The sequence below is a fragment of the Silvimonas soli genome (assembly GCF_030035605.1).
Lineage (GTDB): Bacteria > Pseudomonadota > Gammaproteobacteria > Burkholderiales > Chitinibacteraceae > Silvimonas > Silvimonas soli.
In genome coordinates, this window is the sequence record NZ_CP106736.1 from 3575375 (window position 1) to 3806060 (window position 230686).

General features: G+C 57.4%; 188 protein-coding genes, 2 tRNA genes and 1 riboswitch (2 of these 191 cut by a window edge). Of the genes, 103 read left to right on the forward strand and 87 right to left on the reverse strand.

Annotation, left to right across the window (positions count from 1 at the left end):
- From N7220_RS16455 to N7220_RS16465, 3 genes are all read right to left on the reverse strand, one after another.
- A protein-coding gene (locus N7220_RS16455; RefSeq protein ID WP_283148604.1) for a heme ABC transporter ATP-binding protein crosses the window boundary here: on the reverse strand, window positions 1-176 show its beginning. It extends 607 nt beyond the left edge of the window; only the first 176 of its 783 coding nucleotides appear in the window; the start codon lies at window positions 174-176; the stop codon falls past the left edge of the window.
- A complete protein-coding gene (locus N7220_RS16460; RefSeq protein WP_283148605.1) occupies window positions 173-1171 on the reverse strand; it encodes a FecCD family ABC transporter permease in 999 nt (332 codons plus the stop codon). Before N7220_RS16460 ends, N7220_RS16455 begins: the two co-directional genes overlap by 4 nt.
- Window positions 1172-1312: 141 nt before the next feature.
- Window positions 1313-2200 (reverse strand): hypothetical protein, encoded by an 888-nt coding sequence (locus N7220_RS16465; RefSeq protein ID WP_283148606.1) that lies wholly within the window; start codon window positions 2198-2200, stop codon window positions 1313-1315.
- Window positions 2201-2494: 294 nt separating this feature from the next.
- On the opposite strand from N7220_RS16465, the gene N7220_RS16470 reads away from it, so the two are divergent.
- A complete protein-coding gene (locus N7220_RS16470; protein ID WP_283148607.1) occupies window positions 2495-3097 on the forward strand; it encodes a peroxiredoxin in 603 nt (200 codons plus the stop codon).
- A gap of 534 nt (window positions 3098-3631) precedes the next feature.
- Window positions 3632-4210: a TetR/AcrR family transcriptional regulator gene (locus tag N7220_RS16475; protein WP_283148608.1), complete on the forward strand. Its 579-nt coding sequence runs from the start codon at window positions 3632-3634 to the stop codon at window positions 4208-4210.
- Here N7220_RS16475 and N7220_RS16480 read toward each other — a convergent pair.
- Together N7220_RS16480 and N7220_RS16485 are read right to left on the reverse strand one after the other, a co-directional pair.
- Window positions 4200-4997, reverse strand: a complete 798-nt coding sequence (locus N7220_RS16480; RefSeq protein ID WP_283148609.1) for a DUF3025 domain-containing protein — start codon at window positions 4995-4997, stop codon at window positions 4200-4202. The two genes, N7220_RS16475 and N7220_RS16480, sit on opposite strands and share 11 nt — an antisense overlap.
- 37 nt (window positions 4998-5034) lie before the next feature.
- Window positions 5035-5529, reverse strand: a complete 495-nt coding sequence (locus tag N7220_RS16485; protein ID WP_283148610.1) for a hypothetical protein — start codon at window positions 5527-5529, stop codon at window positions 5035-5037.
- A gap of 128 nt (window positions 5530-5657) precedes the next feature.
- On the opposite strand from N7220_RS16485, the gene zapE reads away from it, so the two are divergent.
- The gene (gene zapE, locus N7220_RS16490; protein ID WP_283148611.1) at window positions 5658-6809 is read left to right on the forward strand and encodes a cell division protein ZapE; all 1152 of its coding nucleotides are present in this window, start codon (window positions 5658-5660) and stop codon (window positions 6807-6809) included.
- A 141-nt stretch (window positions 6810-6950) separates the two neighbouring features.
- On the opposite strand, the gene N7220_RS16495 is transcribed toward zapE, so the two are convergent.
- Window positions 6951-7493 (reverse strand): phasin family protein, encoded by a 543-nt coding sequence (locus N7220_RS16495; RefSeq protein WP_283148612.1) that lies wholly within the window; start codon window positions 7491-7493, stop codon window positions 6951-6953.
- A gap of 239 nt (window positions 7494-7732) precedes the next feature.
- Here N7220_RS16495 and phaR point away from each other — a divergent pair, with 239 nt between their 5' ends.
- The 3 genes from phaR (at window position 7733) to tcdA (ending at window position 10606) form a co-directional block, all read left to right on the forward strand.
- Window positions 7733-8377: a polyhydroxyalkanoate synthesis repressor PhaR gene (phaR, locus tag N7220_RS16500; RefSeq protein WP_283148613.1), complete on the forward strand. Its 645-nt coding sequence runs from the start codon at window positions 7733-7735 to the stop codon at window positions 8375-8377.
- 124 nt (window positions 8378-8501) lie between these two features.
- Window positions 8502-9818, forward strand: coding sequence for a 30S ribosomal protein S12 methylthiotransferase RimO (gene rimO / locus N7220_RS16505; protein ID WP_283148614.1), 1317 nt, complete (start codon window positions 8502-8504; stop codon window positions 9816-9818).
- On the forward strand, window positions 9818-10606 hold the full coding sequence (gene tcdA / locus N7220_RS16510) for a tRNA cyclic N6-threonylcarbamoyladenosine(37) synthase TcdA (protein ID WP_283148615.1): 789 nt from the start codon (window positions 9818-9820) through the stop codon (window positions 10604-10606). The genes rimO and tcdA overlap by 1 nt, the downstream gene beginning before the upstream one ends.
- Before the next feature lie 102 nt (window positions 10607-10708).
- Here tcdA and N7220_RS16515 read toward each other — a convergent pair whose 3' ends face one another.
- Together N7220_RS16515 and N7220_RS16520 are read right to left on the reverse strand one after the other, a co-directional pair.
- Window positions 10709-11812 carry a serine endopeptidase gene (locus tag N7220_RS16515; RefSeq protein ID WP_283148616.1) on the reverse strand — a complete coding sequence of 368 codons (1104 nt, stop codon included), beginning with the start codon at window positions 11810-11812 and terminating at the stop codon, window positions 10709-10711.
- A 146-nt stretch (window positions 11813-11958) separates the two neighbouring features.
- Window positions 11959-13254, reverse strand: a complete 1296-nt coding sequence (locus tag N7220_RS16520) for an MFS transporter (protein ID WP_283148617.1) — start codon at window positions 13252-13254, stop codon at window positions 11959-11961.
- A 468-nt stretch (window positions 13255-13722) separates the two neighbouring features.
- Here N7220_RS16520 and N7220_RS16525 point away from each other — a divergent pair, with 468 nt between their 5' ends.
- A complete protein-coding gene (locus tag N7220_RS16525; protein WP_283148618.1) occupies window positions 13723-14613 on the forward strand; it encodes a TIGR02285 family protein in 891 nt (296 codons plus the stop codon).
- A gap of 102 nt (window positions 14614-14715) precedes the next feature.
- Here the strand turns inward: N7220_RS16525 and N7220_RS16530 are convergent, their stop codons facing one another.
- Complete coding sequence (locus N7220_RS16530; RefSeq protein WP_283148619.1) at window positions 14716-15963, reverse strand: dicarboxylate/amino acid:cation symporter; 1248 nt, start codon at window positions 15961-15963, stop codon at window positions 14716-14718.
- A 211-nt stretch (window positions 15964-16174) separates the two neighbouring features.
- Here N7220_RS16530 and N7220_RS16535 point away from each other — a divergent pair, with 211 nt between their 5' ends.
- Window positions 16175-16570: an RNA-binding S4 domain-containing protein gene (locus tag N7220_RS16535; RefSeq protein ID WP_283148620.1), complete on the forward strand. Its 396-nt coding sequence runs from the start codon at window positions 16175-16177 to the stop codon at window positions 16568-16570.
- A gap of 50 nt (window positions 16571-16620) precedes the next feature.
- The gene (fumC, locus tag N7220_RS16540) at window positions 16621-18018 is read left to right on the forward strand and encodes a class II fumarate hydratase (protein ID WP_283148621.1); all 1398 of its coding nucleotides are present in this window, start codon (window positions 16621-16623) and stop codon (window positions 18016-18018) included.
- Between the two features lie 1127 nt (window positions 18019-19145).
- On the opposite strand, the gene N7220_RS16545 is transcribed toward fumC, so the two are convergent.
- The 5 genes from N7220_RS16545 to radC form a co-directional block, all read right to left on the reverse strand.
- Window positions 19146-19271, reverse strand: a complete 126-nt coding sequence (locus N7220_RS16545) for a hypothetical protein (protein ID WP_283148622.1) — start codon at window positions 19269-19271, stop codon at window positions 19146-19148.
- The gene (locus N7220_RS16550; protein ID WP_283148623.1) at window positions 19268-19711 is read right to left on the reverse strand and encodes a hypothetical protein; all 444 of its coding nucleotides are present in this window, start codon (window positions 19709-19711) and stop codon (window positions 19268-19270) included. The genes N7220_RS16545 and N7220_RS16550 overlap by 4 nt, the downstream gene beginning before the upstream one ends.
- Before the next feature lie 126 nt (window positions 19712-19837).
- Window positions 19838-20260 (reverse strand): beta-barrel domain-containing protein, encoded by a 423-nt coding sequence (locus tag N7220_RS16555; protein WP_390901514.1) that lies wholly within the window; start codon window positions 20258-20260, stop codon window positions 19838-19840.
- A gap of 114 nt (window positions 20261-20374) precedes the next feature.
- Window positions 20375-21589, reverse strand: a complete 1215-nt coding sequence (locus N7220_RS16560) for a branched-chain amino acid ABC transporter substrate-binding protein (protein WP_283148624.1) — start codon at window positions 21587-21589, stop codon at window positions 20375-20377.
- Window positions 21590-21905: 316 nt separating this feature from the next.
- The gene (gene radC / locus N7220_RS16565; protein ID WP_283148625.1) at window positions 21906-22580 is read right to left on the reverse strand and encodes a RadC family protein; all 675 of its coding nucleotides are present in this window, start codon (window positions 22578-22580) and stop codon (window positions 21906-21908) included.
- 92 nt (window positions 22581-22672) lie between these two features.
- Between radC and coaBC the strand changes: the two genes are divergently transcribed.
- Window positions 22673-23878, forward strand: a complete 1206-nt coding sequence (gene coaBC, locus N7220_RS16570; protein WP_283148626.1) for a bifunctional phosphopantothenoylcysteine decarboxylase/phosphopantothenate--cysteine ligase CoaBC — start codon at window positions 22673-22675, stop codon at window positions 23876-23878.
- Window positions 23875-24324, forward strand: a complete 450-nt coding sequence (dut, locus tag N7220_RS16575) for a dUTP diphosphatase (protein ID WP_283148627.1) — start codon at window positions 23875-23877, stop codon at window positions 24322-24324. Before coaBC ends, dut begins: the two co-directional genes overlap by 4 nt.
- Window positions 24325-24380: 56 nt before the next feature.
- On the opposite strand, the gene N7220_RS16580 is transcribed toward dut, so the two are convergent.
- From N7220_RS16580 to N7220_RS16590, 3 genes are read right to left on the reverse strand one after another with little or no spacing between them, the layout of a single operon-like run.
- The gene (locus N7220_RS16580) at window positions 24381-24764 is read right to left on the reverse strand and encodes an Hpt domain-containing protein (protein WP_283148628.1); all 384 of its coding nucleotides are present in this window, start codon (window positions 24762-24764) and stop codon (window positions 24381-24383) included.
- Complete coding sequence (locus N7220_RS16585; RefSeq protein ID WP_283148629.1) at window positions 24761-25567, reverse strand: CHAD domain-containing protein; 807 nt, start codon at window positions 25565-25567, stop codon at window positions 24761-24763. Before N7220_RS16585 ends, N7220_RS16580 begins: the two co-directional genes overlap by 4 nt.
- A 56-nt stretch (window positions 25568-25623) precedes the next feature.
- Window positions 25624-26301, reverse strand: a complete 678-nt coding sequence (locus tag N7220_RS16590) for an HAD family hydrolase (protein WP_283148630.1) — start codon at window positions 26299-26301, stop codon at window positions 25624-25626.
- A gap of 99 nt (window positions 26302-26400) precedes the next feature.
- On the opposite strand from N7220_RS16590, the gene N7220_RS16595 reads away from it, so the two are divergent.
- The 10 genes from N7220_RS16595 to N7220_RS16640 all read left to right on the forward strand — a co-directional run bounded on the left by N7220_RS16595 (window position 26401) and on the right by N7220_RS16640 (window position 44824).
- The gene (locus tag N7220_RS16595; protein ID WP_283148631.1) at window positions 26401-26808 is read left to right on the forward strand and encodes a YchJ family protein; all 408 of its coding nucleotides are present in this window, start codon (window positions 26401-26403) and stop codon (window positions 26806-26808) included.
- 346 nt (window positions 26809-27154) lie between these two features.
- Window positions 27155-27826 (forward strand): TetR/AcrR family transcriptional regulator, encoded by a 672-nt coding sequence (locus N7220_RS16600; RefSeq protein WP_283148632.1) that lies wholly within the window; start codon window positions 27155-27157, stop codon window positions 27824-27826.
- 13 nt (window positions 27827-27839) lie between these two features.
- Complete coding sequence (locus N7220_RS16605) at window positions 27840-30296, forward strand: acyl-CoA dehydrogenase (RefSeq protein WP_283148633.1); 2457 nt, start codon at window positions 27840-27842, stop codon at window positions 30294-30296.
- A 216-nt stretch (window positions 30297-30512) separates the two neighbouring features.
- Complete coding sequence (locus tag N7220_RS16610) at window positions 30513-32039, forward strand: OmpP1/FadL family transporter (RefSeq protein WP_283148634.1); 1527 nt, start codon at window positions 30513-30515, stop codon at window positions 32037-32039.
- 86 nt (window positions 32040-32125) lie between these two features.
- Window positions 32126-34498, forward strand: a complete 2373-nt coding sequence (locus N7220_RS16615; protein ID WP_283148635.1) for a 3-hydroxyacyl-CoA dehydrogenase/enoyl-CoA hydratase family protein — start codon at window positions 32126-32128, stop codon at window positions 34496-34498.
- Between the two features lie 271 nt (window positions 34499-34769).
- Window positions 34770-35975, forward strand: a complete 1206-nt coding sequence (locus tag N7220_RS16620) for an acetyl-CoA C-acyltransferase (protein WP_283148636.1) — start codon at window positions 34770-34772, stop codon at window positions 35973-35975.
- 360 nt (window positions 35976-36335) lie between these two features.
- Entirely contained in the window at window positions 36336-36926 is a 591-nt protein-coding gene (locus N7220_RS16625; protein ID WP_283148637.1) for a chalcone isomerase family protein, read from the forward strand.
- A gap of 759 nt (window positions 36927-37685) precedes the next feature.
- Complete coding sequence (locus N7220_RS16630) at window positions 37686-39455, forward strand: autotransporter assembly complex protein TamA (RefSeq protein ID WP_283148638.1); 1770 nt, start codon at window positions 37686-37688, stop codon at window positions 39453-39455.
- Window positions 39456-39457: 2 nt separating this feature from the next.
- Window positions 39458-43306 (forward strand): translocation/assembly module TamB domain-containing protein, encoded by a 3849-nt coding sequence (locus N7220_RS16635; RefSeq protein WP_283148639.1) that lies wholly within the window; start codon window positions 39458-39460, stop codon window positions 43304-43306.
- A gap of 285 nt (window positions 43307-43591) precedes the next feature.
- A complete protein-coding gene (locus N7220_RS16640; protein ID WP_283148640.1) occupies window positions 43592-44824 on the forward strand; it encodes an SGNH/GDSL hydrolase family protein in 1233 nt (410 codons plus the stop codon).
- A gap of 96 nt (window positions 44825-44920) precedes the next feature.
- Here N7220_RS16640 and N7220_RS16645 read toward each other — a convergent pair whose 3' ends face one another.
- On the reverse strand, window positions 44921-45643 hold the full coding sequence (locus N7220_RS16645) for a phosphoribosyltransferase family protein (protein WP_308446559.1): 723 nt from the start codon (window positions 45641-45643) through the stop codon (window positions 44921-44923).
- 58 nt (window positions 45644-45701) lie between these two features.
- Between N7220_RS16645 and bioB the strand changes: the two genes are divergently transcribed.
- Both bioB and N7220_RS16655 read left to right on the forward strand, forming a co-directional pair.
- Complete coding sequence (gene bioB / locus N7220_RS16650; RefSeq protein ID WP_283148642.1) at window positions 45702-46697, forward strand: biotin synthase BioB; 996 nt, start codon at window positions 45702-45704, stop codon at window positions 46695-46697.
- A gap of 179 nt (window positions 46698-46876) precedes the next feature.
- Window positions 46877-47176 (forward strand): DUF2325 domain-containing protein, encoded by a 300-nt coding sequence (locus tag N7220_RS16655; protein ID WP_283148643.1) that lies wholly within the window; start codon window positions 46877-46879, stop codon window positions 47174-47176.
- Between the two features lie 182 nt (window positions 47177-47358).
- Here N7220_RS16655 and N7220_RS16660 read toward each other — a convergent pair whose 3' ends face one another.
- Window positions 47359-48015 (reverse strand): LysE family translocator, encoded by a 657-nt coding sequence (locus tag N7220_RS16660; protein WP_283148644.1) that lies wholly within the window; start codon window positions 48013-48015, stop codon window positions 47359-47361.
- 263 nt (window positions 48016-48278) lie between these two features.
- Between N7220_RS16660 and N7220_RS16665 the strand changes: the two genes are divergently transcribed.
- Complete coding sequence (locus tag N7220_RS16665) at window positions 48279-49259, forward strand: aldo/keto reductase (protein WP_283148645.1); 981 nt, start codon at window positions 48279-48281, stop codon at window positions 49257-49259.
- A 144-nt stretch (window positions 49260-49403) separates the two neighbouring features.
- On the opposite strand, the gene N7220_RS16670 is transcribed toward N7220_RS16665, so the two are convergent.
- Complete coding sequence (locus N7220_RS16670; protein WP_283148646.1) at window positions 49404-50639, reverse strand: MFS transporter; 1236 nt, start codon at window positions 50637-50639, stop codon at window positions 49404-49406.
- Between the two features lie 101 nt (window positions 50640-50740).
- Between N7220_RS16670 and N7220_RS16675 the strand changes: the two genes are divergently transcribed.
- Window positions 50741-51628, forward strand: coding sequence for a LysR family transcriptional regulator (locus N7220_RS16675; protein WP_283148647.1), 888 nt, complete (start codon window positions 50741-50743; stop codon window positions 51626-51628).
- 12 nt (window positions 51629-51640) lie between these two features.
- On the opposite strand, the gene N7220_RS16680 is transcribed toward N7220_RS16675, so the two are convergent.
- From N7220_RS16680 to N7220_RS16705, 6 genes are all read right to left on the reverse strand, one after another.
- Window positions 51641-52846, reverse strand: a complete 1206-nt coding sequence (locus N7220_RS16680) for a hypothetical protein (protein WP_283148648.1) — start codon at window positions 52844-52846, stop codon at window positions 51641-51643.
- Window positions 52847-53071: 225 nt separating this feature from the next.
- Window positions 53072-54400 (reverse strand): chitinase, encoded by a 1329-nt coding sequence (locus N7220_RS16685; RefSeq protein ID WP_283148649.1) that lies wholly within the window; start codon window positions 54398-54400, stop codon window positions 53072-53074.
- A 555-nt stretch (window positions 54401-54955) separates the two neighbouring features.
- Window positions 54956-56593, reverse strand: a complete 1638-nt coding sequence (locus tag N7220_RS16690) for a chitinase (RefSeq protein ID WP_283148650.1) — start codon at window positions 56591-56593, stop codon at window positions 54956-54958.
- Window positions 56594-56835: 242 nt separating this feature from the next.
- Window positions 56836-57891, reverse strand: coding sequence for an alkane 1-monooxygenase (locus N7220_RS16695; protein ID WP_283148651.1), 1056 nt, complete (start codon window positions 57889-57891; stop codon window positions 56836-56838).
- 212 nt (window positions 57892-58103) lie between these two features.
- Window positions 58104-58994 (reverse strand): SMP-30/gluconolactonase/LRE family protein, encoded by an 891-nt coding sequence (locus N7220_RS16700; protein WP_283148652.1) that lies wholly within the window; start codon window positions 58992-58994, stop codon window positions 58104-58106.
- A gap of 944 nt (window positions 58995-59938) precedes the next feature.
- On the reverse strand, window positions 59939-62128 hold the full coding sequence (locus tag N7220_RS16705) for a YgiQ family radical SAM protein (protein WP_283148653.1): 2190 nt from the start codon (window positions 62126-62128) through the stop codon (window positions 59939-59941).
- Between the two features lie 238 nt (window positions 62129-62366).
- Here N7220_RS16705 and N7220_RS16710 point away from each other — a divergent pair, with 238 nt between their 5' ends.
- From N7220_RS16710 to N7220_RS16745, 8 genes are all read left to right on the forward strand, one after another.
- Window positions 62367-62639, forward strand: coding sequence for a hypothetical protein (locus N7220_RS16710; protein ID WP_283148654.1), 273 nt, complete (start codon window positions 62367-62369; stop codon window positions 62637-62639).
- A 213-nt stretch (window positions 62640-62852) separates the two neighbouring features.
- On the forward strand, window positions 62853-63866 hold the full coding sequence (locus N7220_RS16715) for a putative 2-aminoethylphosphonate ABC transporter substrate-binding protein (protein ID WP_283148655.1): 1014 nt from the start codon (window positions 62853-62855) through the stop codon (window positions 63864-63866).
- 110 nt (window positions 63867-63976) lie between these two features.
- Window positions 63977-64546: a phosphonate degradation HD-domain oxygenase gene (locus tag N7220_RS16720; RefSeq protein WP_283148656.1), complete on the forward strand. Its 570-nt coding sequence runs from the start codon at window positions 63977-63979 to the stop codon at window positions 64544-64546.
- Window positions 64543-65694, forward strand: a complete 1152-nt coding sequence (locus N7220_RS16725; RefSeq protein ID WP_283148657.1) for a putative 2-aminoethylphosphonate ABC transporter ATP-binding protein — start codon at window positions 64543-64545, stop codon at window positions 65692-65694. The genes N7220_RS16720 and N7220_RS16725 overlap by 4 nt, the downstream gene beginning before the upstream one ends.
- On the forward strand, window positions 65691-67400 hold the full coding sequence (locus tag N7220_RS16730; protein ID WP_283148658.1) for a putative 2-aminoethylphosphonate ABC transporter permease subunit: 1710 nt from the start codon (window positions 65691-65693) through the stop codon (window positions 67398-67400). Before N7220_RS16725 ends, N7220_RS16730 begins: the two co-directional genes overlap by 4 nt.
- 80 nt (window positions 67401-67480) lie before the next feature.
- Window positions 67481-68578, forward strand: a complete 1098-nt coding sequence (locus N7220_RS16735; protein WP_283148659.1) for a 2-aminoethylphosphonate--pyruvate transaminase — start codon at window positions 67481-67483, stop codon at window positions 68576-68578.
- Between the two features lie 185 nt (window positions 68579-68763).
- Window positions 68764-69591, forward strand: coding sequence for a phosphonoacetaldehyde hydrolase (phnX, locus tag N7220_RS16740; RefSeq protein WP_283148660.1), 828 nt, complete (start codon window positions 68764-68766; stop codon window positions 69589-69591).
- Entirely contained in the window at window positions 69588-71033 is a 1446-nt protein-coding gene (locus N7220_RS16745; protein WP_283148661.1) for an FAD-dependent oxidoreductase, read from the forward strand. Before phnX ends, N7220_RS16745 begins: the two co-directional genes overlap by 4 nt.
- Window positions 71034-71268: 235 nt before the next feature.
- On the opposite strand, the gene N7220_RS16750 is transcribed toward N7220_RS16745, so the two are convergent.
- The 6 genes from N7220_RS16750 to N7220_RS16775 all read right to left on the reverse strand — a co-directional run bounded on the left by N7220_RS16750 (window position 71269) and on the right by N7220_RS16775 (window position 77080).
- Entirely contained in the window at window positions 71269-72207 is a 939-nt protein-coding gene (locus N7220_RS16750) for an SPFH domain-containing protein (RefSeq protein WP_283148662.1), read from the reverse strand.
- Window positions 72208-72349: 142 nt separating this feature from the next.
- A complete protein-coding gene (locus N7220_RS16755) occupies window positions 72350-72802 on the reverse strand; it encodes an NfeD family protein (protein ID WP_283148663.1) in 453 nt (150 codons plus the stop codon).
- 187 nt (window positions 72803-72989) lie between these two features.
- Entirely contained in the window at window positions 72990-74276 is a 1287-nt protein-coding gene (gene serS / locus N7220_RS16760; RefSeq protein WP_283148664.1) for a serine--tRNA ligase, read from the reverse strand.
- A gap of 90 nt (window positions 74277-74366) precedes the next feature.
- Window positions 74367-75686 carry a replication-associated recombination protein A gene (locus tag N7220_RS16765; RefSeq protein WP_283148665.1) on the reverse strand — a complete coding sequence of 440 codons (1320 nt, stop codon included), beginning with the start codon at window positions 75684-75686 and terminating at the stop codon, window positions 74367-74369.
- Entirely contained in the window at window positions 75670-76278 is a 609-nt protein-coding gene (gene lolA / locus N7220_RS16770) for an outer membrane lipoprotein periplasmic chaperone LolA (protein ID WP_283148666.1), read from the reverse strand. Before lolA ends, N7220_RS16765 begins: the two co-directional genes overlap by 17 nt.
- A gap of 109 nt (window positions 76279-76387) precedes the next feature.
- On the reverse strand, window positions 76388-77080 hold the full coding sequence (locus tag N7220_RS16775) for an OmpA family protein (protein ID WP_283148667.1): 693 nt from the start codon (window positions 77078-77080) through the stop codon (window positions 76388-76390).
- Between the two features lie 306 nt (window positions 77081-77386).
- Here N7220_RS16775 and gyrA point away from each other — a divergent pair, with 306 nt between their 5' ends.
- From gyrA to N7220_RS16830, 11 genes are all read left to right on the forward strand, one after another.
- Window positions 77387-80020: a DNA gyrase subunit A gene (gene gyrA, locus N7220_RS16780; RefSeq protein ID WP_283148668.1), complete on the forward strand. Its 2634-nt coding sequence runs from the start codon at window positions 77387-77389 to the stop codon at window positions 80018-80020.
- 144 nt (window positions 80021-80164) lie between these two features.
- Window positions 80165-80656, forward strand: a complete 492-nt coding sequence (locus N7220_RS16785) for a PaaI family thioesterase (protein ID WP_283148669.1) — start codon at window positions 80165-80167, stop codon at window positions 80654-80656.
- Window positions 80653-81075: a PaaI family thioesterase gene (locus N7220_RS16790; RefSeq protein ID WP_283148670.1), complete on the forward strand. Its 423-nt coding sequence runs from the start codon at window positions 80653-80655 to the stop codon at window positions 81073-81075. The genes N7220_RS16785 and N7220_RS16790 overlap by 4 nt, the downstream gene beginning before the upstream one ends.
- A gap of 49 nt (window positions 81076-81124) precedes the next feature.
- Complete coding sequence (locus tag N7220_RS16795; protein WP_283148671.1) at window positions 81125-81697, forward strand: DUF2059 domain-containing protein; 573 nt, start codon at window positions 81125-81127, stop codon at window positions 81695-81697.
- Between the two features lie 47 nt (window positions 81698-81744).
- Window positions 81745-82827 (forward strand): 3-phosphoserine/phosphohydroxythreonine transaminase, encoded by a 1083-nt coding sequence (serC, locus tag N7220_RS16800; protein WP_283148672.1) that lies wholly within the window; start codon window positions 81745-81747, stop codon window positions 82825-82827.
- A 75-nt stretch (window positions 82828-82902) separates the two neighbouring features.
- The gene (gene pheA / locus N7220_RS16805) at window positions 82903-83976 is read left to right on the forward strand and encodes a prephenate dehydratase (protein WP_283148673.1); all 1074 of its coding nucleotides are present in this window, start codon (window positions 82903-82905) and stop codon (window positions 83974-83976) included.
- Between the two features lie 65 nt (window positions 83977-84041).
- On the forward strand, window positions 84042-84629 hold the full coding sequence (locus N7220_RS16810; protein ID WP_283148674.1) for an LOG family protein: 588 nt from the start codon (window positions 84042-84044) through the stop codon (window positions 84627-84629).
- A gap of 167 nt (window positions 84630-84796) precedes the next feature.
- Complete coding sequence (hisC, locus tag N7220_RS16815; RefSeq protein ID WP_283148675.1) at window positions 84797-85897, forward strand: histidinol-phosphate transaminase; 1101 nt, start codon at window positions 84797-84799, stop codon at window positions 85895-85897.
- A 278-nt stretch (window positions 85898-86175) separates the two neighbouring features.
- A complete protein-coding gene (locus tag N7220_RS16820) occupies window positions 86176-87633 on the forward strand; it encodes a TldD/PmbA family protein (protein ID WP_283148676.1) in 1458 nt (485 codons plus the stop codon).
- Window positions 87633-88967 (forward strand): metallopeptidase TldD-related protein, encoded by a 1335-nt coding sequence (locus tag N7220_RS16825; RefSeq protein WP_283148677.1) that lies wholly within the window; start codon window positions 87633-87635, stop codon window positions 88965-88967. Before N7220_RS16820 ends, N7220_RS16825 begins: the two co-directional genes overlap by 1 nt.
- 298 nt (window positions 88968-89265) lie before the next feature.
- Window positions 89266-90351: an outer membrane beta-barrel protein gene (locus N7220_RS16830; protein ID WP_283148678.1), complete on the forward strand. Its 1086-nt coding sequence runs from the start codon at window positions 89266-89268 to the stop codon at window positions 90349-90351.
- Between the two features lie 117 nt (window positions 90352-90468).
- Here the strand turns inward: N7220_RS16830 and N7220_RS16835 are convergent, their stop codons facing one another.
- Window positions 90469-91530 carry an NAD(P)-dependent alcohol dehydrogenase gene (locus tag N7220_RS16835; RefSeq protein WP_283148679.1) on the reverse strand — a complete coding sequence of 354 codons (1062 nt, stop codon included), beginning with the start codon at window positions 91528-91530 and terminating at the stop codon, window positions 90469-90471.
- 199 nt (window positions 91531-91729) lie between these two features.
- Between N7220_RS16835 and N7220_RS16840 the strand changes: the two genes are divergently transcribed.
- Window positions 91730-92632, forward strand: a complete 903-nt coding sequence (locus N7220_RS16840) for an AraC family transcriptional regulator (RefSeq protein ID WP_283148680.1) — start codon at window positions 91730-91732, stop codon at window positions 92630-92632.
- Window positions 92633-92849: 217 nt separating this feature from the next.
- A complete protein-coding gene (locus N7220_RS16845; RefSeq protein ID WP_283148681.1) occupies window positions 92850-93437 on the forward strand; it encodes a hypothetical protein in 588 nt (195 codons plus the stop codon).
- A gap of 63 nt (window positions 93438-93500) precedes the next feature.
- Here the strand turns inward: N7220_RS16845 and N7220_RS16850 are convergent, their stop codons facing one another.
- The 4 genes from N7220_RS16850 to leuA all read right to left on the reverse strand — a co-directional run bounded on the left by N7220_RS16850 (window position 93501) and on the right by leuA (window position 102249).
- Window positions 93501-95126, reverse strand: coding sequence for a GGDEF domain-containing protein (locus N7220_RS16850; RefSeq protein WP_283148682.1), 1626 nt, complete (start codon window positions 95124-95126; stop codon window positions 93501-93503).
- Window positions 95123-96670 carry a tetratricopeptide repeat-containing diguanylate cyclase gene (locus N7220_RS16855; RefSeq protein ID WP_283148683.1) on the reverse strand — a complete coding sequence of 516 codons (1548 nt, stop codon included), beginning with the start codon at window positions 96668-96670 and terminating at the stop codon, window positions 95123-95125. The genes N7220_RS16850 and N7220_RS16855 overlap by 4 nt, the downstream gene beginning before the upstream one ends.
- 338 nt (window positions 96671-97008) lie before the next feature.
- Window positions 97009-99270, reverse strand: a complete 2262-nt coding sequence (locus N7220_RS16860) for an arginine/lysine/ornithine decarboxylase (protein ID WP_283148684.1) — start codon at window positions 99268-99270, stop codon at window positions 97009-97011.
- Window positions 99271-100599: 1329 nt separating this feature from the next.
- Window positions 100600-102249: a 2-isopropylmalate synthase gene (gene leuA / locus N7220_RS16865; protein ID WP_283148685.1), complete on the reverse strand. Its 1650-nt coding sequence runs from the start codon at window positions 102247-102249 to the stop codon at window positions 100600-100602.
- A 371-nt stretch (window positions 102250-102620) separates the two neighbouring features.
- Between leuA and ybaL the strand changes: the two genes are divergently transcribed.
- Window positions 102621-104303 (forward strand): YbaL family putative K(+) efflux transporter, encoded by a 1683-nt coding sequence (gene ybaL / locus N7220_RS16870; protein ID WP_283148686.1) that lies wholly within the window; start codon window positions 102621-102623, stop codon window positions 104301-104303.
- A 74-nt stretch (window positions 104304-104377) separates the two neighbouring features.
- Here the strand turns inward: ybaL and N7220_RS16875 are convergent, their stop codons facing one another.
- The 7 genes from N7220_RS16875 to N7220_RS16905 all read right to left on the reverse strand — a co-directional run bounded on the left by N7220_RS16875 (window position 104378) and on the right by N7220_RS16905 (window position 113303).
- Window positions 104378-105562, reverse strand: coding sequence for an MFS transporter (locus N7220_RS16875; RefSeq protein WP_283148687.1), 1185 nt, complete (start codon window positions 105560-105562; stop codon window positions 104378-104380).
- A 172-nt stretch (window positions 105563-105734) separates the two neighbouring features.
- Window positions 105735-107378, reverse strand: a complete 1644-nt coding sequence (locus tag N7220_RS16880; RefSeq protein WP_283148688.1) for an isovaleryl-CoA dehydrogenase — start codon at window positions 107376-107378, stop codon at window positions 105735-105737.
- A 35-nt stretch (window positions 107379-107413) separates the two neighbouring features.
- Window positions 107414-107998: a lipid-binding SYLF domain-containing protein gene (locus N7220_RS16885; RefSeq protein ID WP_283148689.1), complete on the reverse strand. Its 585-nt coding sequence runs from the start codon at window positions 107996-107998 to the stop codon at window positions 107414-107416.
- Window positions 107999-108105: 107 nt separating this feature from the next.
- Window positions 108106-108372, reverse strand: a complete 267-nt coding sequence (locus tag N7220_RS16890) for a DUF3862 domain-containing protein (protein ID WP_283148690.1) — start codon at window positions 108370-108372, stop codon at window positions 108106-108108.
- Between the two features lie 109 nt (window positions 108373-108481).
- A complete protein-coding gene (locus tag N7220_RS16895) occupies window positions 108482-109375 on the reverse strand; it encodes a LysR family transcriptional regulator (RefSeq protein WP_283148691.1) in 894 nt (297 codons plus the stop codon).
- Between the two features lie 93 nt (window positions 109376-109468).
- A complete protein-coding gene (gene rsgA, locus N7220_RS16900; protein ID WP_283148692.1) occupies window positions 109469-110548 on the reverse strand; it encodes a ribosome small subunit-dependent GTPase A in 1080 nt (359 codons plus the stop codon).
- Between the two features lie 736 nt (window positions 110549-111284).
- Window positions 111285-113303 carry an NADPH-dependent 2,4-dienoyl-CoA reductase gene (locus N7220_RS16905; protein WP_283148693.1) on the reverse strand — a complete coding sequence of 673 codons (2019 nt, stop codon included), beginning with the start codon at window positions 113301-113303 and terminating at the stop codon, window positions 111285-111287.
- 473 nt (window positions 113304-113776) lie between these two features.
- Between N7220_RS16905 and N7220_RS16910 the strand changes: the two genes are divergently transcribed.
- The 7 genes from N7220_RS16910 to N7220_RS16940 all read left to right on the forward strand — a co-directional run bounded on the left by N7220_RS16910 (window position 113777) and on the right by N7220_RS16940 (window position 123768).
- A complete protein-coding gene (locus N7220_RS16910) occupies window positions 113777-115264 on the forward strand; it encodes an efflux transporter outer membrane subunit (protein WP_283148694.1) in 1488 nt (495 codons plus the stop codon).
- 168 nt (window positions 115265-115432) lie between these two features.
- A complete protein-coding gene (locus tag N7220_RS16915) occupies window positions 115433-116566 on the forward strand; it encodes an efflux RND transporter periplasmic adaptor subunit (protein ID WP_283148695.1) in 1134 nt (377 codons plus the stop codon).
- Window positions 116567-116710: 144 nt separating this feature from the next.
- Window positions 116711-119821, forward strand: coding sequence for an efflux RND transporter permease subunit (locus N7220_RS16920; protein WP_283148696.1), 3111 nt, complete (start codon window positions 116711-116713; stop codon window positions 119819-119821).
- A gap of 141 nt (window positions 119822-119962) precedes the next feature.
- Entirely contained in the window at window positions 119963-120205 is a 243-nt protein-coding gene (locus tag N7220_RS16925; RefSeq protein WP_283148697.1) for a DUF6868 family protein, read from the forward strand.
- Between the two features lie 4 nt (window positions 120206-120209).
- Window positions 120210-121064, forward strand: a complete 855-nt coding sequence (locus N7220_RS16930; protein WP_283148698.1) for an alpha/beta hydrolase — start codon at window positions 120210-120212, stop codon at window positions 121062-121064.
- A gap of 302 nt (window positions 121065-121366) precedes the next feature.
- Window positions 121367-122095, forward strand: a complete 729-nt coding sequence (locus tag N7220_RS16935; RefSeq protein ID WP_283148699.1) for a glutathione peroxidase — start codon at window positions 121367-121369, stop codon at window positions 122093-122095.
- 254 nt (window positions 122096-122349) lie between these two features.
- Window positions 122350-123768, forward strand: a complete 1419-nt coding sequence (locus N7220_RS16940) for a dihydrolipoyl dehydrogenase (RefSeq protein WP_283148700.1) — start codon at window positions 122350-122352, stop codon at window positions 123766-123768.
- Here N7220_RS16940 and N7220_RS16945 read toward each other — a convergent pair.
- Window positions 123765-123974, reverse strand: coding sequence for a hypothetical protein (locus N7220_RS16945; RefSeq protein ID WP_283148701.1), 210 nt, complete (start codon window positions 123972-123974; stop codon window positions 123765-123767). The genes N7220_RS16940 and N7220_RS16945 overlap by 4 nt on opposite strands.
- Window positions 123975-124016: 42 nt before the next feature.
- Here N7220_RS16945 and N7220_RS16950 point away from each other — a divergent pair, with 42 nt between their 5' ends.
- From N7220_RS16950 to N7220_RS16960, 3 genes are all read left to right on the forward strand, one after another.
- Entirely contained in the window at window positions 124017-124208 is a 192-nt protein-coding gene (locus tag N7220_RS16950) for a hypothetical protein (protein ID WP_283148702.1), read from the forward strand.
- 228 nt (window positions 124209-124436) lie between these two features.
- A complete protein-coding gene (locus tag N7220_RS16955) occupies window positions 124437-126803 on the forward strand; it encodes a penicillin-binding protein 1A (protein ID WP_283148703.1) in 2367 nt (788 codons plus the stop codon).
- 309 nt (window positions 126804-127112) lie between these two features.
- Window positions 127113-128723 carry a methyl-accepting chemotaxis protein gene (locus N7220_RS16960; RefSeq protein ID WP_283148704.1) on the forward strand — a complete coding sequence of 537 codons (1611 nt, stop codon included), beginning with the start codon at window positions 127113-127115 and terminating at the stop codon, window positions 128721-128723.
- Window positions 128724-128820: 97 nt separating this feature from the next.
- Here N7220_RS16960 and N7220_RS16965 read toward each other — a convergent pair whose 3' ends face one another.
- Both N7220_RS16965 and N7220_RS16970 read right to left on the reverse strand, forming a co-directional pair.
- Window positions 128821-129126 carry a high-potential iron-sulfur protein gene (locus N7220_RS16965; RefSeq protein WP_283148705.1) on the reverse strand — a complete coding sequence of 102 codons (306 nt, stop codon included), beginning with the start codon at window positions 129124-129126 and terminating at the stop codon, window positions 128821-128823.
- 92 nt (window positions 129127-129218) lie between these two features.
- A complete protein-coding gene (locus N7220_RS16970) occupies window positions 129219-129758 on the reverse strand; it encodes a methyltransferase family protein (RefSeq protein WP_283148706.1) in 540 nt (179 codons plus the stop codon).
- A gap of 256 nt (window positions 129759-130014) precedes the next feature.
- Here N7220_RS16970 and N7220_RS16975 point away from each other — a divergent pair, with 256 nt between their 5' ends.
- Window positions 130015-131025: a transporter gene (locus N7220_RS16975; RefSeq protein WP_283148707.1), complete on the forward strand. Its 1011-nt coding sequence runs from the start codon at window positions 130015-130017 to the stop codon at window positions 131023-131025.
- Window positions 131026-131034: 9 nt separating this feature from the next.
- Here the strand turns inward: N7220_RS16975 and N7220_RS16980 are convergent, their stop codons facing one another.
- The 7 genes from N7220_RS16980 to N7220_RS17010 form a co-directional block, all read right to left on the reverse strand.
- Window positions 131035-131385, reverse strand: a complete 351-nt coding sequence (locus N7220_RS16980; protein WP_283148708.1) for a DUF3147 family protein — start codon at window positions 131383-131385, stop codon at window positions 131035-131037.
- Window positions 131386-131423: 38 nt separating this feature from the next.
- Window positions 131424-131909 carry an arsinothricin resistance N-acetyltransferase ArsN1 family B gene (locus N7220_RS16985; protein ID WP_283148709.1) on the reverse strand — a complete coding sequence of 162 codons (486 nt, stop codon included), beginning with the start codon at window positions 131907-131909 and terminating at the stop codon, window positions 131424-131426.
- A gap of 337 nt (window positions 131910-132246) precedes the next feature.
- Entirely contained in the window at window positions 132247-133788 is a 1542-nt protein-coding gene (locus tag N7220_RS16990) for a DHA2 family efflux MFS transporter permease subunit (protein ID WP_283148710.1), read from the reverse strand.
- 15 nt (window positions 133789-133803) lie between these two features.
- Window positions 133804-134988 (reverse strand): HlyD/EmrA/EmrK family protein, encoded by a 1185-nt coding sequence (locus tag N7220_RS16995; RefSeq protein WP_283148711.1) that lies wholly within the window; start codon window positions 134986-134988, stop codon window positions 133804-133806.
- Window positions 134989-135035: 47 nt separating this feature from the next.
- Window positions 135036-136535: an efflux transporter outer membrane subunit gene (locus N7220_RS17000; RefSeq protein ID WP_283148712.1), complete on the reverse strand. Its 1500-nt coding sequence runs from the start codon at window positions 136533-136535 to the stop codon at window positions 135036-135038.
- A complete protein-coding gene (locus N7220_RS17005; RefSeq protein ID WP_283148713.1) occupies window positions 136532-136978 on the reverse strand; it encodes a MarR family winged helix-turn-helix transcriptional regulator in 447 nt (148 codons plus the stop codon). Before N7220_RS17005 ends, N7220_RS17000 begins: the two co-directional genes overlap by 4 nt.
- 367 nt (window positions 136979-137345) lie before the next feature.
- Window positions 137346-138254 carry a recombination-associated protein RdgC gene (locus tag N7220_RS17010; RefSeq protein ID WP_283148714.1) on the reverse strand — a complete coding sequence of 303 codons (909 nt, stop codon included), beginning with the start codon at window positions 138252-138254 and terminating at the stop codon, window positions 137346-137348.
- A 193-nt stretch (window positions 138255-138447) separates the two neighbouring features.
- Here N7220_RS17010 and trxC point away from each other — a divergent pair, with 193 nt between their 5' ends.
- Window positions 138448-138870, forward strand: a complete 423-nt coding sequence (trxC, locus tag N7220_RS17015) for a thioredoxin TrxC (protein ID WP_283148715.1) — start codon at window positions 138448-138450, stop codon at window positions 138868-138870.
- A gap of 127 nt (window positions 138871-138997) precedes the next feature.
- A complete protein-coding gene (locus tag N7220_RS17020) occupies window positions 138998-139279 on the forward strand; it encodes a DUF5710 domain-containing protein (RefSeq protein WP_283148716.1) in 282 nt (93 codons plus the stop codon).
- A 72-nt stretch (window positions 139280-139351) separates the two neighbouring features.
- Here N7220_RS17020 and N7220_RS17025 read toward each other — a convergent pair whose 3' ends face one another.
- The 3 genes from N7220_RS17025 to pbpG all read right to left on the reverse strand — a co-directional run bounded on the left by N7220_RS17025 (window position 139352) and on the right by pbpG (window position 142765).
- Complete coding sequence (locus N7220_RS17025) at window positions 139352-140749, reverse strand: hypothetical protein (protein WP_283148717.1); 1398 nt, start codon at window positions 140747-140749, stop codon at window positions 139352-139354.
- 87 nt (window positions 140750-140836) lie between these two features.
- Window positions 140837-141511, reverse strand: coding sequence for a TetR/AcrR family transcriptional regulator (locus N7220_RS17030; RefSeq protein ID WP_283148718.1), 675 nt, complete (start codon window positions 141509-141511; stop codon window positions 140837-140839).
- 219 nt (window positions 141512-141730) lie between these two features.
- A complete protein-coding gene (gene pbpG / locus N7220_RS17035) occupies window positions 141731-142765 on the reverse strand; it encodes a D-alanyl-D-alanine endopeptidase (RefSeq protein WP_283148719.1) in 1035 nt (344 codons plus the stop codon).
- Window positions 142766-142996: 231 nt separating this feature from the next.
- On the opposite strand from pbpG, the gene N7220_RS17040 reads away from it, so the two are divergent.
- The 3 genes from N7220_RS17040 to N7220_RS17050 all read left to right on the forward strand — a co-directional run bounded on the left by N7220_RS17040 (window position 142997) and on the right by N7220_RS17050 (window position 147222).
- Entirely contained in the window at window positions 142997-144724 is a 1728-nt protein-coding gene (locus N7220_RS17040; RefSeq protein WP_283148720.1) for a PHA/PHB synthase family protein, read from the forward strand.
- Between the two features lie 220 nt (window positions 144725-144944).
- Entirely contained in the window at window positions 144945-146123 is a 1179-nt protein-coding gene (locus tag N7220_RS17045; RefSeq protein ID WP_283148721.1) for an acetyl-CoA C-acetyltransferase, read from the forward strand.
- A gap of 262 nt (window positions 146124-146385) precedes the next feature.
- Complete coding sequence (locus N7220_RS17050; protein ID WP_283148722.1) at window positions 146386-147222, forward strand: sulfurtransferase; 837 nt, start codon at window positions 146386-146388, stop codon at window positions 147220-147222.
- A 66-nt stretch (window positions 147223-147288) separates the two neighbouring features.
- On the opposite strand, the gene hrpA is transcribed toward N7220_RS17050, so the two are convergent.
- Both hrpA and N7220_RS17060 read right to left on the reverse strand, forming a co-directional pair.
- A complete protein-coding gene (hrpA, locus tag N7220_RS17055) occupies window positions 147289-151188 on the reverse strand; it encodes an ATP-dependent RNA helicase HrpA (RefSeq protein WP_283148723.1) in 3900 nt (1299 codons plus the stop codon).
- A 115-nt stretch (window positions 151189-151303) separates the two neighbouring features.
- On the reverse strand, window positions 151304-152188 hold the full coding sequence (locus N7220_RS17060) for an aldo/keto reductase family oxidoreductase (RefSeq protein WP_283148724.1): 885 nt from the start codon (window positions 152186-152188) through the stop codon (window positions 151304-151306).
- 102 nt (window positions 152189-152290) lie between these two features.
- Between N7220_RS17060 and N7220_RS17065 the strand changes: the two genes are divergently transcribed.
- Window positions 152291-153211 carry a LysR family transcriptional regulator gene (locus N7220_RS17065; RefSeq protein WP_283148725.1) on the forward strand — a complete coding sequence of 307 codons (921 nt, stop codon included), beginning with the start codon at window positions 152291-152293 and terminating at the stop codon, window positions 153209-153211.
- Window positions 153212-153306: 95 nt separating this feature from the next.
- On the opposite strand, the gene N7220_RS17070 is transcribed toward N7220_RS17065, so the two are convergent.
- From N7220_RS17070 to N7220_RS17080, 3 genes are all read right to left on the reverse strand, one after another.
- The gene (locus tag N7220_RS17070) at window positions 153307-154533 is read right to left on the reverse strand and encodes a PAS domain-containing protein (RefSeq protein WP_283148726.1); all 1227 of its coding nucleotides are present in this window, start codon (window positions 154531-154533) and stop codon (window positions 153307-153309) included.
- A gap of 251 nt (window positions 154534-154784) precedes the next feature.
- Window positions 154785-154861 (reverse strand) — tRNA-Asp (locus tag N7220_RS17075).
- A gap of 9 nt (window positions 154862-154870) precedes the next feature.
- A tRNA-Val gene (locus N7220_RS17080) sits at window positions 154871-154946 on the reverse strand.
- Window positions 154947-155142: 196 nt separating this feature from the next.
- Here N7220_RS17080 and N7220_RS17085 point away from each other — a divergent pair.
- From N7220_RS17085 to N7220_RS17105, 5 genes are all read left to right on the forward strand, one after another.
- Window positions 155143-156009, forward strand: coding sequence for a type II secretion system protein N (locus tag N7220_RS17085; RefSeq protein ID WP_283148727.1), 867 nt, complete (start codon window positions 155143-155145; stop codon window positions 156007-156009).
- 9 nt (window positions 156010-156018) lie between these two features.
- Complete coding sequence (gspD, locus tag N7220_RS17090) at window positions 156019-158241, forward strand: type II secretion system secretin GspD (protein WP_283148728.1); 2223 nt, start codon at window positions 156019-156021, stop codon at window positions 158239-158241.
- Window positions 158238-159707: a type II secretion system ATPase GspE gene (gene gspE, locus N7220_RS17095; RefSeq protein ID WP_283148729.1), complete on the forward strand. Its 1470-nt coding sequence runs from the start codon at window positions 158238-158240 to the stop codon at window positions 159705-159707. Before gspD ends, gspE begins: the two co-directional genes overlap by 4 nt.
- Before the next feature lie 179 nt (window positions 159708-159886).
- Window positions 159887-160495 carry an SRPBCC family protein gene (locus N7220_RS17100; RefSeq protein WP_283148730.1) on the forward strand — a complete coding sequence of 203 codons (609 nt, stop codon included), beginning with the start codon at window positions 159887-159889 and terminating at the stop codon, window positions 160493-160495.
- Window positions 160496-160540: 45 nt separating this feature from the next.
- Entirely contained in the window at window positions 160541-161449 is a 909-nt protein-coding gene (locus N7220_RS17105; protein WP_283148731.1) for a polysaccharide deacetylase family protein, read from the forward strand.
- Between the two features lie 44 nt (window positions 161450-161493).
- Here the strand turns inward: N7220_RS17105 and thpR are convergent, their stop codons facing one another.
- From thpR to N7220_RS17130, 5 genes are all read right to left on the reverse strand, one after another.
- On the reverse strand, window positions 161494-162033 hold the full coding sequence (gene thpR / locus N7220_RS17110) for an RNA 2',3'-cyclic phosphodiesterase (RefSeq protein ID WP_283148732.1): 540 nt from the start codon (window positions 162031-162033) through the stop codon (window positions 161494-161496).
- A gap of 1 nt (window position 162034) precedes the next feature.
- Entirely contained in the window at window positions 162035-166015 is a 3981-nt protein-coding gene (gene putA, locus N7220_RS17115) for a trifunctional transcriptional regulator/proline dehydrogenase/L-glutamate gamma-semialdehyde dehydrogenase (protein WP_283148733.1), read from the reverse strand.
- Between the two features lie 192 nt (window positions 166016-166207).
- A complete protein-coding gene (locus tag N7220_RS17120) occupies window positions 166208-167011 on the reverse strand; it encodes an NUDIX hydrolase (protein ID WP_283148734.1) in 804 nt (267 codons plus the stop codon).
- Entirely contained in the window at window positions 167011-167742 is a 732-nt protein-coding gene (gene phnF, locus N7220_RS17125) for a phosphonate metabolism transcriptional regulator PhnF (protein WP_283148735.1), read from the reverse strand. The genes N7220_RS17120 and phnF overlap by 1 nt, the downstream gene beginning before the upstream one ends.
- A gap of 232 nt (window positions 167743-167974) precedes the next feature.
- Window positions 167975-169393 carry an aminotransferase-like domain-containing protein gene (locus N7220_RS17130; protein WP_283148736.1) on the reverse strand — a complete coding sequence of 473 codons (1419 nt, stop codon included), beginning with the start codon at window positions 169391-169393 and terminating at the stop codon, window positions 167975-167977.
- Between the two features lie 245 nt (window positions 169394-169638).
- Here N7220_RS17130 and aptA point away from each other — a divergent pair, with 245 nt between their 5' ends.
- The 8 genes from aptA to N7220_RS17170 all read left to right on the forward strand — a co-directional run bounded on the left by aptA (window position 169639) and on the right by N7220_RS17170 (window position 178763).
- A complete protein-coding gene (aptA, locus tag N7220_RS17135; protein ID WP_283148737.1) occupies window positions 169639-170994 on the forward strand; it encodes an omega-aminotransferase AptA in 1356 nt (451 codons plus the stop codon).
- A 473-nt stretch (window positions 170995-171467) separates the two neighbouring features.
- A complete protein-coding gene (locus N7220_RS17140; protein WP_283148738.1) occupies window positions 171468-172991 on the forward strand; it encodes a CoA-acylating methylmalonate-semialdehyde dehydrogenase in 1524 nt (507 codons plus the stop codon).
- Between the two features lie 314 nt (window positions 172992-173305).
- Window positions 173306-173680 (forward strand): EamA family transporter, encoded by a 375-nt coding sequence (locus tag N7220_RS17145; RefSeq protein ID WP_283148739.1) that lies wholly within the window; start codon window positions 173306-173308, stop codon window positions 173678-173680.
- Window positions 173677-175134, forward strand: a complete 1458-nt coding sequence (locus N7220_RS17150) for a UbiA family prenyltransferase (protein WP_283148740.1) — start codon at window positions 173677-173679, stop codon at window positions 175132-175134. The genes N7220_RS17145 and N7220_RS17150 overlap by 4 nt, the downstream gene beginning before the upstream one ends.
- A gap of 82 nt (window positions 175135-175216) precedes the next feature.
- On the forward strand, window positions 175217-176383 hold the full coding sequence (locus N7220_RS17155; protein ID WP_283148741.1) for a hypothetical protein: 1167 nt from the start codon (window positions 175217-175219) through the stop codon (window positions 176381-176383).
- Window positions 176384-176431: 48 nt separating this feature from the next.
- Entirely contained in the window at window positions 176432-176899 is a 468-nt protein-coding gene (locus tag N7220_RS17160) for a DUF3592 domain-containing protein (RefSeq protein WP_283148742.1), read from the forward strand.
- Window positions 176900-176998: 99 nt separating this feature from the next.
- Window positions 176999-178159: a M20 aminoacylase family protein gene (locus N7220_RS17165; RefSeq protein ID WP_283148743.1), complete on the forward strand. Its 1161-nt coding sequence runs from the start codon at window positions 176999-177001 to the stop codon at window positions 178157-178159.
- A 256-nt stretch (window positions 178160-178415) separates the two neighbouring features.
- Window positions 178416-178763, forward strand: coding sequence for a hypothetical protein (locus N7220_RS17170; RefSeq protein WP_283148744.1), 348 nt, complete (start codon window positions 178416-178418; stop codon window positions 178761-178763).
- 196 nt (window positions 178764-178959) lie between these two features.
- Here the strand turns inward: N7220_RS17170 and N7220_RS17175 are convergent, their stop codons facing one another.
- Window positions 178960-179862: a ChbG/HpnK family deacetylase gene (locus N7220_RS17175; protein WP_283148745.1), complete on the reverse strand. Its 903-nt coding sequence runs from the start codon at window positions 179860-179862 to the stop codon at window positions 178960-178962.
- A 203-nt stretch (window positions 179863-180065) separates the two neighbouring features.
- Window positions 180066-180151, forward strand: a riboswitch (glycine riboswitch).
- Between the two features lie 233 nt (window positions 180152-180384).
- Between N7220_RS17175 and N7220_RS17180 the strand changes: the two genes are divergently transcribed.
- The gene (locus tag N7220_RS17180) at window positions 180385-181785 is read left to right on the forward strand and encodes an L-serine ammonia-lyase (protein WP_283148746.1); all 1401 of its coding nucleotides are present in this window, start codon (window positions 180385-180387) and stop codon (window positions 181783-181785) included.
- An 864-nt stretch (window positions 181786-182649) separates the two neighbouring features.
- On the opposite strand, the gene recD is transcribed toward N7220_RS17180, so the two are convergent.
- The 4 genes from recD to N7220_RS17200 form a co-directional block, all read right to left on the reverse strand.
- Window positions 182650-184680 carry an exodeoxyribonuclease V subunit alpha gene (gene recD / locus N7220_RS17185; RefSeq protein WP_283148747.1) on the reverse strand — a complete coding sequence of 677 codons (2031 nt, stop codon included), beginning with the start codon at window positions 184678-184680 and terminating at the stop codon, window positions 182650-182652.
- Window positions 184677-188333 (reverse strand): exodeoxyribonuclease V subunit beta, encoded by a 3657-nt coding sequence (gene recB / locus N7220_RS17190; protein ID WP_283148748.1) that lies wholly within the window; start codon window positions 188331-188333, stop codon window positions 184677-184679. Before recB ends, recD begins: the two co-directional genes overlap by 4 nt.
- Window positions 188326-191754 (reverse strand): exodeoxyribonuclease V subunit gamma, encoded by a 3429-nt coding sequence (gene recC, locus N7220_RS17195; protein ID WP_283148749.1) that lies wholly within the window; start codon window positions 191752-191754, stop codon window positions 188326-188328. The genes recB and recC overlap by 8 nt, the downstream gene beginning before the upstream one ends.
- Window positions 191755-192042: 288 nt before the next feature.
- Window positions 192043-192510 (reverse strand): nuclear transport factor 2 family protein, encoded by a 468-nt coding sequence (locus N7220_RS17200; RefSeq protein ID WP_283148750.1) that lies wholly within the window; start codon window positions 192508-192510, stop codon window positions 192043-192045.
- Between the two features lie 138 nt (window positions 192511-192648).
- On the opposite strand from N7220_RS17200, the gene N7220_RS17205 reads away from it, so the two are divergent.
- The 5 genes from N7220_RS17205 (at window position 192649) to N7220_RS17225 (ending at window position 197583) form a co-directional block, all read left to right on the forward strand.
- A complete protein-coding gene (locus N7220_RS17205; RefSeq protein ID WP_283148751.1) occupies window positions 192649-193224 on the forward strand; it encodes a TetR/AcrR family transcriptional regulator in 576 nt (191 codons plus the stop codon).
- 433 nt (window positions 193225-193657) lie between these two features.
- On the forward strand, window positions 193658-195061 hold the full coding sequence (locus N7220_RS17210; RefSeq protein WP_283148752.1) for a carbohydrate-binding protein: 1404 nt from the start codon (window positions 193658-193660) through the stop codon (window positions 195059-195061).
- A 161-nt stretch (window positions 195062-195222) separates the two neighbouring features.
- A complete protein-coding gene (locus tag N7220_RS17215; protein ID WP_283148753.1) occupies window positions 195223-196728 on the forward strand; it encodes a sensor domain-containing diguanylate cyclase in 1506 nt (501 codons plus the stop codon).
- A 32-nt stretch (window positions 196729-196760) separates the two neighbouring features.
- Window positions 196761-197042: a chorismate mutase gene (locus N7220_RS17220; protein ID WP_283148754.1), complete on the forward strand. Its 282-nt coding sequence runs from the start codon at window positions 196761-196763 to the stop codon at window positions 197040-197042.
- 37 nt (window positions 197043-197079) lie between these two features.
- Window positions 197080-197583, forward strand: coding sequence for a DUF3291 domain-containing protein (locus tag N7220_RS17225; RefSeq protein WP_283148755.1), 504 nt, complete (start codon window positions 197080-197082; stop codon window positions 197581-197583).
- Window positions 197584-197637: 54 nt separating this feature from the next.
- Here the strand turns inward: N7220_RS17225 and N7220_RS17230 are convergent, their stop codons facing one another.
- Window positions 197638-198609 (reverse strand): FHA domain-containing protein, encoded by a 972-nt coding sequence (locus tag N7220_RS17230; protein WP_283148756.1) that lies wholly within the window; start codon window positions 198607-198609, stop codon window positions 197638-197640.
- Window positions 198594-199898, reverse strand: coding sequence for a S1C family serine protease (locus N7220_RS17235; protein ID WP_283148757.1), 1305 nt, complete (start codon window positions 199896-199898; stop codon window positions 198594-198596). The genes N7220_RS17230 and N7220_RS17235 overlap by 16 nt, the downstream gene beginning before the upstream one ends.
- A gap of 325 nt (window positions 199899-200223) precedes the next feature.
- Here N7220_RS17235 and N7220_RS17240 point away from each other — a divergent pair, with 325 nt between their 5' ends.
- Both N7220_RS17240 and N7220_RS17245 read left to right on the forward strand, forming a co-directional pair.
- Window positions 200224-200778, forward strand: a complete 555-nt coding sequence (locus N7220_RS17240) for a DUF2199 domain-containing protein (protein WP_283148758.1) — start codon at window positions 200224-200226, stop codon at window positions 200776-200778.
- A gap of 273 nt (window positions 200779-201051) precedes the next feature.
- On the forward strand, window positions 201052-201357 hold the full coding sequence (locus N7220_RS17245; RefSeq protein WP_283148759.1) for a PilZ domain-containing protein: 306 nt from the start codon (window positions 201052-201054) through the stop codon (window positions 201355-201357).
- Between the two features lie 177 nt (window positions 201358-201534).
- Here the strand turns inward: N7220_RS17245 and N7220_RS17250 are convergent, their stop codons facing one another.
- Genes N7220_RS17250 through N7220_RS17265 form a run of 4 tightly spaced genes read right to left on the reverse strand, consistent with a single transcriptional unit; the run spans window position 201535 to window position 204274 of the window.
- On the reverse strand, window positions 201535-202815 hold the full coding sequence (locus N7220_RS17250; RefSeq protein ID WP_283151451.1) for an RNA polymerase sigma factor: 1281 nt from the start codon (window positions 202813-202815) through the stop codon (window positions 201535-201537).
- A 5-nt stretch (window positions 202816-202820) separates the two neighbouring features.
- Window positions 202821-203210, reverse strand: a complete 390-nt coding sequence (locus tag N7220_RS17255; protein WP_283148760.1) for a YciI family protein — start codon at window positions 203208-203210, stop codon at window positions 202821-202823.
- 58 nt (window positions 203211-203268) lie between these two features.
- Window positions 203269-203796, reverse strand: a complete 528-nt coding sequence (locus N7220_RS17260) for an SRPBCC family protein (RefSeq protein ID WP_283148761.1) — start codon at window positions 203794-203796, stop codon at window positions 203269-203271.
- Window positions 203797-203848: 52 nt separating this feature from the next.
- A complete protein-coding gene (locus tag N7220_RS17265; protein ID WP_283148762.1) occupies window positions 203849-204274 on the reverse strand; it encodes a YciI family protein in 426 nt (141 codons plus the stop codon).
- Between the two features lie 293 nt (window positions 204275-204567).
- Between N7220_RS17265 and N7220_RS17270 the strand changes: the two genes are divergently transcribed.
- Window positions 204568-204813, forward strand: coding sequence for a hypothetical protein (locus tag N7220_RS17270; RefSeq protein ID WP_283148763.1), 246 nt, complete (start codon window positions 204568-204570; stop codon window positions 204811-204813).
- Window positions 204814-204849: 36 nt separating this feature from the next.
- On the opposite strand, the gene N7220_RS17275 is transcribed toward N7220_RS17270, so the two are convergent.
- From N7220_RS17275 to N7220_RS20805, 3 genes are read right to left on the reverse strand one after another with little or no spacing between them, the layout of a single operon-like run.
- Window positions 204850-205098, reverse strand: coding sequence for a hypothetical protein (locus tag N7220_RS17275; RefSeq protein ID WP_283148764.1), 249 nt, complete (start codon window positions 205096-205098; stop codon window positions 204850-204852).
- Complete coding sequence (locus tag N7220_RS17280; protein WP_283148765.1) at window positions 205095-205502, reverse strand: VOC family protein; 408 nt, start codon at window positions 205500-205502, stop codon at window positions 205095-205097. Before N7220_RS17280 ends, N7220_RS17275 begins: the two co-directional genes overlap by 4 nt.
- Complete coding sequence (locus tag N7220_RS20805; RefSeq protein ID WP_390901518.1) at window positions 205453-206115, reverse strand: helix-turn-helix transcriptional regulator; 663 nt, start codon at window positions 206113-206115, stop codon at window positions 205453-205455. The genes N7220_RS17280 and N7220_RS20805 overlap by 50 nt, the downstream gene beginning before the upstream one ends.
- Window positions 206116-206229: 114 nt before the next feature.
- Between N7220_RS20805 and N7220_RS17285 the strand changes: the two genes are divergently transcribed.
- From N7220_RS17285 to N7220_RS17325, 9 genes are all read left to right on the forward strand, one after another.
- Complete coding sequence (locus N7220_RS17285; protein ID WP_283148766.1) at window positions 206230-206562, forward strand: ArsR/SmtB family transcription factor; 333 nt, start codon at window positions 206230-206232, stop codon at window positions 206560-206562.
- Between the two features lie 41 nt (window positions 206563-206603).
- Complete coding sequence (gene arsB, locus N7220_RS17290) at window positions 206604-207686, forward strand: ACR3 family arsenite efflux transporter (RefSeq protein WP_283148767.1); 1083 nt, start codon at window positions 206604-206606, stop codon at window positions 207684-207686.
- 27 nt (window positions 207687-207713) lie between these two features.
- Window positions 207714-208148, forward strand: a complete 435-nt coding sequence (gene arsC / locus N7220_RS17295) for a glutaredoxin-dependent arsenate reductase (RefSeq protein WP_283148768.1) — start codon at window positions 207714-207716, stop codon at window positions 208146-208148.
- A gap of 464 nt (window positions 208149-208612) precedes the next feature.
- Window positions 208613-210598, forward strand: coding sequence for an acyltransferase family protein (locus N7220_RS17300; RefSeq protein WP_283148769.1), 1986 nt, complete (start codon window positions 208613-208615; stop codon window positions 210596-210598).
- 189 nt (window positions 210599-210787) lie between these two features.
- Window positions 210788-212044, forward strand: a complete 1257-nt coding sequence (locus N7220_RS17305; RefSeq protein ID WP_283148770.1) for an ABC transporter substrate-binding protein — start codon at window positions 210788-210790, stop codon at window positions 212042-212044.
- A gap of 208 nt (window positions 212045-212252) precedes the next feature.
- Window positions 212253-213155: a carbohydrate ABC transporter permease gene (locus tag N7220_RS17310; protein WP_283148771.1), complete on the forward strand. Its 903-nt coding sequence runs from the start codon at window positions 212253-212255 to the stop codon at window positions 213153-213155.
- Window positions 213152-213982 (forward strand): carbohydrate ABC transporter permease, encoded by an 831-nt coding sequence (locus N7220_RS17315; protein WP_283148772.1) that lies wholly within the window; start codon window positions 213152-213154, stop codon window positions 213980-213982. The genes N7220_RS17310 and N7220_RS17315 overlap by 4 nt, the downstream gene beginning before the upstream one ends.
- Window positions 213983-214227: 245 nt before the next feature.
- On the forward strand, window positions 214228-215895 hold the full coding sequence (locus N7220_RS17320) for an alpha-glucosidase family protein (RefSeq protein ID WP_283148773.1): 1668 nt from the start codon (window positions 214228-214230) through the stop codon (window positions 215893-215895).
- On the forward strand, window positions 215892-217013 hold the full coding sequence (locus N7220_RS17325) for an ABC transporter ATP-binding protein (RefSeq protein ID WP_283148774.1): 1122 nt from the start codon (window positions 215892-215894) through the stop codon (window positions 217011-217013). The genes N7220_RS17320 and N7220_RS17325 overlap by 4 nt, the downstream gene beginning before the upstream one ends.
- 410 nt (window positions 217014-217423) lie before the next feature.
- Here N7220_RS17325 and araA read toward each other — a convergent pair whose 3' ends face one another.
- Genes araA through N7220_RS17340 form a run of 3 tightly spaced genes read right to left on the reverse strand, consistent with a single transcriptional unit; the run spans window position 217424 to window position 221417 of the window.
- Complete coding sequence (gene araA, locus N7220_RS17330; protein WP_283148775.1) at window positions 217424-218926, reverse strand: L-arabinose isomerase; 1503 nt, start codon at window positions 218924-218926, stop codon at window positions 217424-217426.
- A gap of 30 nt (window positions 218927-218956) precedes the next feature.
- Window positions 218957-219724, reverse strand: a complete 768-nt coding sequence (locus N7220_RS17335) for an L-ribulose-5-phosphate 4-epimerase (protein ID WP_283148776.1) — start codon at window positions 219722-219724, stop codon at window positions 218957-218959.
- Between the two features lies 1 nt (window position 219725).
- Window positions 219726-221417, reverse strand: coding sequence for a ribulokinase (locus N7220_RS17340; RefSeq protein WP_283148777.1), 1692 nt, complete (start codon window positions 221415-221417; stop codon window positions 219726-219728).
- Between the two features lie 365 nt (window positions 221418-221782).
- Between N7220_RS17340 and N7220_RS17345 the strand changes: the two genes are divergently transcribed.
- The 5 genes from N7220_RS17345 (at window position 221783) to N7220_RS17365 (ending at window position 227666) form a co-directional block, all read left to right on the forward strand.
- Window positions 221783-222760, forward strand: a complete 978-nt coding sequence (locus N7220_RS17345; RefSeq protein WP_283148778.1) for an arabinose ABC transporter substrate-binding protein — start codon at window positions 221783-221785, stop codon at window positions 222758-222760.
- A gap of 290 nt (window positions 222761-223050) precedes the next feature.
- A complete protein-coding gene (gene araG / locus N7220_RS17350) occupies window positions 223051-224613 on the forward strand; it encodes an L-arabinose ABC transporter ATP-binding protein AraG (RefSeq protein WP_283148779.1) in 1563 nt (520 codons plus the stop codon).
- A 20-nt stretch (window positions 224614-224633) separates the two neighbouring features.
- Window positions 224634-225647: an L-arabinose ABC transporter permease AraH gene (gene araH, locus N7220_RS17355; RefSeq protein WP_283148780.1), complete on the forward strand. Its 1014-nt coding sequence runs from the start codon at window positions 224634-224636 to the stop codon at window positions 225645-225647.
- 229 nt (window positions 225648-225876) lie between these two features.
- Complete coding sequence (gene araC / locus N7220_RS17360; protein ID WP_283148781.1) at window positions 225877-226836, forward strand: arabinose operon transcriptional regulator AraC; 960 nt, start codon at window positions 225877-225879, stop codon at window positions 226834-226836.
- Window positions 226833-227666 (forward strand): pyridoxal phosphatase, encoded by an 834-nt coding sequence (locus N7220_RS17365; RefSeq protein WP_283148782.1) that lies wholly within the window; start codon window positions 226833-226835, stop codon window positions 227664-227666. The genes araC and N7220_RS17365 overlap by 4 nt, the downstream gene beginning before the upstream one ends.
- A 16-nt stretch (window positions 227667-227682) precedes the next feature.
- Here the strand turns inward: N7220_RS17365 and N7220_RS17370 are convergent, their stop codons facing one another.
- From N7220_RS17370 to N7220_RS17380, 3 genes are all read right to left on the reverse strand, one after another.
- A complete protein-coding gene (locus N7220_RS17370; protein WP_283148783.1) occupies window positions 227683-228018 on the reverse strand; it encodes a hypothetical protein in 336 nt (111 codons plus the stop codon).
- A gap of 75 nt (window positions 228019-228093) precedes the next feature.
- Window positions 228094-228990, reverse strand: a complete 897-nt coding sequence (gene rarD / locus N7220_RS17375) for an EamA family transporter RarD (protein WP_283148784.1) — start codon at window positions 228988-228990, stop codon at window positions 228094-228096.
- A gap of 11 nt (window positions 228991-229001) precedes the next feature.
- The gene (locus N7220_RS17380) at window positions 229002-229301 is read right to left on the reverse strand and encodes a hypothetical protein (protein WP_283148785.1); all 300 of its coding nucleotides are present in this window, start codon (window positions 229299-229301) and stop codon (window positions 229002-229004) included.
- On the opposite strand from N7220_RS17380, the gene ypfJ reads away from it, so the two are divergent.
- The 3 genes from ypfJ to arfB all read left to right on the forward strand — a co-directional run.
- Window positions 229285-230184 (forward strand): KPN_02809 family neutral zinc metallopeptidase, encoded by a 900-nt coding sequence (gene ypfJ / locus N7220_RS17385; protein ID WP_283148786.1) that lies wholly within the window; start codon window positions 229285-229287, stop codon window positions 230182-230184. The two genes, N7220_RS17380 and ypfJ, sit on opposite strands and share 17 nt — an antisense overlap.
- A 111-nt stretch (window positions 230185-230295) precedes the next feature.
- Window positions 230296-230487 (forward strand): hypothetical protein, encoded by a 192-nt coding sequence (locus N7220_RS17390; RefSeq protein WP_283148787.1) that lies wholly within the window; start codon window positions 230296-230298, stop codon window positions 230485-230487.
- Between the two features lie 2 nt (window positions 230488-230489).
- Window positions 230490-230686 carry the 5' end (the start) of an alternative ribosome rescue aminoacyl-tRNA hydrolase ArfB gene (gene arfB / locus N7220_RS17395; RefSeq protein ID WP_283148788.1) on the forward strand. 229 nt of this gene lie beyond the right edge of the window, so 197 of the gene's 426 nt are visible here — the first part of the coding sequence; the start codon lies at window positions 230490-230492; its stop codon lies beyond the right edge, outside the window.

Consider the following 230686-nt stretch of genomic DNA (forward strand, 5'->3'; position numbering starts at 1 on the left):
GTAATGTCTCCCGTTTGCAGCGGCAGATCGCCAGCCAGCGCAGCCAGCAAAGACGATTTACCCGCACCGTTTGCCCCAAGCACGCCAATAAACTCGCCCGCCTTGACCGCAAACGAGATGTCATCCAACACCACGCGGCCTTCGCGTACACAGCGCAATTGCCGAACTGCAATCATGGCTTACTCCAGCGGGCCAGCAGCCACAAAAAGAATGGCCCACCGACCAGGCTGGTGACAATCCCGACTGGCACTTCGGCGGGTGACAAGGCGATCCGCGCCAGCCAGTCAGCCAGTACCAGCGCAATGGCGCCGGTCAGAATGGATGCAGGCAACAGTATCCGATGCTGGGCGCCCAATACGATGCGCACCAGATGAGGGACGACCAGCCCGACAAAGCCGATGGTGCCACACGCAGCCACCAGCGGCCCTACCAGCAGGGCGACCAGCACGGTCAGGCGTCGCTGCAATCCGCGAATGGCGAAGCCCAGATGCCCGGCTTCACGCTCGCCCAGCAAGAGTGCGTTCATACCACGCCATTCTCGCAGCAAGAGCACTGACAACAGCAGAGTCCACGGAGCCAGAAAGGCCAGCAATGCCCAGTTGCCGCCAGCCAGACTGCCCATGTTCCAGAATGTCAGTGATCGCAATTGGGCGTCAGTCGCCACCCAGGTACATAAGGCAGTCAGGCTGCCGCAAACCGCATTGATGGCCACTCCCGCCAACAGCAATCCGGCTACGGCACGGCTGCGCCGGCCAATTTGCCATGCCACAAACAAGGCGGCCAGGCTGCCGCAAAAGGCCATGCCGGCGATCCAGCCAAAAGCAGTGGCACCAAACACAATGGCGGCAACGGCGCCTAAAGCACCACCGGCAGAGACTCCCACAAGACCTGGCTCCGCCAGCGGATTGCGAAACAGCGCTTGCATGGCCGCGCCGGAAATCGCCAGTCCGCCACCGCAGACCGCCGCGAACACCACTCGCGGCAAACGCACGTCGAACAGCACGGTCTGCCACAGCGTTTCGTCCGGGGTTTGCGGCGTGGCATACAGCAGGGGAAACAGGGCGCCTAAGGGGATATGTACTGTGCCGCTGATACTGGCTGCCAGCATCAAGGCGATCAGCAGCGCGGCCAGAATGGCAAAAGTGCCTCTGGCAAGGGCAGGGCGTAGCAAAAGAGGGCGGTTAGGTATCGTCACCCGATGCATGGTAAACGGTAAATGTCATCACCGGTATCGCTGGTGAAGTCTGTAGAAGACAAACCCCGGCGCATGACCGGGGTCTGTGGGCAACTGCTTGGGCGCAACGCGATGACACTAGTTGATCTTCAGCCAGGTTTGCGTGCGTGCGTTGAAAAAGCCGGACTCTTTATAAGCTTGTTCAATGGTGCCTTTTGCGCGTAATTTGGCCAGGCCTTTTTCAAGTGCATCGAAGGTTTCTGCGCCGTGTGGGGCGCTGCGACTAACGAACAGGTGACGGCTGCCAGCCAGCCCCACCTTCACATTGGGAATCGGCACCAGCGAATATTCGCCCAGCGTGAGTGACATATCTGCAGTCGGCTGGAATGGTGCCAGCAAAACGTCGGCGCGACCTTTTTCTACCATGCCGACCATTGAGTCCCAGCTTTGGGTCTGCAGCAACTGGTTGAGCTTGAGGCCTTCCAGCGTGGCGACGTCGGGCTTCCAGCTGTCGGCCACGACCGCCGTCAGCTGGCGCACGTCGTCTAGCGAACGCGCAGCCAGGGCTTTTTTGTTGTCGGGCGAGGTATATAAACCCGCCTCAAACTCACCCTGACGGATCAGCGGGGAGGAAATATAAATCTTGTCATCAATCGACTTGAGATCGATTTGCCATGCCGAGTTGCCGCCCATGGTGGCATTGCCGGACAAAATTTCTTTCAGATAACGCGTATACGAGTCGCTATTGTTGTCGACCTTGACCAGTTTGACGGGCCGACTCAATCCGCCCAGCGCCAACGCCTGCTGCACCAGTACTAACTCCACCACGTCACGACGCGAGCCTTCGCCCGCAAAATGACTAAGGGTTAGCGGATTACGTTTGCCGATAAAACGCTGGTAATCGTTGTAAACATCCTGCTGCGTGAGAATGGTGATTGGTTCTACCGCACGAGCGGGCGACGGGCCCAATGCCAAAGCGGCCAGCGCTGCGGCAATAAACCGGCGACGGAAAATCGGGTACAGCATCGGGCCTGGCTCCTCGGAAAAACTCGGCTGCATGCTCCGGTACGCTGCACCGGCCGCAGATTGATGAAGGGCTTTACGAGCAAGGCGCTATCATGGCAACTCTGTAAGCAAACGACAATATTTGCATGAGAGGATGAGGTGATCTGAGGGAAAAACAGACACTGCGCTGGACTGACTCCGGCTGACTGATAGGCAGTCTCTATCATCAGCATGAACTTTCCCGATTTGACAGCCTCTACCCCCAGCAACTATCGTTTTCGGGTTTACGCAACCGATCATTTACAGGAGATTCACATGGCCGTTCTCGTTGGCAAACAAGCTCCCGACTTCACCGCAGCCGCCGTTCTGGGCAATGGTGAAATTGTTGACCGCTTTAATCTGAAAGAAGCCACCAAGGGCAAATACGCGCTGGTGTTCTTCTATCCGCTGGACTTCACCTTTGTGTGCCCGTCGGAACTGATCGCGTTTGATCACCGCCTGGCTGAATTCAAGTCCCGTAACGTTGAAGTGATTGGCGTGTCTATCGACAGCCAGTTCACCCACAACGCATGGCGTAACACCCCGGTGGAAAAGGGCGGCATTGGCCCGGTCGGCTACCCGCTGGTTGCTGATACCAAGCACTCCATCGCACAAGACTACGACGTGGAAACCGCTGATGGCGTGGCTTTCCGCGGCACGTTCCTGATCGACCGCGACGGCGTGGTGCGTCACGAGTCAATCAATGATCTGCCGCTGGGTCGCAATGTGGACGAATACATCCGTCTGGTTGACGCGCTGCAGTTCACTGAAGAACACGGCGAAGTGTGCCCGGCTGGCTGGAACAAGGGTAAGGCCGGTATGAAGGCTGATCCGAAGGGCGTGGCCGAGTACCTGGCTTCGAACGCGAAGGATCTGTAACCGGACCGGTTACAACATGCGACGGCGGTTTGACTGCCGTTGTCCAGGGCGCCGCACTGCGGCGCCTTTTTATTTTCCACAGCGCTTGCATGACGTATTCCCCCTTCGTGATTCGATTCGCTGTGAATGACTGAAAAAACGCGAATCGAAAAGCAGCAAAAATCACTGCATGGATGCGGTAGTTCGTGCCTGGCACGACCCCGCCCTGATCACCAGAACCGGAAACGACGCTTGCCTTTTCACCATAGCCGGGTGTTTGCGGCTTTGCCGAACGAATCAGCGCCACAGATCGAATGTTTGGGTGGCCCGTGGCAAGGATGAACGGGCGAATGGCCCCCCGGCGCACATGCGGGATCGCAGTCGGTTGGTCCGGCGTGCAAGTCCCAGCGACATATTCGTTTATCCAGGCTGATTTTTATCTGACCGCTTTCCGTCTGTCTGATATGTCAGAATTGCCCTGCAAGGCGCGCCAGGCATACATCTCTGTATTTTTATTCAAGTGTCAGATTCGTGATGACTCGATAGAATGGCGTCATGAGTGCACAAGCCCGTTCCAGCATCACCCGTCAGCAATTACTCGATGCCGCGCGTCGAATACTGATCGAGCAAGGCTACGCCCAATTGGGTGAAGCACGCGTCTGCGACCTTGCTGGCGTTACCCGCGGAGCATTGCGCTATCATTTTCCTGATGGTTTGTATGATCTGTTGCCAACCCTGATTGAAGATCTGATTGAGATTGAGGCGCGCAAGATCGATGCCACTGGCGCAATGCAGCCGCGTGAACGTGTGTACCTGGCGCTCTACGGCTTGGCCATGGTGGGCCAACAAACCGATTCACTGGCAATTCTGGAAGTCTGGATGGCTGCGCGCGGCGATGTCCGCTTGTCTGAGCGGGTTTATCCAGTCATGCACCGGGCCAATTTACGCATTTTCGGCATCACTCCCAACTCGCCGTTTGAACCGGATTTACTGGCTCTGCGCATGTTATTGCACGGGGCCAGCCTGCATGTGTTCAATCCGGATTTTGATCGAGCCCAATTGGGCAGCGCCTTGAAGTGGGTCTTGCAACAGTGGCCCGCGCCAGAAAGCCTGCGCCTGCCAGTTACTCATTAAACGCCTGGTGATGAACTGGTTGGCGCAGTGGGCGAAAATACTTTGTATTGGCGTAGAAACTGGCGTCTTGTTCGGGCCACCAGCCCGGCACGCCCAGATATGGCAAGGGCGGTAACTGGCGGGGCGTTTGCAACTGATCGGCGTTGATCTGGGCGGCGAGATAATCATCCAGCCAAGCCAGTTTTTGCGCCTGCGGCCAACGGAAGTATTCGGCACTGACGGGTACGGGCCAGCACTTTCCGGTCAGGCCGGTAAACGGCTCAAGCAGCGCTTCGTAATTGGCATGACCAAAACAGACTGCCTCAATTGTCTGGCCCCAATCTGCACGTCGTTGCACAAACAACTGGTGCCAATCGTGGCCGCGCAACGCATCCAGTAGCGCAGCGTCACAATACGGCACGATCAAACCACATTCATCAAACAACGTCGCCGCATCACGGATCGGCCCGCGCTGGCCCTTGCCGCCTTGCGGCAGATGCCGGTAGTGCAATGCATTCAGCGCGGCTTTGGTGCGGCTGAAGGTCAGCCAGATCATTGCGTTGAAACAATCATGCCAGTCATCCAGGCGAGTGGCGACACGGCCTAGTTCGTGGATTTCCGCTTCGTAATAGCGCGTCAAACTGTCGGGGTCGACAAACTGGATGATCGCACCAGATTGCGCGCGCGGACGGTCGGGGATTCGCGCCCAGCTTGAGTGATCAGGAAAAGCCGCAAATCCTTCCAGCCAGGCCCGCAAGGTGGCAAAGGCGGGGTGCGCAAATTGAGGGTGGGGCCAGGGTTGCGACATCAGGCTGCATCAAGCGCGGATTGGCGACATGGACCCATTACTGCAGGCGACCCATATCGAGCCGACCTTCAGCAACCGGGTTTGGGTCTGCGGCGTTGGCCAGTGCTTTAACGGTAACGACGTAGCGGCCACCCTTGCTGCAGGGCGGGGCGTAAATCGAACCATCACGTGCGCCGAGGGATTTGACGCCAGCAGGAACCGGCCCTTGGGCGGCGATGGCGGGAATCTGCGCACTGGTGGCGCCTTTGGGCACGGTGTAAATCAAGCGGCCCATGCCGCCGCCGTCATTGGCACCGCCATGCTCGGAGAACTCCACCAGCAAGGCGCTGGCGTTGGCCGGAACATCAAACACGTTTAGCCCGGGCGTGGCACCGGCGCCACCCAATTTGCTGCATTGCTGTCCGGCTGGAATGCTGCTGCCGTTCCATAGCGGACTGGCAAAGCGCAAAGTCAGTGCGCCGCCATCGGCACTGGCGAACGCGGCAGTTGCGAAAGTCGTAATGGCAACAACAAAACGGCTGAATGATGTCATATGGCAAGAAACCTCGACGGGAGAGATGCTGATTCTAATGCAATCGCGCGATGCGGGAATGGCACCATGTCACTGTTGGCCTTGCTCCGTATAATGCGTCACACCTTGTCCGCGATTAAAACTAAGCCATGTCCGCGCATGTGATCACTCCCCCGCAATCTGGTACCAGCCCGCAAACGTGGTACGACGGCGTACGGCATCTGCCCGGGTTTATTGAAGATAGTGCCCAGGCTGCGGCCATTGCCCGACTGGAAACACTGTTTCAGGAACTGCTGGAATTCAAACGCAAACGGCATCGGCTGTTTGGCAAAACGCTCTTGCCGCAACCGGCGCCACCGCGCGGGGTGTGGTTCTGGGGCGGAGTCGGGCGAGGTAAAAGCTTTTTGATGGATGCATTTTTCGCGGGGCTGCCGTACGCCCGCAAAAAGCGCATTCACTTTCACCAGTTCATGCAAGACGTGCAACGCGAACTGGCGCAGCTGAAAAGCGAAACCGATCCGCTGGTGAAAATCGCCGAGAAGATCGCTCGTAACGTTCGTGTGCTGTGCTTTGACGAGTTCCACGTCTCGGATATTGCCGATGCCATGATCCTCGGCCGGCTACTGGAGCAGTTGTTCCAGCGGGGTGTGATTCTGATTGCCACCTCCAATTATCCGCCGGATGGCCTGTATCCTAATGGCCTGCAGCGCATTAACTTTCTGCCCACCATCGCGCTGATCAAGCAGCAGATGGATATCTTTAATCTGGATGGCGGGCAAGACCACCGCCTGCGGGCGCTTTCTGCCGCCAGAACCTATCTGGCGCCGATCACAGCAGATACGGATGCCGAACTGGACAAGCTTTTCAGTCAGATTGCCACCGGGCCGGATCAAGCCAGAACCATGACCATTGCCGGGCGTAACATCACTTGCCTGCGCCGCGCGCCCGGTGTGGCCTGGTTTGATTTCTTCAAGATATGTGGCGACCAGCGCGGGCAAGCGGATTACCTGGCAATTGGGCGCATGTACCAAACGGTGATTGTGTCTGGCATTCCGGCGCTCGAAGCGCGCCAGGCATCGGAAGCGCGGCGCTTTACCTGGCTGGTGGACGTGTTTTACGACCAGCGGGTCAAGTTGATTATCTCCGCCGACGTTCTCGCCGAGCAGTTGTATCTCGATGGTGTACAAGCCAGCGAATTCTTTCGCACGATCAGCCGGTTGACCGAGATGCAAACGCAGGAATATCTGGCCCTGCCGCACCAGCCAGTACTCGAATCGCTGGCTGGTTTGGTAGAAACCTGAAACCGGCTACATTTTTATTTGCAACATCGCCGAGCCGGTCCAGAAATGCTCCGCAAAGAAAAAGCCCCGCAATGCGGGGCTTTTTTATGCTTGACATAGGCAATCATTTTGCATGGTTAACCAGTCAAAGCATTATCTTGTTCATTTCTTGGCAGCGCTTTTTACTGCTTCGGCGGTGGCCGAAGTAGCTGCCTTTACCGATGCATCAGTGAATTCAGCAACCTGCTTGGCTGCTTTGGTCAGGCTGTCGACCGCAGCAGCGGTTGCAGCGGCAGTTGACTTCACTGCGGCAACGGCGACATCGGCACCGGCTGGAGCCGACTTGGCAAAGCGATCCAGGCCGCCTACCAATTCCTTGTGAAAGGCGACTGCGCGTTCTTCGTACAGCTTGCTCAGCTCAGTCTGGGCTTGCGAGGCAATCTCGAATACGCTGCGGGAAAAATGAGTAGCTTGTTCTACACTGGTTTCAATCAGCTTCTGGCGCAGGGCAACGGCCTCTTGTACATCTTTGACGGCAGCCAGAGCACGTGCGTTCTTCACGTTTTCTTCCAGAGCAGTGCGGGTGGCTTCAACCTGCACTTTGAACAGTCGCTCGGTGCTGTCCAGCGACAACCGCGCAAAACGCAGCACGGTTTCGATTTGTTCGGTGGCCAGATCGGCAATTTGTTGTTGGGCTTGGGACATGATGCGCTCCTGAATAATCCATTGATGGTTATGCGGTGCTGTAAATGTTTGCCTAAGTCAACTATGATGCATCGCACAATTGATTTTATTGTGTATTTTCATAATCGCAATGTCAACTGAATTTTTGTGCAGTGCAGCATGAAGTGTTGCATACCGGATGAACGGACGCTACTCTTGGCAGCATTCTCGTAATAATACGAAAATCACTACAACCCGCAGTCACCTTTCAGGGGAAATGCATGAGCGTCGAAAAACGGGTGATCAAGAAGTATCCCAACCGTCGGCTGTACGACACAGCCACCAGTTGTTACATCACGCTTGTCGATGTCAAACAGCTGGTTCTTGATCAGATTGACGTGCAGGTGCTGGATGCCAAAAGTGGCGAAGACATTACGCGTAGCGTGCTGTTGCAGATCATTCTGGAAGAAGAAGCCGGCGGCATGCCGATGTTCTCGTACGACGTGCTCACCCAGATCATCCGCTTCTATGGCCATGCCATGCAGGGCGTGATGGGCAACTATCTGGAAAAGAACATGCAGTTGTTCACCGAGATGCAAACGCGCCTGCAAGATCAGGCCAAAAATGCACTCGGTGGCGAAAACCCGATGCTCAACCCCAATGTCTGGGGCGACTTCATGAAGTTCCAGGGCCCGGCGCTGCAAAGCATGATGGGTAAATATCTGGAAAGCAGCACCACACTGTTTGTAGATATGCAGCAACAGTTGCAAGATCGGGCCAAGCACTTGTTTACCGGTTTTGGCATGCCAGGCTATGGCCGCGATGGCAGCCCGGTTGATCCCAATGAGCCCGAGCCATCGTCCCCGCCCGCCGCAGATGCACCGGATGACAAAACGCCGCCCAAGCGCCGTACAACGCAGAAATAACCCGTTGAAATAAAATTGATTTAAAATAGCCGGTTGTCCATGCGGGCATGTCACAGCGACATGCCCGCTCTGTTTTGGTATTGCGGCTGGTGGCGTTGTGGCTGCGGCCTGCTGGAGAGTACGTATGTCTACGCCTAAAGTCGGCTTCGTTTCGCTGGGTTGCCCTAAAGCCCTGGTCGATTCTGAACAAATCCTCACCCAGTTGCGCGCTGAGGGTTATTTGATTTCCGCTTCTTACGATGATGCCGACGTGGTGGTGGTCAACACCTGTGGTTTCATCGATTCCGCTGTGCAAGAGTCGCTTGATGCGATTGGCGAAGCGCTGGCGGAGAACGGCAAAGTGATCGTCACTGGCTGTCTGGGCGCCAAGGGCGATGGCGATGTCATCCGTCAGGTGCACCCCAAAGTGCTCGCGGTGACAGGCCCGCATGCCAAAGATGAGGTGATGACGCAGATTCACACCCATCTGCCCAAGCCGCACGACCCGTTTGTCGATCTCGTGCCCCCGGCCGGGATCAAACTCACGCCCAAGCACTATGCCTATCTGAAGATTTCGGAAGGCTGTAATCACCGCTGTACCTTCTGCATTATCCCGTCCATGCGTGGCGATCTGGATAGCCGCCCGGTACACGACGTGCTGCGTGAGGCGCAGAATCTGGCGAATTCCGGTGTGAAAGAATTGCTGGTGATCTCGCAAGACACCAGTGCGTACGGCGTGGATGTGAAATACAAGACCGGCTTTTACGAAGGTCGTCCGGTTAAAACCCGCATGACCGAACTGGTGGTTGAACTGGGCAAGCTGGGTATCTGGACGCGTCTGCATTATGTGTATCCGTACCCACACGTCGACGAGATCATCCCGTTAATGGCTGAGGGCAAAGTGTTGCCGTATCTGGATATCCCGTTCCAGCATGCCAGCCAACGCATTCTCAAGTTGATGAAGCGCCCTGCCAGCTCGGCCAATGTATTGAGCCGCATTAAAGCCTGGCGTGAAATCTGCCCGGATCTGGTTATCCGTTCGACCTTTATCGTCGGCTTCCCCGGCGAGACTGAAGAAGAGTTCCAGGAATTGCTGAACTTCCTCGACGAAGCACAACTGGATCGCGTGGGCTGTTTTACCTATTCGCCGGTGGAAGGTGCCACAGCGAACGAATTGCCCGATCACGTACCTGCGGATATCGCCGAAGAGCGTAAACAGCGCTTTATGGAAAAACAGGCCGAGATTTCCACCCAGCGCCTGGCCGCCAAAATTGGCCGCGAACTGCTGGTGCTGGTCGATGAAATCGACGAAGAGGGCGCTGTTGCCCGCACTTATGGCGACGCGCCAGAGATTGATGGCCTGGTGTACTTCGAACCGTCCGCCGACGTCAAAGTGGGCGAGTTTGTGAAGGTTCGCATCACCGATTCGGACGAGCACGACCTCTGGGCCGAACAAATCTGATGGATCAGTCGTATGAACGCCGCTTCGGCGGCATTGCCCGGCTTTACGGCACTGCGGCCTTGCAGCGCTTTCGCCACGCCCACGTGTGCGTGATTGGCATAGGCGGCGTCGGTACTTGGGTGGTGGAGGCGCTGGCGCGCTCCGGTATCGGTCAACTGACGTTGATTGATCTGGACGATATTTGCGTGTCTAACGTGAATCGTCAACTGCCAGCTTTTTCCGGGCAATTTGGCCGGATGAAGGTCGAGGCCATGCGCGAGCGCGTGCTGGCGATCAATCCGGAATGCGTCGTACATACGATTGAAGATTTTGTCACCGCCGACAATCTGGAAGAAATGCTGGGCGCGGGTTACGACTACATTGTTGATGCCATCGACAGCGTGAAAACCAAGGCTGCCATCATCAATTTCTGCCGTCGTCGCAAGTTACCATTGATGGTGACCGGTGGGGCAGGTGGGCAAACTGATCCGACGCAGATCCGCATTGAAGACCTTTCCAAAACCACGCAAGACCCGCTAGCGGCCAAGGTCCGTAACATCCTGCGTCGGGATTTTGGCTTTCCCAAGCCCGGCAAGAAATTTGGGGTGGATTGCGTGTATTCCACCGAAGCGCTGGTTTATCCGCAGGCGGATGGTTCGGTCTGCGGCATCAAGCCAGAAGTGGGCGACAGCCCGGTGCGGCTGGATTGTGAGGGTGGCTTTGGTGCGGTCACCACCGTGACCGGCACCTTTGGTTTTATCGCGGCATCGCGCGTTCTGCGCAAGCTGGCTGATTCAGCCATCAAATAACGATACCCGCCCTACGTCTTGGGTAAAAGATTCGCTCCCACTACGGGCCAGGCGCAAAGCCCGGCGGCGCGGTTGCGCCCTTCGGTTTTTGCGCTGCGGGGATTAGTCGCGATTGGCCTGTAAAAGCGCGGGCACCACTTCAGCCGGGGGAGTATCTTCGCCTTTCTGCACCGCTTCGCCGCACTTATGGCAGAACGGGAAAAACGCAAAATTACGCCCGCCGCAGCTACAAATACGGAACAGCTCCAGCCCGCAGTGGATGCAGAAATTGGCACCGTCGCCACCCAGATTCCACGGCTTGTCGCACGATGGGCAGAGCTTTTTCTGATAGGAAGAAATAGCCTTTTCGTAGACCACAGTGCGGGCGCGCTCGGTCTGGCTTTGCTGCATTTCCAGGCGTTTACGTTCTACATATCGCTGGAACACTTTGAGCATGTAAATGCCCGCGAACACCGTCAGCACAATCCCGACCACAACCCGGATGTAACCGCCAAAGCTGGGCAGATACGGCACCAGTTCTACAAAGAACGCAAACAGCGCGAACAAACCAAAGCCATACACAAACGGCCAGTAACGATGCTTGCGAAAGCGGATGAACAGCCAGATCGCCAATAACAAAATCGGCAAGGTAAACGCCAGTCGTAAAGCAAAAACCTTCAACTGATATTGCTGATTGGCGCGTTCATAACGTTGATCGGTTTCGTTTTGCAGTTGCGAAAGTTGGCCTTCCACCGTGTTGAGTTTGAGTTGCAGAGCCTGCATCTGGTCATTCACCGCATCTTGCTGGCGCTGCCAGTTGCGCACGTTGCCTTGCAGTTCATCCAGTTGGCGAGTGCGGGCGAGCACTTCCGGGTCCTGGCTACTGTTGCCGGTGGCCTTGCGGGTATCGATCCAGTTACGGAAAGACTGGCTCGATTCCGCGTAATCCTTGCGGGCGCGATCCAGTGTGGTGCCGAGCGTTTCCTGTTTGTCGTTCAAGATATGCTGCTGGCGCTCCAGGTCTTGCTTGCTGACCAGCAGCGGTGCCTGCGCTTGCTGATCGGCAAACTGCTCAGCAGCGGGCGGCCCGGATTGCGGCGCGAAGAACATGTCGCGGATAACCAGTTCTCCCAGCATGTTCAGTAGCACGGCAAACACCAGTGCCACAATCCATGAAGCTATGCGGAGCAGACGTTCGGGGCGGGAGTGAGCCTGGCTGGTGGTCATCTGAGGTGATCCTTGACGCGGTGACAAAACGCCATGATTGCATGATCAATCGCTAATCGGCCAATGCTTGCGCAAGGTATTGGCTGTTTTGGCGAAAGAAAAGCCGCCATATAGGCGGCTTTTTAAGTAGCTTTGTTTGCGGGCATTCAGTGGCGTTTGGGCTGTTTGGCAACTGCCAGAATAATCCCCAGCACGCATAGCGCCGCAACGTAGTGCGCTGGCGCCTGGTGATCGGTAGTCATCCACACCGACAGCAGCACCGGCGTCAGGCCACCAAAAATGGCATAAGCCACGTTGTAGGCAAACGACACCCCGCTAAAGCGCACCGCCGCCGGGAACGAGCGCACGATCAGATAAGGCACCACGCCCACCACGCCGACAAAGAACCCTGCCAACGCGTAATTGAGCATCAGCGTGCTGGCATCCACCGGTTGGTGAAAGTAAAAGTTGTAGCTGGTAATCAACAGACCAATGCTGCCCACACCCAACGTGACCCGCCCGCCAAATTTGTCTGCAGCCGCGCCAAATACCACGCAGCCAATGGTCAGGCACAGCGTGGCCAGGCTGTTGGCTTGCAGTGCCAACGCTGGCGCCACGGCAAAGGTCTTTTGCAACCAGGTGGGGGTAAACAGAATCACCACCACAATCGCGGCGGAGAGTACCCAAGTCAGCAACATGGCCTGAATGGTACCAGCCAGATGGTTTTTGACCGTGGCCGCCACCGGCAAGCCTTTCGACAACTCTTTGCGTTGATGCAGTTCTTTGAAGATGGGCGTTTCTTCCAGGAAACGCCGCAGATACACCGCGACCAGCCCAAACACGCCACCCAGGATAAACGGAATTCGCCAGGCAAACCCGGCGACTTCTTCTTTGCTGTAATGCGTGGTGATGGCTGTAGCAATCAATGCGCCCAGCAAAATGCCAAAGGTGAGCCCCGCGGTGAGTGAACCCACGGCCAGCCCGGTGCGGGTAGGGGGCACGTGTTCGGACACAAATACCCAGGCGCCCGGAACTTCGCCACCAATCGCAGCTCCTTGCATGATGCGCAACACCAGTAGTAGTACCGGTGCCAAAAAGCCGATGGTGGCGTAGGTCGGCAACAGGCCCATAAACAGCGTTGGCAAGGCCATCAGAAAGATCGACAGCGTAAACATGCGCTTGCGGCCGAGCTTGTCGCCAAAGTGGGCAATGATGATGCCGCCCAAGGGCCGCGCCAGATAACCGGCGGCAAAGATGCCGAAGGTTTGCAGCAACTTGAGCCAGTCCGGCAAACCAGGCGGGAAGAACAAACCGCCGATGACTGCGGCGAAAAACACAAACACCACAAAGTCATAGAATTCGAGCGCGCCACCCAAGGCGGATAGCGTCAGGGTCTGGATATCGCGCCGGTTCAACGGACGATGCGCAGCAGACCAGGTCAGAGAGTCAGTACTTGTATTCATTTTATTGGCAGTCATGGGCTGAGGTCACAAGAGATCGCGCGTGCGCAAAATGCGCAGGCCGCGAAGCCGCTGTTAGCCGGATGAGGACAGCATGAAAAGCCGCAAGGTATGGATGGACCATGCAACCGTCGCCGGGGACCGCGCGCCAGATCGGCGCTCAGGCAAGGTATTGCTGCATTTGCGGATCACGCAAAAGTGGCAGAGATGAGGCGATCTGCAGTTTTAACAGCATCAATGCCCACTAATCAAGCATGGCCTGGTATTTTGGGTGTGATCTACCCGAAGTTGGTCACATTGAAAGCATCAGCGGGCCGCCGTTTCAGTTGAGTGTCCGGTTTATGCGTCAATGCTGATTGGCCGCCATGTTGTGAGCGGTTGGCCAAGAGGTGGTCCCGTATAATGGCCATTCACTGGGGAAAGAAAAATAGAAATGACAATGGCAATGACGATCAAGAAGTGCGCAGGCTCATGCGCAAAATAGCTCTCAACCTGCTGCTGTTTCTGACGCTGGGCGCGACCTCGGCGGCATGGGCACGCGAGACCATCACTTGGGGGGTGTTCGATTGGCCGCCCGTGTTTATTCTGCAGGATCACAATTCGGATGCAGTCACCAAACTGGGCGATGGCACCGGCGACAAGCTTTTGAAAATGCTGCAAAAACAGTTGCCTGAGTATGATCACAAGGTAGTAGTGATGTCAGCGGGGCGTGTGTTTGCGCAAATGAAGCAAGGTGAGAATCTGTGTTTCCCCTCGGCAATCCGGACCCCAGAACGAGAGAGCATTGCCGTGTTTACGCCAGCCATGCTGACCATGCCGATTCAGTTGGTGACGCGTGAAGACGTCCTTAAAGCTCATCCACGTTGGCGAGACGGCGTTGATCTGAAAGCGCTGGTGAAAGATCGCTCGCTGTCCGGAACATACGTTGCGTCGCGCTCATACGGGCTGGCAATCGACAAGATTCTGGCGTCTAACAGCAACACCGGTATGCATCCGGTTGCCGCAGCATTGCCATCCAGTCCGTACCAGATGCTGGCGCTGAAACGGATCGATTACACGCTGGAGTTTCCGCAAATCGTGCAATACCACGAGCAGCGCAAAGAGTTGCCAGCCGGGCTCACCATGGTGCCGCTACGCCAAGATCAACCCTGGCTCACCGGTTATGTCGCGTGTACCAAAAACGCGTGGGGGCAGACCGCCATTCGTAAAATTGATGCTGCCTTGCGCGATCTGGCCAAAGAGCCTGCCTATCGCAGCATGATTACCGATTGGTCGCCAGATAATGACAAAGAAGCGCAGCACAGGGCGCTGGAACGGTTTCTCAGCGATCGGGCCAGTCATAACTACGTGCCACAGCAATAGTTTTTCGTGGGCGTTTCAGAGGCAGCAAAAAAGGCGACCGCAGTCGCCTTTTTTATATCGTGATATCTGGATTCCCGATTCAACTTCGTGGCGTTAACCGGATTAACCCAGTGCCGCTTTGAGTTTTTCCCGATCCAGTTCTTTCTCTGAATTGGAAACCACAATCGCCGCCACGCCATTGCCGATGATATTAGTCAGCGCGCGAGCCTCGGACATAAACCGATCCACGCCCAGAATCAACGCCAGACCCACCACCGGGATACTCGGTACCACCGCCAAAGTAGCCGCCAGCGTAATGAAACCGGCGCCAGTGACACCGGATGCGCCCTTGGAAGTCAGCATGGCCACGATCAGAATCGACAGCTCCTGCCCCAGCGTCAGATCAATATTCAGCGCCTGGGCAATAAACAGCGCTGCCAGCGTCAGATAAATATTGGTGCCGTCCAGATTAAAACTGTAACCCGCTGGTACCACCAGGCCAACCACCGACTTGGAACAACCGGCTTTTTCCAGCTTGCCCATCAATTGCACCAGCGCGCTTTCAGACGAAGACGTGCCCAACACCAACAGCAATTCATCGCGAATGTAGTTCAGAAATTTGAGGATGCTAAAGCCGGTAATGCGAGCTACTGTGCCCAGCACAATCAGCACGAACAAAGCGCAAGTCAGATAGAAACACGCCATCAGGCTGGCCAGTGGCACCAAGGCTTTCAGGCCATATTTGCCAATGGTAAAGGCCATGGCACCGCCCGCACCCAATGGCGCCAGCCACATTAGTGTTTTGACCATGCCAAAGAAAATATCCGACAGGCCTTCCACAAAATGCAGTACTGGCTTGCCTTTCTCGCCGATCTTGTTCAGGGCAAAGGCAAACAGAATTGCTACCAGCAACACTTGCAGCAAATCGCCCGAACCGGTGAAGGCATCGGAGAACGTTTTGGGGATGATGTGCAACACAAAGTCCGCAATATGCTGCTCATGCGCTTTGGCCGCAAAGTCGGCCGTCAGTTTTGGGTCCAAGGTTTGCGGGTCAACATTGAAACCTTTCCCCGGTTTGAGGATGTTGGCGACCAGCAAACCAATCGCCAGCGCAAAGGTTGAAATCACTTCAAAATACAGCAGCGCTTTACCACCAACGCGGCCGACCTTTTTCAGATCGCCCGCATTGGCGATGCCCAGCACCACCGTACAGAAAATCACCGGGCCGATCAGCATTTTGATCAGTGCGATAAAGCCATCTCCCAATGGTTTGAGTGCCACGCCGAGTGCCGGGTCGAGATACCCAAGGATGCCGCCGCCGATAATCGCCACCAGCACCCAGAAATACAGGGTCTTATGCATGTGTTTCATCAGAGTCTCCGCCATTGGTTTTTATGGTTGTGTCACTCGCTCCCGAGATGTCCTGGTTTGCAGAGCCAGCCGGGGCGGTGCTACTAATTTACGACGTTGAATGCTTTGCAGTCGCTTGGGGTTTGTCCGGTTGGGGAAACTGTGTAGCGGGCGTATTGTCTGTCTGCTGGTCTGCCACAATGTGGTTTGGAAGAATGAATCAGGTGCATGAATGAAAACTCCAGAAATCCAGAAGTACCGCGTCGATAAATGGCTATGGGCCGCGCGGTTTTTCAAAACCCGTTCTTTGGCGACGGATGCCGTTACCGCTGGCCACATCCATTTGAATGGAGAACGCCCCAAGCCCGCACGCGATCTCAAAGTGGGCGACATGCTGCGCATTCAGGTGCCGCATGGCGAGTTTGAGGTGGAAGTGCTGGCCCTGTCCGACCAGCGTGGTTCCGGTGAAAAAGCCCGCTCGCTGTATCGGGAAACGCCAGAAAGCATGGTCAAGCGCGAGCAGGCCGCACTGGAAAAACAACTGGCGCCGCAGTTCGATCACCCGCTGGCCAAAGGTCGCCCGACCAAGAAATGGCGGCGGCAGTTGCACTTGCTGGAGCGCGGTTAGTCTTTCATTGCCGTTCAGAGAACAGGCCATTTCATACCCAGGAGTACGCCATGACCCAGTCCCGTATCGAAACGGATTCCATGGGCGAGATTGAAGTCGCCGCAGATCGTTACTGGGGCGCGCAAACCCAGCGTTCGGTGGGCAACTTTCCGATTGGAGTGGATCGCTTCAAGTGGCAACGGCCGATGATCCGGGCGCTGGGAACCCTGAAAAAGGCCGCGGCGCAAGCCAACGCGCAATTGGGCGAATTACCCGCGGATGTGGCTGAGCGGATCGTAACCGCAGCTGATGAGGTGATTGCAGGCAAGCTGGACGAGCATTTCCCGCTAGTCGTGTTTCAGACGGGCTCCGGCACGCAATCGAACATGAATGCCAACGAGGTGATCTCCAACCGGGCGATTGAGCTGGCCGGCGGCCAGATGGGTAGCAAGACGCCGGTACACCCGAATGACCACGTTAATCGCGGGCAGTCTTCCAACGACACCTTTCCCACCGCCATGCATATCGCGGTGGTGGAACAACTGCAGCATCGGCTGTTGCCGACGCTGGCTGTATTGCGCAAGACCTTGGCAGCCAAGTCCGAGCAGTATGCGGACGTGGTTAAAACGGGCCGCACTCACCTGCAGGACGCTACGCCAATTACGCTGGGCCAAGAGATCAGCGCCTGGGTGGCGCAGATTGATTTCGGCGTTGCCAGTGTGCATGCCTCGCTACCAGGCTTGTACGACTTGGCCATTGGTGGCACAGCAGTGGGCACCGGCCTGAACGCCCACCCACAATTTGGCGACACCGCCGCCGCCCGCATCGCCGAACTGACGGGTTTTCCGTTCCAGTCTGCCCGCAACAAATTCTTTGCCCTGTCTGCGCACGATGGCCTGGTGCAGACCTCCGCCGCCCTGCGCACGCTGGCAGGCGGCTTGATGAAGCTGGCCAACGACGTGCGCTGGCTGGCCAGCGGCCCACGTTGCGGCATTGGTGAATTGCGCATTCCCGAAAACGAACCCGGTTCATCCATCATGCCCGGTAAGGTCAACCCAACCCAATGCGAAGCGCTGACGATGGTGTGTGTGCAAGTGTTCGGTAACGATGCCGCCGTGGCGTTTGCGGGTACGCAGGGTAACTTCCAGCTGAACGTCTACAAGCCGGTGATGGTGCATAACGTGCTGGAGAGCATCGCGTTGATTAGCGATGCGGTGCTGGCGTTCAATGACCATTGCGCAGTGGGGATTGAGCCGGATCTGGCGGTGATTGATGCCAACCTGGAGCGTAATTTGATGCTGGTGACGGCGTTGAACCGGCATATTGGCTATGACAAAGCGGCGAAGATTGCCAAGAAGGCACATCACGAGGGGCTGACGTTACGCGAGTCGGCTTTGGGATTGGGGTTTGTTACTGAGGCAGAGTTTGAAGAATGGGTGGTTCCGTTGGAGATGACACGGCCATCTTGATTTGGTTTTGGTGTGCGGTTTGGTAGGGCGGGTGGAATCCGCCTTGCTGTTGTGGTCATGGCTTCAAAAGCTTTTTGTTAGTGCCTTCGGCACGGGTTTTGAAGGCGTTTGATACCCGTGGTGACCGGGAGCACGTTACTTTCTTTTGCGTCGTCAAAAGAAAGTAACCAAAGAAAAGGCGACCCCGCTGCCGCAAGGGGGCCCAAGTTCAAAAGCTAGAACGAACCGTCTGTTTGCCAAGGGTCTTTACGTGCATCCTGCGTTCCCTCGGACGGCCGGAGCCTGAGGTCTGCGGCTCTCGGTCGGCGTGATTAGCCACATTGTTTGCCAGCCACAAACCTCCGTAGCCCGCATGAAGCGATAGCGAGAATCCGGGGTCGCAAGGTGTCAATTTGCACATGTCGTTTGAAATTGCCGATATTGCTCCCCCGACGCTCGCTCTGCTTCATCCAGGCTACGGTACTGAATATATATCACCAGGACCCAACTCAGCTCGAGTCAACGAGGTAACAATGGTATTCATAAGCGTTACATAGTCATCAGGTCCGATTGCCATTTTCCACTTTCATTTTAAGGAAAAACATCAAAAAAATGAACAAGAATACATCCATATTTAATACATTCATTTCAAAAATGTTGACAACATAATAAGAAACCCAGCCGCCATGTGGATTGCCACAGCCATACCAATAGTTAATAGTCCCATCCAATGAGAAAATCAAATACAGGACACAGATTATTAGCGAAATCAAAAAAGAACTAAATTTTAATCTTTTACATCCATCCATATATTTTTTTTACTTGTTTTTTTATAAAAAACAATATTTAGAAAGACCGAAATAACCCCAAGAACATATCTGGAAAAGACCTGCCAAGTAAAAATCACCCCCCCCGCGCTCTCGCAGGACAAAATCCCCGTCAAATATTTCCTTCCAACCACAGGAAGGAAAAAATATAAAATCCATCCAACAACAAAGAAAGTACACGTGATTTTGAAAAATAATTTGTAAAACGCACTAAAATCAAATTTATCAAAAAGCACCAATAATCACTCCCAAATAAAACATCACACAAATAACAGATGCCTCAAACAATTATTCCTTAAATTTTTTTTACGCCAATGCCAATTAACGTTCTCGCAAACTCTCACTCGCATATTCAATCAGCAAGGTGTCAATTTGCACATGTCGTTTGAAATTGCCGATATCGCTCCCCGGACGCTCGCTCTGCTTCATCCGGGCTACGGTGCTCATTTCTTGTCACTCTCTGTTAGTTTTTGTTCGATTTTTTTAACTTCCATTGTGTCGATATTTCTTGAAACATCTAGGTTAATTATAAAAATCACTTTTCCTTTGCTATTTTTTTCATTTTCTTTTGGAACACCTAAAAATTGATAATCAACCTCACCTTGATAAAAACACTGATCGGGAGGGGTTTGATTGCACGTTAGACCAATTAATTCTGCATCTTTTTGACTGGCCTTTTCTTTATCGCCGGCAGCCGCTTGCAACATTTCAATCAGGTGCTTCTTTATCCATGACTCTTGATTCATCCACGAACCGTTTAAATACATTCCAATTTTAGAATCACCCAAGCCAGAAGTATCTACCGCAGCCCTCGGAGCTGAATCTGCAAGACTTAGTCCTGCAGAAAGAAAAATTGAAAATACAAACAACGAATTTACAATGCGCATCTTAATTTCCTTTGATGTTGCAATCAGATTGGTGTGTTTGCTGTCTTTCTGAGAGAGCATCTCCTTCACAGATTATTACTAGTGCGATAACTGCAATTTCGGTTGCGTATTCGTTAAATCGATTTTTTATCTTTCCCGCAAACTCTCACTCGCATATTCAATCAGCGGACTCAGGAAATACTCCGCCACGCGTCTGCGTCCGGTTTTGACTTCCACCGTCACCGCCATCCCCGGGGTCAGGTTCACCCATTTGTTGTCTACATGAATGCGGCTGGTCGGCAGGGTGACGCGGGCGGGATAAACCAGACCTAACTTCTTGTCTTGTGATGCGTCGTTGCTGACTTTGATGACGGTGCCGGTGAGGTAGCCGTAGCGGGTGTAGGGGAAGGTTTCGATCTTGATGATGGCTTCCTGCCCGGCGTCCACGAACCCGATGTCCTTGTTGTCGACGCTGGCTTCCACTTCCAGCGTGTCGTCGGGGACGATTTCCATGAGCGACTGGGCGGTTTGCACCACGCCGCCGACGGTATGCACGTTCAGTTGCTGCACGGGTCGCTACCTTGAGGGGAGCCTGCACGTTTTTGGGGCTGCGCACGGGCAAAAACAAACGGCAGCCAAAGCTGCCGTTTATTCACCACACTGCAAAGATCGTCACAACGCCAATTACTTCGCGCCGCCCACGATCTCAAGCACTTCCCACTTGCCACCCTTCACGGTGTAAATGGTGATCGCGCCGTTTTTGATGTCACCTTTTTCGTCAAAGGTGATCGGGCCGGTTACGCCCTGGTAGTCGATCTTGGCCAGTTCTGGCAGGTACTTGGCCGGTTCGGTGGAGCCGGCTTTCTTCATGGCTTCAACCATCACCTTCACAGCGTCATAGCAGTACGGTGCGTACAGTTGCACTTCCATGCCGAAGGTCTTCTTGAACTTGTCCAGGAATTCCTTGCCGCCGGGCAGTTGGTCTTTCGGTTGACCTGGGGAGGACGACACCATGCCTTCGGAGTCTTCGCCAGCCAGTTTGATCAGTTCTGGTGTTTGGGTGCCGTCGCCGCCCATGACCTTGGCGCTGATGCCCAGTTTCTTGGCTTGTTTCTTCAGCGGCGCAGCTTGTGCGTCCATGCCGCCGTAGAAGATCAGGTCAGGTTTGGTGCCTTTGATCGAGGTCAGGATCGCGTTGAAGTCGGTTTCCTGGTTGGTGGTGAATTCGCGCTTCACCACGTCGCCACCGGCGGCTTTGGCGGCTTTTTCGAATTCGTCGGCCAGACCCTGGCCGTAAGCGGTGCGGTCATCAACAATGGCGATTTTCTTCGCGCCCAGTTTTTGCACTGCGTATTCGCCCAGCACCTTGCCTTGTTGGGCATCGTTAGCCATCACGCGGAAGGCGGTTTTGAAGCCTTGGGCGGTGTAGGCCACGGCAGTGGCGGATGGGGAGATTTGCGGGATGCCAGCGTCAGAGTAAATCTTGGATGCCGGGATAGTGGTGCCGGAGTTCAAGTGACCGATCACGCCAACCACTTTTTCATCGACAAAACGTTGAGCCACGGTGGTGGCGGTTTTCGGATCGGCCTGGTCATCTTCCGAATCCATCTCGAACTTGACCTTTTTGCCGCCGATATCTGCACCGCCAGCGGCGTTGATTTCATCAATCGCCAGCTTCACGCCGTCTTCGTTGTCTTTACCCAAGTGGGCGATATTGCCGGTTAGCGGCGCAGCGTGGCCGATCTTGACGGTAACGGCGCCGCCAGAGGTGTCGGTGGAAGCGGCTGCAGCAGAAGCAGCAGGTGCCGAAGCAGTGTCGGATTGAGCCGGTTCCTGCTTGCCACATGCGGCAAGACCAAGAATGGCTGCAGCAATCAGGCTGTAACGCGCGATGGTCATTTGCAAATCCCCTCAGGACTAATGCGATTTGATCGTCAGAATGATTCGGTGATTCCGGGTCTTGAAATTTCGCCAGGCTGATGCCCGGTAGGGCTTTCACTGTCGTAATTTCAAAGTTACGGTAAAACGATAATGAAGAGGCGGGTTTCGGACTGTCAAATGTGCACCGGTGCTGGCGCCATAACGGTGGCTTCTATGCAACACGCGTCAGCTACCAATGCATCTGTAAGGTGCGTCCACCCAATTTGCGACTTAAACATGCCTCAAATTGGGTAACTGTGATGATGCCGTCAGCTATGTTGCCCACTGTGTCAGGCTATAAATGGCCGTGCTCGGCGAAGGAGTACACCTGGTTGCCCGCAACCAGGAAATGATCCAGCAAGCGAATATCCAGCAACGCCAGCCCCTGGTGCAGCCTGCCGGTAAGCGAGACATCCGCGGCGGAAGGCGTAGCGCGACCAGAAGGATGGTTGTGGGCGACGATCACCGCGCTGGCATGATGGTGCAAGGCATGCCGCGCCAGTTCCTGTGGGTAAACGTGGGCCTGATTGACGCTGCCTTGTGAGAGTTCCACCACACTGGTGACTCGATGACCTGCATCCAGCATCAGTGCGATAAAACACTCCACCTGCCGGTTGCGTAGCAATAAACCGAGATAGTCGCGCACCGCTTGCGGGCTGGTCAGCACATCGGTTTGCGCCATGTCTTCTCGCAGCGCACGACGGGCCATTTCCTGCACGGCTTGCAATTGCGCGTACTTGGCGTCACCCATCCCTGCGATCTTGCCAAACGCCGCCCGAGGCGCGCTGAATACACCATTGAGTGAGCCGAATTCGGTGAGCAACAGCCGCGCCAGATCCACAGCACTGAGCCCGACAATGCCCACGCGCAGAAAGATCGCCAATAGTTCGGCATCGGATAACGCTTGTGCGCCGCGTTCCAGCAGTTTTTCGCGCGGCCGTTCGGCGGCGGGCCAGTCACTGATTGCCATAAGAGCCTTTGACAGGTGGGGAAGGGGAACGCAGCGCGATACCCTGTTACACTTCTGGCCCATCAGCAACCTTGAAACCAGACAGGTTTGCCATGAAACAAACTCAAAAACGCATCGTGCTCGGCGTAACGGGCGGAGTAGCTGCTTATAAAGCGGCCGAATTGACACGGCTGATGATCAAAGCCGGTTGGGATGTCCAGGTGGTGCTGACCCAGGCGGGCGCGGCATTTGTCACGCCCGTTACGTTCCAGGCTCTATCGTGCAACACCGTGTTTACCGATCAGTGGGATGCCCGCATCGGTAATAACATGCCCCACATTGATCTGAGCCGCGGTGCCGATGCCATTGTGGTGGCACCAGCTACAGCCGATCTGATGGCCAAAGTGGCCAACGGCCTGTGTGATGATTTGTTGTCGACCATGATCGCCGCACGCGATTGCCCGTTGCTGGTGGCTCCGGCCATGAACAAGCAGATGTGGGAAAACAAACCCAATCAACGCAATGTGGCGCAACTCAAAGCCGATGGCGTAATCGTGCTGGGTCCGGATGCGGGCGACCAGGCGTGTGGCGAAGTTGGCATGGGCCGCATGCTGGAGCCCGCCGCCATCATGCAAGCGCTGGAAGCGTTTTTTCAGCCCAAGCTGCTGCGGGGCAAGCGCGTGTTGATTACCGCGGGTGCAACGTTTGAGCGCATCGATGCAGTACGCGGCATTACCAATACCAGTTCCGGCAAGATGGGTTTTGCCGTGGCCCGCGCCGCGCTGGAAGCCGGGGCCGAGGTGACGCTGGTCGCTGGCGAAACCGCCCAGCCAACGCCTTTCGGTAGCCGCCGCATTAATGTGCAAAGCGCGCATGAAATGCTGGATGCGGTCGAGCGCGAGGTTGCGCACACTGACATTTTCATCAGCGTGGCGGCGGTGGCTGACTATCATGTGGTCAACCAGTCCGAACACAAAATCAAAAAAGATTCGCCCACGCTCACGCTGGAACTGGCAGCCAATCCGGATATCCTGGCGCAAGTGGCGAGCCGTAAATATGCGCCGTTCTGCGTCGGTTTTGCCGCAGAATCAGAAAAACTGCTGGAACACGCGCAGGCCAAGCGCAAGCGCAAACATCTGCCATTGCTGGTGGCGAACCTGGTGCAAGACGCCATGGGCGCTGACGATAACGAGGTCATTTTGCTGGACGACGCGGGCGAGCATCGCCTGCCGCGTGCACCCAAGCTGGAGGTGGCCCGCCAGCTGATCGCGCATCTTGCGCATCTTTACCAAACAACGCTTGAGGGGAAGCAAAAATGAGCACGCTCGACATCAAAATTCTGGATGAACGCCTGAAAGACAATCTGCCCGCCTACGCCACGCCAGGCGCAGCCGGGCTGGACTTGCGTGCTTGTCTGGCGGCACCGCTTGAACTGGCGCCAGGCGCTACCGCGTTGGTGCCATCGGGTATGGCGATTCACCTGGCAGACCCGGGCTTGGCCGCGATGATTATTCCGCGCTCAGGTTTGGGCCATAAGCACGGCATCGTGCTGGGTAATCTGGTGGGTCTGATTGATTCGGATTACCAGGGCCAGGTGTTTGTATCGGTGTGGAATCGCGGCAATCATTCGTTCACGATTCAACCGCTGGAGCGCATTGCGCAATTGGTGGTAGTGCCTGTAGTACAAGTGGAACTCAATATTGTTGAGTCGTTTGAAGAAAGCAGCCGCGGCGAAGGTGGCTTTGGCAGTACCGGCAAGCACTAAGCCGCAGTCGGTATCACCTACCGGATATGAATCTGCGGCTTGAGCGCTGGCGCTAGTTAACGTGCAGGATCGTCGCCGTGCCGCCGCAGATTTTCATATTCCACATGCAAGTCTTGTAACAGCCTCTGCATTTCCCCCATACACGCCATCCAGATTTCCGCAACCGTTGCGCCATCACCTTGGCGAGCGGCGTATTCCAGCGCTTGCATCCGTTGCATGTTGGCGTGTGCCGCGATGGTACCGCAGCTGCCTTTGATGGCATGTGCTTCATGCGCGACCGTGCCGAAATCTTCAGCGCTGGCCGCAGATTCAAGCGTTTGCAGCCGTGTAGGTACATCCGATAAAAACACGCCAAGTATTTCTGCCAGCAAATCGGCGTCGCCAGCTACCGCGCCAAGCGCATTTAGGCGGTTGTATTCAGATTGGAATTGGCTGGTCATGATAGATGGGGTGCCATGGCAGAGTCGCGAGCGAGAGCGTGTAGCAGCGAGCGTGCCGCCTGATCGGCTTCGGCCAGCGCTTTAACGCGCTGCTGTTGCCAGTATAGAGTTAGTTCCGGCGAAAACTGGCCACCGTATTTCTCGTTCAGCACGTCTAGATCATGCAGATGCCCGAGCGCTTCTTGCGCCGGTTTGGCCGCGCCGGGCAGGGCGCGCCAACGCCTGGGCAACCACTGCTGCAGATGCTCATGTAAATAGCGTAATTTTTTTACGGTGACGCGTGCGGCGTGCCAGTTGGCCACATCCGCCTGTTCGTCCAGACCAACCAACTGGCGACCTGATTTGTGCCGCAAAACACGTGCGGTCTGGCGGATGCGCTGGGTCAGCTTGCGTTTGCCCGGCAAGGACTTTTGCAACAGCTCGGGCAGCGCCTCGACGTGCCGGTCAAAGCCTTTTAGCCGCAACTGGCGCAACGTTTGAGCGCGGGGCAGGGCGCTATCGTTGATTTGGGTTATGAGTGGCTCAGTTAACGGTTGCGGCCAGGTGGCGATCAGTTCGAGCAAGGCATCCCGATCGCGCAACGCGTTGGTGGCCGATCCTGCCTGCTTCATCAAGGTCAGAAGTTTGGCGATTGCCTGACGGTGGCTGGCGAGCGGCGTGAGTTGAATACGCAGGCTGCGCAGGCCAATGCGGAACTGGTGCAGCGCGGCTTCGTCACCTTTGCGGCAAACGGCGCGATGTAAACGCACCAGTTGCTGCGCCTGCGCGCTTTGCTGTTTGATCCATTGCTTGCGCTTGCCCATCGCCACTTCCCCCAGAATGTGCCGCTTGCGTTAAATGTCTTTTTGACGTTATCGCGTCAGACCGTCTGCGCGCTCAGCCATTGATCAACAATGAACTGCGCGGCATTGAGCGATTCGACCACCGGTACACCCAGCGCCAGGGTTTCGGCCGACGGCGGACGCAAATCTGGCACCATAATCACGCGGCACCCGGCGCTATGGGCTGCGGCGATACCAAAATTGGAATCCTCAAAAGCCACGCATTCTTGCGGTAAGCGGCCAAGGCTGGCGCTGGCTTTGAGATAGATATCGGGCGCAGGCTTGGGATGTTCGATTTCATCGCCACACACGGCAAACTCAAAGTAAGGCCACAGACCTGCTTCTTGCAGGTGATGCTCAGCCACGCTGCGCCGTGACGATGTCGCTACCGCGCAGGGAATACCGCGTTGTTTGAGCCATTCCAGCAAATCGCGCACCCCGGGGCGATGGGGAATGGCGACTGCAGTCGCTTTCAGGTAGCAGGCGTGGGTGGCGTCGATCAAGTCTTGCACCGGTGCATCAGAACCGAGTTCCAGCCGCAGATAATCCGGAACCTTGCTCATGTGCATGCCGACCATGCCGTAGGGCACACATTCATGTAGTGGGAGATTGAGTTCGCCAGCGGCAGCCATCCAGCAGTCAATGGCGATGCGCTCGGTGTCCAGCATCAAACCGTCCATATCGAAGATGGCGGCTTGCAAAGGTGGGAAAGACATGACGTAAACAATTGATTTGATTAAGATGCCAGTCTACCCGATCTACCACCCCCGGGACAGGCAGGAATGCCGCCCGTTGGCTTGCCAGTACACCCTCATATGACACCTTCCAAAGTTCTCTCCGCTGCCCTGCCTTGTCCTTGCGGTAACAAACTGGCTTATGCCGATTGTTGTGGCGCGTTCCACGCAGGCGAAGCCGCGCCTACGCCAGAAAAACTGATGCGCTCGCGTTACGCCGCTTATGTATTGCAGTTAGCGCCTTATCTATTGCAAACCTGGGCCGAGGCAACGCGACCAGCGACGCTGGATTTTGCCGAGGATGGCGCGGTGAAATGGCTCGGTCTGGAGATCAAACACGCGCAAGCGCAGGGCGACGATGGGCTGGTTGAATTTGTTGCTCGCTACAAAAGCGGTGGCCGTGCAACACGCATGCATGAAACCAGCCGCTTCAAACGCGAGCCGGATGGCCGTTGGTACTATGTAGATGGCGACATGCACGAGAAGTGAGCAACACGGACGGGTAAACCTGCGGTTTTCTCAGCAAAAGCCCGGCAGAATCTGACAGTTCATATCAGACGACTACGTCTTTTTTGCCAGCTAGAGCCCTAAATCGGCCGATCTTGCTTTGATCCTGAACACCTTTGTTTGGGAGTGTTTCATTCAGGCAACGGCCTCACTCCATCCCCCGAAATGGTGCATTGGCTCGCAACCCGCGCCGATATTGGTGCGTAGCCGTGCGGGAAAATCCTTATCTTCATTTTGCGGTTGTGAATATTGACTTTGTTGTCGTGCTTCGTTAATTTCAAACAAACGTTTGAAATATTTGAAACAGCGCTACATCTCTGGAGTCAGCATGGCCGAGTCCGCCCGGGCTGTCGAAACATCGACCCGTATTCTTGATGCCGCCGAGCTTCTGTTCGTCGAGCACGGCTTTGATGCCACTTCCATGCGTTTGATCACGCAAGCCGCCGGCGTCAATATCGCCGCCGTTAACTACTATTTCGGCTCCAAAGATGGCCTGTTCAAGGCAGTTTTTGAGCGTCGCGCCGAGCCTTTCGTGCGACTGTTCGTCGGACACCTGGATCGCCTTGAGCGCGATGTCGCCAATCCGTCGGCACAGCAAGTGGTTGAAGCCTTTGTAAACGCCGCCTGTGAACTGGGTCGCGATACTACCTTGGGCGGTTTGATCTTTGTGCGTTTGCTGGCTCGTACGTTTGTGGAGCCGCATCCGGTACTTAAAGAAAGCATGCCGCGCCGCTACAGCGAACTCACTCGTCGATACACCACTGCCTTGGTCAAAGCCCTGCCACATCTGGGCGAAGCCGAGGTGCACTGGCGTTTCCATTTCCTGGCCAACGCCATGTTCAACGCGTTTGCCGGTACCAACGTACTGCGTCTGTTTATGGCGCAACCCATCGTCAATGCGCGTGACCCGCAAATGGTCGCCCGCATGCTCGTTCCTTTTGTCGTAGCAGGCCTGGACGCGGCTGCCGCCGATCCATCCCTGAATAATGCAAATAATTGAGGAGTAACAAGACATGACCGCGCTCATCTGTGTGGCTGTTGTACTGGTCGCGTTCCTGCTGGTGGCGTATCTGCGCGCCCCGTTGTGGTTTAGTTCGCTGCTGGTTTTGCTGGGTACTGTTTATTCCGTGGCGGCGCACGGCGCTTCTGTGATCTTTGCTGTGGTCGTTGTGGTGGTATTGGCTGTTCTGAACCTCAAACCATTGCGCCGCGCCATCATCACTGGCCCGTTGTTTTCCGTCTTCAAAAAAATCACCCCGCCAATGTCGCAGACCGAGCAAGAAGCGGTTGATGCCGGCACCGTGTGGTGGGATCGTGATTTGTTCTCGGGCAAGCCGGATTACAGCCGCCTGCACAGTTTTCCGGCGCCCAAGCTGACTGCCGAAGAACAAGCGTTTATTGATGGCCCGACCGAGCAGCTGTGCGCCATGCTCGACGACTGGAAGATCACCCACGACACCAAAGATTTGTCGCCTGAAGCCTGGCAGTTCATCAAGGACAACGGCTTCCTGGGCATGATCATCAAGAAAGAATATGGCGGTAAAGAATTCTCCAATCTGGCGCACGCTCGCGTGGTGACCAAGATTGCTACGCGCAGTGGTTCTGCTGCAGTAACGGTGATGGTGCCGAACTCGCTCGGACCGGGCGAATTGCTGCAGCACTACGGTACTGAAGCACAAAAGAACTACTACCTGCCGCGTCTGGCCAAAGGTATCGAGATTCCGTGTTTCGCGCTGACCAGCCCGGAAGCCGGTTCTGATGCCGGTGGTATCCCGGATTACGGCGTAGTCACGCGTGGCAGCTATACCGATCCGCGCACTGGCGAGCGTCATGAAGACGTGCTGGGTATTCGCGTGTCTTGGGAAAAGCGTTACATCACGCTGGGCCCGATCGCCACGATCCTGGGTATGGCTTTCAAGCTGTATGACCCGGATGGTCTGCTGGGCGACAAGAAAGACATTGGTATTACCTGCGCGTTGATCCCGACCGAGCACGAAGGCGTGCAGATCGGCCGTCGCCACTATCCTGGTACTTCGGTGTTCCAGAACGGTCCGAACTGGGGTAAGGACGTGTTTATCCCGATGGATTGGGTTATTGGTGGCAAGGATTACGTCGGCCAGGGCTGGCGCATGCTGGTGGAATGTCTGTCGGTGGGCCGTTGTATCTCGCTGCCAGCCATGTCTGTGGCGTCCGGCAAGTTGTCGTCGTGGACTACCGGTGCTTATGCCCGCATCCGTAACCAGTTTGGTCTGGCGATTGGCAAGTTTGAAGGTGTGGATGAAGCACTGGGCCGTATCGGTGGCTTTACCTACCAGATGGACGCCGCGCAAAGCCTGGCGCTGACTGGCCTGGATCTGGGCGAAAAGCCATCCGTGCTGTCCGGCATCTTGAAGTACCACAACACCGAACGCATGCGTAAGTGCATCAACGATGCCATGGACGTGCACGCCGGCAAGGCTGTGTGTATCGGCCCGAACAACTACCTGGCACACGGTTATCAGGCGATCCCGGTGGCGATCACCGTGGAAGGCGCCAACATCCTGACCCGTTCGATGATCATCTTTGGTCAGGGCGCGATCCGTTGCCATCCGTATGTGCTGACCGAATTGCGTGCGGCGATGGGCAACGACGGCGCGGCATTCGATGGCGCAGTAATTGGCCACATCGGCTTCACGATTTCCAACGCGGTGCGTTCGCTGTTAATGGGGCTGACTTGCGGTCGCTTTATCGGCAGCCCGAAATCCGGCGCAACCGCTGTGTTCTATCGCAACACCACACGGATGTCCTCAGCGTTTGCCTTCGCCGCAGACATGGGTATGGCTTCGCTGGGCGGTAGCCTCAAGTTCAAGGAAAAGCTCTCCGCCCGCCTGGGTGATGCGCTGTCCAATCTGTATATCGCCACCGCCGTACTGAAAAAATATCAGGACGAAGGTGCAACGGCTGAAGACTTGCCGCTGATGCAATGGGCTGCCCAAACCGCGCTGTATGACTGCCAGACCGCGCTGGATGGTTTCCTCAATAACCACCCGAACCGCGCCCTGGCATGGCTGATGCGCCGCATTGTGTTCCCGCTGGGTCTGACCCTGCGCACAGCGCCGGATGAAGTCGGTACCCGCATCGCTCGTCTGCTGATGGAGCCTTCTGCCAGCCGCGATCGCCTGACTGAGTTCATGTACAAGCCGACCGCCGAGACTGATCCGGTCGGTGTCTTGGATCACGCCCTCAAGGCCGTGATCGCCACTGAAGCAGTGGAAGGCAAGCTGCGCAAGGCGAGTCGCGGTGGCCAACTGACCGGCTTGACCTCGCACGCCCAGCTGGCCGATGCCCAGACCAAGGGTTTGATTACACAAGAAGAATTCTCTGCCATTACCCGTGCTCGGCAGCTCAAGCGTGCCGTGATCATGGTGGACGATTTTGACAGCCAGTTGCGTAACCCGGATCCGGAAGTAACGACCCGCAGCGTTTTCTAAGCGCGTCAAGGCTCCGTTGTATTTGCGTCCGGTGGCTTGCCGCCGGACCAATCGGAATAAAAAATTCAGCAGGTCGTTTTTGTTGCGCACCAAAGCAGGGCAAAACACTTGACTGGAATCTACTGAAGGCCGGAACAAGGCCTCCGATGAAAACCCGCCAGGAGCGGCGGGTCCCAAAAAAATCGCAGTCAGAAGCTGCGTTTGAAGGAGAGTACGATGAAGAAGATGGTCTGCGCGTTACGCATGATTGGAGCCGGGAGTCTGGTGGTTATCTCCAGTCATGCTCTGGCTTCGGGATATACCTTCGGCGTGCAAAGTATCAGTGCGCAAAGCGTGGCGAATTCAAATGGTGCAGAAGCCAAAGACGCTTCGGTGCTGTTTTATAACCCGGCTGGTATGACCCGCTTGCAAGGTGACAATATCTCCGGCGGTGTGGTGTTGCTTGATCCGTCGATCAAGGTTTCCAATGCCAGTTCCACCACGGTAGGTGGTGTGCCGGTTCAGGGCAATAACGGTGGCGATCCAACCGAACTGGTTGCGGTGCCGCAGTTGTATTACACCCACCAGGTCAATGACCAGATGTTCGCCGGTATCGGTTTCTTTGTGCCGTTTGGTGACTCTGTCAAGTACGACAGCGGTTGGGTTGGTCGTTACAACTCCACTCGCCTCGATATGCGCACTTACGCATTTAACCCGTCGTTTGCCTACAAAGTGAACGATCACCTGTCGCTGGGTGTGGGTTTCACTGCGCAATACATGGACGCGTCTTTCAAGAAGAAGGCGGACTTCGGTTCACTGGCCGCACAAGACCTGAAAGCAACGCTGAGCACCCCGGAAGGCCAGCAGCAACTCACCACCCTCGTTACCCAGATGGTAGTGAACGGCATGCTGACCCAGGCACAGGCCCAGCAAATTCAGGCTTCGCTGCCTACCGCTATTGCTGCCATGCAAGGCAACGCCAAGTATGACGGCGAGCTGAGCTATGAAGGCACTGACTGGGGCTTTGGCTGGAACATCGGCGCGTTGTATGAGGTCGATCCAACCTTGCGTTTCGGTGCCGCTTATCGCAGCAGCATCAAGCAAAACCTGTCGGGTGATGCCGACTGGAACGATCCGCAGAATTTCAACCTGGATGGCTTGTCCAACTTCGGGGCCGCCGGTTCAGTGCTGAACGCTGCACTTAACAAGACACTGCAAGGCGCTTTCTCGGCCTTTGAAGATGGCAATGGCAAGGTTTCCGTCAATACGCCTGATACCGTGTCGCTGAACTTCTTCAAGCAAATCAACGACAAATGGGCAGTGATGGGCGACTGGACCCACACCTGGCACTCCAAGTTTGACGAACTGCGTTTGCAGTTCGACAACGGCTTGCCAGATGCGGTGATCGAGCAAAACTGGAAGAACACCAACCGTTATTCGCTGGGTGCAACTTATCAGTACAGCACGCCGTTCCAGCTGCGTTTCGGTATGGCGTACGACCAGTCGCCAGTACCAAGTTCGACTTACCGGATTGCAGCACTGCCAGACAGCAACCGGATCTGGTATTCGCTGGGCTTTAACTATGCGGTCAACAAGGATATGTCGGTCGACGTGGCTTATACCTACGTGAATATCCAGGGTTCGCATATGAATAACAACGAAGGTTGCGTACTGCCAACGTGTACCGGCAGTGGCACCACCACTGTGGCTGACTTCAGCAGCAATGCCAATATTCTTGGCGCGCAGTTGAACTACCACTTCTAAACGAGGTGGGCCGGCCCGGCGTTGTTGGCTGGGCTGGCCTGTTCGGCTCCCGCAAGGGAGCTGGTTCTACATGGGATATATTGCAAATGGTCCAGACAGCCAACATCCGCCGCGTCGCCGTTTTGGGCGCCGGGGTGATGGGCGCGCAGATTGCCGCTCACCTGGTGAACGCCGGTATCGACACCGTGCTTTTTGATTTGCCGGCCAAAGAGGGTGATGCCAACGGCATCGTCAAAAAGGCGATCGACAACCTGAAAAAGCTCAAGCCAGCGCCGTTTTCCAGCGCAGCTCGTGCCGAACATGTCGCCATGGCCAATTATGGTTCCGATCTGGAACGGCTGGCAGACTGCGATCTGATCATCGAAGCGATCGCCGAACGCCTGGACTGGAAGCTCGACCTTTACGCCAAAATTGCCCCGCATCTGGCACCACACGCCATTCTGGCAACCAATACTTCCGGCTTGTCGATTGGCAAGCTGGCTGAAGGCGTACCGGCAGAACTGCGTGATCGCTTCTGCGGTATTCACTTCTTTAACCCGCCGCGCTACATGTACCTGGTCGAGCTGATCCCGACTGCACATACCGCTGCCGCCCAACTGGACGCACTCGAATCCTTCCTGGTGACACGTCTGGGCAAAGGCGTGGTTCGCGCCAAAGATACGCCTAACTTCATTGCCAACCGCATCGGTGTGTTCTCCATGCTGGCAACGATTCATCACGCCGAACGCTTCGGCATCCGCTTTGATGTGGTCGATGACCTGACTGGCCCGCGTCTGGGTCGGCCCAAGTCCGCTACGTTCCGCACCGCTGATGTGGTGGGCCTGGATACCTTCGCGCATGTCGTGAAGACCATGACTGACAACCTGCCGAACGATCCGTGGCATGCCCATTACCAGGCACCGGCCTGGATGCAGGCACTGATCGAAAAGGGCGCGCTGGGCCAGAAAACCCGCGCCGGTATCTACAAGAAAGAAGGCCGTGATATTTTCGTGCTGGACCCAAAGGCCGGTGAGTATGTACCGTCGGGCCAGAAGGGTAGCGATGAAGTCAAAGCGATCTTGAAAATTGAAAACCCGGCAGAACGCGTAGCGGCATTGCGCGCCTCGGCCAACCCGGAAGCGCAATTCCTGTGGGCCTGCATGCGCGACGTGTGGCAATACATTGCCTACTGGCTGGGCGACATTGCCGGCAACGCCCGCGATGTGGACTTCGCCATTCGCTGGGGTTTCGGCTGGAAGCAAGGTCCGTTTGAAATGTGGCAAGCCGCCGGCTGGAAAGCCATCGCCGCCGCCATCAACGAAGATATCGCCGCTGGCAAAACCATGAGTTCGGCCGCATTGCCGGCTTGGGTGGCGCAACGTGATGGTGTGCATGCACCTGAAGGCAGCTACAGCGCCGCTGATAACAGCCTGAAGCCAGCGTCGAACCTGCCGGTGTATCAACGCCAGATTTATCCGCCCACTGTCTTCGGTGCCGCCGAGCCTGTTTATGGCGAAACCGTATTCGAGAACGACGGTGTGCGTATGTGGTTGCGCGCCGGCGACGACGTGCCGGTGCTCACCTTCAAGACCAAAGCGCATTGTGTGGGCGCCGCGGTGCTGGAAGGCGTGCAAAAGGCCGTCAAGATTGCCGAAGACCGCTTCCCCGGTCTGGTGATCTGGCATCCGGAAGCACCGTTCTCCGTTGGCGCCGATCTGGCCAGTATGGGTCCGGCCTTCATGACCGGCGACTTTGGCGCGATTGAAAACATGGTGCACGAGTTCCAGAAGACCTCGATGACCATTAAATACAGCCAGGTGCCGGTGGTTGCTGCCGCACAAGGTTATGCGTTTGGTGGCGGTTGCGAGTTCCTGATGCACTCGGCGCGCGTAGTTGCTGCGCTCGAAACCTACGTGGGTCTGGTGGAAGTGGGTGTTGGCCTGCTGCCAGCGGGCGGCGGTTGCAAAGAGTTTGCGCTGCGTGCCTCGCGTGAAGCCAAGGGCGGCGACATCCTGGCCGTGCTCAAGGATTACTACATGGCGATGGCGATGGCCAAAGTCGGTACTTCAGCAGAAGAAGCCAAGGAAATCGGCTACCTGCGTGAGTCGGACATCATCGTCTTCAATGCGAACGAAATCCTGCACGTGGCGCAATCGCAAGTGCGCGCCCTGGCGGACAGCAACTACAAAGCGCCGGTCAAACCCAAAGCGTTTGCCGTGGCTGGCCGTACCGGTGCGGCAACGATTCGTGGCCAACTGGTGAACATGCTGGAAGGCGGTTTCATCTCCAAATACGACTACTTCATCGGCTGCCAGATTGCTGATGTCGTAACTGGGGGTGACGTCGATGCGGGCGCACTGGTGGATGAAGAGTGGATTCTCAAGCTGGAACGCGAACGCTTCATGGCCTTGCTGAAGAAGGGCAAGACCCAGGAGCGGATCATGTACATGCTGGAAAACAACAAGCCATTGCGTAACTGATTCGGTGACGCATTGAACAAGCACCACTTGTAGCCCGGATGAAGGCCGATTCTCGGCATAAACTCCAGCGGGAATCCGGGGTGGCTCAGGTTCACGTTGCCACTGTCTTGCCTTGAGAAGTTTTGCCACGGGCTAAATTCTGGCTGACTTGTTTGCATGGCAATCCCGGAGTCCGCCTTCGGCTCCGTCCGGGCTACGAGTGGTACTGATTCACGAAATTGAAAACGCTGACTGTAACGGCCTAAACCGTTCGAATACTCAGGAGCTCACCATGAGCAAACAGATTCAAGAAGCCTACATCGTCGCCGCCACGCGTACACCAGTGGGCAAAGCCCCGCGCGGGATGATGAAGAATGTCCGTCCGGACGACATGCTGGCTCACGTCATTCGTGGCGCGCTGGCACAAGTGCCGGGGCTGGACCCATCGCGTATCGAAGACGCCATTGTTGGTTGCGCCATGCCCGAAGCCGAGCAAGGCATGAACGTGGCACGGATTGGCGTGCTGCTGGCTGGCCTGCCCAACACCGTTGGCGGCGTCACCATCAACCGTTTCTGCTCGTCGGGTATCAACGCTGTGCAAATGGCGGCTGACCGCATTCGCACTGGCGAGGCCGACATCATGATCGCTGCCGGGACTGAAAGCATGTCCATGGTGCCGATGATGGGCAACAAGGTCGCGCTGAACCCGGAAATTTTTGCCAAGGATGAAAACCTGGGCATCGCTTTCGGCATGGGTCTGACCGCAGAAAAAGTAGCGCAGCAATGGCAAGTCAGCCGCGAAGACCAGGATGCCTTTGCCGTTGAATCACATCGCCGCGCGCTGGCTGCCATTGAAGGCGGCAAGTTCCGTGATGAAATCTCCCCGCTGGATGTGACCTACCGCGTGCCGAATCTGGCTACCGGTGAAGTCGAGCTGATCAGCAAGACCCTGACCACCGACGAAGGCCCGCGCCGTGATACCAGTCTGGAAGGGCTGGCCAAACTGAAGACCGTGTTCGCTGCCAAGGGCTCGGTCACTGCGGGTAACAGCTCGCAGATGTCAGACGGCGCGGGTGCGGTGATTCTGGTGTCCGAGCGCATCCTCAAGGAATACAACCTGACCCCGCTGGCGCGTTATGTGAGCTTTGCGGTGAAAGGCGTTCCGCCAGAAATCATGGGGATTGGCCCGAAAGAAGCCATCCCGGCCGCATTGCGCGCCGCTGGGTTGTCCAAAGATGATCTGGCCTGGATCGAGCTGAACGAAGCCTTTGCTGCGCAAGCGCTGGCAGTGATGCGTGATCTGGGTCTGGACCCATCCAAAGTGAACCCGCAAGGTGGCGCGATTGCCTTGGGTCACCCGCTGGGCGCAACCGGTGCCATCCGTGCAGCTACCATCGTTCACGGCATGCGCCGTGAAGGCATGGCCGGGAAATACGGCATGGTCACCATGTGTATCGGTACCGGGATGGGCGCCGCCGGCATCATCCAGTCGCTTTAAGCCAAATACGAAAACGGGTGCGCCGGACTTGAGCGTTGTTCGCGCCATGCAGTTTCCCCTCGCTGGTCTATGCCCGCGTGAGGCTCTGCACGCCGCAATCTGGTTTGATACAACGTCGCTGGAGTCAGCCACCGGTTTTCGTCGCACCTCGTGTGCATTGTTTTCTTCACGCTCTGCCTTTTTTGCCCGCGGCTATCCACTGCGGGCTTTTTTTATCCAGAATTTATCCAGAATTTCCGGGTTTTCACGCAGTACATCAGAACAGGGGCAGCACCAAAGCCGCGATGCATATACAGGTCCACACGGATGCTCAATTGCACTCACAGCTTGGTCTGACTCCAATTAATGGAGAGATGCACCATGAAGCTTAAACAATCCTGCATATTGGGTTTGACGCTGGCGGCCGCGCTGGCCTTGTCGGCAGCTGATGCACTGGCGCTGGAAATTGGCGGTCAGCCAGTGACCGACCACGCCGAGGTGGCCGGGCAGAATCTGCAACTGGACGGCGCGGGGATGCGCAAGAAGATCATTTTTGATGTGTACGTGGCTGCGCTATATAGCGTGAACAAAACCACTGACGCCAATGCCGTGATCAACGGTACGGCACCGCGCCGGATGGAACTGCGCATGATGCGCGGCGTTTCTGCATCGACCATGCATGAATCATTTGTGGAAGGCCTCAAAGCCAACGTGAGTGAAGCCCAACTGGCCGCACTCAAGCCAAAAATTGGCGCGCTGGAAAAGATCTTCAATGAAGTCAAAGCGGTAGAGAAGGGTGATTTGATCACCATGGACTTCATTCCAGGTCAGGGCACCAAGGTTAGCGTGCGCGGCAAAGTGTATCCGCTTATTGCCGGTGATGACTTTTCTGCAGCCATGTTGTCGATCTGGCTTGGCCCCAAGCCAGTACAAGACAATTTGAAGGCAGCCCTGCTGGGTAAGCCAGACTGAAAACGGGCGATCGTCACTCGCTAAAAAAGGAGGCCTGGAGCCTCCTTTTTTTATGCTTTTCTTGATGCACGGCATTGGTGCCGGACATTGTTCAAACTTGTGCGTAGTGAGGTGTTTCACTTATTTGCGTAGTATTCCTACGTCTCAGTTTGTTGGGTTTTTTACATTTTGCAACGCAATATAATATTGATTTATAAATGTATTTTATTCTATTTATGTAACAATGCTTCATATTGTTACGAAGTTATTACGTAGTAATTCTACGAAAATGCTTGCACCAGTTTTGTAGTGGATGTAGTATTCAGTCATTCCAAGCAGCGCGCTTGACACCTGAAGTTTCAGATCATCAAGGAGATGGAAATGCGTACCTTTATTCGAATTATAAAGAACGCCGAACGGGTTCAACGTCTGCTGGTCAAGTCTTACGGTTGGCAATTGACGCTGTGCCCGCGTTGATTTGACAACCCTGTGCTTCGGCACAACATCGGTTTTAAGCTCTCCTAGGCTTAAAAACACGGCGCAAGCCGTTAGCTTTATCGACTCCTCCATCCTCTGATGCCCGTGGAACATATCCGCCCCAAGCGGTTTATGTCCCGGGCTGTTTTTTTGCCTGTAGCTCCCGCAACGGCGCATTTCTGGCCCGACCTTTCTGAATTCGCGCCACTTCGTTTCTTTTCCGGATATTTCGTACGGGTTTCGGTTCACCGCAGCCCGGCAGTTCGGTAAAGTAGCGGCTTGTTTTCAAGTCTTCGAAATTTCATGCCATTGCTGTTGCGAATCTTGTGTTTGTGCCTGTCGGGGATGTTGCTCCGGCCCGCGTTCGCATCGGATTCTGAATCCCCGAAGATCAATAGCTACAAGATTGATATCACCGCGCCTGGCGACGTCAGCGATCTGCTCAAGTCCTATCTGGATATCTACAAGTGGCGTAGCCAGAAAAACCTGGCTGTCGATGAGCTGCAGGCTGCGGTGGAGCGCACGCCGCAAGATGTCACGTCTTTGCTCAGTACCGAGGGTTATTTCAAGCCCGAGGTCAATGCGCGTATCGCCCAGGAAGGCGACAGCTACCACGTATTCGTGACGGTGAATCCGGGCCCGCAAGTGCACGTGCGCAAGGTGGACCTGCGTTTGACCGGGGCGGTGAATGAAGACCCGGTCTATCGCGACGCCTTGCTGGCTCGACTCAAACGCAAACCGCCGCTGGCCGAGGGCACAGTCTTTACCCAAAGTAGCTGGGATCTTTATAAACGCGCGACGTTGAATGTCTTGCTGAGCCGCCGTTATGCGGGCGCACGCATTACCGAAAGCGAAGCGCTGGTGTCGCCAGATGATGCCGTGGTCGATCTGACACTGGTGCTCGATAGCGGTCCGTATTACCACTATGGCGACGTGAATATCAAAGGCATGCAGCGTTATCCGGAAAAAATCGTGCGCGACCAGGTACATCTGGCGCCCGGTGCGGAATATCGCCGCTTTGAATTGTTGAACCTGCAAACCAATCTGCAAGAGATGCCACAAATCGGCACTGCCGTGGTTGACGCCCAGCTCGACAACCAGCCGCCATACAACGCGCCCATCGAGATTGCGGTGCAGGAGGCGCCATTGCAAAAGCTGGGGCTATCTGCCGGTTACAGCACCAATACGCGCTATCGCGGGCAGCTGGATTATCGCTATAACAACGTCGCTGATATGGGGTGGGTATCGACGACCAAAGCCGTGTATGAAGGGCTGGAGCAATCGTTCAATACCGAGCTGGCTTTCCCCAAACAGCCTGATGGTTACTATCACAAGATTTATTTCACCGGTGAACACAGCATTGTGCAAAACCTGGATACGACGACCTATAAAGGTGGCGTTTCCCGCACGGTGAATGATCGCAATATCGATCGCACCTTGACCCTTGAATACCTCTCCGAACGTCGTGATGCGGGCGACGGTAATATTGATCGACCGCATTCGCTCTCGCTCAATTACCAGTGGATCCGTCGCGATCTGGATAACCAGCGTGACCCGCACAAAGGCACGATCTGGCAGGTCGAAGGCGGCGGCGCGTCGGGTGCGTTGCTGTCGACCCAAACGTTTATCCGGCTGTACAGCAAGGGCGCTTTGTACTGGCCGGTGGGCGAAGAAGGAATCTTCATCGGGCGTCTGGAAGGCGGGGAGAACTTCTCGCGCAATCCGGCTGAAGTCCCGACCGACTGGCTGTTCCGGGCCGGTGGCTCGGGCAGCGTGCGCGGCTACGATTATCAAAGCCTGGGCGTGAAAGCCGACGATGGCACCATCAATCCGGGCCGCGTACTGGCGACGTCCAGTATCGAGTACCAGCACCCGGTTTATAAAGCCTGGCGTGGCGCCGTTTTTGCCGATTACGGCGACGCCGCTGATACCTGGCAAACCTGGCAGGGCCATACCGGCGTGGGCGTGGGCGCGCGCTGGATCAGCCCGGTGGGTTCGATCGGGGCCGATGTCGCTTATGGTGTAACCGATGCCCGGTGGCGCTTTCACTTTGCCATGGGGTTGGCGTTCTGATCATGGATGACATGCTCGATCAATCGCCTCATCCTGCCGATCAACCCAAAAAGCCGCGCCGTAAATGGCTGCGCTGGGTTGTGCTCACGCCGCTGTGCCTGGTGTTGTTTATTGCGCTGGTTGTGGCCGGTGCCGCCTGGTGGGTGGATACGGCCAGCGGGCATCGCTGGTTGCAACAAAAAGCAGCTGCCACCGGCATGGTGCAGATTGGTGCCGTTGAGGGTTCGCTGTATAGCAATCTCACCGTGTCGAACCTGGTTGTGGATACGCCGGAAGTACATGTGGCGATTGATCGCGCTCAGCTGCGCTGGCATCCGCTGGAGTTGTTTTCCTCACGCCTCGGGATTGATGCGCTGGATGCGGGATCGGTGCGCATCACAACCAAACCGCAACCGCCCAACAAACCAGCATCGCCGCCGCCGACCAGTCTGGATTTGCCGATTGCGCTGCGCGTGGACGACTTTCAGGTGGCGCGACTGGAAATCGTCAATACGCCGCTGGTGTTTACCGGACTGAAGGCCTCGCTTAAGAGTGATGGCGAGCAACATCAATTGCGATTGGCGCAACTGCTGACCCCGCGCGGTAGCGTGCAGGCCGATCTGCAGCTGAACGGGCAAGCACCGTTCAAAACGGTGGGGCAGGTGCAGTTTCACGGGCATCTGGATGGCAAGAACATCCAGGCTGGCCTGCAGCTGAACAACACGCTACGCGACCTGGAAGTGCAAGGGCGTTTGCAAGGTGAGGTTGCGCAAGCCAGCGTGTCGCTACGCGCCGACGTGTTTGCCGAATACAGCTATACCATGCTGCATGAACTAAAGCTGACCGCCGAACGGGTCAATCCGCAGCAACTGATGCCCAATCTGCCGCAGGCTTCGCTCTCGGCCCAGATGACGCTGACGCCACGCGCCAAAGACCGCGCCGATGGCACCATCATTATCAGCAATCCGGCTGCCGCCACGCTGGACGACGACGCGATACCGGTGACCGAGGTGGCCTCCAGCTTTACCGTGTTTATGGATCGGCTTGATCTGGAAAACTTCCAGGCCAAGCTGTTAGGCGGTGCCAGAATCACCGGTCAGGGCGAGTTCCGCCAGGACAAACTCGCCGCTTCGTTCAAGCTGGACGCGCTGGATATCTCGCAACTGCTCAAGCGCCAGCCGCCAACGCGTTTGTCGGGCGACATCCAGTTGCGTGGCCCGTATAAAGCGCCGGATGTATTGGCCAAGCTGAACGACGCGCGTTACAAAGCGTCAGCGGATGTTGATCTGGGCTGGATCAATCCGGAAAAAGAACGTCGACTGGCGATTCGTAAACTTAATCTGGCGCGCGGCCTGGCCAGTGTGGCGTTGTCCGGCGAGTTTGCGCTGGATGGCAAGCAGGATTTCAAAGCCAGCGGCAAGTTTGCCAAGGTGAATCCGGCCGAATACGTGGCGGCACCGGTTGGCAGCATTAGTGGCGATTTCACCGCTGCCGGGCAGCTGCAGCCAACGTGGCAGGGGCAATTGCAATACAAACTGGCCAACAGCACATTCAACGGCCAGGCGCTGGCGGGGCAAGGGCAGGCCAAAGTCGATGCCACGCGGATGGTAACGCCAGGTATGTGGTTGCAACTGGGTGCCAATCGGGTTGATGCCAAAGGCGCTTTGGGCGCGGCCAAGGATCAACTCAGTCTGCACATTGCCGCGCCGCATATTGCCGATTTTGGCCAGGGTTTTGGCGGTGAACTCAACGGCGATGTAACGCTACTCGGCGGTTTCAAGCGTCCGGAAATCCAGGGCAAGCTGGCCGCGCATGCACTGAAGACACCATTTGGCGTGCAGGTGGCCGAAGCCAAAGTCGATGCGCGCCTGTTCCCTGATTTGAATAGCCCGATTCACGCCAATATCGAATTGACCGATGCCACGGGTTTTGACGCCACGGTGCAGTCGCTCAAATTCAATCTGGAAGGCACGCGTGGGCAGCATCATGCGGCGCTGGACATGCAGGGCAAATATCAAAACCAGCCAATTTCCGCCAGTTTTGCTGCTGCCGGCGGGCTGGACGCGCAATGGCGCTGGCAAGGCCGTATCGAGAAACTGCTGGCTCAAGGCCCGCTCAAACTGGATTTGCTGGCCCCGACCACGCTAACCGCAGGTGCGGGTGAGGTGGCGCTGGCCGATACACGCATCCAGCTGGGCAATGGCCAGATACATATTGCCCGCTTTAATTTAAAAGACGGGCGCATTGCTACCGCTGGCGAATTGCAGAAAGTGCCGCTGGCGGATTACCTCACTGTGGCCGGGGTGAAAAACCTCGCGTCCGACATGGTGTTGTCGGGTCATTGGAACTTCAGCGGAACAGACGTGCTTGATGGCAGTCTGGACGTCCAGCGTGACTCGGGCGATATCCGTCTGATCGGTGATGGCCCGCCGCAACCATTTACGCTGACTGATGCTCACGTCAAAGTCCAGGCCAGCCAATCGCGAGTGGCGCTGAGCGGGCTGGTCTCGAGCGAGCGATTCGGGACTGTGAATCTGGACGGCGGCACGCTGCTGGATTGGCATGACAAACGTATCGCGCCGGGCGCACCGCTGACATTGAACGTGGTCGGTAATATCGAGAAGCTGGACAAGATCGCCCCGTTGATCAGTAGCAATATCGCGTTGGCTGGCAGCATCAAGTTTGATATCCACCGCGCCGGTACGCTGGATGAGCCCAAGGTATCCGGCAATGTGGATGGCCAGCAGCTGGATATCCGTGATTCCGCTACCGGTATCGCGCTCAAGGACGGTACGGTGCATTTGAGCATGCTGGATAACCGGCTTACGCTCAAGCAGTTCGAGTTCCATGGCGGGCAGGGCGTATTACGCGCCGATGGCACCATGGATATCGGCAAGGAAGGCCCGCACGCCCAGGCCAATATCACGGCCGAGCGGCTCACTTTGATCAACAAACCAGACATGCAATTGATCGTGTCGGGTAAAGGCCTGGTCGGGTACGACAAGGACGGTATCTCGGTGAAGGGCAATATGCGCGCTGACCATGGGTTGGTGCGGTATCAAGCCTCGGGTGAGCCACATTTGTCCGACGACGTGGTGATTGCCGGTGCCAAACGCCAGCAAAAAGCCAATGTGCCGCTGGCCGCATTGCAGTTTGAGGTGGATCTGGGCGATGACTTCACCTTCAAGGGTTACGGTCTGGATGCCCGCCTGGCTGGGGCGCTCCGCCTGCGCGCCAGCCCGAACCAGTCGCTCTCGGCACTGGGCACAGTGAGTGTGGAAGATGGCAAGTACGCCGCCTATGGACAGAACTTGAGCATTGAACGCGGGGTTTTGTCTTTCTCCGGTCCACTGGATAACCCGGCACTGGATATCCTGGCTATGCGGCGCGGGCTGTCGGTCGAAGCCGGGGTAGCGGTCAAGGGCACCGCCAATTCTCCGCGTGTCACGCTGTATTCCGAGCCTTCGGTGCCGGATAATGAAAAGTTGTCCTGGCTATTGTTTGGGCACGGCACCGATGGCATGGACAAGGGCGATGCAGCGGTTATGGTGCAGGCGCTCAATACCTTGTTGTCCGGTGACTCTTCCGGTCAGGGACTGTCGCAAGAACTCTTGGGCACCATCGGGATTGACGAGGTTGGCATGAGTTCCGACAAACACGCCGATGGCACGACCACCCAAGTGGTGTCGATCGGCAAGCGTCTGACCGACAAAGTGTCCATTGCCTTTGAGAAGAGTCTGGATGGGCTGGAGGACGCCATCAAGCTCACATTGCGGCTTTCACGCAACTGGTCGATCGTTACCCGTTTTGGTGCCTACGAAAGTACCCTGGACGCCACCTATAACATCAGCTTTGATAAATGGCCCTGGTAGCGCGGTTTTATTGGGCTCTACGCCAGAAAAGGACAGCTTGCGCTGTCCTTTTTCATTGGGTCCGTCATGGCGTTTGCATATTGCGCGGACTCAAACGCGACGCTTGCTGAAACTGCTTATTGTTGGGTGTGTTGCACGCTTATTACGCTGCACCTTGTAGTCGGACAAAAAACACTACAAAACCGGTACACTCTGTGCCCTGTTCCACGCAGGGCGCCGGAATTCGTTCTGGCCTGCAAGTTAAACAAACGAATGATTTAATCATCAAAAGGTAAGGAGATGCGCATGCGCACAAACGGAATCGGAGCGCTATCGGCGCTGGTTGCAGCACTGTTTCTGGCCGGTTGTGGCGGCGGTAGTGATGGTGGTAATGACTTCAATGACAATGCTGGCAATACGACTCAAGCGAACATCAAAGAGGTGGTTTCGTTTGGCGACAGCTTGAATGATGTCGGTACGTACAATCCGACAACTTCTCCGGGCCTGCCAGCTTCAGGCTACAACTACGCCGGTCTGCCGTTCACAACCAAGCCGGGCAATACCTGGGCTTCGTACGTGGCGCTGCAATACAACTTCTTGCTGCTGCCGTATGAGCGTGTCGACTTTGGTATTCCCAAGTCGGTGGTCCCAACCGGTACGGGTCAGGTCGTACTGACGGGTGGTACCAGCTACGCCCAGGGCGGCGCAACGGTGCAAACCGACGCTCCAAATGGTGGCGTGGTTAACGTGACGTCGGGTGGTCAGACCTTCCAGGTACAACAAGCTACTGCGTTGTCGGTCAAGTCACAGATTGATTTGTACCTGGGTGCCCGCAGCAGCTTCAATACACATCAACTGATTCTGGCTGATGGCGGTGCTAACGATCTCCTGAATTACTTCTCGGCTCAGAACGGCACCACGGTTGTGGGTCTGCTCTCGTCGGTGGCGACTACAGGCACACTGGATGCAGCCAATGCTGCTGTCACCGCTTTTGCCAAGACGACCGCTGATAATATGGTTGCCCAGTTGCAACGCTTGCCAACCGCAGGTGCGACCAATGTCGTATATGTCAATGTGCCGGATATAGGCACAACGCCATTTGCTGGCGCGACTGTGGCGGGATTTAACCAGACACTTACCGCAATGGGTGGTCAAGCAGCAGGGTTGGTCGCTGTGACGGGTTATCTGCCCACGCTGATGAGCACGATGGTTGCCGCATACAATGCTGAGGTGGCGGCTGGTATTGCCAATACCAAGATCATCACCTTCGATACCGCATCGATGCTCAAGACTGTACAGGCAGCGCCAGCGCAATACGGCATGGTGAATGTGACTTCGCCAGCTTGTAATGCCAATGCTGAAACCACGCCGGGCAATCCAGCCACGCTGACCTCCCTGATCTGCTCGACCGCCACCCTGGTAGCACCGGGTGCAGACAGCAACTACCTGTTCGCGGACTACGTGCACCCAACCAATGGCGCGCACAAAATCTGGGCGGGTCTGGTTGTGCAACAGATTTTGCCAAGCATCCCGAAATAAATATTTGAGAACACAAGAAGAAGGCGTCGGCGACCTGTCGACGTCTGAGAAGCGCAGCCACAAGCTGCGCTTTTTTTTCCCGTCATTTGCCGCTGTTCAGAGGGTTCGTGCCAGTACCCAGGCATCCACCTGGCGAGCGCCCGCCCGCAGCAAGGTACGCGCGGCCACATGCAAAGTCGCGCCACTGGTCATTACGTCGTCGACCAGCACGATATGCAAGCCACGCGCATTGGGTGAAGCCTGAAACGCGCGGCGCATATTGCGGGCGCGAGCGGCAACGTCCAGTTGCGTCTGGTGGCTGGTGTCGCGAATACGCTGGAGTAGATCGGGCTGCACCGGGACACCCAGCTCGCGCTGCCAGACTTGAGCTATCTCCATACTTTGGTTGAAGCCCCGTTCACGCAAGCGGCTGGCATGTAAAGGCATCGGCACCAGGCAATCGGGTCGCGAGCCGATCCGGTAGTGCGATGCGCTGATCTGCGCAAGTAGCGCGAACAACGACCAGCGCTCACCAAATTTGCCTGCAGGCACCAGTTGCGCCACATGTGTTTGGTACGCGAATGCAGCCAGCGTGTGGGTAAATGCGGGAGGGTTATGATGACATTCTGCGCAAATCTGCGCGTTATTTGAAGGCATGGCGCAGCGCGGGCACAAGGCGATATCCAGCCATGGCAGCGCCAGTTGGCACGCATCGCAAATACCCTGCCTCCCATCGCCCCCGCACAAAACGCATTGGGCAGGTGGCAATAAACCGTGCCTGAAAAGGCTTAACCATTGGTTGTGTAGTTTGTTCAGAAAATTATTCTTATAAATTGACAATTAAGGATGCCTCCGCTGAAAATGCCTCATCGACATTTTCTCCATGCTAGGTAAAGCCATGAATAACCCTTCTGCGCTGGCACAACCGGTCACCTTCAAACGGCTTGATCCACATCCAGCAAGCAACACCTGGGATGTAGCGGCGGTACAAGCACTGTTCGATTTGCCTTTTAACGACCTCTTGTTCCGCGCGCAGCAAGTGCATCGCGAGCACTTTGATGCGAACCGCGTGCAACTCTCCACGCTGCTATCGGTAAAGACCGGCGGCTGTAGCGAGGACTGTGGTTACTGTCCGCAAGCCGCGCGCTATCACACGGGTGTGGATAACGAAGCGTTGATGAGCGCCGATGAAGTCATCGACGTCGCCCGCGTTGCGCGTGAAAACGGCGCCAGCCGCTTCTGTATGGGCGCAGCATGGCGCGGTCCCAAACAGCGTGATCTGGATGAAGTGAAGAAGATGATCGCGGGTGTGAAAGCACTGGGGCTTGAAACCTGTGCCACGCTGGGCATGCTCAAGGAAGGGCAGGCCGAACAACTGCGTGATAGCGGTCTGGATTACTACAACCACAATCTGGATACCGCGCCGGAGAAATACGGCGATATCGTAAGCACCCGCCAGTATGACGACCGTCTGGACACGCTGGGCAAAGTGCGTAAAGCCGGTATTCATGTATGTACGGGCGGCATTGTCGGCATGGGCGAAACCCGCGAAGATCGCGCCGGGTTGGTGGCGCAACTGGCCAATCTGGACCCGCAGCCAGAGTCGGTACCGATCAACAATCTGGTGCAAGTTGAAGGCACTCCGCTGCACGGCACAGACCCGATCGACTGGACCGAGTTTGTCCGTACCATTGCCGTGGCCCGTATCACGCTCCCAAAGAGCTACGTGCGGTTGTCCGCAGGCCGTCAGGCCATGCCCGAAGCCATGCAGGCGCTGTGTTTCATGGCGGGTGCCAATTCGATTTTCTACGGCGACAAGCTGCTGACCACTGGTAATCCAGACGTTACCCGCGATCGCCAGTTGTTTGAGAAGCTGGATATCAAGCCGCTGTGATGTGAAATCAACGGCGAGAGTAAACACAGGGCAAGCGTGGCTTGCCCCTTTTTTTATTCTTATTTGTTATAAAATTGTAGTTTAATATTCTTTATTGTTTGTTTGTGACCAGTGCTAGTCTGCCTCTACAGCCTGCAAATGCTCCGGTGGGAGCATGCAGAAAAACAGGGGATGGCTGCATGAATGCTTATCTGATCGGCGCCGACCGGCTCGGCAATATTCCGCAGTTACTGGAAAGCTACGGCATCCAGATTTCCGGTCATCTCACCGGACGCGACGCTTCGCATCAGCGCAAGCCCACCAGCACGCGTGGCGCCGATCTGATCATTCTGTTTACCGATTTCATGGGCCACAATGTGATGCGCAACTATCGGCAATTGGCCACCCAGAACAATATCCGCTTCGTGGCCTGCCGCCGTTCGGTGTGCGATTTGCGCCAATCGCTGGAGCCGATGGGATTACAGCGGCAAGCGGCTTGAGCCTCGGTCAGCCGCTAACCGTGTAGCCCGGATGGAGCATAGCGAGAATCCGGGGAGAGGTATTTGGTACGGCAAATGTTGACCGCTTGTGGATGCAGTGTTGCCCCGGATTCTCGCTGCGCTTCATTCGGGCTACAGAAATTGTTTGTCAGATACCCGTCGGCGTTAAGGCGTAACACCCTTCACAGCAACGTCCGGTAGCCATTCACAATCACTGTCACCGCAAAATACGCAAACAGTGCGGCGGAAAACGCGTTGCAATACTGCGCCAGCTTGTGGCCGATCAGATGGCGGCCTTTGCCCGCAAGTACGGCCAGAAACGCCGACCAGGCCAGCCCGCCCGCAAAGAATCCACCCAGAAATACCGCGTTCATCACTGCAGACCCATCGGTCGATTGCGCAATCACCGCGCCTCCCACCGCCGCAAACCACAGCAATGAGGTCGGCGACGCCATCGCCATACCAAGACCACGCAAGAACTCCACCTTGGGCGACCAGGCCATGGCTTCGGCACTGGTATCGTAATCGGGTTGTTCTTGTCGTTTGCGCGATTCCGCCCATGCCGCTGCGGCCATTTTCCACGACAACCACAGCAACAGCACGCCGCCACCCAGCCATAGCACCCAGCGCACGGCGGTGAACTGGAACAGGATGGCGAGGCCGAATAATGAAAGGATGGCGTAGAAAATATCGCCAAAACAGGAACCGAGGCCGACCATGAAAGCGGGGCGTACCCCGGCGCGAATGCCGGTATTGATTAACGCCGTGTTAACGATGCCGATGTCCAGACATAGTGAAATGGACAGCAGAAAACCTTTGATCAGCACGGCGAGCATCATGGGGAGCAGCACATCTGGGTTGAGCGGGGAGGCAGCACTATAACCCGGGACTCGTTCTCATTTGAAGAAGAACCGCAGGCCCGGCACAGTAAATGCGGCCCGGCGCCACACAAAGCGACATCGCCAAAGCGATGGTGATTTTAAATGACCACTGCGCGCAGACTATGCATGTCTGGTAGCTGGATTGTGTATTTGCGCTGGACCAGTCGGTCGCTACACTAAGGGCCGATTCTGCGACTCATGCATCCAACAAGGAGAACACATTGCAAACGCGTAAATTTGGTAAAACCGGCTGGTCGGTCTCGGAAATCGGCTTTGGTGCATGGGCAATCGGGGGCAGCTGGGGCGACGTGTCTGATCGCGATGCCGAAGCCGCGCTGAATGCCGCGCTGGATGAGGGCGTCACGTTCCTGGATACCGCTGACGTGTACGGTGACGGGCGCTCGGAGCGGCTGATTGCGCGGGTACTCAAGTCACGCGGGCGCGACGGCATTGTGGTGGCGACCAAAGCCGGTCGCAAAGTGAACCCGCATGTGTCGGCGGGTTACACCCCGGCGGTGCTTGAACATTACATTGATGACTCGCTGCGCAATCTGGAGGTTGATGCGCTGGATGTACTGCAACTGCATTGTCCGCCGACCGAGGTGTTTTATCGCCCGGAGATTTTCGAGGCGCTGGACAAGATGGTCGCCAAAGGCAAGCTCAAATCTTATGGCGTGTCGGTAGAGAAGGTAGAAGAAGCGCTCAAGGCGCTGGAATACCCGATCTCCAGCGTGCAGATCATTTTCAACATGTTCCGCCAACGGCCGATCGAGCACTTCTTTGCCCGCGCCAAAGCCCAGGATGTGGCGATCATCGCCCGCGTACCGCTGGCCAGTGGTTTGCTTACCGGAAAGCTCAACGCCAGCAGCACATTTGCGGCGGAAGATCACCGCCAGTTCAATCGCCACGGCGAAGCATTTGATGTGGGCGAGACGTTCTCCGGCGTGCCATTTGAAGTGGGTTTGCAAGCGGTGGAAGCTTTGAAGGCGGTCGCTGGCAGTGTGCCACTGGCCCAACTGGCGTTGCGCTGGATTCTGATGTTTGATGCGATCACCGTGGCGATTCCTGGCGCGAAGAATCAGGCTCAGGCAGCAGGTAATGCCGCGGCAGCCAATCTGCCGCCGTTATCGGACGAACAAATGGCCGCTGTGCGCAAAATCTACGACACGTATATCAAGCCGCATGTGCATCAGCGCTGGTGAACCTTGAATAGACGTTGTGAACAACGAATCTATCCCACGATGCAATGTTATGAGCAACAAACGTAGCCCGGATGAAGCGCAGCGAGAATCCGGGCTACAAAGTTCGCAGGGCGGATTTGCGCCGCACTCCACCCTAAGGTGATATTACGAGGTCACCGCCAGCGACTTGGCCGGCAAACCCCGCAAGCGCAGTGCCACGCCCAGGCTGGCCAGCACAATCACCACCAGCGCTCCGCATACCCCAGTCCATTTATCGTGCGCCCAGAACAAACCGGTGATCGACCCCACCAGGCTAGAGCCCAGGTAATAGCAGCACAGATAAAGCGATGCTGCCAAGGCCTTGGATGATCCGGCACGGCGTCCTACCCAGCTACTGGCGACGGTATGGCCGCCAAAAAAGGCAAATGTCACCATGGCGATGCCCGCGATCACCATGGGTAACCAGTCGGACATGGTCAGCAACAGCCCGGCCAGCATCAATATCTTCATGCCCCACAGCACGTGACGGCGACCAATGCGGTCGGCCAGTTTGCCAGACCACGCCGAGGCAAACGTGCCCACGATATACAGCGTAAAGATCATGCCGATGGTGCTGTCACGCAGGTTGAACGGCGCGGCTTCCAGCCGGAAGCCAATGTAGTTGTACATGCTGACAAAACAGCCCATCAGCAAGAAGCCCACGGCAAACAGCCACGGCTGACCAGCATCGCTGAACTGACTACGCACCGCATCCCACAACGCTTTACGGCCAGACGGGCTGATTGGCAGTTCGCGCGAAACAAAATGGCGCGATGCCGGCAAAAAACGCCAGAACACGAACGCCGCAATCATGCCCACGCCACCCACAAACCCCGCTGCGGCTCGCCAGGTAAAGAAGTCGGCAACCAGCGAGCTTGCCAACCGCCCACTCATGCCGCCCAGTGCGGTACCGGCGATGTACAGACCCATGGAAGCGCCCAGCGAGAGTGGGTCAATTTCTTCCGCCAGATAGGCCATAGCTACCGCCGGCAACCCGGCCAGCACCACACCGGATAACACCCGGAATACCAGCAGCGTGCCAAAGCCGGGCACTATCGCGCTGAGCATGGTGAGCACGGCGGCTACCGACATCGCCGTACACATCACCGGCTTGCGACCGAAGCGATCCGAGATAAAGCTGGCTGGTATTAATGCCAGTGCCATGCCACCGGTTGAAATCGACAAAGCAACGCTACTGGCGGCCGGGCTGAGCCCGAATACGCGAGAGAAAAGCGGTAACAATGGCTGCACCCAATACAGCAACCAGAATGTCGAAAAACCACCTAAAAACAAAGCGATATTGGTACGGCGGTAGGCCGGGGTACCGGCCTTGATCAGCGGGGATGAAGCTGCGGATTGCATGGGGTTGCCTGATGGGGCGATGACTATGGCGCGATCATAGGATTGGCCTTACTGTCAGTCCAATATATATTTATTGGTGTTTTGATCTGTTTGAGATATCAATGGAACTGAGACATCTGCGTTATTTCGTGACCGTGGCCGAAGAACTGCATTTCACCAGGGCAGCCGAGAAGCTGCATATCGGTCAGCCGCCATTGAGTCAGCAGATTCAGGCACTGGAGGCCGAACTGGGTGTTGACCTGTTCACCCGCACTCGGCGCAAAGTGGCATTAACGCCTGCTGGGGAGCGCTTTTTGCTGCGGGCGCGAGCCATTTTGCAAGACACCGCCGATGCCGCCGCCGACGCACGTCGGGCCGCACGAGGGGAAGTCGGGCAGCTCACCATTGGCTTCACCCCTTCATTGCCATTTACCAGTTTTCTGCCGCGGCTCATTTACCGCTTTCGCCAGCGTTACCCGGACGTCACGCTCACGCTGCGCGAAATGATGACCGTGCAGCAAATCCGCGCCGTGGCGGAAGGGGGGCTGGATATCGGCATGGTGCGCTCGGGTGATGTCGAAGTGCCCGATACCGTGGCGCTACGCCACTTGCTGGATGACCCCATGCTGGTCGCGTTGCGCGACGATCACCCGCTGGCGGGGCAAAGCTCGATTTCCCTGGCGCAACTGCGTACCGAACCGTTTGTGATGTACCCGGAATCCGCTGGCACCGGCATTTATCGCCACATTGCCCGCCTGTGCCACGACGTCGGGTTTACGCCCAACGTGGTCCAGGAGGCGAGCGAGGGCACTACGCTGATCGGGCTGGTCGCCGCGGGGCTAGGGGTGAGTATTTTGCCCGCGCCGCTTTCGTGCATCCGGGTGGAAGGCGTGCAGTATTTGCCATTGGCCGATGCCGGTGCGGTTACGACCACATCGCTGGCAACGCGGGTCGACGATGCATCACCACTGGTGGCGCACTTTGTCGCGCTGCTCGATAGCGTTAACTGATGTAGCTGTTTCTCAGCTGGCGCTACCGCCCGCTGATACTGAAACCGCTACAGCGCCCACGGATGGCCCTGACCCGGCACTGGCCAGAGCATCTTTGATTGAGGCCTCGGCGCTTTGCAGGTCTTTGTTTTTGGTCTGATGCAGATGCATTTTGACCAGTGAAATCAAGTCTTGCAGGCTACGCGCTACCGCCTGCACCAGCGCAGCGTCGGCGGCGCTCATATTGCCGCTGCTGCCTTTGCCGGGAATCTTGAAATTGATACTGGCACCGTTACCGGACTTGACCGCGTTGCTGGCGCTAGCCGCAGCTTTTTCGGCGGCGGCCACGGCGGCCTGGTCGCTGCTGCTGGTTTTATCCGGATCTTTGCTTTTATCTGTGTCAGTCGGCTTGGCGCCAGTGCCTGTCGCCGCAGCGTTGTCCGTGGCGGCTGCAGATGACGAAGAGGTAGAAGCATCGGCGGCAGTTGCTGCCGCACTGTCTGCCGTGGCCGAGCTCGGCGCAGCGTTCGCATCAGCAGTAGGGTCTGGCGCGGAGCCTGGGTTTGCTTCACTGCTGGCATCGGCGCTGGCGCGACTTGAGCCCTGATCTGATGATTGATCACCAGCGCCGCTGGTCCCCTTACCACCTGAGCCATCGGCCGTAGCGCTGGGCGTGGCTGCATTGGCAGGCGCATTGACCTCACTACTGGCGCTACTCGCATTACTGCTCGATGTGGCCACAGGCGCCGGGGAGGGCGTTGGCGTGGTGCTGCCGTCGCTGCCACCCAGTTCGGCTGCGGCAGACTTCAGCTGTGCAGCGAGCATTTTCAGTACGCTGGCCATGGCTTTGGCCGCACGAGGATTGAGTGCAATGGCCATTCTTTTCATGGCATCTATTTGCGCTTTCAAGCGATTCAGCCGGGCTCGGGCCGCGTTTTTACGCTGATTGGTCGCGCTGGGCAGGCTGCTGAGCTTTTGCAGCCATGACGGCTGCGGTGCAGCTGATTGGCTTGACGTGGGCGCGTGATACGTCAGCGCCTGGCGCAGCGAAGTCACATCAATGGTTACTCGTGTCGACGATGGCTCATTGTTTTTCTCGTCCTGCTGCTGCTGGGCCAGCGCATTCGCGTCATCCTCTTTCTGCGCGGCATTCAGCGAATTGGCGAGCGCGATATTGCTGGCGTCCGGGCCGCCCAGCGCGGTGCGCGCAGCAGCCACAAGAGAACTGAGATTGGTCATGATGACGTGGGTGCGATTGGTTTTTATGTCTCATGTATCGGCATGTATCAAAAAAACTTAAATGTGCTGAAAGCATAAGACCCGTTACGCATCCTTTTTTCTCTCCCTCAGCCGCCGTGACCGGGCTGTCAGGCGAGGCAAAAAAAAGCACCCCGAACCAGGTTCGGAGTGCTTGGGAGGCAACCACTGCAAAAGCCCTGCCGCATGGGCGGCGGGGCTGGCTGATTACGGCAGCGCTTTCAGATGTGGCGCTACGGTATTGGCGAAGTTGTTGTTATTGCTGGCGTCCCAGTTGGTCGACCAATCCATCACTGCACGCAGACCCGGATATTTGGCCACCGGAATATATGTGCCGCAATGCGTACCTTGGGTCAGGCAATCCACCGCGTTGTTAACGATGGATGGATCAACATATCCACTGCTTGCGCCCGACGCCGAAGCAGGCAGGCCCAGACCAACCTGGCCCGGTTGCAGGTATTGCAGAACCGTATCGGCCTGCGCGGTGATGAAGTCCACCGTACCCTGGTTGTAGTTCTTGCCGTCGCGGCCTGGCATGGAGCCCGAGTTGTAGTACTGGGTGTTGACCATGGTGATGATGCTGCCCAGATCACGCGCTACCTGCAGATACAAGCCCGCACCTGGAATACCCGCCAGCATGTCGATGGTTTGCGGCGCCATGGTGATGATCAGGTTGCTGCCCACCTTGTTATGCAATTGCGTGAGGGCGCTTTCCAGATTTGCCACGTTGATGCCGTTTTCCAGATCGATATCGATCCCGTCAAAGCCGTATTGCTGGATCAGCGAATACGCCGTGTTCACAAAGTTGGTCACCGCAGTGGTATTACCCAAGGTGATGCTGCCGTTCTGGCCACCAATGGAGAGCACCACAAAACGACCTTGACTGTGCAGCGTCTGGATATCTGCAGCAAATTGCGCGTTGGTATAGCCACCGGTGACCGCTTTGGCCAGACCCGGATCGATATCAAACGAGATGCCGCCATCATTGGCTGTGTCTGCATTGGCAAAAGCCACTTCGATCACGTTGTAGGCTGTTGGGACTTGCGCCAGGGTCTGCACTGCGGCGCCATTGTCAAAGTTCTGCCAGTAACCGACCAGCACGTGCTTGGGCAAGCTGCCCGACGGGGTAGGCGCAGGCGTTGGCGTGGGTGTCGGAGCCGGTGTTGGCGTTGGAGTAGGTGTCGGCGCTGGGGTCGGCGTGGGTGTTGGGGCCGGAGTAGGCGTCGGAGTCGGCGCGGGCGTTGGGGTTGGTGTCGGAGCAGGTGTCGGGGTAGGCGTTGGCGTTGGAGTGCCACCCGTACACGCACCGTTGGAGGTCCACGGCTGACCTGTTCCGGTCACGCCATTGTTGGTGTCCGGCTCCTGGTTCTGGGTCCACCAGTTTGCGGTGTAGTTCACGCCGTTGAAGCTGGCAGTGTTACCGCCCACATACGCGGTGGCGGCATTCCAGGCTGGCGAACAAGCCGCAGAAAATGCAAATGAGCTGACGAACAGGGCAGGCAGGACAGCAAAAGCCATCCGTTTGATGTGCAACATGAAAATCTCCATCCTTAGTTGGTTTTGACTATCAACGCGGACGCTTGCTGCGTCTCTGACTCACATGGCTTTTCCTGTCCTGGGGACTGCGCCATGCGGTTGACATTGTCTTAATGCCGCTCAATATGGGCGCGCATTAACGCTATTAACCGGGAGCATTTGTCACGGCGTCAATCGGCGCAAAAGAGCCAATACAAGCGGGAAACATGAGGGTAAACAGACCACTCCTGTCGGACCTCACTTGATGACAACACATGAAAGGCCGGAAGGCCCGCATGGCAGAACGCCTTGAGGGCGACAACGCAGAATTGGGCCAGGGCGATGATGCTTGAGCTGATAGGACCACTGCCCTGGTTGACACCGAATATCACCTTATGAGTGGCAGAAAAATCCATCCCGCCATTCACAAATACGCAACGCGCCGGTCAGCGGGCGGGGTTGGCTGAGTGGCCGGCGCAAACAAAAACACCCCGAACCAGGTTCGGGGTGTTTCATGGCTACATGACTTGCGAGTCGATCTGCCGGGCCATGTTCCGGCCCAGCAAACCCGATCGCTTACGGCAGTGTTTTCAGGTGCGCCGCAACGCTGTTGCTGAAGTTATTGCCGTTGCTGGCGTCCCAGTTGGTCGACCAATCCATTACGCCACGCAGACCCGGATATTTGGCCACCGGAATATACGAGCCGCAATGCGTGCCTTGGGTCAGGCAATCCACCGCATTGTTGACCACGGATGGATCAACATAACCACTGCCTGCACCCGAAGCCGAGGCAGGCAGGCCCAGACCAACCTGGCCCGGTTGCAGGTATTGCAGCACCGTATCGGCCTGCGCGGTAATGAAGTCCACCGTACCCTGGTTGTAGTTCTTGCCGTCTCGACCTGGCATCGAACCCGAATTGTAATACTGGGTGTTGACCATGGTGATGATGCTGCCCAGGTCACGCGCCACTTGCAGATACAGACCCGCCCCCGGAATCCCCGCCAGCATGTCGATGGTTTGCGGTGCCATGGTAATGACCAGGTTCGGCCCGACCTTCGCACTCAACTGCCGCAACGCGCTTTCCATATTGGCGACGTTGATGCCGTTTTCCAGATCGATATCGATGCCGTCAAAGCCATATTGCTGGATCAGCGAGTACGTGCTGTTCACAAAATTGGTCACAGCGGTGGCGTTACCCAAGGTAATGCTGCCGTTCTGACCGCCAACGGACAGCACCACAAAGCGGCCCTGGCCGTGCAGCGTCTGGATATCCGCTTTGAATTGCGCATCCGTATAGCCACCTGCCACGGCTTTAGCCAGACCCGGATCAATATCAAAGGTAATGCCGCCATCGTTTGCGGTATCGGCGTTGGCAAAAGCCACTTCGATCACGTTGTACGTGCTTGGCACCTGGGCCAGCGTTTGTACAGCGGCGCCGTTATCGAAGTTCTGCCAGTAGCCCACCAGCACGTGCTTGGGCAGGCTGCCCGACGGGGTTGGTGCAGGAGTTGGTGTCGGTGTTGGCGTAGGCGTCGGAGTCGGAGTCGGCGTCGGCGTCGGCGTCGGCGTCGGCGTCGGCGTAGGTGTCGGAGTTGGAGTTGGAGTCGGAGTCGGAGTCGGAGTCGGAGTCGGTGTTGGCGTTGGGGTAGGTGTCGGAACGCCGCCCGAGCAATTGCCAACAACAGTCCATGGCTGGCCGCTGCCGCTGGCGCCGGAACTGGTCGACGGATTGTTACCTTGAGTCCACCAGTTGGCCTTGTAGTTCACGCCGTTATAGCTGACCGTCGCGCCACCGTTATAGGCGGTGGTCGATACCCAGGCGGTATAGCAGCCGCCCGATGGGGTTGGCGCGGGCGTTGGGGCCGGAGTCGGGGTAGGTGTCGGCGCCGGGGTTGGCGTTGGAGTAGGTGCTGGTGTCGGTGTCGGCGTTGGCGCTGGGGTAGGAGTCGGCGTTGGGGTGCCGCCGGTGTCTGTGCCCAGGTCTTTCCACAGGCTTGGTGTGGCCGCCGGGTTCCAGTTGGCGCCTACATAATCGGTCTGAGTGACCAGCGCCTGATAATCATGACCGCTGTAATAAACAATGGTGCCGGCGGTGTAAGTGCCACCGTCAGTCCATGTCGGGTATGCGGCAAAGGCGGAGAGTGCGGCAAAAGCGGCTGGCATTGCGGCGAGCGCAAGCTTCCCGCGTCCGCTGGCGAACAAGCGTGACTTCATGTCTTCATCCTCTATCTGGTTTTGATGTTTCTGCTTTTTATCGTGCGTGCGCCGGGAGCGCCCGCTGGTACGGATCATAGTGCAAGCATGAGGCCAGACCAATGTGCCGGAAATGGCCTTTTTGTCAGCTAATCAAGGGTTTATGCGGGTTGGCAGGCGCGTGGCGTAATCAGTTGAACGACTAGCGGCGAGATCGGGCGGACTAGCGTTCATGTTTGCCATGTTTACTTATGTATCTGCGCTTAGGTGGCGGCCAGACCTCGTTCGGTGGCCAGATTTTGGTAATGGCGATCCAGGCGTGGATGCATTACGCGATACCAAAGCGGCGGGCACAGCGCAAGCATGATCATGGTGGGATAACTGGCGGGCAACATGGGAGATTCCGCCTGATCGCCCAGCGCAGAGAACGGCACCAGCGGGCGCATGTGATGATCCGCATGCCGTTGCAGTTCAAACAGCAGCCAGTTGCTGACCAGATGATTGGTGCTCCAGCTATGCGCGGCGGTGGTTCTCTCAAAGTGGCCATCGGCAAAGCGATGTCGCACCAAGCCGTAGTGCTCGATGTAATCCACTACTTCCAGTAATGAGAAACCAATAACCGCCTGCACCACATACACCAGCAAGCCAGTGTTACCGGCTACCAGCCAGGCCAACAGCGCTAGCGTCAGCGTGCCAGCAATGTTTTGCCAGACCTCGTTCTTCCAGTGCCAGCCGGGCAACTGCAGTTTCATCAGGCGGCCCGCTTCCTGGGTCCAGGCGCCGCGCAATGTGCCGGTTACGGCCTGCCACCAGAACGCATAGTAGGGCTGGTTACGTCGCGCGGTCGCCGGGTCATAGGGCGTGGCAACCCACACATGGTGACCCCGATTATGCTCAACGCGAAAATGTCCGTATGCCGATACCCACAGCAAAATGCGCGATAAGGTGCGCAACCAGACCGAGCGACGGTGCCCCAGTTCATGCGCAGCCACAATGCCTACGCCTGCGGTCACCCCCAGTGAAAGGGTATTGCCGACCCATTCCAGATGGCTCCAGTGCGCGGACTGCATCACGCCAAAGGCCAGCGTGAACAGGCACAGCGGCACGTAGCCTTGCAGAATCCAGTCGGCGACCTGATTACCTGCGCGATTGGGCAAGCGCGGGGCGCGACCGATTGCCAGATCGGCCAATGGCACCAGCACGAACGCAAACAGCGGCAGCACAAAGCTGCCAATACCGCCGGTTTGCATACCCAACAAGGTCAGAAGAGGGAAGAGCCACGCCATTAAATAGACACAGGCGCGGGGACGAACAAGCATGAGCGCTCCGAAAAAATATTGCCGTTTTGCAAAACGATAACGGCTCCGGGCGCGCTTTACGGTGTAAGACAGCCGAACGGATAAAATGGGCGATGTCCGGCGCGGCGATCATTTGTATCGCCGTTTGTCGTCAGATGAAGTGTCCAGATTATTGAACGACCGTTTGGTTTTTCAGGATATTTTCAAATGGCATTGGCAGCCTGGCTAGCTGCTCAGACCGGGCCCAGCCAGCGGTTTTCTGGCAACCCGCGCACATCATCAAAGGTGATTTCAAAGACCGCTCCGGCCAGTGGTTGCTGCGCCAGCGCTTCGTCACTTAAACCATTGCGGGCGCTGGTCACATACAAGGTCTCCAGCGCGGCTCCGCCAAACGTGACGCAAGTGGGTTGCGCAACCGGCATATCGATAATGCGATCCACACTGCCGTCAGGCCGGTACCGCACCACGCGCTGGCCCGCCCACTGGGCATTCCAAAGACAACCTTCGGCATCCACCGTAGAGCCGTCCGGCTCAATGATGGTGTCACCCAGATCGACAAATACGCGGTGATTACTCACGGCGCCACTGGCCGAGTCGTAATCGCTTTGCATGATCTTGTGCTGCAGCGAATCGCACCAGTACATGATCTTGCCGTCCGGGCGGAAGCAAATACTGTTGGAAATGGCGATATTGGGTAGATCCAGCCGGGTCAGCACGCCACGCGTATCAAAGCGATAAAAACTGGCCACCGCATCCGGGCTGCCTTCATGCATGGTGCCAAAAATGAAATTGCCGGCACGGTCGCAACGGCCATCATTGGTGCGGGTCTTGGGCAGGCTGGTTTCCACGCTAACCAGCCGGGTGTACTCATCCCGCGCATGGTTGAACAGCACCAGGCCGGTTTCCAGCGCCAATAACAGGATGTCCTGGTGCTGCGTCAGCGCAAAACAACCCAGTCGCTGCGGCAAACTCCAGCGCTTATGCGCGCCAGTACCGGGCTTGAGCCGCCACAACTCTTTGGCATGGATATTGGTCCACCACAGAAACCCAGTCTGCTCGTCACGGATGATGCCTTCAGCAAGGTTGTATTGGCCATCAGACAGGCAGCGGACGGTGGTGCTCATATGCGGTTCCTGGGGCGGGCGATGAATGGGTGGAGGGTTAATTTACGCGAGGTTTGTGAAGGGGGGGATCAGGTGAAGACCTGTGGGATGGTTTTTTTGAGGATGGGGCGGGCGTAACCGGCCGTGTTGCGGTGCTTGGGGTTTTGGAAGCTTGGTTGTTAGTGCCTTGCGGCACGATGTGAAGGGCGTTTGATACCCGGGGGTGCCCGGGAGCACGACACCTTTCTTTGCGTCGCCAAAGAAAGGTGTCCCAAAGTCCCGCAGAGCGGGATAGCAAAAGGCGACCCGGGTGCAAGCACCTGACGGGGCCCGAAGTCAAAAGCCGAAGCACACCATCTGTTTGTCAGAAGGGTCTGCGCGCATCCTGCGTTCCCTCGGTCGGCCGGAGCCTAAGGTCTCCGGCTCTCGGTCGGCGTGTTTAACCGCTTTGTTTGCCGGTTTTAAAAAGCAATGGCGCTGGGCGAGTCCGGGCGGCGATATCGTTGATGGCGGATGCTCGCAGTCCCTGCGGGCAAACCACAACAATGCGCTACGCCGACAGAGAGTCGGAGACCCAGGCTCCGACCGACCGAGGGAACGGCGGAGCCGCGCAGAGACGCCAAGCAGACAGTCTGTTCGTTTCGGCTTTTGACTTTGGGTCCCGTTTGCGCTTGCGCTGTCGGGTCGCCTTTTCTTTGGTTTCTTTCTTTTGGCGACGCAAAAGAAAGAAACGTGCTCCCGGGCACCCCCGGGTATCTAACGCCTTTAAAAACCCGTGCCGAAGGCACTAACAAACACAACAAGGTCACCGCGCACGGGTGACGTAGCCCGGATGAAGCGACGCGGGAATCCGGGGAAACAACGCGTCAACGAGCAACGTACGCTGGACTTGTCCCCGGCGTTCCCGGATTGCTGCGCGAATCCGCGCTACATTCCATTTGAATCTCCGCTACGCCGACATGACATTACCGCGCCCGCGCTTTCCCTTTTACCGTCCGCTTCCCTTTCCCCTGCCCTGGACCAACAATCTTCTTGGGTGTAGCCGATGCTGCTGGCCGGCGTTGCACTGGTTGCTGCAAGTTACGCGGTGGCGCCACGGCGCGCTCGCCGGGTTGCTGCGCCGGGATCAGATGCTTGGGGCTGTTGCCGATCAACTCAGCGCGGCCCATCTGAATCAGTGCTTCACGCAAAATCGGCCAGTTTTCCGGATCGTGATAACGCAGGAAAGCCTTGTGTACCTTGCGCTGTTGCGCGTCGCGGATCACCTCGACCTTCTCTGAACTACGCGCCAGTTTCTTCAACGGATTGCGGCGGGTATGCCACATGGTGGTGGCGAGCGCCATTGGCGTTGGGGTGAAGGCCTGGACCTGGTCTGGCTTGACGTTATTGGCTTTGAGCCACAGCGCCAGATTCAGCATGTCTTCGTTGGTGGTACCGGGGTGCGCGGCGATGAAGTACGGGATCAGATACTGCTTTTTGCCTGCCTGTGCCGAGTACTTGTCGAACAGCGTTTTGAATTTCTCAAACGTGCCGATGCCCGGCTTCATCATCTTCGACAACGTGCCTTCTTCGGTGTGCTCCGGCGCAATCTTCAGATAGCCGCTCACATGGTGAGTTACCAGCTCTTTGATGTATTCCGGGTTCTCCACGGCCAGGTCGTAACGCAAACCAGAGCCGATGGTGATCTTTTTCACGCCCGGAATCGCCCGCGCTTTGCGATAAAGCTGGATCAGCGGGGCGTGATCGGTGTTCAGGTTTTCGCAAATGCCTGGGTACACGCAGGACAAGCGGCGACAGGATTGCTCGATCTTCGGGTCTTTACAGGCCAGCCGGTACATATTGGCGGTCGGGCCGCCCAAGTCGCTGATATGGCCGGTAAAGCCCTTGGTTTTATCGCGGATTTCCACGATCTCATTCAGGATCGACTCTTCCGAACGGCTCTGGATAATGCGGCCTTCATGCTCGGTGATCGAACAGAAAGTACAGCCGCCAAAACAGCCGCGCATGATGTTGATGGAGAAGCGGATCATCTCCCACGCGGGAATGCGCTCGCCTTCATACGACGGATGCGGATTGCGTGCGTAATGCAGGTCGTAGACGTAATCCATTTCCGGCGTGGTCAGCGGAATAGGCGGCGGGTTGAGCCACACATCGCGTTCGCCGTGCGCTTGCACCATGGCGCGCGCGTTGCCGGGGTTGGATTCCAGATGCAGCGTGCGGCTGGCGTGGGCGTACAGCACCGGGTCATAAGCGACCGCTTCGAAAGCTGGAATGCGCACCACGGTTTTCTGGCGTTCTGCTTGCTTGGCGGCCAGACGCTCTGCCTTGCTGACAATACGAATCGGCTGCGCAGCTTCGGGCGGCTTGGGTGCAGCGGCGGATTTCTCCGGCTCCATCGCGTACGGGTCCGGATGCGGATCAACGCGACCGGGTAAATCAACGGTGGATGAATCCAGCACTGACCAATCTTCAGCAGGCATCCAGCCGGAGCGCGTCATGAATGCCGTGCCACGCACATTGCGGATTTGCGCGAGGCGTTCACCGGCATTGGCGCGGTGGCTCACTTCAACCAGTGCGCGTTCGGCGTTGCCGAACAGCAGAATGTCGGCCTTGGCGTAAACCAGTGCGGACTGCCGAACCTTGTCGCTCCAGTAATCGTATTGCGCAATGCGGCGCAGGCTACCTTCGATGCCGCCGGCCATGATATCCACGCCGGGATACGCTTCGCGGCAGCGTTGGCAGTAAATGGTCAGCGCGCGATCCGGGCGTTTGCCGGATTTGCCGCCCGCGGTGTACGCGTCGTCCGAGCGTGGTTTGCGATCAGCCGTGTAGCGGTTGATCATCGAATCCATATTTCCCGCTGTCACGCCAAAGTACAGCCGCGGCTTGCCCAGCGTCTTGAAGGCGTCGGCAGAGTGCCAGTCTGGCTGGCTGATGATGCCGACCCGGAACCCTTGCGCTTCCAGCAACCGCCCGATCAACGCCATGCCAAAACTGGGGTGATCGATATATGCGTCGCCCGTAATCAGGATGATGTCGCACTCGTCCCAGCCGAGCGCGTTCATTTCCGCACGACTCATCGGCAGGAATGGTGCGGGTTTGCGGGGTACGGTGCCGGCTGGCAGCGTAAAAATCGGGGTAGGGGACGAGGTCATTCGAGTCATTACTTTGGGCAATCTGCTATTTTCGCAGAAATGCGCCCGGCCAATACGAAAAAATGTTGTTTTTCATTGTGATAGCAGCCAGAAGGCGCACGGCCGAGCGTGAGACAGCTACCGCCCGGCTGTGAGGCGGTGCGTCTTTTGTTGTGCGATGCAGCATAAAAACTAGAATAGTCAGGTGCACCACGACACGGCAGGTCGGCAAAAGTGCTGATCGGCAAGGAGGAACCGCATGAGCATGGCCGGCGCTGAACAATCAGTCTCAGTCTGTAATGCAGATAATGCAGAGCATGATTCTGCCAATGGCGGAAATTGGGCGGCGCTGGCGTGGCGTTGCCGTCACTTGCCAGTTGACGAGGCCGTGTTGGCATTTATAGACCCGCGCTGTGTTGCTGCCACCGACGCCACGCCCTTGCTGTTTGCCGCATCGGTAAATGCTTTTATCCTGGATGCCGGGCGCACTCTGGTCGCCCACGGGTTGGCAGCACGCAATCGGATGGACTGATACCGCTGTTATTACCCTGATACATCTTCGTTAGCGGGCGTCCCAAACGTCTAACGTCATCGCAAATTCGTCTAGACGTCACAACCTTGTAACACAGCCAGCCCAGAATCCGCAGCGTCTGATCTACAGACCCATCCATTGGAGCTGCCGATAAAAACGACTGTGTCGGCAGTTCTTGCGAAACCCAACAAGGATTCAACAAGGATTCTGGAAATGAAAACCCTGCCTCGCGTGCTTGCCGGCCTGATCGCCCTGTGCGGTGCTGCCGCTTATGCCGACACCACACTGACCGTCTACACCGCGCTCGAAGCCGACCAGGTCAAGGCGTATCAAGACAAGTTCGAACAAGAAAACCCAGGTGTACACATCAAATGGGTGCGCGACTCCACCGGTGTGATTACCGCCAAACTACTGGCTGAAAAGAACAATCCACAAGCCGACGTGGTGATGGGCGTTGCTGCTTCTTCGCTGCTGATCCTGGATAAAGAAGGCATGTTGCAGCCGTACGCGCCTAAAGGCGTGGACAAGCTGACCAAGTCATATGTGGATAGCAAGAACCCGCCAGCATGGGCCGGTATGGACGTGTGGGGCGCCACCATCTGTTTCAATACCGTTGAAGCCGCCAAGCAAGGTCTGAAGAAGCCGGAAAGCTGGAAAGACCTGTTGAAGCCGGAATACAAAGGCAAGATCGTCATGCCGAACCCGGCATCCAGCGGTACGGGCTACTTTGATGTTTCTGCCTGGCTGAAGATGTTTGGCGAGAAGGGCGGCTGGGAATACATGGATGGTCTGCATCAGAACATCGCCCAGTACGAACATTCCGGCTCCAAGCCTTGCAAGCAGGCTGCCACCGGCGAATACCCGATCGGCATCTCGTTTGAATACCGCGCTGCCAGCCTGAAGAAGGGCGGCGCGCCGATTGATCTGGTGTTCCCGAAAGAAGGCCTGGGCTGGGATCTGGAAGCCACCGGCATCATGAAGGGCACCAAGAACCTGGACGCTGCCAAGAAGCTGGCTGACTGGTCCGCATCGCGCTCGGCCAACGAACTGTTCGAGAAGAACTTTGCCGTGGTCGCCATGCCCGGCGTCGCCAAGCCGATCGAGTTCATTCCTGGCAACTACGAACAAATGCTGATCAAGCAAGACCTGGGTTGGGCCGCATCCAATCGTGATCGCATTCTGGCCGAATGGACCAAGCGTTACGACAGCAAGTCTGAACCGAAGTAATTGTGTGTGAGGGGCGAAGCGTGAGGTGCGAAACCTGGCGCCTCGCCCCATTTGCTGCGCACGTCTGTCTTCCCCTGGCTTTTCATGCCTTGCTCACGGCTACCCACACCATGCAATTCACCATCGACGATCTGTCCTGGCTGTATGAACAACACGGTCGCGCCCAATATGGCGGCGAGGCGGTGTCACAACTGGATCACGCGCTGCAAAGTGCCCATTTTGCCGATCAGGACGGCGCGCCCGAGTCGCTGGTGATCGCCGCTTTGCTGCATGACTTCGGCCATCTGGTGGCCGAGCAAAAAGACGATGACCTTGCCAACGGTATTGATGACCGCCACGAAGCCGTGGGCGTCGCCGCGCTCAAGCCGCTGTTTGATGAAACCGTGCTGGCGCCGATTGCGCTGCATGTCGCCGCCAAGCGTTATCTCTGTGCAACATCACCCGAATATCTTTACACCTTGTCGCAAGCCTCGCGGCAATCCTTGCTGTTGCAAGGCGGCGTGATGAGTGACGAGGAAATCACCCGCTTTGAGGCCAACCCTTACCTTGAAGCCGCTATCGCATTGCGTCGCTACGATGATCTGGCCAAAGTGCCCGACTTGGTGACGCAACCTCTTTCGCATTATCTGGATCGCGCGCGCCTGTTGGTGCGTGCGCGGGCAGCGCAGGAAACACCATGAATCGCGCTATGGTTATTGAACCGGCAGAACTGGCACCACACGCGTCCCTTTCTTCCACCGACCAGCCCGATGCTTTGCGCCTGACGGGTTTGCATAAACAATTTGGCAGCTTTATTGCGCTGGCAGATATCAATCTGACTGTGCGTAAAGGGGAGTTCGTTTGCCTGCTGGGTCCTTCGGGCTGCGGCAAAACGACCTTGCTGCGCATGATTGCCGGGCTGGAAAACGCCAATGCTGGCCAGATTGACATGCTGGGTGTGGATGTCACCCGCCAGCCTGCTGCCAAGCGCAATTACGGCATTGTGTTCCAGTCGTACGCGCTGTTCCCCAATCTCAATGTGGCCGAAAACATCGCCTACGGTCTCAAAGGTCGTCGCCAGGACAAACAAAGCCGCGTGAGCGAATTGCTGACGCTGATTGGCCTGACCGGTATTGAGAGCAAATATCCCGGCCAGCTTTCTGGTGGTCAGCAACAGCGCGTAGCCTTGGCGCGCGCGCTGGCAACATCGCCCGGTTTGCTGCTGCTGGATGAGCCATTGTCTGCACTGGATGCACGCGTGCGCGAGCATCTGCGCCGCGAAATTCGCAGCTTGCAACAACGCCTGGGCATTACCACCATCATGGTCACGCACGATCAGGAAGAAGCACTGACCATGGCTGATCGCATTGTGGTGATGAACCAGGGTCATATCGAGCAAATCGGCACGCCCGACGAAATCTACGCCATGCCGCAAAGCCGGTTTGTGGCGGAGTTTGTCGGTCGGGCCAACTGGCTTGGTGGCAAGGTAGACGGACATGGCGTGGTGCGCGTGGGCGACACGCAACTGGCTGTACCGCATTTGCCGCCATTGCCACTTGGTCGTGAAATAGAACTGTTTGTGCGACCGGAAGCCGTCGCCCTGCACGCACGTTGGCAGGGTGGCCAGAATATGGTGCTGGCGCATATGGTCGGTGTGGAATCGCTCGGCGGCTTTTGCCGGGTCAGCCTGGTGGTGCCGGCCATGGGCAATCTGGCCATGATCGCCGATGTGAGCCGTACCGAACTGGCCACGCTGAATCTGCAATCGGGCCAGATGGTGCCAGTGACACTACCGCAAGCCGGTTTGAGATTTTTCCTCGACGAAGTGAATGCTGGAGTGGTGGCATGAGTGCGTCGTTGAATCCGCTTGTGGCGCTGCGCCCGCGACCGTTGTTGCAGGCGAAGAGCGATCGTTTTGCTGGCGCACTGGCGTGGTTGTCATGCCTCTTTTTGCTGGTATTTCTGGCGCTGCCGCTAATCGCCATTCTGGGTAAAGCCGGACAGGACAAATCGGGTCAGTATGTCGGACTAGCCAACTTTGCCGGTCTGTTCGATGCGCGTTTTGGCTATCTGTTGCACAACAGCGTGGGCGTCTCGCTGGCGACAACCGCCATCGTCATTCCGCTGGCTTACTGCTTTGCTGCGGCGATGATGCGCACCTGCATGCCTGCCAAACCGATGTTTCGCATGCTGGCGCTGATCCCGCTACTGGCACCATCCTTGCTGCCGGGCATCTCGTTGATTTATCTGTTTGGCAATCAAGGCGTATTGAAAGCCTGGCTGGGCGATGGCTCCATTTATGGGCCGTGGGGCATTGTCTTGGGCGAAGTGTTTTATACCTTTCCGCATGCCCTGATGATCTTGCTGACCGCTTTGTCGTTGGCGGACGCTCGCCTGTATGAGGCGGCAACGTCGCGAGGCGCTGGCAAAGTGCGCCAGTTCTTTACCGTAACGCTGCCCTCGGTGCGATATGGTCTTATCTCCGCGGCGATGCTGGTGTTTACGCTGGTGATCACCGACTTTGGCGTGCCCAAGATCGTCGGCGGCAAGTTCGACGTGCTGGCGGTAGAAATCTACAAGCAGGTGATCGGCCAGCAGAATTTCGGCATGGGCTCGGTCTACGGCCTGGTGCTGTTGTTCCCCGCAGTGCTGTCGTGGCTGGTCGACCGCTTTGTGCAGAAAAAACAGAAAGCGTTGCTGACTGCCCGGGCGCAGCCACTGCAACCGCAACGACGTGCCATCACCGATATCGTCGCCACGCTGTTTTGCGTGTTGGTGAGCGTGTGGCTGGTAGTCATGTTGGGCACCTCGGTCGCCGCTGCTTTCATCAAGCAATGGCCATACAACATGGCGCCGACGCTGGCGCATTTTGACTTCGACAATATGGATGGCGGCGGCTGGCTGGCTTATCGCAATAGTCTGAAGCTGGCGCTGGGTGTGGCTTTGCTGGGCGGCGTGGCGGTATTTACCGGCGCGTATTGGGTGGAGAAAATTCGCACCGCGCCCGTGGCCCGCAACGTAACCGGTTTTCTGGCCGTGTTGCCCATGGCCGTGCCTGGCATGGTGCTGGGTCTGGGTTACATCTTTTTCTTCAACGCCCCCGGCAATCCGCTCAACGTGCTGTACGGCAGCATGGTGCTGCTGGTGGTGTGCACGGTGGTGCATTACTACAGCACCGCGCATCTCACTGCCATTACCGCGCTTAAACAACTGGACGGCGAATTCGAACACGTCTCGGCGTCACTCAAAGTGCCGTTCTGGACCACGTTGCGCCGGGTGACATTACCCATCTGCCTGCCCGCCGTACTGGAAATTGCCCGCTACTTTTTTGTCTCGGCGATGACCACCGTGTCTGCCGTCATCTTCTTGTATACGCCCGACACGGTGTTGTCTTCGGTGGCGGTGCTGAACATGGATGACGCTGGCGATACCGCCGCCGCCGCTGCCATGGCGACACTCATCGTCGCGACCTCTGCGGCCGTTTGCCTGGTATTCGGCCTGCTTTCCTGGTCGGCCCTGCGCCGGACCCAAAGGTGGCGTGGTCATCGTGATTAGCCTGCATAGGGTGTGCATTTCGTGCGCACCATTACTCACATTTTCCTTAATTCATCTAGACGTTCAGGAGACCTGACGATATGCGTGAACCCATCCTCCTTACGCCGGGCCCGTTGACCACGAGCCTTAAAACCAAAACCGCCATGCTCACCGATTGGGGTTCGTGGGACCGGTCGTTTAACGACCTGACTGCCAGCGTGTGTGCCGATCTGCTCGACATCGCATATGCCGCAGAAGATCACGTGTGTGTGCCATTGCAAGGTTCGGGCACCTTTGCCGTAGAGGCTGCCATTGGCACCTTGCTGCCGCGCCACGGCAAATTGCTGGTGCTGGTGAATGGCGCCTACGGCAAACGCATGGCACGCGCTGTCGAAGTCATGGGGCGGCAGGTCGCCATTCTTGAATCGGCCGAAGACCAGCCGAGTGACCCACAAGCGTTGGCGGCCCGGCTGGCGCAAGACCCGACTATCACCCACGTCGGCGTCATTCATTGCGAAACCAGCACCGGCATTCTCAACCCGCTGGCCGAACTGGCCCGCGTGACTGCACGACTGGGTCGCAAACTGATTATCGACAGCATGTCTGGTTTTGGCGCGTTGCCCATCGACGCGCGCGAGGTCGAGTTTGATGCGCTGATCGCTTCGGCCAATAAATGTCTAGAAGGCGTGCCCGGCATGGGGTTTGTCATCGCCCGCAAATCAGCGCTGGTCGAAAGCCGTGGCAACAGCCATTCGCTGTCGATGGATCTACACGACCAATACGTTTACATGCAAAAAACCGGTCAATGGCGCTTCACTCCGCCCACGCACGTGCTGGCCGCGCTGCGTGCTGCGCTAGACCAATATCTGGAAGAGGGCGGCCAACCGGCCCGGCTGGCGCGTTACACCGCCAATCACAACATGCTGGTTGAAGGCCTGCGCCGACTGGAATTGCGGCCCTTCCTCAACCCGGAAATCCAGGCACCGATCATTGTCACCTTCCATGCGCCGGATCATCCGGAATACCACTTCCAGTCGCTGTACGAAGCGGTGCGCGAAAAGGGGTTTGTGCTGTACCCGGGCAAATTGACGCAAGTGGAGACTTTCCGTGTTGGCTGCATTGGCGCCATCAACGAGGCCGAAATCGGCCAGGCGGTTGCAGCGATTGGTGAAGGGCTGCATCAATTGGGCTGGTTGTAAGCCTGTCGCCCAAAGGCCGCTCGTAGCCAGCATGAAGCCACAGGCGGGAATCCGGGAGCGCAAGGCGTAATGCGCCAGCGACTGCGGCAGTGACCACGGTGATTTCGCCGCTTCCCGCTGTGCGCCATCCGGGCTAAGCCGCGTGAACGGCCAGATCAACACATACCAAACAAGGATTTACCGCAATGACTACTGAGCAATCCATCCAGCAATACGTTGAAGCCGTGATCTTTGACTGGGCTGGCACCATTGTTGATTTCGGTTCTTTCGCGCCCACGCAAGTGCTGGTTGAGGCGCTGGCCGGTTTTAATATTCCGATCACGCTGGCAGAAGCTCGCGGGCCAATGGGCGTGGGCAAATGGCAGCATATCCAGGCGCTTGGCCGCGATCCGAAAATCGCCGGTCGCTGGTTTGAGCGTTTTGGCCGTGAAGTGTGCGATGCCGATGTCGATGCCATTTACCAGGCTTTCATGCCGCTGCAACTGGCGCGCGTCGGCCATTATTCCCAACCCATTGCGGGTGCGCTGGAACTGGTTGGGCAACTGCGCGAGCACAGTATCAAGGTCGGTTCATGCTCGGGCTATCCACGCCAGGTGATGGACGCTTTGTTGCCTATCGCGGCGCAGCGCGGCTACACGCCCGACTGCGCCATCGCCGCCGATGACTTGGCTGCTGGTGGCCGTCCCGGCCCATGGATGGCGTTGCAGTGCGTGATTGATCTGGCGGTGAATAACGTTGCAGCCTGCGTGAAAGTGGACGATACCGTGCCTGGCATTGTGGAAGGTTTGCGCGCCGGGATGTGGACGGTGGGGTTGTCGGCCAGTGGCAATGAAGTCGGTTTGACCGATGCCGAGTGGCAAGCGCTGTCGGACTCAGAAAAGGCGACCCGCAAAGCGCCAGCGGTTGCCAAATTGCAGGCCAGTGGCGCGCATTACGTGATCGATACCGTGGCCGATTTGTGGCCAGTATTGCAAGACATTGCTGCTCGCCGTGCGCGGGGAGAGCGCCCGTGACGGCTGCGGCACACCCATCGGTAGCGCAACTTTCAACCTCTGGACAAGCTACGCATTTACCGTTCTGGCTGGCTCAGGCACTCGCCCAGGAGCCCGCACAGCCGCGGCCATTGCAAGGCGAAACCACCGCTGATGTCTGTATCGTGGGCGGTGGTTTTACCGGGCTGTGGACGGCTATCCAGCTCAAGCAAGCCAGGCCGGACCTGGATGTGGTGATCGTCGAGAAAGACTTGTGCGGTTCCGGAGCGTCGGGTCGTAACGGTGGGTGCCTGCTGACCTGGTCCACGCGGTTTTTTACGCTGTTGCGACTGTTTGGCGAAACGGAAGCTTGTCGCCTGGTAAAAGCCTCTGAAGACGCGGTTTATCAGATCGCCAATTTCTGCCGCGAGCATGCCATTGAGGCACAAGTACGGGTGGATGGTACGCTGTACACCGCGACCAATGAGGCGCAAAAGGGGGCGATGCAGCCGGTGATGGCAGCCTTGGCGGCGCGCGGCATTTCTTCGTGGGCACCGTGGGGCCGTGATGAAGTCCAGCGCCACGCCGGTTCCGCCTTGCACGAAGAGGGTTGTTTTTCACCTGCAGCGGGCAGTGTGCAGCCAGGCTTGCTGGTACGTGGTTTGGCCCGCGTGGCGCGGCAAATGGGCGTGCGTATTTATGAAAATACGCCCATGAGCAAACTGGTTGAAAGCGAGCAACTCCAAGTACTCACCACGCAAGGACGTGTCGCTGCCGGGCAAGTGGTGCTGGCGATGAATGCGTGGATGGCTACTTCATTCAGCCAGTTCTCGCGCAGCATTGCGGTGGTGTCCAGCGATATGATCATTACCGAACCGCGCCAGTGCCTGCTGGAACATACCGGGCTGGAGCACGGCACGGCGGTGATGGATTCACGCACCTTTGTCTATTACTACCGCAGCACGCCGGATGGCCGGATCATGCTGGGCAAGGGCGGCAATACGTTTGCCTATGGCGGGCAGATGCTGCCGTCGTTTGATCAGCCCAGCGCTTATGAAGGCCAGTTGCAAGAAGCGTTAAGGGCGTTTTTTCCGGCATGGCGCGACGTGCCTTTGGCGGCATCGTGGAATGGCGCTTCTGATCGCTCGGTAACCGGGCTGCCCTTTTTCGGCCGCCTCAACAATCATCCTCGTATCTTCTACGGCTTTGGTTATTCGGGGAACGGCGTCGGGCCGAGTTATATGGGCGGCCAAATCTTGTCATCGCTGGTACTCGGGCTGGACAACGACTGGACGCGCAGCGGCCTGGTTGGCGGGCCATTGGGCCATTTCCCACCTGAACCGGTGCGTTGGCTAGGCTCGCTGATGGTGCGCAATGCCATTCGCCGCAAAGAACTGGCCCAGGACCTCGGCTTGCGTCCACGGCGGCTGGATAACTGGCTGGCAGGGTTTGCCGGGGCGGCAGGGAAGACGGATAAGTGCTGAGTCTTTGCCTCTCGAACAACCGCCAGTTCGTCATTCCCGACTTGGGCGGCCCCCTTGGCGGGAATCCGGTGGGGCCGCCGAGTTTGCCACCTGAACGTCTCTGGCCGTTTCTCGCCCAGCGTGGAAATGACCAGGCAAGAAGGTTGTACGGGGAATGAGCGAGGCATAAAAAAGGTGGACCGGCTATGCCAAGTCCACCTTTTTCTGTCGCTACCAGTCGGTAGCTACAGCATGCTTAACGCGCCGTCTTGATAACCGACGTTGCCATGGCCACTACACTGGCAATATCCGCCGCATTAGACGGCAGCAGCATGGTGTTGCCTTGCTTGGCGATGTTGCCAAAGGCGTCGATATATTGCTGCGCCACTTTCAGGTTCACCGCTTCCAGGCCACCTGGCGCGTTTACCGATTCACCCACTGCGCGCAAGGCATCGGCCGTAGCCGAAGCGACCAGACGCAGCGCTTCGGCATCACCCTTGGCGCGGTTGATGGCCGCTTGTTTTTCACCTTCCGACTGGTTGATCTTGGCCTGCATGTCACCTTCAGATTTCTGGATTGCGGCAGAGCGTTCACCGGTTGCCAGGTTAATCTGTTGCTGACGCACACCTTCGGATTGCGCAATCAAGGCCCGCTTCTCACGCTCGGCAGTAATCTGCTGCTGCATGGCATGCAGAATTTCTTTTGGTGGAGTCAAGTCTTTGATTTCATAACGCAATACTTTAACGCCCCAACTGGTAGCGGCTTCATCCAGCGCCAATACTACGGCCCGATTAATATCGTCACGCTCTTCAAAGGTCTTATCCATTTCCAGTTTGCCGATCACCGAACGCAAAGTGGTTTGCGCCAATTGCGTAATCGCCACAATGTAATTGGACGAGCCATATGAGGCCAGTTTTGGGTCCATTACCTGAAAATAGAGAATGCCATCGACGGTGAGTTGCGTATTGTCGCGGGTAATACAAATCTGGCTGGGCACATCCAGCGGAATTTCTTTAAGGCTATGTTTGTAAGCGACCACATCAACAAATGGCACTACAAAATTCAGACCAGGCTGCAATACGCTATGAAAGCGTCCCAGTCGCTGGAGAATCCAGGCTTCTTGTTGCGGTACCACGCGGAACGTTTTTGCAATAAAAATGACAACGATCACCAATAAGACAATTGCAAACGGCATGACTTTTCCCCTGGATATTTCAATAAACCAGAACAACAGACCATTTAATTACGATAAAACCAGATCAGTTGTGCTGTTTGTGACCAACATTGCAGCTGGATTATGTTTTCGCGCTGCAATGCTTGGTAGTTGATTCAGACAATTAGTTCGCGAGAATCTCTGCATTGGCCGGCGGAATGATATCGATCAGCAAAATATTGCCGCGTTGGCCGGTAATGAAATAGGTTGGTGCGTTCTGTGGCACACCCAGATCGGCGATCTCGGCATCCCAGGTCGTACCACGGTAACGGACACGGGCGTGACGGTCATCCAGCCACTGGTCAATGGTGACGCGGTGCCCCAGATCAAGCTGGCTCTGTACGGTGTCTGGCGTGCCGATCTGCTTGCGGGCCTTCCAGTTGTGCAGCAAGCCCACAGCAACAACGGCAGCCGCAGCGGCGATGATGATCTGTGCCGGGACAGAAATCCCCAGCAGTGATGAGATACCACCGACTGCCAGCCCGCAGGCGATGGCCAGCATATAGAGCGTGCCGGAGAGCATTTCCAGCCCGGCCAAGACCAGCGCCGCAATAAACCACATCGATATATGAGACATGAATTCAACCCTCCCGGGTCCAAAGTAGCTTGTTATTGTGCAGTAAAGATATAGACCACACTGTGCTTGGACACAAAAGCAGGCGATGAATTCAGCAGATTAGGCACAGTTTTTGTTGCGTTATTTGATGAGGCAATAAAAAAAGGCGCCAGATAATCGGCGCCTTTTTAAACATAAATGACCGTATTTAGACGGTTAGTGTCTCAATTCCACCCATGTATGGGCGCAATGCTGCAGGTACGGTCACGCTGCCATCGGCGTTCTGGTAGTTCTCCAGCACCGCAACCAGTGTACGGCCGACTGCCAGGCCGGAGCCATTGAGCGTGTGCACCAGTTCTGGCTTGCCCGCGTCGTTACGGAAACGCGCCTGCATACGGCGGGACTGGAAGGCTTCGCAGTTGGAACAGCTGGAGATTTCGCGATATGTGTTCTGCGCAGGCAGCCAGACTTCCAGATCGTAAGTTTTGGTGGCGCCAAAGCCCATGTCACCCGTGCACAGCGAGACCACGCGGTAGGGCAGGCCCAGCTTTTGCAGGATTTTCTCGGCGTGGCCAACCATTTCTTCCAGCGTTTCGTATGACTTGTCCGGATGCGCAATCTGCACCATCTCGACCTTGTCGAACTGATGCTGGCGGATCATGCCGCGGGTGTCGCGACCGTAGGTGCCAGCTTCCGAACGGAAACACGGTGAATGCGCGGTCAGTTTGACTGGCAACTCTTCGAGCTTGAGGATGCTGTCGCGCACGGTATTGGTCAGGGTGATCTCGGCGGTAGAAATCAGGTACTGGGTAACCTTGTTTTCTTCGCCGCCTTTTTCGACCCGGAACATGTCATCGGCAAACTTGGGCAACTGGCCGGTGCCAAACAGAATGTCCGGATTGACGATATATGGGGTGTAGGTTTCGGCGTAGCCGTGTTCCTGGGTGTGCGTATCCAGCATGAATTGCGCCAAAGCGCGATGCAGACGGGCAATCTGGCTGCGCAGCACGGTAAAACGTGCGCCGGAGAGTTTTGCGCCGGTCTCGGCATCCAGCCCTAGCGGCGTGCCGACGTCCACATGGTCTTTGACTTCAAAATCAAAGGCGCGCGGCGTGCCCCAGCGACGTACTTCGACGTTGTCTTCTTCGCTACGGCCAACCGGTACATCTGCATGTGGCAGATTGGGCACCGCCAGCAGCAGATCGTTGAGCTTGTTTTGCAGCTCAGCCAGCGCGGTTTCATTGGCTTTGAGTTCATCGCCCAGCGTGGCGACTTCGGCCATGATCGCTGAAACATCTTCGCCTTTTGCCTTGGCCTGACCAATCATTTTGGAAGAGGAATTACGCTTGGCCTGCAAGTCCTGGGTGCGGGTTTGCAGGGTTTTGCGCTCAGCTTCCAGCGCAGAAAAGGTGGTCGCGTCAAAAGCAAAGCCGCGCGTTTGCAGGCGGGCGACAACGTTGTCCAGATCGTTACGAAGCAGATTGATGTCGAGCATGGTGGCCGGTATCAGTTAGGTATTAAAGGGGTTCTAAAGCCGGGGAGGCCAGTGTTTGCTGGTCTGCTAGCCCGATATTGGTGGGTGATTCTACCCGTTTCGCTCGCGCCATGCGGCGTCCAGTTCAGCCAGGTGTTTGAGTTTCTCCGCGATCTTTGCTTCCAGACCGCGCGGCACTGGCTCATAAAACGTCAGTTCTTCCAGGCCTTCGGGCAGGTAAGTTTCGCCCGCGGCGTAGGCTTCCGGTTCATCGTGCGCATAGCGATACAGCTTGCCGTAGCCCAGTTCTTTCATGAGCTTGGTGGGGGCGTTGCGCAAGTGTTCGGGTACCGGGCGCGATTTGTCTTTGTTGATGACTGCGCGAGCAGTGTTATAGGCGTTATAGCCCGAGTTGGATTTGGGCGCGATGGCCAGGTAAATCACGGCCTGGGCCAGTGCCAGCTCGCCTTCCGGGCTGCCAAGGCGTTCATAGGTTTCGGCTGCATCCAGCGTGATTTGTGCTGCGCGCGGGTCCGCCAAACCGATGTCTTCCCATGCCATACGCACAATGCGGCGTGCCAGATAGCGCGGATCGGCGCCGCCATCCAGCATGCGGGTGAGCCAGTAAACGGCACCGTCCGGGCTGGAGCCGCGCACGGATTTGTGCAAAGCCGAAATCTGATCATAAAAAGCATCACCGCCTTTATCAAAACGGCGGGCGTTGAGTGACAACGCGTTTTCCAGAAAGCCAGCATCAATGGTGGTGATTTGACTGGCTTGCGCTGCATGGGCACTTTGCTCAATCAGATTAAGCATGCGGCGGGCGTCGCCATCGGCATAACCTGTCCAGACCGCGATGGCGTCGTCGGTTGCTTGCAGGTCGGGGAAGCAGGTCAGCGCACGTGCTACCAACTCGCCCAGTTCGTCGTCTGTGAGCGCTTTGAGCACGTAAACCTGTGCCCGGGACAGCAGTGCGGCGTTCACCTCAAACGAAGGGTTCTCCGTGGTGGCGCCGATAAAGGTGACCAGGCCGGACTCTACAAAGGGCAGAAAGGCATCTTGCTGTGATTTATTGAAGCGGTGGACTTCGTCGACAAACAGGATGGTAGAACGCCCGCGCATGCGATGGCGTTCGGCTTCTTCCATGGCGGCGCGAATATCTTTAACGCCAGAAAACACGGCCGAGAGCGGGATGAACTCGGCATCAAACGTTCCGGCGAGTAGGCGCGCCAACGTGGTCTTGCCCACGCCAGGTGGGCCCCACAGGATCATTGAGTGGATTTGCCCGGATGCTATCGCCAGCGCAAGCGGCTTGCCGGGCCCGAGCAAATGGCGTTGCCCGACCACCTCCGCAACACCTCGGGGGCGCAATCGCTCCGCTAGTGGCTCGTTGGGTTTTTCTGGCGCGAAAAGGTCATTCGCGAACGACATCGACATCCTTCGGCGGCGTGAAGTGGAACAAGCCTGTATCCAGCTTGGGATTACTCATGATCTGGCTAAAGCGGATCTGCGTGGTTTGACCGAACTTGTCGAACAGGTCCATCCGTTGGATTTGACCGTTGGCCAGGCCCAGACGGATATGCTCAAAGCTGCTGTCATCGCGCTTTGGGGTGGCTTCAAGCCAGGTAAGACCATCCTGGTCCGGCAGGGCCTTGAGCGTGTAATTCTTTTCCCAGGCGGCATCCCCAGCCAACAGAGCCGCCGGGCTGCTTTCCAGCGCATTGGCCACATTTTTGGACGTTGCTTGTTTGAGATCCTGGTCATATAGCCAAACCTCTTTGGCATCGCCCACAATCAGTTGTTGATAGGGTTTTTGATATTCCCAGCGAAATTTGCCCGGAATCATGATTGCCACGACACCGCTGCTGACCTGCGCTTTACCTTTGCCCGTTACGCTTTGGGTGAATTGCGCCTTGAGCGAATGGGTATTGCCGAGAAATTGCTTGAGATCGCTAATACCGTCGGCGTGGGCAAAAGCCATGACGCTGGCGGTAATCAGGCCGAATAAAATCTGGATACGCATTATGTAGAGATACTCCAGGGGACATAACCTACAGACAAGCAATGTCCGCGAGCGTTCTGCAAATGAAAAAGCCCCGCCATGCGGCGGGGCTCTTTTTACTCACGCCGGATTAGTTTGCCGGGGTGGTTGTTACTTCGCGAACACCTTGGACGTCGATTTCAACACGACGATCCGGGCTCAGGCACTCGATCAGCTTCTTGCGGTTCTTGACCTTGGCGCAAGTATCGCCAGTAACTGGATCTGCCTTGCCGCGGCTTTGCGCGTCGATCTTGTCTGCCGGAGCACCCTTGGAAACAAGGTAATCAGCAACAGACTTGGCACGACGGTAGCCCAGGTCGAAGTTGTACTTTTCGCTACCGATACGGTCGGTGTAGCCAACAACAACTGCCTTGCCTTCCTTCGGATCCAGATCCTTGACCTGATCGTACATCTTGTCCAGCGCGTCCTTGCCTTCTGGCTTCAGGGTGGACTTGTTGAATTCGAACAGCACGTCAGACTTCAGCGAGAAGTGCTTGGTCACGGTAACAGGAACAGGAGCCGGTGCCGGTGCCGGTGCCGGAGCAGCAGCAACAACAGGTTCTACGTAACCTGGGCAACCTTTGATGGTCTTGGCCTTGTCAGCCGTCCATGAACCGGTTTGCCAGCACTCACCGATGCCATTCTTTACAACGCCTTCAGGGTTTGCATCGCTTACGTTGGTGCTGTTGGTCAGATATGCATCGGTTGCAGCAAAAGCGGAAGCGGAAAAACCGAGCGCCGCAACTACGGCGAGACTCGACATCGTTTGCTTGAGCGACAGCATAGTTATTTCTCCTGGTTGAATATCGTTCGATTGCGATGTTTATAGTAGTACAGATGTTATTGGATATAACCGACAACAAGTGGATGTCAAGGCTATTCTCTCAACACATCGCACATTCTAGTGGGTTAACTTTAACGCACGCAAATAAAAGGATTGTGAAATTTTGACAGAACAGCGTCAAAATTGGTGTGCAAACCACACCATGTTAAACTCCTGCATGTTTGGCGCGCTTGTTTACAGCTGCGCGTCCCCACCTCTCTTTGATCAGGCCCTATACGGGCCGCAACGGCGGATCGATTCCGGAAGATGTCCGAACAGCAAAGCTTTGCCAAAGAAACGATTCCCGTCAGCCTTGAAGAGGAAATGCGCCGGTCCTATCTCGATTACGCGATGAGCGTGATTGTGGGCCGTGCATTACCTGATGTGCGTGACGGCCTTAAACCCGTGCATCGTCGTATTTTGTTTGCGATGCATGAAAGCAACAACGTGTGGAACCGCGCTTATGTGAAGTGCGCCCGTGTGATCGGTAACGTACTGGGTAAATACCACCCGCACGGTGACTCGGCCGCATACGAAGCACTGGTACGGATGGCGCAGAGTTTCTCCTTGCGTTACACCTTGATCGATGGCCAGGGTAACTTCGGCTCGATTGATGGCGATGCTGCTGCCGCTTACCGTTATACGGAATGCCGTCTGGCACGCATCTCCAGCGAGTTGCTGGCCGATATCGACAAAGAAACCGTTGATTTCGCGCCTAACTACGATGAAAAAGAGCAGGAACCCACAGTTCTGCCTACCCGTATTCCCAATTTGCTTATCAATGGCTCATCGGGTATTGCGGTCGGTATGGCCACTAATATTCCGCCGCACAACCTGGGCGAAGTCATTGATGCTGCCCTGGCTTTGTTGCAGAACGGCGAGTTGACCGTTGATGAATTGATCGATTTCATCCCCGCCCCGGATTTTCCTACCGCCGGTATTATTTACGGTGTAGCCGGCGTGCGCGAAGGTTATCGCACCGGTCGTGGCCGCGTGTTGATGCGTGCCCGTACCCACTTTGAAGACATCGTCCGCAGCGCTGATCGCCAAGCCATCATTGTTGATGAATTGCCGTATCAAGTGAACAAGGCCCGTCTGCTGGAGCGCATCGGCGATCTGGTTCGCGCCAAGCTCATTGAAGGCATCTCGGAAATCCGTGACGAGTCGGACAAGTCCGGCATGCGCGTGGTGATTGAGCTCAAGCGTGGCGAGGTGCCAGACGTTGTGCTCAACAATCTGTACAAGCAGACCCAGTTGCAAGACAGCTTCGGGATCAACATGGTGGCACTGGTCGATGGCCAGCCACGTCTGTTGAATCTCAAGCAGGTGCTGGAAAGCTTCCTCAAGCATCGCCGTGAAGTCGTTACCCGTCGCACCGTATTCGAACTGCGTAAGGCACGCGAACGCGGGCACCTTCTGGAAGGTCTGGCGGTTGCGTTGTCCAATGTTGATGAAATCATCGCGTTGATCAAGGCGGCACCGGCACCTGCTGAAGCCAAAGTGGCGTTGATGGATCGCACCTGGCGCTCTGCGCTGGTTGAGGACATGTTGGCGCGTACCGACGTCAGCGCCTCGCGTCCGGATGGCTTGGGTGAAGGCTTCGGCTTGGGTCGCGACGGCTATCGTCTGTCTGACGCACAAGCGCAAGCGATTCTGGAACTGCGTCTGCAACGCCTGACGGGTCTGGAACAAGACAAGATTGTCACTGAATATAAAGACGTCATGGAGAAGATCCTTGACCTGCTGGATATTCTGGCGCGACCAGAACGCGTTACCCAGATCATCACTGACGAAATGCTGGAAGTTCGCGCGCAATACGCTGACGTTCGCCGCTCGGAAATCGTCGCGCACGCTGAAGACATCAATCTGGAAGACCTGATCACACCGCAAGACATGGTGGTGACCCTGACGCATGGCGGTTACATGAAGGCCACACCAGCGGAAGAATATCGGGCCCAGCGTCGCGGCGGTCGTGGCAAGCAAGCCGCAGCAACCAAAGAAGATGACTTCATCGATAATTTGTTCGTGGCTAACACGCACGATTACATCCTGAGCTTCTCTTCGCGCGGTCGGGTTTACTGGCTCAAGGTTTACGAAGTGCCGCAAGGTGGTCGTAACAGCCGTGGCAAGCCGATCAACAATCTGCTGCCGCTGGAAGATGGCGAAAAGATCAACGCCATTCTGCCGGTCAAGGTATTCAGCGAAGACCAATTCGTGTTCATGGCAACCGCTGACGGTACCGTCAAAAAGACCTCGTTGACCGATTTCTCGCGGCCAATGAAGCGCGGCATTATCGCCATTAACCTGGATGAAGGTAACAACCTGATTGGTGTGGCGCTCACTTCCGGTAGCGACCAGATCATGATGTTCTCGGATGCCGGTAAATCGGTGCGCTTCTCGGAGACCGATGTGCGGGTTATGGGCCGTACCGCAGCCGGTGTGCGCGGCATGATGCTGGGCGAAGGCCAGAGCGTTATCTCGCTGCTGGTGGCTAACGATGATCAACAACAAGTGCTGACTGCCACCGAAAATGGTTACGGCAAGCGCACTCCGGTTGGCGATTACCGTTTGACCAGTCGTGGCACTCAGGGCGTGATCGCCATTGATACCGGCGATCGCAACGGCAAGCTGGTTGCCGCTACGCTGGTAGAAGAATCCGATGACGTCATGCTGATTACCACCGGCGGCGTGCTGATCCGGACCAAGGTTGCGGAAATTCGCGAAACCGGTCGTGCCGCACAAGGCGTGCGCCTGATCAATCTGGACGAAGGCGAAGCGCTGTCTGGCCTGGAAAAAGTGGTCGAGACAGATTCTGAAGAAGGCGAAGATGCGCTGGATGCAGAAGAGGGTGCAGCACCTGAAGCTGGCGCCGCAGATGTAACGCCGGACGACCAGCAGTAAACAGTCAGTAAACAGTAAAGAGCAGGAAATGGGCCGGGCACCTGTTGGCGTGAGCAAACAGGTGCCCGCTCAGATATGTAAGTAGAATTCAAAGCATCAATAATATAATCAGAATAACCAGTCAGTTTCCCTGGAGTGGCTTGCATGAACGGCTTGTGGCTGCCGGTCGAAGAACCGGTGTTTTTTGATCAGTTACAGCAGTGGTTCATGAACTTGCCACACTGCCGCATGCTGGGTATGGAATTTGCCAATGCCGAGCGTGGCCGCATTACCCTCAAATTGCCCTTCAGTGAAAAGCTGATTGGTAATCCGGATACCCGGGTTATCCACGGCGGTGTAGTGACCTCCCTGATTGATACCGCCAGTGGCACTGCCATCTATTCCTTGTTGTCGGCACCTGAACCGGTGGCGACGCTTGATCTGCGCATTGATTATCTGCGCCCGGCCCGGCCGGATCTGCCCGTTTATTGCACTGCCGAGTGCTATCGCCTGACCGATCACGTCGCCTTTACCCGCGCCACAGCGTATCAGGAAGATCCGGAAAAACCGGTTGCCCACGGCGTGGCCACATTTGCGCGCGGCATGGAGCCCAAGGGTAGTGCCGGAATCAACGCCACTCATGGAGCGAAAGCATGAGTTCGCTCGCCAATATCCAGACCATTGACGATTTATCTGTGGCCATTGCTGCCATTCCTTATGCCACTTTGCTTGGCATCAGGGTGCGCGAAGAAGCGGGCGAGCCTTTGTTTTACCTGCCATTTCAGGACCACAACATCGGCAACACAATCCTGCCAGCACTGCATGGTGGCGTGATTGGTGGCTTTCTGGAAAACGCTGCAGTGCTGCATTTGATGTGGCAGCGTGAAGGTGAAGGCATTCCTCGTGTCATCGATTTTTCTATCGACTATCTGCGCAGTGGCCGGGCGCAAGAACTCTATTGCCATTGCGAGATCGTGCGCCAAGGCAAGCGTATCGCCAACGTGCTGATGACGGCCTGGCAGGATGATCGAGCCAAGCCGGTAGCACAGGCCCGCGCACACTTCTTGCTCGCTTGAACACGCATTTATCGTTGTCTTCCCCGGCGCCAAGCCATCCGGAGAAATCATGATTCGTCGCTGGTTTGCCTTGATTGCGCTGCTGTCAGGCATGTTCTGGCTGCCAACCGCCGTTGCAGATGCGCCGGACCCTGAAAAAACGGCAGTCCTTCAATCTTTGCTGCAGCATTTAAATGTGAGCCAGCAGCTTAAAGAGAGCCGCAAAACGGCGGTGCGCCAGACGCTGGACCAGTATGTGCAGTCTATGCGTACCCAAGTCATATTGGCCGGATATACTGATGAACAACGGGCAAAAGTGAATGCTGCAATGGCGGATTTTCCGGCACAGATCCAGCCCGTCATTGAGCAATTTGTTGCTGACGCAATGCCCGAAGATCTGGTGCGCCAAAGGCTGGTGCAGGTTTATTCCGATAATTTCACGCTGGATGAGCTCAAAGAACTGGACCGGTTCTACAGCACACCCGCGGGCCAGAAAGAGTATCGGCTGACGCCACAGCTGGCGAGCGATATGATGGCAGGCTTCAAAGAGCGCATTCAAAAGTTGGTGCCGAACTACAGTCACACCATCAACGAAAAATCCCGGCAGTTTCTGCATACCGCCTGCGGTTGTAATATCCCCTGACGTGCCGAGTCACGTGGTTTAATTTTTTTTTGCCAGCAAGGATCACCATGACCCAAGTCTATAATTTCAGCTCCGGCCCCGCGGTTCTGCCGCGTGATGTGTTACTGACCGTTCAAGCGGAATTAACCGATTGGCATGGCTCCGGCATGTGCGTCATGGAAATGAGCCATCGCGGCAAAGAATTCACCCAGATCATTCACGAAGCCGAAGCGGATTTTCGCAAGCTGCTGAACATCCCCGCCAACTACAAAGTGCTGTTTATCCAGGGTGGCGCGCACTTCAATTTCAGCATGATCCCATTGAATCTGGCGACTGAAACCAGTGTGGTGGATTACGTGGATACCGGTCACTGGTCGCGCATTGCCATTAAAGAAGCGCGGCGCTATGCCAATGTAAACATCGCGGCATCCAACGAAGACCGGCATGGCTCGTACGTGCCGGACGAAGCGGGCTGGAAGCGCAGCGACAATGCTGCATATCTGCATTACTGCTCCAACGAAACCATTGGCGGTGTCGAGTTTCCGTTTGCGCCAGAGAGTGGTGATACGCCGCTGGTGTGCGATATGTCGTCCAATATCCTGTCGCGCACACTGGATGTCAGCAAGTTCGGGTTGATCTACGCCGGTGCGCAAAAAAATATCGGCCCGTCGGGCCTGAATCTGGTGATCGTGCGCGAAGACTTGCTGGGCAATGCCCGCGTTGGGACGCCGACCATGCTGGATTACCAGGTGCACGCTGCGGCCGATTCGCTCTACAACACGCCGCCTACTTTTGGTATTTACGTCGCTGGCCTGGTGTTCAAGTGGCTGCTGGCCAATGGCGGTGTGCCGGCCATGGAAGCGCGCAATATCGAGAAGGCTTCACTGCTTTATGAGACGATCGACGCTTCCAGCGGTTTTTACAATTGCCCGATCGAGCGTCCGTTCCGTTCGCGCATGAATGTGCCGTTCCGGCTGGCCGATGAAGCGCTGGATGACGCTTTCCTCGAAGCCGCGCAAGCGCATGGTTTACTGCAGCTCAAAGGCCATCGTTCAGTTGGTGGCATGCGGGCTTCGATCTACAACGCCATGCCGCTGGAAGGCGTGCGGGTGCTGAGCGAGTTCATGCGCGATTTTGCGCGCGGCCATTAAGTTGCCAGCGGGCGTCATCGGTGGCGTCCGCCCAAAAAACCAAGATAAGACCCATTGTTTGCCACAGGAGAGGGCATGTCCGACGAGCTGCTAAAAGTGCACCGTGATGCCATTGATAGCATTGATGCCGAAATTCTCAAGCTGCTGAACCAGCGCGCCGAGCACGCCCGGACCATTGGAGAAATCAAGGGTGGCGGCGTGGTATATCGGCCCGAACGCGAAGCGCAGGTGCTGGCACGTATCAAAACTCTGAACCCGGGACCGTTGTCGGACGAAGCCGCCGCCAAGCTGTTCCGGGAAGTGATGTCCGCCTGCCTGGCGCTGGAACGCCCGCTGACCATTGCTTATCTGGGTCCGGAAGGCACTTTCAGCCAGGCTGCGTCGATCAAGCACTTTGGTCACGCTGCGCATACGCAGGCCTGTGGCTCTATTGATGAAGCATTCCGCGTGGTTGAAGCCGGTTCGGCCGATTACGTCGTGGCGCCGGTTGAGAACTCCACCGAAGGCGCTGTGGGCCGCACGCTGGATTTGATGGTGACATCGCCACTCAATATCTGCGGTGAAGTCGTGCTGCGCATTCACCATCATCTGCTGCGTAAGGGTGAGGGTGTTGCAGGCATTTTGCGTGTGTACTCGCATGCGCAGAGCCTGGCGCAGTGTCACGAGTGGCTGAACAAGAATCTGCCGGCAGGCGTCGAACGCATTTCCGTATCCAGTAATGCCGAAGCCGCACGCCTGGCTAGCAAAGAGCCCAATAGTGCGGCGATTGCTGGCGATGCCGCTGCCGAACGTTTTGGCCTGACCAAGCTGGCCGAGAATATCGAAGACGAACCCAACAACACCACGCGTTTCCTGGTGCTGGGCGCGCAACAAACCGGGCCGTCCGGGCGTGACCGCACCTCGCTGGTGGTGTCGGCACCGAACCGCCCGGGCGCTCTGGCCTCGCTGGTGGAACCATTGGCGAGCAATGGCGTGTCGATGAGCAAGTTTGAGTCGCGCCCCAGCCGCACTGGTTTGTGGGAGTACGTGTTCTTTGTGGATATTGAAGGCCATGTGTCCGACGCCAAAGTGGCTACGGCGCTGGAAGGGCTGCGCAACGTGGCGGCCTTTGTCAAAGTGCTGGGGTCGTACCCGCAAGCCGTGATTTAACCCGCAACTGTGGTCACATCATTCGAGCGTGACCACGGTTCCCAGTAATCCGGAGTAATCCTGCAATGAAATCCGTTGTTGTATTTTGTGGCTCGCGCCACGGCGAGCGCCCCGAATATGCTGCTGCCGCGCGCGAACTGGGTCAATTGCTGGCGCAGCGCGAGCTGACGCTGGTTTATGGCGGTGGTCGCGTGGGCTTGATGGGCGTCATGGCCCAAGCTGCCCTGGAAGCGGGCGGCAAAGTGATCGGCGTGATTCCGGAATTCATGCAAGAGCGTGAGCTTGGCCTGACTGAATGCACCGAGCTGATCGTGGTGGATTCCATGCATACTCGCAAAGCGCGCATGGCAGAGCTGGCCGATGCCTTTATCGCCATGGCTGGCGGCTTTGGCACCTTTGACGAATTGTTCGAGATTCTGACCTGGGGCCAGATTGGCATTCACGGCAAGCCCGTTGGCGTGCTTAACACCGCTGGCTATTACGACGGAATGCGCCAGTTTCTGGATGCTACGATGACCGAAGGTTTTGTGCGCGAATCGGAGCTGGCCAAGCTGCAATGTGCCGATACACCCGCCGCCTTGCTGGATCAACTGGCCGCCACGCCGCTGCTGCCAGCGCGTTGGGCCAAAGCCGACCTCTTCAGCAAAACCTGATCGCGCCGGGCGCCATGTGCGCCGGGTCCGGCTCTGAACTGACTGTTCGCCTAATCCCGGCTTCTGCCACGATGCACGCCTGTGTTAGTCTCGATTTTTATCTCGATTGCCATCTCTTTCCGCATGATTGAATGGCGCTTCCGAAATCCTGTTGTGGTGAGTTCCGAATGTCTCTGCGCGATCTAGCCCCCGAATACGTCCGTGCAATTGCACCTTATCAACCTGGCAAGCCGATTGGCGAGCTGGCCCGGGAAATGGGTTTGAACCCGGACGATATCGTCAAACTCGCTTCCAATGAAAACCCGCTGGGTTTGAGCCCGAAAGCCAAAGCGGCTATGGAGCGCGAGATTGCCGAACTGGCCCGCTATCCGGATGGCAATGGCTTTGATCTGAAAGCCAAAATCGCGCAGAAGTACGGCCTGGAACTGAACCAGATCGTTTTGGGCAACGGTTCCAATGACGTTCTGGAACTGGTCTCACACGCCTTTCTCACGACCAGCGATTCGGCGGTGTATTCGCAATACAGCTTTGCGGTGTACGCGCTGGCTACCCAAGCCGTTGGTGCTGAGCAAATTGAAGTGCGCGCCGTGGATTATGGCCATGACCTGACTGCCATGCGTGCCGCCATCAAACCCAATACCAAAGTGGTGTGGATTGCCAATCCGAACAATCCGACCGGCACACTGGCGCGCCCTGGCGATCTGGTCGAGTTTCTGGAGTCATGTCCCGCCAATGTGCTGGTGGTGCTGGACGAGGCCTACACCGAATATCTGGCGCCAGAAAAGCGCCCGGATACGCTGGCCTGGGTGAAGCGCTTTCCCAATATCATTGTGGTTCGCACTTTCTCCAAAGCCTATAGCTTGGCGGGTTTGCGTGTCGGCTTCGCCATAACCAGTGCTGAAGTGGCCGATATCCTCAATCGGGTGCGTCAGCCGTTTAACGTGAATAGCCTGGCGCAAGCCGCTGCCTGCGCCGCGCTGGATGACGTCGAATTCCTGAACGAATCGCGCCGCGTTAACGACGCGGGCATGAAACAACTGACGGATGCCTTTACCCGCCTTGGCCTGCCGTTTATTCCAAGCTATGGCAACTTCGTGACCTTTCACTGCGGTGACGCGGCAGCGCTCAACCAGTTCTTGCTGCGCAAAGGCGTGATCGTGCGACCGATTGCCGGGTACGGTTTGCCAGATAGCCTGCGGGTGTCGATTGGTTTGCCGGAAGAAAACGCGCGGTTTATTGCGGCGCTGGAAGACGCGCTGGGCGACTGATCTGGTGGGTTTTCGTCTTGGCACGGTACTTAAAAGCCCGGTTCATACCGGGCTTTTTTACGCCCCTCTCAAAATACAGCGCTGGGTTTACGCAACAAATGCCGACCGCACTGGCTGGCTGGAAAAGGCTGTTTTACCATCTTCTTCCCGAGGATGATCATCCTTGTCGTTTGCCCGGTTTGCTCTCTGAAGATACGCAGGTCAGCCCCGCTGATTTGCGCCGACCCACCCGCATTGGCGAGCGGCCACAAGCCGTTTGCAGGATGAATGTCACCATCATGTTCAAACCCCTTATTCAGCGCTTCAGGGCGCTAGAAGCCAGCGTCGATTTTTGCTCGCTGCGCCTCGTTGAAGAGCAATCAGAAAGCCTAGCGGTACGCCAGAGCGTGCCGCAACCGATTGAGCGGCGCACTGAACGCGGCGCGATGATCACCGTGATCCATCGCGGTGGTTACGGTTATGCTGCCACTGCCGATTTGTCACAAAGTGGCCTGGCTGCCGCGTTTGAGCGGGCCAAAGCCTGGGCGCAAGCCACGGCCGGGCGCTCGGTCTTCGACTACTCCAAAGCTGCGCTGACTCATCCCGTGGGCCAATATCACGGCCCGGCCGCTGCAGCCGAACTCGACTGGGACCGCAAAATTTTGATGGATTTGCTGATGAGCGAATCCGAAGCCTGTCGGCTGGATGAACGCATCGTCGATTGGGGCGTGAATCTGGACCGGCTGGACGTGCGCCAGTTGTATTTGACTTCAGGTGGCGGCGAAGTCGAGCAATCGTTTCGCGCTTTGATTCCGGCGTTGTCGGCCACGGCCTATGCCGATGGCGATTCACAAACGCGCAGTCTGGGTGGCCAGTACAACGGTTATTGCCGTCAGGGCGGCCTCGAAGTAATTGATCAGTCGGGTTTGCGCGGTGCCGGTCGGCGCGTGGCGGATGAAGCGCTGCAATTGCTGACCGCGCCCAATTGCCCGTCGGGCAAGCAAGACTTGCTGCTGATGCCATCGCAAATGATGCTGCAGATTCACGAGAGCATTGGCCATCCACTGGAGCTGGACCGCATTCTGGGTGACGAGCGCAATTACGCCGGGACCAGCTTTGTATCGCTGGATATGTTCGGCAATTATCAGTACGGCTCGCCGCTGCTGAACGTGACCTACGACCCAAGCCGCAGCAACGAATTTGCCGCGTACGGTTGGGATGACGATGGCACGCCTGCCGAGAAAACCTTCCTGATCCGCAACGGTCAACTGGAACACCCACTGGGCGGCACCATTTCGCAAGCGCGGGCGGGTGAGCGCGGGCTGGATCTGGGCGGAGTTGCGAATAGCCGCGCCTGCAATTGGAACCGTGCGCCGATCGACCGCATGGCCAATCTGAATATCGAAGCTGGTGACCAGACGCTGGAACAACTCGTCGCCGGGATTGAGCATGGCGTGCTGATGGACACCAATGTGTCATGGTCAATTGATGACTCGCGCAATAAATTCCAGTTCAGTTGCGAATGGGGCCGTGTGATCGAAAACGGCGAACTCAAAGGCGTGGTCAAAAACCCGGGCTACCGTGGGATTTCCGCCACCTTCTGGCGCTCACTCAAAGCCGTTGGCAATCAAGGCACCGACGACGTTATGGGCACGCCATATTGCGGCAAAGGCGAGCCGAATCAGGTTATTCGTGTTGGGCATGCTTCACCCGCTTGCGTGTTTGGCGATGTCGAAGTCTTCGGGGGAGAGGTGTAATGAGCATGCATCAAGACAACCGTCAGCATTTTTATGCGCTGGCCGACCGGGTTACCAGCCAGTTGCACGCTGGCGAGGGCTTTACGCTGTGGCTGCAAGGCGAAACTTCGGACTTCGTGCGCTTTAATCACGGGCTGGTGCGCCAGGCGGGGCAAGTAGCGCAGGTCTATCTGACTATTCGCCTGGTGCAGGGACAAAAGCATATCTCGCAGCGCGTGGTGCTGACTGGGCAGGCTGAAGATGCGGAACAGGTATCCGCCGTGTTGCTAGACCTGCGTGCCGCACTGGTTGATGCCGCCCAAGACCCGCACCTGCTGCTGGCCGAAACCGTCAATTCCACCGAATCGATCCAGCCCAATCAATTGCCGCCGACCGAACAAATCGTTGAAGATATCATCGCCGCAGCGGCAGGCAGTGACGTGGTTGGCATTCTGGCAGCGGGTCCGGTGTTCTTTGGCTTTGCCAATCATTATGGTCAGCGCAACTGGCACGAAACCGCGAGCTGGAATTTTGACTGGAGCCTGTATTCGCACGGCGATAAAGCAGTGAAACGCGGTGGCGCCGGATTCGTATGGGATGCTGCAGCAATCCGCGCCGACATTGCCGCTGCGCGTACGCAAGCCGAATTGTTAAGCCGCCCGGCTCATTCGCTGGCCCCTGGCGGTTATCGCGCCTACCTGACGCCATCCGCTCTGGGTGAGATTGCTGCACTACTTAATTGGGGCGGTTTCTCTGAAAAGAGCCTGCGCACCAAGCGTAGTTCGCTGTTAAAGCTGGCAGAAGGCGCTGCGTTCTCCCCAAGCGTATCGATGGCGGATGACTCGGCTGGCGGGCTGGAGCCTTCGTTCCAGCAAGAGGGCTTTATCAAACCTGCGCGCATCCCTTTGGTGGCAGAAGGGCGCCTGGCAGGCAGTCTGGTGAGCCCGCGGACCGCGCGCGAATACGACATTCCCAGCAATGGCGCCAGCGCACAGGAAGGTTCCGAATCGTTCAGTATGGCTGGCGGTGACTTGCCACAAGCGGACGCGCTCAAAGCGCTGGGCACCGGCTTATACATCAGCAATCTGTGGTATCTCAATTTCTCTGACCGGCCGGCAGCGCGGATTACCGGCATGACGCGGTTTGCGTGTTTCTGGGTGGAAAACGGCGAAATCGTGGCACCGTTGAACGTCATGCGTTTTGATGATTCTCTCTACCGGATTTTCGGTAGCGAACTGGAAGCACTCACCCGCGAGACCGAGTTCCTGGCTGATGCTGGTAGTTACGGTCACCGCAGCAGCGCCAGCCAGCGCTTGCCAGGTTTGCTGTTAAAGGATTTGAAGCTGGTGTTGTAAATCGTTTGCTGTCGCACAACGCGTTTGTCACGGCCCCACTTTTTCAGGTGGGGCTTTTTTTTGCAAGGCGATAGGTCATGTCAGCTCGCAGATGACCAGAAGCACACTTTTCAGATGCAAATTAAGCCGTTTCCTATATTGCCTCTCCAGCTGCCCCGGTATTGTCCGCAGCGTTCGCTAAAGAACTCGCCTGCCCTGCGCCAAGTAACAAGAGCCAATTGGCATCAGTTGCAATTCCGGACCGACATTTCGGCAGCATCAGGGGCAGTCTTCAAGCCACAGGGAAAGGAAAAACAAAATGAAAATCAAACGGATATGTATTGCTCTGGCGGTTATGTCAGGGGTTACCAGCGTGCACGCCTTGGCCAATGGCGAATTTGATGGCCCATTTGTCGGGGGCAAGATTGGCGGCAATCGCAGTAGCGCCGATGGCAAACCTTATTCCGGTTCTGTCGATTCCACTCTTGCAGCAGGGCTTGAGGCTGGCTACAACTGGCAACTGGACAGCGCGCTGATCGGCTTGAGCGCTACGTATGACTTTGTGGATAGCCACAATGCGGACCATGATAACGGCAGCCGTCGTCGTAACAACTACAACAGCAAGTACGGTAGCAATGGCGGTAGCCTCGATCTGAAACTGGGTGTGCCCATCGAAAACTGGCTACCGTATGTCAAGGTTGGCTATGGCTACGTCAGCGGCACTGATGCCCTTGATCATCTAGGCGCTGGTGCGTTTCATGGTGGCGCTGGCGTTGAATACAAACTGGCACCCAACTGGGGTCTGGCGGGTGAATGGACTACAACCCGCCCGACTGATCATGACCAGAAACTGCGCAACAACACCCTCACATTGAACCTGAACTACTACTTTGGTGGCGCCGCGCCAGCCCCGGTAGTAGCTCCCGTGGCACCAAGGCCTGAGCCGGTTGTTGCACCTAAACCGGTCGTTCAAGAAGCTCCGGTGCCGGCTACGGAGGTGGTGAGCAAGCGCTTCTCACTCAAGTCTGATGTGCTGTTCGAGTACAACAAAGCGGTGCTGAAACCTGCCGGTAAAGATGCGCTTAATGCGATGTTTAGCCAGGTTGCGCAGATGGATGTGAAGCAAGCCCAGATGGCAGTGACGGGCTATACCGACCGCTTGGGCTCTGACAAGTACAACCTTGATCTGGGCAAGCGTCGTGCCGTAGCCGTGGCGAATTACCTGATTGGCAAGGGTGTGCCGCAAGGTGGCATGCAGGCGCTGAGCCAAGGCAAGGCGAATCCGGTCACTGGCAATAGCTGTGACAAGATCAAGAACCGCAAGAAACTGATTGAGTGCCTGGCACCTGATCGTCGTGTGGAGATTGACGTGAGTGGCTTGCATGAAGTGCAGCAAGCGCGTTGATCACCTGGCTTGACAGGCGCACGTGAAACAAGAAACCCCGGTATGTCCGGGGTTTCTTGTTTTGATAGGCGTGAATTAGCGTGCACATGCCTACCGGACTGCATAACCGCGTACGGCTCAGAAATCGCGCTGCAAAGACGCCATATCGATCACGAAGCGGTACTTCACGTCGCTTTTAAGCATGCGCTCATAGGCGTCGTTGATGTTCTGGATGTCGATGACTTCAATATCACTAACGATGCCATGTTCCGCGCAGAAATCCATCATTTCCTGGGTTTCTGCAATGCCGCCGATGCACGAACCGGCCACCTGACGACGACCCAATACCAGCGGCACGGTTTGCAGTACCGGCTCCACCGGGCCCAACAGACCGACCAGTACCAGTGTGCCATCGCGCTTGAGCGTGTTGGTGTACGGGTTCAGATCGTGCGAGTACGGCACGGTATCCAGAATGAAACTGAAGCTATTGGCCACGGCCTCCATCTGGGCTTGATCGGTGGAGAGCACCACATGATCGGCACCAAGGCGACGGGCTTCGGCTTCTTTGCCGGGCGAGCGGGTAAACAGCGTGACTTCTGCACCCATCGCTTTGGCAAACTTCAGACCCATATGACCCAGACCGCCCAAGCCTATCACCGCCACTTTATCGCCCTTGCCCACTTTCCAGTGTTTGAGCGGCGAGTAAGTGGTAATGCCGGCGCACAACAGCGGGGCGGCGGCTTTCGGGTCGATCTTGTCGGAAACGCGCACCACGAATTTGTCCGAAACCACGATGCGTTCCGAGTAGCCACCAAAGGTTGGCAAGCCATCGTGACGATCCAGGCCGTTGTAAGTCGGCGTCGGGTATTTCTCGCAATATTGCTCCAGCCCTTCGGCACATGAGGCGCAATGTTGGCAGGAATCCACCAGGCAACCGACGCCGACCAGATCGCCCGCCTTGAAGTTGGAGACGCTACCGCCCACGCTGCTGACGCGGCCAATGATTTCGTGGCCAGGCACCATCGGGTAAATCGAGTTGTGCCAGTCGTTACGGGCTTGGTGCAGGTCCGAGTGGCAAACGCCGCAGTAGAGAATGTCGATGACTACGTCATTGGCGCGTGGGTCACGACGGGTGACCAGTGCCGGGCCCAGCGTGGCTGTTGCGGATGGGGTGGAATAGCTGCGAATGTTCAAAGCCATGATGTTCTCCGGTTATGTTGCAGTTCGCCTGGCCGGTAGGCCGGGGAATTGGTAGCCATTATTGAAGAGTGCGCCGCTCTCTTGAAGACCCGTTTCTGCGGAACACTTGCCTGATTCTGCTGATTCACACCTCGAGCCCTGTCAAACCAGCCCTTACGCTGATACATTTCTCCAGCACCCACCGTTATATAGCCCAATCATGACTAATTCTGTATTGCCTGTGAATGCCGAACTCTCCCGCTTGATCCTGCAATTGCAGCCGCGGCCGGGTGTGACTGACACCAGCGTGCCGGGCGTGACGCTCATGCGCGTGGATGAAGATACGGCGCGTATCCCGGTGTTTTATGAGCCGGGGATTTTTGTTATCGCCCAAGGTCGCAAGATGGGTTATCTGGGCGAGCACAACTGGCAGTATGACGCGGCCAATTATCTGGTGATGTCGGTGCCTTTACCGTTTGAATGTGAGACCCGTGTTCATGGGAAAGAGCCGTTTCTGGGTATCAAAGTGCCGGTTGATGCCGGTCTGTTGCGCGAGTTGTTACTGCAGATTGAAACGCTGCCGGATGCTGGTCCGAGCGACGTGGGTGCGACTATTCCAATGGCTTCGGTTGCTCAGGATGACACACTCAACGACGCCGTCTTGCGCTTGACTCGCTGCCTGCAAAATCCTTTGGAAAGTCACGTGCTAGGCCCGCAACTGGTCCGGGAAATTGTGTTTCGCGCCTTGCTGGGCGGGCAGGGCACCGCGTTGCGGGCGGTGGTCGGGCGACAGGGTAACTTCAGTCGCATGGCGCGGGCTTTGCGGCGTATTCATACCGAATATGCGTCCGAGCTGGATATCGAAACGCTGGCGCAAGAGGCCAATATGAGCGTGTCGGCGTTTCATCACAACTTCAAGGAAATGACGTTTACCTCGCCTTTGCAGTATCTGAAGCGCATCCGTTTACACAAGGCATGGATGCTGATGCTGCAGGATGGCGTGAGCGTCAGCGTTGCGGCCAACCGTGTCGGCTACGAAAGCCCTTCGCAGTTCAGTCGAGAGTTCAAACGCTGTTTTGGCCGCAGCCCGGTGGCAGAAATCGGCGCGCTGCAACCTGGCTGAAAATGGTGCTGCGGGCGCGCGTATACGCGCCAGCCAGGTGGTCGGTTGACCGCTGGGGCAAGGTTTGTGAGACCCGGCACAACTTTGCACATGTGGTTACAGGATGCTGTGTATCTGCGTCAGCGAGGCTGTAATCGGTTCCGTTATTGGCTTATGCAGGCACGAAACGTCTGCGTGTAGCTAGCCGATACCAAATCGATACTCAGGAGAACACATCATGAAAAATGCATCCCGTTTACTTCTCGCCATTGCTGGTGCCGTCATTTGTGTTGGTGCTTACGCTGCCGATACGGCCACCGAAGTTCAGCGCGATACCAATCAGCAAGAACGTATTGAACAAGGCCTGCAAAATGGCTCGCTGAATACCAAGGAAGCTGGGCGGCTGGAACAGGATGAATCGCGTGTTGATCGTTCTGAAGCCAACGCCGAAAAGAACGGCAACCTCTCGGCTGCAGAAAAGAACCGCATCCAGCATCAACAGAATCAAGTGAGTCAGGCGATCAATCGCGATGAAAACAACGGCGCGCGCGGCAACCCGAATTCGGCCTCAAGCCAGCGCATGCAGGCTGATGTACAGCGCAATGTGAATCAGGATCAGCGGGTCGAGCAGGGTGTGAAGAACGGCTCACTCACCAATCGCGAAACCGGCAAGCTGGAGCGTGGACAGGCGCACGATGATCGCCTGCAAGCGCAGGCAGCACATAACGGCCACGTGAATGGGCGTGAACAGCAGCATATCCAGATGGCTGAGAATCATCAGAGCAATCGTGTCTGGAACAAAAAGCACAACGATGTAGTGCGCTAAACCAGCAGATGCGGCCGAAAAAAACGGGAGCGATCTGCTCCCGTTTTTATTTGAGGATGTGGATTAATCAGCGGCAAACACCTGGTTGCGACCACCATGTTTGGCGACATACAGAGCGGTATCGGCGCGGGCCAGCAATTCGGTGGCGGCTTCGCCCGGACGTAATTCGGCGGTGCCGATGCTGACGGTGAGATGCACATCCGGCAGCAAACCAGGCCAGGTGTGTGCCGCTACCGTGCTGCGGATGCGTTCGGCAATTTGCAACGCGCCCGGCAATTGCACGCCGGGCAGCAATAGCGTGAATTCCTCGCCGCCGTAGCGGGCGATAAATTCTTCACTGCGACACGCTGAGGTGATCAACTGCACGACGCCCTGCAGTACCTGATCACCCAGGATGTGGGTAAAGCGGTCGTTGATCTCTTTGAAGTGATCCAGATCGATCATCAAGATGCTCAGCGGCCAGCCGTCGGTGTTGGATTCTTTGTGCAAACGGGCCAGACGATCTTCCAGTGCGCGTCTGTTCCAGGCACCGGTGAGGGCATCGGTTTGGGCCACGCTGGATAAGGTCTGGATGGTTTGCTCATGGGTTTGCACGCGTGCCAGCAGACGGTTGTTCTCGTGCCGGGCGCGTTCCAGTTCCATGCGTTGTTCCAGCCGGGCCAGACGTCGCTGGGTAGCCTGTTGCAGCTTCTGTTCGCCAAGGCGTTGCATCTGGGTTTCGAGCGCCTGATGCCAGGCCCGATGATGATGCAGTGCTGCCTCGAAATGATCCTGCGCTTTGTTCAATTCATACAGTTTGCGGTGAATGCGCAGAATCAGGCTGGGAGCGTTAAGCATCAACGCATGGCTCAGCGCGGTCTGCAAACGCGCCACGGCGGCGGTGCACTCACCCTGGCGCTCCAGTACATCGGCCCACGCCAGCAGGGTAATGGATTCACCCCACAACTGGCGTTGTTCGCCTTGTTGGCGGCAAGCACCCAGCGACTGTTCTATCCACTCCATTGCCGCAGCGAAATCGCCATTGCCGGCATGTGCCTCGGCGTAATAGGCCGCCAGCTCAATTTGCCAGACCGATCTGTCGCGCGCATTGGGTAGCGCATCGTGGGCGATTTTGAGCGAGACAAACGCACTCGGAATCTGCCTCAGCCGCAAAAAATCAGCGGCCAGGCAAAGATAGGTAGCGCAATAAATGGTCGGATCGTAAAAGGTGTGACCGTACTCAGCCGAGCGCAAATGATGCGCTTTGGCTTGTTCATAGTCGCCCAGCGCAAAATAGATTTTGCCGATGCCAAGATGGCTGCGCACACACAAAGCGGTATCGCGCGCGGCAATGGCCAGCTCCAGGCATTCCACCCAATAGCGCATGGCCACGTCAAACCGGCCCTGCAGCAACACGCTGTCGGCAGCCTGATCCAGTGCATTGGGTAAATCCTGCAGCAAGCGATGGCGGCGGGCAGATTCAATGGCCCGTTCCAGTAGTGGCGTGCCGGTTTCGACATTGCCTTGAAACATCAGCGCCAGCGCGTGATACAAGCGCGCCCGGGCCAGCGTGGATTGCATGTGAACCACCGCGGCTTCTTCGGCGACATCCAGCGCAATGCGACGGGCTTCATCGGGAGAGGTGGCAAGCAGCTCGCTCAGTTGATCCAGCTCTGCTTCCAGCAGACGCGATTGACTATGGGTGTTCATGAATGCTCGCGGACGTCGCTATCGGGTAGTCGTGCCGATACCGGGGCTTTGAGGACGCTGCGCAGCGCGGTGCGATGATCGTGCACCCGGCAGGCGCGCAAGCAGATACGCGCGGCCGGTACGTCTTGCGCTTGTCGCAGCATGATTTGCAGATCGGTCAGCAAGGCGTCAAAAATGCTCTGTTGCTGGTCGCTCGGAACAATCAGTACAAAACTGGCGGTCGAATAACGCGCCGCATGGCAAGACTTGTGCCGGGCGAACAGCGCCAGACGCTGGCCCAGCGTAGACAACACCTGGTCGCCGATGGTGAACGAATAGTGTTCACTGATCTCGTTAAGATTTTCCAGGCGCACGTTGATCAGGCTGGTAGCCTGACCGTCCAGCCGCAGCAGTTCCTGCTCCAGCGCACCGCGCTCAATCGGGCTAAGGTCGGCGCGCAGGGCCAGTCGTGCCTGGTGGGTGGCGCGCTGGGTTGCTGCCACATGCCGTTCCAGCAGCAGATCGTTTTCTTTGCGCGCCTGAATCACTTCCAGCCGTAATTGCAGATTAGCCAGGCGGTTGGGCGAGGGGCGGCAACCAGGGTCATCCAGTTGCTTCAGATAATTGAGGCGAATGGCGTGATAGGCCTCATGGGCCGCCAATGCGTCGGCGAAGTGGCCGCGCGCTTCTTCTGAGGTACATAGCACCAGATAAAGCGACTGCAGCAGGTAACCGGTATCAAACTCGCGGGCGATCTGGATGGCTTCATGCAAATCTGCCACGGCGGCGTCATAGCGCCCGCTATTGCGGTGCAATCGCGCCAGTTCTTTCAGGCATTGCACTGTCACCCACGGTGAATCGGAACTGCGCGACAGCTGCAGCGCTTCGTTCAGATCGCGCTGTGCATGCTGGCTGTTGCCGTTTTGCAAGGCGTACAAACCTTGATAAAACAGCACCTCGGCCCACCATGTCGGGTTGTTGCGGACGGTAATCAAATCTTGTGCGACTTGCAGCAGTGGCAAGGCCTGATGTGACAGATGTTGCCGCACATAGTCGCCAGCCAGTGCAATCGCACACTTGGCGATGACATCCGGGTCTTTGCTCTGGCAGGCAAAGTCATAGGCCTGGCGGCGCATGGCCAACGCGCGCGCCGAGTCTTCAATCAGTTGATAGTAATTGCCGATGCCAGCGCAGGCCATGGCGGCCAGTTCGGCCTGGCGGCTGGTCATGGAGATTTCCAGGCACGCCATCCAGGCATCCAGTGCTCCGGCGTAACGGCCCATGCCACGCTGGCATTCCGCGAGCACCCACAGGGACTGGGCGCGTTGGGCAGGCGCGTTATCCAGCAGGCGCAAGGAGCGGCGCGCAGCGATCAACCCCTGGCGATACTGGCGTCTGGCCCAGTGCACCTCAGCCTGCATGGCCCAGCCACGTGCCAGATGCGGTTGGCCATCCGGGCCGGCATGACGACGCGCACGTTTGACCAGTTCCAGCGCCCGTGTCTGGTCAGAGGCAACACAGCGTTGCGCTTCTTCAAGCAGTGCGGCGGGGTCTGGTTTTGTCACTGGTGGCGACTTCACTTCAAGGGGTTAGCGCAGTGTATATTAGAATTTACTTCCTTGCGTCAACCGACAGTCGATTTGTAGAGAATGTGGGTTTTTTGCCCATAATTGGTAAAAAACAGTAAGAATTAATTTGCTGATTACAAATGAGTGACAGGAATGTCGCGATAATCGGTGACATATTCACACTGATCGAATTTCGCGTAAGCGAAAGCTGACAAATAAAAAACGCCCCGAGCTGGTCGGGGCGCTGTGTTAAACCAGGGCATTGCTGCTCCTGGTTTGTCATTTCCTGGTGCGAGTTAGCGCACTGGAATAATCAATGTATCGGGTTCAAAAATTCAGTTCACGCAATCCACGTAGTAGCTGGAAATACCGTTCTCCACGACATGCACCAGCCCGTGGATGTAGGTCTCAAAGCCAGGGAATTTCTGGTTGAATTCACGCGCAAATTTCAGGTAATCAACAATAGTCTTGTTGAACACTTCGCCCGGAATCAGCAGCGGAATGCCTGGCGGGTAGGGCGTGAGCATCACAGCGGTGATGCGGCCTTCCAGTTCATCCAGTGGCACGCGTTCGATATCGCGGTGCGCCATCTTGGCAAAAGCCTTGGCGGGCTTGAGCGCTGGCACCAGATCAGACAGATACATCTCGGTAGTCAGACGCGCTACATCGCGCGCTTTGTAGATGTCGTGAATCTGCTGGCACAACTCGCGCAGGCCAATGCGTTCGTACTGCGGGAATTGCTGGATGAACTCCGGCAGAATGCGCCACAGCGGCGCGTTCTTGTCGTAGTCGTCCTTGAACTGTTGCAGTGCGGTCAGCAGCGTGTTCCAGCGGCCCTTGGTAATGCCGATGGTGAACAGAATGAAGAACGAGTACAGACCAGTCTTTTCGATCACCACGCCGTGTTCGGCCAGATACTTGGAGACGATGGACGCCGGAATACCGGTTTCCGAGAAATCGCCTTCCATGTTCAGGCCCGGGGTAATGATGGTGGCCTTGATCGGATCAAGCATGTTGAAGCCTTCGGCCACATCGCCAAAGCCGTGCCAACGCTCGCCTGCTTTCAACATCCACGCATCACGGTGATCCAGGCCTTCGTCGGTCAGATCATCCGGGCCCCACACACTGAACCACCACGAATCACCATATTCTTCATCGACCTTGCGCATGGCGCGGCGGAAATCCAGCGCTTCGGCCAGCGATTCTTCGACTAGCGCGGTGCCACCAGGCGCTTCCATCATCGCCGCTGCCACGTCGCAGCTGGCGATAATCGCGTACTGCGGGCTGGTGGAGGTGTGCATCAGATACGCTTCATTGAAGATATCGCGATCCAGCTTGGTCTCTTGCGCATCCTGCACCAGAATCTGCGAGGCCTGGCTCAAGCCAGCCAGCAGTTTGTGCGTGGATTGCGTCGAGAACACCATCGATTCTTTACAACGCGGACGACCTTCGCCAATGGCGTGGTAATCGCCGTAGAAATCGTGGAACGCGGCGTGCGGCAGCCAGGCTTCATCAAAGTGCAGCGTCTCGATCTTGCCATCCAGCAAGCCTTTGATCTCTTCGACGTTGTACATGATGCCGTCGTAAGTCGATTGCGTGATGGTCAGTACGCGCGGCTTTACGTCCGGGTCGGCTTCCAGCTTTTCGCGGCAGAACGGGTTGGCGAGCATCTTTTTACGGATGTTTTCCGGCTCGAACTCGCTGCGCGGAATCGGGCCGATGATGCCATAGTGATTGCGTGTCGGCATCAGGAACACCGGCACCGCGCCAGTCATCATGATCGCGTGCAGGATCGACTTGTGGCAGTTGCGGTCCACCACCACGATATCGCCCGGGGCGACAGTGGAGTGCCAGACAATCTTGTTGGAAGTCGACGTGCCATTGGTCACGAAGAACAAATGGTCGGCGTTGAAAATGCGCGCGGCATTGCGTTCAGACGCTGCCACCGGGCCGGTGTGATCCAGCAACTGCCCGAGTTCATCCACTGCGTTACACACGTCAGCACGCAGCATGTTCTCACCAAAAAACTGGTGGAACATCTGGCCAACGGGCGACTTCAGAAACGCTACGCCGCCGGAGTGACCCGGGCAATGCCAGCTGTACGAGCCGTCTTGTGCGTAATGCGTCAGCGCGCGGAAGAACGGCGGCGCCAGCGTATCCAGATACGACTTGGCTTCACGAATGATGTGGCGTGCCACGAACTCGGGCGTGTCTTCATGCATGTGAATGAAGCCATGCAGTTCACGCAGGATGTCATTCGGGATATGGCGAGCAGTGCGTGTTTCGCCATACAGATAAATTGGAATGTCCGGATTGCGGCGGCGGATTTCCGCCACAAAAGTGCGCAGACTGGTCAGCGCATGGTGCGTTTCCTCGACGCTGCCGCCGCCGAATTCCTCATCATCAATCGACAGAATAAAACCCGCAGCACGGCTTTGCTGCTGCGCGAACGAGGTCAGATCGCCATAACTGGTATAGCCGATGACATCCATGCCTTCGGTTTCGATGGCCGCAGCCAATTCACGAATACCGGAGCCGCTGGTGTTTTCCGAGCGGAAGTCTTCATCGATGATAACGAGGGGAAAATAAAATCGCATGCCAATGTCCTTCAAATAAAAACATTAGCGCTTCGGGCACGAGGCTTATAGGCGCAACAACATAAAAATGGGCGCTAGGGTTGGCAACCTGTCGATTGAAGGTTGTGCAACCCATCCTCCGCATGGCGGCGGGTGGCGAGCAGTTGGGTTGTGACCATGCAGCCGAAAAATCGTTGCAAAGTCACGCTGTCGCCGAGCCGGGGCCGGTCTGGGACGTCCTTGAAAGGCGCGTATATTAACGTGTTTTTTCGTGCTGAAAATGGCGAATTGATGAAATGTAAAACCAGGGGGATTTGTGGTGTGGTTTTTGCTGGTGTGGTTGATTAATTAAATGTTTTTGAAACATGGGGTTAGGGGCGGTTTTAGGTGGTGGGTTATTGCTGTGTTTTTTTCGTGGGATGAAGGTGGGTTTTGGTGTGGAAGGGTACGGTGAGGATCGATGGGGTTTTTGTGGTTGTGTATGGAGGCTGGTGGGAGGGTTTGGTAGGGCAGGTGTAACGGTCATTGCGATTTGGATATCGGCTTCGACGTCCGCTTCAAAAGCTTGTTTTATTAATGCCTTGCGGCACGGGTGCTAAAGGCGTTTGATACCCGGTGGTGACCGGGGGCACGTTACTTTCTTTTGCGTCGCCAAAAGAAAGTAACCAAAGAAAAGGCGACCCGACAGCGCAAGCGCAAACGGGGCCCAAAGTCAAAAGCCAAAACGAACCGTCTGTTTGCGAGGGTTCTTTACGCGGCTCCGCCGTTCCCTCGGTCGGCAGGAGCATGGGTCTCCGGCTCTCGGTCGGCGTGGTTTGTGGTGTGGAGTGCCAGGGTTGGTTGCAACAGCAAAAGCAACGGCAAGAGCAAATCCCCGATGCGCACCAATCATCTCGTCATTCCCGCGAATGCGGGAATCCAGCGGCTATCTTCGCCATGGCCGCCTCGCTGACACCACTGGATTTCCGCCAAGGGGGCCGCCTGGGCCGGGAATGACGAAATGGTGGATGACAGAGCTGGGTGAGGCATTGAATCACAATTGCTAGCCAACTGACGGTGTGCTTTTCCTCCCCTGCCCGACGCCCGCTTGCGGACTGGTTCGTCGACCCGCCGGGGCAATTTTGCGACAGCGCGGGTATCCAGCCGCAGGCTGGACGCCGGTTCGGGGTCGCCTTCTTTTTGGTGACTTTTTCTTGGCGAGGCAAGAAAAAGTCACGTGCGCCCCGGTCACTACCGGGTATCAAAAAACACCGTGCCAGGCACTCGAGCTTTTTGAAGTTAACGAACCGCAGCACAGATCAAGCATCGCAAACCCGCCTGCCCAGTGGAACTGGAAACCTGAACCAGCGCCTACACCACTCCCGCCCGGTTCATTCCCCCCAGCACCGCTTTAATCGCCGCCGTCACAATATCGCTATCCACCCCCACGCCATACAACGTACGCCCATCCGCCACGCGCAACTCCACATAGCATGCGGCGCGGGCGTCTTCGCCGCTGCCCAGCGAATGCTCGTGGTATTCAACAATATGCGCTTTGCCATCCAGTGCCCGTACAAAGGCTTCCAGCGGACCTTTACCTTCGCCGCGTAACTGAACCCGCTCACCGTTGACCGAGACTTCGGTATCCACTGCAATGCCACGTTCGCCCGCGTCACGCATGCGATGGCTGATGTATTGCCACGGCGCGGTGGTGTGCAGGTATTCGCTGGCGAATAAATCGTGGATATCGCTGGCGGTGACTTCGCGGCCGGTTTCGTCAGACACGCGCTGAATGGCGCGGCTGAATTCGATCTGCATGCGGCGCGGCATCTCAAAGCCGTATTCCTGCTGCAGGATGAAACTCACGCCGCCTTTGCCAGACTGGCTATTTACGCGGATCACCGCGTCATACGTCCGGCCAATGTCGGCAGGATCAATCGGCAAGTACGGTACTTCCCAGAAGGTATCGGGCTTTTGCTGCGCCAGGCCTTTCTTGATGGCGTCCTGATGCGAGCCGGAGAACGCGGTATGCACCAGATCGCCCGCATACGGATGCCGCGGATGAACCGGCAACTGGTTGCATTCCTCCACCACCTGCCGCACTTGATCGATATTGGAAAAATCCAGCCCCGGCGCGATGCCCTGACTGTACAGGTTGAGCGCCAGCGTCACCAGGTCCACGTTGCCGGTGCGCTCGCCGTTGCCAAACAAGCAACCTTCCACCCGGTCCGCGCCGGCCATCACGGCCAGTTCTGCCGCAGCCACCGCCGTGCCGCGGTCATTGTGCGGGTGCACTGACAAAATAATGCTGTCGCGTTTTGCCAAGTTGCGGCTCATCCATTCAATCTGGTCGGCGTAGGTATTGGGCGTGGCCATTTCCACCGTGGCAGGCAGATTGATGATCATTTTGCGCTGCGGCGTGGGTTGCCAGGCGTCGGCCACAGCGTTGCAGACTTCCAGTGCAAATTCGGGCTCGGTGGCGGAGAAGGTCTCGGGTGAATACTGGTAGACCCATTCGGTTTCTGGCCGCGCTTCAGTCAACTGCTTGATCAGGCGCGTGCCTTCCAGTGCCAGTTGTTTAACGCCTTCTCGATCCGTGCCGAAGACGATCTTGCGCCAGGCCGGGGCGATGGGGTTGTACAGGTGCACGATGGCCCGGCGTGCGCCAGCCAGCGAATCAATGGAGCGACGGATCAGGTCTTCGCGGGATTGGGTGAGCACCTCGATGGTCACGTCATCCGGGATCAGCTTTTCTTCGATCAGCTTGCGCACAAAATCAAAGTCAGTTTGCGATGCAGACGGGAAGGCCACCTCGATCTCTTTCAGGCCGATATTCACCAGCGTCTGAAACATCTTCAGCTTTCTTTCCGCATCCATGGGGTCGATCAGCGCCTGGTTGCCATCGCGCAGATCGGTGCTCATCCAGATTGGCGGCGTGCTGATGCGTTGATTCGGCCAGGTGCGATCAGGCAAGGCAATAGGGGTGAAGGCTTGATATTTGCGGGAGGGTTGCGTCAGCATCACAAACTCCATTTATACAAAAAGTAGAATATTTGAGTGAATTCAAAAAGTTGGTGAGTTGAATTTATCGATAATACGGACGTTAAGTCAAATTATTTTTGATTAAGTTGATTGATCATCTCAAATAACGCAATAAATTGGAATTATTTCTACGATATGTAGAATATTTTCCAGAAAATTATCGGGAACCTGTCCGCTTGCCAAGCCCCTAATAGCAGGCCGGTTCTGTGCGCCGTGCTTTCGGCATCATCAAGTTCCGATCTATGGCTAGCCAGTTATAGTGTTCAGGCATATCGCACTGGCTTAATCCCCAAAACTAAAAACGGTATCGCTATAGATATCAATGTCACCGCAACCGGAGATCCTCACACATGCCGCATGACACCCCACTGATTGCCACGATTGTTGGCGGCCTGGTATTGGCATTCATTTTTGGTGCATTGGCCAACCGCATGCGCGTGCCGCCGCTGGTGGGTTATCTGGTGGCTGGCGTCGTTGCCGGGCCGTTTACACCGGGCTTTGTGGCCGACCAGAGCTTGGCACCGGAATTGGCCGAAATCGGCGTGATTCTGCTGATGTTTGGGGTAGGGCTGCATTTCTCGGTCAAGGATTTGCTGTCGGTCAAAGCCATTGCCATTCCGGGCGCGGTTGCGCAGATCGGTGTGGCGACCTTGCTCGGGATGGGTATGTCCTGGCTGGTGGGCTGGAGCTTTGGCGCCGGGCTGATCTTCGGGCTGGCGTTGTCGGTCGCCAGTACTGCCGTGCTGCTGCGGGCGCTGCAGGATCGGCACATTCTGGATAGCGACGAAGGCCGTATTGCCATTGGCTGGTTGATTGTCGAAGACATCGCCATGGTGCTGGTACTGGTGTTGATCCCCGCACTCGGTGGCGTATTGGGCGCGACCCATACGGGCGGTGTTGCTCACGGAGCGGCGGCGGGAAATATCTGGCTGACACTGGCCATCACCATTGGCAAGGTCATCGCCTTTGTGGGCGTGATGATGATTGTCGGGCGGCGGGTTATTCCGTGGTTACTGGCACGCATTGCCAGTACCGGTTCCAAGGAATTGTTCCGGCTGGCGGTGCTGGCGATTGCGCTGGGCTGCGCTTTCGGAGCGACGGTGGTGTTTGGTGTGTCGTTTGCGTTGGGCGCGTTTTTTGCCGGCATGATGATGAGCGAATCCGAGCTCTCGCACCGGGCGGCAGAAGAATCCCTGCCGCTGCGCGATGCCTTTGCCGTGCTGTTTTTTGTGTCGGTGGGCATGTTGTTCGACCCGTCGATTATCGTGCGCGAACCGCTGATGGTGCTGGCAACGCTGGCGATTATCCTGGTCGGCAAATCGGCGGCGTCGTTCATCATTGTGCTGCTGTTCAAGCGGCCGCTGAAAACGGCGTTGGTGATCTCGGCCAGCCTGGCGCAGATTGGCGAGTTCTCGTTTATCCTGGCCTCGCTGGGGATCGGCATGGGGATCTTGCCGCCTACCGGCAAAGACCTGATCCTGGCCGGGGCGATCTTGTCGATTCTGGTTAATCCGCTGTGCTTCAGTTTGTCGCCAGTGATTTATCGCTGGCTGGCCAAACGCTTTGGCTGGTCCACGCTGACGCTGGACGATGCCGCCAAAACAGGCGAAGAACGCAACCACACCGTGATTGTCGGCTATGGCCGGGTGGGTTCAACTGCTGGCGAAAGTCTGCGCGAAGCACGGCAACCATTTGCGGTGATTGAAGCCAATGCAGAACTGATCTGGAAGTTGCGGGAGAAGCAAATCCCCGCGCATTGCGCCAATGCGGTGGATGAAGACGCGCTCAGGGCGGTGCATGTCGAGCATGCCAACTGGTTGCTGCTCACGCTGCCCAATGCCTTTGAAGCGGCGCATGTCATTGCGCTGGCCCGCGCGTTGAACCCGGCTATCCGCATTGTGGCGCGTGCACATTCAGACGCCGAGGTCGAATATCTGACTGAGCGCGGTGCGGATTACACCATCATGGGCGAGCGAGAAATTGGCCTCGGCATGAGCGCACGGGTGATGTCAGGGCTACAGGCGGCGCACTGAGATTGCACTGATCACCACATAGCCCGGATTGCCTTGCGAATCCGGGCTACGAATGAACAACTGGCGCGACCGGCTCAAACGTCTTTTAGCCGGTAGCAACATGCCAGCGCGGTAGCTACGCTGGCCACGGCCACATAAAACACCGCGTGATATCCCCAGACTTCGGCCACGCCACCCGCAATCGCCCCGGCAATCACTGAACCAGTACGAGTGCAGGTTGCAAACAGCGTGGTGGCCATGCCGATCTGGCCGGGCATCAAATCCTGAAAGTACAGCATGCCGATCCCGGCAATGATGCCGATGAAAATGGCGTTAAGCAGTTGCATGCCGATCATGGCGTATTCGTTGGCGACCAGCGTCATGCCAATGTAGAAAAACACCCCGGCCGCTGTCGCGAAACGCATCATGCTGCGCTTGCCAAAACGGCGGGTGTAATACCCGGCGATCAGCATGGACGGAATCTCTAGCCCGGCCGCAGTACCCATCAGCAAGCCCACGGTTTTTTCCGGCAAACCCAGCGTGTGGGTTATATACAGCGGCATGGTGATCAAATACATGCTGTTGCAGGTCCACATCAAAGTGCAGGCAATAAACAGCAAGCGCACCGCTGGATCGCGCCACCAGCTAACCCGCACATGATGAGCCGGGATGTGATGTTTTTGCGAAGGGATATCCGGTAAGGCTTTCCACACCAGCAACGCACAGCCCAGAAAAGCCAGCGCCGCGCCCAGGTACATGGCGGTAAAACCGTAACCAATGGCCAGGGCAAAGGCGAGCGGCGGGCCGATCACCCAGGCCAGCGAAACTTGCGCACGCAGGATGGAATTGAACATCACCGCTTCGCGTGCGGTGTGATCGGCATGTTCACGGGCCAGCGCAAACACTTGTGGGTTGCCGGTGCCGCCGAAGCTACCCAACAGCACGCCCACGGTAATCAGCAACAGATAATGGCGATCAAACGCAAACAGGACGCAGCCCAGAGCGCCCAGAAAACAGCACCACACAATCAGCATGCGGCGGTTGCCGCCTTTGTCTGAGCGATGCGCCAGCCACTGGCTGACCATAATGCCGATCACTGCGCTGACGGTATAAAAGGTACCAACCAGAATCGGGCGTACGCCTACTTCGCCGCTCAAGAACAAACTCAAGGTTGGGACTTGCAGGGCGCCGGCGGTGCCGGTGAGGAAAGCGACCACCAAAAAGACGATCGAGGCGAAATCAGGCTTTTGCCTGTAATACAAAGCAGTCAGGGCACGCATCGGGGACACCGGCCAACAGGCCGGCAAGGTAACCGGTCAGGGCGAAGCAATTATTTTCAAAAGAAATCAAATGCGGAGTTTATTGAACTGACATGATTTGTGCACGGCTGTTTTTGGCACGGCTTGTCGTTGTGCTGTGTATGGGCGATAAGCGGCAGTGGCAGAGGTTGATCTAAAAGTCAGGCAAGGCGCGGCTGAGCAATGTGTCTGCATGCCAGATATTGGCGCCAAACTGGCTGAACCGCGTTTGTAATCTCCCCCGACACCAGGCGTCAGCGACAGTTGAATCGCAGCTTTCCAGCAGTACGGCGGCGGCGGCGAGATAGACCAGACGCTCCGCCACTTCACGCATCTGGGCTTCTTGCGGGTGGGCAATCAATGTCCGTAGCTCTGCCCAAGCCGGGCGAAGCAGCGAATGTGAACTGGCGAGCGGGGCAAAGAACGCTTGCAGCGCGGCTGGCACGGCGGGTTCTTTCTCCAGCGCCCGCAGCAAATCCAGCGCCATGATATTGCCCGAGCCTTCCCAGATGGCATTCACTGGCATTTCCCGATACAAGCGCGGCAAGTCGCTTTCTTCGATGTAACCGTTACCGCCCAGTACCTCCATGGCTTCCGCCACAAACGCGGCACCACGCTTGCAGACAAGGTATTTTGCGGCGGGTGTCAGAACACGGGCCAACGCTTGTTCGGGTTCGGTAGCGGCTGGTTCTCGCCAGCGTGCCAGCCGTAGCAATAGCGCGGTAATGCCTTCCAGTTCCAGTGCCAGATCAGCCAATACGTTGGCCATGATTGGGTGGGCGACCAGAGGTTTGCCAAAAGTGTAGCGGCGGCGGGCATGGTAAATGGCGATGCTCAAAGCGCGGCGCATCAGCCCGGCGCTGCCCAGCGCGCAATCAAAGCGGGTATGGCCGCCCATTTCCAGGATGGTGCGACCACCTTTGCCTTCTTCACCCACCAGCCACGCCAGAGCGCCGTCAAATTCCACTTCGGAACTGGCATTGGAGCGATTGCCCAGTTTATCTTTCAGGCGTTCCAGGCGGATGGCGTTGCGGCTGCCATCAGGCAAAATCCGTGGCAGCAAGAAACAAGACAAGCCGCCACTGGCTTGGGCCAGCACCAGATGGGCATCACTTTGCGGCACCGAGAAAAACCATTTATGCCCATGCAACCGATAAGCTTGATCCGGGCCCGCTTGGCCATCGGCGACCGCGAGCGTGGTATTGGCGCGCACATCGGAACCGCCTTGTTTCTCGGTCATGCCCATCCCAATCAACAAACCGGCTTTGCTTGAAGCGGGTAGATCAGACGGGTCGTACTGGCCAGAAAGCAGTGCGGCTTGCCAGCTGGCGAGCGGAGCGCCTGCGGCCAGTAGCGTGCGTTGCAATACCGGAACGGCCCCATAGGTCATGGTTACCGGGCATAAAGTGCCAGCTTCGACCTGAGCGTGCAGGATGAAGCGGGCGGCGCGGGCAATGCCACTGTCGTCCGCGTCGCCCCATGCGCCATTGTGCAAACGGCTGGCCGTTGCCAGTTGCATCAACGCGTGCCACGACGGGTCAAATTCGACGTGGTCGATGCGGCGCCCGCCCGCATCGTAACGACGCAATTGCGGTGGATGAAGGTTGGCTTTGCGGCCCAAGGCAAAGCAGCCCGCAGTACCTAGCTCGGCGCCCAAGTGGTTCAAGGGTGTAAGCATGCCGGTGCCTGCCTCGTTTGCGACCGACTGTTGCAAGGGCAAATCGCTCAGAAACAGGTTGTAGTCATCCAACTGCGCAGGCTGATTGAGCGGATCTGGATTGCTGACAGGATGGGGCATCGCCGACCTCCGGCAGGTTGCCTGGATTTGCCGACTTACATGCTGGTGTCTTTGTAATACTTGGTGCCCTTGACCGCCAACTCAGCCGCCAGGCCATTCTCGGTGAGCTGGTAGACCCACACGCCCGGCGCAACGGAGAGGGCGCCCTGATAGGCATCGCCTTTGCCACCTGCTTTGGCTGCGACGGCGGCTTGGCCGCTGAAGTCCCAGCCATTATTGATGAATGAGTTCAATGCCTTTTCAGTCTCAAACACAAAAATGACCCGATATTGTTTGATTCCCAAGCCAAGCCCGGCTTGCACCTCCAGCATTTTCATGAAGGTTTCCTTGCCGCTTTTATTGTTAACGGCCACGCCACTGCCATTGCCGCTGCCCGCCAGCAAAATCTTTACGCCCATGTTGTTAAAGGCGGCGTAACCAGCGGCACGGTCAACGGCAGCTTTGGCGCCGGGCTGGGCCTTATAAAGTGCCGAGAGTGTTTCTTGCGCCGCTTTGCGCGCGGCATTTTGCTTATCCTGGACGCTGGGGTCAGCGGCTCGCGCCAACCCGGCCAGAGAGAAAAACAGGATCAAGGCAAGGCAATAGCGGAACACCTGCTGGCAACGCATTGGATTGGTCATGATAGGCCTCAGCTAAGGCGAACGCGGCCGCAGCAAAGCGGTGGCGTTCCGGACTTTTAGCGTAGACGCAGCCGTGCCGGAAAAACAGGAATACCGCTGGACGCAGCTCAGCGTTTTTGCAGGTCTTTGGTGACCACGACACCGTTCACCAGACGCAGCGTGATGGTCGTGCTGCCAGCTTCCCATACCGCGTTTTCGCCACTGATGCCCAGCAGCGAACTGCTGTCGGTTTTATCCGGCTCCCCCAGAATCTTGACGACATCGGGGCGCGCCATGCCGCTGTCGATTTTGGCGAAATTTTCGGCGGTGATCTTGCCGCAGGCGGTCAGGGCAAAAGCCAGTGTGGCGGCGATCAGCAAGGATTGCAGTTTCATAGCGTTTCTTTCCTCAAAACCAGCAATTAATTATGATTTTTCGACGAACAAACCAGTGTAATGCACGTCTTTGTTTTCGCTGTGTGAGGTATGTCTTGCAGGGGATGGATTACAACAACTGCGGCAGGCGCTCGCTGATGAAGTTAAGAAAACAACTGATCCGTGCCGAAAGTTGGGTGTTGCGGTAGTACACCGCGTGTATGGGCTGAAAGGTAATGATGGTGGCATCGCTTAGCACCTCAACCAGCCGTCCCTCATCGCGCGCGCTGCGGGTCATGAAATCCGACAAGCAAGCAATGCCGTTCTCTTGTTCAGCCAGCCGCAGAATGGTTTCACCGCTGGATGACACCAGTTGCGGCGAGATTTGCCAGCCATCGCCATCCGCATGCCGTAATGGCCAGTTGTTAAGCCCTTCGGGCTGGGTAAAGCCGATCAGCGTGTGGGCCGCCAGTTCGGCCGCCGACGATGGGGTGCCATGTTTTTCCAGATAAGCCGGTGCGGCCAGAATGCGCAGCTGCGTGTGCCCAAGATAGCGGGCATGCAGGGACGAATCTTGCAGATTGCCATGACGAATGGCGATATCCGTACGTTGTTCCAGCAGGTCGATAATCTGGTCGCTGCTGTTCAGTTCCAGCTGGATATCCGGATACGTTGCCCTGAATTCACTGACCAGCGGCACGATGGCGTGCAGCATGAACGGCGACGCGGCATTGAGGCGCAAACGTCCGGCCGGGCGCTCGCGCCAGATCGCCATTTGTTCTTCGGCGTCGTCGATGGCCGCGACAATTTTGCGGGCGTGCTCCAGAAAAGCCCGGCCTTCTTCGGTCAGCTGCAGCCGCCGCGTGGTACGGTTCAGTAGCGTGGTCTCCAACTTCTGCTCCAGCCGGCTGAGCGCGCGGCTGACACCAGAAGTGGTTTGATTGAGTTGCTCGGCTGCCGCCGTGATCGAGCCGGTATCGATCACGGTGACAAAGGCGAGGAGTTCTTCCGTGCTGGTTTTCATTTGTTGATTATTAATCAAGCCTCGTTCGCTGTAACTGGCTTTTTATGCAAAAACCAGGCACGGCAGACGATAACTTGATTAATGAGCAATCAATTAGCCGCCGCGTTTCTCCCGACTGCGGGCGTTGCCAGCTTTACCAATGGCCTTCCATTTGGCGGTTTCGGCTTTGCGTTCCAGCGCAGTTTGCTGACCCCGCCGCGCTTCGCGCAGCAGCTTGTGATAGTTATGCAAACGATCGGCTGGAATGGCGTCACGTACCGCGCAACCAGGTTCGTCCTGATGCTGGCAATCGCGGTAATGACAATGCGCCGAGAGCGTGTCGATATCGTCAAAACCGGCGTTGATTCCGGCCTCGTCGGTGTCGGCTCGCCACGTGCGCAAACCCGGCGTGTCGATCAGGCATGCGCCGCCGGGTAACTGATGCAACGAGCGGGCAGTGGTGGTGTGGCGACCTCGGCCATCACCGTGACGCACGCCGCCGGTCGCTTGGGTGTCGCTGGTCATCAGGGTATTGGTGAGCGTGGATTTGCCCACGCCGCTGGAGCCCAGTACCACCAGCGTTTGCCCTGCGCCCAGCCACGGCGCCAGCGTATCGCGGGTGGCATCGGCTAGTCCATTGACGGCCAGAATGGGTACATCTGATGGCAAGCGCTGCTGCAACTCGGTCAGGCGCTGTTCAACCTCAATGCCGATATCCGCTTTGGTCAGCACTGCCACGGCTGTAATGCCCGCAGCCCGGGTAAATGCCAGATAACGTTCCAGTCGGCGCGGGTTGAAGTCCATATCCAGCCCCATGACCAGCAGGGCTGTGTCGATGTTACTGGCCAGCGGTTGCCGTCGTCCGTCATTGGCTCGGCGGGCAAGGTGGCTGGCGGGTGGTAGCTGAATGCTGATCCAGCGCTCGCCCAGTTCATTAACCTGAACGATGACCCAATCTCCCACGGCTAGCGCCGTGCCTTGCTCATGCAGTGCGGTGAGTAGTTTGGGCAGTGTGCGTGCCGGATATTCGGTGTTGCCGTCATGCACCGTGAGCCAGTCTCGCTGGATTTCAGTGACCCGCAGCAGCGCGCTACCAGCGGGCGGCGTTTCAGTCATGGCGTAAAGCTGGTTAATGACTGTTTGAGTCAAGCCTATGGTTTGCAGTTGGGTGTAATCGAAAACGATATCGATCATGGTGTCCGTCATTCCTGATTCGGTAGCCCACGGCGTGCGCGGGCGTCGCTGCTTGCGCAATGGCAGAGCAGCACTGAATGTGCTTTGAGAGTGCTAAAGCAGAATGTCGGCCACGCGGATGCGGGCAGCAGAGGCGCCTGATTGCCTGCTGTGGTGAACGCAAGTCATGCGAGATGCGCTTGGGCTCAGAACAAGGCAGAGATCAAAGACTAAAAATGGCTGGTACTGGCGAATACACCAAAGCAAAAACCAGAAACCGCAAAGAAAAGCCCGATCAGGCAGTGGCCGACAGGAGGAGGGCAAGGTCAAATGTACGCATGGCTGTGCTCCTGTGGCAGTGGGTGGAGAGCGCACTTTGCGCGCTGGATTGAGGGGGCGTCAATATTGGGTAAGGTGGTGGCGGCGTTTTTGCAACGGCGCGGCCAATTGCAGTTGTAGGGTTTGCATGCCAGGGGCATGCGAACGCGTTCAATTAACCTGCACAAGGGATCTGCGCTGTTTAGATTGGGGCTTTTGGTGCGCACTAGTGCGCACCCTACGAAGCTGGGTCTCCGGCTCTCGGTCGGCGTGATTTGCGCTGTGGAATGCCAGCATCGTAGCCCGGATGAAGCGTTAGCGAGAATCCGGGGTTGCAACGTATCAGCGAGCCACCGGGATTTGCACTGGCCAACATTGCCCCCGGATTCCCACTTCGTTCCATCCGGGCTACATCGTTGCCGTCCGGCAATTCCGGAACTCACATCCCCATGGCCACCTTCATGCCATCGGCAATCGCCCGACGGGCATCGATTTCTGCCGCTTCATGCGCGCCGCCGATCAAATGCGCTTTCACGCCACGGGCAGTGAGTTCATCAAACAAGTCACGCACCGGCTCCTGACCGGCGCAGATCACCACATGATCGACCGCCAGACATTGCTCTTCATCCTTGATGCGGATATGCAAACCTTCGTCATCAATGCGCACGTATTCAGCGCTGCCAATCAGATTCACCTTGCGATGCTGCAGCGTGAGTCGGTGGATCCAGCCGGTGGTTTTGCCAGGCCCCGCGCCAGGTTTGCCGGGGCGGCGTTGCAGCAGCCAGATTTCCCGTTGCGCGGCATGCGGATGCGGCGCAATCAGCCCGCCAGGCGCGCTGATCGTCGGGTCGATGCCCCATTCGGCCAGATACTGGGCGATGGCGGTTTCGTGCGTAGCCTCATTTTGTTCAGACAAAAACACGGCGGTATCCACGCCAATGCCGCCCGCGCCGATGATCGCTACACGCTGGCCTACCGTGACCTTGCCGCGCAGTACGTCTGGGTAACGCACGGCTTTAGGGTGGTCGATGCCCACGATGGCGGGCTCGCGGGGTTTGACGCCGGTGGCGATCACCACTTCATCAAACGCTGCCAGTTCATCACTGCTGGCGCGATGGTTGAGTTTGACCTTCACGCCATGCAGATCAATCTGCTTCTGGTAGTAGCGCAGGGTTTCGTTGAATTCTTCTTTGCCTGGAATGCGACTGGCAATGCGGAACTGCCCGCCAATGGCGTCGCTGGCTTCAAACAAGGTGACGTCATGACCACGCTGGGCGGCGGTGGTGGCACAGGACAACCCGGCCGGGCCGGCGCCGATAACCGCGACGCGACGGCGTTTGGGCGTTGGTTTGATGATCCATTCGGTTTCGCGGCAGGCGCGCGGATTGACCAGACAGCTCGCGCGTTTGCCCTGGAAAATCTGGTCCAGACACGCCTGATTGCAGGCGATACAGGTATTGATTTCGTCAGCTTTGTTGGCGGCGGCTTTGTTTACAAAGTCCGCGTCGGCCAGCAGCGGACGTGCCAGCGACACCATGTCCGCAGCACCGCTTGCCAGGATTGATTCACCGATTTCCGGCGTGTTGATGCGGTTCACGGCAATCAGCGGGACGTTCACATGTGGTTTGATCTGCGCGGTCACCCAACTGAAGGCGGAGCGTGGCACAGTGGCGGCGATGGTCGGGATGCGCGCTTCGTGCCAGCCAATGCCGGTGTTGATCATGGTGACACCAGCGGCTTCCATCGCTTGGGCGAGTTCAATGGCTTCAGCCAGTGTGCCGCCGTCTTTGACCAGATCCAGCATCGATAGTCGGAAGATGATGATGAAGTCGCTACCCACCGCAGCACGTGCGGCTTTGACGATCTCCAGCGGGAAGCGCATGCGATTGGCAAACGACCCACCCCAGTCATCGTCGCGCTGATTGGCGTGCAGACTCAAGAACTGATTCAGCAGATAGCCTTCTGAACCCATGATTTCCACGCCGTCGTAACCCGCCTCTTTGGCCAGCACACTGGTGTGGGCAAAGTCAGCAATCGTGGCGCGAATTTCGGCGTCGGTCAGGGCGTGCGGGGTGTACGGCGAGATTGGCGATGCAATGGCGCTGGGGGCGACGGCTTCGGTGTGATAACCGTAGCGCCCGGCATGCAGAATCTGCAGGCAAATGTGCCCGCCTTGCGCATGAACAGCCTTGGTGACCTCGCGATGCCGCGCAACGGCGCTGGCATCGTTTAGCATGGCGGCTTCAGGGTAAATCTGACCCGCCGCATTGGGGGCGATACCGCCGGTCACAATCAGGCCGACACCACCGGCGGCGCGCTCGGCATAGAAAGCGGCCAGCGCAGACAAACTGTCGTGTTGTTCTTCCAGTCCGGTGTGCATGGAGCCCATCAGCACGCGGTTGCGCAGTTTGACGAATCCCAGATCAAGCGGATTGAGCAGATGAGGGTAGGCGGCCATTGCAAAGTCCTCGATTTTTTTTGCTATAACCCCGGAATTATCCGGAATTTGCTGATTGCAGACGAAACGATTCAAACGATTGTTTGAAATATTGCGCCAATCATTACGGAAATTGCCCGCAAAACCACTAAGGGATTTCCTGAGCAGTTGCGTTTAATCCACTATTGGCGGGCCGTTGGTCCACCGCTGGTCTGCCAGGCTGGCCCCCGCTGATACCTTGCTTGCACAGATATTTCGCGACTTTGCAAGAGGGATTCATAAAAAAATAGTTAAAAAAAATATATTTGCTGGACGGTACAGTCTAGACGCGTCGCTAGCGCTTCTTTATGATGCTGTCCTGTTACGGGCAGGTTTCGTTGCTCGTCGTCACAATGTCGGTCGGGCGAAAGCCGCTTTGCCGGTTTTGTTCCCTCACCGTAGTGCCTTTATCGAAGGGCTGCGGTTGAGCTGATCGCTATTTCGGGATAGTAAAGATGCGTGTTGTGCCTCGCCGATTTCTCATCGTTCCCCTTGTCGCACTGATCGCCGGTTGTGCGGTTGGTCCTGACTTCAAATCGCCGGATGCCCCGGCCAATAAAGCTTATACAGAACAGCCCATTCCTGGCCAGACCGTCAGCGCAGATACCGTTGAAGGCGCTTCGCAGCGTTTTGTAAACGGCCAGTTGCAGCCAGACTGGTGGACGTTGTTTGGTTCTGACACGCTCAATAGCCTGGTGGCTGAGGGTCTGGCGCATAGCCCGACGCTGGCCGCTGCCCAAGGCACGCTGCGTCAGGCTCAGGAAAACTATAATGCCCAGTATGGTACAACCGTCTTCCCACAAGTTGACGGCTCGCTGGGGGCTACGCGTAACAAAATCAGTGCCGGTTCATCGCAGGCTGGCGATCAGTCGCTGATTTTTAACCTATACAACGCTTCGGTAGATGTGTCTTACACGCTGGACTTGTTTGGCGGGAATCGTCGCCAGCTGGAAGCGTATTCCGCGCAAGTGGGTTATCAGCAATATCAAGTGGAAGCTGCGCGTTTGACGCTCGCTGCCAACATTGTGACCGCTGCGGTCACCGAAGCTTCGTTGCGCAAGCAAGTGGATGTAACCACCGAACTGATCAAGTTGCAGCAGAACCAGCTGGACATTCTGCAAAAGCAATTCAAGCTGGGTGCCGTTTCGCAGGCCGATGTTTCTACGCAAGAAACGCAGGTAGCGACGATCAAGGCCTCGCTGCCAGATCTGAACAAGGCACTCGCGCAAGCGCGCACGCAACTGGCAGTGCTGCTTGGCCGCACACCGGATAACGGTACGCCGCCGCTGAAACTGGAAGACCTGAAGCTGCCAACTGATCTGCCGGTGAGTTTGCCGTCAGAACTGGTGCGCTCGCGTCCGGACATCCAGGCTTCGGAAGCTTTGGTCCATGCAGCTACCGCCCAAGTGGGTGTCGCTACGGCCAATCTGTATCCGAAGATCACACTGACCGGCTCGCTGGGTATCAGCTCGCAAAACTGGAATAACGTGAGCTTTGGTAACGATGGCTTGTGGAGCATCGGGGCAGGGCTGGTACAGCCGTTGTTCCATGGCGGTTCACTGCGGGCACAGAAACGTGCAGCAGAAGCCGGGATGGATGTCGCGCTGGCGCAATACCAGCAAGTGGTGCTGACCGCGTTCAAGAACGTGTCGGACAGCTTGCAGGCGCTGGATCAGGACGCATTGGCGTTGCAGGCACGGGTTGATGCTGCCAATGCCGCCAAGCGTTCGCTCGATTTCACCCAGGCGCGCTTCAAACTGGGTGCCACCTCGTTTGCTTCGTTGTTGATCTCGCAACTGCAATATCAACAAACCCAGCTGAACCTGTGGCAAGCCAACGCTTCGCGTTTGAATGACACCGCTGCGCTGTTCCAGTCCATTGGCGGCGGAGTCACGAAAGAAGCTACTGCAGCGGCCAGCGCGCCAGCGGCTGCGGGCGGCTGAAAACACAACTGCAGTACCGCAACGCCAGAACACAAAACGCGGATTTTGTTTGACTGAGCGAGCCACAAATCCGTTCTGACTGCCAATGGACCCGATCAGCACAACTGTCCGGGTCCGGCATTTGAAGAATCCGTAATCGCAGTACCCAAGCCTTCGGGGAGAGTTTGTATGGCCAAGCGCATGATTATCATGCTGATTGCTGTTGGGGTGATTTTTGGGGGCATTTTCGGCTTCCAGGTCTTCAAGGGCATCATGATCAAGAAGTACCTGAGCGGTAACAAAGCGCCGCCAGTCACCGTAACCGCTACCCATATCAGCACCCAGCCCTGGCAGCCTACGCTGTCGGCAGTGGGTACTTTGCGTGCTGTGCGTGGCGTGGATCTGTCCAGCGAAGTCGCTGGCCAGGTGCGCGACGTACTGCTGCAATCGGGCGCCTTTGTGAAAGCTGGCCAGCCGCTGGTCAAGCTCAATGACGATACTGAAGTGGCGCAGCTCAAGTCGCTGCAGGCTGCGGCTGATCTGTCGGCAACCACCCTCAAGCGCGACAAAGCCCAGCTGGATGTTCAAGCCGTGGCGCAAGCCGTGGTGGATTCCGATCAGGCCGACCTGAACAGCAAGAATGCGCTGGTCGCTCAGCAACAAGCCGTGATCGCCAAGAAAGTGATCCGCGCGCCATTCGCTGGCAAGGTCGGTATCAGCACGGTTAATCCGGGTCAGTACATCAATCCGGGCGACAAGCTGGCAACGTTGCAAACGGTTGATCCGATCCTGGTTGACTTCCTGGTGCCGCAACAAGCGCTGACCCAGTTGAAGATTGGCCAGTCGATTGCAGTCAAGAGTGACGCTAATCCAAAGTCTGCCTACACCGGCAAGATCACCGCGATTGATGCCAAGGTGGACCCGTCCACCCGCAACATTCAGGTCGAAGCTTCGGTCAGCAACCCCAAGGGTGATTTGCTGGCAGGCATGTTTGCCACCGTGCAGGTCTCCACACAAGAGCCGATCAAGTATCTGACGCTGCCGCAAACCGCAGTCAGCTTCAATCCGTACGGCGAAGTGGTGTATCTGATTTCGGAAACAGGCAAAGATGCCAAGGGCAATCCTGAGCTGACCGTGAAGCAAACCTTTGTTAACGCTGGCCAGACCCGCGGCGACCAGGTAGCGATCACGTCCGGTCTGAAAGAAGGTGACTACGTGGTTACCAGCGGCCAGCACAAGTTGAAGAACGGCAGCACCGTGATCATCAACAACAAGCAACAGCCGTCGGATAACCCGAACCCGCTGGTTGGCAACGAAGACTGATGCGTTGCCTGCGGTAAACGGTCGATCAGACTAGTCAGACGATAAGTACGACCTGGAATGGCGAGCCCACAATGCGCGTCGTTCCAGGGCTAGAAAGGCACTCTGCTTGCCCCGGCGGCAAGCGGATACACAGAGGTTAGCCAGATGCGCTTTACCGATATTTTCATACGCCGGCCCGTGCTGGCGACCACGCTCTCCCTGCTGATTCTGGTGCTGGGTTTGCGTTCGCTGGATTTGCTGCCGATTCGGCAGTATCCCAAGACGGAAAACGCGGTTATTAATGTTTCCACCACCTACACCGGGGCTGACCCGGAACTGGTGGCGGGCTTTATTACGACACCGCTGGAAAACTCCATCGCCCAGGCCGAGGGCATTGATTACATGACCTCGACCAGCACGCAGGGTAGCTCGGCCATTACGGCCAACCTGCGGCTGAACTACGACGGCAACAAGGCGCTGACCGAAATCACCTCCAAGGTGAATGCGGTGCTGAACCAGTTGCCGCAAGGCTCGCAACAGCCGGTGATCTCGATCTCGGTGGGTGACACCATTGACTCGATGTATATCGGCTTTTACAGCAAGGCTTTGCCGCCCAACAAGATTACCGACTACCTGATTCGCGTGGTGCAGCCAAAACTGCAAGCCGTGGATGGGGTGCAACAGGCGGAAATTCTGGGTGAGCGCCGCTTTGCCATGCGCGTGTGGATGGATCCGAAAAAGCTGGCCGCCTATGGCGTGACGGCTGCGGATGTGTCGGCCGCCTTGCAAGCGAATAACTTCATCTCGGCGGTCGGTCGTACTGACGGCAACATGGTGACGGTCAACTTGACCGCGGATACCGGGCTGCATTCGGCTGATGAATTCAACAACCTGATCGTCAAGCAAAAAGCCGGTGCGATTGTGCGGTTGTCAGACGTCGCGAATGTCTCGCTGGGTTCGGAAGACTACAACACGCAAGTGGGTTTTGACGGCGTACAAGCGGTGTATGTCGGTATCAAGGTGGCGCCTAACGCCAACTTGCTGACCGTGATCGACAACGTGCGCAAGACCATGCCGGAAGTCCAGGCGCAATTGCCGGAAGGGCTGCAGGGCACCATCGTTTATGACGCGACCAAGTATGTGAACAGCGCCATTCACGAAGTGATCTGGACGCTGGGTGAAGCGCTGTTGATCGTGACCGTGGTGATCTTCTTGTTCCTGGGGTCATTCCGCTCGGTGATCATCCCGGTGATCGCGATGCCGCTGTCGCTGATCGGCGCGTTCATGATCATGCTGGCGCTGGGTTACACCATCAACTTGCTGACCTTGCTGGCGCTGGTGCTGGCGATTGGTCTGGTGGTGGATGACGCGATTATTGTGGTGGAAAACGTCCACCGCCATATCGAGGAAGGCTTGACACCGTTCCAGGCGGCCATTCGTGGTGCGCGCGAACTGGCTGGCCCGATTATCGCCATCTCGGTGGTGCTGATTGCGGTGTACGTACCAATCGGCTTTATGGGTGGCCTGACCGGTTCGCTGTTTACCGAGTTCGCCTTTACCCTGGCCGGTGCCGTGGGCGTATCCGCGATTATCGCGCTGACCTTGTCGCCGATGATGACCGCCAAGTTCCTGCGTTCGCCGGACCCGGAACATCCGGAAAAACTGGCGAAGTGGCTGGACAAGCAGTTTGATAAATTGCGTGGCCGCTATGAGCGCTCGTTAAGTGGTTCGCTGAATTACCTGCCGGTGGTGGGCGTGTTCGCGCTGATCATTCTGGTGAGCATTTACTTCCTGTTCATCACCTCCAAGAGCGAACTGGCACCGCAAGAAGATCAGGGTATTGTCATTACCATGAGTACCGGTGCGCCGAACGCTTCGCTCAAGCAAAGCGAGATCGATGCCCGTCAGGTCTTCAACATCTTCAAGACCTTCCCGGAAACCGATCATGTGTTCCAGTTGACCGGTGTGTCGGGCCTGAACTCGAGCATTGGCGGTATGGTGCTCAAGCCTTGGGATGAGCGCAAAACCACTGCCGACAAGATTCAGCCGCAGGTTCAGCAAAAGCTGGGTGAAATCGCCGGTACGCAAGCTGCGGCCTTCCAGCCGCCGCCGTTGCCGGGCGGTGGTGGTGGTCTGCCGGTGCAGTTCGTGATCAACACCACGAACGACTACCAGCAACTGAACGAAGTCGCTCAGGACATGATGGCCAAGGCGCGAGCCAGCGGCGTGTTCATCTACATGGACGTCGACCTGAAGTACGACAAGCCACAAACCCAAATCACCTTTGATCGTGACAAGGCCTCGCAACTGGGTCTCTCGATGAAAGATCTGGGCGATTCACTGGGTGCCGCATTGGGCGGTGGCTATGTGAACTACTTCAGTCTGGCGGGTCGTTCGTACAAGGTGATTCCGCAGGTCGGCCGTGAAGATCGTCTGAATCCGAACCAATTGCTGGACTACCACATCACCACCGGCACGGGCGATACCATCCCACTGTCGACGGTGGCCAAGGTCAAGACCACGGTGATTCCGCAACAATTGAATCACTTCCAGCAAATGAACTCGGCGACTATCTCTGGCGTGCCTTTCCCGGGCGTTACGGTGGGTCAGGTGATCAGCACGCTGCAAGGCATTGCCAAAGACACGCTGCCGCAGGGTTACACCATTGATTACGGTGGCCAGTCTCGTCAGTTTGTGCAGGAAAGCAGTGCGCTGATCGTGACCTTCGTGTTCGCGCTGATCATCATTTTCCTGGCGCTCGCGGCGCAGTTTGAAAGCTTCCGCGATCCGCTGATCGTGATGGTGTCGGTGCCGATGTCGATTTGCGGTGCGATGATCTTTGTTTCGCTGGGTCTGGGTGGCGCCAGTCTGAATATCTACTCGGAAGTGGGTCTAGTGACGCTGATCGGCCTGATTTCCAAGCACGGTATTCTGATTGTTGAGTTCGCCAACCAGCAGCAAAAACTGGGCCACAGCAAGCGTAAAGCCATTGAAGACGCCGCCGGTATTCGTCTGCGGCCGATTCTGATGACCACCGCCGCCATGGTGCTGGGTGTGATGCCGCTGATTACATCTTCTGGCGCTGGTGCATTGGGCCGCTACAACATGGGTCTGGTGATTGCCACCGGTATCTCGATCGGTACGCTGTTCACCTTGTACGTGGTGCCAGCGATGTACATGATGCTGGCCGCTGACCACAACGCCTCGGTGCATGAAGAAGAAGATGCACAGATCAAGGCGCTGGATGACGGCACCGTTGGTGAAAGCGCGCACTGATAGCTCCATGACACGGCTTGAAGCAGCCTCTGCTTCAACGTGAAAACAAAACCCCGGCCTTGGTGCCGGGGTTTTGTTTTGCGCGACGCCTTGTCGCCTGTGCTAGTTTTATAAGTTGAATCAACCTGCTACGAGGTGTGTATGGCAGCCATGGCCTGGCGTGATCTGCTGCTGTGGACAGCATTGGTCAACTATCTGCTGTTGCTGACCTGGTTTGTCCTGGCGCTGCTAACCAGGGCGACGCTGGGCCCGTGGTGCGCCCGGCTTTTTGGCGTGACTCAGGCGCAATACAACCAGATCAATTTCGGCGGCATTGTGCTGTACAAACTGGCCATCGTGTTTTTTCTGCTTAGCCCGGCAATTGTGTTGTCGGTGAAAGGCTAACGCCATGCGCGCGCCGGTCCCGCCCCGCCCAACGCCGGTGAGTCTGCATTTGCAAGACTTCCCGTTGCCGCGCGCCCAGCGTGCGGTACTGATCGTGCATGGTCTGGGCGAGCATATGGGGCGCTACCAGCATATGGCCGACTGGTTTAACCAGCGCGGCTACTCGGTGCGCGGCTACGACCACTACGGCCACGGCCACAGCCCGGGCCCGCGTGGCTCGATTACCGACAACAATATGTTGCTGGATGATCTACGCACCCAGTTTCACGATTACCAGTCCGAACTAGGCTATTCGCCCATCTTGCTGGGGCACAGCATGGGCGGACTGGTGGCGGCAGCGGCGGTCACCACCGGCTGGGTGCAGCCACGAGCGCTGGTGCTAAGTTCGCCCGCCTTACGCACCTGGATTTCCCCCTCGGTACAACTGCTGGCCCATGTGCTGGCGCTGACGGTGCCGGACATTCCACTGTGGCAGCGTTTGCCCAATCACAAGCTTTCGCACGATCCGCAAGTCACCCCGACTTTTCTGGCTGACCCGTTGCGCCATGGCCGCATGACCCCACGCCTGGCGTACTTCTTGATGCGTGGTGGCAGAGAGGTGCTGGCCAAAGCCGCATGTTTGCAAATACCGACTTTGTTGCTGGTGGCTGGCGAAGATGAACTGGTCGACCCCTCCGGCAGCCGGGACTTCGCCGCCGCCGCACCGCCCAGCCTGGTCACGCTGCATGAGTTTCCCGGGCTCTATCACGAACTATTCAATGAAGCTGAACCCGCCCGCAGCGAAGTGCTGAACGAATTGGCGATCTGGCTCAAGTCGCTAGAAACCCGCTACCCCGCACGCATGGTGGCCAGTCGTTAAACCTCGCGCAGTGTTTACCGCCGTGACGGCGGTGGGCACATGAATGGGCTGCAAGTTGCCGTGTATTCAAGCGAGTATTCACACCTTTCCGTGTTGTTTGTGCAGGCACTTTTGACAGTCTGCCACTGTCTTTCTATGGGTTCTAAATAGTTTCGCTCTGTTGACGACGCAATTTCGATTGATATAAATAATCTATTGATTTGTTTGTAACAATAAATTGGATCAATCGTTTGGACGTCGGCATACTTCGTTCATCGCATCAAGCAACACCCAGCCAATAACCCCCCAAAGGAGTTTGAACCATGCAAAACCGTGAAGGCCAACGCGTCCCCAACGTCACTTTCCGCGTCCGTGAAAACAATGCCTGGAAGAACGTCACCACTGACGATCTGTTTGCGGGCAAAACGGTTGTCGTGTTCTCGCTGCCAGGCGCATTTACCCCAACGTGTTCGTCCAGCCACCTGCCGCGCTACAACGAACTGACTCCGGTTCTGAAGAAACACGGCGTCGATAGCGTGCTGTGTGTTTCGGTGAACGACACCTTCGTGATGAACGAATGGGCCGCTGATCAGGAAGCCGGCAACATCGTTATGGTGCCAGACGGCAACGGTGAATTCACCGAAGGCATGGGCCAACTGGTCGACAAATCCGACCTTGGCTTTGGCAAGCGCAGCTGGCGCTACTCCATGCTGGTGAAAGACGGCGTGGTGCAAAAGATGTTTATCGAGCCAGAGAAAGAAGGCGATCCGTTTGAAGTGTCCGATGCCGACACCATGCTCGACTTTGTCGCCCCAAGCGCCAAGAAGCCAGACCAGGTTGTGGTGTTCAGCAAGGTCGGTTGCTCGTTCTGCGCCACTGCCAAGCGTCAATTGACTGAAGCCGGTTACGACTTCATTGAAGTGCCGCTGGACAACAAAGTGCGCGGCAAGGTACTGGGCGCACTGTCCGGCAAGATGACTGCCCCGCAAGTATTTGTGAACGGCAAGCTGATTGGCGGTGCGGAAGAAGTAGCCAAGTTCGTTGGCAAATAAGAAATCGCAAACAAAACCCTGCAGGCTGCGTCGCCCTCACTTGCCGTACTAATTGTACTGTCTGCGTTTCGCGCGCCTTGCCTGCACCGCTTCGCTGGGTTTTGTTAGTGATTTCGTTAGTTCTAAAAAGGGCGGATGAAAGTCCGCCCGGTTCGCAGTTTGCGGACCTGAATGCATCGCAGCGTTCAAGCAGCAAAAGCGGTGTATTCAGGTCCGTTGATTGATCCAGACTAATCATAAAAAAGGGGCTATTCATGACCACACTCAAAACCATCACCACCGATGTTGCAGTTATTGGCGCAGGCACGGCTGGCCTGGCGGCTTACCGCGCAGCCAAAGCCAATGGCAAGCAAGTGATCATGATCGAAGGTGGCCCTTATGGCACAACCTGTGCCCGCGTGGGCTGCATGCCCTCCAAACTGCTGATCGCCGCCGCCGAGGCCGCACATGAATTGCGTCACACCGCGCCGTTTGGCGTACATGTTGATGGTGAAATCCGCATTGATCGGCGTGAAGTGATGGACCGCGTAAAACGCGAACGTGATCGCTTTGTCGGCTTTGTGGTCAACAGCGTCGATGGCATCCCGGCGCAAGACAAACTCGCTGGTTTCGCCCGCTTTGTGGATAACACTACATTGCAAGTTGGCTTTGATGGTGGCGAGCAAGTTTTGGTCAAAGCCTCCCGCGTGGTCATCGCGACGGGTTCCAGCCCAGCGATTCCAGAACCGTTCAAAGTGTTTGGTGACCGGCTGGTAGTGAATGATGACGTTTTCAGCTGGGACACATTGCCGCAAAGCGTGGCGGTATTCGGCCCCGGTGTAATCGGTCTGGAACTGGGCCAGGCACTGTCGCGTCTTGGCGTGAAGGTCCGCTTGTTTGGTTTGCGCGGCGGGGTCGGCCCGCTGAGCGACCCACAGATTCGCGATTACGCCAAGGCTGCGTTCAAACAAGAATTCTATTTTGATCCGGATGCCGAAATCATCAGCATGGCGCGTGATGGCGACGAGGCTGTCATCACCTTCCGAAATTTGCAGGGAGAAGTGGTAACTGAGCGCTTTGAATACGTACTGGCCGCAACCGGTCGCACGCCAAATGTACGCAATATGGGCCTGGAAGATATCGGTCTGGAACTGGACGAGCGCGGCATCCCCAAGTTTGACGCCGACACGTTGCAATGTGGCCAGTCGCCCATCTTTATCGCCGGAGATGCCAACAACTTCCTGCCGCTGCTGCATGAAGCGGCGGACCAAGGCAAAACTGCGGGTACCAACGCGGCGACTTACCCGGTGGTGCAAGCCGGTTTGCGCCGGGCCATGATTGCGGTGGTGTTCTCGGACCCGCAAATCGCCATTGTTGGCAAACGCTTTGCGGATCTGCAGCCCGGTACGTTTGTGACCGGTGAGGTCAGCTTTGAAGATCAGGGCCGCAGCCGTGTCATGCTCAAGAACCGGGGCCTGATGCACGTTTATGCCGATAAAGTCAGCGGCAAGTTCCTCGGCGCAGAGTGGATCGGCCCGCGTGCCGAAAACATCGCCCACTTGCTGAGCTGGGCCGTACAGCAAGACATGGCGATTGCGCAGATGCTGGATATGCCGTTTTACCACCCGGTAGTAGAAGAGGGCGTGCGCACCGCACTGCGTGATGCCGCAGCCGCGCTGGCACAAGCCGCTTAAGTTACGGTGCGCCGGGTTTTCCGGTTATGTAGCTCCACTTCAATAAACAGGCTCCCCGATGGGAGCCTGTTTTTGTTTGCTGGCGGGCGATTATGCCGCGCGCCTGCCGCCAATCCGCTCATGATGACAGCATAAATTGTCCGGTCCATGCTGACAGCAGCACCAGAGCAAGACTGATCCTGTGGCGAACGCAGCACGCGGATCATGAAGGTTTGCTCCGGGTGAGCTGATCCGAAGAGGAGAGCATCATGTTCGTTCCTTCGCGTTCCGTGAATTTGCTGGTTGCCGCCTCCGTACTTGGTGGCATGGCGGGGTTGTATGCTGAAAAAGACTGGATCGACAATCCGCGCTCACGCTTGCCGGATGTAGAGCGTCCGTTCTCTGATCCGCTTGATGCCGATTTACTGCCTTTGCTGGCGGATGGGCCGCTTTGGCATTAAGCACAAACCCAATACGTCAAATACCGCCCAAATACTTCTGACCGACGCTTCCCAAGTGCGGCGCGACTGTGGCCGCGCGTGGCGCACATGCCCGATCGATTAAAAATCAGGGTTTTGCTGCCGAGTGCAGCACTCGCCAAGTGTCAGACATCACCCTGGCATTACAACTGAGACCCGTCCCCGGTATCATCTGGGCCTTCGCTTGTAAAAGGCCTACCGGATCAACCCATGGTTTCCGTTCAGAACAAGAAAAACCCGCTGCGTGCGGCGCGCGGCAGTATTTTGCTGTTTTTGCTGGGCCTGCTGGCCGCACTGGCTGTACTGGCCGTGCTTGGGGTCGCCTACGTCGTGCTGTTGATGGGCCCTAAATTGCCCGATCTGGATGCGCTGACCAACTTCCAGCCTAAAGTGCCGTTGCGGGTTTACACCGAAGATCACGTACTGATTGGTGAGTTCGGTGAAGAACGCCGTAGCCTGGTCAAGTTTCAGGACATTCCCGATGTCATGAAAAAGGCCGTGCTGGCCATTGAGGACTACCGCTTTTACCAACATGGTGGCGTGGACTTCATGGGTATTGCCCGTGCCGGTGTGGCTGACGTCATGCACGGTGGCGCGGCGCAGGGCGCCAGTACCATCACCATGCAGGTGGCCCGTAATTTCTTCCTCTCCCGCGATAAAACTTACTCGCGCAAGATTTACGAAATGCTGCTGGCGTACAAGATCGAAGCTGCGCTCAGCAAAGACCAGATTCTTGAGTTGTACATGAACCAGATTTTCCTGGGTCAACGTGCGTACGGCTTTGCCAGTGCCGCGCGCGTGTATTTTGGCAAAGACCTCAAGGACATCTCGCTGCCTGAAGCCGCCATGTTGGCCGGTCTGCCCAAGGCACCGTCCGCTTATAACCCGGTGGTAAACCCCAAGCGCGCCAAGATTCGCCAGGAATACATCCTCAAGCGCATGTACGAACTGCAGTACATCACCAAAGACCAGTATGACGAGGCGGTCAAAGCGCCAATTCACGTGGTGGAAAGTGGCGGCCAGTTTGCGGTACACGGCGAGTACATTGCCGAAATGGTGCGCCAGACCCTGTACGGCCAGTACAAGGAAGATGCTTATACCAAGGGCTTTAGCGTCACCACCACGGTGAACTCGGTCGATCAGACCGCTGCCTACAAAGCGGTGCGTAGCGGGGTGATGGATTACGACCGTCGCCACGGCTATCGCGGCCCGGAAGGCACAATGGAGCTGCCGCTCGATGCCGATGCCCAGCAAGACGCCATTGACGACACACTCAATCAGCATCCGGACAACGATGAACTGCTGGCTGCGGTTGTGATCAGCGCCAATGCCAAGGAAGTCGTGGCGGTGCCCTCCGACGGCGAACGCGTAACGATTACTGGCGATGGCTTGAAGTTTGCCGCCAACTCGCTCAAGGCAAGCGCCAAGAATCCGATTCGCGCCGGTTCGGTTATCCGCATTACCCAGGATGCCAAGGGCAATTGGCAGATTTCGCAAATGCCGCAAGTCGAAGGCGCATTGATTGCGTTGGCGCCAGACAACGGTGCAATCAAGGCACTCGTTGGCGGCTTTGAGGCCGATGGCAGCAAGTTCAACCATGTCACGCAGGCGTGGCGCCAACCAGGTTCCACCTTCAAGCCGTTCATTTATTCGGCGGCGCTGGAGAAGGGCGTCGGCCCGGCCACGCTGGTCAACGACGCCTCGTTCACCTTGCCACCGGCCACGCCGGATCAGGAAGCCTGGTCGCCCAAGGATGATGACCAACCGGAAGGCCCGATTACGTTGCGTCGCGGTTTGCAGAAATCCAAGAATCTGGTGGCAGTGCGTACGCTCAATTTCATTGGTCCGGTTTACGCCCAGCAATACATCACGCGCTTTGGTTTTGATGCGGCCAAAAACCCGGCTTACCTGCCGATGGCGCTGGGTGCCGGTGCGGTCACGCCACTACAACTGGCCAATGGTTATGCGGTGTTTGCCAATGGCGGCTTTCGGGTTAATCCGTGGCTGATCTCCGAAGTGCGTGACGCCCGTGGCAATGTGCTGTCCAAAGCCAAGCCAGTGGTGGCCAGTAAAGACGCACCGCGGGTGATTGATGCCCGTAACGCGTATGTCATGGATAGCCTGCTGCAAACCGTGGCGCAACGCGGCACCGGCGCGGGCTCCAATGTACTGGGCCGGAGCGACCTTGCTGGCAAAACCGGTACCACCAACGATGCGGTAGATGGCTGGTTTGCTGGTTATCAACACACGCTGGTAGCCGTCACGTGGCTGGGGTACGACCAGCCCAAGAGCCTGGGTAGCCGTGAATTTGGCGCGCAACTGGCCTTGCCATTGTGGGTCTCGTTCATGGGTAAAGCGCTGCAAGGTGTGCCGCAATATCAAATGACACAGCCGGATAACCTGCTGACCATTGATGGCGAGCTTTATTTTGACAACATGACGCCGGGCAATGGTTTTGTGGCCGGGATCGATTTGGGCGCGGGCGACGCGGCTGATCCAGACCAGCCAACAGCCAGCGCGCCAACAGCGGACGAGATTTCCGACAAACAAAAAGTAATCGACATGTTCAAGAATTGATCTCTTCAATAATTGATGGGTCTAATTAATTTTTTAATTGTTTTCGTTATTTGAAAGCTAATCAGAAAAAAAGCATGCAAGCGTTTCGCTTCATGCTTTTTTTTCGTGAAAAATACCGTTTGTCAGATAAAAGCTGATGTCCTAAAGAAGCGTAAGTCCTTGCCGATATGAAGATTATTCCAGTTGAGACATTGAGTTCGATGCTGGGTTAATTGATTAACCATATTTGCTTTGCGGTTATGATGATGGAATATTACTGAGGCGGAATTGAACCCGCCCATGTTTTAACTCACCGGGTAATACACTGCCATGTCCATCGGAAAGCGTCTTCTTCTTCTCATCGGTTTTTTCATTGCGGGTCTGGTGTTCATTCTGGCCGTGGGTATCTGGCAGCTGGGGAAAATGGACGACCGCGTTGTCCAGCTGAATAAAGATGTGGTGCCCAGTATTCTGGCAATTAAAAACGCGTCTGAAAATTATCAGCGGATGCGGGTTTCGCTATTTCGCCACTTGGTAGTCAAAACCGCTGAAGAAAAAACCAGCCTTGCGCAGAAAATTGCCGGACAGGATCAACAGATCAAAGAAGAACTGGAAAGCTATAAATCATTGATTTCCGACGACCAGGATAAAACACTGCTGGATGCGGATATCGCTGCGTATAACGCCTATCTGGTCCTCCAGAAAAACATGCTGGATGCTTCCAGTGGCAGTACGCCTGAGCAGGGTATTGCGCTGATGATGTCTTCGTATAACGATCAATTGAAAGTAACCGACGCTTTTGCCGCACATGCCAAATATAACAATGACCTGGGTAACAAGGCGCGAGATGCGGCTCAGGCCACTTACAGCTCCGCTTTATATTTGCTGATTGGTCTGGGTGTTCTTGTGTTGGTGGGCGCGGTCATATTCAGCGTGCTGATTTACCGTTCCGTAACTACACCACTGGCCGCCATGCGCAATGGCATTGAAGCCGTGGAAAGCCGCCTGGATTTCCGTAACCGGGTTAACGGATCTGGCCGTGACGAAGTGGGCGTCACCATCCGCGCATTCAACAAGCTGCAAGACAAAGTGCAGAACAGCCTCAAGCAACTGCGAGGTGCCAGCACCAGCGTGGCGGGCTCCGCCACGCAATTGTCGGATGCCAGCGAACAGGTGGCCAAAGCCGCAGCCGCACAAAGCGAAGCGACCGCCAGCATGGCAGCTTCGATTGAAGAAATGACGGTCAGCATCACCCATGTTTCTGATCGGGCAGGCGAGGCACAGCATTTGGCCGACGAATCGGGCAAGCTGGTCAAAACCGGTCGCACCATCATTGGCCGCACTGCGGACGAAATCAACCGCATTGCCGACGGTGTGGGCGTGGCCGCAGAACGGCTGACCCAGCTAGAACAACAAACCCAGCAGATTTCCTCTGTGGTCCGGGTGATTCGCGACGTGGCAGATCAAACCAATTTGCTGGCGCTGAACGCTGCCATTGAAGCCGCACGTGCTGGCGAAACCGGCCGGGGCTTTGCGGTGGTGGCCGATGAAGTACGCAAACTGGCAGAACGTACAGCCCAATCCACTGCGGAAATCAGCAAGATAATTGAATCGGTCGGAGAAAGCGCCCAACGCACGGTCGCCGGCATGAATGAGGCGGTCGAGCTGGTGCATTCGGGCGTGGCGCAAGCGGGTGAGGCGCGGACGGTGATCGAGCAAATTGGCGAGCATGCGGGGCGCACGGTGGATATGGTGTCGGATATCTCCGCTGCCTTGCGCGAGCAATCGCAGGCCAGTTCCAACATTGCGCAACAAGTCGAACGCATTGCGCAGATGACTGACGAAAACAGTGCCATCGCTGGTAACACCAGTGAAGCAGCTCGTAACCTGGGGCGTCTGGCTGAAGAAATGGAAAAAGAAACCGCGCAGTATCAGCTCTGATCCTGAGTGGCGATGTGCGAAAAAAAGCAGCCTGTTGGCTGCTTTTTTAATTTATTGGCGTCCGTCCCGGCTCATCAGGGCTGACGCGGTGGCGTGACTACATCACATACTGGTTACACCAGCCGCCGCCTTGCACCAGCTTGCCTTTGATCAAGCTACAGGAGCCGGTCGGGCCACCATCCGGTGAGTTATAGAGTTCACAGGTATCGCAACGCTGCCCGCTGGCCCAGCTCGGGTTTTTGGCTTTGTCGACCGTCGTGGCATCGGCCACATACGCCAGCTTGATCGCTTCCGGGTCTGTTTCTGCCAGCAATGGGTCCTGCGCATGGGCGTGGCGCGCCAGCATGACCGCGACGCCAGCGGCGGGCAGGGTTTTCAGCAAAAAGTCTCGACGGCTGCTCATGCGTAGTTTCTCCAGATGGCCCAGATGGTTCTGGCCGATAGATGTCATTCAAACGCGCGAGCAGGCATTGCGCTGACCGTGCTCAGAGCGATTTACCAGATGCCTGGCAACATGCGCGCCGTGTGATTGCTGTAATCAGACCACGTGCTGCCAAAAATCTGCCTGAGCGCTGCATCCTCATGCCGGGCTTTCCACATGAAGGCCACCAGCACCAGCACCACTATCCACAGCGCTTGCCAGCCATGTGCCAGGGCCGTGCCAGCAAAGGCCACAACAAAGAAACTGTAGAAAGGATGACGGATGCGCCGGTACAGCCCGCAGGTAATCAGCGGCTGCGGATCAGGCAGGCCAGCGGGCGCGGTCCATGCGGCCCCCAGCATGCGCCGGGCCCGGTACATGCCCGCCAGCCCCACAACCAGCAGCAGCAGCGATAACACCTGCTCCAGCGTGCTGTTGCTGGGGTCGTATTGATTGAGCAGCACAAAGCCACCAAAAATCAGCAGCACTTGCACCAGCCACGCCCAGGCATGTTGCGGGGTTTGCCCTTGCTTGATGCCGCCAGCAAAAAAGATCCACCAGATGGCCCAGACCAGCCAGCCAAGGCCGTGCCAGGCAAGAATATGCTCGAACATGACTCCTCCGTCCCACCGGCTGCCGCGTGTTGTGCATGTGTAGTCCATGCGCGTCGGTCAGCCTTGTTTTGCTATTTGTTGTGTAAATGGCTGTTTGAATGCAAATGGTGCCGGGGCAAATTATGGGCTCGCTCCATGACAACGGCAATGGCCCTGCAGTACGGTAATGACCTTGCAACAAGACTGTCATGAAGACCAGCTAGCGTAGGCAGTTTATGCAACGTGCATTGTTGCGCTATCCAAGGGGAGCGGGTGTGTGGAGATAGGTCATTTCGGCGGTTACGGGGCTGACGCTAGCGGCCTGGTGTGCGGTTTTTTGTTCAGTCCGGCCGGTGTCAGCGCGCTGACCTCGGATGCCGCCAAAGACTGGCTGGCGCAACCGGCGCCGCCAGACCAGTTCATCTGGCTGCATTTCAACATAGCGCAGGCCGCCACCGCGCGCTGGATGGATGAGCATCTGCCGCTGCCCGAAGCCTTTCATCAATCGTTAAGCATGGCCAGTCGTTCTTCGCGGGTTGAGCTGGAAGGGGAGTCGTTATTGGCGGTGCTCAATGATGTGTTGTTTGAGTTTTCGTTTGACGCCGCCGAGATATCCACCCTGTGGCTGTGTCTGGATTGCCGCATGGTTATCAGCGCCCGCACCAAGCCGCTGCGCTCAATCGACCGCTTGCGCGAGGCGGTGCGCGGTGGTGTCAATCTGCGCTCGCCGGTGGATTTGCTGGTGCGTTTGCTGAGTTTGCAGGCCAGTGTGCTGGAGCAGATCGTGCGCGATTCGGCGCAGGAGGTTGATCGCATTGAAGACCGCTTGCTGGCAGATCGACTGGAGCGCCGTCGGGTCAACTTGGGCAGCTTGCGACGTGTGCTGGTCCGCCTGCAACGTTTGCTGGCACCTGAACCCGCCGCACTGTTTCGCTTGCTGAGTCGGCCGCCCAAGTGGATTGCCGAGGCCGATGTCAACGAGTTGCGCCAATCCACCGAAGAGTTCGCCGCTGTGCTGACCGATCTGGCCGCGCTGCACGAGCGAATCAAACTCTTGCAGGAAGAAATTGCCGCACATATCAACGAGCAAGATAACCGCAGCTTGTTCGTGCTGACTATCGTGACCGTGCTGGCATTGCCCTTCAATATCATCGCCGGTCTGCTGGGGATGAACGTAGGCGGCATCCCGTTTGCCCAGCATGCCAACGGCTTCTGGATTGTGGTGGGCGTAGTGGCAACGGTGACCGGTACTGCCGGTTGGTACGCCTGGCGCAAATGGCGGGAGTGAGGCGCCAGCTCAGATCAAGGCTACGCCAAAGCGGCGCATGACCAGCGCAAACAAGCCAAAGCAAACAATCGTGAAGACAGCGCTGCCAGCCATGGCTGGCCAGAAGCCAAACCGGGCAAATAGCCACGGAAACAACAAGAACATCGGCAGCGTCGGCAACACGTACCAGAAGGTATACCAGGCATGATTGGCAATCTTGCTGGCAGGTTGCCTTTCGAAATACAGCCAGCACAAGGTCAGCAGCGTGACCAGCGGCAGGGATGCGATGAGCGCTCCCAGCTTGTCGCTGCGTTTGGCTATTTCGGACACGGCCACCACCACTGCGGCGGTGACCAGATATTTGATGATGAGATAAGGCATCGGGTTACCACGTGGCACTGGCTTGGGGTTTGGCGGAATTACAGCAATACCTGCCAGAAACCGGCATCCAGCCATTGTTCAAATTTGCGGCCGACTTCGTTAAAGTGCGCCACTTTGCGAAATCCGCAACGCTCATGAAATGCCACGCTGGCCGGATTGGGCAATGCAATGCAGCCAATGACTGCATGAAACTGGCGCGCGCGCAGTTCATCCAGCAGCGCGGTATATAGCGGCGTACCAATCCCGCCTTTAAGCGAATCGGCACGCAGATAAATGGTGCTTTCCACCGTGTGACGATACGCCGGGCGACCGCGCCAGACCGTGCCATAGGCGTAACCCACCACGCCAGACTCGGTTTCAGCTACCAGCCATGGATAGTGTGCGATTACATCGTTAATGCGTTTTTGCATATCGGCCGCGGCGACCGGGTGTTGCTCGAAGCTGATGGCGGTATTGACGACGTAATAGTTGTAGATATCGCAGATGGCTTGGGCGTCAGACGGTTGGACAGGGCGGATTTGCATGGGCGGTGAGTCGGTAAAGACCTGGTCGTGGATACAAGGTGTGACAGTACCCGGTTTGGGAGGAGGTTAGAAGTGGGGTTACGGAGAAGGGATATGACGGAGACGGCTTTGCTGCTGGGCTGCAACGCCAACAGTTTGCATCGTTGCCTGGATTCGCGCAGCAAGCCGGGGCGCGATATTGTCAAAATCAAATGCCGGTTATCCGTTGATACGTTGCCCCCGGATTCCCGCTAGCGCTCCATCCGGGCTACAGGCACTGGTTTATGCACGCCAACCTGATACTCGCAAAACAAAAAAGACCCTCAAGAGGATCTTTTTTGTTGGCACACAGTAAATATCAATGCCCGCCCGCCGCTGCCGCACTGGCGCCGCCACCTTTGGGAGCAAAGGGTGGTTTGGCAAAGAACACGACCGCAATCAGCGCCAGGAACAGCACGCCCAGCATGTTGAAGTAGTCGATGGTCGACATCATTAGCGCTTGCGATTGCACCATTTGTTCGATCATGACCGCAGTGCGCTGCAAACTGCCGTGGCCGAGCGAGGTCACCGCTTGCTGCGTAGCCGGGTCGTAGACCGAGATATGCTCGGTGAGCCGCGCATGGTGTTCAATTGCCCGTTCCTGCCAGATCCACGTCGTGAGCGATGCCGCAAAGCTGCCGCCCAAGGTACGCAGGAAGGTCGCCAGACCAGAGCCCGCCGAAATTTCATGCGGATGCAGGTCAGACAGCACAATCGATAGCACTGGCATGAAGTAGAAAGCCACACCAAGGCCCATCAGCAACTGCGCCAGCGCCACGGTCTGGAAGTCCACATCGATGGTGAAGCTGGCTCGCATGAACGAGGTGGCCGCCAGGATGATGAAGGAGAACGAGGCCAGTATGCGCAGATCAAAACGCGGCGCGTATTTGCCCACGAACGGCGTCAATATCACCGGCAATATCCCGATAGGCGCCGTCGCCAGACCTGCCCACACCGAGGTGTAGTGCAACTGCGTTTGCAGCCACAGTGGCAACAGCAAGCTCATGCCGAAGAACCCGGCATAACCTAGCGTCAGCGTCACCGTACCTGCCGCAAAGTTGCGGTGGCGGAACAAGCGCAGGTTCACGATCGGGTCGCTGTCGGTCATTTCCCAGATCAGGAAGATAGTCAACGCCACGGCAGCAATGATCGCCAGCACCACGATGAACGGCGAACCAAACCAGTCCAGATCGTTACCCTTGTCGAGCAGCACCTGCAGTGCGCCCACGCCAACGATCAGTGTGATCAGGCCAACGTAGTCCATCTTCGGGCGTTCGAGTTTTTCTGGACGGCCCTTCATCTGGCCGGCGACAACCCAGGAAGCAAAGATACCGATCGGCACGTTGATAAAGAAAATCCACGGCCACGAATAATTATCGGTAATCCAGCCGCCCAGAATCGGCCCTGCAATCGGCGCCACCACCGTAATCATCGCCAATAGCGCGAGTGCTTGCCCTCGCTTGTTGGCGGGGTAGATGGAGATCAGTAGCGATTGGGTGATCGGGTACATCGGCCCGGCTACCGCGCCTTGCAGCGCCCGGAAACCCACCAGCATGCCCATGCTTTGCGCCACGCCGCACAGCAGCGAAGCCAGCGAGAACAGGATGGTGGCCCAGATAAACAGTTTGGTTTCGCCATAACGCCGCACCAGCCAGCCGGTCAGCGGCAGTGCAATGGCGTTGCTGACCGCAAACGAGGTGATGACCCACGCGCTTTGGTCCGAGCTCACACCCAGATTACCGGCGATGGTTGGCAGCGAGACATTGGCGATGGTTGTGTCGAGCACCTGCATAAAGGTGGCCAGGCACAGGCCAATGGTCGCCAGCCCTAAATTGGGCGGGCGAAATGAGGGCTGACTCATTGTGTTTTTCCCGCCTTACTTCTTGGCCTGGCCGGAAGCCAGGTTGGCATGGATGGTGTCCTTGATCAGTTCATCGGCAGCGTTCAGTTGCTGCTTGTAAACGTCGGTCGTGAACAGCGGGTGCGTGGCAGCGGTTTGCGACAACGAGGCGCCAGACTGGTCATGCAGGCCAACGTCGGCACTCATCGACAGCCCGATACGCAGCGGGTTGGCCGCCACTTCTTTCGGGTCCAGCGTGATGCGTACCGGAATACGCTGCACGATCTTGATCCAGTTGCCGGTGGCGTTTTGCGCCGGAATCAAACTGAACGCGCTGCCAGTACCAACGCCCAGGCTATCAACCTTGCCGTGGTATTCCACGCTGCTGCCGTACAAATCGGCCTTGAGCGTTACCGGCTGGCCAATACGCATGTGGCGCAGCTGGGTTTCCTTGAAGTTGGCTTCAACCCATACTTGTTCCAGCGGGACCACGGCCATCAGTGGCGTGCCTTGCTGCACGCGTTGGCCCACTTGCACCGCACGTTGGGCAACATAACCAGTGACTGGCGCGACCATGGTGGTGCGCACGTCATCCAGATAGGCAGAACGCAGCTTGGCGGCGGCAGCTTGCACGTCCGGGTGGGATGCCACAACGGTGTCCTCAACCAGCACTTTGCTGCTGGTCAGTTGGCCTTGATACGAAGCCACCGCGCTTTGGGCTGCAGCCAATGCATCGCGAGCGTGCGCCAGTTCTTCAGCAGAGATAGCGCCGGTTTTGACCAGTTGCTGGCGACGATCAAAGTCGGCCTTGGCTTTATCCAGTGCAGTTTGCTGGGCGGCCACTTCGGCTTGCAGGCTGTTCACGTTGCTGAACAGGCCCCGTACTTTACGCACGGTGCTGGCCAGGTTGGCCTTGGCTTGCTCCAGACCAACATGCGCATCGCTTGGGTCCAGCTGTACCAGCGTTTGGCCAGCTTTTACCAGCGCGCCATTGTCGGCGCCAATGCTGACTACCGTGCCAGGGATTTGCGGGGTGATTTGCACCACGTTGCCTTGGACGTAGGCATCGTCAGTGTCTTCGTTCCAGCGGCCTACGGTGACATACCAGACGGCCCAGGCCAGGATGGCGAGGACAAAAATGGCAAAAGCCAGGCGCAACAGAAATTTGCGGCGGGAAGGGCGCTGCGGGGCGGCAGCAGCGGCGTTGTTTTCGGTGCTCATGCTCGTCTATTCCTTGATGTCTCGATTCTTGATGATCTTTGGGCAGCTTATTGCGCTTGCGCCGGGGCGGAGGCAGTAGCCAGTGTGGGCGTATCGTCAGCCGGGCGATAACCGCCACCCAGTGCCTGCACCAACAGTACCGATGCATCCAGCTGTTGGGCATTCAGGCCCGCCAGGCGCATCTGGGCGTTGAGCAACTGCTGCTGGATGCTCAAGACATCCAGGTAGTTGCCAAGGCCGCCGTGATAGCGCTGCATGGACAACTCATAAGCCTGCTGGGCGGTCTGGATCGCTTCTTTTTGTTGGGTTACTTGCCGGGCCAGCGATCGCAGCGCGCTGATTTGGGCTGCTACTTCGTGCATGGCGTTGACCAGCGACTGGTTGTATTGCGCTACCGCCAGATCATATTGGGCGTCTTTGGCCGACAAATTGGCGCGCAAGCGGCCGCCATCAAAGATCGGCAAAGTCAGTGCCGGACCAAGTTGACCGTAACGGCTATCCCACTCGGCCAGATTGCCCAGACCCAATGAGGCCAGACCAATCGCGGCGGTCAGGTTGAAATCGGGATAGAACTTGGTTTGCGCAGTTTTGATCTCTTTGCTGGCACTTTCGACGCGCCATTTGGCTGCGACGATATCGGCACGACGGCCTACCAGCTCAGCGGGCAGCACGCTCGGCAATGCCAGTGCCGACGGTTGCAGCACTTGCGGGCGTGCCAGTTGCTGACCCCGATCCGGGCCTGCGCCTAGCAATGCCGCCAGCGCCAGTTGGCTGTCGTCAATTTGCTGCTGGGTGGATTCCAGTTGCTGGCGCGCGGCTGGCAACGCGGATTGCGCCTGCTTGAGTTGCACCTGGCTATCAATCCCCGCATCTACACGCTGTTGCACCAGCTTGAGCTGGTCTTGTGCGCGTTGCAGGTCAGCCTTGGCGATGTCTTGCAATTGCCAGGCGTAACCGAGCTGTGCGTAAGTGCGGGCCAGGTTGCCAGACAAGGTAATGCGGGCTTGCTGGCCATCGATCTCGGTGGCACGGCTTTGGCCGACTGCGGCTTCCCACGCGGCGCGCTGCCCGCCCCACAGATCAAAGTCGTAGCTGAACTTGAGCGAAACCATCTTGAGCGCGGCGTAACCATCGCCGAACGGCGCAGGCAATACCGTGCCCGGAATACGGATGCCCGAATACGCGGCAGCGGCATCGACACGCGGCATACGCGCGGCATCGGCTTGGCCAGCTTGCGCCAGTGCGACACGGGTACGGGCGTCGGCAACTTCCAGCGTCGGATTATTCTTGAGCGCTTCATCAATCAGTGACGACAGCTGCGCGTCACCCAGTGCGGTCCACCAGTTCTGCTGTGGCCAGACGCTGGCATCGACGCGCGCGCCACTCAGCGACTTGCTGGCGCCCAGCGTGTTGGCATCTAGCACCTTGCCTTGCGGGCTCAATCCTTCCCAATTGGCACAACCCGCCAGCAGCGCCGTGACCAGCACGCTAAGCAGCAGTTGGCTTTTACGCGGCGATACTTGCCGCCGCAAAGTTTTTGTTATCACTGCGGGGTCTCCAGGGTATTACGGACACGTTTCAGTAGCGAAATCAGGGTGTCTTGCTCGTCTTGTGAAAGATCGATCAACGCTTGTTCCATCGAGTCTTCACCGCAGGTTTGCATGGTTGCCCACAGTGCCAGACCAGCTTCGGTCAGCGTGATTTGCAAGGCGCGGCGGTCTTCCAGGTGCGGTTGGCGGCGCAGATAACCTTTCTCTTCCAGCTTGTCCAAAAGCCGCGTCATGGCACCCGCATCGTGGTCTATGGCCCGGGCCAGCTCGGTCGCGGTTTGCGCGCCGTGATAGGCCAAACGCTTGAGTACCAGAAACTGGCTCAGATTCAGCTCAAGGCCACTGGCAGCAAGTTTGCGTTCAAACAGTTGAAACAGACCATCGCGAACCTGGCGGACCAGAACCCCGAGGTTTTCTTCGGGAGCTTGGATGTGAGACATGACAAAGCCTTGGTAAAGGGTAAATTTGTGGCGATATTAGGTTTCTTTTGTGATAGTTGTCAAAGCAAAGGTATGGATGCGAATAATCGATGTGGGCTAGGGTTTTTTCGATAAAACACTGATTTTGATTATCATTTTGAGATAACTAGCCGACCGGTCGGTTGATTGTTCGTTGCGCTAGACAAACAATTCGCGATTTACTCTCTAAATATCGAGATTTAGACCAAGGTCGAGTGCCGTCAGCTGTGCTGACTTGGGGCAGGGCGTGAGGGGCGGTATTGCCCCTCTTGGTGAGCCAACGGGATGCGCAAAACAAAAAGGCATACCGTGAGGTATGCCTTTTCAAGAATGCTGCAGCGCTGCGAAATTAACCGACTTGTTCGCCGCCCAGTGCTTCCAGCAATTCCGGCACCAGCGTGCGCAACTCGCCAACCAGCAATGCCAGACCCGAATCAAACAGCGCGGCGCGATCTTCAGCGTCAGCGTTCTTGAAGTCGTCTTGCAGCGCATCAAGCATGGCGACGCGCTTGAGTTCCATTTTCTCGGTCAGTTGCAGGGCAATACGGTCTTGCCAGGACAGGGCCATCTTGCTGACCAGCTTGCCGGACGACAAATGCTGCTGGATTTCTTCGCCCATCAACGGTTGTTTGACCAGGCGCGCAATCGGACCATCTTCACCGGGCGCACGCAGTTCTACATCCTGACCCAGATCGAACACGCCAGCGTCAGCCGATTCCAGCCACACGGTCATGGCGGTTTGCGGTGTGGTATTGGTCTGGATCAAACGGGTAGGCAGGCTGCCCAGGCTTTCGCGCAGCAGTGACAACAATTGTTCGGCTTTGCCCGCGCTGGCGCTTTCCACCAGGACCAGGTTATTACGCAGATCAATCAAGGCGCGTTGTGTACGCGAACGGGTAAAGGCGCGCGGCAACAATTCTTCGGTGACGCGCTCACGCAGTTCCTTGATCTCGCGCTTGCCCACTTTGCGGTTTTCGCGGGCTTCGATTTCGGCAACGCGAGAGTCAGCCGTTTGCTTGATGACCGAGCCGGGCAGCAGCTTTTCTTCGGTCTTGAGCATGACCAGCACGGCATCCTGAAACGGATAAGCCATCACTTCGGGCATGTGCGCGGCGGGAGCGATCCAGCCTTGCGTCATCAAGTCCTGACTGCCACAGCCAAAGAAAGGGCGCTTGGCCAGACTGGCGCTGATGCCATCGGCGTTCAGGGTGTGATCAGGGGAAAGGCGGTAAATCTGGATATTGCGAAACCAGAGCATGGGTGCGGCGCTCGTTAGCTTTGATAAGGTGCGCGATTGTACCGGCTGCCCGACCTGACGCAAACCGCCATTTTTTGCCTTGGTGGCATTCGCCGCACCCGTAATGAAGGTGCTTGCCGCCAGACGGTAAAAGCGGCGAATATTCCACCTGAATGAGGTCCACCCGTTTCAGCCCTATTTCAGGAAGAAATCGATGCAAATTGCCTGCCCGCACTGCCATACCCAGAACCGGGTTGAACCCGAGCGTGTGGCCGACGGCCCGACCTGTGGCGCCTGCCACAAACCGTTATTTACCGGCGCACCTATCGCCGTCAATGCTGAGCAATTTGCCGTGCTGACCAAACAACTGAAGAACCCGGTGGTCGTGGATTGCTGGGCGACGTGGTGTGGCCCTTGCCAGGCATTTGCGCCGTCTTATACGGCTGCAGCGGAATACTTCAGCGGCAAAGCCACCTTTTTGAAGGTGGATACCGATCAGGAACAGGCGCTGGCCACAAGTTTGAAGATCCGCAGCATTCCGACCTTGCTGGTGTTCGAACGTGGACAGGAACAGGCGCGGCAAAGTGGGGCGATGTCGCTGGGGCAATTCAAGGCGTGGCTGCTGGATTTTTTCTGAGCCCGGCTGACCACACAGGTTAAACTGCGGCCTTACCGGCAATCGCAATCGGGCAGGGCGTTATATGGCAACAAACGGGGCATCACCAGGTTCGAAATCCGCACCCAAAGTACAGATGTATTTGAGCGTGCCTTTCGCGCAAAAAGACGAGGCCAAACAGTTGGGTGCACGTTGGGATGCGGCCAGCAAAAAGTGGTACGTGCCGCACGGCGTGGATATCAATCCATTCCAGGCTTGGTGGCCTGCTGATTTGCAGGATGCTCCGGTAGTTTCTGCGGTCGCTCCCGCCGCGCGTAAACCATCGCGGCCCGCCACACCGACTACGACTGAACCTGCCACTGCTTTCACCAGTGGCTCGCAAGCCGTCATTGTGGAATATCCGGACGACGACCCGCCGTGGGAAGAATAAGCGGTTGGCAGGTGGCATAAAAAAAGCCCGGTATAGACCGGGCTTTTTGCTGGCTGGCAGACGACGAATCAGTCAGGATTTCGCGCAACCCAACGCTGTAAAGCTGTGGGTGCTGGCGTAGGTTACGGTTGGCATGTAGTTGCCGACCACTGATTGCTCTTGCCCTGGCACTGTCACGTTCTGAATGGCGTTGGCAAATGATGGGTCTGGCAACATGTTGCGCAGAATCAGCAATCCGTCGTTGGGGTGACCTGCGCCATCGCCCGCGTCTGACAACTGGATCCAGCCAAAGCCGCAGGCGGTGGTGGCATTCGCGGGTCGATCAGCTGTGCGGCTGATCGCGATCACGTAATTGCCGTTCGCATCGACCGGTACCTGGGCGTCATACGCGCAGTCAGTGACTTTCTGCGTGTAGAACTCGTTGGTACATATCGACCAGTAGCGCACCTGCGCATCTGCAGCCACCTGGGCGTTCTGGTAAGTCGCCGGGGTTGTCGGCAACTTGCCGCGCAGGACGATCACGTCGCCGTAATCCCGGCTGATCATGCTTTCCAGATAAGCGTTATCCGGATTGCCGTACCAGTTCATGGTGTAGGTCGGTGTTCCGCCGCACGAGAAGAAGAACAGGCACTGCAGATTCCAGGTGCGATTGAACGGGAAGTGCCACACGCCCGGGTTCTGCGACGGGAAGCTATCCGCCACACCCGCTTGGTCGCGCAGCATGGTGTATTGCGCGGTGGTCAGCAGCGTGGGGGTGCTCAGGGTTGGCGCCGGATTGAGCTGCGCGCAGGCCGCATCGCCTTCCAGTGAACTACCATCGGCGTTTTGCAGAACTACATCGGGCAGGCCAGTCGCGCCGGTGATATCGGCACCGTTATCCGGGACGTAAACCCGATACCACACTGTGACGGTCGGGCCTGGCGTACCGGTGTAGAGCGTATTGGCGGCAGGCGTTGCGGGTGCGTTGCCAGCAACCACTTCAACCTGATAATCCCGCGCATCAGCGTAACGTGGATTGCCCGCAATGAACGGATTGGTTGAACCAACTTCGGGCTGGATGCTGTGATCACCCAGTACGTTGACAGGCTGGGCCAGCGAGTTGTAGCTGACGTACGAAATATAGCGGGAGTAGGGGAACTGGCCTTTGAGGAACACTCGGGCGCCAGCAGGGATCGTCAGTGTGGCTGACCAATACGCCGCGCCGGTATCTGGATAAGCAAAATTGCCGTTCGGATTATCGCGAGACAACGGGCCTTTCCACAAACAGGATTGCGTGGCGTGCTGCACGCTGAAAGACGCGGGCAATGGCGTCGGGGTTGGCGTGGGCACCGCAGTGGGTGCCGGGGTCGGCGTTGGGGTTGCGCTGGTTGAACTATCGCCGCCGCCACACGCGGAAAGAATCGCTGCTGATAGCGTAATTGCCAGGCCTTTGGAAATCAGACCAAGGGTTTGGGTACGAAAGACAGACACGGGCTCCTCCTTATATGGGTCGTGTATTACCGGTACTGTTCTGGTTTTGTGCAGGGTCGAACGGATAAAACGGGATATCGCGAGTTGCTATTCGCCAGATGGTGCGGTGGAAGAAACTCGCGAAGAAAACACGATGCCGCCAACAATGTAGTCGCGCAGATAGCGGTCCAGCCGGTCACGACTGGTGGTTTCCAGCGGCCACCAGGCTTCCAGCCCGGCGTCGGGAATCACGTTGAGTACGGTATTGAAAGCAAACAGGATTTTGACGCCAGCGGCTTCTTTGCCCAGTCCCGGCATGGCCGCCAGGGCCAGCGCCGACAAACGCAGCGAAGTCGGGCCCAGCCCTTCGGCCAGCAACCGGCGGCCACGCTGACCACAGTCGCCCGCCATGCGTGCCATCAGTTGCACCTGGCAACGACCTTGTTCAGAGCTGACCATCCGCACGATTGGCCGGATCATCACTTCAGCCACGTCGGTGAGCGTGAGTTGGCCATCCGCATTGCGTGACTGAGTTGAGATGATCAGTTGATCCATCGACGCAACATAAGCCTGAGCCGATTGGCGTGCCGCTTCAGAGATCAGGTTCCAGACATCGCCAAAGTGGTAGTTGATGGCCGACTGGTTACCCACGCCCGCCTCGCGATTGATGCTGCGCACCGAAGCACCATCTAGCCCGCTTTCGGCAACCAGCCGGGTAGCAGCGTCGATCAACCGTTGGCGGGTACCGCTGCGGGTTTCTTCCGAGGTTTGTGAGGGGCTCATACCTGGCAACTTCCGGTTTCTAATACAAATGTATTAATACAATCGTATTAACCTGGATCATGTAGTCGCTATCAGGTGAACTACCAATAGAGCGGTTTCAAACTGGCAGACTCAACGCCAGAGCGGGGCGCGGTGCCATTTAGACATGAAAAAACCCCGGCTGGCCGGGGTTTTCAAGTGACACTCACACGAGTGAAAAACGAGACAGATATCGTCGTTTTAGCTGCGAGCCAAGGCAATCGGGCTGGTTTCCAGCCACTTCTTGACGCGATTGGCATCGCCGATACGGGTGTATTTGCCGTTGGAATCCATCAAGACCATCACCACCGGTGTACCACTGATGGTGGCTTCCATCACCAGGCAATGACCTGCTTCGTTGGTGAAACCGGTTTTGGTCAGGCCGATATCCCACTGATCTTCTTTCACCAGCGGATTGGTGTTGTGGAAAGCCATGGTGCGGCCATTCAGGTTCGACGTGAACTCATATTGCGATGAGGTCGTGAACTGATGGATTTCCGGATACTTGCGCGCGGCTTTAACCATTTGCACCAGATCGCGGGCGTTAGACACGTTTTGTGGTGTCAGACCGCTCGAATCATAAAAGCGTGTGTGGCCCATGCCCAGTTCGGTCGCTTTTTCGTTCATCTTCTGGATGAACAGATCGTGACCACCAGGGTAGGTACGAGCCAGCGCTGCGGCTGCGCGGTTTTCCGACGACATCAAGGCCAGCAACATGACTTCAGCGCGGGTCAGACGAGTGCCCACACGCAAACGCGAACTGCTGTTCTTGAGCGTATCCACATCATCATCAGAGATGGTGATGTATTCGTTCATCGGCAAATGGGCATCGAGCGTGACCATGGCGGTCATCAGCTTGGTGATCGAAGCGATCGGGCCGACGTCATCCGGATTCTTCTGGTAAATCACTTCACCGGAATTCTCGTTCAGAATCAAGACTGAAGCGGATGCCAGACCAGGATTATCCGCAGCAAAACCGGGCACGGCTACAGCGCGGGTAACACGCACGCTGCTGCGGGCATTGGCAATGGCAGTGCGTTTGACGCGGCCATTTTCAATGACGGTGACGGTACGGGCAGATTTGGTAGTGGCAACAGTCTTTGATTTGGCTGTCTTTTTGCTTGCAGTTTGCGAAGCGGCTTTATGCTTGTGGGAACTACTGGCGCTGGCGACTGGCGCAAATGCAATGCAAGCGCTAGTCAGCAGGGCGAAAAAGAGGGGAAATGCGGGACGCATCAATAATCTCCGAGGTGCGGCCATAATTATCAGAACGCTGTAATGTTAATTGAGAAATTACAAAATGTCATGCTAAATCAAGCAGTACGCGAACACTTGCAAAGTGCAACTTTAAAAGATTTCACCGACCTTGCAGGGGCTGGATGTTTTATGTATGTTGTGATGCACCAATTGCACATTTTATTGCGCCAGATCAGTGCGTCATCCCATCCCTTTTCGGAGTGAGAGATAGTGCCGGAATCCCCGCTGTACGAGAGTTTCTTCCAGCAACTAAACACTGCAGGCCAGCAGTGGTGGCAACAATGGGTCAACGCTGTTGCAGCGCCCCAGGATGACGCGCTGCCGCAAATTTTTCCCAAGTTACTCGCCGCGTTCCCTACTTCTTCGCCCGAATGGCAGGCCAGTCAGGCTGAGTACTATCAGCAACAACTCGATTTATGGCTGGGCCTGATCGGGGCCAAACCGGCCGCGTCGGTGATCACGCCAGACAAAGGCGACCGTCGTTTTAACTCCCCGGAATGGGAAGCTCCGCTGTTCTCCTGGATCAAGCAAAACTATCTACTGACCTCGCGCCATTTATTGCAGTGTGTGGACGCCACTGAAACCGACGAATCCACGCGCGAAAAAGCCGGGTTCTTCATCAAACAATATATTGATGCCATGAGTCCTGCCAACTTCGCGCTCACCAATCCGGAAGTCATGAAGCTGGCTGCCGAAACCAATGGTGAAAGTCTGCAAGAAGGCATGAAGCGCCTGCTGGAAGATATCGGCAAAGGCACCATCACCATGACCGACGAATCGCAGTTTGAGGTCGGGCGCAATCTGGCGGTGACTGCTGGCGCGGTAATCTTTGAAAACGACTTGTTCCAGCTACTGCAATACCAGCCATTGACCGCGCAGGTGAACGAAGTTCCCTTGTTGATCGTGCCGCCGTGTGTCAACAAGTACTACATCATGGATTTGCAGCCCGAGAACTCCATGGTGCGCTGGTGCGTAGAGCAGGGGCACACTACTTTTCTGATCTCCTGGCGCTCGATTCCACCCCAGATGGGCCATCTGCAATGGGATGACTATATTGAGGACGGCATCATCAAGGCCGCCGAAGTGGTTCGCAAGATCAGCCGCCGCGAACAACTCAATGTTTTGTCGTTCTGCATTGGTGGCGGACTGGTCGCCACCGCCATTCCGGTTATGCAAAGTCGTGGGCAAGGTGACTGGTTCAAATCCATTACCCTGATGACTTCCATGCTCGACCACAGCGAGCCGGGCGATATCAAACACTATATAGACTGGAACCTGATCCGTTCGCGCGAGACCAAGCTGGCCGCAGGCGGCGTGGTGTCCGGCAAAGAACTGGCGCGCACGTTTTCGTCATTGCGCGCCAATGACCTGATCTGGAACTACGTGGTGAATAGCTATCTGAAAGGCAAAACCCCGCCGCCGTTCGATTTGCTCTACTGGAATAACGATTCCGCCAACCTTGCCTTGCCGATGCATACCTTCTTTCTGCGCAATATGTATCTGGAAAACAATCTGGCCAAGCCAGGTTCATTTGCGCTGTGCGGCGTGCCGATTGATCTGACTCAGGTGACCACGCCCACCTACATCTTCGCCGCGCGTGAAGACCATATCGTGCCGTGGACGTCGGCTTATCTGACCACGCGTTTGTTTAAAGGTCCGCTGCGATTTGTGCTCGGTGCGTCCGGCCATATCGCCGGTACCATCAATCACCCGGCGGCCAACAAACGCAACTATTGGGTTAACGAAGCACTCGAATCAGAACCTCAAACCTGGTTCGACGGCGCCGAATCCCGTCCCGGGAGTTGGTGGCAGGATTGGGGCGTCTGGCTGGGCCAGTTTGCCGGCAAAAAAGTGCCCGCACGCAAAACCTTAGGTGCGGCAGGTTTCAAACCGCTGGAACCCGCACCTGGTCGCTACGTGAAAGAAAAGCTCGACTGATTGGTTGATAGAACTAACGATTAAAGCGGTTCTTGCTACGTTTCAGGTTTGACCTTGCGGGTTGATCGGCAGCGCCGGTTCGGGTCTCAAGGATGTTTTGCTGCAGTGCCATGCAGTAGCAGTGCCATAACGAGGAGACCGCATTAAGCAATGCGCTCCCGCTCACGGGCCGTGCACACCGCACGGACGGACTCTTGCATAGCAGGTTTGGAGATTGATGATGAGTGAAATCGTAATCGTTGCTGCCGGGCGCACGGCAATTGGCAGTTTTGGCGGCGCGCTAGCCAAAGTCAGTGCCCCGGAGCTGGGCGCTATTGTGATCAAAGGCTTGCTGGCCAGAAGCGGGCTGGCTGCAGATCAGGTAAGCGAAGTCATTCTGGGCAACGTCCTCACTGCGGGTTTAGGGCAGAACCCCGCCCGCCAGGCGCTGCGCCGGGCTGGTTTGCCCGATGCAGTACCCGGACTGACGATCAACCAGGTCTGTGGTTCCGGCCTGAAAGCGGTGGCTCTGGGTATGCAAGCCATTCTTTCGGGTGAGAGTGACGTGGTGATCGCCGGTGGCCAGGAAAACATGACTGCCGCACCGCACGTATTACCCGGCAGCCGCGATGGTTTTCGCATGGGTAACGCGCAGTTGATCGACAGTATGGTTTATGACGGCTTGACTGATGCTTACCAGCAATACCACATGGGCGTGACTGCCGAGAACATCGCCAAAAAGTACAGCATCAGCCGTACCGAACAAGATGAACTGGCCCTGGCGTCGCAGCAAAAAGCCGCTGCCGCGCAAGCAGCGGGTCGGTTTGCCGAAGAGATCATCCCGGTGCACATTCCGCAACGTAAAGGCGACCCGCTGGTGTTTGATCAGGACGAGTTCATCAAAGGCAATACCACGATGGAATCGCTGGGCAAGCTGCGCGCTGCGTTCGATAAAGAAGGCACGGTGACCGCGGGTAATGCGTCTGGCATCAATGACGGCGCCGCCGCCGTCATGCTGATGACCCGCGAAAAAGCCGACGCGCTGGGCCTCAAAGTATTGGCCACCATTCGCGCTGCGGCCTCGGCCGGGGTTGACCCGAGCATTATGGGCATGGGTCCGGTGCCTGCCACCCAACGCGTCCTGGCGCGTACCGGCTGGACGCTGGACAGCTTTGATTTGCTGGAAGGCAACGAGGCCTTTGCCGCGCAAGCGCTGGGCGTGGCGCGAGAGCTGAAATGGGACTGGAACAAGGTTAACGTCAATGGCGGCGCCATTGCGCTGGGCCACCCGATTGGCGCATCTGGCTGCCGCATTCTGGTGACCTTGCTGCACGAAATGGCGCGGCGTGATGCCAAACGGGGCCTGGCCACTTTGTGTATTGGTGGCGGCATGGGGGTTGCGCTGGCTGTTGAACGCTAAAGTCTGACCGTGACCAGACGGATGCCAATACCTCGTTTGTCGGCTGCCGTCCAAATAAAAAAGCGCCGCCTTGCAACGGCGCTTTTTTATTCGCATAAACATGAGGTGCGCCCACTTTCCTGAAACCACGCCCGGTTAAAATCTGGCGGTTTTTAATGCCAATTGCATATCGACGGCAAGAGGGGTTGATGACACACTGCAGCAAAATCGTTTTGCCTTGAACGAATGCGTCGCGCGAACCCCTCTTGCTGGAGTAGCTCCCATGTCCGTATTGATCACCGCCGCCGAACTGGCGACCGAACTGGCTGACCCCAAGCTCATCGTTGTTGATTGCCGTCATGATCTGGCCAACCCGGCAGCGGGGCGCGAAGCCTATTTGCTGGATCACATTCCGGGGGCGATTTTCCTGCATCTGGACGATGATCTTTCGGGCACAAAAAATGGCTCCAACGGCCGCCACCCTTTGCCGGACCCGGGCTGGCTGGCTGCACGCTTGGGCGCAGTAGGGATAAATAACGACAGCCGTGTGGTGGCGTACGACGCTTCTGGCGGCATCTACGCCGCGCGCTTGTGGTGGCTGCTGGGCTGGCTGGGTCACGACAACGTGCAGGTGCTTGATGGCGGTTACCAGGCATGGCAAGGATCGCGCCAGCGGATTTCCCATACTGAGCGGACATTGCCGGGCAGTTCATTCGCGCCACATGTGCGCAAAGAACGCGTGGTGACAGCCGCCGATGTGATGAGAGATTTGCGTGAGTCGTCATTTCAGGTGGTCGATGCGCGCAGCCCGGAACGTTTTCGCGGCGAAGGCGAGACCATAGACCCGGTGGGCGGACACATTCCAGGCGCGATCAACCGCTTCTTTCAAAACAACCTGGCGCCGGGTGGCCGTTTCAAGGAAACGCAACAGCTCCAGCGCGAATGGCGCGATTTTCTGGGCGCTATTCCGTCGGCCGATGTGGTGCATCAATGCGGCTCCGGCGTGACCGCCTGCCACAACCTGCTGGCGCTGGCCGCAGCCGGGCAGAGTGGCGGGCGCTTATATGCCGGATCGTGGAGCGAGTGGTGTGCCGATCCATTGCGACCAGTGGCGCGCTAGCGCAATCGCCATGCAAAACAAAGGGCTCGAGTGAGCCCTTTGTTTTATCCAAACCTTCAGCCTGTCTCAGCGCCGCAGCAACTCTTCCCACAACTTGCTCAAGCGTTTGAGCGATACCGGATAGGGCGTGCGCAGTTCCTGGGCAAACAAGCTGACGCGCCATTCTTCAATCATCCAGCGCATCGGCAATAGCTTGGCGGTATCGCGGCCTTCGCGCTGCCATTTTTCCAGTTCGCTCTGCCATTTATTCACAAACCCGGTGACTTCCGCCGCACGCTGGCCGTCACGCTGCGGGTTGGCGACGCGTTTGTCCAGGCGCAGTTTGATCGCTTTCAGGTAAACCGGCAGGCGCGGCAGTTGCTCCCACGGTGTGGCGGCCATAAAGCCATTGAATATCAGCTTATCCAGCTGTTCTTTTACGGCATTGCCCAGCGGGCCGGGTTTGTTCACCAATGGCGCGATGGCACTGTATTCGTTGGTGATCTCGGTCAAGGCCCGAATGGCGCCGTCGCGCACCGACGGCAGCTTGGCGCGGGCGCGGGTTTTTTGTTCGTCAAAGGCTTTGCGTGAACGCGGCGGTTCGTCGTCACCCAGAAAGGCCCGGTTGCAGATGCAATTGACCAGATCGTCCATCAACATGTCGGCGTTGCCCAACGCACGCAGTTGCAGTGCCAGTTGCTGGAAGGTGGGGACTGATTTTTGCAGCTGTTTGACGTGTTCTTTCAGCTCGATGCGCAGCAATTGCACGATGCCTTCACGGTGCGCGGCTTCGGCGGCGTGCTCGGTATCGAACAGCAGAATGGCGCAGCTATCCGGGCCATCCGGCACCAGCGCCGGAAAGCCGGTAATGCTGCGACCCTGACGCTTAAAGGTGAGCTTGGCGGGCAGATCGCCAAAGTCCCATTTCACGATGCCGGTTTTTTCGATCTCGCTGCCGCTGTCATCATCGCCGGATTCGCGGAAGGTAATCTGCGCCGCTTCACCTAATTGGGCGCGGATGGCGACCAGATCACGGCCATTGGCCAGTTCCTGTCCGGCATCGTCGACCACGCGGAAATTCATTTGCAAATGCAGCGGTAACTCGGTGCCCTGGAAGTCATTTTCGGATACTGGATGGCCGATACCGCGCGTGGCGGCGTGCGCCAGTTGCGGCAACAGCGGCGCTTCGTGATCGGCTTTGTCCAGTTCGGTCAGCATGCGCGTGGCGAAGTCCGGCACCGGCACGCACAAGCGGCGAATCGACTTGGGCAGCGATTTGATCAGCAGCGTAACCTTTTCGCGCAGCATGCCAGGCACCAGCCAGTCGAATACGCTGGCGTTGACGCGGTTGAGCTGGTGCAAGGGCAGGGTGAGCGTTACACCGTCCAGCACGTGACCGGGTTCAAAGCGGTAGGACAGTGGCAGGCGCGCTTCAGCCAGCTTGAAATGCGTGGGGAATTGATCTGCTGTGACCATGCCCGCCGCACGGCTCATCAAGTCTTCACGATTCAAAAACAGGATTTTTGGATCGGTTTTTTCCGCGTCTTTGCGCCATGCTTCGAACCCGGCGCCGTTCACAATGCCGTGCGGGATGATGGTGTCAAAACAGCCAAACAGCACTTCGTCATCCACCAGGAAATCCTGGCGGCGCGCTTTGTGTTCCAGTTCTTCGATTTCCACCAGCAAATCAAAGTTGTGTTCGTGGTATTTGGCTTTGGTGTTGTAGTTAAAGCGCACCAGCGCCTCGCGAATGAAAATCTCGCGCGCTTCGACCGGGTTGATCTTGCCGTAATGCACGCGGCGGCGCGCCACAATCGGCAGACCATACAAAGTAACGCGCTCGGACGCGACCACTTGCGCCTGGTCTTTCTCCCAGTGCGGATCAAAATACTGGCGATGCACCAGATGCATGGCCAGGCGCTCTACCCAGTCAGACTCGATAGTGGCAACGCAGCGGCCAAATAGCTTGGTGGTTTCGACCAGATCACCGGCCAGCACCCATTTCGGGCGCGCGCGTTTGAGGCCGGAGCCAGGGAAAATCTGGAACTTGATGCTGCGCGCACCCAAGTATTCATCGGCGTCGGGTTGTTTCATGCCGATATTGCCGAGCAAACCGGTCAACAGTGCTTTGTGAATCTGCTCGTAAGTGCCGGGCTTTTCATTCAGCCGCCATTCCATTTCCTCGGCGATGTCGGCCAACTGGCGGTGCAGATCACGCCATTCACGCAGACGCAGGTAAGACAAAAAGTGGTCGTGGCACAGGTTGATCAACTGGCGGTTGGATTGCTTGTTGGCCAACGCTTCTTCAAAGAAGTGCCACAGCTTCAGATAAGACTGGAAGTCGGACTTCTCATCGACAAAGCGAATCTGCGCCCGGTCCGCCGCGTCGCGCGCATCAAACGGCCGTTCGCGCGGGTCTTGCAGGCTCAACGCGCTGGCGATAATCAGGATTTCTTTCAGGCAATGTTCTTGATGCCCGCCCAACAACATGCGGCCCAGCTTGGGATCGACCGGCAGGCGAGACAACTGGCGGCCAGTTTGGGTGAGGCGATCTTCTTCATCCACTGCGCCCAGTTCGCGTAGTTGCTGATAACCATCGGCAATCAATTTGCCTGATGGCGCTTCCAGGAAGGGGAACTCATCCACGCGCCCGAGTTTGAGCGCGGCCATCCGCAAAATGACGGCTGCCAGTGAAGAGCGGACGATTTCCGGGTCGGTAAATTCAGGGCGCCCGTTGAAATCCAGCTCGTCATACAGGCGTACGCAAATACCGGAAGACACCCGACCGCAGCGACCGGCGCGTTGGCGGGCCGAGGCCTGGGAGATCTTCTCTACCAGCAGTTGTTCGACCTTGGCGCGCGGCGAGTAGCGGTTAACCCGTGCATGGCCGGAATCAACCACGTAGCGAATGCCTGGCACCGTGAGCGATGTTTCGGCCACGTTGGTGGCCAGCACCACGCGGCGGCCGTTGGAGGCGCGGAAAATCTTCTGTTGTTCTTCGTTGGACAGCCGCGCCAGCAAGGGCAGCACTTCGGCGTCGCGCAATTTGGCTTTACGAAATTCTTCGGCGGTTTCGCGGATTTCGCGCTCGCCGGGCAAAAACACCAGCACATCGCCCGGACCATCGTGCCGCCACAATTCTTCGACAGCGTTGACGATGGCTTCTTCCATTTCGATTTCAGCGTCGTCTTCATCGCGGCTGGTCAGCGGGCGATAACGCACTTCCACCGGAAAGGTGCGGCCAGAGACTTCAATGACTGGCGCACCGGTAAAGTGGCTGGAGAAGCGATCCGCATCAATGGTGGCGGAGGTGACGATGACTTTGAGGTCGGGGCGGCGCGGCAGCAACTGCTTGAGATACCCAAGCAAGAAGTCGATGTTCAAACTGCGCTCGTGCGCCTCATCGATCAGGATGGTGTCGTAGTTGCTCAGCAGCGGGTCGGACAAGGTTTCGGCCAGCAAAATACCGTCGGTCATCAGCTTGATATAGCTGGCCTCAGATGTCTTGTCGGCAAAGCGCACCTTGTAGCCGACCACGGCGCCCAGATCGGTCTTCAGTTCTTGCGCAATGCGGGCGGCGACCGAACGTGCGGCCAGCCGGCGTGGTTGCGTGTGACCAATCAACCCGGAAACGCCACGACCCAGTTCCAGGCAGATTTTCGGCAATTGGGTGGTTTTACCGGAGCCCGTTTCACCACAGATGATCACGACCTGGTTTGCGGCGATTGCGGCGCGGATTTCGTCGCGCTTCTGGTTGACCGGCAGGCTCTCGTCGAACTCCGGCTTGGGCAGATTCTGTTCACGCAGCGCAAACTTGCGCACGCTGGTTTCAATGGCTTGCGTCAGCTCGGCGACGGATCGCTCCACCGGCTTGCCCTGTGCCGCACGGTGTGCCGCAGATTGCAGCTTGGGCTGCAATTGAAAGCGGTCACGAGCGAGGCAGTGGTCAAGCTGCGCGCTCAGTTGGGCAAGGATGTCGGAGGGCATAAACGAAACCGGGCGTAAAAACGCCCGATTCTAGCATGCCCACGCCGCGCGCCCGGCTGCACGTTTGCAGCGGGGCGCGGGCGGAGATCACTTGAGGATACTGCGCCGGTACATGTCAGAGGTTCGCGCTGCCAGTCGTGCCAATTGCGTTCAGTTCTGCCAGAACGGCATCGGACAAGCGCAAGTCGACCGCCTGCAGGTTTTCCCGCAGATGCGCCAGCGACGAGGTGCCAGGAATCAACAGTAGGTTCGGCGAGCGATGGAGCAGCCATGCCAATGCCACCTGCATGGGTGTCGCCTCCAGCGTTTGGGCGATTTGCGAGAGCGCCGATGACTGAATAGGCGTGAAGCCGCCGAGCGGGAAGAACGGCACGTAAGCAATGCCTTGCTCCGCCAGCGCATCAACCAGCGCGTCATCTGTGCGGTGCACCAGGTTGTATTGGTTTTGCACGCAGACAATCGGGGCAATGTGTTGCGCCTCGGCAATCTGGGTGGGCGTTGCGTTGCTTAGGCCGATATGGCGTACCAGCCCGCGTTGCTGTAACTCGGCCAGCGCAGTGACTTGCCGCTCGATTGATCCTTCTGCGGGCGCGTGGATGTCGCCCATGATGCGGATATTGACGATATCGAGCACATCCAGGCCAAGGTTGCGCAAGTTGTCATGCACGCCACGTTCCAGATCAGCGGGTTCCAGCGCTGCCAGCCACGCGCCTTTGTCGTCACGAATGGCGCCGAGTTTGGTGACGAGCACCAGATCATCGCGATACGGATGAAGCGCTTCGCGGATGATCTGGTTGGTAATGTGCGGGCCGTAGAAGTCGCTGGTATCGATGTGATTGACGCCCGAAGCCACGGCTTCACGCAGCACGGCAACGGCTGCGGCACGATCCTTCGGTGGCCCGAAAACGCCAGGCCCGGCCAGTTGCATTGCACCGTAACCCATCCGGCGCACCGGGCGACCGGCCAATTCAAATGTATCTGCTGAAGTGAAGTTCGGCATGCTGCTTTCCTTGAGGATTGGTGAAGCGAGTATGAGCGCAATTGTGCTGTTCGATAATCCGGTTTAAATTGCACGGGTTGTTTCAAAAAGTGAACAATGGTTATGGAGTTCAATGATCTCGCGGCATTTGTGTCGGTGGCCCAGGCGGGCGGTTTTCGCGATGCAGCGCGCATTAATGGTGTGTCGGCTTCGAGTCTGAGTATCGCCGTACGCCGCCTTGAAACCAGGCTCGGTTTACGGCTGCTGAACCGCACCACGCGAAGCGTCGCACCAACCGAAGCGGGGCTGCGACTGATGGAACGATTAACACCGTTATTCAGTGAGATGGAGGCGTCACTCGACGTCTTGAACGGGTTTCGTGACAAGCCGACGGGTACGCTTAAGCTCAATGTGCCATCGAGCGCTGCGCACATCGTCTTGCCGGGCGTTATCGCCGCATTCCTGAAAATGTATCCGGATATTCGGGTTGAGGTGGTGGTCGAGGATGGCTTTGTGGACGTGCTGGCCGCTGGCTGCGACGCGGGCATCCGCTACGATGAGCGACTGGAACAGGACATGATCGCTGTGCCGATCGGCCCACGCGTACAGCGTTTCGCTACCGCTGCGGCACCCGAGTATCTCAATGTTCACGGCAGGCCCGAACATCCCCGTGATCTATTGGAGCACGCCTGCCTGCGCGGGCAGTTTGCCGGCGGCGCCAAACCGACATGGGATTTCGAACGCGACGGCGAGGTAGTGCGGCTGGACCCAGCGGGGCCGCTATTGGTGCGGCCGAGCGCTGCTATCGACCTTGCGGTCAGCACCGCGTTGGCCGGGGTTGGCGTAATTCACTTGTTTGAGGAGATGCTGCGCCCGCATCTGGACAGTGGCGCGCTGGAACCGATTCTTGAACCCTGGTGGCAGCGCTTTTCCGGGCCGTTTCTGTATTACCCAGGCCGCCGCCATTTACCGGCACCGCTGCGCGCGTTTATTGATTTTCTGAAAACACGTGAGGAGACTGGGGCGTTGCTGCCGATGCGCTGAATCAATGGTGCGACCGAACGCATATGCACGCCGGCCTGCCGGGAACTCAAGTGAGATGCCCGGAGTTTGCGCGGGAGTGTTGGGGAGTGTGTAACTTAGTGCAGAACCAGCAAGGTACGGCTTTTATCGTCGACGCCGATTTGCTGAATGCTGCAGGTGTGAGACTTTTGATCGCGGCTGTAGACCAATTGGTGAGAAGCCTCCGGGCACGATTCAGCCAGTAGTTGTTCGCTATTGGCGGTGATCGCTTCCAGTGGACGGCCCAGCAAGTCGGTGGGTGGTGTGTTCAGCCGTTCGCACATCGGGTTGTTAACAAACTCGATAATGCCCTTGCGCACCAGCATGAACGGCACCGGCAAGGCATCGGCCACACCTTCAGATAACGGATCAGAAGACGCCATCATCGCCTCGGCGGCTTTTACGTGAGTAATGTCGATAGCAATCGACAATATATATACGTCGCCGTCGCGGACCAGTGGTTGCTTGGTGATATCGAACCAGTGGGTGCGCCCGTTAGGCAGTGTCCAGTGATCAACAATGCGCACGGTCTCGCCCAGTTCCAGTACGTCAGTATCGCCCAGCGTGAAGGGCAGGCGGGTGTCATGCACGGCCAGATGCGATTGCACCAGCAATTCGTGGCCCAGCGTGGTTTGCGTCGCCCGGTTTACCAGCAAGAAGCGACCATGCTTGTCGCGTACAAAAATCAGGTTGGGGCTGGAATCAATGATCTGGTGCACAAACAGCTGCTGGTTGAAGAGAGCTTCTTCAGTGGCCTTCATCTGTGTGATATCGCGGATCACCGCCAGGCATTCGCCAGCAGACAAAGGTAGCAGGCGGGCCTCAAAGACACGTTGGCTGTCTTCGGCGCCGTTACCCAGGCGGTATTCAAACTGTTGCAGTGTCTGGGCGCTTTGCACAGAAATGAGCGCTTCCAGATACTGGCGCGAGACGCGAGCTGGAAACAAACCGGACAAACGCTCGTTGCCGCCATGCGCGGTAGGGTGGTGCGTGGCGCCAGCCTGGTTGAGCGGCGTTACAGTACGGTTGGCGTAGTCGATGCGCCAGACCAGATCCGGTAAGCAATGAGCAATAGGCGTCGCTGCTTCATCAATGGCCTGTTGCAGCATGCTGTCGGGCTCGGTTGCGGGCTGCGGCTTGTTGCTGGTGGCCATCAATGCCAGCCAGATCGTTCCGGCAACCAGCCATGCTTCGATGACCCACAGCGGCATGCCAGGCTTTACGCCGCCCCACAGGTGCAATGCGCATATGCCGCCCACGCTCACCAACAGAGCAATACCAAGCGGTACTGGGCGGGGATTCACACTAAGAGTTCGTGGAGCAAGCGGCATGGACATGGTCAGCAGATGATTTCTGACGAATTTGCGCTAGAGCAAGGGGTAGGTCAAGCAGAGCTTGGGATTTAAGCGACGGGCGTGGAAACAAGCCGTTAAGTGTTGCCGAATCGCCACGCGATGCGTGATTATTCTTACTTGTTATGTAATTTTTATTGATTTAATACTAGAGAAATACTGCTGAACAACTGAGGCGAACTTGACTGCAACAAGAGTGTTGCTGGCGGAGCGGACGGGACTCGAACCCGCGACCCCCGGCGTGACAGGCCGGTATTCTAACCAACTGAACTACCGCTCCGCAGCGGTTTGGTGGGTGATGACGGGATCGAACCGCCGACATTCTGCGTGTAAGGCAGACGCTCTACCATCTGAGCTAATCACCCGTCTCTCGTCGAGAGGTGCGCATTAGAGCATGGGGGTTTAGGGCTGTCAAATACTTTTTTGCGGGGAAGTAGCAAAACCGTAAAAATCGATAAATAAAGTGTCTCCCTCCAGGTTTCGCCCATTGCGCATGTAGTCATGCGGCCATCGCATTTGGTATAAATTGCCTCCAGATCAGACAAGAACAAAACATCCTCAGTGAAAGTCTCCAAATTCCTTATATCAGACAAGACCCGCTGGATTGCAGCGCTGGATTTGTTGCTGATCGTTGTACTTGCCTGGGTGTGCGCCGGCTTTTTCTGGCAACTGTTCGCGCCGCATTCGCCGCAGGTGCGTTTAACACCGTCGGTACAGGCGCCACGTAGCGCGTCCATGCAGTGGAGCGGCGCGCGCACCTGGTTCGGTTCTGGGGCGAGTAATGCGGGTGCGAGTAACCTGTCCGCTCAATTGATTGCAGTGATTGCCGGTGGCGATGATTACAGTGCGGCGATCTTTACCGGTCTGGATGCGTCCATGCCCACCGCTGTCAAAGTGGGGCAAGAATTAAAACCCGGTATAAAACTCACGCGCGTGGAGCGTGATCATGTAGAACTGCTGGAGCACGGTACGACCTCGCGCCTGCTGCTACAGGGAGCTAATGCTTCGGCAGTCGCCATTGCCGGTGCGGTGCCAGGTGGCGTGAATGGTGGTCGTGCAACTGGTGGCATGGCTGCGCCACCCCAAGCGCCGCCAGGTGATGGCGCTGCGACCGAAGGGCCATCGTCTACCTTGACGCGCGGACAACTGGCTTCAGCCATGCAGAACGCGAATATTTCGGATTGGGCCAAAGGGATCAGTACAGCGTCCGTTGGCGGCATCCAGATTGATAATCCATCCCAGCAGCCGTTTGCCGGGCCGCTCGGGTTGCAAAGTGGTGATGTGCTCAAGAGCGTCAATGGCGCCAATCTGGCACAGAACACCGATATTTCTACGTTGTACACCGCGTTTAGTCAGCAGTCCCAGGTGCAGCTTGTGCTTATTCGGCACGGCAACCTGTTGCGCCTGCGTTATCAGATTCAGCCTTGACGGATTGCAATGAAACCTCGTTTTCGCCCTTTATTGATTGCCTGTTTGCTCGCCAGCCAGCTCGTTGGCGCCGTAGACAACACAGTCATGCTCAACTTTGTGAATGCCGATCTTGAATCAACCATCAAGGCAGTTGGTCTGATCAGTGGCAAGAATTTCGTGATCGATCCGCGGGTAAAGGGAACGGTCAATATCGTTTCTGCAGAACCCGTGGCGCGCGATGCGGTTTATCCGATTCTGCTGTCGGCATTGCGCCAGCAAGGTTTCACCGCGCTGGAAGCCAATGGCGTGGTCAAGGTTATGCCTGAGGCTGACGCCAAGCAAAATTTCAGCGCCACCGGCCAGCGTGGCATGAAACTCAGTGGCGATCACATCGTTACCCAGGTGTATCCACTCAAGTTTGAATCTGCCACGCAGCTGGTACCGATCTTGCGCCCGTTGGTATCGCCCAATAATACGGTGGCTGCTTACCCGGCTGGCAATACGCTGGTGATTACCGACTACGCAGACAACGTGCGTCGCCTGAACCGGATTATCGACAGCATTGACCAGCCCGCATCGTCAGATATTTTCCCGATTCAGCTGAAGTACGCTTCGGCGCTGGATGTGGCGCAGACGCTGGCCAAGCTGATGCCGGAAATCTCCATGCAGGGGGTTACGCCGACCAATAATCCGGGTGAGGGCATTCGCCGCAGCACGGTGGTGCCGGATGTGCGCAGCAATGCCTTGCTGGTGCGTTCGGAAAACGTCGCGACGGCCCAGCAGATCAAACGCATTGTCGAAACACTGGATCAGCCCGGCGCAGCTGGCGGCAATATCCATGTGATTTACCTGCGCAACGCTGAGTCATCCAAACTGGCCAGCACCATCAAGGGGATTCTGAGCGGTCAGGACTCGGGCAACACGGGTTCGCAATCGACCAGCCTGGCATCTTCGGCCAGCCAAAGTAACAGTTCAAACGGTAGTACCGGATCCAGCACCGGCTTGTCTGGCATGAGCAGTTCCACTTCGCCGTCGACGACAACCAGCACCAGCAACACCCAGCCAACTTCCACCAGCGTTCAGGTGGGTGGCACCAATGTATTGATCACAGCCGACCCGATGACCAACTCGTTGATCATTACCGCGCCGGACAATATCTATAACAACTTGCGTGAAGTGGTAGACAAGCTTGATGTGCGCCGCGCGCAGGTTTATGTCGAAGCCATCATTGCCGAAGTAAATGCCTCCAAGCTCAGCGAACTGGGCGTGCAGTGGCTGCTGGCGGGCGATAATGCCAGCGCGTCGGCGATCGGTTTGTCGTCGCTGGCAACCGGTGTCGGCACACTGAACAATTCGCTGGGCAACATCATTTCCAGCATCGCGACCAGAACCTTTTCCAGCACACCCGGTGGCTTTAACGTTGGCGTGGTGAATGGCTCGGCGCAAGGCAATGGCAGTACCCCGACGGTGGGTGCATTGCTGTCGGCTTTGCAAAACACTGGCGATGCCAACGTGCTGTCCACGCCAAATCTGGTGACGCTGGATAACGAAGAAGCCAAGATCATGGTCGGTCAGAACATCCCGATCCTGACTGGGCAGACCGCATCCACTGGCTCCAACCAGAACCCGTTCAACACCTATACCCGCCAGGATATCGGTATTACCCTGGCGGTGCGCCCGCAAGTGTCGGAAGGCGGCACCATCACCATGCAGGTTTACCAGGAAGTGTCAGATGTTGATACCACGGTGAACACCAACGGCGGCGGCATTGCTACCAAAAAACGCACTATTGATTCCAAGGTGCTGGTCGACAACGGGCAGACCATCGTGCTGGGCGGCCTGCTGCAGGATCAGTCTTCCAATGGCGAAAACAAAGTGCCATTGCTGGGCGACATTCCTTATATCGGCGCCTTGTTCCGCTACCAGAGCCGCAACTGGAGCAAGACCGACCTGATGGTGTTCCTGCGCCCGGTCATTTTGTATGACGCCAAAGATACCGATCGCCTCTCGGCAGATCGTTACCAGTATCTGCGCAAGGTGCAGCAAGAATTCAAGATGTCGGACAGCTTCGTCTTGCCTGCGGTGCCAACCGTGGTGATGCCTGAAATGAAAGACCGGCCAGATGCACCTACCACCGGCTCACGTTACGGTGTTCCGCAAAGCAAGGCCGCGCCAGCACCCGCTGCCGCACCGGCTGTACCCAAGGCCGATGCCAGCGCCCCGGCAGCCGCTGAGGGTGTAGCCAAGTGAGTGCCCGGCTGGTTCCTTACCACTTTGCCCGTGATTTCGGGGTGGTCGACGTAGAACAACATGAGAACTCCGTTCATGTGCTGATGCGGCGTGGCGCTGATCTTTCGGCACTCAACGAATTGCGTCGGGTGGCTGGCAAGCCACTGGATGTCGAACTGCTGGACGTCGAAACCTTCGAAACCCGCTTGTCCAGCTTGTTCAGCAATGCCGGCAGCGCCTCATCCAGCGTGGCGGATGACCTCGAAAGCAACATTGATCTCTCGCGGCTGGCGCAAGAACTGCCAGAAATCGAAGATTTGCTGGAAAGCGAAGGCGACGCGCCCATTATTCGCTTGATAAACGCACTGCTGACCGAAGCGCTGCGCGAGAACGCATCCGATCTGCACCTGGAGCCTTTCGAAACGCGCTCCGTGGTGCGCTTCCGGGTCGATGGTCAACTGCGTGACATCCTTGAACCCAAGCGCGCGCTGCATGCTGCGCTGGTATCGCGGATCAAGGTTATGGCCGGGCTGGATATCGCTGAAAAGCGCATGCCGCAAGATGGCCGTATCACCCTGCGTATTGCCGGTCGTCCGGTAGACGTGCGCGTGTCCACGCTGCCTACTGGCCACGGCGAACGCGCGGTGCTGCGTTTGCTGGATAAATCGGCCGGGCGGCTGGATCTGGAAAAGCTCGGCATGGGCAAGGACACGCTCGATCTGCTGCAGTCCATGCTCAATGAGCCACACGGTATTGTGCTGGTTACCGGGCCAACCGGCTCCGGCAAGACCACGACCTTGTACGCCGCCCTGGCGCGCATGGATGCCAAGACCAGCAACATCATGACCGTGGAAGACCCGATCGAGTATGACCTTGATGGCGTGGGTCAGACCCAGGTGAATCCACGAATCGACATGAGCTTTGCCCGGGCCTTGCGCGCTATTTTGCGACAGGATCCGGACGTCATCATGATTGGTGAAATCCGCGATCTGGAAACCGCGCAAATTGCCGTGCAAGCCTCGCTCACCGGCCATCTGGTGCTGGCAACTTTGCACACCAATGATGCGATCAGCGCCATCACCCGGCTGACCGACATGGGTATAGAACCGTTTCTGCTGGCGTCGTCATTATTGGGGGTGCTGGCGCAACGGTTGGCGCGCAAGTTGTGCCCGACCTGTCGCCGTCCGGATGAGCCCACGGCAGAGGAGCGCGCGGCATTTGAGGGCAAGCCAGTGCCAGCGGTGTTCCGTTCGGCCGGTTGCCCGGATTGCGGCGGTCTTGGTTATCGCGGGCGCACCGGTTTGTATGAACTGCTGAAAGTCGATGAAGCTTTGCGTGGCATGATCCATGCCCGCGTGCCGGAGCAGCAACTCAAGGACTACGCGCTGGCCCATGGCATGTTGACCTTGCGCCAGGACGGATTGCGGCGCGTGTTGCGTGGCGAGACCAGCCTGGAAGAGGTCTGGCGCGTCACTCGCGAAGGCTGAGTTCTGCTGAGTCAGCTTTGGGCCGCACCGCGTATTGCGGCCCGGTTGCCGAGATTGCTGCACCGCCTGAATTGGCAGTGCAGCAAATCGGGTATCACCGTCTACCATTACTCCTGAAGCTGGTAATGCGCTTGGCATATTATGGCGCGACCCTAAATGGCTTGATCAGGAGAAACTGCATGCGCCAAAACATCCTCTTCGCCAGCCTGGCGAGCCTGTTGCTGGTGTGGACGAGCATGGCCAGTGCGGCCGATGCTGCTGCCAGCGCGGTGGAAGCCCACGTTGAAAAAGCCGGACAGACCGTCAAGCTCGATAGCGAATTCACCGTACCGGTGTCTCGCGAAATCGCCTGGCAAGTCCTCACGGATTTTGAGCACATGGCTTCATTTGTGCCGAATCTGACCAGCAGTCAGGTACTGGAACGCACGCCCAAATCGCTCAAGGTTGAGCAAAAAGGCTCAGTACCGTTCGGACCGTTTCACGTCGCTTATGATTCGATCCGCGAAGTGGAGTTGACGCCGATGACCGAAATCCACGCCAAGGCAGTGGGTGGCGATTCGGGAGCCATGACCAGTGTCAGTACCCTATCCGAAAAGAACGGCCAGACCGTGGTAAGCTACCGCGCCGAATGGACGCCGACGTCCAAACTGGTGGGTAGCTTCGGCACCGGTGCCGCACGTGATCAATTGCTGCATCAATTTTCTGCCATGGAGCAGGAAATGCTGCGTCGCGGGGGCCATAAAGGCAAAGCTGCGGATGCCTCAGCCGCTGATGCCGCTGCCCAATAGCCACTCACTTTTCAATTCATCCGATAGATTCCGTTCCAGACCCATATGCGATTGCTAGCGCTCAAAATTGATGTCGATACCTATCGTGGCACCCGAATCGGTGTGCCGCGCCTTGTAGATGCGCTGCAGCGGCATCAAGCCAACGCCACCTTTTTATGGAGTCTGGGGCCGGATCATACGGGTCGGGCGATCAAGCGGGTGTTTCGTCCCGGTTTTATGAAAAAAGTCTCGCGCACCTCGGTGGTCGAGCACTACGGTATCAAGACCCTGCTGTACGGCACGCTGTTGCCGGGGCCGGATATCGGCAAGCGCTGTGCTGAGCTGATGCGCGGTGTGGCGGCGGCGGGTTTCGAGAACGGCATTCACACTTGGGACCACATCCGCTGGCAAGACGGCGTGGCCAGTGCCGAGGCAGACTGGACTCGCGCCGAGATGAATCTGGCTGCAGAGCGTTACAAAACCGTGTTTGGCGAACCAGCCAGAACCCACGGCGCTGCGGGCTGGCAAATGAACGAACACGCCTATCGCTATGAACAGCAACTGGGTTTGCGTTATGCAGCCGATACGCGCGGTACCCATCCGTTCTGGCCCGTAGTGAAGGGCGAACTGGTGCGTTGCGCCCAATTGCCGGGGACTTTGCCGACGCTGGATGAACTGATTGGGCTGGATGGCCTGACTGCAGACAACGTTCATGAACACATCTTGCGGCTGACTGAACAAGAACAGCCGTATGGCCACGTGTTTACCCTGCACGCCGAACTGGAAGGCATGAAGTTGCTGCCGGTGTTTGAACGCTTGCTCGAAGGCTGGACTGCCCAGGGTTACAAGCTGGTGTCGTGCGGTGATCTGTACGACGCGCTTGATCCGGCCACCTTGCCATATCACCATGTCGAGATGGCGGAGATAGAAGGTCGCAGTGGCGTGTTGGCGATACAGGGTGCGGTTTTTCCCTGATATCGAGGTGGCGCTACCCAGCCGCACCCTGATAACTGTTTGTTCTAGCGGCCAAATCCCGCCAGCACCCGATGCAACACGCGATATTTCACGCCATCGGGTGTCGATACTGACTCGTACAAACTCAACTGGTTTGCATGCCAGATTACGGGTTGTGGCAGGCGCTCTGGCGGGCAGGTGGCTTTGCGCAATAGCGTGACGTGCGGGCTAAACGGCCGATCTTCAAAGTTGAAACCCGCTGTCCGTAAACCATGCCCCAGGCGCTGCGCCAATCCATCCAGCGCGATATGGCGAGCGGGTAGTCCAAGCCATACCACTTGCGCTTGGGTGAAGAAGCCATACTGGTTGAGTTGTAAATCCAGCGGCATGAAGCCTGATCGATCAATCAGCTGCGTCAGTTCTTCCAGTCGCGTGCGCGGTGTTTGCCCCAGAAATGCCAGCGTGAGATGCAGATTGCTGTCGGCGACCGGTTTGCCGCTCACACGCAAATGAATGACATCACGCGCCGCCGCCAGTTGCTTGCGCACGTCCGGCGGCGGGGTGAGGGCGATGAAGAGGCGGGCATGGGCGTCCATGCCCTGCATGTTAGCCGATCGTCATCAAGCTGGCGTTACCGCCCGCTGCCGCTGTATTGACCGACAAAGCACGCTCGATCAGCAGGCGCTCCAGCGCAAAGTGTTCGCCACCCGATGCCAGTCCTTGCACGCTGATAATCGGGCCGTCGCGCTGTGCCAGGGTTTCGCTCAAGACACGCAATTGATCAGAATCGCCATGATGCAACGCCGCGTCGATCTCCATTTCTGTAATGGCTTGCGTGGCAGGGACCAGAGTGATGCGCGCTTGCACTGGCTTGGGTAGTTGCTGCACCAGGCGAGTAGCGCTGTCGGTGGTCTGGATAACCGCCGTGGCACCCACCGCGAGTACGGCAGCGATTTGCCTTAGCAGATTGCCGGCATTGCTATCGAGCCCGCTGACGCAAAGTACGCGTTCACGTGGCAACAGGGTATAGGTATTGCGCTCTCCGGTCGGGCCAGACAGCGTCACGGCAGCGCCGATCACGGTAGCGGCCAGCAGTTTGTCACACAGCAGCGCCAGTTCCGGCGCGTGGCTCTGCGCCCAGCCATGCAACGCGTTAAACGGTGCGAGCAATTGCTCGCGGGCCGGTGTACTGAGCATGGTTTCGCTGCTATCAGTCTGGCGCAGGTTCTGACGCAGTGCGGTTTGCGGGCAGACGGCCAGCAAGCGCTGCAGATAGAGCGGGCCGCCCGCCTTAGGGCCGGTGCCCGACAATCCTTCACCACCAAATGGCTGAACGCCGACCACCGCGCCAACAATATTGCGGTTCACATACAGATTGCCAACGCGAGCGCGTTCAACAATGTGTGCGATGGTTTCATCAATGCGCGTGTGGATGCCCAGCGTCAGGCCATAACCGGTCGCGTTGATCTGGTTGAGCAGTTGATCCAGCCCTTGATTGTCCGCCGTGCGTTGCCAACGCACCACGTGCAATACCGGGCCAAATACCTCTCGTTCCAGCTCATCAATGCTGGCCAGTTCAATGACCGTGGGTGGCACAAAAGTGCCATTACGGCAGGACTCGGGCTCGCTGACCTGATGGACTTTTCTGCCCTTGGCATAAAACGCGTCGATATGGGCCTGGATACCAGCTTGCGCTTCGTCATCAATCACCGGCCCGACATCGGTGGTGAGCCGGTCCGGGTTGCCCAAAGTCAGCTCGGCCATGCCACCTTTAAGCATGGTCAGTACGCGGTCGGCGATGTCTTCTTGCAGGCAAAGAACGCGCAGCGCAGAACAACGCTGCCCGGCGCTATCAAATGCGGACGACAGTACATCTGCGACCACTTGCTCGGCCAGGGCCGATGAATCGACGATCATTGCGTTCTGGCCGCCGGTTTCGGCAATCAGCGGAATCGGCGAGCCGTTGGCATCGAGCCTGCCGGCCAGCGCCCGCTGCAGAATCCGCGCTACCTCGGTAGAACCGGTAAACATCACGCCTTTGACGCGAGCATCGTTGACCAAAGCAGCGCCGACCGTTTCGCCGCGACCGGGCAACAGTTGCACCGCACCAGCCGGAATCCCCGCTTCACGCAGAATCTGGATCGCCTGCGCGGCAATCAGCGGCGTCTGTTCCGCTGGTTTGGCCAGTACCGGGTTACCAGCGGCCAATGCTGCGCTGACCTGACCGGTGAAGATCGCCAGCGGGAAGTTCCACGGGCTGATGCACGCCACGGGGCCCAGCGGGCGATGGGTGTCGTTGGAAAAGCCGCTGCGAATCTGGCTGGCGTAATAGCGCAGGAAATCCACGGCTTCGCGTACCTCGGCAATGGCGTTCGGAAGTGACTTGCCCGCTTCGCGCACGATCAGCCCCATCAGTTGCTGCGTGCGGCCTTCCATCAAATCGGCGGCGCGCTCCAGCAAGGCGGCACGGCTCTGCGGCTGGGTGGCTTGCCAGATTGGCGCTTCACGTACCGCCGCCTGCAAGGCCAGATCGACATCATCAACGCTGGCTTCGATCACATGCCCGACCACGTCGTGATGGTCCGCCGGGTTCAGCACAGCAACGCCGCCACTGGCTGGCGGTGTTACCCCATCAATCAGCGGCGTCGCCTGCCAGGGGGTGGCGCCGCTCGATAGCAATGCGGCAGACAACGAAGCCAGCCGTTGTTCATTGGATAAATCCAGCCCGGCCGAATTGGCACGCGCCGCGCCATACAAAGCAACGGGAAGGGGAATGCGCGGGTGGGGGAGTCCCAACTCACCTTCGCTGGCGTGCATCGCCTCAACGGTCGCAACCGGATCAGCGACCAGTTCGGCCAGCGAGATCGACTCATCGCCAATGCGGTTTACAAACGAGGTGTTGGCGCCGTTTTCCAGCAGGCGACGTACCAGGTATGCCAGCAGCGTTTCGTGGGTGCCGACCGGCGCGTAAATGCGGCAAGGGCGATTGAGTTTGCCGTCGCCCAACTTGCCAACCACGTGTTCATACAGCGGTTCACCCATGCCATGCAGGCACTGGAATTCGTACTGGCCTGGATAATAATTGTGGCCCGCCAGATGATAAATCGCCGCCAGCGTATGACCGTTGTGCGTGGCAAATTGCGGGTAGACGGCTTCTGGCGCGTGCAGCAGTTTGCGGGCGCAGGCCAGATAGGACACATCGGTATAAACCTTGCGGGTATAGACCGGATAACCTTCCAGCCCGTCTACCTGGGCGCGCTTGATCTCGCTATCCCAGTAAGCGCCTTTGACCAGTCGGATCATCAAGCGGTGACGGCTGCGACGGGCCAGATCAATCACATAATCAAGGACATACGGGCAGCGTTTCTGATAGGCCTGCACCACAAAGCCGATGCCGTTCCAGCCAGCCAGTTCGGGTTCGAAACACAAACGTTCCAGCAGATCGAGCGAAATTTCCAGGCGGTCAGCTTCTTCGGCATCAATGTTGATGCCTATATCAAACTGGCGTGCCAACACGGTCAGCGATTTGAGGCGCGGATAGAGTTCGCTCATCATGCGGTCATGTTGAGCGCGGCTGTAGCGCGGGTGCAGGGCCGACAATTTGATCGAAATGCCCGGCCCCTCATAAATGCCGCGACCTTGCGAGGCTTGGCCGATGGCGCGGATGGCTTGTTCATATGAAGCCAGATAACGCTGGGCATCGGCCTCGGTCATCGCCGCTTCACCCAACATGTCGTATGAATAGCGGAACCCTTCGGCTTCGAACTTGCGGGCATTGGCCAACGCCTCGGAGATCGTCTCGCCGGTGACAAACTGCTCACCCATCAAGCGCATGGCCATGTCCACGCCTTTGCGTACCAGTGGCTCACCACCTTTGCCGATAATGCGGGTGAGTGCGCTGGAAAGGCCGGATTCGGTGTGCGTGGCGACCAGCTTGCCGGTCAGCAACAAGCCCCAGGTGGCCGCGTTTACAAACAGCGACGGGCTTTGGCCCACGTGGGAATGCCAATTGCCCCGGGCGATCTTGTCGCGAATCAGTGCATCGCGCGTGGCTTTATCTGGAATGCGCAGCAGCGCTTCAGCCAGACACATCAGCGCCACGCCTTCTTGCGAAGACAGCGAGAACTCCTGAATCAAACCTTGAACCAGTCCTTCACGACCCGTGCCGACTTTCTGGTTGCGCAACTTGCTGGCCAGATCGGTGGCCAGCTGTTGTGTGCTGGCTGCCAGAGTGGCGGGCAAGCGGGCTTGTTCCAGCAAGGCAGGCAGACATTCACTTTCCGGGCGGCGGTAGGCGGCGGTGATGGCGGCGCGCAAGACGGACTGCGGTTGCACGCTTTGCGCGAACTCCAGAAAGGGTTGCGCTGCGCTGTGCTCGTCGGGTGCAACCTCGCTGTGAGCGGATGGATGGTGTTCATCATGCAGCCCGGGCGCGATGAACGACTGACCGCGTTCGATCTGGTCAAGCGCGGTAAAAATGGCCTGCTTGATCAGCCAGTGCGGGGTGCGATCCAGCTTGTGCGCGGCTTGTTTAAGGCGCTCGCGCGTGGCTTCGTCGAGTTTTACGCCAAGGGTAGTGGTGCTCATGGTGCGCTTCCTGATCAAGGCTGGTTGGCATTATTACCAAGGATTCTGCGCGCAGCTTAAGCAAGGTGCAACCGGTAAGCAATTGCGGTTGCACCTTATGGTGCAACCCATGGCGGAGGTGTGCCAGTGAGCGTCGAGGGGAACGCGAAGTCAAGGGAGATGTGAGGCGGCCGGAGTGCTGCCCTGGTATACTCAAACGTGATTGGTGCGCAGCAGGAAGTCTGCGGTGACCAAGCCGGCATCCCAGGTAAACCGGGTCAGGTTGGCGACAATGGCTGAGGCGTCGAGCAGTTGAAAACCTGCTACTTCACCGTCGGTATTGTGCGGGGTGAAACCGTCAGGTACCGCCAGATCGTAGCAGTACAGGATTTCGTCATGCGTGCCGTCAATTTCGTTGCGGCAGGTGCGAATCTCGCTAGTGGCGATGGCGGTGCTGGCCAGGGCGGCAGGCACGCCAGCTTCTTCCCACAATTCTCGAACGGCGCATTCAAAGGCGTTCTCGCCCGCAGACATGCCGCCCGCAGCGATGTTGTCCAGCCGGTCAGGGTCCACCGCTTTGCTGGCAGCGCGCTGGCCTATCCACAACTGGCCATCGGCCCGCCAGCCGTTGATATGCACCGCCAGACTGGTCATGCCAAAGCGCCGGAATGCGCCGCGCTCCAGTTGAAACAACGGTTGGGCAACGTCGGGGGTGCCGTCGCTAGCGGGGGCGAGCACGGTGTAAAGCTCGTCGCGCCAACCTTTGATCAAGCCATTGGCGCGCATGGCCACTGCCGCGTCGGTCAGCACTGCGCTAGCCATTGCCGGATCGGCAGCACTCACCAGCAAGCGCTGTTCAGCCACGACAAAGGCCGGGGAGTGCGCTTGCAAAAACGTGACCGTTTGCGGTTCGACCCAACCCAGATCCAGCCCCAATACCTGCAAACGCAGCAAGCCAGCCGGATTAAATCGTGGCTGCGTGGCCAGATAGCTTTCGAGGTGTGCGCGTAACGACATCAGATGGCTTCAGGTTCAAACAGCAGTTGCACCGCATCACCGGCAAATCGGGTGATGCCGTATTCGATGGGTACGCCCCCGGCGTCGACGTACACGCTCTCAACATACAAAATCGGCTGGCTCTTGGGTTGCCCCAATTGCTGTGCGCATTCAGCCTCTGGCAGGCGTGTGCTGATGCGACTGAGCTTGCGGCTGTATTCGGTAATATCCATCTGGCCCAGTGCGGTGGCAACTGAACCACAGGCTTTGTAGATGACATCGAAGCCGTGAAAGCGCGGCAGCGGAAAATACTGGGTGCATACGCCAATAACGCGGCCATCGACCACGTCCAGCGCGTCTACCTGCAACACCGGCGTGCCCGCAGCAACCTGCAACATGGCGCAAACTTCATCGCGTGGCACCGCTTCGCGTGAGCGTTGTACCTGGCTGGTGCCAGCCAGGTGCTGTTTTTCCAGACTGTGCGAAAAACGACTGCGTTTGCCCAGTTTGTAGTCGATGAACTCTTCCTGCACAAACGTGCCACGGCCTTGTTCGATCCGCACCAAGCCACGCGCTTCCAGTGCCTGCACGGCACGGCGGATGGTGTGGCGATTCACGCCGAAGCGCGCGGCCAGATCGGTTTCGTTAGGCAGGCGTTCACGCAACAACTTGCGGGAGATTTCCCCCGCCAGCGTTTCTTCAATCTGCCGCCACAACGAAATACCGGAACCGCGCTCTACAGTCATGTTCATCGTTATTGTCCTGAAAGAAATAGTGGCCAGAGCCACCGGCGATTGGACGTATCTTACCGGATGAATGTTTCGTCTAGATGATTACACTACCGACCGATTGGTTTATTCGGCGCAGTGTTGCCACTAAGCCAGGATGGGCTGCTGGCTTTGCTGGATCGGGTGTTAACGACAGTCCTCCCGCAAGCTGGTTACTGAGATGAAACCGCGTCCACACAGGTCAGGACGATCGTTTTTAGCCAGCCGCTTGCCGCAAAAATCCAAACAAGACTTTCGAATCTGCATGCGCCACATTGAAGCGTAGCCACGGTGTGGCGCGCTGGTCGGGCCGAAACAGATAGCCGGGCGCCAGCAAAATGCCTTGCCGGGCGGCGGCGTCGGCCAGCCTTTGCATGTCGGTTTGTTCCGGCATGCCCGCCCATACAAACATCCCGCCAGTGGGGCGATGAAACAGCTGCAAGCCGCAACCGGTTAAGGCATCGCAGACGCTTTGCTGAGCCTCGGCGAGCTTGCCGCGCAGGCGGGCCAGATGCGAGCGGTGATTACCCTCGACCAGCACAGCGTGCACCAGTTGTTCATTGATCTCGGATGTCGTGAGCCCTTGCGCCATCTTGGCGAACACCAGTTTTTCTGCCAGCCCCGCATGACAGGCGATAAACCCCACGCGCAGGCTGGGCGAGATGGTCTTGGAAAAACTGCCGATATGGATCACCCGCTGCAACTGGTCCAGGCTGGCCATGCTGTGTGCGGCGGCGGGTTGCAGATCGGCAAAGATATCGTCTTCGACCACCAGAAAATCAAACTGGCTCGCCAATTGCAGAATGCGAAAAGCGGTGGCGGGTGAACAACTGGCTCCCGTCGGGTTTTGTAGATTGGTGTTGGTAAAAAACGCTTTGGGTCGATGACGTTCTGCCGCCAGCGTCAGCGCCTCGGTATTGGGCCCTTGCGGCGTAAATTCGATACCGACAATGTTCACGCCCATTTGCCGCAAAGTAGGCAGCAGATTGCAATAGCCGGGGTCATCCACCAATACGGTATCGCCGGGCTGCAACAATACGCGGGCGACCAGATCCAGCGCGTGGCTGGCACCGTGGGTGAGGATGATCTGCTCCGGCGCGCCGTCAATATTGCGCGCGGCCAGTTGTGTCTGGATTTGCTGACGTAGCGGCGTGTAGCCATAGGCATGACCGTAGCGGGCAAATGCGCCAGGCTGGCGGCGGGCCAGCGTAGCCAGGCCGTGTTTGATGCCGTCGGTAAACAACAAGCTGTCGGGTAGCCAGCCACTGCCGGGTTTGACGGTGAGTGAGTCATCGCCGTACACGCGCTGCAGAAGCAATAACGAATCAATCGATAACGGTGTTTGCGCCGGTTTGGTCGTAGTTTTGGCGACCGGTTTGCTTTGCACAAAATAGCCGCTCGCACGCCGGGCCTCGACATAGCCTTCTGCCACCAGCCGGTTGTAGGCGTTGGTTGCGGTGAGCGTGCTGATATTGCAATCCTTGGCCAGCGTGCGCACCGAAGGCAAACGAGTGCCCGGCTGCCACAAGCCGCGATCAATCTGGCTGGCAATGGCGTCGTGTAATTGCGTTACCAAAGGCGTAGCACTGGCCGGATCAATATGAATGGGCAAAGCGGCGGGGTGGCTGGCGGGCATGGCAGCAGGCTCGTGGCGGGTTATTGCCGCAATCATATACCGTGTATATACAGTGCGGCGAGTTCTGTTGCCGATGCAGGAAGGCCTTGATTTATCTGGCCGCAGGGGCGAAAAAGGCGACTGTAGCGGTAGCGGGATATAGACAGTCTTAGCGTGAACTTGGATATCTGTATATATACGTTGGTGCTCGAGTTGCATACATTGGCTAGCATATTTACATCACCCCCGTTGCACCTGGAGCCCACATGAACGCCAAGCACTCCGAGCAGATCGCCAACGCGCAAGTCAATGCCGAACCGTACTGGATGCCATTCACCGGTAATCGCGCCTTCAAGGCCAACCCGGAGCCACGCACGCTGGTGTCGGCCAAAGGCGCGTACTACCAGACGGCGGATGGGCAGAAGCTGTTTGATTGCTTGTCTGGCCTGTGGTGTACCGGGCTGGGCCATGGTCACCCAAAGATTGTTGAAGCTCTCAAACGCCAGGCCGAAACCCTGGATTACGCCACGGCGTTTCAGCTGAGCAACCCGCAAACGCTGCGCCTGGCTGAGCGCATCGCCAATCTGGCACCGGCGGGCCTGGATCACGTGTTCTTCTGCAATTCCGGTTCGGAGTCCGTGGATACCGCACTCAAGATCGCCATTGGCTATCACCGCTTGCGTGGCGAGGCCACCCGCACCCGCATGATCGGTCGCGAGCGCGGCTACCACGGTGTGGGCATGGGCGGGATTTCTGTCGGCGGCATGGTGGCCAATCGCAAGATGTTTGCCCCGCTGATGCTCAACGGCGTGGACCATCTACCGCACACCTACAACCTCTCGGAAATGGCCTTCAGCCGTGGCCAGCCCAAATGGGGCGCGCATCTCGCGGATGAACTGGAACGCCTGGTGGCCTTGCACGATGCTTCGACCATTGCCGCCGTGATCGTCGAGCCGATGGCGGGTTCTACCGGCGTGCTGGTGCCGCCCGAAGGCTATCTGCAACGCCTGCGTGACCTTTGTACCAAACACGGCATTCTGCTGATTTTTGATGAAGTGATTTGCGGCTTTGGCCGCCTTGGTGAATGGTTCGGCGCGCAACGTTTTGGCGTGACACCCGACATGATCACCTTTGCCAAATGCATTACCAACGGCGTGGTGCCGATGGGCGGCGTGATTGTGCGCCCGGATATCTATCAAACCTTTATGACTGGCCCGGCCCACGCGGTTGAATTCATGCACGGTTATACCTATTCCGGCCACCCACTGGCGGCAGCCGTTGGCAATACCGTGCTGGATATCATCGAAGAAGAAGGCCTGCTGCAGCGCGCACGTGAACTGGAGCCAGTGCTGGAAGAGGCCGTGCACGACCTGAAAGGCGAGCCTGGCGTGCTGGACGTGCGCAATATTGGTCTTTCTGCAGCTGTGGATCTGGCACCGATTGCCGGTCAGCCTGGTTTGCGGGCATACAAGCTGTTTGAAGCAGGCCTGGCCGATGGGCATTTGTTCCGGGTGACTGGTGACACGGTAGCGATGGGGCCACCGTTTATTGCTACGCCGGACGAGATTGGCGGGATGGTAGAGAGTTTGCGCAGGTGTATTCGGGCAGTGTCAAACCTCTGATCGTGGGGGGCATTGCTTTGGTGGGGTTTTAAAAGCTTGTTTGGTTAGTGCCTTCAGCACTTTGTAAAAGCGTTTGATACCCCGGGGTGCCGGGGCGCACGTTAGTGCGGCCGTAAAGCCTTATCGTGCAACTTGCTTCGCCAAAAGAAAGTAACCAAAAGTCCCGCAGAGCGGGATAGCAAAAGGCGACCCCGCTGCCGCAAGGGGGCCCGAAGTCAAAAACAGAAGCAAACCGTCTGCTGGCCAGGATGTAGCCCGGATGGAGCGGAGCGGGAATCCGGGGTTGCAATGCATCAATGAACAACCGGCATTTGAATTGAGTCATATCGCCCCCGGATTCTCGCTAACGCTTCATCCGGGCTACGTCCTACGTGCTTTTAAAAGCCCTGCCGCCACCGCCGGATAAGTAACAAAACATCGCGCCACACGCGCTACAAACGATTTGATATTTGATATCTACTGGAACAACGACCATGACCGCCAATCAAGACCTCAAACAACTCACCACCACCGCGCACTGGATCAGTGGCCTGCCGGTAGCGGGCACTTCAGACCGCTTCAGTGAAGTCTTCAATCCCAGCAAAGGCGAAGTCAGTGGCCGTGTTGCGCTGGCAACGGGGGCCGAAGTCGATACTGCCGTTGCCGCGGCCAAGGCAGCGTTTCCGGCGTGGGCTGCCACTCCGCCGTTGCGCCGGGCGCGGGTCATGTTCCGGTTTTTGCGCTTGATGGAAGAAAACCTGGAAACGCTGGCTACGCTGATCTCGCAAGAGCATGGCAAGGTGCATGCCGATGCACTGGGTGAACTGCAGCGCGGGCTGGAAGTGGTCGAGTTTGCCAGCGGCATTCCGCAGTTGCTGAAAAGCGAAATGACCGAGAATGTTGGCACCGAAGTCGACAGCTTCTCGCTGCGCCAGCCGCTGGGGGTGGTGGCCGGGATTACGCCGTTCAACTTCCCGGCCATGGTGCCGATGTGGATGTTCCCGGTGGCGCTGGCTTGCGGTAACTGTTTTATCCTCAAACCGTCCGAGCGGGTGCCGGGCGCGTCGCTCATGATTGCGCGCTTGTTGAAAGAAGCCGGTTTGCCGGATGGCGTATTCAACGTGGTGCAGGGTGACAAAGTGGCGGTTGATGCGCTGCTCGATCACCCGGATGTACACGCTCTGAGCTTTGTTGGTTCCACGCCCATTGCCCGTTATATCTATCAGCGCGGTACGGCCAACGGCAAGCGGGTGCAGGCGCTCGGTGGTGCCAAGAATCATATGGTAGTGATGCCCGATGCCGATCTGGATCAAGCCGCCGACGCACTGATGGGCGCGGCCTACGGCGCGGCGGGTGAGCGCTGCATGGCGATTTCGGTGGTGGTGCCGGTGGGCGAGGCCACGGCCAATGCGCTGCGCGAGAAATTGGTCGCACGACTGGCAACGCTCAAAGTGTCGCATTCGCTGGATCAAACTGCCGAGATGGGGCCGCTGGTGACGGCGATTCATCGTGACAAGGTCAAAGGTTATGTCGACGCTGGCGTAGCCGAAGGTGCGGAACTGGTCGTCGATGGCCGCGATTTCAAACTGGCCGGGTATGAGAACGGTTTCTTCCTTGGCGGTTGTCTGTTTGACCACGTCACGCCGGAGATGAAAATCTACCGTGAAGAGATTTTTGGCCCGGTGCTGGCAATGACCCGCGTGCCGGATTACGCCACTGCGGTGAAACTGGTTAACGAACACGAGTTCGGTAACGGCGCGGCCATCTTCACCCGGGATGGCGGCACCGCGCGGCATTTCACCGCATCGGTACAGATTGGCATGGTTGGCGTGAATGTGCCGATTCCGGTGCCGATGGCATTCCACAGCTTTGGCGGCTGGAAAGCCTCGCTGTTTGGCGACCACCACATGCACGGCCCGGAAGGGGTGCGGTTTTACACCAAACTGAAAACAATCACGCAACGCTGGCCTGGCAATGCTCGGGCAGGGGCGGAATTTGTCATGCCGAATATGAAATAACGACACAAATTTTTGTGCGTCACCAGAAAAACCCCGGTCATAGCCGGGGTTTTTTCATTGCGGCAAGGCTCCCTGCATGGCCCTCGGCGGCGGAAATATTTCAGGGTTGTAGCCGTATGTAGCGAGATTGGCACCTGTGCGACCACCGTTTATCTGACCACGTTTCCACAGCATGTCTTGCTCACCCGCGGAAACGCTGCTATATCAGCATTTCTTTCTATACAAGAAATTTTATTGTATTTGTATTATGTTTTACCGAAAGTTACTGTAATTTGTGCAGTGCAACGAATTTGATCATTTCAGAGGCAGGACCAATGACCAGGCTTCTCTTTGTACTTATTCTGATTAGTGTCAGCTGCTCCGCTTTTGCCCAGATGCTGCTCAAGCGCGGCATGGTGGATGCCAGCGTGCAGGACGCACTGCGCACCATGAATTTGCCCGCGCTGGCGACGGGCGTAGCGCTCAACCCATGGGTGCTAAGTGGCCTGGCGCTGTACTTTGGCGGCGCCGTGGTGTGGCTGGGCGTACTGGCCCGGGTTGATGTCAGCACAGCGTATCCCTTCGTGGCACTCGGTTTGATCGTGACCGTGGTGCTGGGTGGGCTGGTGTTTAACGAGCAAATTACCGCCTGGAAAATCGCGGGCAGTTGCCTGGTGGCTCTTGGCGTTTATCTGGTGGGGGCAAAATGACAACCAATCCTTCTCCTGTAGAGCGCCCGCGTTATCTGTTTGTAGATCTCGATGGCACGCTGGTGCATACCGATATGCTGGTCGAGTCGATGCTGTTTCAGATCAAGCGCTCGGTCTGGACATTCTTTCGCGTAATTTTGTGGCTGTTTGGCGGCAAAGCCGAACTCAAGCAAAAGCTGGCCAACGGTTTTGAATTCAATCCGGCCTTGCTGCCTTACGACGCTGCAGTCATCAAATACGTGACCGAGTGCCGCGCGGCAGGCGTACAAGTCTGGCTGGCTACCGCCTCAGATGAGCGCATTGCAGCGGCGGTGGCCAAACATCTGAACCTGTTCGATGGCGTGCTGGCCTCCGGCAACGGTGTGAATGTCTCCAGTACACGCAAGCTGGATGCCATTCAAAAAGTAGTCGGACAACGCGGGTTTGAATACATCGGCAACAGTCGCGACGACGTTGCAATCTGGGCCGTGGCGGAGCGGGCGCAATGTGTGCGCCCGGACGGTGCCGCCCGCGCCTGGTTCATGCGCACCAAAGGCGAAGTGCTGGAAATGCTGGATGGCCTGCCGCATCGCACGATGTGGCAATCGTTTGTGCGAGCTGCTCGCGTGCATCAGTGGCTGAAAAACGTGCTGGTGTTTGTGCCGCTGCTGGTATCGCACCGTTTGCTGGATTTGCATTCGGTTGCTGCGGGTGTGGTGACCTTTGTTGCGTTTGGCCTTTGCGCATCGTCCATTTACCTGGTCAACGACTTGCTGGATCTGGAATCCGACCGTTTGCACCCACGCAAGCGTAATCGTCCGTTTGCCTCGGGTGAGTTGCCGTTGTGGATAGGTTTTGCAGCGGTGCCGGTGTTGTTGTTCATCGGTCTGGTGGCCGGGGCCATCATCTCGCCAGCATTGCTCGGCGTATTGCTGGGTTACCTCGTGTTGACCAGTGCGTATTCGTTCAGCTTCAAAGGCAAGATGGCGGTGGACGTGGTGCTGCTGGCCAGTCTTTACACGATCCGGATCATTGCCGGCGCAGCCGCCATCGGCGTGCAACCTTCGTTCTGGTTGCTGGCGTTTTCCATGTTCATCTTTCTGGGGCTGGCGCTGGTCAAGCGCTACTCGGAATTGCTGGCGCTGGAAGAGGCCGGGCGCGACAAGGTATCCGGGCGCAATTATCTGGTCGCCGATCGCATGGTGGTGATGGCCATGGGGGTAGGCAGTTGTCTGTTGAGCGTGCTGGTGCTGGCTTTGTATATCAATAGCCCAGAGGTCGCACCGTTGTACGCAACGCCGCAGATTCTGTGGGGACTTTGCCCGCTACTGATGTTCTGGGTTTGCCGACTCTGGTTGATGGCTAATCGTGGCCTGGTGCATGACGACCCGGTGGTGTTTGCCGTGCGCGACCGGGTGAGTCAGCTGACCGTGCTGACGGGTTCAATCATCATTGCGGTCGGTGCATTCCACTAACCGGCACTGGCCTGTGGAACCGGCTGGCAGAACCAGACAACCTTCAACCGTCAATAAAAGCAACAACAAAGGGGGCAATGTCGTGCTAAAGAACACTGCCGTGCTCGGCTCGGTGCCGGCAAATCCATTGCGCTCGATGTGGCGTACGGTCAGCACTGCGCTGGCCGGGTTGCCAGTGTTGCTGCTGTTTTTTGTGTGCTCCGCCGCCGCGTACAGCAGTTTCTTCGCCAAATGGGGATTCTGCGGTACCACCGAAAGTGGCGATTGCATGCTGCAGCAAATGATCGAAGGTACAGCCCGCCGTCCGTGGGTTTACCGTCGTTTACTGCCGGAGCTGGCAAGCTGGCTGGATGGCCATATGCCGGGGTCCATTCATGGTTACCTGTTGCAGGCACTGCAAAACGGTAATCTCGGTTTGCACTATGCCTCGCCCATTGCGGCAACAGCAGAAGCCCCGGAGATGCTGCTGACGTTTTACTGCATCTACGTATTGTCTTTGCTGGCTTTTTTTGGCGCGGCCTTGTTGCTGTGGCGCATTGGCACGCATCTGACCTCAGATAAGGTGGCTTCGGCTCTGGCGGCCCTGATCTTTGTGCTCGCTTTCCCGATATTCCTCACCGTGGGCGGCAACTTCTACGACTTTACCGAGTTGTTTTTCTTTGCTCTGGCCAGCTGGATCGCATTAACCCAGATGCCATACTGGCTGATCTTGCTGGCACCGGTAGCTACGTATAACAAAGAGTCATTCTTCTTTTTTCTGGTCACGCTTTATCCGGTGCTGGTGGCGCGCTTTGGCTGGCGCCGTTCGGCGGGCTGGTTGAGTGTGGCCGTACTGGCCAGCGGCGTTGCGTACTGGTGGGTGAAATCACGTTATATCGGCAACCCTGGCGGCATGGTGGAGTTTCATCTGAGCGACCATATCGAGTATTTCCGGCGTTTCCGCCATTACGGACAGTTTGAATTCCAGTACGGCATGCTGGCGCCGCGTGGCTTCAATATCATCAATATCCTGTTGGTGGTGTTGCTGGTGCGTAGCGGCTTCAAGCGTTTGCCTACGGCTATGCGCCGACAAATCCAGCTGGCGCTGGTTATCAACGTGCCGCTGTTTTTGCTGTTCTGCTACCCGGGCGAGTTGCGCAATCTGAGCATGCTTTACCTGGGACTGGTGGCAATGCTGGCCTGTGCACTGTCACATTGGTTGAGCGGATTTTATCGATCCCGCCCGCCAACGCCATTGAATGGCGGATGACAGTCTGCGGTAGACTGCACGGCATCTTTTTTGCCCGAGTTTGCCGCCATGCAGGACTACACTTCTAATCCGACTCAATCCGGCCAGCGGCGCTTGGCCGGGCTGCTGAAGCTGGGCGCACTGGTGCTGCTGGTAGCGGCGATTGTGCTGGCCGGTCGGCAATACCAGTTTTTGCAAGGCTCGGTGACTACCCAAGGCAAGGTGGTGCAATTGCTGGAGCAAAACCGCAGCCAGAGCACGGCCAACGCCGGTACCCGCAAATCCTCCGTGTATACACCCGAAGTCTCCTTTACAACGCCCAGCGGAGCGGTGGTTCATTTTGTGTCGCTGGTGGCGTCAGATTCACCGCAATTGCAAGCCGGGCAGGCCGTTACCGTACGGTATTGGGCCGATAACCCGTCGCATGCGCAGCTGGACCGCTTTGTCGATCAGTGGCTGGCCGCATTGTTGTGTGCGGTAGGGGCAATTGTGCTCGGGCTGCTGAGCTGGTCACTGCGGGGCGGGCGTTCGCGCTGAGTGCCTGCCGGGCGCGCCGTGTTGCCTGGCGAATCCGGTTGCACCCGTCGCTGCCTGCGGTACGATGCAAGGCTACGCAACCAATTTATCGGGGCTGCCATGCTGCAATCCATCCGTTCTTTTGAACCCGAATTGATCGAAATCCGCCGCACCATTCATCGCCATCCGGAACTGGGCTTTGAAGAAGTACAAACCAGTGATCTGGTTGCCAGCAAGCTGGCCAGCTGGGGCTACGAGGTGCATCGCGGCCTGGCCAAAACCGGCGTAGTGGGTGTGCTCAAGGCCGGTACCGTCAGCAAGACACTGGGCTTGCGCGCCGATATGGATGCCTTGCCGATTCATGAAGCGTCGGCCAAGCCGTGGTCGAGTCAGGTGCCAAACCGCATGCATGCCTGTGGTCATGATGGCCATACCACCATGTTGCTCGGCGCCGCCCGTTATCTGGCGCAAACCCGCGCATTCAACGGCACGCTCAATCTGATCTTTCAGCCCGCAGAAGAAGCACTGGGCGGGGCAGAGAGCATGGTCCAGGCTGGCCTGTTTGACCGATTTCCGTGCGATGCGCTATTTGGCATGCACAACATGCCCGGCTTGCCGGTGGGCCAGTTTTACTTTCGCAGCGGTGCCTTCATGGCCTCGGCCGACAGTTTGCTGGTTACCATCACCGGGCGCGGCGGCCATGGCGCTTTGCCACACACCACGGTTGATCCGGTGGTAGTGGCGGCCAGCATTACGCTTGCGCTGCAAACCATTGTGTCGCGCAATATTGATACCCAGCAGGCCGCAGTCATCACCGTGGGTTCGATCCAGGCGGGTGATGTTGCCAACGTGATTCCCGGCCAGGCCATCATGAAACTGAGCGTGCGGGCGCTGGATCGCCAGGTCCGCAAAACCTTGCTGGAACGGATTGGCGATGTGGTGCGCTTGCAGGCGCAAAGTTTTGGTGCAACGGCCAGCATAGAGACGCAGCACGGCACACCCGTGTTGATCAACGACGAAACCCAGACGCGCTTTGCCCACGGTGTGGCCGCCAGCGTATTTGGCGACGAGGCCGCGCATTACGGTGCCCGGCCATTGATGGGCAGCGAAGACTTTGCCTATATGCTCGAAGCCAACCCCAATGGCTGTTATTTCTTTATCGGGAACGGCGATGGCGCCGGGTCGTGCATGATCCACAATCCGGGGTATGACTTTAACGATGGGTGCCTGACCCCTGGCGCGACCATGTGGGCGGCGCTGGCCGAGGCTTACCTGAAGTAAAACGTTGTGTTTATCTGTTTCTGATGACAAAACCCCGGCCCACCGGGGTTTTGTTTTTTGGACGACGCAACCGTGGGGATCGGCAGGAAATTTGTAGCTCAAGGTATCCGCAGCATGCCCTGAAACCGGCGGCTACAAAGGTCGCCCGCTGCTACAAACACCAATACACAGCCATTCATTTACCGCTAAACCACCATGCTATTGTCAGCGCCTCTTCACCATTTGGGTGACAGACACTGCGCAGGAGTAGTGGTTTATGGGGAACAAACAACGCATACCCGCGCTGGCTTTGGCGGTGGTTTTTTCTGGCTTGGCCCTGATGGCGTGGGCGGCTGACGGTGTACCGCCACCTTCTTTGCTGGACACAGACTTGAGCGCTTCGGCACCGGCTGGCCAGTGCAGCGCACCACCGGGGCAGGCCGGTGAGCAAGGCAGTGGTAATGGGCACAAGCAACATCGACGGCCGCCACCCGGGATGGATGGCGACAATGGCGACGGCCCTCCGGATGGTCCGCCGCCGGGTGGTAAAGAGGGCCATCGCCCGCCCCCGCGTGACGGCTCCGCACCGCAAGGCGTGCCACCTTCGGGTTGTGGCGTGCAGTAACTTTGTGACTCGGCTTTTGTTTGAGTCAATGTCAGGACAAACGACTTACCCGATTTTTTGTTGGACCGTGCGTACTGTTGGCCGCACGTTGCGTACTTCCCTGGGAACTGGTGTTGTAGTGTGACGCCTCAGGCCGCAAGCGGGTTGCTGACCCTCGCTGCGGTCTTTTTTTTGCGCTTGGGCATGCCGACTGAGTTCAATCAGCCGACAGTGCTTCACGCAGGGCACGCATGCCAATCAGCTTGAAACCGCGTTCGTCAATGGCGCTACGCAATGCCGCACTGCCCAGTAGCTCGCGATCCGCCAGACGGGTGCGGAAGTCCCGGGCGGCAATGGTGCGCAGCTCTGGCGTATCGTCGGCGGGATGGCAAACCAGCACGTGCACGCCTGCGCCACGGCTATCGAGCCAGTCGCAGGCAAATGCCAGTCGTTCTGAATGCTCAAGCTGCTTGTTGAACGGCAAGCCCATCACGCTGGCGACCAACACAACTTTGCCTGCCGCCGCCCGGTATTGAGCGACCACCTCTGCCGCTTCTTCCAGCGGAATCACGCACATCTGGGCAACCTGCCCGGCATCGATATCTGCAATCAGCGGTGGCACGCCATTTTGGGCGGCTAGTTCCAGGTAGATCGGCATCAGTTTGGGGTGATACAACGTCAGCATGTGGCTATCCACATGCGTGATATCGATCCCGAAAGCGGCGGCACGCTCGATTTGCGCGGTCAGTTCTTTGCGTGCGGCATCTACGTTGGCCGACTGGTGGGTCGGGCGCGCCAGCGAATGCAGATAACCGTGAGCATCCAGCAAGCCACTGGCTGGATCGCTGGTGGTGAGCGCACTCCAGCGATAGTCAGTCCACTCGCAATTGAGCGTCAGATGCACGCCCAGATCAGCGGCTGCACCCAGCTCTTTGGCCGTGCGGGCCGCATATGGAAACCAGCTACAAGGCACCATGGTCGAGGCGGAAGTCAGGGTGCCGATCTCTACCAGCGAGCGCCATGCGCTGACGGTAGCCTGGCACATGCCGATATCGTCCGCGTGCGTAACCAATAGACGATCACTGGCTTGAAAACCGAGGCGTTCTTGCAAGGTAGGCATGGTGCTTTCCTGTTTCTGGTTTGGATGGGCCGAGCCAGTATAGGCCTGGCGCTTTGATCGCTGACGTTACCGCCATGCAAGCGCGCAATGTCGGCAAACTCTGTTCCTGCCAAGGCAGTTGGCGCGAATGTCGCAGCGACCGATCATGGCGTAGAACCCTGATTGACATGCCATTGCCATCTCTCTACATTGCCCTCAGCTCTGACAGCTGCGCAGGAGAGACCACCGCTGGTGGCGCCGAAGGGGTATCGCCCTGAAAACTCTCAGGCAAAAGAACTGTGCTGCCATAGGGCTCTCTGGAGAGTGGGTCGCATGACCCCGCCGAAGGAAGCAAGGCGCCCATAGCGGGTGCCGCAATCTCTCAGGCACCAAGGACAGAGGGGGCAACATCCGGCTGGATACGGATGGGCTCTTGCTTTGGTGCCATTGCGCTTTGCGCGCCACAATCCCACCGCTCCCGCCGCCCGATTCAGCACAGTACGCTGGCCTGACGATTAGCCCGGCCAGTCAGAGAAGGTGCTTATGGCAATCAGCGTGTTCGACCTCTTCAAAGTGGGCATCGGCCCATCCAGTTCACACACGGTTGGCCCCATGCGCGCCGCCCGGCAATTTGCCCTGCGGCTGGCCAAAGATAGTTTGCTCGACCAGGTGACTAGCGTGCGCGCCGAACTGTTCGGCTCACTCGGCGCAACCGGCAAAGGTCACGGTTCGGATATTGCCGTGCTACTGGGCTTGAGCGGCGCCGAGCCGGATACAGTGGATGTCGATCAGGTCGCCGCGCAGGTAGCGGCGATTCGCAGCAGCCAGCAACTGCTGGTGTTGGGCACGCACGCGGTGGCTTTTCGCGAACCCGAGCATCTGACGCTGCACAAGCGCAAAACACTGCCATTTCATCCAAACGGCATGATCTTCGAAGCTTCCGACGTCGCTGGGCAGGTGTTGTCGCGGCGCGCGTATTTTTCGGTGGGTGGTGGTTTTGTAGTTGATGAAGCGGCCATTGATGCCGGTTTTGCGCCACCTGACGTAACCCACATGCGCCACCGTTTTGCCACTGCCGCCGAGTTGCTGGCACTGTGCGAATCGGAGCAAAAGTCGATCAGCCAGATCATGCTGGAAAACGAACTCACCTGGCGCGACGAGGCCACCGTGCGCCACGACTTGCTGAATATCTGGCAAGTCATGCAAGCCTGTGTGCGCCGTGGCTGCGAGCGCGAAGGCATCCTGCCCGGAGGCATGAAAGTGAAACGCCGCGCCGCCGAACTGCAACGCAAACTGCTGGCCACGCCTGAGGCTGGTCTGCGCGACCCACTTACGGTTATGGATTGGGTCAACCTGTACGCGCTGGCGGTGAATGAAGAAAACGCCGCCGGTGGCCGGGTGGTAACGGCCCCCACCAACGGCGCCGCCGGCATCATCCCCGCAGTCATGCATTACTACATACGCTTTGTGCCCGGCGCGAATGAAGATGGCATCGTGCGTTTTATGCTGACGGCGGGAGCGATTGGCATTTTGTTCAAGCTGAATGCGTCCATTTCCGGGGCCGAAGTGGGTTGTCAGGGTGAGGTGGGTTCTGCCTGTTCTATGGCCGCTGGCGCTTTGGCTGAAGTGCTGGGAGGTACGCCGCAGCAGGTTGAAAACGCCGCCGAGATTGGTATGGAACACAACTTGGGACTGACTTGCGACCCGGTGGGCGGACTGGTGCAGGTGCCATGCATTGAGCGCAACGCCATGGCGTCAATCAAAGCCATTAACGCGGCACGGATGGCATTGCGGGGAGATGGCAGTCACTTTATTTCGCTGGATCGGGTGATCCGCACCATGCGCGATACCGGGCGGGATATGAATACCAAGTACAAGGAAACGGCGAGAGGTGGGTTGGCGATCAATATTGTTGAGGTGCCGGTGAATGTGGTGGAGTGTTGAGGTTGTTTTTGGCTGGCGATTTGGAAGGGGATTTGGCGCGGGGCGATTATCCACCGTGGCAGCAGTTGCGATGAGACGCGTTTTTGTAAGGCGGGTGCAACCCGCCGTTGCGGATTGGGTTTCAGCTTCAAAAGCTTGTTTTGTTTGTGCCTACGGCGCGAGTGAAAAGCGTTTGATACCCGGTGGTGATCGGGGGCACGTTTCATATGCAAAAGACACTAATCGTGCAACTTGCGTCGCCAAAGAAAGGTAACCCAAAGTCCCGTAGAGCGGGATAGCAAAAGGCGACCCGGGCGCGAGCGTCGGCGGGGCCCAAAGTCAAAAGCCGTGCCCATCGGGGGCACCCCCACAACGATGCAAAATGCTTCGAATGCGGTTGCAGGGGGAAGAACCGTCTGTTTGCCAAGATGGTCTACGCGCACCCTGCGTGCCCTCGGTCGGCCCGGAGCCTGGGTCTCCGGCTCTCGGTCGGCGTGGTGAGCATGGATGATGAGCCTGGAAGTAACGGCGATGCGATGCCCCTCTTTTCCAAAGAGGGGTTAGGGGAGATTGGGTTTTGGGTGGATTTGGCAGCGGTGGTGAACTCCATATTGCAGCCATCTCCCCCCGCCCCTCTTCCAAAAGAGGGGAGCTAAGAGCAACAGCAGATACCTTCGGCATCAATACTACCTCGTCATTCCCGGCCTGGGCGGCCCCCTTGGCGGGAATCCAGCGGCTACGTTCGCCATCGCTCCCTTGGCAGGAATTCAGTGCAATGGCGATTTACAACTGCGAAAGAACATAAACAGAAGCAATTCGCAAACAAACGATGTGCTTTTCAATTCACCTTTCACCACCGGGCCGAAGGCACTGACGCTCTGGGCATCACATCTCCCCACCCACCAACGCCTGTGCCAACCCACTCGCCCGTTTTGTCTTGCGGGCAACAGCGGTTTCAAATGCCTGCTGCCCCGGTGTTACCAACGTAAAGCGCTCGCGGGCGCGGGTGATGCCGGTGTAGACCAGCTCGCGGGTCAGGATCTGGCCACCGTCGACGGGTAGTACCAGCACGGTGTGTTCAAATTCGGAGCCCTGCGATTTGTGTACGGTCATGGCAAATGCGGTCTCGACATCTGCCAAGCGGCTGGCGAGGACTGAGCGCACGGTGTCGCCATCCAGAAAATACACGCGCAGCGCACTTTGGCCGGCGGGTGGCGGCAGGGCGATGCCGATGTCGCCGTTGAAGACGTTGGTGCTGTAGTCATTGCGGGTCACCATCACCGGACGGCCGGCGTACCATTCACCGGTTTTGCGCAGTAGCTTTTCTTCTGCCAGCGCCTGTTCAATGGTGCGATTCAACCCGGCAACGCCCCAATCGCCGTCGCGTAAAGCGCACAGGATGCGGAAGCGATCAAACGCCGTGAGCACTTGTTTGACCCAGACATCGTGACTAGCGGCGTCGCTCAATTGCGGTGATGCAACGAGCTCCAGATAACTGCGATAGCCACCGGGTGCACCTTCGCGGCCGCACAGTGCCAGCGCGACAATATCCTGAGGATGGGCGCGATTGAGCCATTGCAGGTCCGGCCCGACGGGCGTCTGCAGTGTCGTCAATGCCTGGGTGATCTCGCCCGCGTTCACGGCTAGCGCCAATTGACCAATCGGCCCGCCAAAGCGGCGGCTGACGCGCAGCATCACCGTTTGCTGGGCCAGCGCGTTGCCGGGCTCGATATATTTCGCGGGCAAGGTTTCGCCGGTGGCAGCGGTTACGAATGTGGCGGTGTCTGTCGTGTAATGGCCTGCTTCGGCATCGCGGCACAAATCGCCCATCACTGCGCCAGCCTCAACCGAGGCCAGTTGATCTTTATCGCCCAACAAAATGACGCGGGCGTGAGCGGGCAGGGCGTCCAGTAACGCCGCCATCATTTCCAGATGGATCATTGAGGCTTCGTCGACGATCAGCACATCAATATCCAGCGGATTGCCCGCGTGATGTTTGAGCTTGCGGGTATCCGGGCGGGCGCCGAGCAAGCCATGCAGCGTACGGGCGGCACCCATGCGGTCGGCCAGCGTTTTAAGCGGCAGTTCGTCGCCCAGGTTTTGCTGCAAACCGTCCAGTGCTTTGTCGATGGATTGCTTGAGCCGCGCCGCCGCCTTGCCTGTGGGCGCGGCCAGCGCGATGCGCAGCTTGTCGGCGTCGTCGGCGGTGGCAAACAACAGGGCCAGCAGGCGCGCCACGGTGTAGGTCTTGCCGGTACCAGGCCCGCCAGTGATGATCGCCAGTTGCCCGCGCGTGGCCACGGCACAAGCCACCTTTTGCCAATCGGGTTCGTGCTGACCGGCTGCGGGAGTAACAAATAATCGATCCAGCCAACTGCGCAAGCGCGTGCTGTCCACCGCGGCCAGGCTTTGGGTGCGGCTGCGAATGCTGTTGGCGACACGACGTTCGTAATCGAAATAGCGGCGCAGATACAGGCGGCAGCCGACCAGCAGCAATGGTGCGTTATCCGCGCCCAACGCTTGGGCAACCAGGTTGCTGCCGTTTAAGCTAGCCTGCCATTGCGCCAGGCTGGCGGGCAGGCCGTGCAGCACGCTATCGATCTCCGCCAGTGCAATGGCTGGCCAGCCGAGCAATGTGGCGGCGCCGGCAAGCAACTCATCCAGCAACAGACATGTATGGCCGCGACCTTCCATATGCGCGGCGAGCGCGGCAGCCAGCAAGGTGATGTTGCTGGTGGCGGGTTCCAGCTCGCTCAAGAAGCGGGCGAAGGCGGCATCCAGCCGTCGTAGCCAGCCTTGTTCCGCCCAGGCATCCAGTCGCTGGAGCAAATCGGCCTGGCTGAGCGTGGCGGCGTGCTGCGTGGCTGGCGTATCGGCAAACAGATCACCACTCAAGGTATCAGTGTGGCGGCTCATGCGTGCACCTCGCCCAAAGCGGCATCCAGCGCATCCAGCAGGGCGATATTGGGCGGGACCACATAACAACCGCGTTCCGGCCCTTTAATGCCGCGCAGAAACAGATAAATGGCCCCACCCAGATGTTGCGCCGGGTTGTAGTTCACCCCAAGCCGCTGACGCAGTAAGCGATGCAGTGCCAGCATGTAGATCGCCGCCTGCACGTCGTAACGATGCGTCGCCATGGCCTGTTGCAACGCAGTGGCGTGGTAGTCGGCATCGCCCGCGCCCAGCGCGTTGGATTTGTAGTCGAGCACCCAGTAACGCCCGTCCTGTTCGAACACCAGATCGGCATAACCTTTGACCATGCCATGCAGCTCGCGCTCGGCCAGTTTGGGCCGTGGTGCGTGGTCTAGCAGATGCTCGCGGCACAAGGCGTCGACCGTGCTGCTGGCCAGTTGTTCGCTAGGGAACCAGAACTCCATTTCCGGCATGATCTGGTCCAGTTCCAGCAGCGGTACGTTAATTGGAAGCAGCGGCGTGAGCGTGGTTTCTTTGAGCCAGGCGATCACGTCCTCTTTGCGATTGGCCCAACCCAGCCGTTCGCAGCGGCGGCCCAGCCGTTGGGCAAAGTTGTCACTCAAGACGAGATCAAAGCCTTCACTGGCCAGCCATTCCAGTTGGTCGTGCAGCAACGTGCCGGGCAGTGCGCCACGTGGAAAGCGATGCCACGGCGCGTCGTCGACCTGCGTGGCGGGGGCTTCGTCCGGCGCTTCGCTCAGTGTTTCGGCTTGCGCGGTTTCTGCTGCCGGGATCGCGACATGCTGCCAGCTTTGCAGGTCACGAATCAGCGACGAGAAACTGGCGATATTCCAGCTCGTATCAAACTGGCCATGATAGTGCGGCGCTTGCGGCAACTCGGTAATCTCGGCCCGTTGTTGCAGGATGGTGCGCGGCAAAGCGGTATCCGTATCGGGCACAGTTTGCAGGGCCAGGTCGGCGCACTCGGCTTTCAGTTCCGCCAGTTTCGCCGCCAGATCGGTCTCTGCCAGCATTTGCCCGCCCGCGATCAGATAGCCCAGCGCGCTTTTATCCAGTTGCGATTTCTTGCCATTGCCAACCACCAACGCGCTGGTGCCTAGCCACAAAGCATGGCGGGCGCGGGTAACGGCCACATAAAACAGGCGCAGATCTTCTTGCAGGCGGGCTTCTTCTGCGCGCTGCATGGCTTCGTCGCCCAAGGAGAAATCTACCTGGCGCTGGCCCAGATCATCCACATATTCCACCAGCGTACGGTTGCGCTTGTCGACCTGGCGGAAAGTACACGCAAACGGCAGAAACACCAGCGGGTATTCCAGCCCCTTGGATTTATGCACGGTGACGACCTTGACCAGTTCGGCATCGCTTTCCAGCCGCACAATACGTTCGTCGCCGCCTTCGCCCAGCCCGGCAATCTGCTCGGCCAGCCAGCGGATCAACGCTTGTTCGCCTTCTACCAACTGGCTGGCGGTTTGCAGCAACTCGGCCAGATGCAGCAGATTGGTTAGCCGCCGCTCACCACCAATTTCACCCAACAATCGTGCCGGTAAATCCAGCTGATGCAAGGTCTGGCGCAACATGGCCAGCACACCTTGGCGTTGCCAGGTCAGCTTGAGCGCCTTGAGTTCTTCAACGCGGGTTTCCCAGGCGATGTCGTCCACTGCCAGTTGCGACAACTCGGCCAGAGACAACCCGGCTGTGGGCGTGGCATAAGCGGCGCGGGCGCTGCGACCATCCAGCGGATTGGCGACCGCGGCCAGCCAGCGCAACAAATCAGCCGCTTCGCCACTTTCGAATACCGAGTCTTTATCCGACAGATAAACGCTGGGCACGCCGCGCACTTGCAAGGCGCGGCGGACAACGGCGGCTTCTTTGCCGGTGCGTACCAGAATGGCGATATCGGCGGGCTGCAGGCGTTGCAGGCCGTTGGCGGAGGCGAACCCGGCTTGTGGGTCATTCAACAGACCCACGATGTGTTCGGCGGTCAGTTCAGCAAAATGCCGTTGGTAGGCTGTGCCATTGAGTAGCTGCTGACCATGCCAAAGCGTGAGCGCGGATGCTGCACCGGCGCCCGTCACAAACTGGTCGCTACGTCCTTGCGCGCCTACTGCCTCAAACGGCACCGGGTTAACGCCGTTCTGGCGATAACGAAATGCGCCAGCCAGTTGCGGGTTTTGCTCGGCATGCAAAAACAAACGGTTGGCCGCGCGGACTAGCGCTTTGGTCGAACGGTAATTGGTGGTCAGCACATAGTGCCGTCCGGCGGTGGCGGTGCGGGCGGCCAGGTAGCTGTAAATATCCGCGCCACGAAAGCCGTAAATAGATTGCTTGGGGTCGCCAATCAGAAACAAACCGCTGGCCGGGTCGTTGGCTGCGGTGTGATAAAGCTGGTCAAAAATCCGGTACTGGATGGGCGAGGTGTCCTGGAATTCGTCCACCATCGCCACCGGATATTGCGTGACGATGCGTTCGCGCAGCGCTGCACCGTTGGGGCCAGACAATGCGTGGTCCAGCCGTTGCAGCATATCGGCAAAGCCGAATACCCCAGCCTGTTGTTTCAGATGCGCTAGCCGTAACTCCACCCATTGCGTGGCATGCAGGATCAAATCGGCGCGAGTGGCGGCGAATTTGTCGGCGGCATCCAGCCAATCCAGAATGTGATTTGCCACCGGATGAGTCAGCCGCCTTGGGCCATCAATCTCGCCCGCTTTGGTGAATACCCAGCCATCCGGCGTAAACAACCGCAGCCATTTGCGCAAGTCTTTATGGGTTTGCTTGCCGTTGCTTGCCCAGTCGCGGATCACTTGCAGCCGCTGCGTAAATGGCGTGTTGGCGTGGTTGTAACGCGCCTTGTTGAGCCAGCCCGCTTCAAACGCACCCAGCCAGCTTTGTTCCAGATTGGTTAGATGATTGCGCCACGATTCGCGCGCGGCATTTTCGAGCTGCTGCAAGGCATGGGCTGCGGTTTCCAGTTGCGCGAAGAAGTCTGTAGGTGGAGTGGGGCGGCTTTCCAGTGCCAGTACGCTACGCAGCTTGTCGGCCAATCCTTGCGGTGAGGCCGCGACCGACAGCACAGCTTCAACGCCTGCCTGGCCAAGCTGGTAAACGTGCTCGCGCCAGTAATCGCGTGTGGCTTCCAGCCGTAGTTCATCTTCGTTCTGCACCAGTTCTTCATTGAACAGATTGCCGCTATCAAACGCGTGCTCGCGCAACATGCGCTGGCACCAGGCGTCAATAGTGTGCACTGCGGCTTCATCCATCATTTCTGCGGCGGTGGCCAGGCGTAACGCGGCGCGGCTGCGAGCGGTGTCATCGACATAATCTGCCAGCACTTCGCGCAAAAAATCATCGTGCGCGGCAGGTTGTTGTTCTCCACGAAAACAGCGGGCGGCTTCCAGCAAGCGGGCACGGATACGGTCAGACAACTCGCGCGTAGCGGCGCGGGTAAAGGTCATGACCAGGATTTCGGAGGGCAACAATGGCCGGGCAAAAGCGTTGCCCGCGCCATGCCCCAGCACCAGCCGCACGTATAGCGCGGCGATGGTCCAGGTCTTGCCGGTACCCGCGCTGGCTTCAATCAGGCGGCTGCCCCACAGCGGGAAAGAGAGGGCTTGCAGCGGCGTCGGGTTACTCATCAGCGGTCTCCTCATCGGTGGCGCTGGCGTCATGCGTGACGGTGCCGACTTGTTCGGTGATCCATTGCTGCAGAGGCGCAAACAACTCCGTGGCCAGCGTGGCAAAACGGCCATCGGCGATCAGGCTTTCATAATCGGGCCAGGTGCGTGCCAGGCAAGGTTCGTCGCGCTCGGCGGGAGAGAACATGCCACCCTCATAAACTTGCCACGGCTTGCCATTTTCCGAGACTGCGGCCAGCGCGGTTTTACCGGCAAACGGTAGCGGTTCAGCCATGCCTTGTTGCCAGGCAGCGAGGACGTGCTCAAGGGTATCGATAGCGTCTTGTTGTTCTGGCTGGCCCAGTGTCAGCACAGCATCGCGACTGACAATGATGCCGGTAATGGCTTCACCGCAAGCGGCAGCCACCAGTTGTCGTACCCACGGCAGGATCAGTTTTTCGGCACGCGGCTGGCCGTCTTTGCAAAGCACGCCAGGGTCGAGTTGCAACCAGGCGCGGGCATGGCCTTGCTGACGCAAACCGTCAAGCCAGTCTTCGACTTGCAAGCTAGCATGTTCAAAATGCAGCCGGACTTTTTCCCCGGCGGCGGGCCATGCCTCAAGTTGCAGCAACCATTGCTGCCAGGCCGGGGTGACCTGTGCCGCCAGTGCGTCGCGAGTGCGTTTACCCATGGGGCCAATCGGCAAGCGGCCGGTGCGGGTAATGCGCTCGGCATGGTTGTCGATCAACGCGGCCAGATGCGGCGCATCGCCAAGGTCTGCCGTGTCGGCGGAGGCCAACATGGTTTGCACCAGCTGATATTGTTCCAGCCCATTCAGCACAAAGGGTTCTTCGTCTTCCTGCGCGATATCGAGCTGATCGAACACCACGTTGAGCCGCTGGCGGAAGAACGTTTTCACCGGATTGCGCAAAAATTCGGCCAGCAGCGGCAGGGTTAACCGGAACTCGGGCGTGGGTTCAAACGGCGCCAGGGTCTGATCGCGCCGTGGCGTAACGGCTTGATGCGCAGCACGCCATTCGCGGGCGTAAGTCAGCAGTTCGCCGCCTTCAAAATAGCGGCGGCTGAAGGGTTGCAGCGGGTGTTCAGTGGTCAGGCGTTCAATCACACCGTCTTGCCAGCCGGCCCGCAGATAATCGCGCAATTGCGATACCAATACCGATGGCGGCTGCTCGCTGTTATCGCGCGCATTGCGGCCAGTCCAGCTGATGTAGAGCGTATGACGGGCGGCCAGCACGGCTTCCAGCATCAGATAGCGGTCATCATCGCGCCGCGAGCGATCACCGGGCCGGTATTGGCCGGGCTGGCTGATCAAGTCAAAATCGGTGCGATTGGCCTGACGCGGGTAATCGCCATCGTTCATGCCCAACAGGCACACCACTTTGAACGGAATGGCGCGCATTGGCATCAGCGTGCAGAAGGTAACGCCACCTGCCAGAAAACGCTGGTTGAGCGTGGGTTCGTCGACATTGCCCAGCCAGGCTTCGCGCAGCACGGCCAGTGGCACGGTATCGGTAAATTGCGCGGTATCGCACGCTTCCAGCCAGCGCTGCAGGGCGCTTTCCAGCGCAATGAGGGTGAGGCGATCCGCTTCGTTATCGGGTGCGAAAAAATCGGCCAGCAGCGCCCGGCCGGTATCGCTCCATTGATCAGGCGTCAAAGCCTGGGTAAGTGCGCTGCTCCATTTGAGCAACGCGGCGACCAGAGTGGCGAGTGACCCGGCCAGCGCAGCGTCCAGCCCGCCGACTTCGGCATACGGTTCTATTCCGGCAAAGGTGGCGTCGTTACCGCTGGCATAACCGAGCAACATGCGGCGCAGCCCGAACAGCCAGCTGTTTTGCTCGCCACAGGCAGCCAGATCCAGCTGTGCGCGTTGCCCGGCGGACAAACCCCAGCGCACGCCCGCGCCACTGCTCCATTGCGCCAGGCGCGCCAGATCGGATTCCGCCAGCCCGAAGCGCTGGGCCAGTGCCGGTACGTCCAGCAGATCGCGAATCTCGCTCAGGCGGCAGCGTTGCTCGGGCAGGCGCAGCAGCCACTCCATGGCCTTGAGTACCGGATTGATACCGCGATTTTTCTGGTCGGCAATCAGCCACGGAATAGTGCGTTCGTCGCGATTGCCATATTGACCAAACACGGCGCGGATTGCCGGGGCAAAGGTTTCGATATCCGGCACCATCACCACCACATCGCGCGGCGATAGCGGTTGCGCGGGAGTGGCGGCGGCGAACAGTTTCAACAACTGGTCGTGCAGGATTTCCACTTCGCGCTGGGCGCTGTGGGCAATGTGAAAAACGATGGAACGATCATCCGCTGCGACCGCCAGCCGATCCTGCGGTTGCGGCAACGGTTCCAGATCGCGCACTTGCGCTTGTAGTTGCGCCAGGATGGTTTGGCCGGTTTCGTCATCAAACAGGTCAATGCGCGGCGCGTTGAAACGCTCGCGGGCAGCGGCGGCATCGTCGAATTCATCCAGCATGCGCACAAAGTCCCGGCCCTGACGCCCCCAACTGGCCAGCAGCGGGTTGCTGTGCACGTGCATGGTATCCAGATCAATCAGCCCCAGATCACGGCCATCGCGTAAGGGATGACGGCGGCGGGCTGCGCGCAACAACTCGCGGCCATCCATGATGTCGCCCCAGTGAAACTGGCACGGATTGGGCACCGCCAGAATCACCTGGCATTGTTGCGACAGCGCAGCGAGTGCTTCCAGCGTTTGCATTGGCAGGGTGGACACGCCAAACAGCACCACGCGGCGCGGCAACGGTACGGCAGGGGCGACGCCCGCCTCCAGCAAACTGACAAACTGGCGGTGAATGGCATCGCGACTGGTGGCACGGGTTTCTTCAGGCACGTCGGCCAGAATTGCCCGCCATAACGCGGCTTGCCAGCGTTGGTCGTCGGTCAAAGTGTCGATCTGGCCGTTGGCGCGGCGCAGCGTGTCTTTGCCCGCAGCCCAATCGGCCAGCCAATCCGCGCGGTAGACCTGATATTGGTCATACAAATCAGCCAGTTTTTCGGCGAGTTGCCAGCGCCGGGCCGGATCACCATCTTGCATAAAGCGTTGCAACGGCGCGAAGCTTGGCTCAAGCGGCAGGGCGGGCAAAATGCGCATCAAACGCCACGCCAGCGGCGCTTTGTCTAGTGGCGACACGGGCGGCACGGCCTGCTTGCCCAGCATCTGCCGATATCCCTGCCACAGAAAGCGCGCTGGCAATTGCACCGCTGCTGCTGCGCAAATCCCCGTTTGCTCAGCCAGCGACATCTTCAGCCACTCGGCGATGCTGTTGCTCTGCACGAGGAATATGGCTTCTTCCAGCGGGTTGAGCGGCTGCTGGCTGATCCACTGAAAAACGGCATCACGCAGCAGTTCGAGGCGATTGCCGTGTAGAACCAGCAGGCCGGGGGGAATGGGGTGGGTCATGGATGGAATTCGGGTTTCCGGTGGCAGCAGCAAGGTAGGGGGTAGTTTAACAAGGGAATGGGAGGAGGGGGTCGAGACCGGTGTGGCAGCTTCAACTTCAAGTGCTTTATGAGTGCCGCAGGCGTTGTCACGCACGCAAAAAAAAAGCCCCGCAAATGCGGAGCTTTCAAATTGTGGACTTCCAGACTGGAGAGATGAGTACTCTGAAAAAAGTAATCAGGGCGCAATTTAGCCTGGCTTTGTTACACCAACATGAATCCTCGATTTGCAACTGTTTCAAAGGCAGGCTTAACACCCAAGGTCGCTTAAACCGGGATGATCGTCCGGGCGGCGGCCCAGCGGCCAGTGAAATTGCCGTTCACTTTCTTCAATGGCGACGTCGTTAATGCTGGCGTGGCGATGGGTCATCAGGCCGGCGGCGTTGAATTCCCAATTTTCATTGCCGTAGCTGCGAAACCACTGGCCGGAATCGTCATGCCATTCATAGGCAAAGCGCACGGCGATGCGTGGGCCGCCAAAGGCCCAGACTTCCTTGATCAAGCGGTAATCCAGTTCTCGTGCCCACTTGCGTTCCAGCAAAGCTTGCGCAGCGGCACGGCCAACGAGGAATTCGTTACGGTTGCGCCAGCGGGTGTCTTCGCTGTACGCAAGTACCACGCGCTGGGGGTCACGACTGTTCCAGCCATCTTCGGCAAGCCGCACTTTGGCGATGGCGGTTTCCAGGGTGAACGGCGGCAGGGGTGGGCGATTTTCCATGAGAATTCCTTGGCGATGAATTGAGGCATACAATTATGTAGACAAGTCTGTCTACATGCTCGCAACTCTAGACGGTGTAGACAGATCTGTCTACACTCGCCAGCTATGGATACGCCCAACAACACTGACATTGTCACGATGCTGGCACCCGTTGCGGCGGCAGAGCGCGAAGCGCTACCCGCCAAAGAACGCATCTTGCTCACGGCTTATGCCTTGTTTTACCAAGAGGGCATCAGAGCCACCGGCATTGATCGGGTCATCGCGGAATCCGGCGTCACCAAGGTGACGTTCTACCGGCACTATCCCAGCAAGAATGAGCTGATCCGGGCTTTTCTGGCATACCGCCACGAGCATTGGCTAGCCTGGTTTACGGCCGCATTGCAGCGTCACGGCGGCGCGAGCACTGGCGTGGCCGCGCTGGTCCCCACGCTGGCCGAATGGCTGGGCAGTGCTGATTATCGCGGTTGTGCCTTTATCAACACGGTAGTGGAACTGGGCGGCAGCTTGCCCGATGCAGTGGAGATCGCGCGTGAACACAAAGCGGCGATGACGCTGGCGATTGCCGCTTTGCTGCCGGATACACCATCGCGTCTGGCCGATGCCCAAGCCGCTGCCCAGGCGGTTGATGGTGCCATTGTGCGGGCCCAGATTGATGCTGCGCCGGATGATGCGCTCAATGCTCTGACACGGTTGTTAGCCGGTTTGGGTAACTAGCCGGGTACGGTTTGGTTGCTAACAAAAGTGTTGCAAAATCAGCAACTTCTCTCCGGTTTTTGCCGCCATCGGTAGCCGATATTCGGCACACCAAACCCAAGTGGTTCTATTGCTCGGCAATTCAGTCATTTTCGGTCACGTTGGTATGTTTGTATCGGCCCGTGTCTGAATGCGGGTTGCCGATTCTATGGCGTAGCAACGCGCAATTTCTCCATCTGCATGTGGTCTGCTTGCCCCCAAAAAGCCCTGTCATGGCTGGCATTGACGCCGTCCGGTGGGTCGCGGTTAATGGCAGCACGCCGAATTCCTTACAAACCCGGCGCATATCTGTCAACCGCACGGAACCTGCCTGCGAGCAGGCAGCATTTCGCGACCCAGAGACGCAAAAGCGTCCGTTCGATAGCAAATACCAACTAACTGGATGGAGATTTTCATGCTACGCATCAACCGGATGGCCTTGGCCGTCCTGCCTGCCGTATTGGCAACCTCATTTGCATTTTCTGCGACCCCGGCTTGTTCGACTGCCTGGAATGCCACTACCGCTTATGTTGGCGGTAACAAAGCCAGCTTCGCCGGGGTGAATTACACCGCCAACTGGTGGACCCAGAACCAGGAGCCGGATACCAACAACGGCGGTAGCGGTACCGGCCAACCGTGGACCTCGAACGGTGCGTGTACCAGCGGGACGCCGACACCGACACCGACGCCGACACCGACACCGACACCGACACCGACGCCCACACCGACACCCACACCGACACCCACACCGACACCCACACCGACACCCACACCGACACCCACACCGACACCCACACCGACACCCACACCGACACCGTCACCGACGCCAACGCCAACGCCCGCACCGACACCAAGCGGTACAGCGCCCAAGTTCATCGATAGCCCGTACAAAGACGTCACCGTCAATACAGACTGGAACACCGATGGCATGCGTAGCAAGAATGCAGCTGGCACGGTTGTGAATGTCACCAGCGCCATGCCGTCCAACTTGTCGACACTGACCTGGGCCTTTGTGACTGGCGAGTGCGGTTCCACTTCGCCAAGCCCGGTCGGTGAAAACCTGGCCGGTATGCTGCCAGCCACCTTCTCTGCCACCAACGTGCCGATGTTTACCGGCGCGGGCAAGAAGTATGTGGTGTCCACCGGCGGTGCTGCAGGCGTCTTCAGCTGCGCCACGGATGCAGGCTTTACCACCTTCATCAACAACTACTACTCGGCCAACATGATCGGCGTGGACTTCGATATTGAAGCCGGTCAAACCCAAGCCCAAATCAACGCCCTGGTTCAACGCGTGATTACCGCGCAAAAGACGTGGCCTGGCCTGCGCTTCAGCTTCACCATCGCTACCTTGGCAACCAGCCCGTCCGGTGCCACCGTTGCGACGGATATGGGTGCCAGCTCGCCTAATCCGCTGGGTGACGAAGGCATCATGGTCATGAACGCCATCAAGAACCTGGGACTGACCAACTACACGGTCAACCTGATGGTGATGGATTACGGCAATCCGGCATCCAATGGCGTGTGTGTGGTGAGTGCAGGCAAGTGCGAAATGGGTCAGTCTGCGATCCAGGCCGCGATGGATCTGCATAACTTCTACAAGCTGCCGTACAACCAGATTGAACTGACACCCATGATTGCCGCGAACGACACATCGGGCGAAACCTTCACGCTGGCTGATACTGACGTGATGTCGACCTTCGTGATTCAGAACGGCTTGGCAGGTGTGCACTACTGGTCGTTTGATCGCGATGTTGCCGGTACCAACGGTCAGAGCAATCTGTCGTTTACCAACCGCTTTGTGAGCGATCTGGGTCAGTAACCTGGCGCTTGATGTTGTTCGTGTTCCAAATAAAATCCGGCGGACATTCCGCCGGATTTTTTTATTGATGTTTGCGGATAAACGCCAATCTACTGACACACCGGTTTTTCTTCGACCGTATAACTCTCTAGAATGACGGCAACATAAAACAAAGGTGTGCCATGTCGGAAAACCCTCTCAGCACCAACATGACACGCGCCGGCACGGTTGCCGCCAGTGACGATGCCGAAATGTTTGAACTGGCGCCGGTTTCGCTGTGGCTGGAAGACTACAGCGACTTGCGTGCGCTGTTTGCCCGCTGGCGCGAAGAGGGCGTAACTGACCTGCGCGAGTTCTTTCGCGAAGACCCGAGCCGCGTTGCGCAATGCTCGGTGTGCATTCGGGTGGTCAAGGTCAACCGCAAAACGCTGACTTTGTTTGAGGCAGAAAACGTGGAACAACTGATCGGCGGGCTGGATCGGGTGTTTCGCGACGACATGCTCAAAGAACACCTGGAAGAACTGATCCAGCTCTGGTCCGGCCAGTTGCAGTTCTTGAGCCAGACGGTCAATTACACGCTCAGCGGACGGCGGCTGGACGTATTGCTGCGCGGCACGGTATTGCCCGGCCACGAACAAAATTGGGATCGGGTGCTGGTCGCGGTGGAAGACATCACCGAACTGGAGCGCGCGCGGCATCGGGTCGCGGTCGGCGCGCAATACGCTCGCGGTTTGTTTGAGCACTCACCGGTATCGCTGTGGGTAGAAGATTTCAGCTCGGTCAAAACGCTGATCGATGAAATCCGCGCTCAAGGCATTTCGGATTTGCGGGTATTCACCGACGTACACCCGGAATTTGTCGAGCGCTGCATGGAAGAAATCCATGTGATCGATGTTAACCAGCACACCTTGCAAATGTTCTGCGCGCCGGACAAAAAGACCTTGTTGAGCCGTCTGCGCGATGTGTTTCGCGATGACATGCGCCCGCATTTTCGCGAGCAATTGATTGATCTGTGGGACAACAAACTGTTTCAGCAGCGCGAAGTCATCAATTACTCGCTGGAAGGCAACGTGGTGAACGTGCATCTGCAGTTTTCCGTGCTGCCTGGCCACGAGCAGAATTGGGATTTGGTGTTGGTGGCGCTGACCGACATCACCGCCCGCAAAAAAGCCGAAGCGTATCTGGAGTTCCTCGGCAAACACGACGTGCTGACCAAACTGCGCAATCGCTCTTTCTACATTGATGAGCTGAACCGGCTGGAGCGCAAAGGCCCGTTCCCGGTTACGGTGATCATTGCTGATCTGAACGGCCTGAAAAGCATTAACGACCAGCTAGGCCATGCCAGTGGCGATGCCATTTTGCGCCGGGCGGGCGAGGTGTTTGCCAAAGCGGTGGAGGCGCCGCAATACGCTGCGCGCATCGGCGGCGATGAATTCGCCTTGCTGTTGCCCGGCGTGGATGAGCGCGGCGGCGCGGCAATGGTAGAAAGCATCCGGCATTTGATCGATATGAATAACCAGTTTTATCCGGGCGCGCAACTGAGCTTCTCGATCGGCGTGGCCACTTGTCATAGAGGTGAACGGCTGGAAGCTACCGTGCAGCACGCCGACTTGTTGATGTACGAAGAAAAACGCGCCTTTTACGCCAACACGCCTGAAGACCGGCGCGGCAACAAGCATGTGGATTGATGCGCTTTAGCCAGACAGGAAGGGTGGAAAAGATGGCTCAGGCCAATGAACAGCAACTGCCGCAATTGCGCCAGCGCATCGACGCAATCGATCAGCAACTGGTGAGTTTGCTGGCGGAGCGCTTTGCGATTACCCATAACGTGGGGCTGATCAAGAAAACGCAGGGTTTGCCTGCGGTCGACGCTGAGCGAGAAGCCCGACAAACCGAGCGCATCGTGCAACTAGCGCGGGATAACGGCCTGGACGAGGCGTTCGCCATCAAGTTCTTGCGCACCATCATTGATGAAGTAGTGAGCAATCACCAGAAATTGTGACTGGTTTCAGGCGTGGTGTATTTGAACGGAGATATGCATGCCGAAGTATCGATTGGCGCAACTGAATATCGCCAGCATGAAAGCGCCGCTGGAGTCCCCGGTCATGGCCGATTTTGTGGGGAACCTGGAGCGCATCAATGCGCTGGCGGAGTGTTCTCCTGGTTTTGTCTGGCGGCTCAAAGATGAAGAGGGCGATGCCACTGCCGTTCGGGCATTTGGGGATAACGTGCTGGTCAATATGTCGGTGTGGGAAGACGTAGCATCACTGGCCCAATACGCTTTCAAATCCGCTCACGTCGAGATCATGCGCCGACGCAATGAATGGTTTGAGCGCCTGGATCGGGCTTATATGGTGTTGTGGTGGGTGGATCACGACCACATTCCGACATTGGCCGAGGCAGCCGAGCGGCTGGCTTATCTGCAAAAGTCCGGCCCGACCGCACACGCGTTTGTCTTCAAGAACGCCTTCCCCGCACCGGATGGACAAGGGCTGGCAGGGCCGGCTGAAGAGACCCGCGACTTTGCCTGCCCCGGCACCTGACGCCCGCATCCGCGCGCGTGGTGCGGGTGCTCAAGCGTTCAAGCGTTCAAATGTTCAATTCAAATCCTTGGCTTTTTTCTGCGCCTGATCTTTCACATCGCCCAGATCGTCAAAGAAATGATCGGTAGGCTGGCTCGGCAATAACCTTGTTGGCAGCAGTTGCAGGTTGGCGTTGTACTCCACATCGGTGGTGAAGGTGTGTGCATCGCGGTAGTTGGTGGTCAGCAAAATCAGGCAAAGCACGGCTACGCCGACACCCAGCATTGTGCACAGCTTGCTGCGACTGAGCGCGGTGGCCAGCTTCAGATGCAGATAGCCCAAACCAAATACCAGCACCAGCCACAACAGGCTGGTCACCGCACCCACAGAAAGCGTGTCGGGCCAGAGATAATCCAGCCGGATATCAATGGCTTCGGTTATGACGCCCAGAATGGTCATGATGGATGCGAGCGAGATGTACTCGAACAGCACGGCACGGTGATTGAGTAATCTGGCCAGCAAGGCCCAGGCGCTGGCCCACAGCAGGGCGGCGAAGCCAACGCTGGCTGCGGTGACGATCAGGTCGGAGGCTTTGACCAGATTGGCCTGATCCAGAAAACTGCTCCAGGTCAGCAGTCCGATATTGACGGCCAGCAAGGCCAGCATGATCCACAGATTGCCCAGCAACTCCATCAACCGCCACAAAAAGCCGCCATGCAAGACTGTTGGCGCGACTGCGGATGCAATACTGCGAAACTGCAAAATGGTGCGGCCTACCCGCAAACGCTGATCCGCGGCGATGGTGGATTCCTGAAAACGCGCACCGGCATTGCCGGTGAAACTGCCGTTTTCGCTACCCAGATCCACCACATGCCAGCCGTTATCGGCCGCTTCAATTTGCAGATGACGTGGCGATACCGCGTCATCGTCGAGGATCAACTCATTGCTGTAATCGCGACCAATGCGAATGGGGAAATCCGTGAATTTCTGCCGATGGGTGACTTTGCCCCGGCGATCCAGGATTTCCAGGATTAGTGGTTCGCCCATGCCGTTGCACCCAGAAATTTGCGGGCCAGTTTGACCGCGTTGTTATAACTGATGCCACCCACCACCAGGCGATTGATCAGACCATTTTGCGATTGGTCCAGCGTGGCGCTCATCATTACCGCATCGTACAAACCCGGCAATTTGCGATAAGCGCGCAGGCAAAACACATTCTTCAGCGGCAAGCCGTCGGGCTGATGCACAAACGCGGTCTTGCAACTGAAGTTGCCGACGTCCTCGCGGGTGGCGTCTGGCAAGGGCGGATCAACGCTGAACAGCCCGCCGTATAAATGAGCAAACTGCTGATCATTCAGCCCTTTGCTTTGCACATAACTGCTGCTGTAGTACACCGTGCCGGTCTCGTATTCTTCGGTTAGAAAGATCGAACTTTGCGAGCCGCAACGCATGGTCTGCGCCGTATAACGTTTGTCGTCGCCGCGTATCTCGTTGCCCCAGCAGCGAAAGAAATCTGACCAGTCACGGGCTGTGCGGTAATGACCCACGCTATCCAGTTTTAGCGGCGCTGCCAGCAGGCGCGCGACCACGGCATCTTGCGAGGCCAGCAATTGCTGGTCGACCAGTTTGAGCATCTGGGTGGAGGTGGTCATCGGCGGGTTGGTGCTTTGCTGCAACAGCGCGACCGCATATTTGGCGGGGACCAGAAAGCCGACATCGTTGCCTGAAGTGGCAACGTTAATGCCAATGACGCGACCGGCTTCGGTCACCGTGGGGCCACCGCTCATGCCGGGGTTGATAGCACCGGTAAAGTGGATTTGCTCACGCAGGCTTTTGTCGATCAACCCGTTATACAGGCCACGAACGATGGTGAAATCCAGATCCAGCGGAATGCCGAACGAGTACAGCGTGGTGCCTTTATCCAGCGGCCCGGCATCCAGCTCCAGGTGAGTGGGCAACGGCGTGGCAATCTTCAGCAACGATAGATCGTGCACCACGTCAAAGCCGATTACAGCCAGCGGTACCACGCTGCCGTTGGCACGGACGGCCTCAGCGCGGAACCATTCCGGGTGCCACGCCAGTGACGAGATCACGTGAAAGTTGGAAATGATGTGGCCCGCATCATCCACTGCAAAACCGGTTCCCAGCGCTGAACGATTGTTGCTGCGCTTATCCATGATGCGCACTTGCACCACGGCATCTTTGTACTGGCGGAACACTTGCGAGGTATCGGGCGAGACGGTCTCGGCGCGGCTGACCGACGCGACCACCACGGTGAGCAGGAACAGGCAAACGGCAAGCAGGTTCGGGAATTTATTCAAGATATAGGCAGGCATTTGAGAGGACGCACAAAGGCGCCGGGCGCGGGCCATATTACCCGCGTGTCATCGGTTACGCGACGCGTCTTTCACGCGTTGTCACCAAACCACAACGGCTGTCTGACAGTAACCACTGCCTGATAGCCAGGAAGCGCAATACGTGAGTTGAGACCGCCATGCTGGCAATGCGTTCAAAGCTACACAATTGAGCCTCCAGGCTCGGGAAAACCGAGGTTTCATGCGGGCCTGCCGCAGCACAGCGGCGCTTGGGCACACGGCAGTGGACGCGCATGTTACGCAACGGCTAGAGTGGCGGTCTTGCCGAATCCTCCACGAGAGCATCATGCAATCGAGTTTTTCTTTTACCTGTCGCGTGTGCGGACAAACCCATGTCGGCCAGCCAGGTTTTGAATTTGCCGTGCCGTATCACTACTTCAACCTGAGCGATGAACAAAAGAGCAGCATCGCGCAGATTGACTCTGATTTTTGCAAGATCGACCACGGCCATCAGGTTGATCATTTCGTTCGCGGCGTGCTGGAAGTGCCAGTGCAGGGCACCGAGCTGATGTTCAGCTGGCTAGTCTGGGTGGCCGTCGATGCGCAAACCTTTGCCGAACACCAGACACGCTTGACCGCGCCGGGCGTGGACGTAGTGCGTTCGGGCTGGTTAAGCAACCAGTTGCCCGGTTATCCGGATACCTTGGGTCTGCTGCTCAATGTGCATCCGCGCCCGCACGGTTTGCGTCCGGCGCTGATCTTGCAGCGCACTGCCACCCAGGCCACGCACCCGCTGCTGCACGATCAATACGGCGGCTTCAGTCAGGACCGCGCCCAGACCATCGCCGAGCATCTGGTACATGGCACCGGCCAGGTCGCACCGGCTGACGGCGCGCAATAAATCTGACCACGCCAGGGGCCGATCTACGCACAGCTGCGGGTCGGCCATATTGGCCCCGATATCGCCGCTGGCGCTGCGCCGGATGCACCAAAGCTCGCGATTATGCGATGCCGTCCCAGGCTGACCGCATATCGGTGGGCGAGCGGCAACTGGTTGTTGCAGGGCCGATACCCGATTGCATGCAGTTCCCACGTGCACTGCAGAAACTGGCAGCATGTGTTTGCAAGCCGCAAATAAAAATGACGCTAATCTGCCAGGCTGGGGACCGCAAGAATGGGGCAGCAAGAAAAACGCAGCGCGCGACGAATACCAATCAATTGCGAAGTCAAACTACGCTTTCACGATCACTCGCCGTCGCAATATGGCACCTGCACCGACCTCAGTGTCGGCGGCCTGACCGTGCGCACCAGTTACGTACCGCAGCTGGATGAAGTGTTCGATATTGTGGTGATGCCGCCACCAGTGGGCGGCGGTTCGCGCACGCCATTCGCCGCTACCGTCAAAGTGCGGCGCTGCCATGAGATCGAGCGCGGCAAGGAATACGAACTGGGGCTGGAGATTACGCAGGTGCTGCAGTAATCAGGTGTTACCAAACCTGCAGCCGTCGCCGTGTAGCCCGGATGAAGCCCTGGCGAGAATCCGGGGTGTCCATGCATAAACGGGCAGCGGACTCTGGCATTTGCCATCATTGCATCCCGGATTCTCGCCGCGCTGCATCCGGGCTACGACTTCTTTAATGGCTATGAGGATGGCTGCTCAGTGTGCCGAATTGTCGGAGGCACGTTCGGCACATTCACGGGCACGTGCCAGTAACAACACTTGCTCGCGGCTGTTGCAGGTGAGTTCTGCGGCGCGTTTGAACTCGGCGCTGGCTTCGGCAAATCGCCCCAGTTTGCAGAGAAAGTCTGCACGAACGCTGGGCAACAAGTGATAACTGCGTAACGACGGTTCATCCAGCAAGGTGTCGACCAGGGCCAGGCCTGCCTCTGGCCCGAAGGCCATGCACAGCGCCACGGCCCGGTTCAGCTCAACCACCGGTGAAGGAGAAACCTGGGCCAGCGCGTCGTACAAGGCGGCAATGCGTTCCCAATTGGTTTCGTCTGCGGTGAGCGCCCGCGCATGACAGGCGGCAATGGCGGCCTGCAAGGTGTATGGGCCGAGCATGCCGCCGAGTTTTTCCGCTTGCCCCAACGCAGCCAGCCCGCGCCGGATCAGCAATTGGTCCCACCTTGCGCGGTTTTGCTCCAGCAGCAAGATTGGCGCGCCATCAGGCCCGATGCGAGCGCGCGAGCGTGAAGCCTGAATTTCCATCAAGGCGACCAGCCCATGCACCTCAGCTTGCATCGGCGCCAACCCGGCCAGAATGCGCCCCAAGCGTAGCGCTTCGTCACACAGCGCCGGGCGCATCCAGTCGGCACCGGCGGTGGCGGCATAGCCTTCATTGAAAATGAGATAAATCACCGCCAAGACTGACGCCAGGCGCTCGGGCAGGGCTTCGGCGGCTGGCACTTCAAACGGCACGCGTGCGGCGGTGAGGGTGCGTTTAGCCCGGACAATGCGCTGGGCGATAGTGGGTTCGGGTACCAGGAATGCACGGGCGATTTCGTCGGTGGTCAAACCGCCGAGCAATCTGAGCGTGAGCGCGACGCGCGCTTCGGGCGATAACACCGGATGGCAGGCAGTGAACACCAGCCGCAGCAGATCATCGCCAATGTGATCATCGAGTGCGTCAGCGGCATCGGCGCGCAGTAATTCCTGTTCAATCTCGAGTTCGCGGCCGAACTCTTCATGCTTGCGTTCCAACAGCTTGTGGTGGCGCAGCCGGTCCAGCGCGCGGTGTTTGGCCGTGGTCATCAGCCACGCGCCGGGGTTGTCCGGCACACCGCTTTGCGGCCATTGTTCCAGCGCGGTGACGAGCGCATCCTGGGCCAGTTCTTCGGCCAGGCCCACGTCACGCAGCATGCGCGCCAAGGCGGCGATGATGCGGGCAGACTCAATCCGCCACACCGCCTCGATGGCGCGATGCGTTGTTACCACTGTGCTCAAGCGTGGGCCTCAGCGGCTGCGGCAAAGTTCTCCATGGGCGACGTGTCATACATCAGCCGGATATCGCAGCGACCTGGTCCGGCCAGTTCCATAAAGCGGCGATTCCAGTACAAGGCCTCGTCCTTGGTAGCGACCTGAATAATGGCGAAGCCGGCAATCAACTCTTTGGTTTCGGCAAATGGGCCATCAACCACCGAAAGTTTGCCGTCGTGATAGTGCATCTGTGCATCTGCGGCAGAGTTTGGCAACAAGCCGTCGGTGGCCAGCATCACGCCCGCTTTAACCATTTCGTCAATTAATGCGCCCATGCGGACATTGTCTTCGTCGCAAGGGACGTCGCCTGCCTGCGGTTGCTGGTCTGGGGTATAAACCGAGAGATAACGCATTTCAGTACTCCTTAAGAGTGCGAAGAGTGTGGCGGGGCGCTTTGAGACCCAGCCGCGTTTACTTTTCTGCTGTTGCCTTCAGATTGGCCAGACCCGTTTCAAAGTCAGCGCCAATCATCTTGTCCATATTGAAAAACACCCCCATGACTTTGGCGATAAACTGCATTGCTCCGCTCATCGCCCAGGTCACTTCGGTGCTGTCGCCTTGGGTTTTCAGGGTAAATTCAGCCTGGTTATGGGCTTCAAATGGTTTTAGAAAATCCAGCTTGATGACGATTTGTTGTGTCGGAGTCGCGGTGGTGATTTCCATCCGCCCAGCGCCTGCCTTGCCTTTACCGTCCCACTCGTAGACTGAACCCACGCCACTGGGCGCACCGCTGAAAGTACGCTTCATGTCCGGGTCCAGATGTTCAAAGGGTGACCATGCACTCCAGCTATGAAAGTCATTGATCAGCGCGAAAATTCGCTCTGGCGGCGCTTTAATGGTGACCGTGCGCGCTATCCGGAACGAATCGGGCTGGCGGACGGCGAGCACGAGGACAACCACGACGATCAGCAGAATCAGAACCAGAATGCCTTTGAACATGTTTTCTCCGGGGGAATGTTTGATTTTGTAATGATGTTTAGCGGGCAGGCGCTTAGCCGTTTTTGGCCGACTCGGCGCGTAACCGCAGTTCTGCTTCTTGCAGTTCTGGCGTAAAGGCTTCGCCGAAATCTTGCGGATCGAACACCTGGCGGATTTCGATTTCCGAATCGCCTGGCATCGGGTTCGGACAGCGTTTGATCCACTCGATGGCTTCTTCTCTGGACTTCACCTCCCACAGCCAGAATCCGGCAATCAGCTCTTTGGTTTCGGTAAACGGGCCGTCAATCACTGTGCGCTTGTCGCCAGAAAACAGCACTCGTGCGCCTTTGGAGCTGGGATGCAGACCTTCTCCCGCCAGCATCACGCCCGCTTTGACCAGTTCCTCGTTGTATTTGGTCATGGCCGTGAGCAACTCGGTATCTGGCATCACGCCGGCTTCAGAATCCTTGGTGGCTTTAACAATCACCATAAATCGCATGTTGTTTCTCCTGATTTGAAAGAAAAGGGGTAACGAGCAGCTTCATGTGGTTTGAAAACACCGTGTTTTGGCCGCTGTTATAAGTACGACGAACCAGCGCCACGCAAATCGACAAGACTGCGGTTTTTTTTTCGTGGGCAGGTCATTCGGGGCATTTAAATCTCTGATTTATAGCGTGATGTAACTACATCTGCCTGGTCGGCTGCATACGGAATGGCTGGTTTTACGCTGCTGGTTCTTGCGCTTTGCGGCACCGTTTCTCATGCGGATGCATTTTTTTATCGTGTCTGGTCGTGGGTGGCGGTCGCGGCGAAGCCAGACAAACTGCGGTTGACTACCCCATTCATGCTGCTGATGTTGAAAACAAAGAACCGGTCGAAAAGCAAGCAGGAAAAAAAGACGACAAGTCGGCAATCAACGTGGTGAAGGCGCCAGCCAACCCGGCTTTGGGGCAAAAGAAAACGGGCGCAGTTGCGCCCGTTTTCTTTGAGCTGCATATCAGGTACGCCAGCAAAAGCGATTCGAAATTGGTTATATGAGCCTTCCGAGTCCTCACGCGCATCTCGCTTCCCTGTTTAGAGATCGGTACGCAACTCGCTGTGCCAACGGCTGGCATAGGGGAGCATGAACAAGTACAGACCCGTGAGCAAAAGCAAGGCGAGCGAAAGCAACGGCGAATAGGTGATCCAGGCCGCTGGTTGCCCTTGCGTTCTCACCGCGAAATTGGCGACGACAGTCAAAGTAAAGGCAATCGATAACCAACGGGGAATCTGCCGGATCAGGCTGCTCGACGAGTTGGCCAGTTGCTTCGCCGCCGGTGTCATTGACGCACCTCGATCATTTTCCAGCCATTACCGGACGGGTCGCGAAAGCCGGCGTCCACGGTGCCATAGCGATCCATGGGCTCCTGCGTAAACTCGACGCCCTGGGTTAGCATCCGGTCATAAGCGGCGCGGCAATTGTCCACGGCCAGCACCAGAGAGGGCATTGCACCTTTGGCCACCATTGCGCGCAACGTCTGTTCTGTCGCGGCATCGTGCATGGGCGAACCTGGCGCAAACAAACCGAGCTGAAATGTTGGCTGATCTGCCGCTTGTATCGTTAGCCAGCGAAAATCACCGTTGCGCACGTCCGTATGTACGCGAAACCCCAGCTTGTCTACATAAAACGCGAGCGCTTCATCCTGATCTCGCACGTATATACCCACCATCTGGATCCACTGACTCATTTTGCACCTCCGTTGGTTGAGGTTCTTTTATACGTCCGGCTGGGCGGCGTCGCTTCTCCAAAACTGAGATTGTGAGGTTGGGCCGGTGTGCTGCGCTGAGAATGCAGGCGGGCACGCTGCCAAGTTCGCGTGCTGCAGCGCGTGCGCGGGCGCGGATTGTGCTCGGCTTTTCGTCGGTGATATCACGGAAAACGCGCCCGAACGTGCCCAGACTTTGCCAACCTGTCTGAAAAGCGATCTCGGTAATCGGCAGGTCACTATCGCGCAGTAACGTCACCGCCCGTTCAATGCGCCGGGTGAGCAGGTAGCGATGCGGCGGCACGCCAAAGGCGTCTTTGAACGATCGCGCGAAGTGGGCTTCACAAACATGGCTCACGCTGGCTAATCGCCTGATTGGCCAAGCCTCTTGCGAGGCAGCATCCATACGGTCTTTCGCCCGCAACAACCGACGCAATAACTCGGGGTCCTGGCTCGCAGTCTCTGTACCCATGCTGTCTTCCGGTTCTCCAATAACAGATATTTGAACCGCTTGTACTGGCCCGGTCAATGCGCCGGAGTGAAGCGCTTCTGCCCGACGTGAACAGGTGTGGTTTAACGTTGATCTTCTTTGCATTCCTCATAAATTGATAGCTGAAGCGGTAAAGAAATGCCGGGTTAGCGCACGTACGAGCGGCCCCTGTTCGCTTTGCTGCTTGACCTTGCATGATATTTCCATAATTATGGAAATATGGAAAATAAAACCGCTGTCCAATCTCTCGCTGCGCTGGCACAGGAAACCCGTCTGACCATCTTTCGCCTGCTAGTGGGCGCGGGCCCGGACGGGTTGGCGGCAGGGCGCATAGCCGAAACGCTAGGTCTGGCTGGAGCGACGCTTTCTTTTCACCTGAAAGAACTGTCACGCGCCGGGTTGATCTCCAGCCGCCAGGAAAGCCGCTTCGTGTACTACTCGGCCAACTACGCTGCCATGAACGAGTTGCTGGCATTTCTGACCGAAAACTGCTGCGGTGGCGCGCCTTGTGGCATTGAGGCAAGCCTTGCAACGGGTAGTGGTTGCTGCTGATTCCTGCTCAAAATCCCTGGTTTATTGTCTGGAGTAATTGAATGTCTGCCCAATGTGAAGTCATCGGCAAGCAAGCTGCCGGTGCACCGCTCAGTGTTTTCGAGCGCTATCTGACCTTATGGGTTGCCATTTGTATCGTGATCGGGATCGCGCTGGGGCAGGGCTTGCCCGGCGTATTCAAGGCCATCGGCGCCATGGAGATCGCCAAGGTCAATCTGCCGGTGGGCTTGCTGATCTGGGTGATGATTATCCCCATGCTGCTGAAAATTGATTTCAGCGCATTGCATCAGGTGCGCGGTCACCTCAAAGGCATAGGCGTCACGCTGTTTATCAATTGGTGCGTCAAGCCGTTCTCGATGGCGTTTCTGGGCTGGCTGTTTATCCGCGTGCTGTTTGCCAGATGGCTACCCGCTGGCCAGATCGACAGCTACGTTGCCGGTTTGATCCTGCTGGCTGCTGCGCCGTGTACCGCAATGGTGTTTGTATGGAGCCGCTTAACCGGTGGTGATCCGTATTTCACGCTGTCGCAAGTCGCGCTCAATGATCTGATCATGGTTTTCGCCTTTGCGCCGCTGGTGGGGCTGTTGCTGGGCGTATCCAGCATCACCGTGCCGTGGGCTACATTGCTGACTTCCGTCGTGCTGTACATCGTGATTCCGGTACTGCTGGCTCAGGTGATCCGCAAAGTGCTGCTGGCTAAAGGTCAGGCGAGTTTTGATGCTGCCATGAGCACGATTCAGCCGTGGTCGATCAGCGCCTTGCTGGTCACGCTGGTCTTGCTGTTCGCCTTCCAGGGCAATGCCATTATTCAGCAACCGCTGGTGATTGCGCTGCTGGCTGTGCCGATTCTGGTGCAGGTGTTCTTCAATTCTGCGCTGGCATATTGGTTGAATCGCAAGGTCGGTGAGAAACATTCTGTGGCTTGCCCATCGGCATTGATCGGCGCATCCAACTTCTTCGAACTGGCCGTCGCTGCGGCGATCAGCCTGTTTGGCTTTGAATCCGGCGCAGCGCTGGCTACGGTGGTCGGCGTGCTGATTGAAGTGCCCGTCATGCTGCTGGTGGTCCGCATCGTGAACGGCAGCAAACCCTGGTATGAGCGCGGCCTGCGCGCTGCCCGCTAAACCCGCAATTTCAACGGAAAAAGCACCATGAGCAACATCACCATTTATCACAACCCAGCCTGCGGCACCTCGCGCAACACGCTGGAACTGATTCGTAATAGTGGCGAAGAACCCCAAGTCATTCTCTACCTGGAAACCCCGCCGAGCCGGGAGAAACTGGTTGAGCTGATCGCGGCCATGGGGATTAGCGTGCGTTCTTTGCTGCGCAAACAAGGCACGCCATATGAAGAACTCGGGCTGGATGATGCCAAATGGACTGATGATCAATTGATCGACTTCATGTTGGCGCACCCGATTCTGATCAACCGCCCGATTGTGGTCACGCCGCTGGGCACCAGACTGTGTCGACCTTCCGAACTGGTGCTGGATATTCTGCCAGGCCCGCAACGAGCCGCTTTCAACAAGGAAGATGGCGAAGCGGTGGTTGATGCTCAAGGCAATCGGGTCAGCAAATCTTCCTGAGGTAGCGTCGCCGGACTTTCGGTTGGCCATTGCCACTTGATTGGGGTGAAACCGATTTCGATCAGACAAGGCCGGTGCGAGGGGGCAAGGATGGTTCTTTGTCCTGTCCTCGCGACGGCCCTTTCGCCTGATGGATGACATGGCGGAAAGCGGAAATTTTTCCAATACTGCATTGGACGCTTGGGCTTATTGATGCATTTTTGCTTGTGTCGCGAGAACGGGTCCCACGTTCCGGGCAAGAGGAGCTACAAGCATTGCCAAGAGTCCGAAACGAGCCCGCTATATTGTTCCAGGGATATTTACAACGATGTGTGTAGTTTACACCTGTGTTGGGTGCGGCCCTGCCAGCTGCCGGATCATGGGTGCAACAATGAGTATTGAATATGGATTTTTGCTAACCGGTTAATTGCAAGATCAGCAGTTTTATTTCATTCCGAATACAGATTCCACCGGAGAATTTCGATATGAAATATAGGCGGGAAATAGACGGACTTAGAGCGCTAGCCGTTGTTCCAGTCATCCTTTTTCACGCAGGTTTTCAGTTTTTCAGCGGTGGCTTCATCGGAGTTGATATATTCTTTGTTATTAGTGGTTATCTTATTACCACCATTATCATCGCCGAGCTCGATACCAAAAGTTTTTCCATCATCAAATTCTATGAACGCAGAGCCAGGCGCATCTTGCCAGCTCTGTTTCTTGTGCTTTTCACTTGTATTCCGTTTGCGTGGTTGTGGCTTTTTCCACCAGACATGAAAAAGTTTTCTCAAAGCCTGATTGCAGTCTCCACTTTTTCATCCAACATTTTTTTCGGTTTTACCGGCGGGTATTTTGACCCGGCCGCAGAACTAAACCCGTTACTGCACACCTGGAGCTTGGCCGTAGAAGAACAGTTCTACGTTTTTTTTCCCGTTTTTCTTCTGTTAACCTGGGGTTTGGGTAAACGTAATATTCTAATTCTTTTGTCTCTTGTGTTTGTTGTCAGTTTGGTTCTGGCGCAAATTTATGTTTTCAAGCAGCCAGTGGCTGCTTTTTATTTGCTGCCAAGCAGAGGTTGGGAGCTGTTGGTTGGAGCGTTCGTTGCATTCTATCTGGCCCGTCCCAAAAACGCAGCCAATGAAACAAATGAAACGTTCGTCAGCCATGTCGGGAGCCTGGCAGGGCTGGCTCTTATTGTGTTTTCAATATTCTATTTCGACAAGACCACTCCTTTTCCGAGCATATATACGCTTGTACCCACAGTGGGTGCCGCGCTTATCATCTTGTACAGCACACCAAAGACTTGGGCTGGCAAGATATTGGGAACCCCTTTGTTTGTCGGGATTGGCTTGATCAGTTATAGCGCCTATCTCTGGCATCAACCCATATTTGCGTTTGCCAGATATATTTTTCTAGACAGGCCCAGTGCTGGCGTGATGTTATTCCTTACTTGCATCTCATTTTTCCTCGCTTATTTTGGATGGCGGTTTGTTGAAGCGCCTTTCAGGAACAAGCAAAGAGTCAAACGTAAAACAATTTTTACCTATGGAATTGTTTTAAGTGTGAGTTTGATTGTATTTGGCTCATTGGGTAGTTTCAGTAAAGGGTTTGAAGGCCGTCTTCCTTATAGCAGCAGGGATCTGATGGTCTTCGGAAAGCCCGTCACATTTTTGGCGATTCATAGCTCCGACAGTAGCTGCCGGGACCTGCTGGGACTGTCCGCTTTGCCAGAGGAAGTTTGCGTGGCTAACTCAAAGAGTCCGCAAATCATGTTCGCAGGCGATAGCCATGCTATGGCACTTTATTCTTCCATATATGGCAAACAGTTTGATTTGAATTCCGTGTTGATATCCGGATATTCCTGCCCTTTGTATCCAAATTTAACTTACATTCCCTCGTTTAAAAATTCTTTTGGCAACACCTGCACGGGTATTGCCAACGAAGTATTAAATGCAGCAAAAAAAATAGACTCGATAAAAGTAGTTGTTCTGGTTAACTACCATGTTGATGGGCAGGACGCGAGGTTTTCTTACTATCTGCACGGCAAGCACATATCCAGCGATGAGGCCTTTATCGCCGGAAATGATTTTCTCGTAAATGAACTCCTGAAGTTGGGGAAGAGGGTTGTGTACTTTATTGATGTTCCCCATTTGAAGATTGATCCGAGGTTTTGCCTGCAGAAACTCCCTTATTCCTTCAGGTTGGCCTCGGACTCTGGCTTGTCCAGAGAGTGTTCAATTACCAAAGAAGAAAATGAACAAGCCCGAAAGGAATACGTAGGCGAGGTGTTGAAGGTCAAGAGTGAGAATCCAAAGATGTTGATCTTCGACCCGGCTTCCTATTTTTGCACGGGCCACTATTGTAATTTCAGGGACGGTTATAAATCACTCTACAGCGATACTCATCATGTCAGCCTGTTGGGCTCAATGGACATCCTTAACGTCATGAGGTCCGATGGTTTGATCGATCACTAGGCTATCCTCACGGTTCACGGTCAGTCCGACCGCACGGTGGTCGTCGGGCATCCCGCCCATGGATGCCGCCAATGTTTCAATTGTTAACAAAACCCGCAATATCGAAATTTCCGGTTAACAAGCACACGGTTCAATGGCTGCGGTTCGTTCAAACCAAGAAACACATCGAAACCGAGACGAGGAGTCACCATGAAGACCAAGTTGAGCTTGATTGCGTTGGCGACGTTGCTGGCTGCTGGCGGTGCTAACGCCGCGCTGCTGCGTATTGCTTGTGGTTCTACCGGCGGTGAGCTGGAGCTGTGCAAGACATCCGTGAATGAGTGGGCCAAGAAAACCGGCAACGAAGTGCTGGTGGTTACACCGCCTAACGATTCCAACGAGCGCCTGGCGCTGTACCAGCAGATTCTGGGCAGCGGTTCGGACAAAATCGACATTCTGCAGATTGACGTGGTGTGGCCTGGTTTGCTGGCCAGCCATCTGGTCGATCTGAAGCCTTATTCCAAAGGCGCGGAAAAAGAGCATTTCCCCAGCATGATTGCCAACAATACGGTCAACGGCAAACTGATGGCGATGCCCTGGTTTACCGATGCTGGCCTGTTGTACTACCGCAAGGATTTGCTGGAAAAATACAACCTCAAACCGCCCGTTACCTGGGATGACATGGCTGCTGACGCCAAAAAAATCCAGGACGGCGAACGCGCTGCCGGTAACGACAAGATGTGGGGTTACGTGTGGCAAGGTCGTGCTTATGAAGGCCTGACTTGCGACGCCGTGGAATGGGTGTCCAGCTACGGCGGCGGCAATATCGTTGAGCCAAACGGCAAGGTATCCATCAACAACCCGCAAGCAATCAAAGCCATTGATAGCGCGGCAAAATGGGTTGGCACCATCTCGCCGAAAGCTGTGCTGAACTACGGTGAAGAAGAAGCCCGCGGCGTGTTCCAGTCGGGTAACTCTGTGTTTATGCGCAACTGGCCATACGCCTGGGCGCTGTCGCAAAAAGACGAAAGCCCGGTCAAGGGCAAGGTCGGTGTGATGGCTCTGCCTAAGGGTGGCGCCAATGGCCGCAACGCCGCAGCACTAGGTGGCTGGCAACTGGCCGTTTCCAAGTACTCCAAGAACGCCAAACTCGCGGCCGATCTGGTGATGTATCTGACCAGCCCGGAAGTGCAGAAGATGCGCGCGGTGAGCAACGGTTATAACCCGACCATTGCGTCACTCTACAAAGATCCGGATGTGCTTAAGGCCAACCCGTTCATGGGCGACCTGTTCAGCACCTTTACCAGTGCTGTGGCACGGCCTTCTTCAGTCACCGCATCCAAGTACAACCAGGTTAGCAACCAGTTCTGGAATGCTACCCACGACGTGCTGTCCGGCAACTCCAATGCGACCGACGCACTGGGCCGTCTGGATGCGTCGCTCAAGCATATGGGCCCCTGGAAGTAAGCACGCCCAGCGTGCGGTGAGGGGCGAAGTGTGAGAGGTGAGGGAAAGGCTGCAGTGTGTATCGCACGCTGTGGTCAGCGCCCAAGCCTTGCACACGGCGATTTCAGCGTTCCCGTGATCGGCACTGCCATGCTGATGACGGGGAGGTGACCCCTCACTCCATTTATCCCGATTTATCGGGGCACACCTCTCTCTTCACAGGTGACCTATGGATGATTCGCTCATCGCCCGTGCCCGACGGCGGCAAGCTTACTGGCTGGTGCTGCCCACGGTGATCGTGTTGGCGGCCATTGCTGGCTGGCCGTTGCTGCGCACCATCTGGTTCAGTCTGACCAACGCCCAGTTGTCCGACATGAGCGCCCGCGAGTTTGTCGGCCTGGCCAACTATATCGGCGAAGCGGGCGTATTGCGGGATGGCGAGTGGTGGCATTCGGTATCCAATACGCTGTTCTTCGCCATTATCTCGGTCGTCCTGGAAAGCCTGCTGGGTCTGGGCGTGGCTCTGCTGCTCAATACACCATCGCGTATTCAGGCGCTTTTGCGCGCTGCTGTGCTGGTGCCGTGGGCGATTCCAACGGTTGTTTCGGCCAAGATGTGGTCGTGGATGCTCAATGACCAGTTTGGTGTCGTTAACGCCGCGCTGCAAAGCATGCATTTGATCTCGACACCATTGGCTTTTACTGCTGATCCGCATCTGGCTTTCCCGACCATCATCATGGTTGATGTCTGGAAAACCACGCCATTCATGGCCTTGCTGATTCTGGCCGCGCTGCAACTGGTGCCCGAAGACTGTTACGAAGCCGCCAAAGTTGACGGCGTGCCGCGCTGGCGCGTGTTCCGCTACATCACCTTGCCGCTGATCATGCCCGGCATTCTGGTGGCGATGATTTTCCGCACGCTCGATGCCTTGCGCGTGTTCGATCTGATCTACGTGATGACCTCCAACAGCCACGTCACCAAGAGCATGTCGGTTTACGTGCGTGAACAACTGATCGACTTCCAGCAAGTGGGTTACGGCTCTGCCTCGGCCACGCTGTTGTTCCTGATCATTGCGCTATCCACCACGATTTACATGGTGGGCACCCGCCGCCGCATGGAGAACGCAGCATGAAGAAAAATCCATTGATGGTGCTGGGGTTCTATCTGGCTTCGGCGCTGGTGCTGTTCTTTTCGTTGTTCCCGTTTTACTACGCCATTGTCTCGTCCCTAAAAAACGGTAGCGCCTTGTTTTCCACCTCGCTGTGGCCCGCGCATCCTTCACTGGCCAACTACATTGCCATTTTCAAAGAGCAGTCATTTGGCGCCAATTTATCCAATTCGCTGTTCGTCGCGACGGGCGTGGTGGTGTTCTCGCTGCTGTTATCCATGCTGGCCGCCTATGCATTGGGCCGCGTGTCGTTTCGTGGTCGCGGTACTTTGATGATGTGCATTTTGAGCGTCTCGATGTTCCCGCAAGTGGCGCTGTTGTCTGGCCTGTTCGAGCTGATCCGCACGCTGGGCTTGTACGACAGCCTGTGGGCGCTGATGCTGGCCGATCTGATCTTTACGTTGCCGTTTACCGTGTGGGTGCTGGTGACGTTCATGCGCGATCTACCCAAAGAAATTGAAGAAGCCGCGGTGATGGATGGCGTTGGCATCTTTACGCTGATCTTCCGTATCTTTTTGCCGCTGTTATGGCCCGCGTTGGTGGCAACCGGTTTGTTGGCCTTTATTGCGGCGTGGAATGAGTTTCTGTTTGCGCTGACGTTTACCTTGTCCAACGAAGAACGCACGGTGCCGGTGGCGATTGCATTGATCTCGGGCGGCAGCAGTTTCGAATTGCCGTGGGGATTGCTGATGGCAGCTTCGGTGATCGTGACTGTGCCGTTGATTGCGCTGGTGTTGATTTTCCAGCGGCACATTGTGAGCGGGCTGACGGCGGGGGCGGTGAAGGGGTAGGGCGAGTGCTACCGACCTTCGGGTTTCGACTTCAAAGCATGTAATGCATTCCCGTAGCCCGGATGAAACGAAGTGAGAATCCGCGGTTGCGAGGCATCAACAATCCACAGACATCTGAATGCGTGGATATGGCCACCCCGGATTGCTACGCGAACCCGGGCTACAAAAGTGCCGTATCCGCAGGCACTCAAGATTCAGTAGTGACGGACCAAACAGCAAAAACGCAGCTACCAGGAGAAAACAACATGTCTCAAGCAACATTGTCCCAAACCGCAACCAACTGGTGGCGCGGTGCGGTCATTTATCAGGTTTACCCACGCAGTTTTCAAGACAGCAACGGCGATGGCATTGGTGACTTGCCGGGCGTAACGCCCCGTATGGATCACATTGCCAATCTGGGCGCGCAAGCGGTGTGGCTGTCGCCGTTCTTCACCAGTCCGATGCTGGATTTTGGCTACGACGTATCCAATTACTGCGATGTCGATCCCATCTTCGGCACGCTGGCCGACTTCGACCAACTGGTGGCCAAAGCGCACAGCCTGGGTCTGAAAGTGTTGATTGATCTGGTGCTGAGTCATACCTCCGATCAACACCCCTGGTTCAAAGACAGCCGTAGTAGCCACGATAATGCGCATGCCGATTGGTATGTGTGGGCAGAGGCCAAAGAAGACGGCACGCCGCCCAATAACTGGCTGTCGATTTTTGGTGGTTCGGCGTGGCAATGGGATACCCGCCGCCAGCAGTATTACATGCACAACTTTCTGACCAGCCAGCCCGATCTGAACTTCCATTGCCCGGCGGTACAAGACGCGCTGCTGGATGTCGCAAAGTTCTGGCTGGATCGAGGTGTCGACGGTTTCCGGCTGGATACGGTCAATTTCTACGTGCACGATCAGCAACTACGCAACAACCCGCCAATGCCGCGCAGCACCATCTCCAACACCGCGCCCATGGTCAATCCGTACACCCGCCAGCAGCATGTGTACGACAAAACGCAGCCAGAGAATCTGTTGTTCCTGCAACGCCTGCGCGCATTGACGGACCAGTACGACGACATCACCACCATTGGTGAAATTGGCGACGATCATCAATACGAAACGCTGGCCAGCTACACCGAGGGCAATAACCGCCTGCACATGGCGTATGTGTTCGCGCTGCTGACTGATATGTGCAAACCGACTTATCTGCATGGCGTGCTGGCCGAATATTTGCGTGACGCTGGCAATGCCTATGTCTGCTGGTCACTGGGCAATCATGATGTGCCACGGCTGGTGTCGCGCTGGGCCGCGTTGGGTGGCGATGAACGCCAACGCGCGCATTTGCTGGCAGCGTTCTTGCTGTCGTTGCCAGGCGCTGTGTGTATTTATGAAGGCGAAGAGCTGGGGCTGACCGACGTCGATGTGCCATTTGAACTGCTGCAAGATCCATACGGCATCACCATGTGGCCCGAGTTCAAAGGCCGCGACGGTTGTCGTACGCCAATGCCGTGGGATCACTCGGCCAATCTGGGTTTCACCACCGGCAAGCCGTGGCTGCCGCTGGGCGAGGATCACACTCATCGAGTGGCGAGTGACCAGCAGGCCGACGCGCAATCGGTGCTCAACGATTACCGCCGCTTTATTGCCTGGCGCAAGACTCAGGGGGCGCTATGCCAAGGCAATCTGACCTTGCTGCCTGCGCATGAACAAGTACTGGCCTTTGTGCGGCAAGCGGGCGATGAACGCCTGCTGTGTGCGCTCAATTTGTCAGACAAGCCAGCCAGCTACGCTTTGCCTGCAGGCGTGCAAGCAACGGACTTGATCGGCCACGGCTTCACCGGCCAGATCAGCAATGGTCAGATCGAACTGGCACCGTTGCAAGCCTGCTTCGCCTCGGTGCCCGCGAACGCGTCACTTCAAGGACAAACAGCATGAGCCATATCCAGCTAAAAGGTCTGCAAAAACGCTTTGGTGATACCGCGGTGTTGGCGGATGTGGATCTGGATATCAAACACGGTGAATTCTGCGTATTTATCGGGCCGTCCGGCTGCGGCAAATCCACGCTGTTGCGGATTATTGCCGGGCTGGAGGCACCCAGCGGTGGCGACATTTTTATTGGCGATGTGCGGGTGAACGATGTATTGCCCGCCAAGCGCGATATCGCCATGGTGTTCCAGAGTTATGCGCTGTATCCGCATATGACCGTGGAAGAGAACATGGCCTTTGGTTTGCGCCATCTGAAGTTGCCCGAAGGCGAGATCGAACAGCGCCTGACCACGGCTGCGCAGGCGCTTAACCTGACCAATCTGCTCAAGCGCAAACCCAAAGAGTTGTCTGGTGGGCAACGCCAGCGCGTCGCCATTGGCCGCGCCATCGTGCGTAAACCCAAGGTGTTTTTGTTCGACGAGCCGCTGTCGAATCTGGATGCCGCACTGCGCGTGAAAACCCGCGTGGGCATTGCCAAGCTGCACCAGGATTTACCGGACGTCAGCATGATCTACGTGACGCATGATCAGGTCGAAGCCATGACTTTGGGCGACAAAATCGTGCTGCTACGCCCGCTGTCGGGCAAGGATGACTTGCCCAGCATCGCGCAGGTGGGGCATCCGCTTGAGCTGTACCACCATCCGGCCAATCTGTTTGTCGCCGCGTTTATTGGTTCGCCCTCGATGAATTTTATGGAAGGCGTGGTGCGCGGCATCAATCTGTCCAGCGTGGAAGTCACCGTTGCCGGGCAGGAATTGTCTGCGGCAGTAGAAGGCGGCGGTTTGGGCGTGGGCACCAAGGTGACGTTGGGCATTCGCCCGGAACATATCCAGGTGGGCAGCGGCGCGTTGAGTGGCAAGGTGGTACACGTGGAGCCGCTGGGAGAACACACCTATCTGCACCTGGAAACCGCGCTCAGTGGCCAGTCGTTTATTGCCAAAACGGCGCGGGAAGATGTCAAAGTCGGCGATGTTTTGCCATTTACCTTGCCCGCCCATGCCATGCATTTATTCGATGCCAAAGGCGATGCGCGCACGCGGATTGCGCAGCCGGAAATGGCCGTGTGATATCACGTGGCTGGACAGGATTGGACGTGACGATCAGACAGCACCTGCGGGTGCTGTTTTTTTGGGGGGGGACGGGAGAGAGTCAGTCGCGGCGGACAAGAAAGGAGCAGTGATCAACAGCTTTGAACGGCAGGCGGCACAGCCTGTGACTGCCGGTAGTCCCCGTTGGATGTTCGAGCCCGGGCAGGCTGTTGATCACTGCGAAAGCGCAATCGGCTTTCAGACAATTTGCGAATGACGCGTTGCCAGTGCTACAGCCAGACCAGCCTGGCAACGCGGTTCCCGGCTGGTCCTTGATGCTCTTGTGGCGTGCTTTGCAGCGGGTACTGAATGATGCAGAGCGGATTGTTGATGTCCGATATCCCGATGTGACGGGATGAACCCACCCTGCAGATCACGCTAAAACCCGCTTATTTGCACAGATTGAAAAAGACTTCGTTCCACTTCAGTTCGTTCTTGAATGCGCCAATCTCGGTCTTGGCACCGATCTGCAGATACTCAATGCCGGTGATTTCGGCAAACAGGCGCAATTGTTCTTGCGACACTGCTTGCGTATACACGGCGTGGTGCGCGCCACCGGCGTAGATCCAGGCGGCAGCAGAGGTGGCCAGGTCTGGCAATGCTTTCCACACGGCGCGGGCGACGGGCAGGGCGGGCAGCGGCTTGGGTTGTTCCACGGTTTCCAGATCGCTGGCAATCAGGCGGAAGCGGTTGCCCATGTCGATCAGCGTGACGTTGATGGCCGGACCAGGTTTGGCGCTGAACACCAGGCGTGCCGGATCGGCTTTTTTGCCGATGGACAACGGTTGCACGTCCAGCAGCGGTTTTTCTTCTTTGGCAATGGATGGGCACACTTCCAGCATGTGCGCGCCAATCACCAGTTCGTTGCCAGGTGTGAAGTCGTAAGTGTAGTCCTCCATGAACGAGGCGCCACCGGGTTGACCTGCGCCCATCACCTTGAGTGCACGCAGCAGCGCGGCGGTTTTCCAGTCGCCTTCGGCACCAAAGCCATAGCCTTGTTGCATCAGACGTTGCACCGCCAGGCCCGGCAGTTGTGTCAGGCCGTAGAGGTTTTCAAAGGTGGTGGTAAAGGCATGGAAACCACCTTTATCCAGGAAGTGCTTGATACCCAGTTCAATGCGCGCGGCATCCAGCAGATGCTGGCGCTTGTCGCCGCTGTTTTTGACCGCGTCAGACAAGGTGTAGCTGGATTCATATTCCGCGATCAGCGCGTTCAGTTCTTCTTCGGTGACGGCTTCGACCGATTTGACCAGATCGCCCAGACCATAGGCGTGCACCGCGTAGCCAAACTGGATTTGCGCCGCAACCTTGTCACCCTCAGTCACCGCCACTTCACGCATGTTGTCGCCAAAGCGGGCCACTTTCAGGTTCTTGCTGTCGTACACTGCAGCGGCAACGCGTATCCAGTCGCCCAGCTTGGCGGCGACCGTCGGGTCTTGCCAGTGGCCAACCACGACGTTGTATTGCTTGCGCATGCGTGCGCCGATAAAACCGAATTCGCGGCCGCCGTGGGCGGTCTGGTTCAGGTTCATGAAGTCCATGTCCATGGTGTTCCATGGCACCACGGAGTTGAACTGGGTGTGTAGTTGCATCATTGGTTTTTCGAGCACCGACAAACCGGCGATCCACATCTTGGCTGGGCTGAAAGTGTGCAGCCACGTCACCATACCGATACAGTTTTTGGCGTAATTGGCATCGCGGCAGATTTGCAGAATGCCTTCTTGCGAGGTCACTGTGTCTTTGAGTACCAGCTTGATCGGCAGATTGCCTTCTGCGTTCAAGCCTTTAACGATGCGCTCGGCATTGGCGGCCACTTCTGCCAGAGTTTTCTTGCCATACAAATGCTGGCTGCCGACGACAAACCAGACTTCCAGTTCTTTGAAGAATTCCATTACATGTTTCCTTGAAGATAAACGGTGGCGTCAGGCAGCGCGCCGGGGGAGTTGTTCGGGAGCCGGGGTTACTGGCGCGTCGGTTGCTGGTGTGGCTTCGGTTTTGCTCTGGCCGTAATACGCACCGGCGCCGTGTTTGCGCAGATAGTGTTTGTCCAGCAGGTGATCCGGAATGGCGTGCTGGCTGGCGTTCAGCATCAGCGTGAACAGCGCCATGCGGGCGACTTCTTCCAGCACCACGGCGTTATGTACGGCGGCATTGGCGTCTTTGCCCCAGGCAAACGGCGCGTGTTCGCTGACCAGAATGCCAGGAATGGCCATTACATCGCCGTCGCCAATGGTCTCGATAATGACGCTGCCGGTATTGGCCTCGTAGGCTTGTTCAATCTCCGCCGGGGTGAGCGGCCGGGTGCAGCGAATCGCGCCGTAGAAATAATCGGCATGCGTGGTGCCCAGCGCTGGAATTTCCCGGCAGGCTTGCGCCCAGGAGGTGGCATGGGTGGAGTGCGTGTGCACAATGCCGCCAATCAGCGGATAGCGGTTGTACAGCGCCAGGTGCGTAGGGGTGTCGGATGACGGGCGCAAACTGCCTTCAATGCGATTGCCCGCCAGGTCCAGCATCACAATGTCATCCACCGTCATGGCGTCATAACTCACGCCGCTGGGCTTGATCGCCACCAGGCCAAGCTCGCGATCAATACCGCTGACATTGCCCCAGGTAAACGTCACCAGGCCATGCTTGGGCAGCGCCAGATTGGCTTGCAGAACTTGTTGTTTGAGTGCGGTGAGGCGATCCATCTCAGGCCTCCCCGGCGGCTGGGGCATATAGCGGCTCGGTGGCCGCGCCCCATTGCAGATAGCGTTGATACAGTTTTTCGTATTTGGGTACGTTGAGCGGATTGGGTGTGTAGGTTCGCTCGATCTTGCTGGCCATTGCCGCTTGCGCTGTCGCGACATCCGGGTGAATGCCAGCTGCAACGGCACCAAAAATCGCTGCGCCCAGAGCACAGCACTGGTCCGAGCCGACCACATCCACGTTGCGGTTCATGACGTCCGCGCACACCTGCATGATGGTGGGCGATTTGCGGGCAATCCCGCCCAAGGTCAGCACGCTATTTACCGCGACTTGCTGCTCCGTAAAACACTCCATGATCGCCCGTGCGCCAAAAGCGGTGGAGGCGATAAAACCGCCAAACAGGGCCGGTGCATCGGTGCCCAGATTGACGCCACTGACCACACCCTTGAGGCGCTGGTTGGCAAATGGCGTGCGGCGGCCGTTGAACCAGTCCAGCACCAGCGGCAGATGATCCAGATTCTGTTGTGCGGCCCAGGCTTCGGTCAGTGCGGGCAGCAAGGTGGATTGCACTTTGGCCAGTGGTTCTGCCAGTTCGGGCTGTTGCTTGGCGGCCAGTTGCAGCGGCCACGACAACAGGTTGCCAAACCAGGCGTACATATCGCCAAATGCCGATTGGCCCGCTTCCAGCCCGATCTTGCCTGGCAAGACGCTGCCATCCACCTGACCACAAATCCCGGCAACGGCGCGCTCGCCAATTACGCTGTCATCCGCAATCAGGATGTCACAGGTGGAAGTGCCAATGACTTTCACCAGCGTATGCTCGCCCGCGCCTGCGCCCACCGCACCCATATGGCAGTCAAACGCTCCGCCAGAGATGATGACGTGCTCTGGCAGTTCCAGTTTGCGCGCCCATTCTGCGGTGATGCGGCCAACTGGAATATCTGCGGTCCAGGTATCAGTAAACAGCGGGTAATCCAGCTCTTCGACCAGCAGCGGGTCGAGTTCCTTGAGGAAACTCTTCAGTGGCAAGCCGCCCCATTGTGGGTGCCACAGCGATTTATGCCCCGCTGAACAACGCCCGCGCTTGATATCGGCGGGGCGGGTGGTGCCACTGAGCAAGGCAGGCACCCAATCGGCCAGTTCGATCCAGTTTTGCGCCGCTTTGGCGACCGCAGCGTCTGCCCGCGACACATGCAAAATCTTGGCCCAGAACCATTCCGACGAATAAATCCCGCCGATGTAGCGTGTGTAATCCGGATACACGCCGCGCTCTGGACCACTTTGCGCCAGCGCGGTAATGGCTTCAGCTTCGGCAATAGCGGTGTGGTCTTTCCACAGCACGAACATGGCGTTGGGGTTGTCGGCGAATTCAGGCGTAAGTGCCAGAACATCGCCCGCCGCGTTGATTGGCGCGGGTGTAGAGCCGGTAGTGTCTACGCCCAGACCGACGATGCCGAGCCGTTGCACCGGGCTGAGTTGGGCCACCACGCCCTTCACCGCAGCCTGCATTGATTCGATGTAGTCGAGCGGGTGATGCCGAAACTGGTTGTCGGTCGGGCTGCAAAACTCGCCCCTGGACCAGCGCGGGTAGTACGCGACCTCGGTAGCCAGCTCGGCACCACTGTGGCAATCCACCGCCAGCGCGCGTACTGAATCACTACCAAAGTCCAGACCTATGGATATATCAACTGACATGTTGGATTGCGCCTTTCGGGGTCGTATTTCAGGTTTTCCCGAAGAATAGGGCGCTGGCGGTTCAGCTCATAAGGAAACGCTGGTCGAGAATATGGACTAATCGCCTTAGTGTGGTTTGCCTGTTGAATCGACATGGACAAACCCGAACAATCTTGCCGAATGCATGGATTTATCAGCTAATGTGTAGTATCGAATGAATCGCTACGAAATAGTCGGCCATATAATCCGTCCAGCTTGAGCCTGCAGCCCGGTTTTTGACTCTGCAACCCAATGAATGCTGCGTTGCAAGGCTTGATGGCTGGAGTTTGTAAGTACGGTATTCCAGGTACGAAACATAGCGAAACGCAAATATAACGGAGTCTGATATGAACAAAATGGTCAAATTGCTCACACTGAGCTGTGTAATGTTCGGCGCGATTGGCAGTGCATATGCAGCAGAAAAACTCGGCTATCTGGTCAAGCAGCCAGAAGAGCCCTGGTTCCAGACCGAATGGGCCTTTGCCGAGAAAGCTGGCAAAGATATGGGCTTCGATGTCATCAAGATTGCCGTACCTGATGGCGAAAAAACCCTGAACGCCATTGATACCCTGGCTGCCAGCGGCGCCAAGGGCTTCGTGATCTGTACGCCTGATCCAAAGCTTGGCCCGGCGATCATGGCCAAGGCCAATTCCCTGGGTCTGAAAGTGGTGACCGTGGATGACCAGTTCGTGAACGCCAAAGGCCAGCCAATGACCGAAGTACCGCTGCTGATGATGGCCGCCACCAAAGTGGGTGAGCGTCAGGGTCAGGAACTGTACAAGGAAATGAAAAAGCGGAACTGGAACGTCAAGGATACCGCCGTACTGGCGATTACCGCCAACGAACTGGATACCGCGCGCCGCCGTACTGATGGCTCAATGAACGCTCTGAAGGCAGCGGGTTTCCCGGCAGGCCAGATCTTCACCGTGCCAACCAAATCCAATGACATTCCTGGCGCGCTGGATGCAGCCAACTCCATGCTGGTGCAACACCCCAACGTGAAGAACTGGCTGGTGATCGGCATGAACGACAACACCGTGCTGGGTGGCGTGCGCGCTACCGAAGGCCAGGGCTTCAAGGCGGCCAACGTGATCGGTGTCGGTATCAACGGTGTGGATGCCAAGACCGAACTGGGCAAGTCTGCTGCGACCGGTTTCTACGGCTCCTTGCTGCCAAGCCCGGACGTACACGGTTATCAATCCATCAAGATGCTGCATGAGTGGACTGCCAACGGTAAGGCTCCGACCAAGTTCACTGAAGTGAGCGACGTGGTGCTGATTACCCGCGACAACTACAAAGAAGAACTGAAGAAGAAGGGCCTGTAACAAGTGTGAGGTGCAGGGCGTAGGGTTTGCGGGCTTTGCCTGCGAACGCGGATATTGCGTGCGCATGAATGCGCACCCTACGGGCCTGGGTTCCCGCCCGCGCGGGAATGACGAAATGAAAAGGTTTGTCTGGCGTAGGGTGGATTCGCCGCGTGGCGGCAATCCACCGTTGCCGTGATGGGTTGCCGTTTCCGAAAGGCCGGAATATCAAATCTACCCAACCCGTCCGCCGGATCGCGGGTTTGCATCTTGTAATGACTTTGCCTTGATTCTTTGAAAAGAGCTGTCCCATGACCGATCTTCCCGATTCATACCTGGTATTTCGCAATATCAGCAAGGTGTTCCCCGGCGTGAAAGCGCTGCAGGATATTTCTTTTGGCTGCGAGCCCGGTTCGGTCCACGCGCTGATGGGCGAAAACGGCGCGGGCAAGTCCACGCTGCTCAAGATTCTTTCCGGCATGTACCAGCCCAGCGGCGGACATCTGGAAATCGCCGGGCAACCCGTCGCCTTCAATGGTGCGATGGACGCACTGCGCGCTGGCGTGGCGATCATTTATCAAGAATTGCATCTGGCACCGGATATGTCGGTGGCAGAAAACATTTATCTGGGCCAGCTGCCGCATCGCTTTGGTGTGGTGGACCAGCAACGGCTGCATGCCATGGCGGCAGAAAAACTGCGCTATCTGGGCATGGATATCGACCCCGCGACCCCGTTGCGGCACTTGTCGATTGCGCAATGGCAGATGGTGGAAATCGCCAAGGCGCTGACCCGCAACGCCAAGATCATTGCGTTTGATGAGCCGACCAGTTCGCTCTCGGCGCGTGAAATCGAACAACTGTTCCGCGTCATCAACGAACTCAAGGCCGAAGGCCGGGTAATTCTGTACGTCTCGCACCGCATGGAAGAAATCTTCCGCATGTGCGACGCGGTCACCATTTTCAAAGACGGCCGCTACGTAAACACCTGGAAGGACATGGCCAACGTGACGCACGACCAACTGGTACAAGCCATGGTTGGGCGCGACATCGGCGACATCTACGGTTATCGCCCACGCGAACATGGCGAAGTGCGGTTGGAAGTGCGTGACCTGCTGGCGCCGGGCCTGCGCGCGCCCGCGTCGCTCAATGTCAAACGCGGTGAAATCGTCGGCCTGTTTGGTTTGGTGGGGGCAGGGCGTTCCGAGTTGATGAAAGGGATTTTCGGCGGTTCGCCGGTGTTCAGCGGCCAGGTGCTGCTTGACGGCCAGCCGGTGAAAATTCGCCGCCCGGGTGACGCGATTGCCGCTGGCATCATGCTATGCCCTGAAGACCGTAAAGCAGAAGGCATCGTGCCGGTGCATTCGGTGCGCGACAACATCAATATCAGCGCCCGCCGTGGCACCGTGCGCGCCGGCTGCCTGGTGAACGAAAGCTGGGAGCGCAGCAACTCGGCCAAGATGGTCAAAGAGTTGAACGTCAAAACCCCCAGCGACGAACAATTGATCATGAATTTGTCGGGTGGCAATCAGCAAAAAGCCATTCTCGGGCGCTGGTTATCCGAAGACATGAAAGTGATGCTGCTGGACGAACCCACGCGCGGGATCGACGTGGGCGCCAAGCACGAAATCTACCGCGTGATATACGACCTGGCCGAGCACGGCATCTCGATTCTGTTTGCCTCCAGCGACTTGCCCGAAGCGCTGGGCTTGGCGGACCGCATCATCGTGATGCGCGAAGGCCATATCGTGGGCGAACTGGATCACGACACCGCCACAGAACAAAAAGCGCTGGCGCTGGCCATGTTGCGTCAGCCCGAAACCTTGCCAGGCCACAGCGCCGGGCAGGATGCCAACCCGATTCAAGTACCGGTTTGAAAGGTTTAAAGGAAAGCAAAATGTCCAAAGCAACGATTAATCCTGTCAGTCCTGGCGTGGCCGTGCCGGAGATTACCCTGGCGCCTGGCCGCACCGTGTTTGCCAAAGTGTGGGACAAATACGGCATGTTGCTGGTGTTCCTGGTGCTGTTTATTGCATGTTCGGCGCTGGTGCCCAATTTCCTGAGTTTTCAGAACATGCGTGGTCTGGGACTGGCTGTGTCGCTGGCTGGCATGGTGGGCTGCGGCATGTTGTTCTGCCTGGCTGCCGGTGACTTTGACCTGTCGGTCGGGTCCGTGGTGGCGTGCGCCGGCGTGGCCTGTGCCACGGTCATCAACATGACCAACAGCGTGACGATGGGGATTCTGGCAGGTCTGGCGACCGGGTTGGTGTTCGGCTTGCTCAACGGCATTATCGTGGCGTGGTTGGGCATCAACGCCCTAATTACCACGCTGGCCAGCATGCAGATCGCCCGTGGTATGGCGTACATCATCTCCGACGGCAAAGCGGTGGGCGTTTCGGAAGAAAGCTTCTTTACTCTGGGCAATACCAACTGGCTTGGCCTGCCGGCGCCGGTGTGGATCACCATCGCCTGCTTTGCCGTGTTTGGCTTCGTCATGCGCCGCACGCTGTTTGGCCGCAACACGCTGTCGATTGGCGGCAACGAAGAAGCTGCGCGACTGGCAGGTGTGAACGTGGTGCGCAACAAGATCGCCATCTTTACCTTGTCTGGCGTGATCTCCGCCTTTGCCGGTGTGGTGCTTGCTTCGCGTATGACTTCCGGTCAGCCGATGACGTCGCTGGGGCTGGAACTGACAGTGATCTCGGCTTGCGTGCTGGGTGGTGTTTCGCTCAAAGGCGGCGTGGGCAAGATCAGCTATGTGGTGGCTGGCGTGCTGATTCTGGGCACCGTAGAAAACGCCATGAATCTGCTGAATATCTCGCCGTTTGCCCAATATGTGGTGCGTGGTCTGATCTTGCTGGCGGCGGTGATTTTTGACCGCTACAAACAAAAATCCAGGTCTCGCGTCTGATGCGTTGTTTGCTTCACCGGTTGCAGTTGATCTGACGCAGCCCGGCAGGCCAGAGCCTTTGTATTCTGGTTCGCGTTCTGGCCGCCGGGCTGTGTTACCGCAAATAGACGAAATAACAATCCAGACAGCGCAAGCGGGCGCGTCACGAAGCCGGGCCACCGTGCCACAACGGTGATTCGATCAAATCAGAGAATGGCAGCGCTTGCCGCCACAAAAACAGGCTCGCCCGATGCAACCACAACATCTGGAAAAACCGGCAGAGAAGCAAAGCCTTGACCCGCTCATGCCGGGGTATTCGTTCAACTTGTATCTGGTGGCTGGCATCACGCCGATCATCGAAAACGGCCCGCTGGATTTCATCATTGATCGGCCCAAAGGCATGCAGGGTTTCATCATCAATCTCACTGTGGCCGGGCAGGGCAAGGTGTTTGATGGCGACGACGCATTCTTTGTGAACCCCGGCGACATGCTGATGTTCTCGCCCGAAACCGTGCATTACTACGGCCGCGCGCCGAGCAGCCCCAACTGGTATCACCGCTGGATTTACTTTCGGCCACGCGCCTACTGGGCACCTTGGCTCAAATGGCAAGACCAGATCCGCAACGTCGGGCGCTTGTGCCTGCCAGACAAAACGCTATACGCCGAGTTTGATGAGTTATTCCAGCAAATTGACCGCACTCATCGTGAAGGTCGGGTGACCAGTGAAGAACTGGCGATCAATCTGCTGGAGCGCTTGTTGATTCGCGCTTACGAAATCTCGCCGGAAAACCTGCCCAAACCGCTGGATAACCGCGTGCAGGAAGCTTGCCAGTACATCACCCGCAATCTGGGGCAGGAGATCGGGCTGGATGAAATTGCCCGGCATGTGTGCTTGTCGCCATCGCGGCTGGCACATTTGTTCCGCGACCAGATTGGCGTGAACATCCTGCGCTGGCGTGAAGACCAACGCATTATTCTGGCCAAACACCTGCTGCACAGCACGCGCACGCCGATTGCGCGCATTGCTGGCACCGTAGGTTATGAAGACCAGTTGTATTTCTCTCGCGTGTTCCGCAAACGGGTCGGCGTCAGCCCGAGCGAGTTTCGCAAGACCAGCGGCGAGCCGCTTTACCCGTACCAGAATCCCAATATGGACTGGCCGCATATTGACGTAGATGTCCCTGATAACGGCATGGAGTTTTACTTGTGACCTATCGACTGCTGGCGTTTGATCTGGATGGCACTTTGCTGGGCAACGATCTGCAAATCCGCCCGGCTTCCATCGCCGCCATTCAGACTGCGCGCGAGCTGGGTTACAAGGTGGTGATGGTCACCGGGCGGCATCACATCATGGCGTGGCCGTATCATCATCAACTCAATCTGGATACGCCGCTGCTGGCTTGCAACGGCACCTACGCCTGGGATTTCGCCCGTGGCGAAGCGCTGTTTGCCAAGCCACTGACCAAGGCCGAGGCCACTGCGCTCTTGGGATTGATTCGCCTGCATGATGTCCACGCGTTGCTGTATCTGCGGGACGCTCAAGCCTACGAAACGCTGGAACCGCATCTCACGCACCTGCTGCATTGGGCCGAAGCGCTGCCCGCCGAAGTACGGCCAAATATGGTGCAAGTAACGGATTTTGAATCATTGCTGCGCGCGGCTGATCTGGTCTGGAAATACGCGGTATCGAGCGTGAGTGACGGCAAAATCGAACCATTCATTGCCCAAGTCGAAGCAGAGCTTGGTCTGGCGTGTGAGCGTTCTGGCCATAACCGCGTGGATGTCGCCAGCGCAGGTAACAGCAAAGGGGCGTTGTTGCTGGAGTGGATCGCCACTCAGGGTATTACGCCAGCCGAAGTGGTGGCGTTTGGCGATAACTACAATGATTTGTCGATGCTGCAAGGGGTGGGATTGGGCGTGGCGATGGGTAATGCTGAGGCACCAGTGCGCGAACAAGCGGCACGGGTGATAGGCAAGAATGATACGGATGCGATTGCGGATTTTTTGCGCGATGAGATTTTTGCGAATGCCGTGGTTTAACGCTCAGTAACCCTTGCTAACTGCCTTTGTTCGCGCATTCAGTTCTGTCCACTTTTTTGCCATTACGCCCGCTACCATCCACCGCAAAGCCCAAAACGCATTGATAGCGGTTGCTCCCGATCACTAATGTCGCTGTGCTGCAATTGCCAGCGCTGGTTACGCCGATCAATTGGCGAGTCGCAGCCCCTTCGGACAAGATGAAATGGCGCTGTCCGGGAGCCAGGATAGGCACGATGGTTTTGCCCGGAGCGGGGTGCTGCTGTGCGTCGCGGCAATCCCAGTTATAGCGTGGGTCCGCGTGAGCAACGGCGCTGGCCAGCACCAGCAAGCCACAGGCAACAAGGTGTTTCATGGCAAATCCACAAGACGGTTATGCCACCATGTTAGCGGCTGGCCCGCTATTGTGGGCGATTCGCCCGGACGGATATTACTGAGCGGCTGTGCGTTGCCGCTGCAAGGTGAGCACGCTGTGGCCGCAAGTGAGCAGCACTGCCAGCCAGATCGGCACGTAGGTGCCCAGACCCGCCATGGTGAATGGCTCGCCCAAAAACAGGATGGAGATAAAAAACAGCAGGGCGGGTTCGACGTAACCCAGAATCCCCAGCACGCCCATGGGCAGCAATTTGCTGGCGGCCAGATACAGCGCAAATGCCGCCGCGCTCATGATGCCCAGCAAGGGCAGCATTGCCCACAGCATGGGTTTAACGCTAAGTGCTTGGGTCGCCGGATGATGGGTAAACAGATAAAACGCCACAAACGGCAGGATAAACAGGATTTCCAGCAAGAAGCCTGCGACCGGGTCCAGTTTGATCCAGCGTCGCAGCATCAAGTAGGGCGGATAGCCGACAGAAGTCACCAGGGTGACCCATGAAAACGCCTGGGTCAGCCAGATTTCATGCGCCACGCCGACCATGGCGCAGGCCACCGCCAGCCACTGCAAACGGCTGGGTCGTTCGTGATAAAACAGGAATCCGGTCAGCACCATCACCAGCGGCAGCAGAAAATAGCCGAGCGAAACCTCCATCAGGCGGCCCACTTGCGGTGCCCACATGAAGATCCATTGCTGGATAAACAGCAGGGAAGCGGTGACTGGCAGCACCAGCCATAGTCTGGGTTCGGTGCGCAAACGCATGCATAGCGCCCGAAAACGACCCGTCTGCCCCAACAACACCAATGCCACCGCCATCGCGGGCACCGTCCAGACGACGCGCCACGCCACAATGCCCATGCCATCCAGTGGGCGCAACAAGGCGGCAAACCAGCCAATGGTGGCGAAGATGACAGAAGCGGTAACTGATAGGGCAACGCCCCGGCCGGATAACATGGAACACCTCTTTAGCGAGTGCGCATGCTAGCAGGCCGGTGAGTGCTGCGGCTATCAAGGCTTTCGAGAATGCCCAAGGCAAAACCAGAAACATCCCACAGAAACTGTGGCGGCTTTGCGTTAACATCGCGCGCCGTTTGCCGGGCAAAGGTGACCGCTGCCTCGCATTGGTACAGCGCAGCCACTATGCTCAACCGAGACTTCAGGTCGATTCGTTCGGCAATTCGTTCGACCACTAATTGCGCCGGATACCCCGGTTCAATACCCAATAAGAAAATCGCACAGGAGCAAATCATGCGTTGGAACGACATGCGCGAAAGCCAGAACGTGGACGACCGCGAAGGTCAAAGTGGCGGCGGCGGTGGCGGGGGATTTGGTGGAGGCGGACTGCGCTTGGGAGTAGGCGGGATTGTGGTGGTGGTAGTGGTCGGCTTGCTGTTTGGCAAAAGCCCCATGGAAATGCTCGGGCTGATCTCGCAATTGTCTGGCGGTGGCGCGCCGCAAGTGCAGCAGCAGCGCCCGCAAACCCCGGCAACCACAACTGCCAACGCCAACGATCCCAACAAGTTGATGGTCAAAAAGGTGCTGGGCGATACCGAAGATACCTGGGGGCGGATATTCAAAGCGTCCGGGCGCACATACACGGCGCCCACGCTGGTGTTGTTTCAAGGTTCAGTTGCGTCTGGTTGTGGCCAGACCAGTTCGGCTGTTGGCCCGTTTTATTGCCCGACTGACCAAAAACTGTATATCGATCGCGGTTTTTTTGACGAATTACGCAACCGTTTTGGCGCGCCCGGTGAATTTGCCGAAGCCTACGTAGTGGCACACGAGGTCGGCCATCACGTGCAGAATCTGTTGGGTATCTCGGAAAAAGTCAGCCAGCGCGAACGGCAGGTGAGCAAGGCGCAGGCGAACGCGTTATCAGTGCGGCTGGAGTTGCAGGCCGATTGTTTTGCTGGTGTGTGGGGCCACGATGCGGAGCAGCGGCAACTGGTGAATGGTCAGGACATGGATCAAGCCTTGGTCGCGGCCAACGCCATTGGCGACGATACATTGCAGCGCAATGCCGGGCGCAATGTCACCCCGGATTCGTTTACTCACGGCACGTCCGATCAGCGCCAGCGCTGGTTCCGTAAAGGCTTTGATAGTGGCAGTGTGGACGAATGCAATACGTTTACCGCCAAGCAGCTTTGACGCTGGCACGTTTGTCCGTACGATGGCGGCTCGATATTTGATCCAATTGATCTGGCAGCAGAATCCAGCGTTGGCGCTGGCCAGATCAATCACCCACCAGGACAATGTGAAATGAGTGTACTTCGAGCTGGATTGATCGCTGGCGTAGCACTGTGTCTGCTTGCCGCTTGTGGCCCGTCACCAGACGCACCCAAAATCGCGCCTGAAGCGCGCAAGGCGCTCGACGCGGCCAAAGGGGTAGAGCAAACGGTGCAGCAACAAGACGATGCCACGCGTAAACAGATTGATGACGCCAGCAAGTAATCATGGCCGTTGAAATGCTGGAAATCACCGCGCGCGTGGCGATTTCATTCGACGAATTCACCTTGACCGCCATCCGGGCCCAAGGCGCGGGCGGGCAGAACGTCAACAAGACGTCCACCGCAATTCACCTGCGCTTTGATATCAATGCTTCCAGCTTGCCGGAGCGCTACAAAACGGCGCTGCTGGCAATGAGCCACCA

Coding starts and splice junctions, on each gene's coding strand:
- N7220_RS16605 (WP_283148633.1), top strand. CDS start 27,840: ATGACCGCGCTCATCTGTGTGGCTGTTGTACTGGTCGCGTTCCTGCTG.
- N7220_RS16955 (WP_283148703.1), top strand. CDS start 124,437: ATGGTTTCCGTTCAGAACAAGAAAAACCCGCTGCGTGCGGCGCGCGGC.
- N7220_RS17325 (WP_283148774.1), top strand. CDS start 215,892: ATGAGCCATATCCAGCTAAAAGGTCTGCAAAAACGCTTTGGTGATACC.
- phnF (WP_283148735.1), bottom strand. CDS start 167,742: ATGAACATGACTGTAGAGCGCGGTTCCGGTATTTCGTTGTGGCGGCAG.
- N7220_RS17225 (WP_283148755.1), top strand. CDS start 197,080: ATGCCGAAGTATCGATTGGCGCAACTGAATATCGCCAGCATGAAAGCG.
- N7220_RS16910 (WP_283148694.1), top strand. CDS start 113,777: ATGCGTGTTGTGCCTCGCCGATTTCTCATCGTTCCCCTTGTCGCACTG.
- N7220_RS16615 (WP_283148635.1), top strand. CDS start 32,126: ATGGTCCAGACAGCCAACATCCGCCGCGTCGCCGTTTTGGGCGCCGGG.
- N7220_RS16885 (WP_283148689.1), bottom strand. CDS start 107,998: ATGACCAATCCAATGCGTTGCCAGCAGGTGTTCCGCTATTGCCTTGCC.
- N7220_RS16530 (WP_283148619.1), bottom strand. CDS start 15,963: ATGAAACACATGCATAAGACCCTGTATTTCTGGGTGCTGGTGGCGATT.
- N7220_RS16810 (WP_283148674.1), top strand. CDS start 84,042: ATGAAATCCGTTGTTGTATTTTGTGGCTCGCGCCACGGCGAGCGCCCC.
- N7220_RS17100 (WP_283148730.1), top strand. CDS start 159,887: ATGCGCCAAAACATCCTCTTCGCCAGCCTGGCGAGCCTGTTGCTGGTG.
- N7220_RS16785 (WP_283148669.1), top strand. CDS start 80,165: ATGAACGGCTTGTGGCTGCCGGTCGAAGAACCGGTGTTTTTTGATCAG.
- putA (WP_283148733.1), bottom strand. CDS start 166,015: ATGAGCACCACTACCCTTGGCGTAAAACTCGACGAAGCCACGCGCGAG.
- N7220_RS16935 (WP_283148699.1), top strand. CDS start 121,367: ATGCAAAACCGTGAAGGCCAACGCGTCCCCAACGTCACTTTCCGCGTC.
- N7220_RS17345 (WP_283148778.1), top strand. CDS start 221,783: ATGAACAAAATGGTCAAATTGCTCACACTGAGCTGTGTAATGTTCGGC.
- N7220_RS17380 (WP_283148785.1), bottom strand. CDS start 229,301: ATGTCGTTCCAACGCATGATTTGCTCCTGTGCGATTTTCTTATTGGGT.
- N7220_RS16640 (WP_283148640.1), top strand. CDS start 43,592: ATGCGCACAAACGGAATCGGAGCGCTATCGGCGCTGGTTGCAGCACTG.
- gspD (WP_283148728.1), top strand. CDS start 156,019: ATGAAACCTCGTTTTCGCCCTTTATTGATTGCCTGTTTGCTCGCCAGC.
- N7220_RS17335 (WP_283148776.1), bottom strand. CDS start 219,724: ATGGATCGCCTCACCGCACTCAAACAACAAGTTCTGCAAGCCAATCTG.
- ybaL (WP_283148686.1), top strand. CDS start 102,621: ATGCCGCATGACACCCCACTGATTGCCACGATTGTTGGCGGCCTGGTA.
- N7220_RS17305 (WP_283148770.1), top strand. CDS start 210,788: ATGAAGACCAAGTTGAGCTTGATTGCGTTGGCGACGTTGCTGGCTGCT.
- rsgA (WP_283148692.1), bottom strand. CDS start 110,548: ATGATCGATATCGTTTTCGATTACACCCAACTGCAAACCATAGGCTTG.
- N7220_RS16915 (WP_283148695.1), top strand. CDS start 115,433: ATGGCCAAGCGCATGATTATCATGCTGATTGCTGTTGGGGTGATTTTT.
- N7220_RS16930 (WP_283148698.1), top strand. CDS start 120,210: ATGCGCGCGCCGGTCCCGCCCCGCCCAACGCCGGTGAGTCTGCATTTG.
- N7220_RS16660 (WP_283148644.1), bottom strand. CDS start 48,015: ATGATGCTCGCCGTGCTGATCAAAGGTTTTCTGCTGTCCATTTCACTA.
- gyrA (WP_283148668.1), top strand. CDS start 77,387: ATGTCCGAACAGCAAAGCTTTGCCAAAGAAACGATTCCCGTCAGCCTT.
- N7220_RS16860 (WP_283148684.1), bottom strand. CDS start 99,270: ATGCGATTTTATTTTCCCCTCGTTATCATCGATGAAGACTTCCGCTCG.
- N7220_RS16525 (WP_283148618.1), top strand. CDS start 13,723: ATGCGCAAAATAGCTCTCAACCTGCTGCTGTTTCTGACGCTGGGCGCG.
- N7220_RS16730 (WP_283148658.1), top strand. CDS start 65,691: ATGAGTGCGTCGTTGAATCCGCTTGTGGCGCTGCGCCCGCGACCGTTG.
- N7220_RS16970 (WP_283148706.1), bottom strand. CDS start 129,758: ATGTTCGAGCATATTCTTGCCTGGCACGGCCTTGGCTGGCTGGTCTGG.
- N7220_RS17065 (WP_283148725.1), top strand. CDS start 152,291: ATGGAGTTCAATGATCTCGCGGCATTTGTGTCGGTGGCCCAGGCGGGC.
- N7220_RS16675 (WP_283148647.1), top strand. CDS start 50,741: ATGGAACTGAGACATCTGCGTTATTTCGTGACCGTGGCCGAAGAACTG.
- araG (WP_283148779.1), top strand. CDS start 223,051: ATGACCGATCTTCCCGATTCATACCTGGTATTTCGCAATATCAGCAAG.
- N7220_RS16495 (WP_283148612.1), bottom strand. CDS start 7,493: ATGTCCCAAGCCCAACAACAAATTGCCGATCTGGCCACCGAACAAATC.
- N7220_RS16940 (WP_283148700.1), top strand. CDS start 122,350: ATGACCACACTCAAAACCATCACCACCGATGTTGCAGTTATTGGCGCA.
- N7220_RS16705 (WP_283148653.1), bottom strand. CDS start 62,128: ATGACCTCGTCCCCTACCCCGATTTTTACGCTGCCAGCCGGCACCGTA.
- N7220_RS17010 (WP_283148714.1), bottom strand. CDS start 138,254: ATGCTCTGGTTTCGCAATATCCAGATTTACCGCCTTTCCCCTGATCAC.
- N7220_RS16735 (WP_283148659.1), top strand. CDS start 67,481: ATGCGTGAACCCATCCTCCTTACGCCGGGCCCGTTGACCACGAGCCTT.
- N7220_RS17390 (WP_283148787.1), top strand. CDS start 230,296: ATGAGTGTACTTCGAGCTGGATTGATCGCTGGCGTAGCACTGTGTCTG.
- N7220_RS17150 (WP_283148740.1), top strand. CDS start 173,677: ATGACAACCAATCCTTCTCCTGTAGAGCGCCCGCGTTATCTGTTTGTA.
- N7220_RS16875 (WP_283148687.1), bottom strand. CDS start 105,562: ATGCGTGCCCTGACTGCTTTGTATTACAGGCAAAAGCCTGATTTCGCC.
- N7220_RS16795 (WP_283148671.1), top strand. CDS start 81,125: ATGATTCGTCGCTGGTTTGCCTTGATTGCGCTGCTGTCAGGCATGTTC.
- rimO (WP_283148614.1), top strand. CDS start 8,502: ATGTCTACGCCTAAAGTCGGCTTCGTTTCGCTGGGTTGCCCTAAAGCC.
- N7220_RS16880 (WP_283148688.1), bottom strand. CDS start 107,378: ATGCCCCATCCTGTCAGCAATCCAGATCCGCTCAATCAGCCTGCGCAG.
- radC (WP_283148625.1), bottom strand. CDS start 22,580: ATGGCAATCAGTGACTGGCCCGCCGCCGAACGGCCGCGCGAAAAACTG.
- N7220_RS16845 (WP_283148681.1), top strand. CDS start 92,850: ATGAAAAATGCATCCCGTTTACTTCTCGCCATTGCTGGTGCCGTCATT.
- N7220_RS16945 (WP_283148701.1), bottom strand. CDS start 123,974: ATGATCCGCGTGCTGCGTTCGCCACAGGATCAGTCTTGCTCTGGTGCT.
- N7220_RS17160 (WP_283148742.1), top strand. CDS start 176,432: ATGCAGGACTACACTTCTAATCCGACTCAATCCGGCCAGCGGCGCTTG.
- N7220_RS17230 (WP_283148756.1), bottom strand. CDS start 198,609: ATGGGCGAACCACTAATCCTGGAAATCCTGGATCGCCGGGGCAAAGTC.
- N7220_RS16630 (WP_283148638.1), top strand. CDS start 37,686: ATGCCATTGCTGTTGCGAATCTTGTGTTTGTGCCTGTCGGGGATGTTG.
- N7220_RS17145 (WP_283148739.1), top strand. CDS start 173,306: ATGACCAGGCTTCTCTTTGTACTTATTCTGATTAGTGTCAGCTGCTCC.
- N7220_RS17285 (WP_283148766.1), top strand. CDS start 206,230: ATGGAAAATAAAACCGCTGTCCAATCTCTCGCTGCGCTGGCACAGGAA.
- N7220_RS16750 (WP_283148662.1), bottom strand. CDS start 72,207: ATGCCGTTTGCAATTGTCTTATTGGTGATCGTTGTCATTTTTATTGCA.
- N7220_RS16690 (WP_283148650.1), bottom strand. CDS start 56,593: ATGAAGTCACGCTTGTTCGCCAGCGGACGCGGGAAGCTTGCGCTCGCC.
- N7220_RS17265 (WP_283148762.1), bottom strand. CDS start 204,274: ATGCGATTTATGGTGATTGTTAAAGCCACCAAGGATTCTGAAGCCGGC.
- serS (WP_283148664.1), bottom strand. CDS start 74,276: ATGCTCGACATCAATCTGCTTCGTAACGATCTGGACAACGTTGTCGCC.
- N7220_RS16820 (WP_283148676.1), top strand. CDS start 86,176: ATGTTCAAACCCCTTATTCAGCGCTTCAGGGCGCTAGAAGCCAGCGTC.
- N7220_RS17235 (WP_283148757.1), bottom strand. CDS start 199,898: ATGCCTGCCTATATCTTGAATAAATTCCCGAACCTGCTTGCCGTTTGC.
- lolA (WP_283148666.1), bottom strand. CDS start 76,278: ATGCGTATCCAGATTTTATTCGGCCTGATTACCGCCAGCGTCATGGCT.
- N7220_RS16625 (WP_283148637.1), top strand. CDS start 36,336: ATGAAGCTTAAACAATCCTGCATATTGGGTTTGACGCTGGCGGCCGCG.
- N7220_RS17180 (WP_283148746.1), top strand. CDS start 180,385: ATGGCAATCAGCGTGTTCGACCTCTTCAAAGTGGGCATCGGCCCATCC.
- hisC (WP_283148675.1), top strand. CDS start 84,797: ATGTCTCTGCGCGATCTAGCCCCCGAATACGTCCGTGCAATTGCACCT.
- N7220_RS16550 (WP_283148623.1), bottom strand. CDS start 19,711: ATGCGCATTGTAAATTCGTTGTTTGTATTTTCAATTTTTCTTTCTGCA.
- N7220_RS17280 (WP_283148765.1), bottom strand. CDS start 205,502: ATGAGTCAGTGGATCCAGATGGTGGGTATATACGTGCGAGATCAGGAT.
- N7220_RS16600 (WP_283148632.1), top strand. CDS start 27,155: ATGGCCGAGTCCGCCCGGGCTGTCGAAACATCGACCCGTATTCTTGAT.
- arsC (WP_283148768.1), top strand. CDS start 207,714: ATGAGCAACATCACCATTTATCACAACCCAGCCTGCGGCACCTCGCGC.
- N7220_RS16905 (WP_283148693.1), bottom strand. CDS start 113,303: ATGGCCGCCTACCCTCATCTGCTCAATCCGCTTGATCTGGGATTCGTC.
- N7220_RS16920 (WP_283148696.1), top strand. CDS start 116,711: ATGCGCTTTACCGATATTTTCATACGCCGGCCCGTGCTGGCGACCACG.
- N7220_RS16790 (WP_283148670.1), top strand. CDS start 80,653: ATGAGTTCGCTCGCCAATATCCAGACCATTGACGATTTATCTGTGGCC.
- N7220_RS16765 (WP_283148665.1), bottom strand. CDS start 75,686: ATGTCGTTCGCGAATGACCTTTTCGCGCCAGAAAAACCCAACGAGCCA.
- N7220_RS16585 (WP_283148629.1), bottom strand. CDS start 25,567: ATGGGCAAGCGCAAGCAATGGATCAAACAGCAAAGCGCGCAGGCGCAG.
- N7220_RS16595 (WP_283148631.1), top strand. CDS start 26,401: ATGACACCTTCCAAAGTTCTCTCCGCTGCCCTGCCTTGTCCTTGCGGT.
- N7220_RS16960 (WP_283148704.1), top strand. CDS start 127,113: ATGTCCATCGGAAAGCGTCTTCTTCTTCTCATCGGTTTTTTCATTGCG.
- N7220_RS16850 (WP_283148682.1), bottom strand. CDS start 95,126: ATGAACACCCATAGTCAATCGCGTCTGCTGGAAGCAGAGCTGGATCAA.
- N7220_RS16535 (WP_283148620.1), top strand. CDS start 16,175: ATGAAAACTCCAGAAATCCAGAAGTACCGCGTCGATAAATGGCTATGG.
- N7220_RS16670 (WP_283148646.1), bottom strand. CDS start 50,639: ATGCAATCCGCAGCTTCATCCCCGCTGATCAAGGCCGGTACCCCGGCC.
- N7220_RS16995 (WP_283148711.1), bottom strand. CDS start 134,988: ATGAGCACCGAAAACAACGCCGCTGCTGCCGCCCCGCAGCGCCCTTCC.
- N7220_RS16520 (WP_283148617.1), bottom strand. CDS start 13,254: ATGAATACAAGTACTGACTCTCTGACCTGGTCTGCTGCGCATCGTCCG.
- N7220_RS16620 (WP_283148636.1), top strand. CDS start 34,770: ATGAGCAAACAGATTCAAGAAGCCTACATCGTCGCCGCCACGCGTACA.
- N7220_RS16990 (WP_283148710.1), bottom strand. CDS start 133,788: ATGAGTCAGCCCTCATTTCGCCCGCCCAATTTAGGGCTGGCGACCATT.
- N7220_RS16925 (WP_283148697.1), top strand. CDS start 119,963: ATGGCAGCCATGGCCTGGCGTGATCTGCTGCTGTGGACAGCATTGGTC.
- N7220_RS16635 (WP_283148639.1), top strand. CDS start 39,458: ATGGATGACATGCTCGATCAATCGCCTCATCCTGCCGATCAACCCAAA.
- N7220_RS16680 (WP_283148648.1), bottom strand. CDS start 52,846: ATGACCAATCTCAGTTCTCTTGTGGCTGCTGCGCGCACCGCGCTGGGC.
- N7220_RS20805 (WP_390901518.1), bottom strand. CDS start 206,115: ATGCAAAGAAGATCAACGTTAAACCACACCTGTTCACGTCGGGCAGAA.
- N7220_RS17130 (WP_283148736.1), bottom strand. CDS start 169,393: ATGCCCGCCAGCCACCCCGCCGCTTTGCCCATTCATATTGATCCGGCC.
- aptA (WP_283148737.1), top strand. CDS start 169,639: ATGAACGCCAAGCACTCCGAGCAGATCGCCAACGCGCAAGTCAATGCC.
- N7220_RS17060 (WP_283148724.1), bottom strand. CDS start 152,188: ATGCCGAACTTCACTTCAGCAGATACATTTGAATTGGCCGGTCGCCCG.
- N7220_RS17210 (WP_283148752.1), top strand. CDS start 193,658: ATGCTACGCATCAACCGGATGGCCTTGGCCGTCCTGCCTGCCGTATTG.
- serC (WP_283148672.1), top strand. CDS start 81,745: ATGACCCAAGTCTATAATTTCAGCTCCGGCCCCGCGGTTCTGCCGCGT.
- N7220_RS17170 (WP_283148744.1), top strand. CDS start 178,416: ATGGGGAACAAACAACGCATACCCGCGCTGGCTTTGGCGGTGGTTTTT.
- N7220_RS17370 (WP_283148783.1), bottom strand. CDS start 228,018: ATGAAACACCTTGTTGCCTGTGGCTTGCTGGTGCTGGCCAGCGCCGTT.
- N7220_RS16720 (WP_283148656.1), top strand. CDS start 63,977: ATGCAATTCACCATCGACGATCTGTCCTGGCTGTATGAACAACACGGT.
- tcdA (WP_283148615.1), top strand. CDS start 9,818: ATGGATCAGTCGTATGAACGCCGCTTCGGCGGCATTGCCCGGCTTTAC.
- N7220_RS17005 (WP_283148713.1), bottom strand. CDS start 136,978: ATGTCTCACATCCAAGCTCCCGAAGAAAACCTCGGGGTTCTGGTCCGC.
- N7220_RS16775 (WP_283148667.1), bottom strand. CDS start 77,080: ATGCTGTCGCTCAAGCAAACGATGTCGAGTCTCGCCGTAGTTGCGGCG.
- N7220_RS16515 (WP_283148616.1), bottom strand. CDS start 11,812: ATGACCACCAGCCAGGCTCACTCCCGCCCCGAACGTCTGCTCCGCATA.
- trxC (WP_283148715.1), top strand. CDS start 138,448: ATGCAAATTGCCTGCCCGCACTGCCATACCCAGAACCGGGTTGAACCC.
- N7220_RS16980 (WP_283148708.1), bottom strand. CDS start 131,385: ATGCCTTATCTCATCATCAAATATCTGGTCACCGCCGCAGTGGTGGTG.
- N7220_RS17260 (WP_283148761.1), bottom strand. CDS start 203,796: ATGTTCAAAGGCATTCTGGTTCTGATTCTGCTGATCGTCGTGGTTGTC.
- rarD (WP_283148784.1), bottom strand. CDS start 228,990: ATGTTATCCGGCCGGGGCGTTGCCCTATCAGTTACCGCTTCTGTCATC.
- N7220_RS16965 (WP_283148705.1), bottom strand. CDS start 129,126: ATGAGCAGCCGTCGAGACTTTTTGCTGAAAACCCTGCCCGCCGCTGGC.
- N7220_RS16465 (WP_283148606.1), bottom strand. CDS start 2,200: ATGCTGTACCCGATTTTCCGTCGCCGGTTTATTGCCGCAGCGCTGGCC.
- N7220_RS17310 (WP_283148771.1), top strand. CDS start 212,253: ATGGATGATTCGCTCATCGCCCGTGCCCGACGGCGGCAAGCTTACTGG.
- N7220_RS16560 (WP_283148624.1), bottom strand. CDS start 21,589: ATGACCATCGCGCGTTACAGCCTGATTGCTGCAGCCATTCTTGGTCTT.
- N7220_RS17255 (WP_283148760.1), bottom strand. CDS start 203,210: ATGCGTTATCTCTCGGTTTATACCCCAGACCAGCAACCGCAGGCAGGC.
- N7220_RS16835 (WP_283148679.1), bottom strand. CDS start 91,530: ATGGCTTTGAACATTCGCAGCTATTCCACCCCATCCGCAACAGCCACG.
- N7220_RS16485 (WP_283148610.1), bottom strand. CDS start 5,529: ATGACATCATTCAGCCGTTTTGTTGTTGCCATTACGACTTTCGCAACT.
- N7220_RS17275 (WP_283148764.1), bottom strand. CDS start 205,098: ATGACACCGGCGGCGAAGCAACTGGCCAACTCGTCGAGCAGCCTGATC.
- N7220_RS16610 (WP_283148634.1), top strand. CDS start 30,513: ATGAAGAAGATGGTCTGCGCGTTACGCATGATTGGAGCCGGGAGTCTG.
- N7220_RS16725 (WP_283148657.1), top strand. CDS start 64,543: ATGAATCGCGCTATGGTTATTGAACCGGCAGAACTGGCACCACACGCG.
- pheA (WP_283148673.1), top strand. CDS start 82,903: ATGTCCGACGAGCTGCTAAAAGTGCACCGTGATGCCATTGATAGCATT.
- hrpA (WP_283148723.1), bottom strand. CDS start 151,188: ATGCCCTCCGACATCCTTGCCCAACTGAGCGCGCAGCTTGACCACTGC.
- pbpG (WP_283148719.1), bottom strand. CDS start 142,765: ATGCGTCCCGCATTTCCCCTCTTTTTCGCCCTGCTGACTAGCGCTTGC.
- N7220_RS16480 (WP_283148609.1), bottom strand. CDS start 4,997: ATGTCGCAACCCTGGCCCCACCCTCAATTTGCGCACCCCGCCTTTGCC.
- N7220_RS17215 (WP_283148753.1), top strand. CDS start 195,223: ATGTCGGAAAACCCTCTCAGCACCAACATGACACGCGCCGGCACGGTT.
- coaBC (WP_283148626.1), top strand. CDS start 22,673: ATGAAACAAACTCAAAAACGCATCGTGCTCGGCGTAACGGGCGGAGTA.
- N7220_RS16710 (WP_283148654.1), top strand. CDS start 62,367: ATGAGCATGGCCGGCGCTGAACAATCAGTCTCAGTCTGTAATGCAGAT.
- N7220_RS17240 (WP_283148758.1), top strand. CDS start 200,224: ATGCAATCGAGTTTTTCTTTTACCTGTCGCGTGTGCGGACAAACCCAT.
- thpR (WP_283148732.1), bottom strand. CDS start 162,033: ATGCAGGGCATGGACGCCCATGCCCGCCTCTTCATCGCCCTCACCCCG.
- leuA (WP_283148685.1), bottom strand. CDS start 102,249: ATGCTGACGCAACCCTCCCGCAAATATCAAGCCTTCACCCCTATTGCC.
- N7220_RS17165 (WP_283148743.1), top strand. CDS start 176,999: ATGCTGCAATCCATCCGTTCTTTTGAACCCGAATTGATCGAAATCCGC.
- N7220_RS16700 (WP_283148652.1), bottom strand. CDS start 58,994: ATGAGCACCACCGTCCGCTGCCTGTCTGATGGCCAATACAACCTTGCT.
- bioB (WP_283148642.1), top strand. CDS start 45,702: ATGAATAACCCTTCTGCGCTGGCACAACCGGTCACCTTCAAACGGCTT.
- N7220_RS16895 (WP_283148691.1), bottom strand. CDS start 109,375: ATGAAAACCAGCACGGAAGAACTCCTCGCCTTTGTCACCGTGATCGAT.
- N7220_RS17320 (WP_283148773.1), top strand. CDS start 214,228: ATGTCTCAAGCAACATTGTCCCAAACCGCAACCAACTGGTGGCGCGGT.
- arsB (WP_283148767.1), top strand. CDS start 206,604: ATGTCTGCCCAATGTGAAGTCATCGGCAAGCAAGCTGCCGGTGCACCG.
- araC (WP_283148781.1), top strand. CDS start 225,877: ATGCAACCACAACATCTGGAAAAACCGGCAGAGAAGCAAAGCCTTGAC.
- N7220_RS17030 (WP_283148718.1), bottom strand. CDS start 141,511: ATGAGCCCCTCACAAACCTCGGAAGAAACCCGCAGCGGTACCCGCCAA.
- N7220_RS16825 (WP_283148677.1), top strand. CDS start 87,633: ATGAGCATGCATCAAGACAACCGTCAGCATTTTTATGCGCTGGCCGAC.
- N7220_RS16755 (WP_283148663.1), bottom strand. CDS start 72,802: ATGTCTCATATATCGATGTGGTTTATTGCGGCGCTGGTCTTGGCCGGG.
- recD (WP_283148747.1), bottom strand. CDS start 184,680: ATGAGCCGCCACACTGATACCTTGAGTGGTGATCTGTTTGCCGATACG.
- N7220_RS17245 (WP_283148759.1), top strand. CDS start 201,052: ATGGGGCAGCAAGAAAAACGCAGCGCGCGACGAATACCAATCAATTGC.
- N7220_RS16655 (WP_283148643.1), top strand. CDS start 46,877: ATGAATGCTTATCTGATCGGCGCCGACCGGCTCGGCAATATTCCGCAG.
- N7220_RS16545 (WP_283148622.1), bottom strand. CDS start 19,271: ATGAGCACCGTAGCCCGGATGAAGCAGAGCGAGCGTCCGGGGAGCGAT.
- N7220_RS17340 (WP_283148777.1), bottom strand. CDS start 221,417: ATGTCAGTTGATATATCCATAGGTCTGGACTTTGGTAGTGATTCAGTA.
- N7220_RS16695 (WP_283148651.1), bottom strand. CDS start 57,891: ATGCTTGTTCGTCCCCGCGCCTGTGTCTATTTAATGGCGTGGCTCTTC.
- N7220_RS17045 (WP_283148721.1), top strand. CDS start 144,945: ATGAGTGAAATCGTAATCGTTGCTGCCGGGCGCACGGCAATTGGCAGT.
- recC (WP_283148749.1), bottom strand. CDS start 191,754: ATGACCCACCCCATTCCCCCCGGCCTGCTGGTTCTACACGGCAATCGC.
- dut (WP_283148627.1), top strand. CDS start 23,875: ATGAGCACGCTCGACATCAAAATTCTGGATGAACGCCTGAAAGACAAT.
- N7220_RS17175 (WP_283148745.1), bottom strand. CDS start 179,862: ATGCCTACCTTGCAAGAACGCCTCGGTTTTCAAGCCAGTGATCGTCTA.
- N7220_RS16590 (WP_283148630.1), bottom strand. CDS start 26,301: ATGTCTTTCCCACCTTTGCAAGCCGCCATCTTCGATATGGACGGTTTG.
- N7220_RS16470 (WP_283148607.1), top strand. CDS start 2,495: ATGGCCGTTCTCGTTGGCAAACAAGCTCCCGACTTCACCGCAGCCGCC.
- zapE (WP_283148611.1), top strand. CDS start 5,658: ATGTCCGCGCATGTGATCACTCCCCCGCAATCTGGTACCAGCCCGCAA.
- phaR (WP_283148613.1), top strand. CDS start 7,733: ATGAGCGTCGAAAAACGGGTGATCAAGAAGTATCCCAACCGTCGGCTG.
- N7220_RS17220 (WP_283148754.1), top strand. CDS start 196,761: ATGGCTCAGGCCAATGAACAGCAACTGCCGCAATTGCGCCAGCGCATC.
- N7220_RS16890 (WP_283148690.1), bottom strand. CDS start 108,372: ATGAAACTGCAATCCTTGCTGATCGCCGCCACACTGGCTTTTGCCCTG.
- araA (WP_283148775.1), bottom strand. CDS start 218,926: ATGGAATTCTTCAAAGAACTGGAAGTCTGGTTTGTCGTCGGCAGCCAG.
- N7220_RS16475 (WP_283148608.1), top strand. CDS start 3,632: ATGAGTGCACAAGCCCGTTCCAGCATCACCCGTCAGCAATTACTCGAT.
- N7220_RS16580 (WP_283148628.1), bottom strand. CDS start 24,764: ATGACCAGCCAATTCCAATCTGAATACAACCGCCTAAATGCGCTTGGC.
- araH (WP_283148780.1), top strand. CDS start 224,634: ATGTCCAAAGCAACGATTAATCCTGTCAGTCCTGGCGTGGCCGTGCCG.
- N7220_RS17140 (WP_283148738.1), top strand. CDS start 171,468: ATGACCGCCAATCAAGACCTCAAACAACTCACCACCACCGCGCACTGG.
- N7220_RS17120 (WP_283148734.1), bottom strand. CDS start 167,011: ATGTCGTTACGCGCACACCTCGAAAGCTATCTGGCCACGCAGCCACGA.
- ypfJ (WP_283148786.1), top strand. CDS start 229,285: ATGCGTTGGAACGACATGCGCGAAAGCCAGAACGTGGACGACCGCGAA.
- fumC (WP_283148621.1), top strand. CDS start 16,621: ATGACCCAGTCCCGTATCGAAACGGATTCCATGGGCGAGATTGAAGTC.
- N7220_RS16950 (WP_283148702.1), top strand. CDS start 124,017: ATGTTCGTTCCTTCGCGTTCCGTGAATTTGCTGGTTGCCGCCTCCGTA.
- N7220_RS16840 (WP_283148680.1), top strand. CDS start 91,730: ATGACTAATTCTGTATTGCCTGTGAATGCCGAACTCTCCCGCTTGATC.
- N7220_RS16715 (WP_283148655.1), top strand. CDS start 62,853: ATGAAAACCCTGCCTCGCGTGCTTGCCGGCCTGATCGCCCTGTGCGGT.
- N7220_RS16685 (WP_283148649.1), bottom strand. CDS start 54,400: ATGTTGCACATCAAACGGATGGCTTTTGCTGTCCTGCCTGCCCTGTTC.
- N7220_RS16985 (WP_283148709.1), bottom strand. CDS start 131,909: ATGCAAATCCGCCCTGTCCAACCGTCTGACGCCCAAGCCATCTGCGAT.
- recB (WP_283148748.1), bottom strand. CDS start 188,333: ATGAGTAACCCGACGCCGCTGCAAGCCCTCTCTTTCCCGCTGTGGGGC.
- N7220_RS17200 (WP_283148750.1), bottom strand. CDS start 192,510: ATGGAAAATCGCCCACCCCTGCCGCCGTTCACCCTGGAAACCGCCATC.
- N7220_RS17300 (WP_283148769.1), top strand. CDS start 208,613: ATGAAATATAGGCGGGAAATAGACGGACTTAGAGCGCTAGCCGTTGTT.
- N7220_RS17315 (WP_283148772.1), top strand. CDS start 213,152: ATGAAGAAAAATCCATTGATGGTGCTGGGGTTCTATCTGGCTTCGGCG.
- N7220_RS17050 (WP_283148722.1), top strand. CDS start 146,386: ATGTCCGTATTGATCACCGCCGCCGAACTGGCGACCGAACTGGCTGAC.
- N7220_RS17105 (WP_283148731.1), top strand. CDS start 160,541: ATGCGATTGCTAGCGCTCAAAATTGATGTCGATACCTATCGTGGCACC.
- N7220_RS17205 (WP_283148751.1), top strand. CDS start 192,649: ATGCTGGCACCCGTTGCGGCGGCAGAGCGCGAAGCGCTACCCGCCAAA.
- phnX (WP_283148660.1), top strand. CDS start 68,764: ATGACTACTGAGCAATCCATCCAGCAATACGTTGAAGCCGTGATCTTT.
- N7220_RS16830 (WP_283148678.1), top strand. CDS start 89,266: ATGAAAATCAAACGGATATGTATTGCTCTGGCGGTTATGTCAGGGGTT.